The following is a 230686-nucleotide window of genomic DNA, read 5'->3' on the forward strand; positions in this document are numbered from 1 at the left end:
GGATGAAACAACGTGTTACCTCATGGATGAAACGCTCTTAAACAATTGAGGCGCTGCACAAGCGCGAATCAACCCCCCCAAAAGCTAATGAGCTTTGGGATGGGGTGGATGCGCCTAATGCAGCGTCGTCAGATGCCGCCTGTTCCCTTTTGCTGACCCTTCCACCTGACTGATTAATCAGCCGGGAGGTGCGCCTGCGAACAGCATTCAGCGACATTCGAGCCTGTTCTTCAGACCCAAAACACTCGCCAGCCACCCTATCGCCAAAGACTCATTCACAGGAGGAGTTATGGCGATAATTCACTATGGCAAAAGCGTTTTCATCGGCAACGCACGTACCCGCCGTCATCAGCGGCGTCAACCTCTCAACCGTCTCAAACAAAGCATCGACGATGCGCTTAACTACCCACCCGAACCCCGACCTTTGCGACGCGCTGAACAAATTTGTCAGCGGCAGGTTACTTCTGTGGTTGACCGCGCGGTAAGCGCGCCACAGCGGAGAAGCAAAGAGATTTCAGGTTTTGATAACTGCTGTCTGCCCCATGTTCACCTTTACGCGGTTCGCTGAACGCGACGACCGTCACCGATCCACTGCCTGTAGCAGGCCGCGCCATCCTCCCTTCCTGTGCCTGATTTTTAGGCAAAACGTTAGTGCTGCTGCATTTTTAACCGTTCTGCCGCTGCGTTTATCGCTGGCACTAATCAGTTTGCTTTATGTTTTTTCATGGTGGATGGGCTGCCTGCATCATCACTGAGGAGTTTCTATGAGCCAGATTATTGCAATACTGAATTTCGAAGAAGGTTACGCCGAAATGCCCTATCTCGATTCACTGGGGTTTCCTACGGTTGCCGGAGGGATTCGTATCGGACCAAAAGGGGCGTCATTAAGTAACTATGTGCTGCGGGTGCCGCGTCGGGTGGGCGATGTGTGGAAACAGTGCATTCTGGAAAACAAAATCACGGATATGCAAAGTCGCGCTCCCCTGAAGCAGGCGCTGGCAAAGTGCAATGACGCACGAACCGATGTGTTGATGAGCATGGCATACCAACTGGGCGTTGACGGAGTTTTGCAGTTTAAAAATATGCTCAGTGCCATCACGCGTGAGCATTTTACGGAGGCGGGCGATGCCATGCTCAACAGTCTCTGGGCCCGGCAAACCCCCGGGCGCGTCAGGCGTCATGCTGAAGTCATGCGTAGCGGTAACTATGACATCTACCGGGGGCTGCTATGAGATGGTTATTTTTCATCATTGCCGTGCTGACCGTCATCATTATTTTGCTGCTGATGCAGCGTTTCACCACGCTGCAGTTTGTTTCTCACGCCAAATTGTTATTTAAAACCTGGTCTGTATGGCTGGCTTCGCTGGGGTCAATGCTCAGCGCCTGGGTTCAGTCATTTCCGTCGTCTGCTCTCAGTGCGTGGCAAACGCTGCCTGACGATGTGAAGAGCATCCTTCCCCACAATTACCTTGGTCTCATTGGCGCCTTTATGGTGGCGATGGGCGTCATTGCGCAATTTGTTCGCCAGAAAAACCTGCTGAATGAAAAGCGCCAGAGCAAAGAGGAGGCATCATGACGTTTTTTTCTCTGTTTACCAGCGGCTGGCACGGGCTGGCGGCGATGGGTGCACTGATCATCGCCGTCGTTGCCAGCTACGTCGGAGGTAAGAAAATCGGCAAGGTGCAACAGCAAGCCCGGTCGGAAGCCGACAGCGCCAGGCAAGAGGCAAATCGCATGGCGAATGTTACTCATCAACAGCAACGCAATAGTGAGGAGGCGAAGCGTGTGGCGACTGATAACCTTAATCTTGATGACGCTGCTGCTCGCGACAAGCTGCAGCAGTCCAAATATCACCAACCCTGAGCCCATCATTTATCGCGATTCAGCCTGCATCCTCTTTTCCCCGATTTATACCCATGGCGATGACGCCAATAAGGCCGACATTCGCACCGTGCGCGCCATTAACAGCCATAACGATTTATGGGATGTCCTGTGTGGTCATTCCGCTGCCGAAGATTCTTTAACCTTCTGATTTACAGCCTATTATCCTGAGGAGGATATCATGATTGAAGTTAACTCATTTGCTGAGCTTCGTACGACCATGCCGTCAAAACCAGGTGAAATTGCCGTACTGAAACGCTACTACGATAAAGATTCCAGCTTTCGTGGCGGCGGCGATTTTGTGGGGTTTACCGGCACCACGATTTTAAAAGATGATGGCGGTACGGTAGCCATAGGAAACGGCTTCTACTGGAAGCGTTCAATCAACGATCCGCGAGAAGTGAACATCCTGCATTTTGGGGCCAAGGGCGATGGCGTCACGGATGACACCGATGCGTTTAAACGTATTCTCGGCTGGTCACAAACTTACAGCCAGAATATGAAGGGATTGCCGGTACGTTTCCCGGGCGGGCGTTTTCTGATTATGCCCATGGATCTGAGCAATGCAGAAATCCCGTTCTTTGGCCTGGCCGGGGACGATCTGGCGCTGGGTTCTCTGCCCGGCACCACCATCGTGTCAGATAAAAGTGCCAATACCCTGTTCAAAGTTCAGGCACGGCGTACCACCATTCGTGGGATTACCTGGGACGGACAGGCCACGGCGGATACCGTCACCAACACGGCCACCATTACCCCTGAAATGTGCAGCAATGTTCAGCCGTTTTTTGAAAACAGTTGTATGGCAGGGCAAATCGTTAATATCAGCTGCTTTCGGGGGCAGCGCAGCGGTGGAACCATCTTTAAGCTGCAGGACACGCTCGACAGTAAGTTTGAGCAAATCTATACCAATACCACCTACTCGCGCGTTTTCGATATCGGCTGGTCAGGTTCCCCCAACGGCGTCTGGGATCACTCTACGGCCGTTGAGTTATGCAATGCGAATTTCCAGACGGGCTATGGTGATGCCACGCTGTATATGCCGCGTATGACGCAGGCGATTATGCGTAACGTCTGGATTGAACATACGCGCAATCCCGGCGATCTGTCTGATGGCGGCTGGACCATTGATACGCTCAACGTCGAGAACTGCAGTACCCCATTAATACTGAACAACGCCCGCGTGGTAATGCGTCATATTAACCTGCAGTCAGGTTCAAAGCTCAGCCAGGACCTTGTGGCAGGCAAGTGGCTTTCTACCTTCGAGTATGGCTATCGACGTGACGAGAACTACGGCACTTTCATGAGCGGTTCGCTACGGGCCGGGTACTTTAGTGGCTATAAGGTAGTGAACAATACGGAGACGGATAACTGGTATCGTCTTGGACAGGTATTTTTCCCGGCACCCAATCAACAGTGGGTCATTGAGTTGATCGGTAAAGCGGATAACACCACGCCTTCAGGTACGGCAGGCTCGCCCGTCAATATGCCCGGCACGGGCAAGACCTGGATCCACCTGCAGCGGCTGGATACGGTCTGGGCAGATACCTGCCATATGGGGCAGCCTGCGGTGATGGACATTCGCTATAACCGTGTGGGAACCACCTATGCCGGTATCTGGGTTAAGCTGCGAGCCAACAGTGGTGAAACCATGTTTAACCTGAAAACCACCGGTCCGACGCGCTTTGATACGGGTTCCTGTTCCCTGTTTCAGAGTGACCTGTCCCTGGTTGATGACGTATCGAAAGTGGGCACGCTCAAGCCAGCGGCCCGCTTTGGGTTACATAATGGCGTCGCGGGCGTGGGCGCCAATGAAAAAGGCGTGGTAACCCTCGCCACGGCGGCGGGGTCGCCGACCAATAAAACAACGCCGACGGGTTTTGTGCTCATCAATATTAACGGTACCGATCGTAAAGTCCCTTATTACGATTAACGCTGGCAATCCTACGCGAGGCTTCGGCCTCGCTTTTTTTTGCTTTAAGCGCAGTACCTGTCTCTTCCGCCGCTCTTGGGTTTTATCGGGATCTGAATGCCTGCCGGATATGACGCAAAACGGTCTCAAAGTCAGTTTTGATCAAAGCTGAGATCAAGCTCAACAAATAGAAGATTGCGCTACATCAATAACCCTACACAGTTAATGGTTTCTGGGGTTGAATAACCTTATAGTCTGTGCAACTTTTCGTTGTTGCTATTTCACTCTGGAGGCTACATGGAACTCAGCCGAAGAAAACTTTTCCGCATCTGCGCAGGCGGCCTGGCCGGTACCACTGTTGCATCTCTCGGATTTTTATCCTCTTTCTCTTTGCACGCAGAAGTCCGTCAATACAAGCTGATAAAAGCGAGAGAGACACGTAATAACTGTACTTACTGCTCTGTTGGCTGCGGCATGTTGATTTACAGCCTGGGCGATGCCGCTAAAAACGTGAGGGAAAGTATCTACCACGTAGAGGGCGATCCCGATCATCCGGTCAGCCGTGGCTCGCTCTGCCCGAAAGGGGCGGGGGTGCTGGATTATATTCACAGTGAAACCCGTCTGCAGTACCCCGAGTATCGTGCGCCGGGATCAAACACCTGGCAGCGCATCAGTTGGGATGAGGCCATCAACCGCATCGCCCGTCTGATGAAGGACGATCGCGATGCAAACTTTATTGAGAAGAATGCCCAAGGGGTCACGGTTAACCGCTGGGCCACAACGGGCATGCTGTGCTCTTCCGCCGCCAGTAACGAGACGGGCATCCTCGATGGTAAGTTTACCCGGGGATTAGGCATGACCGCGATAGACTGCCAGGCACGTTTGTGTCACGGGCCTACGGTTTCTGCGCTGGCCCCCACGTTTGGCCGCGGTGCCATGACCAATAACTGGGTCGATATCAAAAATGCCAACGTTGTTCTGATTATGGGAGGCAATGCGGCTGAGGCGCATCCGGTGGGGTTTAAATGGGTTATTGAGGCGCAGACTAAAAATGACGCCACCGTGATTGTGGTCGATCCGCGTTTTAACCGAAGCGCCGCCGTTGCTGATATCTATGCGCCGATTCGCGCCGGTTCGGACAACGTATTCCTGCTTGGCGTCATCCGCTACCTGATTGAACACGATCGTATTCAGCATGAATACGTCCGTCATTACACCAATGCCAGCCTGCTGATTCGTGATGATTACGCGTTTGATAACGGCCTGTTCAGCGGTTATGACGCAGATAAGAAGCAGTATGATAAATCCAGCTGGTTCTATCAGCTTGATGAACAGGGCCATGCGCGACGGGATGCTACACTGCGTCATCCGCGCTGTGTGTGGAACCTGCTAAAAAAACACGTCGAACGTTATACGCCAGACATGGTGAATCGGTTATGTGGGACCTCAGTCGCTGACTTCACGCACATCTGTGAAGTTCTGGCCAGCACCAGCGTGCCGGATCGTACAGCAACGATATTGTACGCGCTGGGGTGGACTCATCACTCTTCCGGTGCGCAGATCATCCGGGCGGCCGCCATGCTGCAACTGCTGCTCGGCAATATCGGCATGGCGGGCGGCGGTATCAATGCGCTGCGCGGTCACTCGAATATTCAGGGTTACACCGATCTTGGATTGCTGTCGACCAATCTGCCCGGCTACATGCCTCTGCCCTCAGAGCATCAACCCGATTATCAGAGCTATATTTCACAGATCACACCGCCTGCTCTGGGGGTGAACGAGGTGAACTACTGGCAGAACACGCCAACGTTTTTCGTCAGTATGATGAAAAGCTTCTGGGGGGAACATGCCACGGCGGAAAATAACTGGGGCTATGACTGGCTGCCCAAATGGGATCGTCTTTACGATGTGATGACGCAGGCCGAATTGATGCTAGAGGGCAAAATCAACGGTTATATTGTCCAGGGTTTTAATCCGCTTGCTGCCTTCCCCGATAAAAACAAATCGTCCCGCGCGCTTTCGAAACTCAAATTCATGGTAGTCATTGATCCGCTGGTAACCGAGTCCTCGAACTTCTGGCAACACCACGGCGAAATGAATGATGTTAAGCCAGAGGCGATCCAGACCGAAGTCTTCCGTTTACCGTCATCCTGCTTTGCCGAAGAGAACGGATCGATTGTGAATTCCGGCCGTTGGCTACAGTGGCACTGGGCGGCAGCAGAGCCACCGGGCGAGGCGTTACATGATGGTAAAATCCTTGGCCGCCTCTTTATGCGATTGCGAGAGCTTTACCAGCAAGAGGGCGGGGCTAATCCGCAGCCGTTACTCAACCTTAACTGGAATTATCACGATCCCTGTGATCCGCACCCCGAAGAGCTTGCCCGTGAGGCTAATGGGATGGCGCTTCAGGATCTGTATGACGCACAAGGTCGGTTAATTGCGAAAAAAGGGGAGCAGCTCAGCAGCTTTGCACAGCTTCGTGATGATGGATCCACCAGCAGTTACTGCTGGATCTACTGCGGCAGTTGGACAGAGCAGGGCAACCAGATGGCGAATCGCGACAACAGCGATCCTTATGGTTTGGGTTGTACGCCGGGATGGGCATGGTCGTGGCCAGCCAATCGTCGGATTCTCTATAACCGAGCCTCGGCCGATCCCGCGGGCAAGCCCTGGGATGCAAAACGCGCGCTGCTGCACTGGGATGGTAAAAAATGGGCAGGGATGGACGTTGCGGATTACAACCTGTCTGCGCCAGACAGCCATGTCGGACCCTTTATCATGAACCCGGAAGGCGTTGCGCGCCTGTTCTCGATCGACAAAATGAATGATGGCCCTTTCCCGGAACATTATGAGCCGATTGAGTCACCCATTGGGACTAACCCTCTGCATCCAGATGTCGTCTCCAGCCCGGTGGCGCGAATTTTCAGTGACGATATTGCCAATATGGGCAAAGCCGATGCGTTTCCTTATGTCGCCACCACCTATTCCATTACCGAGCTGTTTCGCCACTGGACCAAGCATGCCCGACTTAACGCCATTGTTCAGCCTGAGCAATTTATTGAGATTGGCGAGGCTCTGGCAAATGAAAAAGGTATTGCCGCAGGAGACATGGTTAAGGTGATGTCTAAACGCGGTTTTATCAAGGCGAAAGCCGTGGTCACGAAGCGTTTGCAGACGTTAACCATCGACGGTAAACGCGTGGATACCATCGGGATTCCCTGCCACTGGGGATTTGAAGGCGCAACACGTAAAGGCTTTCTGTCCAATACGTTGACGCCATCGGTGGGTGATGCCAACTCACACACGCCAGAATACAAAGCGTTTCTGGTAAACATTGAGCGGGCGTAAGGAGGCAACCCATGTCTATGCAATCTCAAGATATTCTTCAACGCTCTGCGACCAACAGCTTAACGCCACCGCCTCAGGCGCGGGACTTTCAGGCAGAAGTGGCAAAACTTATCGATGTTTCTATCTGCATTGGCTGTAAAGGCTGTCAGGTGGCCTGCGCAGAATGGAACGATATCCGTGATGATGTCGGTCACTGCACCGGCGTCTACGACAATCCGATGGAGTTAAGTGCGAAATCCTGGACAGTAATGCGGTTCAGCGAAACGATGCAGCAGGGCAAACTGGCGTGGTTAATTCGCAAAGATGGCTGCATGCACTGCGCCGATCCTGGCTGCCTCAAAGCCTGTCCTTCTGCCGGCGCCATCGTTCAGTATGCGAATGGCATTGTGGATTTTCAGTCTGAGCATTGTATCGGTTGTGGTTACTGCATTGCCGGCTGCCCGTTTAACGTGCCACGGCTGAATCCCGATGATAATCGCGTTTATAAGTGCACGCTCTGTGTGGATAGAGTAAGGGTGGGTCAGGAGCCCGCCTGTGTAAAAACCTGCCCAACAGGTGCCATCCAGTTTGGTAGCAAAAAAGAGATGCTCAGCATGGCAGAAGCGCGCGTGGCACAGCTCAAAAAACGTGGCTATGTCCATGCGGGTCTCTACAACCCAGAGGGCGTGGGGGGAACACATGTGATGTATGTCCTGCACCATGCGGACAAGCCGGGACTTTACCACCATCTGCCCGTCGATCCAAAAATCGCTACGCCGGTTAATGTATGGAAGGGCGTGCTCAAACCGCTTTCCGCCACGGGATTGATTGTGACCTTAGCCGCGCTCCTTTATCACTATGTGGGTATTGGTCCGAATAAAGAGACGGATAATGAAGAGGAGAACGATCATGAGTAAGCGCAACATGATCCTGCGTACCCGATTTATCGATCGCGCCTGTCACTGGACCGTGGTGATCAGCTTTTTTTTGGTCGCGCTTTCCGGCCTTGGGCTGTTCTTTCCAACGCTGCACTGGCTGACAGCAACCTTCGGTACGCCGCAGATGGGACGGATTTTACATCCGTTTTTTGGCGTACTGATTTTCGTGTTATTGATGGTGATGTTTTTGCGCTTTGTACGCCACAACATCCCGGACAGGCAGGATGTGCCGTGGGTAAAAGGGATTGTTGAAGTGCTTAAGGGCAATGAGCACAAAGTGGCCGACGTAGGCAAATATAATGCGGGCCAGAAAATGATGTTCTGGGCCATTATGTGTTTGATTGTGGTGCTGGTGGTGACCGGCATTATTATCTGGCGGCCTTATCTTGCGGCATATTTCCCCATCACGGTTATCCGCTGGAGCCTGCTGATTCATGCCGTCGCCGCAATCGTGCTGATCCACGCCATTTTGATTCATGTCTATATGGCGTTTTGGGTTAAAGGCTCTATTACGGGGATGATTGAGGGCAAGGTAAGCCGTCGTTGGGCGAGAAAGCACCATCCGCGTTGGTATCGCGAGGTTGAGGCGGCGGAGAAGAAGGCGGTGGAGTAGTCAGGGGGCTGAGTTCACGTCATGTTGCCCCGGGCAGGTTCCGCCCGTCTGGGGGATTTACGGTTTTGCACTGAGAATGTTCCGCCCGCCAGGCGTGAGGGAGTTTCAGCCTGTCCGTGCAGGCGGTCGGGTTAAGGGGCTGGCGCCAGCCCCTTAACAATCCCGGCGTCCGGCAGCCGCCGCTGTTCCTTCGTCGTTCCCTGCGGCCTGACGGACCGTCCGGATGCGCCGTCCCAGGCGCAGCCGTCCTCGTCGCGGCTTCCCTGCCGCGCCGTCCTGGCCTTCGCTCTCTCCTCAGCGCGGCGGATGCCTCCTGAAAACACGCGTCTGTGAGGGCGTGTTTTTTTATTTGGTGCGGCTTTGCCTGCGGCATTTGTCTTGAATGCGTTCGCCTTCAAGGCTGCGAAATCCTTGTGCTCTGTATCTTGACTGTCTGGCAGCGGATGCCTCCTGAAAACACGCGTCTGTGGGGGCGTGTCTTTTTATTTGATGCGGCTTTGCCTGCGGCATTTGTCTTGAATGCGTTTGCCTTCAAGGCTGCGAAATCCTTGAGGCCTGTAGCTTGCCTGCCCAGCGGGGATCTACGGTTTTGAATTGAGCAGGTTCCGCTGGCAGGCGAGCGAAATTGCGCTTCGTTTTGTTTATTTTTATTTCCCCTGCTGTAGGGCGTTAATCAGGTCATCTTCACCAGTGACCAGCCGCATATATTTGTGCAACGCATTGATGCCAGTCTTTGTTATTTAAACGATTGTTAAACGACGTCAAATCAGCTTGCGGGAGTAATACCTGAAAGCGCACTACTTGACAAAAAATTTTGCAATTTAATACTAAAAATTATTCTTCCATTAAATCTCCGCAAGAAACCATCCATTCTTGCAACATAAGGAACACGTTGTATGGTGGCTGCCATCATTATCGGTATTTTTATTATAAGCGTAATCTATGCACACTCGCGCGGTGTAGAAAAACAAAAGTTCTCGCGTCAGTTGTTTGATCACTCGACCTTTATGGCACCTGTTAATATGTTCATGACAGGCTTTTCAAGATTGCCAGCGAAACAGCCCTATTTTCCGGCAGAGGAATTTCCAGAGCTTCGCGAGTTGACCGATAACTGGCAGGTCATTCGCGAAGAGGCGATACGTCTTCAGGATCATATCAAAGCGGCCAAAAGCCATAATGATGCAGGGTTTAATACCTTTTTTAAGCGTGGCTGGAAACGGTTTTACCTTAAATGGTATAGCGACGCACATCCGTCTGCCCAGCAGCTCTGCCCGGTCACCACGGCTCTGGTCAGTAAAATCCCCTCAGTCAAAGCGGCGATGTTTGCAGAGCTGCCGGCGGGCAGTCATTTAGGTAAACACCGCGATCCCTATGCCGGATCGGTGCGCTATCACCTCGGCCTTGTGACGCCCAACGATGACCGCTGCTTTATTGAGGTGGATCGACAACGTCACAGCTGGCGCGACGGGCAGGCGGTTATTTTTGACGAAACCTACGTGCACTGGGCACAGAATGAAAGTGAGCAAACGCGTATCATTTTATTCTGCGATATTGAGCGTCCTATGAAGTGGCGCTGGGCACAGGCCATTAATCACTGGGTAGGCAGTACCCTGATGTCGGCAGCAGCCTCACCCAATGACGAAAATGACAAAACGGGTTTCATCAACCGCATTTTTAAATACGTCAATGCGATTCGCGATGCCGGACAGAATTTAAAAAAACGGAACAGGACAGTCTATTACTGGGTTAAGCACTCCTCGATTGTACTGATATTCCTTGCGATCATCGTGCCGAGTATCGTGATGTAGAAAGGGAATGACAGCCAGAACAGCACTCAGCGTCTGGCTGAACCCATAATACAGGCAGTGAACACCGTTATTTGGGTTTAAACTGCCTTACATCAATCGCGTATCGTTTTATTTTTCGCCACAACGTGGTGCGGCCGATGTGTAGCAGATCAGACATCGCCTGAACTTTGCCCTGAGTCATGCGGGCAGCCTGGAGGATCGCTTCTTTTTCAATAGCGCTAAATGACAGATTATCCGGCAGCAGAGAGGCGTTTGCGGCATTGTCAGGTTGCTCAGATAAAAGCGATTCTGGTAGGTTATTCCATCGGATATGGCCATGTTCACTACTGATAGCAATATTTTCAATCACGCTGTTTAATTCAAAGTCATTACCGGGCCAGCCATAACCCATTAATTGCGTCATCACCTCGTCATCAACTTTAAAGCGCGAGGAAAAACGTTTTTCCAGCCTGCGTAGGCGGTGATTAATTAAATAGGGAATGCTGTTACGCCGCGCGCGCAAGGGCGGAATGGCAATCTCAAAGGAATGTAATGCGTAATAAAGCTGACGGCTAAAACGATTCTGTTCCACAAGATGGGCCAGATTAACGGTAGTCGTGGCAATCACTTTAATATCAACGGGGATCAGCCGCCGCGCATCAAGGCGAGTCAGCACGCCTTGCTTGATGACCTGAAGCAGGACAGATTGCTGTCCGGGTGTCAGATATTCAATCTTTTCCAGAAACAACGTGCCGCCGCTGGCCAGTTCCAGACGGCTTAAACGGCCATCTCTATCCTCGCCGGGTGCACTGCCTGTAAAATCCTCTCCCTGTGTATTGTCGGCATAAAGCTGACAGTTAACCGCAATATAAGGGCCGCTTGCCCGGTCACTTTCATTATGAATCGCCTGGCTCAGCAACTCTTTACCTACCCCTTCTTCCCCGCACAGTAAGACTGGAAAGCTGCCTTTGGCTGCCTGACGACCAAAATGTATTAAACGACGCGTGTCGGCATCCTCTTCTGGCATCTGTTCAAAGGTGTGACTGACTTTACCCAGTTGGCTGGTCATGAGTTGACGGACCTGCTCAACCGGATGGAGCAGTAAAATAAAGCTGTTGCCCTGAACTTCAACAATGGGTTTCAGGGTAATCACCGCATCAACAAACTGATGCTGGCTCTCGAAGGTGACTTCCACATGTTTTAATCCCTCTACCTGCTTAATCGCCCGGCGCAGCAGAGCCGGCAGCGTGATCAGGTCAGCGATATTCTTTCCCTGACTGGTTAAGGCATCAAGGTGCAACTGTCGGGCTGCCTGAGCATTCAGGAACTGCAGGACGCCTTGCTCATTCCACGCCATGACGCCGTCGTCCATGCTCTCCAGCAGGCCATAAAGCTGGTTCAGATGGCGGTTGGAATCGGCTAACAAATTGTCTGTTAACAGTGAATTGCCTATTTCCCGGGCAACAGAAAGCGTAAGCGAGAGATCGGAGGGCGCCTGATCCTGATAAAGACAGGCCAACGCGATAGAGCCAAATAAACGACCGTGATTATCGAATATGGGTGTAGAGCAGAAAGACCAGGGATGAAGAGCCCGTTTGAAATGCTGTTCCCGGCTGGTTTTTAATGGCTGGCCTTCAAGCGCGGCCAGCGACAGGGCGCAGGTACCGATGATACTTTCCGCACAGTAACTTCCCTCCTGCAGGCCTAATTTCTCAAGATCCAGCAGCGTCTGTGCATCGCCACAACGGTTTAAGATACAGGCGGATTCATCCAGAATAAACAGCGCACAAAGGCGGTTCGCCATATATTCCCACGCATCCTCAAGCGTGGCCTGGCCAATGGTGAGCAGGGCGGTTTTGCGGCGGCAAATCGACGCGTAAGTTAATCCCTGTGCCTGATGCGGTGCTTGCCAGTTATCCCGCTGCATGTATTTACTGCAGCGGTGCCATGACTGAGCTATCACCGCTGAAACGTGTTTATCGCTCTCGGGCGCGAACACTGTCATATCCATTTCCGCTGAAAGACCATAGAGAATCCCCCCAGCCGCGCAGCCAGGGGGAAGTCGTTGCCCGGAGACTCGGGCCAGCGGTTTACCTGTGACAGATTAACGCGACAGCCACTGCTGTCCTAGCAGATCGGCAGTGATAATCGCCGCATAAACGCTGTCTGGTGTGACCGGGAACGGCATATTGTGGATGGTTTCGCCTTCCACACAGGCCGCCTCGGCAACCGCCTGAATTTTTTTCTGGATATCCTGTTTCACGCCCATTTGCCCCAGGGTAACAGGCAATCCTACTTTCTGGCAGAACGCCAGCACGGTTTCGATCTCTTCTGTCGGGCTGTTCTGCAAAATTAACTGGGATAACGTGCCAAACGCGACCTTTTCACCGTGATAAAGGTGATGGCACTCTTCCAGTACGGTAAACGCATTATGAATGGCATGCGCGGCGGCAAGACCACTGCTTTCAAAGCCAATCCCGCTGAGGTAAGTGTTGGCCTCAACGATACGTTCCAGCGCATCTGTTACCACGCCTGCCTGAGCCGCAAAGCGAGCCTTTTCGCCTTCCGCCAGGAGCGTTTCATAGCACAGCCGCGCCAGGCTTAACGCTGCGGCCGTCGACTTGCCGCCTGCCATACTGGTTGCGCCAGAATCGTAACAGGCTTTGGCTTCAAACCAGGTGGACAGGGCATCGCCCATTCCCGCGACCAGTAAACGTACCGGTGCTTTGGCAATGATCGTAGTATCCATCACGACCATATCGGGGTTTTTGGGATAGATCAGATACTCTGCAAACTCACCGGTTTCGGTGTAAATAACCGACAATGCGCTGGTGGGCGCGTCGGTGGAGGCGATGGTGGGGATAACCACCACTGGCAGTTTGAGATACCACGCAATCGCCTTGGCCGTATCCAGCGTTTTACCGCCCCCTAATCCGATGACGCCGCGGCAGCCGTTTTGTTCTGCTAACGTCATCAGCCGGTTGATTTCAGCCCGGCAACATTCCCCGCTAAAACGTTCTGCATGACAGGTGACGTCATGTTCAGCAAGGCCGCTCAACACCTTATCGCCCGCCATGTTCATTACAAAGTCATCGGCAATCACAAAAAAACGATCGGCCAGGTTCTTTGCGTACTGGCCGAAGGACATGGCGGCATTGGGGCCCTGAATATATTTCGCTGGAGACTGGATAATTTTTGGCATTCCTTTCACCCTCAAGTAAGAACATGTTCGCATAGTGAACGCTGGCATCTCTCTGGCCCGACTTGCAGTGAAAGCCGAATGATGGCCGACGTCGCGTTTCACTTTACGCGCGACATGGAGGTGAAAAAGTTTTGCGGCCAACGTTCTGATATGGAACACCTTACCGCTCCGCACGTTTCATACTGGAACAATAAACCAGGTTTGAATGCTATGTTGCGATCGCGATCGTCTCCAGCAGTGTAAAACGGCAAAATGCGGCGACGATTTTCCTGACTACATGACGCGCGATGCTGTCTGCCGCTAAAAAACCTGCCTGCTCAACGGTCTTTATTTATCGCTTCCGCTGTCATGACTTGCTTTGCCTCTCATTTTTACCCAACAGACGCGTGATATGTTTCATTATGGAACATAAAAAATCTCACGATGTTCCGTTATGAAACTCTTCATCCTGACATTTTTTTTCTCGTCGACTCCATGAGAATCAGTGCGTCGACGAGCGGTCTGCCGCCGTCACCGTTCCCCCCGTAATCGGGTTGTCTTTGCCTCAGGCAGAGTGACAGCTAACCGCATCCAACGGAGCATAAAGAATGAAAAAGCTGATTAACCGTGTGGAAGATGTATTGAGTGAACAACTGGCAGGATTGGCAAAAGCCCATCCTGAACTGACGCTTCATCAGGATCCCGTCTGCATGACGCGAGCCGATGCGCCTGTAGTGGGAAAGGTTGCGCTACTTTCGGGCGGCGGCAGCGGCCATGAGCCGATGCACTGCGGTTTTATTGGTCATGGCATGCTGTCTGGCGCCTGCCCCGGCGAAATCTTTACCTCACCCACGCCAGACAAAATGTTTGAGTGCGCCATGAAAATTGACGGCGGTGAGGGCGTACTGATGATCATTAAAAACTACACCGGCGATATCCTCAACTTTGAAACGGCAACCGAACTGCTGCATGAAAGCGGCGTGAAGGTCACGACGATAGTCGTGGATGATGATGTCGCCGTAAAAGACAGCCTGTACACGGCTGGACGTCGTGGCGTGGCGAATACCGTGCTGATTGAAAAACTGGTTGGCGCTGCCGCAGAGCGGGGCGATTCCCTTGAAGCTTGCGCTGCGCTGGGACGTAAGCTGAATAACTGTGGTCACTCTATTGGCATCGCGCTGGGCGCCTGTACCGTTCCCGCCGCAGGAAAGCGCTCGTTTGAACTTCAGGACAATGAAATGGAGTTTGGTGTTGGGATTCATGGTGAGCCGGGTATCGATCGCCGCACCTTTACTTCGCTGGATAACACGGTCGATGAGATGTTTGAAACCCTGCTGGAGAATGGCACCTACAGCCGCCCGCTGCGTCACTGGGATGTCGATAGCGGTAGCTGGCAAGAAGTGCAGCACACCAAGCAGGCTTTAACACGCGGCGACAGAGTCATTGCGCTGGTCAATAACCTGGGCGCGACGCCGCTATCAGAATTATATGGCGTGTACAACCGCCTGGCGCAGCGTTGTGAAGAGCAGGGGATCACTCTTGAGCGCAGTCTGGTAGGCAGTTACTGCACTTCACTGGATATGGTGGGCTTTTCCATCACGTTGCTGAGCGTGGACGATGATTCCCTGGCGCTGTGGGATGCGCCGGTCCATACACCAGCCCTGAACTGGGGCCAATAAGGAGATCGATATGTCACTGACCCGCGCCCAAATTGTGAGCTGGCTTTACCGCTGTGGTGAAGTTTTTACCCGTGAAAGTGATTTTTTGACCGGACTGGATCGTGAAATCGGCGATGCCGATCACGGGTTAAATATGCATCGGGGATTCAGTAAAGTTGTCGAGAAGCTGCCTTCTGTCGAAGATAAAGATATCGGCTTTATTCTTAAAAATACCGGTATGACGCTGCTCTCAAACGTAGGCGGAGCCAGCGGGCCGCTGTTTGGTACGTTCTTTATTCGTGCGGCTCAGGTTACCCAGGCGCATCAGAGCCTGACGCTGGAAGAGCTGTATCAGATGATTCGTGAAGGGGCGGAAGGGGTCATTAACCGCGGTAAAGCCGAGCCTGGCGATAAAACCATGTGCGACGTCTGGCTCGCGGTCGTGGCGTCACTGCGTCAGTCTAGTGAGCAGAATGTCTCACTCACCGCCGCTCTTGATGCCGCCTGCCAACAGGCGGAGTCAGCCGCCCAGTCAACCATCACCATGCAGGCCCGCAAAGGGCGCGCCAGCTATCTGGGTGAGCGCAGTATCGGTCATCAGGATCCCGGTGCAACCTCGGTCATGTTCATGATGCAAATGCTGGCCGCCGCCGCCAGGGAGTAAGGAGAGAGGAATGGTAAACCTGGTGATCGTGTCACACAGTGCAATGTTAGGCGAGGGCGTGGAAATGCTGGCCCGGCAAATGTTAACCGGCGATAACTGCAGGATCGCGGTCGCCGCCGGCATTGACGATCCTGATCATCCCATCGGCACGGATCCGATAAAAGTGATGGAGGCGATTGAGGCTGTCGCGGATACCGATCATGTGCTGGTCATGATGGATATGGGAAGTGCCCTGCTCAGTGCTGAGACGGCACTTGATCTGCTCGATCCGGTCATTGCTGAAAAAGTGCGCCTGTGTGCAGCACCGTTGGTGGAAGGCACGCTGGCGGCCACCGTTAGCGCGGCGGCGGGGGCGGACATCGACACAGTCATTGACGTTGCCATGAATGCGCTGGCGGCGAAACAGGCCCAGTTAGGGATAACGCCTCCCGCGCACGCCGCTTCGCTGCCCGCAAAAGCGCCCGATTCGGACGCGCGTTCGGTTACGGTCACCATCAGGAACCACCACGGTCTGCACGTTCGTCCTGCTTCGCGGCTGGTCGCGGCACTGGCGGGAATGAACGCTGATTTGGTGTTAGAGAAACAGGGGCAGTGCGTGAAGCCAGACAGCCTCAACCAGATTGCTCTGCTTCAGGTTCGCTGTCATGACGCCGTTACCTTGTCGGCGAGTGGGCCCGATGCTGAGCGTGCCCTGGCGGCATTTGAATCCCTTGCGGCGGAAGATTTTGGCGAACATCCCGAGTCGATGGCGTTAAAAACATCGGCGTCCACCGTCGAAAAGGTTCAGGGTAAAGCGGTGTTTTATCCCCTGCCGCTGGCGCAGCCTGCCAGGCACCCTTGCAGCGACGTCGGGCAGGAAGAGCAGCGGCTGCAGCAGGCGATAGTAGATACGCTCAATGACCTGAATGCGCTGGCTGCCCTGGCAGAGAAGAAATATGGTGCTTCGGTGGCGGCTATTTTCTCAGGCCATCACACGTTGCTGGACGATCCCGACCTGTTTGACGCTGCCTGTGAGGTCATCCGTAATGACTCGTGTTGCGCTGAATCAGCCTGGTATCAGGTGCTAATGGAATTAAGCCAGCAATATCAGCATCTGGATGATGCGTATTTGCAGGCGCGGTTTATTGATATCGAAGACATACTGTACCGTACTCTGTGTCATCTGAAAGGGCGCGACATCAGGCTGCCGACACCAGACGTGCCCGCCATTATCGTGGCAGACGATATCTTTCCGTCAGCGGTCGTTAATCTGGATGCGCAACTGGTAAAAGGCATTTGTTTGCGGGAGGGCAGCACGCTGTCACATGCCGCAATCATTGCTCAGCAGGCCGGTATTGCCTTTATCTGTCAGCAGGGCGCAGTGCTGGATATCATTCAGCCAGAGGACAGGCTATTGATTGATTCCGCTGCACAGCGCGTGAGTTGCGCATAACGCTGGTGTTCATTAGCCTCTGGTATCTTTTTCAGGGGCTTTAATTTATTTGGCCCTGACACAAAATTTCAGTTAAATCTCTTTTTGTTCCCTTAACCTTTCGACAACTCCTCTCTCATTTTGACGCATTTTTATCCAATAATTACTCGATATTTCAATCAGAAAACATAAATAAATCGCGTCCCACAAATGGTCTTCGGCCAGGGACTACCTTGGGATTTCATGTTTATTTTTATTCGGGAAAGGCTCAAGAGAGTGCATTTTAGTTAAGGGAATATTTTTAAAATCATATTTGGGTTAAGGCGTGCATTGGCATGATTTCGTGTGCCAGTCTGTGCGGTCAGTTTGCCGGTAATATGGCAAACACCATGCTGGCAAGTACTGGCGATAAGGGCCATGCTGAAGGGACTACCCAGTCAGCTGTGGCTAACGGTACGATAGTGGTGCGCGATCAGGCTAATCAAAAGCAGGATACCGCCACGCTGAGTCGTGACACGGCGCATGCCAACGACAGCATCAGCCCGATCTTTAACAAAGAGAAAGAACAGCAGCGACTGCAGACCGCGCATATGATTGGCGAGATTGGCAGTCAGGTGGCGGATATTGCTCGTACGCAGGGCGAGATTGGTGCGCTGAAGGAAGCCCAGAAGGTAAAAGGCCCCGCACCTGAAGGCGCGTCTGAAAAAGTACGTAATGCCTACATTGAGAGCCTAAAGCCACAACTGAGTACAAAAAAGCAATCGCTGACTCCGGTACCGGAAGTTCATTACAGCGGGGGATTCAGGCGGCCACCGCAGCAGTGCAGGGACTGGCAGGCGGAGATTTTAAAGCGGCACTGGCTGGCGCATCCGCCCCTTACCTCGCCGAACTGATCCACAAAAATACCACCACAACAGGCCCTGACGGCAAGGAAGTGGTGAATACCGCAGCAAATCTGATGGCGCATGCGGTTGCGGGGGCTGTAATCGCACAGGCGCAGGGCAACAGTGTGCTGTCAGGTGCCTGTGGGGCAGCGCTGGGCGAATTTATCGCTCAGGAGATGTATCCGGGTATCGCGCGGACGAATTTGAATGAAGAGTAGAAGCAAACCATCAGCGCACTCGGAACGCTGGCAGCGGGGCTTGCTGGCGGTCTGGCAGACGGCAGTGCGTCAGGAGCAATAGCGGGCGCTCAGGCGGGGAAAAATGCGGCTGAGAATAATGCGCTGGGAGATGATGATGAGGAATTGCCGTGGGAACATGGCAATCGCCCGGTAAAAGTTATCCCTATAAATCCGATGAAAACCGGGATAGTAGATGATTCAGGAAATGTACTGGCATCTGGCGGTAAGGTTATTACTATTAATAAAGGTCAGCAGAATAAACACATCCCCGGCACCAATGAGTATAAAACTGCAGCCGCTTCATCAGGAAGTCAACTTAGTATCTTAACGGCTGACCCAAAATCTTTGTTGCCTCAATTGGGAACAGGACAGCAGGTCGGGAAGGTAGTAGTGGGTTTGGCTGGTTCTAAAGAACGAATTGATTTTGGCAAGACTATCGGCACTTTTGTCGATAAAGATACGGGTTTATCTGTGCCGACGACAAAAGGAATTGTTCATTATGGTAAGGATGGTACTCATATAGTGCCAGCGCGTCCATGAACGGGAGATTATGATGAAAAATAACTATGAATATATAAAAAGGTTAAAGTTATCAATGCAATCGGCTCTTCTTGGTGCTGTTGCTGAAAATATGAGAAACATAGCTGTAGATATTTATGAAAATAAAATATTGCTGTATTTTTTTATTGATGGGGAAATTAAAGATGATGATAAAGAGAATATCTCTATAATTGAAGCAGAGGTCATGGCTGATTTTGAAGACGATTTTGATATAGAAACTATTATAAAAAGAATTGACTGCCCAGAAAAAATTATTCTAGGCCAGGGTTATAGTGTTTTTCAAAGAAAAGAGAGTTGATCATAAATGGGCCTTTAATGAAATGGTGCTCTATAAAAATGCAAATGCCGAACTTAACAAGCCGTTTTTTTTATCAGTCCTTACGCAAAAGGGCAAATCATTCTAAGATGAAATGTATAATAAATACTCAAAGGGACAACCAGAATCGGCACGTGAGATTACAATCAAAACAGGCAGTGGCACAAACGTCAGGGGTGATATTATGACGAGGGATGGGAATGGTGGGCTTTCTTGCATCGAATGTAAATCTTTATCAACTGCACCATTAACATAGAATCAAAAGATCGGTTCTCCTGACCTAGAGAAAAATGGTGGCATTATAGTGGAGGCAGGCAAACCCGGCTTTGAGGGAGGCACTAAAATCCCGCCAACTCAGGTGATAATTATTAGGCCAGAAAGTAAACGGGAGTAGCTATGTCAATTGAAGAAATAAATAAGATCGACTTTATCAACACATCGAATGAAGATGATGAGTTAGTACTTTTGGGTATTACAGATCATTTATCATGGGGGGAAGGTGTTAATGAGCATTTGCTTTTGCTTCAAGATAAAGTAAATGCTTACTTGAAATTTATTATTAGTGGGCAAATGATAGAGTTATTTCCTGCTGCATGTGGGAAAAGTAAATTCTGTATTCAAGTTTTTTTTAAGTTTTTACCGCCGAAAGAAGTTGATGATTTTTTATCTAAATTTCAGGTGGCATTAAAAGAGTTCAATGTTGATTTAATTACTCACCATGTGGGTTGATTTTTTTCATAAATGGATTTTATTAATAAGGGTGCTGTCGATTTCCATTGAATGGATTAGGCGTTAAGCCATCTTATGATTTTTTTTGAGTTTTAGGCTGGTTTTTCTTGACGAAGGCGGATAAATACTTAATGAAGTTCGCTTACGCTTTAGAGTGTTTATCTGTCTGAAGAATTGATTGCTTCTAAATGTTTCGGGTAACGCTATGGTTGATTATATTTTTCGAACGTCAATTTCGTTGTTAAAGTAATCTCACGGAGCATGTTTATATATTCAAATTGAAATTTTTAGCGGCGGGCGAGCAGTTTGATTATATTTAAAAAATTGGCTAAAACCCAAAAATTTTTATCTCAAGCCCCCGAACCGAGCGAGCCGTAACATCTCTTATATATGACTTTGCAGAAGAATACCAAAGCGGCATCGTTGTTAAAAGTTCAGCACTATGTAAACTCAGCACCAACAAAAAACCCCACCATCCCAACACCCATTCTAGAACATCCCCACCACCCTTTCCCTCAACCACCGATGCCCCAAATCCCGGTGCGATCGCTCATGCCACAGCATCACCAGTTCAAAGCCCGGAATCGCCATCGGGGGCTTCACGGTCATCAATCCCGGCATCATCGCCGCCACTCTCTCCGGCATCAGTGCCACCAGATCGGTCGTGCTTAGTACGCTGCCCATTAACAAAAAATGGGGCACGGACAGTACGACACGACGACGCAATCCCGCTGTTTCCAGTACCGAATCCGTCACACCGCGAAAGCCGCCGCCGTCGGGCGATACCACTACATGCTCCAGCGCGCAAAGTGCTTCGGCGGTGATATCAGAATGCAGGGCGGGATGACCCTGACGTCCTGCCACCACATAACGCTCCTGAAATAGCGGGCGGATATGCAGCCCGTCTGGCACGCCGTCACGCAAATGAAGCACCAGATCGACCGTGCCTTTTTCCAACTGCTGCGCGATCAACGCGGGTTTCATATCCAGAATGGCGAGCCGGGTGCCCGGTGCTTCCTGACGTAATGCTGCCATCAGGGGAACCAGTGCCGTCTGTGCGCCGTAATCCGTGGCGGCCACGCGCCACTCCTGAACGGCGTCGGCAGGGACAAACGGGCCTGGCGCAGCAATCACCTCATCGATCATGCCGCTCAGTTGCTCAAGCGAAAGGCGTAACGCCTCGGCGCGCGCGGTGGGGCGCATGCCATGAGATACCGGGATCAGCAGAGGATCGTTAAACCACTCACGCAGGCGCTCAAGCCGGGCACTGACAGAAGGTTGAGAAAGATTTAGCCGCTGCGCGGTCCGGCTCACGCTGTTTTCCTGTAACAGCACATTCAGAGTCATTAACAGGTTGAGATCGGGTTTCATGGTATCAGTCTTGCCTATAGTGAATATCCATTCATTTACTTTTACTGATAGCACATTCGGATGCAGGCTACATCTCAGATTCCCATCAAAGCAGGTGATTTTATGAATGTGTTAATCGTTGTTGCCCATCCTGAACCCCATTCCCTTAACGGCGCGCTGGCGCGTTTCTCCGTCAGCCACCTGGAGCAGTTGGGTCATCAGGTGCGCGTTTCCGATCTCTATGCCATGAACTGGGAGGCGCGCGTATCGCCCGCTGATACGCAGCATCGCCAGAATGCCGAACGCTTTGATCCCTCTTTTGAATCCACCCAGGCTTTTGAAGGCGGCTTCCAGAGTGAAGATATTGTCCAGGAACAGGAAAAACTGTTGTGGGCCGATGCGGTAATTCTACAGTTTCCGCTCTGGTGGTTTTCCATGCCGGCAATCATGAAAGGCTGGATCGATCGTGTTTACGCCTGCGGCTTTGCCTATGGCGTGGGGGAGCACTCAGATACGCACTGGGGCGACCGCTATGGCGAAGGAACGCTGGCAGGGAAGCGTGCGATGCTGGTTGTCACGATGGGCGGATGGGAATCCCACTACAGCCCACGCGGCATCAATGGCCATATCGATGACATTCTGTTCCCCATTCAGCATGGCATCTTGTTTTATCCCGGTTTTGACGTGCTGCCGCCTTTCACGCTTTATCGCACCGGCCGCACCGACAGCGCGCGCTTTGCAGCACTGTGTGCAGAGCTGGGCGAGCGTCTGGATAATCTGTTTGTGACCGAACCTGTCGCCTATTATCGGCAAAACGACGGCGATTACAGGATACCGGATCTTACTTTGCGCGACGATCTGGCGGCAGGCGAGCAGGGGCACCACGTGCATATTCGCAAACCGTAACAGATGAACGGGCCAGATTTCTGCGCATGACGTTCATCTGGCCCACTCGCAACTATTTTAAAATAACCCTTGCATGCATCAGCAGGATATGACCTAATGAATCGTCGGTTTGATTAACAGACACTATCAAAGTAAGTAACCAAAGCAGTTCTCATCTCTAAGCCTGTCGCGAGACATTCCTTCTTTTTGAGTCTTCTCTTACGTTCTGATTAAAATCTGTTCTCAGGCCATTACGCCGGAAGGCTCTATTATTAAGGAATTAAACATGTCTAACAAAATCCGCGGTACCGTTAAATGGTTCAACGCTGAGAAAGGCTTCGGTTTCATCTCTCCTCAGGACGGCAGCAAAGATGTATTCGTACATTTCTCTGCAATTCAGGGCACAGATTTCCGTTCATTAGATGAAGGTCAACAAGTTGAGTTTACAGTAGAAAATGGTGCTAAAGGCCCAGCTGCTGCGAACGTTGTTGGTCTCTAAGGACTGAAAATTACGCGTTTTAAATGTCCTCACTGTAGTGGCTCGCAGTACCGTACATCACATTTCGATGTGACAAGAGCCAACCCGCATGGAGCGAAATGCATTTTTTGCAAAACGGTCGTTGTTCAAATTAACGCGACAAGGATTGCAGCTCAGAGCCAGCCTCAGGCGCTCTGAAAAGGCTAAAGAGTTCTATAGCGTTGTTGCATTTACCGTAATAAAAGGCTGCCACTGGCAGCCTTTTTTGTTTCCCTTCCGACAACGTTCCGCTGCTATTGACTAAACCATCAGGGCAAGCACGCCGCCCCAGAACAGCAGGCAGAAAGCGATCGCTGCAATCCAGCTCAGCTGACGGCCACGACCACGAAACAGTGACTTACGGATGACGGGAAGCGTTTCACTATGCATTCTTATATTCTCGAGTGGTGGATATCAAGCCTTACTGGGCAGGGATAAGCTGCCCGTTACGTCTTAGCTCGCGGCTTCCATTGCTTTAAAAATCACGTCAGACAGTTCGTTCAGTTCGAACTTCGCCACATAGCCATCGGCACCGACTTTGCGCACGTGATCTTCGTTTGCGCTGCCAGAAAGCGAGGAGTGGATCACCACAGGAATATGGCGCAGCGTCGTATCACGCTTGATATTGCGTGTCAGCGTAAAGCCGTCCATTTCTGGCATTTCCAGATCGGTTAACACCAGCGCAATCTTGTCGTGAATGGATTCACCCTGGGCCTGAGCCTGCTGATGCATCTCTTTGATTTTTTCCCATGCTTCCAGGCCGGTGTTGCACATGATGGCGGGAATACCCATGCTCTTCAGGCCTTGCTCCAGCAGTTGACGGGCAACTTTAGAATCTTCCGCCACAATCGCCACTGAACCCGGCTTCATTTTGAACTGACGCTCTTTCGGGGCTTCCGGCTCAACGCCGCGCACAGACGGGATGATGTCATACAAAATTTGCTCAACGTCCAGCACCATGGCCAGATTGCTTTTTTGTTCATCGTCATCAAGGCAGGCGATACTGGTGATATTACGGCCACCGATACCGGCTTCAGCGGTATGCACCTGGCTCCAGTTAAGGCGCACGATGTTTTCGACAGACTCGACGGCAAACGCCTGGGTGTTTCGCGCGTACTCGGTCACCAGCAGCAGGTTAAGTCCCGTTTCTGGAACACAGCCTGCGACAGCCGGTAAATCAATCACCGGAATAAACTGTCCGCGGATACTGGCCATGCCGAGCAACGGCGAACGCATGCCTGCGGCTTTGGTAATCGGCGGCATCGGTACAATTTCACGCAGTTTAAATACGTTGATACCAAACAGCTCTGATTTACCTTTTAACTGGTCAGAGCCCAGGCGAAACAGCAGCAGCTCAAATTTGTTCGATAACGCGAGATTTGCTCTCTCGTCGATCTCTTTCTGAAAATTATCCATTGTTGCCTCAGCATCAGCGCAGCAGGTGAAAAGGGTTGTGATGAAGTTATCGGCAGCAAGTGCAAAAAGGTGAGAGGGGAAAATCTAACGGCAGCATATTCTTGTGCCAGGCTTAACAGTGACTATTCAACATGGACACCTTCCCTTAAAGGAGTACGAGATGAAAAAAGTATTACTGGCCGCCTTGTTAGCCATGGCAACGTCTGGTGCATATGCAGAGCAAGGTGGTTTTAAGACAGGCGATACGCCGCCGCCGCAGAGCAAACAGGATGCGGGCTACAAAGGATCGGAAGATACCGGGCAAACCCACATCGATCAGATCCGTGACTTCCGCCAGGGCGGTTACGTCACGCTGGAAGGCTATATCGTTAAAAAATTAAAGGGCGATAATTATCAGTTTCGTGACGATACCGGCCATGTGACCCTCATCGCGCCGGAAAAAACGTTCGGTGGTAAAACCTATACCGCTAATGACAAAGTGCGAGTGAGTGGCAAGGTGCAGGGGAAAGGCGACAAAACAACGCTGCACGTGACGCGGATAGATGAGCCATAAAAGCGTGGGCGAGAGTGAGTCTCGCCCTTTTTTTTAATCTTTTAACAGGACTGCGCGGCAGGTCTTGCCTTTAATTTTACCCTGCTTGAGCTTGACCAGTGCGTGCTTAGCCTGGGCCGCTTCTATCGCCACATATGCATGAGTCGCGGTGAGATCGATTTTACCGATTTGGTCAGCCCGGTAACCCGCTTCGCCCGTCAGTGCCCCCAGGATATCGCCGGGGCGGATTTTGGCTTTACGCCCGCCATCAATGCAGAGCGTCATCATGGCGGCCGGTAACGCTTTACTGCTTTTCTTTAACGAACTGGCCGCAACCCAGGGCAGCTTCTGTTGCAGGAAGTCTTCAAGAGCATGAGCGCGTGCCATTTCGTCTGCAGCGACAAAGCTCACCGCTGCGCCCTGTTCGCCAGCGCGCGCGGTGCGGCCAATGCGATGCAGGTGCACTTCCGGATCCCAGGCCAGCTGATAGTTTACCACCAGCGACAGCAACTTGATGTCCAGCCCACGGGCCGCAACATCGGTTGCGACTAATACGCGGCCGCTGCCGTTGGCAAAACGGATCAGCACCCGTTCGCGATCGCGTTGTTCCAGATCGCCATGCAGGGGCAGGGCGCTGATATCGCGTGCATTGAGCGCAGCCGCAATATCATCGCACTCCCGCTTGGTATTACAGAACACCACGCAGGAAGAGGGCTGGCGTTCGCTGAGCAGACTGATCAGCAGAGACAGCTTTTCACCGTGGCTGGCTTCAATAAACTGCTGCTCGATAGCAGGGAGTTCACTCACTTCTTCCGTGACCACGCTCAGCGCCTCACGCTGAAAGCGCTGGCTCAGGGCGGCAATGCCTTCCGGCCAGGTCGCGGAAAACAGCAGCGTCTGACGTGATGCTGGCGTGGCAGCGATAATCGTTTCCATATCGTCGCGGAAGCCCATTTCCAGCATGCGATCGGCTTCGTCCAGTACAAGCGTACGCAGGCTCTCCAGCTTCAGCGTCTCACGCTTAATGTGATCCAGAATACGGCCCGGTGTGCCGACCACGATATGAGGCGCATGCACCAGCGAATCGCGCTGGGCGCTCATAGGCTGGCCGCCACATAAGGTTAAGATTTTAATGTTGCGCGTGAAGCGGGCTAACTGCCGCAGGACGTTACTGACCTGATCGGCCAGTTCCCGGGTCGGGCATAAAATCAGCGCCTGCGTCTGAAAGTGAGCGCTGTCGATATGCTGCAGCAACCCAATACCAAATGCGGCGGTTTTACCGCTGCCGGTTTTGGCCTGCGCACGCACGTCGCGTCCGTCTAAAATCGCGGGCAGCGTGGCGGCCTGAACCGGCGTCATGCTGGTATAGCCCATTTCGCGCAGGTTATCGAGCTGGCTGTCGGGAAGAGAATTAAGCGAGGAAAAAGCGGTCACGGGTGCGGCCTCTGCGGCTAAAAGTGGGGGGCATCATTGCGTGCGCAAGTCTGTCAGAAAGCGTGCGCAACGGCAACGTTAACCTTATGAATAAATAATATCCATTTCACGCGAGTTTTTTTAAGAATAAACTGAAGATGATGTGCGTTAGGTGGATTATTTTAATGAATGACAGCGGAATACATTCGCCAGGATCGGGTTCGATAACCGTCTGACAACGTTAATAAATTCATAATCTTTTGTTTATAAGAGCGAATATTGAGTTAACCGGTGAAGCCCGTTTTTTTTACAGGATAAATAGCATTAGTAATGTAAAAGTATTGGCTTCAGCCCCTGTAAAAATCATTGAGTAACTCCTTTATATTGAGCGACATAGATCGATATAACCACTGGCAGAGGGTTTTTTCATTGAATAATATCCCGCAGATCTTGCATGAAGACGTACTAAAAATCGTTGGTCGTGCTGTCCTGACGCTCCATCTTTATGGCGAAACCTTATCGGCAGATAAAGTTGCCTCTATGATCGGATGTTATGCAGAAGACGATCCTGTTGCCCCTGACGGCGCGCCGCTCTATGCGCTGGCGATGGAGTTAATGTCGAAAAAGAGGGAGGCTGGCCGGGCTTAACATCGCTGTGCCTGAGATGTCCGCGCCTCACTTTAGCGCCGTTGCGTGAAGTGAGGCGCATCTGCGTTAAACCTGCTGTCGCACAAACTGCGGTTTACCCCGCGAGAAACTCGCTATCACGGGCGAAATCCGTGCCACCGCTTCCGCCGAACAACTGGCCTCAACCAGCATCATGTTGGCGCTGTCGCCGATGCGCGGCCACTGGCGTTCGCCGCTGGCAGAAAGCGGAAGCACGCCATCAGTCGCAATCGCCAGCGCGCGGCTTAAAGAGAATTCATCCGATCCCCCGTACAGCTGGGCATATAAATTGGCCTTTTCCAGCATGCTGCCGGTGCCAAATGGCGACCAGTGATCGATCACGCTGTCGGTGCCCGTCATGACGTTTACCCCTGCCGCCTGCAACTGTGGCACGGGCATGGTCAGCTTGCCGATGGGCAGCGTGGAGGCAATGCTGAACTGCTGCTCGGCCAGATCGGCAATCATCTTGTCCAACTCTGCGCCCTGTAGGGTTGCCAGCGCAAAACCATGACTGAGGGTGACCTTACCGCGTAACGAGGGATTATTCTGCACGGTCTTAATCATGTAGCGAATCGCCTGCACGCCAGCAGCAGAGGTTTCATGCAGGTGGATATCGACACCGCGCTGGTAGTCGAGCGCAATCTGGAACATGGCATCCAGGGATTTTTCCATCGCGCCATCCACATGGGTAGGATCGAGTCCGCCAACATACTGCACGCCAGATTGCATGGCCTCGCGCATCAGCCCATCAACCTGAGAATGCAGCAATCCATGCTGGGGGAAGGCGACAATCTCACAGGGGAAATCGGGATGGTTTGCCAGCGCGGCCTGCAGATGTTCCAGGCTTTGCAGGCCGCTGACCGGATCGATATTACAATGGCTGCGCGCCCGGGTCGTGCCCATGGCGTTCAGCAGGGCGATAAGCCCTTCGGCCCGGGCCTGAGAGGTGGGCAGCAGCTGTGGAATCAGCACCTGTTCGCGGGCAATCATGTCCATAATCGTTTTGCCTTTACGCGGCCGCGGTGCCTGCCAGGGGCCGCCGTAAAAGGTTTTGTCGAGATGGATGTGCATATCCTGCGTAGACGGCAGCAGCAGCGCACCTTGCGCATCCCAAAACGGCAGTGAACGGTCACCTTGTCCGGCCGGACTGATCTGATGAAATCGACCATCGCGAAGTGTGATGTCGTAGCGCGCCGTTTTCGTCTCAACAATCTCGTCACCGTCACGTCCGAAGCCCTCTTCAAGCACTACATTATGTAAAACGTAGTGAGCGGTTTGCGGCAAAGCTTTGCCAGAGGACGCGGGCGGTGCGCTGCGATTGGCGGCCATGCCCGGGGCGGTCATTCCGGCCATGATCATACTGCTGGCGGCGGTCAAGCGAACCCCCTGGCGGAGAAAGCGGCGGCGGCTGGTGGGCAAAGCGGTCTGCATCAGCGACTCCTGCGAAAGTGAGTGAGTCTTTAATCTGACAAACTGCGGCTTTCTCTGCTGGGTTGTTTTCCACTGCCTGCTATTTAAAAAATCACTGCCAGTTCAGACCGGCGAAGTCGGCCAGGGCATTCGCCAGCTGGCGCTGCAGCCCATCCTCAGGCTGACGACAAAACAGTGCCAGCTCAAACGTATCAATCACCGGTAAACCCTGTTGGCTATCCAGAACCCGATGCGAAGGTAAGCGACAGCTGGCCGGCAGCAGCGTTATCCCTAAGCCCTGGGCGCTGGCGGCGGAGAGTGCCACCAGGCTGGCACTGCTGTACCCAATTCGCCAGCTGCGACCGAGTAAATCCAGCGTCTGGCAGATCTCCTCCCGGTACAGCCCTAGTTGCGGAAACAACACCAGCGGAACCGGAGACTGCTCGAAGCAGGGATGCGCGGCGCTGTCCAGCCACAGCAGCGGCTCCGGGCGCGAAGCCAGTGGGCGCTCACCGTAAGGCTGCTTGATCAGCATGATATCCAGCTCTTCCCGTTGCCAGGCGCGCCACAGTTCCACCTGCATTCCGCTCATGACATCCAGCCGCAGGTGCGGATGTTCGCGGCTAAACCGCGCCAGCAGTCCCGCTGTGGGGGCGGCGAAGTCTTCCGGAACGCCAAGGCGCAGGATGCCATCGCGCCACTTATCGCTCAGCACATCGTGGGCTTCACCGTTAAGGGCAATGATCCGGCGGGCATAGCCCAGCAGTTTTTCGCCTTCTTCTGTGATCTGCACCTGGTGGGACGAGCGTGCCAGCAGCGTTTTACCGACCATCTCTTCCAGCCGTCGCACCTGTTGGCTGACCGTCGATTGCGACAGGTGCACCCGTTCGGCGGCGCGGGTAAAGCTGGTGGTTTCGCATACGGCAACAAAGCTCAGCAGCTGTTGGGGCGTAAACATGGGCTGGCGATTCATTTTTCCACTGCCTGTCATGCTGTTATTTCATTTCCAAATAGTAATCGCTGCTGTCAGGCTGACAACGTTTAATTCCAGGATCCCCCATGAAAAAAGACCCTTTATTGATGATTGCCGCCCTGATACTGGCCGGACTGAACATGCGGCCACTGATGACATCCGTTAGTCCACTGCTGGAGCAGCTGCGGGAAAGTATTGGATTATCTTCGCTGGCGGCCTCACTTCTGCCCGCGATTCCCATGATGATGATGGGGGCAATAGCCTTAGTGAGCGCGCCGCTGCTGCAACGTATCCCGCTGCGTAGGCTGCTGTGTAGCGGGCTGGCGCTGTTAGTACTGGCGCTGGCCAGCCGGTTTTTTATCGCGCAAGGCGCCTGGCTGGTGTGGAGCACGGTTCCTGGCGGTATCGGCATCGGGATTGTACAAATGGCCATGCCGGGGTTGATCCGTCAGCGCTTTACGCAGCGCAGCGCCATGATCACCGGGCTATGGGCGGCGGCGCTAATGGGCGGCGGTGGGCTGGGCGCGGCGCTGACGCCGTGGATCAGTGCGCACCTGGGCTGGCAGGGCGCGCTCAGCAGCTGGAGTGTGCCTGCGCTGCTGGCCGTCATGCTGTGGTGGCGGATCCCTGCGGCGTCCCCGTCCCGGCAGACATCAGCCGTTATGCCCTCGGTCTGGCGCAATACGCGCGCATGGACGCTGGCGCTGAGCTTTGGGTTAGTAAACGGCGGCTACGCCATCTGTGTGGCCTGGCTGCCGGATTTTTATCATCAACAGGGCTGGAGCGCGCAGGCGGGCGGCGGCCTGCTGGGCGTGATGATTGCCTGTCAGGTTGCCGGTGCCCTGGTGTTTCCCCTGCTGGTGCGGGGGGCGGACAGGCGACCGCTGCTTCTGCTGACGCTGGCACTTCAGCTCTGCGGGTTAACAGGCCTGCTGGTGGCACCGCTCTACCCAGCCTGGCTATGGGCAGGGATAGCAGGCGTTGGCCTGGGCGGCGCATTTCCCCTTGCCCTGGTGCTGGCGCTGGACCACCTGGCGCATCCTCAGGCCGGGGCGCGTCTGGTGGCATTCATGCAGGGCGTCGGCTTTATTATCGCGGGCAGTATGCCGTTTCTTGCCGGGCAATTGCATGAACTTACGGGCCACTTTTCCTCTATCTGGCTGTTGCAGGGGTGCGTAACGGTCATGCTGATCGGCCTGAACCTGCGTTTTCATCCTGAAAGCTACAAACAGGCTTTTCCTGAACGGTAATTGGTCCTACCAAACCAGCAAAACGTTTTCAGCGGCTCACATAACGTTAAAAATAGTGCTGTAACTGTTGCCTAGAGTTAACAGCGGGTTAAGTATCTGTAGCAAGCAAGCGCTGATTGCCAGATTGGTAGGACCAATCGGCGCGGCTGAAGTGACAGATGCGCCACCTGGGTTTGTCGATCGCGCATCGCTTTCATCCTCTTATGGAGATCATGGCATGCAGATCTGGCAGCAAAATTACGATCCGCTCAACAATATCTGGCTCTCCAGCCTGATTGCTTTGCTTCCTGTTCTGTTTTTCTTCTTTGCGTTAATCAGGTTAAAGATGAAAGGCTATCAGGCCGCCACGCTCACGGTCGTCCTTGCGCTGCTGGTCGCGCTGTTGCTGTATCGGATGCCGCTACAGCAGGCGCTGGCGTCAGCAGTTTACGGTTTTATGTATGGCCTGTGGCCCATCGCCTGGATCATCGTGGCGGCGGTTTTTGTTTATAAGATCTCGGTTAAGACAGGTCAGTTCGACATCATCCGCGCTTCCATCTTATCGATCACGCCCGATCAGCGCTTACAGATGTTGATTGTGGGGTTCTCTTTTGGCGCCTTTTTAGAAGGTGCGGCAGGTTTCGGCGCGCCGGTCGCCATCACGGCCGCGCTGCTGGTGGGGCTCGGTTTTAATCCGCTCTATGCCGCAGGCTTGTGCCTGATCGTCAATACTGCGCCCGTGGCGTTTGGCGCGATGGGGATCCCGATAATTGTGGCGGGCCAGGTGACCGGGCTGGACAGCTTTGCCATCGGTCAGATGGCAGGCCGTCAGCTTCCGCTACTGACGATCGTCGTGCTGTTCTGGATCATGGCGATTATGGATGGCTGGCGCGGTGTCAAAGAAACCTGGCCCGCCGTGATCGTGGCGGGGGGATCGTTCGCGATTGCCCAGTTCCTCAGCTCCAACTTTCTGGGGCCGGAGCTGCCCGATATTATCTCCTCGCTCGCCTCACTCATTTCGCTGACGCTGTTTTTGCGCGTCTGGCAGCCGGTGCGCATCTTTCGCTTCAGCGAAACAGAAAGCCCGCACGCGGGCCAGCCTGTGAACCGGCAAAAATACACGACAGGTCAGGTGGTGCGCGCCTGGATGCCGTTCCTGTTTCTGACGGCAACCGTCACGTTATGGAGCATTCCACCTTTTAAAGCGCTGTTCGCAAAAGGCGGGGCCTTAGCGGAATCGGTGCTCAGCCTCCCTGTGCCCGGCCTTGATGGCTGGGTAACCAGAATGCCGCCGGTGGTCGCGCAGCCCAGTAGCTGGCCGGCCATTTTTAAACTCGACCTGCTCTCGGCAACCGGTACGGCTATTCTGGTTGCCGCCCTCGTGGCTATCATCTTCCTGAAGATGAAGCCCCGGACTGCGGTAGTGACCTTTGCTGAAACCCTGAAAGAGCTCATGTTGCCCATCTACTCCATCGGGATGGTGTTGGCGTTTGCTTTTATCTCTAACTACTCCGGCCTCTCTGCCACGCTGGCGCTGGCTTTGGCCCACACCGGCCATGCGTTTACCTTCTTCTCGCCTTTCCTGGGCTGGCTCGGCGTGTTTCTGACCGGCTCGGATACGTCATCGAATGCCCTGTTTGCCGCCTTGCAGGCGACGACCGCGCGGCAGATCGGCGTTTCCGATATCCTGCTGGTGGCGGCAAATACCACCGGGGGCGTGACCGGTAAGATGATCTCGCCGCAGTCGATAGCCATTGCCTGTGCCGCAGTCGGGTTGGTAGGCAAGGAGTCGGATCTGTTCCGTTTTACCGTCAAGCACAGCCTGATATTTACCTGCCTGGTGGGCATCATTACCACGCTTCAGGCTTACGTTTTTCCCTGGATGATCCCATGACACCAAACTTACTGCCGTCCGCCGATCCGCTGCGGGTTCGGCTCCAACAGTATATTCGCGACCATCAGCTTGAGCCCGGCATGCGTTTGCCTGCCGAGCGCCAGTTGGCTGCGGCGCTTGGCGTCTCACGCTCGTCGCTGCGCGAAGCTATTCAGCAGCTTATCAGCAGCGGAATATTGACGAGCCGACGCGGCGACGGCACCTGGCTGCGTCAGCCCCAGGAGCCCTGGTCTGAACAGCGCATTGTTGAGCCGATTCGTCAGCTGTTGGCCAACGATCCGGATTACCGCTATGACATTCTGGAAGCGCGCCACGCGATTGAAGCCAGCACCGCATGGCATGCGGCACTTCGGGCAACAGAGTCTGATAAGGAACGACTGCAGTACGCTTTTGACGCCACGCTGGCGTTGAAGGAGAGCGACGATCCCCATCTGGCCGGTCAGGCCGATCTGCGCTTTCACCTCGCTATCGCGGAAGCCTCGCATAACGTGGTACTGCTACAAACCATGCGCGGATTTTTTGATTTGCTGCAGTCCTCGATGTTGCACAGCCGCAGGTTGATGTACACCAGCCCGACGATTTTCGACCGCCTCACCGTTCAGCACAGGGCTATGCTTGACGCCATTTTACTGGGTGATGCCGAGGCCGCCCGCTTAGCGGCGATGGATCATCTTTGTTTTGTTCATACCACGATGAAAACGCTTGATGAAGACGAAGCCAGACAGGCGCGTATTACGCGTTTACCAGGCCATCACCTGGACAACCACAAGGAGAAACGCTGATGATCATTTCTGCCGCCAGTGACTACCGCGCCGCTGCACAACGTATTTTGCCGCCTTTCCTGTTTCACTATCTGGATGGCGGGGCTTATGCGGAGCACACACTCCAGCGCAACGTCGCCGATCTCTCGGAGGTGGCGCTGCGCCAGCGCATCCTGCGCAACATGTCCGAACTCAGTCTCGAAACCACCCTGTTTAATGAAACGCTGTCAATGCCCGTGGCGCTGGCACCGGTCGGGCTGTGCGGCATGTATGCTCGTCGGGGCGAAGTGCAGGCCGCCCGCGCAGCGGCAGGCAAAGGCATTCCTTTCACGCTGTCCACCGTCTCTGTGTGCCCTATTGAAGAGGTTGCCCCGCAGATCAATCGCCCTATGTGGTTCCAGCTCTATGTGCTGCGGGACAGAGGCTTCATGCGTAATGCCCTGGAGCGGGCCAAAGCGGCAGGCTGCTCTACGCTGGTGTTTACCGTGGACATGCCGACGCCGGGCGCGCGTTATCGCGATGCGCATTCGGGCATGAGCGGTGAAAATGCCGCACTGCGGCGATACTGGCAGGCCATCACCCATCCAAAGTGGGCACTGGATGTAGGATTACAGGGCAGGCCGCACGATCTGGGGAATATCTCCACCTATCTCGGCAAGCCTACCGGCCTGGAGGACTATATTGGCTGGCTGGCGAAGAACTTTGATCCTTCCATTTCCTGGCAGGATCTGGAGTGGATTCGTGATTTCTGGGATGGCCCGATGGTGATCAAAGGCATTCTGGATCCTGAGGACGCCCGTGACGCGGTGCGCTTTGGGGCTGACGGTATCGTGGTTTCTAACCATGGCGGACGCCAGCTGGACGGCGTGCTGTCCTCGGCCCGTGCCTTACCTGCGATTGCGGATGCGGTCAAAGGCGATATCACGATCCTTGCCGACAGCGGTATTCGAAACGGGCTGGATGTGGTGCGTATGATTGCGTTGGGCGCAGACAGCGTCCTGCTGGGGCGCGCCTTTATCTATGCGCTGGCGACACAGGGACAGCGCGGCGTTGAGCATTTACTGACGCTGATTGAAAAAGAGATGAAAGTCGCGATGACCTTAACCGGCGCGAAGCGCATTGCCGATATCACCCAGGCTTCGCTGGTGCAGGCAAATGCGCTCCTGCAGGAAGCCAATCTGCGTCCGGCATAGTCGCCCGCTGCGAAATCAGATGCGTTGTCTATACTTACCTTCTTTACCAACAGGAGGAATGACATGACCATTCATAAGAAAGGCTCGGCGCATTGGGAAGGCGATATTAAAGGCAAAGGCACAGTCAGCACCGAGAGCGGCGTACTGAACCAACAGCCCTACGGCTTTAACACCCGCTTTGAAGGACAAAAAGGCACTAACCCAGAAGAGCTGATTGGTGCGGCACATGCGGCCTGTTTCTCTATGGCGCTGTCGCTGATGTTGGGTAACGCTGGCCATAAGCCTGAAAGCATCGATACCACTGCAGACGTCTCGCTGGATAAAAAAGGTGAAGGCTTCGCGATCACCAAAATCGCCTTAACCAGCACCGTTTCTCTGCCGGGCATTGATAACGACACCTTTGATGAAATCATCAATAAAGCCAAAGCAGGCTGTCCGGTTTCTCAGGTGCTGAATGCAGAAATCACGCTCGACTACACCCTGAACAACTGACGACGATCCTGCGTCACTTTTCGTGATGCAATCGGTCGTGATGTCATCGGTGATAGTACCGAATCCAGATGCGCCTGCGGGCGCATCTTCGTGTGCGGCATCCAATCGTCGCAGGGGCAGGCGGTTCTGCAAAACACGGGGAAAGGCGGTTCGTCTTGCCAGTAACGCGTGACGTACTGTTGTCGAATGAGGGGACAGCGATAATATGCGCATGAAATCGTGGCTTTCTCGCCACAAGCTTGGTGTGCTGCTAATGGTGGTACTGCTGCTGGAGTTACTTTACTTTCTGCTTACCGCATCCTGGTTTCCCTGGAACGCCACCTGACACGTCAGGCATACATCTCTTCTCCACGCTTAGTCCGCACGTCGCTGCGCGCAATACGGTAAGCCTTACCGGGATCGCCCGCCACAAATTCAAATGTTGGCGAATAGTAGAACGGAAGCCAGCCGCCATAGGCGCTTTCCCATTCCCAGCGTACCGGACAGGGCCACAGAATGCCTTCATACAAAATGTAATAAACCCAACGCCCAGTTGGACGGCGGGGACGACTACTTTTCATGGGATTCACGACTGTGTTGGTGTAAAACAGCTTATATTTTGAACGCTAAACGGCATCCTTGCAATGTTGTCTGCCTGTTTTTGTGTCCTTGCGCCTGTTCAGTTATCTGAACGATGCACTTCACCACAAAGCAGCACCACGTTTGGGCGGACTTTATGAATGCGGTTTGCCATGACTTCACAGGCGGCTTTCGTTGGATAAATGCGCTCCGACACCGGCAACGCTTCACAGGCATCATGTCCACAGGCGCTTACCAACAATACAAAACCAATCAACATAACCGACTCCTTCTCCCGGTTCGCACATCACGAAATGGATGAGTGTTCCTTTTTTATAAAACCAGTATAGCTAATTGCCGTCGGGGCACTCATCACGCTGGACGGTATCGGATTGCTCTGACGCATTATAAGGCTTGCGCGCCTGAACAGCAGTGAAATCTTATTGTTAACAGCACGCGCAGCCACGTCGTCGCGTTAATTTCTGACGCCGCAACCCCATCGATTTTTATCTCTGCCGTGACGATGTTCAGGGTCAGAAAATGATCGCGCCTGTTGAAGGTGTTATTGCTCAACAGTGATGCCGGTACGTTTTGATATTTCTCACACTTCTGACATGCAAATCTGAAACCGGTTGCAGAAAATCTTTACCCTGTGTATTCGTTAATCATTCATCACACGGAGGAATTAACAATGCCAAAGATTTTGCTGTGCTGCGCCGCCGGAATGTCCACCAGTATGGTGGTACAGAAAATGGAAAAAGCCGCTAAAGAACAAGGCATAGCGGTAGAGATAAAAGCTGTTGGAATTGAAGAGTTTACTGATCTTATTGCCGACTATGACTGCTGCCTGCTGGGGCCGCAGATTAAATATAAGCTGGCGGATTTTGAGCCTGTCGCCCAACAACACAGTAAACCCATCGCAGTGATTAACAGCATGGATTACGGAATGATGAAGGGTGAAAAGATATTAAGTGATGCACTTAAGCTTATTCATCCCTGATGAGTAAGAAACTGAAAAATATATCGCAGGCCTGTATTTGCCTGTGCAGCGTTATTCTCGTTTTCCTGAGCAGGAGTTAAGGGATGAGCCGCTTAAGCGAATCGTTATTCGGCGTTATCGAAAACCGCATCAGTCCGCTGGCGGGACGCCTCTCCAGCCAGCGCCACGTCATCGCCATCCGCGATGGATTTATTGCCTCAATGCCGTTTCTGATTGTGGGTTCCTTCATGCTGCTGTTTGCGCATCCTCCTTTTTCGGCAGACAGCAGTTGGGCCTTCGCACAGTGGTGGCTCGGCATGGTCAAGGCACATGAAGAACAAATCATGATGCCGTACAACATGACGATGGGCATTATGGCGCTCTATATCGCCAGTGCTATCGCCTACAACCTGGCAAACAGCTATAAGATGAACGGCTTTATGGCGGCCAGCCTGTCGCTGATGGCGTTTCTGGTCGTGGCCGCACCGCAAACGGGCAAAATGCTGCCGGTAGGATCGCTGGGCGGGGAGGGGATTTTTACCGCCATTCTGGTCGCGCTTTTTGCCACGGAGCTGATGCACTTTTTGCAGAAACACAACATCGGCTTTAAATTACCCGAACAGGTGCCGCCGAAAATTCGTCAGTCCTTTGACCTGCTCATTCCCATCATTACCATCTTTATTACCTTATTTCCGCTTAGCCTGTGGGTACAGGCACAGTTTGGCATGCTGCTGCCGCAGGCCATCATGGCGATCTTCTCTCCGATCATCTCCGCCTCGGATTCACTGCCCGCCGTGCTGGTCGCCGTCCTGCTGTGCCACCTGTTGTGGTTCGCAGGCATTCACGGTGCCGTGATTGTCGGCGGGATTTTGCAGGCCTTCTGGCTGACCAATCTCGGCCTGAACCAGCAGGCACTGAATGCGGGTGAGCCTGTCAGCCATGTGTTTATCGAACCCTTTTGGCAGTTTTTTATCGTGATTGGCGGTTCCGGTTCCACCATGGGGCTGGTATTACTTTATTTGCGAAGCCAGTCTTCCCATCTGCGCTCCATTGGCAAACTCAGCATCGTGCCCAGTATGTTCAATATCAACGAGCCGGTTATTTTTGGCTCGCCCGTCGTCATGAACCCCATTCTGTTTATTCCCTTCGTTCTTGCTCCCTTGGTCAATGCCGTCATTGCCTGGATCGCCACTAAAACCAATCTGATTAACCACGTCATCTCGCTGGCACCGTGGACCACGCCCGCCCCAATTGGTGCGGCCTGGTCAACCGGCTGGGACTGGCGCGTCATCGTGCTGATTGCCGTCCTGGTGACGATTGCCACGTTGATTTACTACCCGTTTTTTAAAATGTACGAGCGTCAACTGCTGCAGCAGGAACTGAGTGCAGCACAACCGGTAAAGGAGTAATGCATGGAAATCGATGAAAGCACGGTAATCGAACTGATTATTCAGGCGGGCGAAGCGCGCTCCTGCTCGATGGAAGCGTTGCGTGCAGCTCGTCAGCAAAACTGGGAACGAGCAGACAGCATGCTGACCGCCGCGACGGCGGCGGCAAAGGCGGCGCATCAGATACAGACCCGGCTCATCGGTGCTGATGAGGGCAGCGGAAAAATCCCGGTCAACCTGATTATGGTTCACGCCCAGGATCACCTGATGAACGCGATGCTTTGCCGCGAGCTGGCAGAAGAAATTATTCAACTGCGTCGGGAGCTTGCCGCACGTTAAAAAAGGAGATTTTATGCAACATTCGACACTGACCGCATTTCCGGACGGTTTTCTCTGGGGCGCCTCGACCTCGGCATATCAGGTGGAGGGCGGATGGGATGCAGATGGTAAAGGGCCGTCGGTTATCGACAAAGCCACGTTCAGCCAGGCAATTACGGATTTTACCGTTTGCAGTGACCACTACCACCGCTTTAAAGAGGATATCGCCCTGCTGGCGGAGATGGGACTAAAAACCTACCGCTTCTCCATCGCCTGGAGCCGTCTTTACCCGGAAGGCGACGGCGCGTTAAACGAGGCGGGCGTGGCCTTTTACCAGCAGTTAATTGATGAGATTTGCCGGCACGGCATTACACCGCTGGTCACGCTTTATCATTTCGATCTGCCCTGGGCCCTGCAGCAGGACGGAGGCTGGTCTTCTCGCCGCACGGTAGCGGCGTTTGAACGTTTTGCCATTACCTGTTTTGAGCAGTATGGCAGCCAGGTCAAATACTGGCTGACCATCAACGAACAGAACATGATGATCCTGAAAGGCGACGTGATCGGGACGTTACCGCCTGGCACCGCCGATCCACAGAAAACCCTGTATCAGCAAAATCACCACATGATGCTGGCGCAGGCAAAGGCGATGACTGCCTGCCACGAACGCTTGCCAGACGCTAAAATTGGCCCGGCACCGAATATCTCCTGCGTCTATGCGGCAAGCTCGCGGCCAGAGGATGTGCTGGCGGCGGACAATTTCTCTGCAATCCGTAACTGGCTCTATCTGGATTTAGCCGTTCACGGGCGCTACAACCCTGTGGTATGGGCTTTCTTAAAACAGCGCGGCTGGCTTCCGACGATCGAGGATGAGGATATGGCCATCATCGCCGCCGGTCAGCCCGATTTTATCGCCTTTAACTATTATGCTTCGGCCACCGTCGGGGCAGAGTGCGAACATCATGACCCCGACAGTCGGCCCCATGCCGATCAGCAAATGGCCGGCATCGACCGCTCCGTCTACGTGGGCTGTAATAATCCGCATCTGCAGCAAAATCAGTTTGGCTGGTATATCGATCCGGTAGGCTTTCGCATCACCGCGCGCCAGATTTATGCACGTTATGCCTTGCCGCTCATCGTTACCGAAAATGGCTTAGGGGCGTTTGATACCCTGGCGGCCGACAACAAGGTGCATGATGATTACCGTATCGACTATCTGCGTGAGCATATCGCTCAGCTGCAGCTGGCCATTGCCGATGGCGTCGAGCTGTTCGGTTATTGCCCGTGGTCTGCTATTGATCTGGTGAGTACCCATCAGGGCATCAGCAAACGTTACGGATTTATTTATGTGAACCGCGATGAAAAAGCGTTAAAGGACCTGGCACGCTACCGCAAAAAAAGCTTCTTTTGGTATCAGAAGCTGATTCGCAGTAACGGCGCAACGCTGAACGCGTCGGTGGACTACTAAGACCGCGCGGCAGGGATGCCGCGACTTACCGCTTATGAGGCCCGTCCGCGACCGAGGCGCGCTCAATCAGATGGCCGCTAAAGGGCGGCAAGGCTTCCACCTCCTGACCTTCCAGCATGGCGACCAGCTGCGCCAGCGTGTGCTGAATCATTTCTGCGACCGGCACATGCACGGTGGTCAGCGGCGGCAGGAAAAACTCGGCCATACGGATATCATCAAATCCCAGCAGAGAAACATCCTGTGGCAGCCGTTTTCCCGCGGCATGAAGCGCCAGCGCGGCCCCGATTGCCATGTCATCGTTACTCGCCATCAGGGCGCTAAATGTCACGCCCGCGTCCAGCAGCTGCTTTGCCGCCGCCATCCCACTGGCCGGCGTCCACGCGCCCTGCACGATGCAGGCCCTGTCCGCAAGCCCCTGCTCAGCCAGGGCCTGCTCATAACCTGCCAGGCGAGCGGCAGCGGTAGGGGAACCCGTCATACCACGAATAAAGGCAATGTCGTGATGCCCGCGCGCGATCAGATAACGCGTCGCCTGAAAGGTATTGTGCTGATGTGTAGCCCAGACACAGTGGGCCGGATGACGCGGCAGCTGGCGATTCACCACCATAATTGGGATATCGTGCTGCTCGATAATGGCATCCAGTGCCTCGGTGTCCAGAAAGCGGGGATAGATAATGATCCCGTCACAGCGCAGGTCGAGCAGAAACTCAATAGCGGCGCGCTCGTCGTCAGCGCAGGTTTTGCCATCAGCCAGAATTAACTGGCGACCGTAGTTATTGGTCAGGGTGGCAGCCTGAAACAGCAGCTCGCTGAAGTAGGGGCCGTTAAAAAGCGAGTGGGTAACAATTAAGCCAATATTTTGGGACTTTTGCGTGGCCAGGCTGCGCGCCAGCAGATTGGGGCGATAACCGGTTTCGGCAATGGCCTGATAGACCTTTTGCTGCGTACTTTTACTGACGTAACGATTTCCCGCCAGCACGCGCGAGACGGTGGCTTTAGAAACTCCGGCCTTGCGGGCCACATCCAGCATGGTAATCATTGGCTTACAGACCATCCATCCCTGTGGTTAAAAAAGGATACTAGCTGATTTTTCGCAGGTTATTGACGGAGGGGCAATAAAAAAATGATGCCTGTCATGCGAAATACCAGGCGGGCAGGATAGCAATCAGGTTGTTCAGCGTATGAAGAAAGACCGGCAAGGCCAGCGAATTGCTGCGCAGGCGGGCATAGCAAAGCAGCAGAGAGAAGAGCGTCAGCGCTACCACGGTTTCCCAGTGAACATACTGCGTATGCATCAGCGCAAAGAGCAGGGAGGTCAGTAGCATGCAGGCAAAACGGCTGTTGGGTGCCCAGAGCAGAAAGCCCTGCAACAAAAAGCCGCGAAACAGCACTTCTTCAAATACCGGGGCCAGCAAGACGGCGGTGAGCAACAGGATAAGCATCGAGCTGCGTCCCTGCTGCGTTTGCGCGACCAGCCAGCCTTCAGGCTGTAAGTACTGGGTTTGCGCCGCCATTAAAATAAACAGGGCGCCAATAAAAAGTAACGTCTGACCTGAGCGTAAAAAGCCCAATGGAATATCCGTACGACGCTGGCAGTAGAACCGATACAGCGGATAGATGACCGCAAACTCGAACAGGCAGAGTACAGGCACCAGCAAACCGTCATTACGCAGAATACCGTAATTCGGAAACAGGGTAATCAGCATGGTAACGAGGTAATAGACAACAAAGCTGCCGACATAAAACAGTGTCAGCGTCACTCTGTCGGAATTGGTGTTCATAGGCGACCCAGCCAGCGATGATAAACGCATAGTAGCAACGCGTCGGATCGCTGTCGAGAGAGCGTACGACACAATATTTTTTGTTCAACGCCGTCAGGGCGTTATGCCGGTTTGATGTGCATGGATTCAGGGGGCAAACCCACTGTCAGAGAGGGTTGCAACAGGCTGCCAGACGCTTGCGCCGCAGCCTGAGAACAAGACGTGCAGCACCAAGGGCATGATCACTGGCTAGCGGATGCTGACCGCGATCAGGGTCAACAAGAGGGCAAAGCTAATAAAAAGGATCAGTTCCACTCGCGCTTCCTCAATAACTCATCGTGTCATGGGGGAGTCCGCAAATACTATCAGAGGCTTCTCTCGGTAATTTTAGCCAGCAAGTGCGATTCATCTGTCAATAACCGCATTCCCTAGCATTTAATCCCTGGTATTGTGCGGTAAGTTTGATTTTAGCGGTTCATACCTGCTGAAAGGCTTGTTACTCTTCGGAGTCAGGTTTTACACGTCCATGAGGAGAAAACACGTGAATCATTATGGAAAAGCGCTGGTGGCCGCCGGTTTTTTACTGCTGACGGGCTGCCAGTCGGCCACACAATCCGACAAGGCCGCCGTGCCGCTGGATGCGCAGGCGGACAGCTGTGGCGCATCTCAGTATCAACACTTTGTGGGCAAGCCGTTGTCTGCCATCGATAATCAGCGTTTCACGCAAAAAGTGCGTGCCATCCCGTGGAATTCAGCGGTAACGATGGACTTTAATTTCACCCGTCTGAACTTTATGGCCGACAAAAGCGGTAATATCAGCCGTGTCTATTGCGGTTAAGTGGCAAATAAACAGGGCATTGTCATAGAGTTGTCATGGCGTCAGGCGAAGATAACGCCTGTACCCTGTGGGTAGGCGATAACCGTTATCGATCGGTTCAATCAACAGGGTAAGGATTTCCTCGTTACATCAATATGCAATGCTCGTCTTGTTTATTCCCGCTCAGGCGGGAATTTTTTTCTGGTTAAGCCCGAAGAAGGAGCAACGCATGGAATATTTCCAGAGGATTTCAGTCTTATTTTTGCTGCTGGTCAGCCCGGTTGCCCTGGCTTCAAGCCCGGAGGCATGGCAGAAAAGCCAGCAGGTGATGCGGCAGGCGTGCATCAACGCCAGCACCTTAAGCAAGGTAAAAATACTGGGTCAGGTTGTCGAGTACGATGACAGCGTAGGCTACAGCGCGTTACTGCTTGAAGGGCTCTATCCGCAGAAGCACATGAAAAACCGCCGGGGACGAGAGCTTTGCCTGTTTCAGCGCAGCAGCGGTCGGGCCAGCGTAAGCGAGGCCAACCAGTACCGGCTGGCGAAGTAGGTTAACAGCGGCTCACTCGTGGGGCCGCGCCTCCATCAGCCGGGCTAACAGGGCACGATAGCGTTGCAGGCGTTGCTCATCCCCTTCAAATTCCAGCTTATTGATCACGCGTGCGATAACGGCTTTATTGGTCGTGGGCTGCCCGGCTTCCATCAGTTCCCGCATAATAACGGCCAGCAAATCCGACTCTGGCGGGACATTCCAGTCCGGGCTGTTGAAATAATCGGTGATAGCACGGCTGGCGCTGTTAGATTGCACTCTCATTCTCCATCTCCGCAAACAGACAGCCCGCCCGGTACGCGATTGCGCAGCAGGCAGAGTCAGGTGAGTTAGTGGCCCCCGATATGCACGGCAAGGGTTTAATCGGGCGCATTACGTTGATCAGAACGACCCACGTCCCGCACGAATCTGGCGGTTTTTTAAACATAGGTCTGCCGTTACGTCTTGTCAGTAACAACCTGAAATATTTTTCAAATGTGATGAGTGATTTTCAAATAATGCCGCCAGGTTACGACAGGGTTTTAGCACGTAGTTAACTGATTAATAAGTTTATTATTACCGCAGATAAACCCCAGAACGGAGGCAAAAAAATCGTGCTTATCTCGGGAAACGTCGCCCGACACACGCGTAGTGTGAAGAGGAAATCTGCAGGGTTCGTGGCATGGGACTGCGGGATCTGACCTTTCGAGAGGCGGTGACGCTGAAAGATTTCCTGCCCTGTCTTTCCGTGGCCAGAGAAGTGTCAGATACGCTTTGCCAGTTAAGAGCAGAACGTGCTGGCAGCAAAAACAAGGCATTTATCGACGCTTACCATGATGACAAATCCGTGGCCAGAGAAGCGTCAGATAGGCTTTGCCAGTTAAGTGCAGAACGTGCTGGCAACAAAAACAAGGCATTTATCGACGCTTACCATGATGACAAAATGGTTACGCCTCGCTTGTCAGTGGAATAAAAACGTTTCGCTCACAATAAATAGAATAAGATAACACCGCCCCCGCGCTGTTATTTTAATGTGCTGATAAACAGAATAAAAAATTCCTTTTTTTTTATTCTGGCGGGTGATATTTTTTTCTTCACCCTGCTGAAGAGGCACCGGCATGAAAAATCTGATTGCTGAGCTATTAATTACGCTGGCAGAAAAAGAAGAAGCGTCTAAAGAGCAGGTCGTGCAGATCGAAGCGCTGGAACTTGTGATCACCGCAATGCTGCGCATGATGCCGCCTGAGCAGCATCAGTCCCTCGTCAACAGCATTGATACGGCCATGATTCATGCCGGAGTGGATCACAACGATCACAATGCCGCGTTATTAAAAAACGCTGTCACCCGATTACTTCACCGGCCCCACAGCTAAAATCACGCTGATCACCAGAATAAAATTGCGATCTCTGTATTATTCCAAAGCAAAAGTCGTCTGATTCTTTTCTGGCATGCCAGAATAAATACTGTCTTTATCACAACGGAGTGAAAACAATGAAAGGCAATATCCTGATGATAGTCCTGGCAGGAATAATGATGAGCAGCCACGCCAGCGCGGTAGATAAAACGCCGCAGCAGCAAAAAATGGCGATGTGTAATGAACATGCCAGCAGCCAATCGTTAAAAGGCGATGTGCGTAAGCAATTTATGAGCGATTGCCTGAAGAAAGACAGCAAAGTCGCGGACATGTCGCCGCAACAAATAAAAATGAAAACCTGTAATCTCCAGGCCGGAGATAAAAAGCTGACCGGTGATGCACGTAAAACCTTTATGAGTCAGTGCCTCAAAAAAAGCTAAAACTCAGCCGGCCATTTCGGTGGCCGCCTCCCTTCATCGCCTGCCATCAGTGCGCTGCAGCACGCTTTTAATTACTGAAGAAACAGATGATTAGCGAAAAAAATCGCCATTGAGGCGCAAGCTTTTCCAATCCTTTGCCACACTTACTGTTTATAAGGGATTGCGCCGCGCGCGTTCGGGCGCGGTGCTTTTACCCGTGACGGTTGGAAAAGGAGCCATGTCGTGAACTATCAATTTGTTATTGCTCTCAAGGATTTACCGCAACGTCAGCCGGTTAAAAAAAAGCTGGGTGAAACAGAGTTTTTACTCATCCGTGAGGCTGACAGCGTCCAGGCTTTCCAGGCAAAATGCCCTCACGCAGGCGCGCCGCTTGAGCAGGGCGCTATCTGCGGCGACAGGCTCATCTGTCCCTGGCATAAAGCGGCGTTTGAACTGAGCAGCGGTAAAATGTGCGAGCCGCTGGCGCTGGCCGACCTGAAACAGTATCCCGTTCGCATCGAAAATGGCCAGATTCTGGTTAACCCTAAAGCGATGTCGCCTGCTTCGCCAGTGGGCAGTGGTGCCAGCGCCCCGGTCTTTGTGGTACTGGGCGGGGGCGCGGCCGGGAGTGCGGCACTGTGGCGATTACGCCACGACGGCTTTAAGGGCCGCCTGGTGCTGGTAGAGAGTGAACCGGAAGCCCCTTACGACCGCACGGCGCTGACGAAATTTGTTCCCTCAGGCAAAATGGATATCGATGATGTGCCGTCGCTGCTTGGCAGTGACATACTCGATCACGTCGAGCGCATCCAAAAGCGCGTTGAGCGAGTTGATAATGAGGCGCACCGTCTGGTGTTTGCCGACGATAGCACGTTGCAGTTCGATAAATTATTAATTGCAACGGGCGCAGAGCCTGTAAAGCCGTCGCTTGCCGGCGCTGATTTAGCGGGCGTACATATTCTGCGTAACAAGCAGCATACCGCGTCCCTGCTAGCGGCCGTCGATCGAAGCCAGCAGAATGTGATTATCGGTAACAGCTTTATTGGCATGGAGCTGGCCTCGTCGCTGCGTAACCGTGACGTTGAGGTGACCGTCATTGCACGTCACGCGCTGCCGTTTGCGGCGCAGTTTGGTGAGGCGATCGGCCGTTATTTCCATCAACTGCATCAGGCCAACGGCGTAACATTTGTGGAAGGTGAGATTGCGTCGCTTCAGGGCGAAAACCACGTGACGGGCGTGCGGTTAAAAACCGGTCAGCAGATCGCTGCCGATGTGGTGCTGTTCGCTACCGGCGTTAAACCGGCCACCTCGTTTATTCACGACCTGCCGCGGGTTGAAGATGGCAGCCTGCAAACGGATGAGCAGCTACGCGTGGCAGAAAACGTCTGGGTAGCCGGCGATATTGCAACCTATCCTTCCGCCCAGGGGCCGCTGCGCATCGAGCATTTTCGCGTGGCAGAGCAGCAGGGCCAGACCGCAGCAATGAATATGCTGGGAAATATTCATCACTATGACCGCGTGCCGTTTTTCTGGACCGCGCATTATGGTACCCGCTATGAATATATTGGTCATGCCACAGACTGGGACGACTACCAGCAGGTGGGATCGCTGGAAGAGAAAACGTTTATGGCCTTTTACGGCAAGGAAGGGCGGCTGGCTGCGGTTTTCTCGTGTGGACTCTACACGCTGACCGCCGCGCTGGTCGAAAAGATGCAGGAGCCCATGACGATGGAACAGGCACTGGCATGGTATCAGGCCCACCATTCTGCACAATAATGGGCCCGCAAAACCGTCTGGCAAACGGCATGTTTGCCAGATATATCGGTTAACTGCGGCTCAGCTTGTCCGACTTCGCCATGCACTGCTGCATGGCTTCGATCACGGCTGAACGGAAGCCTTTTTCTTCCAGCACTTTCACCGCTTCAATGGTGGTGCCGCCGGGCGAGCAGACCATATCTTTCAACTCACCGGGATGTTTACCCGTTTGCAGCACCATCTGTGCGGAGCCTTTCACGGCCTGGGCCGCAAACCGGTAAGCCTGCGCGCGCGGCATGCCGCCCGCCACGGCGGCATCGGCCATGGCTTCAATAAACATAAACACGTAAGCCGGAGCTGAACCACTGACGCCAACCACCGAGTGGATCAGGTATTCATCGACGACCGCCGCCTGACCAAAGCTCTCAAATATCGCGACCACTTCATCGGTCTCGCTCTGTTCAACCAGCACGTTGGGCGTAACGGAGGTCATGCCTTCACCGACCAGGGAAGGGGTGTTTGGCATTGCGCGAATGATCTTACGATCGTGCCCCAGCACGGAAGCCAGGTTATCCAGCGTCACGCCCGCGGCAATTGAAACGACTACTGCCTCTTTTTTCAGGCTGTTAGCCAGTTCTTTCAGCACTTTGAGGATCACATTGGGTTTGACCGCACCAAACAGAATATCCACGTGCTGGGCCAGCGCTTCCGCACTCTCCGCGGCGTTAATACCGTACTGTTCGGCCATTTGCTGATTGGTGCTCGGTTTGCGGTCGTAAATCCAGATAGCTGACGGTGTCATTTGCCCGCTGTTTATCAGCCCGCCAATGATGGCTTTTGCCATGTTGCCACCGCCAATAAATCCGATTTTCTTTTCCAGCATCACCGTCTCCTTTCCTGTTTTCACCGTTATCAACGCTGTAGCTTACTGCAGACAGGATTAATAACAAGTTAGCGGTAACGCACGGCGGCCGGTGCCAGAGAGCAAAAGAGAGTGATGGCGGCACGTTTTTGTGGTGAACGCGCGTTGAGCACTCCCTTCATCGTTGACGATATTCTGGGGCTGACGTGCGTTCTGAACGCGAGATCTGGCCATAGCGGAAGCCGGGGAATTTTACTTAACCCCGTTTTGCAAAACAGGTTAACATCGTCGCTATTTTCCAGAATAAGGAACACCAATGTCTATCTGGGTCGATGCGGACGCCTGCCCAAACGTCATAAAAGACGTGCTGTACCGGGCGGCGGACAGAACGCAAACCATGGTCACCTTTGTTGCGAATCAATTTTTACGCGTACCGCCATCGCCCTGGTTGCGCACGCTAAAGGTGCCGGCTGGGTTTGATGTTGCCGATAATGAAATCGTGAAGCGTGTGCAGGCTGGCGATTTGGTGATTACGGCAGATATTCCCTTGGCCGCAGAGGTGATTGAAAAAGGGGCGTCGGCGCTGAATCCGCGCGGGGAACGGTATTCACCTGCCACCATACGCGAGCGGTTGACGATGCGTGATTTTATGGACACGATGCGCGCCAGCGGCGTACAGACAGGCGGTCCCGCCGCCATGAGCCCGCGGGACCGTCAGCAGTTTGCCAATGAACTAGACAGCTGGCTCAGACAGCGACAACGTTAAATCAAACAAAACTGTCGTCGTCATCGTAATCATTGCCGCCGAAGTCATTCAGATCGCCATTGTCGGCATAGGTGTCACTCCAGCCGTTGCTTTGATCCAGGAAGGACTGATTGTCGGCACCTGTTCCCTGATCGAGAAACGACTGATCGTTCCCGCCATTAAAGGTATTCAGGCTGTCATCGACCTGAGGCAGCGACTGGGGTTCGTTAATGATGTTAACGATCTCTTCCGGCTGCGAGTGGTGGAACATGCTGGTCAGCATATCGGCCATGACCACACCGCCTGCTACGCCCACGGCGGTTTGCAGTGCGCCGCCCAGAAATCCGCTGCCACGGGGCGCAGGTGCGCTGGCATAGGGCTGCTGCGGCGGCTGTTGCGGTGCACTGTTCCACTGGGGCGATGGCTGAGCCGGTTGGGCCTGCTGACTGCCGACGCCAAACAGGCTGGATAAAAACCCGCCACTGCTTTTTGGCTGCTGCTGCTGCTGAGCCTGTTGCTGAGCCAGATGATTTTCCAGCTCCTGAACCCGCTCATTCAGTTTTTTAAGTGCCGCTTCCTGAATCAAAATGGCCTGAGCCATATAGTAGGGCGCGCCTGGTTGCGCCTGCAGGTGTTGTTTGATCAGTTGTTCGGCAGCAGCATCGCGTGCCGCAGTTTGGCTTTCAGCTTGTTTCAAACGGCTAAACAGATTTTCAATCAGTTCTTGTTCTTCGCGTTGCATGATGACTCTCCCGTTGCGACTGTTAACAGTATATGGGGGCGACGTGCAGCAATGTAAATTCGTGGCGGTAAGCAAATGTTGCTGACGTAAACTTTTTTACCCAATGCACAAAATGTGCATCGTTAACCTGCTGTATTTATTTGTTTTTTTGCAAGAGTGGGTGCAATCATGCGTAAAATACGCTCAATGGGTAGAGGACGAAATAAATTCCCGCTATGATGCGTCCTATTATTGAGCCTAACCTGCAGCTGTGATGGGCTGCGCGGCGGAGGAACTGCCCTGATGTCCTTGTCCATTTTTTTGATCGGTGCGCGCGGATGCGGAAAAACCACTATCGGTGAAGCCCTGTCTCATGCGCTGGGTTATGCGTTTCGCGATACCGATCATCACCTGCAATTCACGACGCAGCGTACCGTAGCGGAAATTGTGGCTGCGGAAGGATGGGAGAGCTTTCGTGCGCGTGAAACCGACTCGCTCAAAGCCGTAACCGCCCCGTCAACCATTATCGCCACCGGTGGCGGAATGGTGCTGGCGGAAGGTAATCGCCGTTATATGCGTGAGCACGGTCAGGTGATCTGGTTAAGTGCACCGCCTGATATCCTGGCTCGTCGTCTGGAAAGCCAGCCGGAAAATGCTCAGCGCCCCACGTTAACCGGACGCCCCATCGCGGAAGAAATGGGTGAAGTGCTGCGCGCCCGTGCGCACCTGTACCGTTCTGCCGCGCATCACGAGGTGAACGCCATGCTGGCACCTGAACGCGTCGTTGAACAGATCCTGCAGTCATTATCTCTGGCGCGTGCCAGTTAACCCTCAGATTTATCCCGCTTTCGCCGTCCTTTCCGCCGTATTGACTATACTTATCCCATGGCAGGCAATCGCCTGTCGTGTGGAATGTCATTTAGCGAAGAGGGACACATTATGCCGACAAGACCTCCTTACCCCCGAGAAGCGCGCGTTGTCACTGTGGAAAAAGGCCCCGAAGGCAAAAAAGTGACGTCATGGCAACTGCGGGCCGACCATCCCAAGCCAGATTCGTTAATCAGCGAGCACGAATCAGAGCAGGAAGCGCATGATGCAAAAGATCGCTATGAAGATGTAGAAAAAGAGTAAGCCTCTGCTCTGGCAAGGAAGCCATTGATTTCCCCCGGTTCCCGCGGCAGCCATTGCCGCGCGGCGATCACAATCACTCACTATTTCGCGTGACAGATCAGCAAGTTCCCTTCTACACTGCCAGTCACCCTAATGTGCTGTGAGGAAGGTTTATGCTCAATGTAAGTGAGTATTTTGACGGAAAAGTTAAATCCATCGGTTTTGACAGTGCGAGCACCGGCCGTGCCAGCGTCGGTGTTATGGCAGAAGGTGAATACACGTTTGGCACCGCCCAACCGGAAGAGATGACCGTGGTAAGCGGCTCAATGAAAGTGTTGCTGCCGGGTGAGACAGAGTGGAAATGGTTTGAGGCGGGATCGGTGTTTAACGTACCGGGCCACAGCGAGTTTCATCTGCAGGTAGGCGAGCCGAGCGCATATCTTTGCCGCTATCTGAAAGACTAAGAAGAACGGCCGCAGGCAATCTGCGGCCAAATGCATTAACGCTGAGCTTCGCCACCTAACGCTTCAACCAGATTGCTGGTCAGGGCTGCCAGTTCGCTGGTCATCAGAATAAAGTCTGCATCAAAACGCTGCGCAAAATCTTCTCGATCGATATCATCATTCTGGTCACGCAGCGTATCGCTGAACTTCAGGCGTTTCACCGAGCCGTCGTCGGATAATACGAACTGAATACGCTCCTGCCAGTCCAGCGCCAGCTTGGTCACCAGCTTACCGGCTTCGATATGGTTGGCAATTTCATCGCACACCAGATCCTGTTTCTTGCAGCGAATCACGCCGCCATCTTCCAGAATGGCCTTGAGCTCGGCTTCGTCCATGAGGGCAAAACCGGCCGGAACATCCCCGGAACGCACCCATTCGGTCAGGGTAAGTTCAATCGGACTTTCCAGCGTCAGGGGCACAACCGGCAGCGAACCCAGGCTTTTACGCAGCAGAGCCAGCGTGTCTTCGGCTTTTTTAGCGCTGGCGCAGTCCACCATGATCAGGTTGTTCACGGTGTCGATCCACATATAGGTCTGACTGAAACGGCTGAACGCACGCGGTAAAAGGCTGTGCAGCACTTCATCTTTCAGCGAATCTTTTTCCGTCTTTTTTAGCTTGCGGCTCTGCTCTGCCTCAAGCTTGTCGATTTTTGCCTCCAGCGCCTGCTTCACGACCGGAGAGGGCAGGATTTTTTCTTCTTTGCGCGCGCAAATGACAATCTGACCGTTGTTGACGTGGGTCAGGGCATCGCTGCGATTGCCCATCGGTGCCACCCACCCGGTCTTGCTCATGTCCTGACTGCCGCAGGGCGAGAAGGTGAAAGCCTCCAGCTGTTTTTCCATGTCGTCTGCGGACAACGGAATGTCACGATTCAGACGATAAACCATCATATTTTTAAACCACAACATCGGGATTCCTTACCGTGGCGCGATCGGGCGCACAAATCTCACTAAGTGTGCGCATGATAGCGAAACATCGGAGCGGTTTCATTGCCTTTCAGGCATTCGCCTTTTAGTGTAGAAAACACCCTAACGAATAATGAGGAATAAACCGTGCGCATAGGCATTGATTTGGGCGGCACCAAAACAGAAGTGATTGCGCTGTCCGGCGAGGGAAAAGAGCTGTTTCGCCATCGGATTTCCACGCCCCGTGACGACTACCGGGCGACCGTGCAGGCCATCGTTGATTTAGTCCGCCTCGCCGAAGAAAAAACCGGCCAAACCGGGACGGTAGGCTTAGGTATTCCGGGCACGATTTCGCCCTATACGCAGCGGGTGAAAAACGCGAACTCCACCTGGCTAAACGGTCAGCCGCTGGATAAAGATTTGGCGCAGGCGCTGAATCGTGACATCCGCATAGCCAATGACGCGAATTGTCTGGCCGTGTCCGAAGCGGTCGATGGCGCGGGCGCGGGGCAGGCACTGGTGTTTGGGGTAATCATCGGCACCGGTTCGGGCGCAGGCGTAGCGATAAACGGCGCGTCACGCATTGGCGGCAACGGCAATGCGGGCGAATGGGGTCATAATCCTTTACCGTGGATGGATGAAGACGAGTTGCGTTACCGCGCGGAAGTCCCCTGTTATTGTGGCCAGCAGGGCTGCATTGAAACCTTTGTTTCCGGTACCGGCTTTGCTATCGACTATCAGCGGCTAAGCGGTGTGGCGCGCAAAGGCGCTGAGATTGTCAAACTGCTGGAACAGCAGGATCCCGTGGCTGCACTGGCAATGAGCCGCTATGAAATCCGTCTGGCAAAATCCCTGGCTCAGGTTGTCAACCTGATCGATCCCGACGTGATTGTGCTGGGCGGCGGCATGAGCAACGTGGACCGTCTGTACCAGACGGTGCCCACGCTGATGAAGAAATGGGTTTTTGGCGGCGAGTGTGAAACGCCGGTGCTGAAAGCGATGCACGGGGATTCAAGCGGTGTGCGCGGCGCGGCCTGGCTGTGGCCGGAATAAACGCCGCCGTGGCCTGCGGCCCTGTGCAACATACTGAAGGATGCACAGGGCTGGCTCAGCGAACCGGCGCGAAGGCAAAGACGAGCTGCTGTGGGGCGTGCGGTGGAGGCAAAGGCATATCCCGCGCGCTGCTGACGCTCTGCCAGGCCTTCAGGCACAGCGACTCATTTCCTTCTGTTCGCATCACGTTATAGCGCCCATCCGGGCGACGCTGTGCCGTCACCAGGCAACGCTGGCCCACATAGTTTTTCGCATTGTGAAAATTGCGCATGACGGACGCATTGACCTCGCGAATATAGCGGTTCACGTCCTGACACTGCGCCTGGGGCAGGCCTGACGCGCATTGCGCTTCGGAAGCCTCAGGATGATGGCTGCATCCTGCCAGCAGCAGCATCGTGGCCGCCATAATTCCTGTACATCTCAACATAATTAACCTCTTACGTACCCGGCAATTCAAGTTTGCTGTAACCCAGGCCATTCATTTTGCGGACCTTAATTTGCACCGGAATGCGCTCTTTCATCGCCTCGACGTGACTGATCACGCCAATGGTTTTTCCACTGGCATTGAGCGCATCCAGCGCATCCAGTGCGGTATCCAGCGTCTCTGCGTCCAGCGTGCCGAAACCCTCATCAAGAAATAACGACTCGATGCGCGTTTTATGGCTGACCAGATCGGACAGCGCCAGCGCCAGCGCAAGGCTCACCAGAAAGCTTTCTCCACCTGACAGCGTGCGGGTATCGCGTGCGCTGTCCGCCTGCCAGGTATCCACCACGTCCAGTTCCAGCGCATCGATGGCGCGGCGCTGTAAAAGGTAGCGACCATGCAGACGATCCAGCTGGCGGTTAGCCAGCGCCACCAGGTGATCGAGCGTGAGTCCCTGGGCAAAGCGCCGGAATTTATCCCCGGTCGCCGAGCCGATCAGATCGTTAAGCAACGCCCACTGCGCCAGCGTGGTTTCCTCCTGCGCAATCTGAGCCAGCAACGTTTGCTGCTGGGTCCGCAGGCTGGCGTCGCTTTGCAACTGCTGCTGCAGTTGTCCCTGCTGACTGGCGTTCTCCCTCAGGGAATGCCGCAACGCTTCCTGCTGTGTGGTCAGTGCATCGGCGGACTCAGGCATCTTATCGGGTTTAGCCTGCTCGTGGGTTGCCAGCCGTTGCTGCAGCTCTGCCAGGCGGGATTGTTGATGGAGCAGATGCTGATCGATCTGCTGCAGTCGCTGGCGAAGCTGTTGCGCTTCATGCTCGTCAAGCAACGCGGCCCGCAGGCTCGCCTCGTCCGGGAATTCAGCCGTAGCCAGCGCGGCGTTGAAGTGCTGCTCAGCGTCCGTCAGGCGAGTGCCCAACCTGTGTAGCTGGCTCTCCAGCAACGTCAGTTGGCCGTGGAGGCGGCTGGCTTCAGCCTGAGACTGCTGCAGCCGTTCACGCTGCTGCGTCAGCTGCGCCTCATGATGCTCGACGCTCTCCTGCATCTGCCGACGGGCCTGAATGACATCCCGATTGCCAAACAACGTCTCACGCTGCTGACGTTTTTCGCGGTATTGCTGGTCCAGTGCGGCAAGCTGCTGTTGCTGCTGATTCAGGCGCTGCTGCTCAAGCTGCAGCTGTTGGCGCAGGGCGTCAGCCTGGCTTTCCGCACGCGCCAACTGAGGCTGCAAGTTAGCAAGCAACCGCTCACTTTCCTGCCACTGCTGCCAGCGCTGTTGCTGTTCAGCCAGCCAGCTGTCGCGCTGTGCGCTGTCAGGCAGCGTCAGGCCGAAGCCTGCGAATTGTTGCGCCAGCCCCTCCTGGAGCGGCTGAGCATTCGCCTGAGCCTGTTGGTGATGGCGCTGTAAAGTCAGTAACGCCTGGTGTTCGTTCTCCAGCTGCTGTTGCGTCAACTGCAGCGTTTGCTGGTGTTGCTGCTGTGTCTGCTGCTGTTGCAGATGCTGTTCTTTTGCCGCCTGATACGTTCGCTCGGCGTGTTCCAGCGTCTCTGTCTGCGTAGTTAATGCCTGTTCCTGACGGCTTTGCGCCTGCAGCCAGTGGCCCAGCGCGTCGGTGTCGTTCAGAGTGAAGGTAAGCGCAAGCTCACCGCTCAGTGCCTGCCAGCGCTGGGTCAATGCATCCAGCTGCTGCACTACACTGGCGAGCTCGTCGCGCAGAGACTGCTGCTGGCCCTTCAGGTGTTTTATCTGCTCATTTTTGGCCGTACCGGTTTCGCTCAGCGCTTCCACCTGTTTTTGCAGCACGGCTTTGCGCTGTTGGTTGGCGCTGACTTCGAGCGTGCGGTAGGTTTCAACCGCGGGATGTTCGCAGGAACCGCACAAAGGGCAGGGTTGCCCGGCCTCCAGCCGCGCCCGGTGTTCCTCCAGATCGGCAATATGGCTTTCAAGCTGGCAAATCTTCTCAACGTCGGTGAGTTGCTGTTTCTCCCGCTTCCATGTTTCCCGCAGCGTCAGTAATTCAGCCTCAGCCTGCTGGCAGGCTTTTTCCAGATCCTGTAACCGTTTTTCATACTGACCGCGCTGCTGATGTAGCGGCTGCCACTGGGCTGCAAGTAACGTCAGCGTCTGACGTGCGTCACGCTGTTGAGTTAACTGCTTTAAGGCCTGACGCAAGGCTTCGGGAGGATGCGCCTTATGGAGCGATGTTAGTGCTTGCTCAGCGTCAGACAAGGTCTGCTGCGTGAGTTGCCCGGCCTGGTTCAATGGCGCAAGCTGTTGTTGCAGCTGTTCGACCTGCTGCTGGCGCTGATGAAGCTGCAACGCCTGTTGCTGAATTTGCTGCGCCGACGCCGCCTGATCGGTTTCATGGCGGGCCAGTTGAGCAAAGCGGTCCTGCCACAGCGGAAGATTTTCGCCCCAAACCGGCATATCCGCCAGCTGTTGCCGACGCGCCTGCTGCTGTGCCAGCGCCTGCTGGAGATCGCTGACCTTATGTTGCTCGGTTTGCATCGCCTGTTCACGCTGCGTACAGCTCGCCTGCTGCTGTGCGGTTTCATGCTGCAGCTGTTGAATTTGCTGCTGCAGGGCCGAGAGCGCCTGATCGAGTGGAATAACCTGTCCGCTCAGTAGCGTTTCCTGCTGGTGCTGTTGCAAACGCACCTGTTCGCGCGCCGCTTCGGTTTCCTGATAACGCTGCTGCAACTGCTGCTGCTCGTGGGCGGTCGCCTGCATCTGCTGGTTTAACTGCTGCTGACGCTGTTGCAGCTCCGCGCGTTCAGTCTGCAGGTTGTCGCGCTGTTGCAGCGCACCGCGCAGTTTTTCTGCTGGTTCACTTCGTGCCAGACGCTGGCGATCGGCCTCTGCCGCCTGACTCGCCGCGTCGGCGGCCTGACGGGCGGCGTTCACCTGTTCAGCATCCGCGCTCAGCTGCTGTGCCAGCTGCAGCCACTGCTGCTGCCGCTGAGCGGTGTCAAACTGACGGCTGAGTTGCTGCTCGGCCTCAGTCAGGGCTGACTGCTGTTGCTGCAGCCCGGCGCGGGTCGCCTCATCAAGCAGTGCCATGCCGCCTGCCCGACTGCGCATCAGTTCCAGCGCATTTTTGGCTTCTTTATGGCGCTCAAACGCGGCCATGGAAACCAGCCCGTAAATTTCCGTTCCGGTCAGCTCTTCCAGCAGCTCTGCGCGCTCATTCGCTTTGGCGTTAAGAAATGCGGCGAACTGGCCCTGTGACAGCATCATTGAACGGGTAAAACGTTCAAAATCCAGGCCGCTAAGCGTTTCGGTAAGCTTGAGCTTGTCGCCCACTTTGTCTGCAACGATCTGATTATCTGCGCAGCGAGCCAGCTCGACGCGGGGAGCCTGCAGTTTGCCGTCGGCCGTGCCTCGTGCGCGGTTCTGGCTCCAGAATGCCCGCCAGGCCTCGCCTTTGATTTCAAACTCGACTTCGGCCAGGCACTCGGCGCAGTCGCGCGTCATCAGCGGGTTGTGGCCCTGAGAAATCGCCCCCAGACGCGGCGTCTGGTGATACAGCGCCAGGCAGATAGCGTCCAGTAAGGTGGTTTTACCGGCACCTGTCGCGCCGGTAATGGCAAACAGACCATTACTGGCGAAAGGTTCGGTGCGAAAATCGATAAACCATTCTCCTTTCAGCGCATTCAGGTTTTTGAATCGCAGCGTGAGGATCTTCATGGGTTCGCCTCCAGGTCGGCCAGCGTCTGCTTAAACAGGGTCGTGACCTGGGCGATCTGCTTGTCATCAAGCTCCTCATTAAGCGCCAGGCGTCGGGCAAAAACCTCTTCGACCTTAAGTTCGCTCAGGGTTTCGTTATCCGTTTGCGCCAGGCTGTGCTGGCGCTGTTCACGACTGCGGCGTAATAGCAGCACTTCCACCGGTAAATCTGCCGTCAGCGCTTCAACCTGGCGCTGCAGATCGCTTAAGTACTCCTGGGTGGTGACTTCAATATCGAGCCAGACCGGCTTCTCTCCGCTGGGAGGGGAAAGGTGGGCGAGCTGCTCACTGATTTGCGCCAGGGAGCCTTTAAGCATCTGCATCGGCTGGAAGGTGGGAACCGGCAGGGTCAGGGTTTCCAGGCCGCGCGGGCTGAAAGTCAGCAGACAGACACTTTTTTCGCTGCCCAGCTCGTCAAAGCTCAGCGGAATAGGGGAGCCGCTGTAGCGAATATGGTCGCTGTTCGCGACGCGCTGAGCGCGATGAATATGTCCAAGGGCGATGTAATCGGCCGGCGGAAACGCCGAGGCAGGAAACGCATCCAGCGTGCCGATGTAGATATCGCGCACGGAGTCACTTTTGCTGACGCCAAGGGCGGTAAGGTGGCCGGTCGCCACGATCGGCAGGGACATGTTCAGCGCCTGTGCCGCCGCGAAGCTGCGCTGATAATGGGCGCTGATGGCCTCCAGCAGGCTGAGCTGTTTATCCCGTCCAGACTGACCGGCCTGGCTGCGCATAATGTCGCGCGGGCGCAGATAGGGAATCGCGCACAGCAGCGCGCCGGGTTCACCCTGACGGGTTGTCAGGATCATGACGTCGTCACTCTCCTGCGGCGTGGCAACGACCCGGGTGTTCAGACAGGCCAGCAGTTCGCGCGATTCATTCAGCGTTGCCACCGAGTCATGATTGCCCGCCAGCACCACCAGTTGACAGCCGCTGGGCTGTAACGCCACCACGAAGCGGTTAAACATTTCACGCGCATAGCTGGGCGGCGTACCGGTATCAAACAGGTCACCCGCCACAATCAGCGCATCGACCTGATGCTGTTCGATCTGTATTAACAGCCAGTCAAGAAAAGCCTGGTGCTCGGCGGCGCGGCTCTTGTTATAGAAGAACTGCCCCAGGTGCCAGTCAGCGGTGTGGATAATGCGCATAAAACTCCCTGCCAAATCGATTTGCCCGGCAATTATACTGGCTCAGTCACTAAAGCCACAAAACATGTCGTCATGTTGTCATAAATGGTTGTTGCAGGCCGGTTTTTATGGCTAACTTTTTCATAAAAGTGTCACAAAACTGACGCATAATGGCGCCGCAAATATCAGTGAAAGCCGTCCTACCTGCAGGAGTAATAATGGCTAAGCGCATTTTAGTTGTGGAAGATGAAGCTCCAATCCGTGAAATGTTATGTTTCGTACTGGAACAAAACGATTATCAGCCGATTGAGGCAGAAGATTATGACAGCGCCGTCAGCAAGCTGATTGAACCCTGGCCTGACCTGATCCTGCTGGACTGGATGTTACCCGGCGGCAGCGGCATACAATTTATTAAACATCTTAAGCGTGAAGCCATGACGCGTGATATACCGGTCATGATGCTCACCGCGCGCGGCGAAGAAGAAGATCGGGTACGCGGACTGGAAGTCGGTGCCGATGACTACATCACCAAACCGTTTTCCCCGAAAGAGCTGATGGCGCGAATTAAAGCCGTTATGCGTCGTATTTCGCCGATGGCGGTAGAAGATGTGATCGAAATGCAGGGCCTGAGCCTGGATCCCTCTTCGCATCGCGTGATGTCAGAAACCACACCGCTGGAAATGGGGCCGACAGAATACAAGCTGCTGCATTTCTTTATGACCCATCCTGAACGTGTTTACAGCCGTGAGCAGTTACTCAATCATGTCTGGGGCACTAACGTCTATGTTGAAGATCGTACGGTTGACGTTCATATTCGTCGTTTACGTAAGGCGCTGGAACTGACCGGCCACGATCGCATGGTACAAACCGTACGCGGAACAGGTTATCGTTTCTCTGCCCGCTTTTAAACGGAGCTTTAACCGTGCTGGAACGCCTCTCCTGGAAGAGATTACTGTCCGAACTGGTGCTGGCGTGTCTGCCTGCGCTGGTGCTCGGCCTGCTGTTCGGCTATTTGCCGTGGCTGCTGTTACTGAGCGTAGTCGGTATTTTACTGTGGCATTTTTACAACCTGATGCGCCTGTCTCACTGGCTGTGGCTGGATCGCACGATGACGCCACCGTCCGGACAGGCCAGTTGGGAACCGCTGTTTTACGGGTTGTATCAAATGCAACTGCGCAACCGGCGGCGGCGGCGCGAATTAGGTAATCTGATTAAGCGGTTTCGCAGCGGCGCGGAGTCGCTGCCGGACGCCGTGATACTCACCACCGAAGAGGGCACTATTTTCTGGTGCAATGGCCTGGCCCAGCAGCACCTGGGGCTGCGCTGGCCAGAAGATAACGGGCAAAATATCCTTAATCTGCTGCGTTATCCTGAATTTTCTCGCTATCTACGGCAACGTGATTTCGATAAGCCGCTTACGCTGGTGCTGAATAACCAGCACCACATGGAATTCCGTGTGATGCCCTACAGCGAAGGCCAGTGGCTGATGGTGGCTCGCGACGTGACCCAGATGCATCAGCTTGAAGGGGCACGGCGAAACTTCTTTGCCAACGTCAGCCATGAACTGCGCACGCCTTTAACGGTGCTTCAGGGCTATCTGGAAATGATGAATGACTCCGTCATGAATCAGCGCTCACGGGACAAAGCGTTGCACACGATGTCGGAGCAAACCCGGCGAATGGATAGCCTGGTCAAACAGCTCCTGACGCTGTCGCGCATTGAGGCGGCTCCGGCCATTAACCTGAAAGAAAAGGTTGATGTACCGGTTATGCTCAAACTCCTGCAGCATGAAGCTGAAACCCTGAGCGGCGGACGTCACGCCATCCATTTTCATACCGATCCTCACCTGAAAGTGTTTGGCAATGATGAACAATTACGCAGTGCTATCTCCAACCTGGTCTACAACGCGGTGAACCACACGCCCGAGGGGACGCGCATTGATATCAGCTGGCTGCGCAGCAAGCAGGGCGCGGTATTTACAGCCTGTGATAACGGCCCCGGCATTCCACCTGAGCACATCCCGCGCCTGACAGAGCGGTTTTATCGGGTGGATAAAGCGCGTTCACGTGCGACCGGCGGCAGCGGTCTTGGGCTGGCCATCGTGAAGCATGCGCTCAGCCATCACAATGCGCGGCTGGAGATCACCAGCATCCCGCACCAGGAAACCTGTTTTACCTTTACCCTGGCACCACGGTTGATTGTGACTAACGGGATGCAGGAGAATGCGGTTCATTAACTGCTGACGGACCGGAACGATGCGCCTTCTTTTTGTGCTGTTCTTTTCTCTCTTGCCTGCCTTGGTGCAGGCGCAGCCTGTGATGCTTTCAGGCAATCTCAGCAGCGCAGGCTCGGACACGCTCGGCTATCTGATGACCCTGTGGGGCGATGACTTTAGCCGTCAGTCACCCGGGGTAAATGTGCAGGTTCAGGCATCGGGCTCCTCAACGGCGCCAACCGCGCTGACAGCCGGATCCGTCCAGTTAGGGGCAATGAGCCGTCCCATGCAGGCGGATGAGCGCCAGGCGTTTGAGGCGCGATACGGTTATCCTCCGTTGGCCGTGCCGGTGGCGATGGACGCGTTGGTGGTGGTGGTCAACCAGCGCAATCCGCTGACGTCCATCGATCCCCGCCAGCTTGATGCGTTGTTCTCCGTCACGCGTCTGTGTGGCGCACACCAGGTGCCCGAACGCTGGGGCGATTTGGGTCTGCATCAGGCTGAGTGGCAGCAGCGATCTATCCAGCGCTATGGCCGCAACTCGGCCTCCGGCACATGGGGATTCTTCAAGCAGCAGGCGCTGTGTCAGGGCGATTTCCGCAACGACGTGGCGGAGTTTCCCGGCTCGGCGGCGGTGGTACAGGCGGTCGCCGGGGATCCGCGCAGCATCGGTTATGCCAGCTTCGGTTTTCACCTGAGTGGGGTAAAACTGCTGCCGGTTATGACAAAAAGGGGGGAAGCCGTTGCGCCCGATCCTGAATCTATCCGCAGCGGTCGCTATCCCTGGGCACGCCCGCTCTACCTGTACGTTAATAAAGTGCCAGGTAAGCCCTTACCGCCATTGTTAGCCGCCTTTCTGGAACAGGTTCTGTCTAGTGCAGGGCAGCAGCGCGTCATCGAGGCCGGCTATCTGCCGCTGTCTGAAACGCAAATGGACCAGGCACGCGCCTCCCTCCGGTAAGTTTCACCGCTCGCCCACAGCCAAAGGGGTTACCGCCTTCGCCCATGTTTTCCCGTTCCTGCCGCACGTCTGGCGGGGACCTGTGCCGCATCAGGGGCATAAATCCCCGCCGATTGCCTCGGTGCAAACCTCAAGGGGAGCACAGTCAGAATCCGGCCTCGCAACATGAAATTATTTCATCTCAAGTGAATATTATTCGTTTGCACGTGAGCACATCGCGTGGGAATCTACATCCAGACGTTTAGCCATCTGGAAGGCTAAAATAACATTGTGTAACTATTCCCGCCCGAAATTATCTGGCCGGTGACCAGGAGTGATCATGCAAAGACAAACCGCCCCGTTTCGCGCCGACACCGTTGGCAGCTTTCTTCGTCCCGCCGCTATTAAGCATGCCCGCGAAAAATTTCATGCGGGTGAGATCGACGCTGATGAACTGCGCGATATTGAAAACGACGCGATTCGGGACGTGGTCGCGAAGCAGCGTGAAAATGGCCTTAAGGTCGTGACCGATGGCGAATTTCGCCGCGGCTGGTGGCATTTTGACTTTTTCTACGGTCTGAAAGGTGTTGAGCATTTTGAAGCCGAGCAGGGCATTCAGTTCAACGGCGTGCAGACGAAAGCGCACGGCGTAAAAATCACCGGCAAACTGGGTTTTGACGGGCATCCGATGCTGGATCATTTTCGTTTCCTGCAGAGCGTAGCAGGTGATGCGGTAGCCAAAATGACGATTCCCAGCCCGAGCGTGCTGCATTTTCGCGGCGGCCGAAAAGTCATCGACGCTGACGTTTACCCCGATCTCGATGTGTACTTTGACGATCTGGCACAGACCTACAAAGAGGCGATCAAAGCTTTTTACGACGCGGGCTGTCGCTACTTACAGCTGGACGATACCGTCTGGGCCTACCTTTGTTCAGACGATCAAAAGCGGGAGATCCGCGAACGTGGCGACGATCCAGACCAGCTGGCCCGCACCTACGCGCGCGTCCTGAATAAGGCGTTAGAAGGGAAACCGGCCGACCTGACCGTAGGCCTGCATGTGTGCCGTGGCAATTTCCGCTCCACCTGGATTTCTGAAGGTGGCTACGAACCGGTGGCCGAGATCCTGTTCGGCTCCGTGAATGTGGATGCGTTTTTCCTTGAATACGACAATCATCGCTCTGGCGGATTCGAACCACTGCGGTTCATCAAGCCCGGCCATCAGCAGGCGGTGCTTGGCTTAATTACCACGAAGGTGGGTGAACTGGAAGATGCCGAACAGGTGAAAGCGCGCCTGCAGGAAGCGACCCAGTACATCAGCCTCGATCAGATTTGCCTCAGTCCGCAGTGTGGTTTTGCCTCGACGGAAGAGGGCAACAGCCTGAGCGAAGCAGAGCAGTGGCAGAAGATTCGACTGGTCGTGAACGTCGCGAATCAGGTCTGGTGATAGCGGAATGTGTGCAGCGTGGCGCAATAAATGCGCCACTTGTGCATACAAACCCGCATTTATGCTGATATTTACCATCGCTTGTTTATTTTTAAAGCACATCATCTGATGCTGTTGCAGAGAATATTGATGTGATCCTCTAATATTGATTCAAATTGCGAAATAACCCTCTGGTTTTCCGATCCCGTATTGCCTTTCTTCGCTATAAACGTTTTACTTACCGCCGTTGTCGATTTATCCCTCTGTGAACAGAAAAAAAGCAGCTTAAATCACCTGCGCTAAACCAGACGCTGCGCATAATGCGCTGTCATCATCTGGTCGGTCGTTGTATTAACGCAGCGAGGGGGCAACGCAAACTTATCTTTCATCGCAACATCAGTGACAGGCCGTATGACACATCGTTTAACCGTTAAAGACATTCTCGCGCTGGGCTTCATGACGTTTGCCCTGTTTGTTGGTGCGGGTAACATCATCTTTCCTCCCATGGTGGGTATTCAGTCAGGCGAACATGTCTGGGTGGCCGCTATTGGTTTTCTGCTTACCGCAGTCGGTCTGCCCGTTATCACCGTGATCGCGCTTGCGCGCGTCGGCGGCGGGATTGATGCCCTGAGCACGCCCATCGGCAAAGTTGCGGGTGTGGTTCTGGCCACGGTCTGCTACCTGGCGGTAGGGCCGCTTTTTGCCACGCCGCGTACCGCCACGGTCTCATTTGAGGTGGGCATTGCTCCACTTACCGGCGATGGCGAGCTGCCGCTGTTTATCTACAGCCTGATTTACTTTGTGCTGGTGATGGTGATTTCCCTCTATCCGGGGAAATTGCTGGATACGGTCGGCCATTTTCTGGCACCGCTAAAAATTGCAGCCCTGACGCTGCTGGGCGTCGCGGCTCTGCTGTGGCCGGCGGGAGGAACGATTCCTGCGACGGCGGACTATCAGCGCGCCGCATTTTCCAGTGGTTTTGTTAACGGCTATCTCACCATGGATACGCTGGGCGCAATGGTCTTCGGCATTGTCATCGTTAACGCCGCACGTTCGCGCGGGATTGATAATGCGGCGCTGTTAACCCGTTACACGGTTTTAGCCGGGGTTATCGCCGGCATTGGTTTGACCCTGGTTTACCTTAGTCTGTTTAAACTGGGCGCAGGCAGTGGTGCATTAGTGGATCAGAATGCCAACGGTGCGGCAATTCTCCATGCTTACGTTCAGCAGACCTTTGGTGATATGGGCAGCTTCTTCCTTGCCGCCCTGATTTTTATTGCCTGTATGGTGACCGCGGTCGGGCTGACCTGTGCCTGCGCAGAGTTTTTCGCGCAGTATTTGCCCTTGTCTTACAAAACGCTGGTCTTTGTACTGGGCCTGTTCTCGATGGTGGTATCGAACCTGGGGCTGAGCCATCTGATTCAGATTTCGATTCCGGTGCTGACGGCTATTTATCCGCCTTGTATCGTGCTGGTCGTGCTGAGTTTTACGCTGAACTGGTGGAATAAAAGCAGCCGTATTATCGCGCCGACTATGCTGGTCAGCCTGCTCTTTGGTATCCTTGACGCCATCAAAACCACCGGGTTTACAGCAGCGTTACCCGCATTGAGTCAGCATCTGCCGTTAGCCGACCAGGGCCTTGCCTGGTTGCCGCCATCACTGGTGATGTTGCTGATTGTGGCGCTGGTTGATCGGTTAAAAGGGGCTGAACAGGTGTCGGTTCACTCGTAACGGCTAAGATCGATTCTTCTTTAACCACGGGCTTGCCCGTGGTTTTTTCATTTCACAGGTACAGGTTGTTATGCAAGAAACCAACAAGCTCAAACGCGGACTGAGCACGCGCCACATCCGTTTTATGGCGCTGGGATCGGCGATCGGCACCGGGCTGTTCTACGGCTCGGCGGACGCCATCAAAATGGCGGGCCCCAGCGTGCTGCTGGCCTATATTATTGGCGGTGCGGTGGCGTACATCATCATGCGCGCGCTGGGGGAGATGTCGGTCAATAACCCTCAGGCCAGCTCTTTTTCCCGCTATGCGCAGGATTATCTCGGGCCAATGGCGGGTTACATCACCGGCTGGACCTACTGCTTTGAAATTTTGATCGTGGCCATTGCCGATGTCACCGCGTTCGGGATCTATATGGGCGTCTGGTTTCCGGAGGTGCCGCACTGGATCTGGGTGCTGAGCGTGGTGCTGATCATCGGCGCGGTCAATCTGATGAGCGTGAAGGTGTTTGGTGAGGTGGAGTTCTGGTTCTCTTTCTTTAAGGTCGCGACCATTATTGTGATGATTCTGGCCGGGTTTGGCATGATCGTCTGGGGGATTGGCAACGGCGGCCAACCGACCGGTATCCATAACCTGTGGACCAATGGCGGCTTTTTTGCCCACGGTATCGTTGGGATGTTGCTGTCGCTGCAGATGGTGATGTTTGCCTACGGCGGCATTGAAATCATCGGTATTACGGCGGGTGAGGCCAAAGATCCGGCAACCTCTATCCCACGCGCTATCAACTCGGTTCCGATGCGTATCCTGGTGTTTTACGTGGGCACGCTGTTTGTCATCATGTCCATTTACCCGTGGAATCAGGTCGGCACTAACGGCAGCCCGTTTGTTCTGACGTTCCAGCATCTGGGCATTGCCGCCGCCGCGTCCATCCTGAATTTTGTTGTGCTGACCGCCTCGCTGTCGGCGATAAACAGCGATGTCTTCGGCGTGGGGCGTATGTTGCACGGCATGGCTCAGCAGGGCCATGCACCCAAAATGTTTATGAAGGTCTCTAAACGCGGTATTCCCTGGGTGACGGTGGTGGTGATGATGTTCGCCATGTTGATTGCGGTGTATCTCAACTACCTGATGCCAGAAAAAGTCTTTCTGGTTATCGCCTCGCTGGCGACCTTTGCCACCGTTTGGGTCTGGATCATGATTCTGCTGTCGCAGATGGCGTTTCGACGCAAGATCGGCAAAGCGGCCGCCCGGACGTTAACCTTTGCCTTGCCCGGTGGAAGCTGGACGGCAGGCGCAGGCGTGGCGTTTTTATGTTTCATCATTGGCCTGATCGGCTATTTCCCGGATACCCGCGTTTCGCTGTATGTCGGGATGGTATGGATCGTGGTGCTGTTGCTGGGCTATAAGCTGGTGCGCAAATAACCCACGCTTGCTGTCCCGGTCCCGATATGTGCGGGGTTGGGACAGCCAATAATGACCGGCAACACAAAATAAAATCGGCGAAATGACTCGCCGAAACGGGACAGGGCAAGTGAAACAAACAGAGGGATGATTGACAAAATCATGCTAATGCAAAATGCATCCCCGTTAAATAAGTTGCCGTAAAATAAGACAAATGCCAGCGCGCGCATCAGCGTAAACGCCCGGCCTGTCTGGGTTCATTAGCCCGAAGGCGGCAAGATCATGCTGACCGGAGCCATCGCGTCGTTATCCAGGTGTTTACCCAACTGCGTCAGGGCAGCCTGCAACGGGCACAGCGTCCCGACTGCGGTGATTTGACATCCGGGCTGCCGCCACTCCTGACGTAAAAGCGGATGGCTGTCGTTCACGGGTTGTAACTGACGCAGGCCGTCCAGACTTTGTGCCTGAAAATAGAGGCGCAGGAAGCGCTGATGCGTCTTACTGTCGCGCCAGCGTTCCAGTACCAGACTGCTGCCAGGGGGGATATTGCCCCGCGTATAACCAGGCAGTTGCCATTCAAATCCCATTAAGCGGCGCACCATCGCAATGTTGGTGTCATGTGCCACCAGAAGCAGCCAGCGCACGTCAGGGTCGTTACCTTTAATGGCCTCAAGCATCTGGGACAGCAGCAGGGAACCGTGACGTTGTGCCATATAGAGCACGTCATTGCTGAGATCATAATTAGTGGTGAGCAGAGGAAGCAGAGCGGTGATCTGCCGGGCAGAGGTGATGTGTCCCCATGCCAGTTTCGCGAAAGGGAGGTTCTCGCTGTAGCCCAAACGCAACGTCTCGACCATGGCGGCCATGGCGCTAAGGCCCTCAACATAGACGCTTCCGCTTTTCGTCTGTTTCAACGCCCACGGACGATCGAAAAAGGGGCAATCGCTGCCGGGCCGGCATACCGACTGTTTAAGCAGCGTGATCGCGGGCTGAAGCTGCTGCTGACGCTGCGCTAAATCCCCGGCCGCGTCACGTTTTGCCTCTCGTTCACGTTGGGGATCGGTATGGGCAAAGGGCAGTTTCTCGGTTTGAAAGAGAGGATCGATGTCGCCGGCAACGGTATGAATCGCCACGCCACAGCCGGGAAACGCGCCATCCACCAACGCCTCGGCAGTCGCCCGCGTGCGCTGCAGCGGGCTGGCACGGACATAGATCGCCTTCGCGTCAGGGCAACCTGCGTTAAGTAAACCCAACTGGCGATAGTGGTCGCCTTCCCAGCGGGCCTTATTGACGACCGCGCTGTAGCCATGGCCCGTCAGTTCGCCGTCCGCCGTGCTCCAGACGTACCACGGCTGCTGGCTTGCCGCTTCAATCTCTGTGCGGTTACCCGGCGTCGGCGGACGTACCCCGTGTCGGCTCAGCTCCACGACTTTCTCAAGTTGGTACTCGGGGGCGGCGTACAGCGGCCCCGCCAGGAGCCAAAAAGTGCAGAGCATAAACCAATGTCGGGGCAGGTAGGCAGACATCATCAATCCTCAATTTCGTGCGTGGCGAGCAGCGCTTTAATTTGCGGATAGATTACCGCATTCGCCAGCAAAACAGGATTGCCCTTTTTCAGTCCGTCGTTGCGCATATAATCGTTAGTCACCCCACCGGCCTCGCGCATCAATACGATGCCCGGCAGGCCGTCCCACGGATGCATATGCGCTTCATAATAGCCAATCAAGCGACCTGCAGCGGCCCAGGCACTGGTTAACGCGCCGGAGCCGATGCGAATAAACATCCCGCCTTGCCTGAGCAGGGCATCGATGAGCTGCGTCACGTGCTCTCCGGGAATCCGACTGGAATTACTGATTCCCAGCAGGCCCTCATTAAGCTGTTGGGCTTTATGCACCTCAAGTCGGGTATCGTTGAGCCAGGCACCACTGCCTTTGCGGGCATGAAACAGTTCGTGATGATTGGGATCGCAAATCACGCCCACGACGGGCTCACCGTCGCAAACAATTGCCAGCGATACGCACCAGTTATGCAACCCGTTCACAAAACAGGCGGTGCCATCGATGGGATCGATCACCCATACAATACGGGCACCCTGAGTGTCACCGCCGCTCTCTTCTCCCAGAACGGCATCATCAGGATAGCGCTCCGAAATCAGTGACTTAATTAATTCTTCAACGTTGCGGTCAGCGTCACTGACCACATCCTGAAGGTCCCTCTTATGTTCCACCACCAGTTTTTGACGCTGTTGATACCATGACCAGGCGCGGCTTGCGGCCGCACGGGCGATTTCGCAGGCGTAATGATAGCGCGCGTCAATCTCAGAATGCGAAGCGGATGACATGTTTCCCTCTTATGATTTTTAAAACATATCGGATAAAGGAAGCGCCTGAACAGGCGGTCTGACAGTGAGAGCATCGTGAATCATAGTTAAGCAAGACTTATTAAGCCGCAGACCGGAACCAATGGCAATACGGCCGTGCTACTGACTGCGCGCTTTTTCAGCGTTACAGGTTTGTGGTGCGATGAAATGCGCTCACAAACCTGACGCCGTCAGGGGAAGGTTACAACTGTTGATCGGCTGCCAGCTGCATCAGACGCGGATAAAACTGAAAAAAGCAGGCCTCAAACGCGGAGTAATGCGCCGTAAAATCGTGATAAGAGTCGCGCAGGGCGGCCAGCCTGGGGCGACGGCTCGCCATGCCATTCAGTACCCGTTCGAGACGTTCCGGGTCGGCGTAATGTTCGAACCAGCGTTCACGCCACATTACGGCATTGAGCGCTTTAAATTCGTCGGGTGTGGCAGCCAGCTGCGGAACAATTTCGCTTTCGGCGTGGGCCGAAAATTGTTGTAGCGAGTGCGCCTGATGGAAGCGATCCCAGTGACGCGCCAGAAAATGGTCCCAAACGACATCCAGCGTAATGGGCGCAACGCGGTAGGTTTCTGCCCGAAAAAGCTGGCGTGCCTCACGCACTTCCGGCAGGGCATCGGTCATGACATCAAGCCGGCGATGCATCAGAATGCCGTCGGCCACCGGTTTGGGCCAGTGTTGATGCGGCGCACCGCGAACAAAATCCGCCATCAGATTGCCGAGGAGTGAGCTGTCTGCAAGATGGGCTAAGTGAAGATGAGCAAGAAAATTCATGCGCTATTATAAGCGCAACTCGCTTTGCGCAGCCAGTTGTTCAGAATTGTTCGATTTTCCGCTAAACTGTGCCGCCTGTTTTTCTGAGTAAGAAGTCTTTCATGCGTGTCGCCGATTTTGCTTTTGAATTGCCCGAATCCCTTATCGCCCATTACCCTCAGGCGCAGCGTAGCGGTTGTCGCTTGCTGTCGCTGGACGGCCCGAGCGGGGCGCTGGCCCATGGCGTTTTTACCGATGTACTGGACAAGCTTCAGCCTGGCGATCTGCTGGTGTTTAACAACACGCGCGTGATCCCGGCCCGGGTGTTCGGGCGTAAAGCAAGCGGCGGCAAAATTGAAATGCTGGTCGAGCGCATGCTTGATGACAAGCGCGTGCTGGCACACGTTCGGGCGTCCAAAGCGCCGAAGCCAGGCGCAGAATTGCTGCTGGGCGACGATGAGAGCGTGAAAGCCACGATGGTCGCGCGTCACGATGCGCTGTTCGAGATTGCATTCGAAGACGATCGTGCCGTGCTGGACATTCTCAACAGCGTAGGCCATATGCCGCTGCCGCCGTACATTGACCGCCCGGATGAAGAAGCGGATCGCGAGCTTTACCAGACGGTCTACAGCGCGCGCCCTGGCGCCGTGGCGGCACCGACCGCCGGCCTGCACTTTGACGAACCCTTAATTCAGGCGCTAAAAGACAAAGGCGTTGAGATGGCTTTTGTCACCTTGCACGTTGGGGCAGGGACGTTCCAGCCGGTACGCGTAGAGACGATTGAAGAGCACCATATGCACGCCGAATATGCGGAAGTGCCGCAGGAGGTGGTGGATGCGGTGCTGGCCTGCAAAACGCGCGGCAACAAGGTGGTGGCGGTAGGCACCACCTCGGTACGCTCGCTGGAAAGCGCAGCCAAAGCCAGTCAGGATGCGCTGATTGCGCCATTCTTTGATGACACCCAAATCTTTATCTATCCGGGCTATGAGTATCAGGTAATTGATGCGCTGATCACCAATTTCCACTTGCCCGAATCGACGTTGATCATGCTGGTCTCGGCCTTTGCCGGTTATCAGCACACGATGGCTGCTTATCGTGCGGCGGTGGCGGAAGAATACCGTTTCTTCAGCTACGGCGACGCGATGTTTATCAGCAAAAACCCCCAGGCGCCGCTGGAAAAAGTGGGCGCCTGATCTGTTTACTTTGAACATTGGACTGTCTCTCCAATGGAGGTTTTGTGAAATTTGAGCTTGATACCACAGACGGTCGCGCGCGTCGCGGCCGTCTGATTTTCGATCGTGGCGTGGTGGAAACCCCGGCCTTTATGCCCGTGGGCACCTATGGCACCGTGAAGGGCATGACGCCGGAAGAAGTGCAGGAAACCGGCGCGCAAATTATTTTGGGCAACACCTTCCACCTCTGGCTGCGTCCCGGCCAGGAAATCATGAAGCTGCACGGCGATTTGCATGATTTTATGCAGTGGAAAGGCCCTATTCTGACCGATTCCGGCGGCTTCCAGGTCTTCAGCCTGGGCGATATTCGTAAGATCACCGAAGCCGGCGTCCATTTCCGCAACCCGATCAACGGCGATTCTATCTTCCTCGATCCGGAAAAATCGATGGAGATCCAGTACGACCTGGGATCGGACATCGTGATGATCTTTGATGAGTGCACGCCGTACCCGGCGGACTGGGATTATGCCAAGCGCTCCATGGAGATGTCTCTGCGCTGGGCACAACGCAGTCGCGACCGTTTTGACAGCTTGGGTAACAAAAATGCGCTGTTTGGCATTATTCAGGGTTCGGTTTACGAAGATTTACGTGATGTCTCTGTGAAAGGTCTGGTAGAGATCGGCTTTGATGGGTACGCTGTGGGCGGCCTGGCGGTCGGTGAACCGAAAGAGGATATGCACCGTATTCTTGAGCATGTTTGCCCGCAGATCCCAGCGGATAAACCGCGTTACCTGATGGGCGTGGGTAAACCTGAGGATCTGGTCGAGGGCGTACGTCGCGGCGTGGATATGTTTGACTGCGTCATGCCAACGCGCAATGCGCGCAATGGCCACTTATTTGTGACCGATGGCGTGGTAAAAATTCGCAATGCCAAGCATAAAGATGATGTTTCGCCGCTGGATGCAGAGTGCGATTGTTACACCTGTCGCAATTACAGCCGCGCGTACTTGCATCATCTTGATCGCTGTAACGAAATACTGGGCGCGCGTCTCAACACGATTCATAACCTGCGCTACTACCAGCGTCTGATGGCGGGTTTACGCCAGGCTATCGAAGAGGGTAAATTAGAGCGCTTTGTTAGCGAGTTCTACCAACGGACGGGCAAAGCGGTTCCGCCTTTAACGTCTGATAATTCATCAATGAGGGAAATTTAATGAGCTTTTTCATTTCTGACGCTGTGGCTGCAGCAGGCGCACCGTCTCAGGGAAGTCCGTATTCTCTGGTGATCATGCTGGTCGTCTTCGGCCTGATCTTTTACTTCATGATCCTGCGCCCGCAGCAGAAGCGTGCAAAAGAGCATAAGAAGCTGATGGATTCTATCTCCAAAGGTGATGAAGTCCTGACGAATGGTGGCCTGGTGGGTCGCGTAACCAAAGTGGCAGAAACCGGCTACATTGCGATTGCGCTGAACGACACTACTGAAGTGGTTATTAAACGTGATTTCGTGGCTGCCGTCCTGCCGAAAGGTTCTATGAAGGCGCTGTAATTTTTACTTCCCTAAGGGAACTGCCGTGTTAAATCGTTATCCTTTGTGGAAGTACATAATGCTGGTCGTGGTGCTTGTCATTGGCCTGGTGTATGCACTTCCCAACCTTTATGGTGAGGATCCGGCTGTTCAGATCACTGGCGCGCGCGGAAGCGCCGCCAGTGAGCAAACGTTGGATCAAATTCAGAACGTATTAAAACAAGACAATATTCAAAGTAAGTCTGTTGCGCTGGAAAATGGCGCGATTACCGCGCGTTTTGCCAATACGGATGTGCAACTGCGTGCCCGCGAAGCGATCATGAAAGCGCTGGGCGAAAACTATGTGGTCGCGCTTAACCTTGCACCGGCCACGCCGCGCTGGCTGACGCTGCTGGCGGCACAGCCCATGAAGCTTGGCCTCGATCTGCGTGGTGGTGTGCACTTCCTGATGGAAGTGGATATGGACACTGCCCTGAGCAAACTGCAAGAGCAGAATGCTGACAGCCTGCGCAGCGACCTGCGCGAAAAGAATATCCCTTATACCAACGTCAACAAGATTGCTAACTACGGCGTGGAAATTCGTTTCCGTGACGCAGCCAGCCGCGATGCTGCGGTTAAGTGGCTATCCTCGCGTCATCAGGATCTCGTCATTAACAGCAGTGGCGATGATGCACTGCGCGCCACCATGACCGATGCCCGCCTCAGCGAAGCACGTGAATATGCGGTTCAGCAGAACATTACTATCCTGCGTAACCGTGTAAACCAACTGGGTGTTGCAGAACCGCTGGTACAGCGTCAGGGTTCTGACCGCATCGTGGTTGAACTGCCAGGTATTCAGGACACCGCGCGCGCCAAAGAAATTTTAGGTGCGACGGCGACGCTGGAATTCCGTCTGGTTAACACCAGCGTGGATCCTACCGCCGCCGCCAGCGGCCGTGTACCGGGTGATTCTGAAGTGAAAGACATGCGTGATGGACGCCCTGTGGTGCTCTATAAACGCGTGATCCTGACCGGTGACCACATTACCGATTCCACATCCAGCATGGATGAGTACAACCAGCCTCAGGTGAACATTTCACTGGACGGCGCGGGCGGTAATATCATGTCTAACTTCACCAAGGACAACATCGGTAAGCCGATGGCGACCCTGTTTGTGGAGTACAAAGACAGCGGCAAGAAAGATGCTAACGGTCGTGCCATTCTGGTGAAACAGGAAGAGGTGATCAACGTCGCCAATATCCAGTCTCGCCTGGGTAACAGCTTCCGCATCACCGGTATCAGCAACCCGAACGAAGCACGTCAGCTGTCGCTCCTGCTGCGTGCCGGTGCGCTGATTGCGCCTATCCAGATTGTGGAAGAGCGGACTATTGGTCCAACGATGGGGCAGCAGAACATTACTCAGGGTCTGGAAGCCTGCCTGTGGGGCCTGGTCGCCTCTATCCTGTTTATGGTGCTGTACTACAAAAAGGTGGGCCTGATTGCCACCAGCGCACTGCTGGCAAACCTGGTACTGATTGTCGGTATCATGTCACTGCTGCCGGGCGCCACGCTGACGATGCCTGGCATTGCCGGTATCGTGCTGACGCTGGCGGTGGCGGTCGATGCCAACGTACTGATCAACGAGCGTATTAAAGAAGAACTGCGTAACGGGCGTAGCGTGCAGCAGGCAATTCATGAGGGCTACAAAGGCGCCTTCTCCAGTATTGTCGATGCTAACGTCACCACCCTGATCAAAGTGGTGATTCTGTATGCGATCGGTACGGGTTCCATTAAGGGCTTTGCGATTACAACGGCTATTGGTATTGCGACCTCAATGTTCACATCGATTGTCGGTACCCGCGCCATCATTAACCTGATGTACGGTGGCAAGCGCATCAAAAAGCTGTCTATCTGAGGAGTGCGTTGTGGCACAGGAATATAACATTGAGCAGTTAAACCATGGCCGTAAAGTCGTCGACTTTATGCGCTGGGATACGCTGGCATTTATCATTTCGGGACTGTTAATCATCATCTCGATTGCCATTGTTGGCGTACGTGGTTTTAACTGGGGTCTCGATTTCACCGGCGGTACGGTGATTGAGATCAACCTGGAAAAACCCGCTGACCTCGACACGATCCGTGCCGAGCTGGTCAAGGCGGGCTTTCAGGAGCCGCTGATCCAGAACTTTGGTAGCAGCCGCGACGTGATGGTGCGTATGCCGCCTGTCACGGGGCCTGCAGGCACAGAGTTAGGCAACAAAGTAGTCACGGTGATCAACCAGACCACCCAGCAAAACGCCACGGTAAAACGTATCGAGTTTGTTGGACCGAGCGTGGGTAGCGATCTGGCGCAGGCCGGAGCGTTGGCTCTGCTGTCGGCACTGATTGCGATTCTGATCTACATCGGTATTCGCTTTGAGTGGCGCCTGGCGCTGGGTACGGTGCTGGCGCTGGCGCACGACGTGATCATCACCTGTGGACTGCTGTCGCTGTTCCGGGTTGAAGTCGACCTCACCATCGTGGCCTCGCTGATGTCGGTTATCGGTTACTCGCTTAACGATAAAATCGTGGTTTCGGACCGTATTCGTGAGAACTTCCGCAAAATTCGTCGCGGCTCTTCTTACGACATTACCAACGTGTCCCTGACCCAGACGTTGAGCCGTACCTTGATCACCTCGCTGACGACGCTGGCGATGATCCTGATCCTGTTCATCTTTGGTGGTGCGCTGCTGAAAGGCTTCTCGCTGACCATGCTGATCGGTGTCACCATTGGTACGATTTCGTCGATCTACGTCTCTTCAGCGCTGGCGTTGAAGCTGGGCATGAAACGCGAACACATGCTGGTACAGAAAGTGGAGAAAGAGGGCGCAGATCAGCCTTCAATCCTGCCGTAATCGTTGCATGATAAAAAAGCCGCCAGTTCAGACAACTGGCGGCTTTTTTTTGTCTTTATGGTGTGGGTACAGCCGTTTTGGCCAGTACCTGATGAATCCGCACATAGCCAAGCTGGTCCGGCGTAATACCGCCCAGGCGCAACGGCACAATGACCGAACTGCGTGGCGTCAGCGAGGCGGGAATCCGGATGGTTTGCGTCAGGCTGTCGGCCTCAAGCGGTTTACCGGTCGCGGGATCGAGCTGGCCCCAGACTACGGTAGCCTCCAGCCCCGGCAGCGGCGTATTATCCCGCGTCTGTAGGGTCAGGTTAGCGCGTGAGCCGTTGGCTTCAGCCTCAACACGCGATAAAGACAAGCGAAGCGTGCCGGCCTGGGTTTGTAATTCAACGGGCGTATTGGCCTGAGGTAATAACCAGGCACCCTGCTGCGAATGTCCGTTAAGCTGCCCCTGAATCTCCACCGCGCTTGCCTGGCTGGTAAGCCGCTGCATCTGCTGGTTCAACTGACTAACTTCCTGATGAAGTTGTTTAACCTGTGGCTGCCCGGCCGTTGTGCTGCAACCGCTCAACAGCATCAGTGAGAGGGCGGCGGGGGCCCAAACCATCCTGATCATTATTTATCCTTATCCGTTATAAAGAAATGGCCAGAAACTGTCCGGGTGAAGGTTATCCGGTGTGGCTTCTGTGTTTCATTAATATTCATGGCATGGCTCTGTCCGGTTTCGCCTGGGTAACCTGAAAGGGCCAACAGCACGTTATCTTCCAGGTTAGCGATGTCGTCAAGCCTGTCCTGAGCGGCCAGACGGCGGTTTGTTCGTTAACGGAATTGTCTGAACGGCAGGGGAGCCGAGTCAGCCTTCTCCCGTTGTCCCGCTCAGGCAAAGGCTGCTGCCGTAATGCGCTGAAGCTGTTACGGCCCGTTCACGCGTTCCTGCTTGTGTGCCGGTGTCTCTGGTGAGGGAGGCTGGCGGTCTGCTCACCACATCCCGCCTGCGGCTCTGTAAGTGTCGTGCTGTTTAACGTCGCTGGCCTGTTGCCCGCTCAGGCTGTGAGGCAGGCAGGGGAAAGCACGGGAATCGATTTTGTTGACCTGCAGTTCGCGCTACACTGTATAACCCATTTATCTCGTGTCAGGAAACGTCATGCATTGCCCATTCTGCTCCGCTGTAGACACTAAAGTGATTGATTCTCGTCTGGTTAGTGAGGGTTCGTCAGTGCGGCGCCGTCGTCAATGTCTGGTGTGCCATGAGCGTTTCACTACGTTTGAAGTGGCTGAACTGGTGATGCCGCGCGTGGTGAAAAGCAACGACGTGCGTGAGCCTTTCAATGAAGACAAGCTGGCCAGCGGCATGATGAAAGCGCTGGAGAAGCGTCCGGTTAGTGCGGATGCCGTTGAGAGTGCGGTAAGCCATATTAAAACCCAACTGCGGGCGACAGGAGAACGTGAAATCCCCAGCAAGCTGATTGGCAACCTGGTGATGGACGAGCTGAAGAAGCTCGATAAGGTAGCTTATATCCGCTTTGCTTCTGTTTACCGCAGCTTTGAGGACGTGCGTGATTTTGGCGAAGAGATTGCCAGATTACAGGATTAAATCATGACCGATGAACGCTATATGGCGCGCGCGCTGGAGTTGGCGCGCCGCGGCCGTTTTACCACCACACCCAATCCCAATGTAGGCTGCGTCATTGTGCGTGACGGTCAGATTGTTGGGGAAGGCTGGCATCAGCGCGCCGGGGAACCGCATGCGGAAGTGCACGCGTTACGTATGGCGGGGGACCGCGCACGTGGCGCAACCGCCTATGTGACGCTGGAACCCTGCAGTCACCACGGGCGCACGCCGCCCTGTTGTGATGCATTAATTGCCGCAGGTGTAACCCGCGTGGTGGCGGCCATGCAGGATCCCAATCCGCAGGTAGCCGGACGGGGATTACACCGCCTGCATCAGGCGGGCATTGAGGTCAGCCACGGGCTGATGATGCAGGAAGCGGAAGCCCTGAACCGTGGTTTTCTGAAACGCATGCGTACCGGCTTTCCCTGGATACAGTTAAAACTGGGTGCCTCGCTGGACGGCCGCACCGCCATGGCAAGTGGGGAAAGCCAGTGGATCACCTCGCCGGCGGCCCGGCGCGACGTGCAGCGGCTGCGCGCCCAGAGTTCCGCCATCCTCAGCAGCAGTGCAACCGTACTGGCGGATAATCCCTCGTTAACGGTGCGCTGGTCAGAACTGGACAGCGAAAGTCAGCGCCTGGTGGATGAAGCCGAGCTGCGTCAGCCGGTGAGAGTGATCGTCGATAGCCAGAATCGCGTAACGCCGGACCACAAACTTATTGAACAATTAGGCGAAACCTGGCTGATGCGCCAGCAGGTCGACGATCGGCACTGGCCGGAAACGGTGACGCAGATTCCTGTTCCACTGCGCGACAGCCAGCTGGATTTAGTGGCGCTGATGATGGTGCTGGGCCAGCGGCAGATTAACAGCGTCTGGGTGGAAGCCGGTGCGACGCTCGCGGGCGCGCTCATTCAGGCCGGGCTGGTGGATGAGCTGATTGTGTATGTTGCGCCGAAATTACTGGGCAATGACGCGCGTGGCCTGTGCCAGCTTGCGGGGTTAACGCAGTTGGCCGATGCGCCGGTCTTTGCCTTTCGCGATATCCGTCAGGTCGGCGATGATGTGCGCCTGACGCTGACACCGCAATAACGGAGGCGGAAAAGCGAGAGCACGCCGCCAAAGAGTATGTTAGAATCCGCCCCCCTGCGCGGGGCCAAACAAACCCCTGAAAGGATATGTATGAAAGTTATCGAAGCTGCCGTTGCAACGCCTGAGGCAAACATTGCCATCGTTATCGCGCGTTTTAACAACTTTATCAATGACAGCCTGTTAGACGGCGCGGTTGATGCCCTGAAGCGCATTGGCCAGGTCAGCGATGACAATATCACCGTCGTCTGGGTTCCAGGCGCTTATGAACTGCCGCTGGCAGCCCGTGCGCTGACCAAAACCGGCAAGTACGACGCCGTGATCGCGCTGGGTACCGTAATTCGTGGTGGCACTGCTCACTTCGAATATGTCGCAGGTGAAGCCAGCTCCGGTATTGCCAGCGTTGCCATGGACAGTGATATTCCGGTGGCATTTGGCGTACTGACGACTGAAAATATCGAGCAGGCCATTGAGCGTGCTGGAACGAAAGCGGGTAATAAAGGTGCCGAAGCGGCCCTGACCGCGCTTGAAATGATCAACGTATTGAAAGCCATTAAAGCCTGATTTTTGTAAGGGGAATTTTGTGAAACCTGCTGCTCGTCGTCGCGCCCGTGAGTGCGCTGTCCAGGCGCTTTACTCCTGGCAGTTGTCCAACAACGACATTGCCGATGTGGAATACCAGTTTCTGGCGGAACAAGACGTCAAAGACGTCGACATTACCTATTTCCGCGAACTGCTGTCCGGTGTGGCGACCAACAGCGCGTACCTGGATGGCCTGATGAAGCCGTATCTGTCGCGTCAGCTCGAAGAGCTGGGACAGGTTGAAAAAGCCATTCTGCGTATTTCGCTGTATGAATTGAGCAAGCGTTCTGATGTGCCCTATAAAGTGGCCATCAACGAAGGTATTGAGCTGGCGAAAGTGTTTGGTGCCGAAGACAGCCATAAATTTGTCAACGGTGTACTGGATAAAGCCGGTCCACAAATCAGACCCCAACGCAAATAATCAATAAGGCCGGCTTGCCGGCCTTTTTCATTAATGGTTAAGCGGAACGCAATTATGTCATGTGGTGAATTTGAACTCATCGCACGCTACTTCAATCGCAGAACGCGTAGCCGCCGTGATGTCGAACTCGGCATTGGCGACGATTGCGCGTTGCTTAGCGTGCCCGAAAAACAGACGCTGGCGGTCAGCACCGATACGCTGGTTTCCGGCGTCCATTTCCTGTCTTCCATCCATCCTGCGGATTTAGCGTATAAATCTCTGGCGGTAAACCTGAGCGATTTGGCCGCGATGGGAGCCGATCCTGCCTGGCTGACGCTGGCCATGACCTTGCCTGACGTGAATGAAACCTGGCTCAGCAGCTTTAGCGAAAGCCTGTTTGACCTGCTGGAATACTACGACATGCAGCTGGTGGGCGGCGATACCACGCGTGGCCCCCTCAGCCTCACGTTGGGGATTCATGGCTTGATTCCCCACGGCAAGGCGCTGAAACGCTCGGGCGCCAGGCCGGGTGACTGGATCTACGTGACCGGTACGCTGGGCGACAGCGCTGCCGGGCTGGCGTTATTACAGCATCACTGCCGCATTGACGATCCGGCGATACACGAAGCCCTGATCAAGCGCCACCTGCGCCCAATGCCGCGCATTTTACAGGGACAGTCGCTGCGTTCCCTGGCGTCATCCGCCATTGATTTATCGGATGGACTCATCTCCGATCTTGGCCATGTACTGAAAGCCAGCGGCTGTGGTGCACGGTTGAATCTGGATGCGCTGCCGCTCTCTTCTGCACTGCGTGAAAACTTTGATGCCGAACAGGTGCTGCGCTGGGCGCTCAGCGGCGGAGAAGATTACGAGCTGTGCTTTAGCGTGCCGGAAGTCAATCGTGGCGCGCTGGATGTGGCGCTGGGGCATCTTGGCGTGCCTTATACCTGCATTGGCCAGATGGCACCGGAGTCAGAAGGGCTGTCACTGCTGGAAAACGGTAAACCCACGGAATTCCGTCATAAAGGATTCGACCATTTTGACCTCAGATAAAACCCTTGCGAAAAGCCGCCTGCGCCTGCGCAATCCCTGGCATTTGCTGGCGACCGGCTTCGGCAGCGGCCTGAGCCCGTTTATGCCCGGAACGGTAGGATCGCTGGCCGCCATTCCGTTTTGGTGGCTCATGACCTTGCTCCCCCATGATCTCTACTCGCTGGTGGTCTTGCTGGGCATTAGTGTGGGCGTTTACCTTTGCCATCGCACCGCCAAGGATATGGGCGTGCATGACCACGGCAGCATTGTCTGGGATGAGTTTATCGGGATGTGGATTACCCTGATGGCGATTCCGGTCAACAGCTGGCAATGGGTGGTGAGTGGTTTTGTTCTGTTCCGCGTGCTGGATATCTGGAAACCCTGGCCGATTCGCTGGTTCGATCGTAACGTGCATGGCGGTATGGGCATCATGGTAGATGATATTATCGCCGGTATTATCGCGGCGGCGATGCTGTACGCGACGGGCGTCTTTTTGGCCGCTTAAGCTTGCCACACCGGGCCTGTACAGCGAAAAACCCCGCCTGTTCTCCCTCATTTCGTCCTTCAGCATGATGACCGTTCCCCTGCGGGAACGGTCTGCCGCTTTGCCTGTCGGACAGCGCATAGCGCCGCATGCAAAACGCTTCACAACCCGCTTACTGATAACCCGTTGCCGGGTGCGGTTGATAGGCCTCTTCCAGATGAGCGATCTCGTCCCCGGTCAGTTCCACGTTGACGGCGTTAGCCAGCTCGGCAAACTGCCCGGCGCGCGAAGCACCGATGATCGGGGCGGTGACGGCGGGTTTGCTGAGTAACCATGCCAGCGCCACCTGCGCACGCGTCACGCCTTTGTCCGCCGCAACCTGTGCCAGGCGCTCGGCTATCATCGCGTCGTTCTCCTCGGTTGTGGCATAGAGCGAGGGAATGACGTCATCCGATACGGATCGTGCGGTGGTTTCTCCCCAGGGGCGGGTCAGTTTGCCGCGTGCCAGGGGGCTCCAGGGCAATACCGCAATGTTTTCCCGCAGACACAAAGGGTGCATCTCCCGCTCTTCTTCACGTTGAATCAGGTTGTACTGATCCTGCATGCTGACAAAGCGTGCCCAGCCCTGTTGGTCCTGCAGGGCTAAGGCCTGAGCAAACTGGTGGCTATGCATTGAGGAGGCGCCGATGTAGCGCGCTTTACCAGACTTCACCACTGCGTCAAGGGCTTCCAGCGTCTCTTCCAGCGGGGTGTCATAGTCCCAGCGATGAATTTGCAGAAGATCGACATACTCCATATCCAGCCGTTGCAGGCTGTCGTCGATAGATTGCAGAATGTTCTGGCGAGATAAGCCCTGCGAGAGATTGCTCATGGGAAAGAAAACTTTGGTGGCAACGACCACCTCATCACGTCGGGCAAAATCTTTGAGCGCCCGGCCCACAATCTCCTCGCTGCTGCCGTCAGAATAACTGTTCGCGGTATCAAAAAAATTGATCCCTGCTTCCAGCGCCTGCTGGATGAGCGGACGGCTGCTCTCTTCCGGGAGTGTCCAGGCGTGCTTGCCGCGATCGGGTTCTCCAAAGGTCATACAACCCAGGCAAAGCCGGGAAACCGTTAAGTCAGTGTTCGCTAATTGAATAGTTTTCATGAAGACTCCTGCTATGTCTAACCCAGGGGATTAAGCATAGCAGGAATGACGCGCTCCACAGTGCGCGGGCAGGGGACCTACTGCGCCAGCCAGCGGCTGATCTGCTGTTGAATACCGTCAATGTCCAGTTGGTAGTCGTGGCGCATTTCTTCCTGAGTACCAGGCGGAATAAACTCATCAGGCAGGCCGATATTCAGCACGGGCACGCCCAGGCGTTTAGCCATGACAAACTCATTCACGCCGCTGCCTGCGCCGCCTTTAATCGCGCCTTCTTCCAGCGTAATCAGGGACTCATGACTGGCCGCCAGTTCGGCGATCAGTGACGTATCCAGCGGTTTCACGAAGCGCATGTCCACAAGCGTTGCGTTCAGCGCTTCCGCCACCTTGCTCGCTTCCGGCAACAGCGTACCGAAGTTGAGGATGGCCAGTTTTTCGCCCTGACGTTTTACCACGCCTTTACCCAGCGGCAGGCTTTGCAGCGGTGTCAGCGCAGCACCGGTACCGGTACCGCGCGGATAACGTACTGCGGCCGGGCCATCCTGATAGTGATAACCGGTATACAGCATCTGGCGACATTCATTCTCGTCGCTTGGTGTCATAATCACCATGTCCGGCACGCAACGCAGATAGGCGAGATCGAACGCGCCCTGGTGCGTCTGCCCGTCAGCGCCGACGATGCCGCCGCGATCGATGGCAAACAACACCGGCAGTTTCTGAATTGCCACGTCGTGGATGACCTGATCGTAGGCGCGCTGCAGGAAGGTGGAGTAGATGGCCACCACCGGTTTGTAGCCCCCAATCGCCAGGCCAGCGGCGAAGGTCACCGCGTGCTGTTCGGCAATGGCAACGTCAAAATACTGGTTGGGGTATTTGCGAGAGAAACCGACCATGCCTGAACCTTCACGCATGGCAGGCGTAATCGCCATCAGCTTCGTATCGTGAGCGGCCATCTCACACAGCCAGTTGCCGAAAATTTTGGAATAGCTCGGCAAACCTTCGGCGCTTTTTGGCAGCTCACCGCTGGCGACGTCAAATTTCGGCACAGCATGCCAGGTAATAGGATCCTGTTCTGCCGGCGCGTAACCTTTGCCCTTTTTGGTCATAATATGCAGGAACTGTGGCCCTTTCAGGCTGCGCATATTACTCAGCGTATTTACCAGCGTCAGCACATCATGGCCGTCCACCGGGCCGATATAGTTAAAACCCAGCTCTTCAAACAGGGTTCCGGGCACGACCATGCCTTTGAGATGCTCTTCGGTACGCTTCACTAATTCTTTAATCGGCGGCAGGCCGGTCAGAACACGCTTGCCGCCTTCACGCAGACGCGCATAGGTTTTGCCCGAGAGGATCTGCGCCAGCCGGTTGTTCAGCGCCCCGACGTTCTCTGAAATCGACATTTCATTGTCATTCAGAATCACGAGCATATCCGATTTGATATCGCCTGCATGGTTCATGGCTTCAAACGCCATGCCCGCAGTAATGGCACCATCACCGATAACGCAGACCGTGCGGCGGCCTTTGCCTTCACGTTCGGCAGCCGCAGCCATGCCCAGTCCGGCACTGATGGAGGTCGAAGAGTGGCCCACGCTCAGCACATCGTATTCACTCTCGCCGCGCCAGGGAAACGGATGCACGCCGTTCTTTTGGCGAATAGAGCCAATGCGATCGCGGCGTCCCGTTAAAATTTTATGCGGATAAGCCTGATGACCGACGTCCCACACCAGGTGATCGAACGGCGTGTTATAGACGTAATGCAGCGCCACGGTCAGCTCGACCACGCCCAGGCCCGACGCAAAATGGCCGCTTGAGCGGCTCACGCTGTCTAATAAATACTGGCGCAGCTCGTTGCAGAGCGCAGGCAATTTCTCTTTTGGCAGGGCTCGCAGCGCCTGAACCGTTTCTGCCTGCGCCAGTGTCGGGTATTTTGTAATATCAAAACTCATCAGTGACTCATCATGGAAGTTATTTATCGCGTTCAATTACGAAGCTCGCCAGCGCCTTCAAGGCTGTGGTGTTATAGGATTTGGCAGAGAGCATGTGCAAAGCATCGACGGCTTCCTGATATAAATCCAGTGCCTTAGTGCGGGCATCATCCAGACCCATCAGTGAAGGATAGGTGCTTTTTCCAAGATCTTGATCGGCACCCTGGCGTTTTCCGATGACAGCTGTGTCACCCGTCACATCCAGGATGTCATCCTGCACCTGAAAAGCCAGACCGATAGCGTCTGCATAGCGATCAAGATACGGAAGCGCCTCGCGGCCTTTTTCGCCAGCGGCAAACGCGCCAAGCCGAACGGCCGCGCGGATCAACGCACCGGTTTTATGACGATGAATTTGTTCAAGTTGAGCAAGCCCCACCGACTGACCTTCCGCCGCCAGATCCAGTGCCTGGCCGCCGCACATCCCCGCGACGCCGCTGGCTTTTGCCAGTTCTGACAACATGGCCAGCCGATATTCCGCGCTCACGCCCGGCATGGGCTGGTCGGCAAGGATAGAAAATGCCAGCGTTTGCAGCGCATCGCCTGCAAGGATGGCGGTATCTTCACCATATTTAATATGGCAGGTCGGTTGCCCACGACGCAGAGCGTCATCGTCCATGGCAGGAAGATCGTCATGAATCAGTGAATAGGCATGAATACACTCAACTGCTGCAGCGGGCGCATCCAGACTCGCTTTGTCGGCGTGAAGCATCTCGCCGGTGGCGTAGACCAGAAACGGGCGCAGGCGTTTGCCGCCTAATAATGCCCCATATTGCATGGCATTCACCAGAGGAGAACTCTGAAAAGGCAGGGCGTCTAATAAGCCCGTCAACGCACGATTCACCTGCCTGTGATAAGCGTCGAGCAGTTCAGGAAAATCCATTAGTTGTTTTCCGGCGTAAAAGAGGAGAGGTCGGCGTCTTTATCATCGCTGAGTAAAATACGAACGCGCTGCTCGGCCTGTTGCAGCGTCTGTTGGCCATTGCGTGCCAGCTGCACGCCGCGCTCAAATTCATTGAGGGCCTCTTCCAACGGCAGTTCACCACTTTCCAGACGACTGACAATCTGTTCCAGCTGCTGCAATGACGTTTCAAAGCTGGCTGGCTGTTCGGCTTTTTTCGGCATAGTTAGGATCGACTCACGGTTGGAACGTTATCATGCAATCGGTCATGGTAGCTGAGAGAGAATGATTAGCAAAATAATCAATGTGCATGCTGTTGCAGAAGCAGTCACCAGGTAAAGGTGATATACTTCCGCGCCTCGGATGCGGATGCGCCTGGCAGCCCGCAATTTTATGATCTTACCAGCTAAGTGCAGCCTGTTTTAGCACTTATTTGCCCAACGAAGCTGTATCGCCATGAAGTTTATCGTCAAGTTATTTCCCGAAATCACCATCAAGAGTCAGTCGGTGCGCCTGCGCTTTATTAAGATTCTTGCCAGCAATATTCGCAACGTGCTTAAAACCGTCAGCGACGAGATCGCGGTCGTCCGTTACTGGGATCATATTGAAGTGCGCTGCAAAGATGAAGCCATGCGCACGGTTATTCCTGATGAGCTCATGCGCATTCCCGGTATCCACCATGTCCTTGCGGTGGAAGAGCGTGAATATACCGATATTCATCATATTTTTGAGCAGACGCTGGCGCAGTACCGCGATGCTCTTGAAAACAAAACGTTTTGCGTGCGTGTTAAGCGCCGGGGCAAACACAGCTTTAGTTCGCAGGATGTGGAACGCTACGTCGGCGGTGGCCTGAATCAGCACATCGAGAGCGCCACGGTGCAGCTTAAAAAGCCAGAGGTGACGGTCAATCTCGAAGTGGAAGAGAACCGCTTAACGCTGGTGACCGCGCGCTATGAGGGGCTGGGCGGTTTCCCGATTGGCACGCAGGAAGATGTGCTGTCGCTAATCTCGGGCGGCTTTGACTCTGGCGTGTCGAGCTACATGCTGATGCGTCGCGGCTGCCGGGTGCATTACTGCTTCTTTAATCTTGGCGGTGCCGCACACGAAATCGGCGTGCGTCAGGTGGCGCATTATATCTGGAACCGTTTCGGTCGTTCGCATCGGGTCCGTTTTGTCGCGATAAACTTCGAACCGGTCGTGGGCGAAATTTTAGAAAAAGTCGACGATGGCCAGATGGGCGTGGTACTGAAGCGCATGATGGTTCGCGCCGCGTCGATGGTCGCTGAACGCTATGGCGTTCAGGCGCTGGTGACCGGTGAAGCGCTTGGACAGGTTTCCAGTCAGACCCTGACCAACCTGCGTTTGATCGACAATGCATCGGACACGCTGATTCTGCGTCCGCTGATCTCCCATGATAAAGAGCACATCATCAAGGTCGCGCGTGAGATCGGCACCGAAGATTTTGCCAGTACCATGCCGGAATATTGCGGTGTGATTTCCAAAAGCCCAACCGTCAAAGCGGTGAAGGGCAAAATCGACGCTGAAGAAAGCCATTTTGACTTCTCGATTCTGGAACGCATGGTGGCCGAAGCGACCAACGTGGATATCCGCGAAATTGCCGAGCAAACGCAGGACGAAGTGGTCGAGGTTGAAACGGTCGGCTTGCTGAACGAAAACGACAGCGTACTGGATATCCGTTCGGTGGATGAGCAGGAAGACAAACCGCTTGAGTTGGTGGGAACAGAGGTGAAGTCGATGCCTTTCTACAAACTCAGCACCCAGTTTGGCGACCTCGATCAGAATAAAACCTGGCTGTTGTACTGCGATCGCGGCGTGATGAGTAAACTTCAGGCGCTGTATCTGCATGAGCAGGGCTTTAAAAACGTCAAAGTTTACCGCCCTTAAAACGTACGCTGTGCCCGCGCACCCGACCGGGAAGCGGGCACAGTGCTACCTGTACCGCTTTTCAGACGCCGAATCTTAACTGGCCTGGTAATCGTAAATGCCGGGCGCCATCACCAGTTGAGCGGCAACCTCCCGCGCTTTATCACTGCCGACTAACAGATCGATTAACTTCAGAGCAAAATCCATCGCGGTGCCCGGCCCCTGGCTGGTTAACAGATTGACGCGCGGATCCCACACCACGCGCCGCTCCATCCATTTATCATCCGGTATGGTGGATTTCAAACCGGGGAAACCCGTCATGTTTCCCACGGGAAACAGGTTATGCGGCACCAGCACCGTGCCAGGCGCGGCGCAGATGGCGGCAACAATACGCCCGGTCAGATGAAACTGCCGCACGGTTTCCACCAGCAGCGGACTGTCGCGAAACGTCTCGGCGCCTTTCAATCCGCCGGGCAGTACAATGGCATCGTAGGCGTTATCCGCGACCTCGACCAGCGGGACATCGGCCAGCAGGCGGACCCCGCGCGAGCAGAGGATTTCACGGCTGCCGTCGCTTTCCACGCTGGCGGTAACCGTTTTTATCCCGCCACGTACCAGCAGATCCAGCGTGGTGACCGCTTCGATTTCTTCACTGCCATGAGCCAGACAGACCAGTACTGAGGCGTTCGCGCCCATAAAAAGACTCCTTGCGTTTAATCATGTCATACAGGCGCGTGTTTTCTGTCAACACGAAGCCGTGGGTGCGTGCCCGGCGCAGCAGGAAACCGGTGATGTATTCAATCTCCGTCAGCCGCTGTGCGCGAATATCCTGCAGCATTGACGACGTATTCGCCGCCGTCGTTTCTATCACATCGAATACCTGATCCTGCAGACTCTGGCTGTCAACGGACTGGCCTTCTCGTTCCATCACCCAACTGATTTCATCGCACAGAGTTTGTATTTCACGGCTGTACTGGCGGAGCGCGCCGTTTTGACAGTCGTGCTCCACGCTCAGCGGGTTTATTACGCAGTTAACCGCCAGTTTGCGCCAGCAGGCGGCCCGGATATTGTCATGCCAGGCGACGTCGGGCAGTGCATCATGTAGAACGTCGGCAATCGCGCTCCAGCCTTCGCTTTTACGGTTGCCGGGACCAATATGCGTGACGCCGCTGGCGACATGTTTAATCACCGTTCCGTCCCGCATGGCGGCGTGCGTGGTAATGCCGCGCAACAGCGGCTGTCGCAGGCCCTTTAATTCCCCCAGCGTCCCCATTCCGTTATGCAGCAGCAGCACGGGACAGTTTTCCGCCATCACGCTCTCCAGATTTTTAACGGCTGTCGAAACCTGGGGGGCTTTCAGCGTGACCAGCAGCAGCTGACTCTGGGCCAGAAACAGCGGATCGTTGGCAATAAAGGTCCGGTTCGACACGCGACCCAGAGGATCAATCACGTTGGCTGAACAGTAGGGCTGGGGAACACGCAGCCATCCCTGTACATCATGTCCAGAATGGGCAAGGGCGGTAAGCCAGACCTGGCCTAGCGCGCCGCATCCTAATACTGTTATTTTCATGCTGCCTCCCGCTCGCGGGCGTATTATTTATGCGCTGTGACAATGGGTTAAGTATAGCGCTGCACAGCGTGATTTTATTTAGTGGCCTAAGACGCGTATTATGCATGCCAGTTTAGCCTCAGGAGAAGAAGAGATGCCATCTTTCGATATCGTTTCAGAAGTCGACATGCAGGAAGTTCGCAATGCGGTAGATAACGCTAACCGCGAACTGTCCACCCGTTTCGATTTTCGTAACGTCACCGCCAGTTACGAACTCAATGAAAAAAATGAAACCATTAAAGTCATCAGTGAATCTGACTTTCAGGTAAAGCAACTGGTCGATATTCTGCGTGAAAAAATGCTTAAGCGCGGCATTGAAGGCGCGGCCCTGGACGTGCCGGAAGAAATTGAGCACAGCGGCAAGAGCTGGAGCCTGGATGCCAAAATGAAAAAAGGCATTGAAGCCGATGTGGCGAAGAAGCTGGTGAAGCTGATCAAAGACAGCAAGCTGAAAGTGCAGACCCAGATTCAGGGTGAATCCCTGCGCGTCACTGGTAAGTCACGTGACGATCTGCAGGGGGCGATGGCGCTGGTGCGCGGGGGAAATCTGGGCCAGCCATTCCAGTTTAAAAACTTCCGCGATTAAGCTCACTTCTCGCGTGCAGCGCGGCGATACAGCGTGCTGCGCGCAACGCCGAGCGCCTGCGCCGTTTTGCTGATGTTGCCGTTAAACTGCTGCAACGTCGCTTTTATCAGACGATCGTCATGCTGCTGGCGCGCGGGTGATGCCGCGGCGTTGCCGTTGCGGTACTCCTCAGGTAAATGCGTGATCTCCACGCTATCGCCATCTTCCGCCAGCGCCAGCAAGACTTTCATCAGGCTGCGTAGCTGGCGCACGTTGCCCGGCCAGGGATAGCGCGTTAATGTCGCCAGCACTTCGGAAGACAGGCCGATCTGACGCGCGCCGCCGCCCAGCGCGTCCCAGAGTTGCGTGATAAACGCCGGAAGAGAAGACCAGTCACGCAGCGGCGGGATCGTGAATGAAAATTCCTGCAGCCGGTACAGGAGATCCTCGCGGAAGTCGCCCTGTGCGACGCGTTGCGCCAGATCCCGATGTGTCGCGCTGATCACGGCCAGGTTAACCGGCCAGCTCTGACTGGATCCCAGCGGCGCGACCTCTTTTTCCTGTAGCACGCGTAAGAGCCGGGTTTGCAGCGCCAGTGGCATATCTCCGATCTCATCCAGAAACAGGACGCCGCCATCGGCCTCACGGATTTTACCGATGTAGCCATTTTTGCTGGCACCGGTAAATGCCCCCGGCTGGTAGCCAAAGAGTTCAGATTCGATCAAGGATTCCGGAATCGCGGCGCAGTTAATCGCCACAAACTTTCCTTCCCGCCAGCGGCTTTGCTGATGTAACGCGCGGCTGACGTACTCTTTTCCGCTGCCGGTTTCCCCGCGAATGCACAATGAAACGCCGGCATTCAGCAGCCGCACCATTTTATCTCCCTCATGTTGCAGTGAGAAAGGCAGCGGACGCGCAGGGCCTGCTGCTACGCTGAAGCGGGTTCGGGTGGGCGCACGCAGACGAAAATAATAAGGCTGGGGTCCGATCATCACCGGCGTTGGCAGTGCGGTGGCCCGCAGATCGCCGTGAGGAAACAGCTGCTGAAATGTGATGACGCCAAGCTGTTCGGCGTGCAGGCCAAGCCCACGCAGGGCCAGCCGATTTGCGGCAGTCAGCACGTTGTCTGAAAACACCAGCAGCAGCTCATCCGGGCTGTCTAGCCGGTGTGCGTTGCTGTGCAGGCTCATCAGCCATTGTTGGGGATGCAGGCTCTGCTTAACCCACAGATACTCAATTTGCCGTGCCGCCTGTTTGACCCAGGCAAACGTATGGGCATGGGAAAAATGCGCAGGGCCGGAGACATCCAGTACCCCCGCAATCTGCCCGTTAGGCATTTGCAGCGGCATGGCGGCACAGTAAAGCCCCTGGTTGCGGGTCAGGAAGTGTTGATTACCCTCGATTTCACAACCGTCGTCTATCGCCAGCGCCGTACCAATGGCGTTGGTGCCACGGCCACATTCGCTCCAGATGTTGCCGGGGGCAAGGGCGAAACGCTGTGCTTTTTGCATCGCCTGCATCTCGCCAAAGGTGTGCAGCACCCGGCCTGCCGCGTCAGACAGAATGACCACCGACTGCATCTGCGTCACCTTCTGGGCCAGCTTGTGCATGACGGGCTGAGCAAACTGCTGGAGGTCAGTATTACTGGCCACCAGCTCTGTCAGCTCGGCCTGACGTACGCGAGGAAAATCATCGGCCGAACGATCCAGTCCGTAGAGCTGGCTGCGTAGCCAGGAATCACTCAGCAGGGGGTTGTTATCGATAGCGGGCAATAGAGCATCGGAAACCTTGTGCTGCATGAATGACCTCGTGGGCTCGGAAAAGTGTAGCGGGATTGTAGCGTTTTGGTTTTAGCGGTGTTGCGATTTGCAACACAAAGCGGGATCAAAGCCGGTTAGTCCTCAACGCATGCCTGTGAGATTACTATTCAGGTGATTGATTTTTATTATTTTTATCTGGATTTTCAGCGCGTAAGGGAAGTTGGCACAGGCCCTGCAAACGTCAGGTGACAGCGCGCTATCCGTTAAAAATCAACATGCCGCTGCCTGTCTACCCTACAGAAGGAGTTTGCGATGCGTTATGCCCATCCCGGCACACCTGGTGCGTTAGTGACGTTTAAATCTGCCTACGGCAACTACATTGATGGCAAATTTATCGAGCCGCTGAGTGGTGAGTACTTCATGAATACCTCACCCGTCAACGGCAGTGACATTGCCCGGTTTCCTCGTTCCGATGCGCGCGATATTGATTTAGCGCTGGATGCCGCGCACCGGGCTGCAGAAGCCTGGGGAAAAACCTCCGTACAAACCCGATCTAATCTGCTGCTCCAGGTGGCTGACCGCATTGATGCCAATCTCGAAACCCTGGCCGTGGCGGAAAGCTGGGACAACGGCAAACCGATTCGGGAAACGCTCAATGCCGATCTGCCGCTGGCGGCCGACCATTTTCGTTACTTCGCAGGATGCCTGCGCGCGCAGGAGGGCAGCACGGGCGAGATCGATGAAAAAACCGTGGCCTACCATTTTCATGAGCCGCTGGGCGTGGTGGGGCAAATTATTCCCTGGAATTTTCCGTTGCTGATGGCCGCATGGAAGCTGGCGCCGGCCCTGGCTGCCGGTAACTGTGTGGTGCTTAAGCCTGCGGAGCAAACTCCGCTGGGCATTACGCTGCTGATGGAGATGATCGGCGACCTGTTTCCTGCAGGCGTGCTAAACGTGGTACAGGGTTTCGGCCGCGAGGCGGGCGAAGCGTTGGCAACCAGTAAACGCATTGCCAAAATCGCCTTTACCGGTTCTACGCCGGTGGGACGTCATATCATGGCCTGTGCCGCAGAAAATATTATTCCCTGTACCGTGGAGCTGGGCGGGAAATCTCCAAACATCTACTTCGCCGACATCATGAATGGCGAGCCGGACTTTATTGACAAGGCGGTGGAAGGACTGGTGCTGGGCTTCTTTAATCAGGGCGAGGTATGTACCTGTCCGTCACGTGCGCTAATCCATGAGTCCATTTACGCGCCTTTCATGGAGCGGGTGATGGCCAAAGTCGCCACCATTCGTCGCGGCGATCCGCTCGATACCGACACGATGATTGGCGCCCAGGCTTCGCGTCAGCAGTTCGATAAAATTTTGTCGTATATCGAGATTGCCCGCAACGAAGGGGGCGAGATCCTGACCGGGGGGGAGCGGGCCTTGATATCGTCCGAACTGGATAACGGTTTCTATATTCAGCCCACGCTGATTAAAGGCAGCAACAGCATGCGCTGCTTTCAGGAGGAAATCTTTGGCCCGGTTATCGGCATCACCACCTTCAAAGATGAGGCTGAAGCCTTGCGTATTGCCAATGAAACCCAGTTTGGATTGGGGGCGGGCGTCTGGACGCGGGACAGCAATTTAGCCTACCGCATGGGGCGCGCCATTAAAGCCGGGCGCGTCTGGACCAACTGTTACCACATCTATCCTGCCCATGCTGCCTTTGGGGGTTACAAACAGTCCGGCGTGGGTCGCGAAACACACAAAATGGCACTCAACCAGTACCAGCAGACCAAAAACCTGTTAGTCAGCTATGACACGGCACCGCTGGGGCTGTTTTAAGTCCGTAACCTATCCCTGGAGCATAAATCATGACGATGAAAATCAACACGATGATGAAGGCAGCAGTTGTTAAAGCGTTCGGCGAACCCTTGGTGATTGAGCAGGTGCCCATACCCCAGCCTGGGTCGGGGCAGATTCTGGTAAAAATCGCGGCAACCGGCGTGTGTCACACCGATCTGCATGCGGCAGAGGGCGACTGGCCGGTGAAGCCGGTTCCGCCTTTTATCCCGGGACATGAGGGCGTCGGGCAGGTGGTCGCGGTGGGGGATAACGTACATCACCTGAAGGTGGGCGATCGGGTCGGCGTGCCCTGGCTCTACTCCGCCTGCGGTCACTGCGAGCACTGTCTTGATAACTGGGAAACGCTGTGCCACAGCCAGCAAAATACCGGCTATTCGGTTAACGGCAGTTTTGCCGAATACTGCGTGGCGGACGCCAACTATGTCGGCATCATCCCCGAAAACCTCGCATTCAACGAGGTGGCACCGGTGCTCTGTGCGGGCGTGACGGTCTATAAAGGGTTAAAAATGACCGATACCAAACCCGGTGACTGGGTGGTGATTTCCGGCATCGGTGGGTTAGGGCACATGGCTATACAGTATGCCGTCGCGATGGGGCTGAACGTGGCGGCTGTCGATATCGATGACGATAAGCTGGCCTTTGCCCAGCGCCTGGGCGCCAGCGTGGTGGCGAATGCCAGAAACGTCGATCCGGCCAGGGTGTTTCATGAGCACTTTGGCGGCGCGCACGGCGTGCTGGTCACGGCGGTGTCGCCTAAAGCCTTTGAGCAGGCGATCGGCACGTTACGTCGTGGGGGCACCATGGTGCTAAACGGCTTGCCGCCTGGCAAATTCGATCTTTCTATTTTCGATATGGTGCTGGACGGCATTACGGTGCGGGGTTCTATCGTCGGAACGCGTAAGGATTTACAGGAGGCGCTGGATTTTGCCAGCCGTCATAAAGTGAAAGCCACCGTGGCGGTGGAACCGCTCAGCAATATTAACGATATCTTTGCCCGGATGCATGCGGGCAAGATTGAAGGCCGTATTGTGGTGGATATGTCGTTGTAAACCATCCTCAATCGCCGGATGAAAAAAAGTGCCTGAAGCAGGGCACCTTTTTCACGTGGTTTGTGGCGACATGTCTGACACGAACTGACTTAACCTTTCGCCACGATCGCGCGCAGTTAAGCGCCGCTCGCGACTAGCAGCTGCCGATCAGCGCTTCCAGCTCAGGTCGGCTGGTGACCTTACTGTCTATCTTGATGTAGGCGCTTTTCTCTTCCGGCACAATCAGCACCGATGAAACGCCGGGCTGTGCTTTCAGGCGTTTTTCCAGAGTGGGCACGGCCAGCGCGGCATCGCTCAGCACCAGACGCAGGCTGCTTACATAAGGCGGTTCCTGCATGGTCATGCTGACAAACAGCCAGGCTGCGGCCACAATCGCCCCGACCATAAACACGGTTTGTGCATCGAAATGACCAAACAGCCAGCCGCCCAGGCTCCCCCCAATGGCGACGCCCAGAAACTGACTGGTGGAATAAAGTCCCATAGCGGTGCCTTTATAGCCAGCGGGTGACTCCTTACTTACCAGCGATGGCAGAATCGCTTCCATCAGGTTAAAGGCGAGGAAGAACAGCTGTACGCCAACAACCAGCGTCCAGAAATGCCCTTGGGCGCCCCATAAGACGATTTCGGCGATGACCATCATGCCTACGCAGCCGACAAAGACCCGCTTCATCTTTCGCTTCACTTCGGCGTAGATGATAAAGGGCACCACACCGGCAAACGCAATCAGCATGGTGATCAGATAGACCTTCCAGTGTTCTGACGGCGGCAGGCCAGCCTGTTCAAACTGGTCGGGCAGGGCGATAAAGCTCGACATCAGCAAGATATGTAAAAAGAAGATGCCCAGGTTCAGTTTGATCAATCGGGGATTGGCCAGCACTTTACTGAAGCTGCCGCGTACCATCCCTGATTCACGATTTAGCACGTGATGAGAAGAGGAGGGGACAACCCATAACGTAATCGCTATGCCCAGTGAAGCAAGCATCGCGATCATCCAGAACAGCGCGTTCAGGCCCAGCTTGTGGGTGACGATCGGGCCTAAGACCATTGCGATAGCAAAGGTCACGCCAAAGCTGATACCGATAAACGCCATCGCTTTAGTGCGGTTTTGTTCACGGGTTAAATCGGACAGCAGCGCCATGACCGCGGCAGCAATTGCACCGGAGCCCTGCAGCGCACGCCCCAGAATAATGCCCCAGATTGAATCGGTGCTGGCCGCAATGACGCTGCCAAGGACGAAGACCAGCAGGCCGCCGACGATCAGCGGCTTGCGTCCGATGCGATCGGACAGCAGGCCAAAGGGGATCTGGAAAATAGCCTGAGCCAGACCGTAGATGCCGATTGCCACGCCGATTAAGGTTTCACTCGCTCCCTGAAGTGCCATGCCATAGGTGGTCAACACCGGCAGGACCATAAACATTCCCAGCATGCGCAGGGAAAAGACCGTGCCAAGGCCCCATGTGGCGCGCAGCTCCACCGGAGTCATTTTGTTATCGTTCATTCCAACCTCTGTTGATGTGCTGCATTTATTTTAGGTAGGGAGAGCGGGCGGGTAAAACAATAGTTCTTAAGCAGTCGTAACAAAAAGAAAGGGCGCGAAAATCGCGCCCGTTTCATGCTGTTGCAGTACACATTAGCGCACGTAGGTCAGCAGGTCTTTCGATGCTGGCGTCATAAAGTCAACCGACATCATGACGCTCAGGGCCGTGATAGCCACAATCGAGAAAACGAACAGCTTACGCGCCCAAACCCGATCGTTTGAGGTTTTGTAGCCTGACAGCGCCATTCCCAGCCACCACACGCTAACGGCAGACGCAACGACCAGATATTTGTAGCCTGCGTAGCCACCCAGCGTCAGCATCAGCGTGGCAATCATAAACGCCAGGATATAGAGCGTAATATGATTCTTCGCCACCGAGATACCTTTCACCACCGGTAACACCGGGATGTTGGCTGCCTGGTAATCTTTAAAGCGGAAGATGGCAATCGCATAGGAGTGCGGCATCTGCCACAGGCTAAAGATAGCCAGCAGGATTAAGGCACCGGCATCAAACTCGTTGGTCACGGCGCAGTAGCCAATGACCGGCGGCGCAGCACCGGACAGGCTGCCAATCAGCGTACCGTAGACAGAGTGACGCTTCATATACAGGCTGTAAACGCCAACGTATACCACGAAGCCCATCACCGCCAGCCACATGGCCAGCGGATTAGCACCAAAATACAGCAGTGCAAAGCCAGCAATACCCAGCACAGTGGCGTAAACCAGGCTAACTTTCGCGGAGATAAGGCCTTTAACCAGCACCCGATTCCTGGTTCTCTCCATCTTGATATCGATGTCGCGGTCGATCACGTTGTTGAAAACACAACCTGAGGCAACCACCAGTGACACACCAACCAGCGAGGTGAGAAACAGGGCGTAATCAATGCTGCCCTTAGAGGCCAGCAAAAATCCGCCAATCACAGAAATTAAATTCCCGAAAATAATTCCTGGCTTTGTAACTTGCAGGTATTGCTTAAACATTACACAGACTCTTTAGTGGGGCATCATGTTGTAGTTGAGGTTCCACATGATCCACAGTGAGCCAACGACAACAATCAGGATAATGATTGCTGAGAAGACAATGGCCACCATGTTCCAGCCACCTTCAGACTTGCTGTCCAGGTGCAGGAAGTAAACCAGGTGAACCAGCACCTGAACTACTGCACAGACCAGCACAACGCCGAGGATGGTTCCATGAGAAGCGCTACCATCCATTACCATCCAGAACGGGATTCCCGTCAGGATGATAGAAAGGATGAAGCCGATCATGTAAGACTTCACGCTACCGTGTGATGCACCATGTTCGTTAACAGAATGACTCATTACATGGCTCCCATCAGATAAACTACGGTAAACACGCAAATCCAGACCACGTCCAGGAAGTGCCAGAACAGGCTCAGACACATGATACGCGTACGGTTGGTGGCGTTCAGACCGCGTTTAGCGATCTGGAACATCAGCACGGCCATCCAGATTAAACCAGAGGTAACGTGCAGACCGTGAGTACCGACCAGCGTGAAGAAGCCAGACAGGAAGCCGCTGCGGTCAGGACCGAAGCCCTCAACAATCAGATGATGGAATTCATAGATTTCCATCCCGATGAATCCAGCACCAAACAGGAAGGTCAACGCCAGCCAGCCGATAACGGCGCCTTTGTTTTCCTTGTTCATGGCGATAACGGCCATGCCGTAGGTGATAGAGCTCAATAACAGCAGCGCGGTTTCAACCAGCACGAACGGCAGTTCAAAGATATCTTTGCCTGCCGGACCACCGGCGGTGCTGTTAACCATAACTGCATAAGTCGCAAACAGGGTTGCGAAGATAATGCAGTCACTCATCAGGTAGATCCAGAAGCCAAAGACTTTATTGGCTCCTGCATCGTGATGCCCATGCTCCGCATGGGCGTCGTGGTGGTGTTTTACGGTTTCAGTTGACATTATTTCAGACCTGCTTTGCTGATTTCGTCAAAGTGCTGCTTTTCAATCTTCTCTACTTCGGCAACCGGAACGTAGTAATCCACGTCTTCGTCGAAGCTCTTCACGATCCAGCTTACGATCATGCCGAGGAAAGAAAGACCAGCCAGCCACCAGATATGCCAGATCATCGCAAAACCGAAGATGGTCGCAAACGCGGCAATAACAATCGCAGCACCGCTGTTTTTCGGCATATGAATTTCTTCATATTTAGCCGGTTGCTTGTACGCTTCGCCTTTCTCTTTCATTTCCCAGAAAGCGTCACGCTCATGCACATGCGGGATAACAGCAAAGTTATAGAACGGCGGTGGTGAAGAGGTTGCCCACTCCAGCGTACGCGCGCCCCATGGGTCACCGGTCAGATCGCGGTTCTGGTCGCGGTCACGCACAGAAACGTAGAACATAATGATCTGGCAAAGGATACCGCAGGCAATCAGTGCCGCACCGCCTGCCGCTACCACTAACAGCGAGTGGAACTGCGGGTCGATGTCCTGGCTCAGACGACGGGTCATGCCCATAAAGCCCAGTACGTACAGCGGCATAAAGGCAACGAAGAAACCGATAATCCAGAACCAGAAGGCGCGCTTGCCCCAGGTTTCGTTCAGCGTAAAGCCGAACGCTTTCGGGAACCAGTAAGTCACACCAGCCATACAACCGAACACCACACCACCGATAATCACGTTATGGAAGTGAGCAATCAGGAACAGACTGTTGTGCAGGACGAAGTCCGCACCTGGCACCGCCAGCAGAACACCGGTCATACCACCGACAGAGAAGGTGACCAGGAAGCCTACGGTCCACAGCATAGCAGAGTGCATTTGAATGCGGCCCTGGTACATGGTGAACAGCCAGTTAAAGATTTTAACCCCGGTAGGAATGGCGATAATCATCGTCATGATACCGAAGAAGGCGTTGACGTTCGCGCCCGCACCCATGGTGAAGAAGTGGTGCAGCCAAACGATGAACGACAACACGGTGATGGCGATGGTTGCCCATACCAGCGAGGTGTAACCGAACAGACGCTTTTTCGAGAAGGTCGCAGTGACTTCAGAGAAGACACCAAAGACCGGCAGAACAAGAATGTACACCTCTGGATGACCCCAAACCCAGATCAGGTTGACGTACATCATCATGTTACCGCCCATATCATTGGTAAAGAAATGGAAGCCGAGGTAACGATCAAGTGTCAACAGTGCCAGCGTAACGGTCAGAACCGGGAACGCAGCGATGATCAGGACGTTGGTGCACAGTGATGCCCAGGTAAATACTGGCATTTTGAACAGGTCCATGCCCGGTGCACGCATCTTCAGAATGGTAACGAAGAAGTTAATACCGGTCAGCGTGGTACCAATACCGGAAAGCTGGAGACTCCAGATCCAGTAATCAACCCCCACGCCAGGACTGTACTCTGCCCCCGACAGCGGTGGATAGGCCAGCCAGCCTGTTTGTGCGAATTCACCGACACCCAGAGACAGGTTAACCAGGATTACACCAATCGCGGTAAACCAGAAGCTCAGGTTGTTCAGGAACGGGAAGGCAACGTCACGTGCACCAATTTGCAAAGGTACCGCGATGTTCATCAGGCCCACAACGAACGGCATCGCCACGAAGAAGATCATGATCACGCCGTGCGCGGTGAAGATCTGGTCGTAGTGATGCGGCGGCAGTATGCCTGCTTCCCCGGCCGAAGCCAGAACCTGCTGGGTACGCATCATTACCGCATCGGCAAAGCCGCGCAGCAGCATGACGAAGGCCATGATGATATACATGATACCCAGTTTTTTGTGGTCGATGGAGGTGAACCATTCTGACCACAGATATTTCCACTTACCGAAATAAGTGATGGCGGCGACAAGCGCCAGACCTGCGATGATGATACCGGCGACCGTGACCATGACAATCGGCTCATGGAACGGTATAGCATCCAGTGTTAATTTTCCGAACATCGTATTATTCCTCGGCTCCCGCGGTAGCGGTGTGACTCATGTCCATGCCTTTATGCTCAGGCATGTCCATCTTCCCGTGGCTATGCATGAACTTGTTGATGACCTGCAAGAACAGTTCAGGATTAGCAGAAGAGAAATATTCCACCGGGTGATTTTCGCTTGGTACCGCTACTTTTTCGAAATCATCCATCGTTGTCAGCGTGTTAGGTGCCGCTTTAACTTTGGCAACCCACTGCTGGAACTCCGCGTCGTCTTTGGTGGCAATGGCTTTAAACTTCATACCAGAGAAACCGCGACCACTGAAGTTGGCGGAAATACCGTCGAAAGTTCCTGGCTCGTTGGCAATCAGATGCAGTTTAGTCTGCATGCCTGCCATCGCGTAGATCTGGCTACCGAGCGTAGGAATAAAGAAGGAGTTCATAACGGAATTAGAGGTGATTTTGAAGTTAACCGGTGTATTCGCCGGGAAAGCGATCTGGTTAACGGTCGCAATACCTTGTTCTGGATAAATAAACAGCCATTTCCAGTCCAGGGCAATCACATCAATTTCAACCGGTTTTACGTCTGACACCAGCGGTTTGCTCGGCTCCAGGGCGTGGGTTGATTTCCAGGTCAGCACACCAAGGAAAACAATGATCAGGATCGGAATGGTCCAGACCACGGCTTCCACTTTGTTAGAGTGTGACCAGTTAGGGCTGTATTTGGCATTCGTGTTTGAAGCCCGATATTTCCAGGCAAACACGATGGCCATCAAGACTGCAGGTATCACGACGATCATCATCAGACCAAAAGCGGTCAGGATCAGCGAACGTTGCTCCAGCGCAATCTGTCCTTTGGGATTTAACAATGCATTATCGCAGCCACTCATTAATAAAGTGCCTGCGATTAATGACAAAATCCCCAAACTTTTATTGTATTTACTGAGTCTCATTTAACGACCTCAATGACAAAGGGCTCTATTGTCGTTTAAGTGTGCGCGCATTTTACGGGAAGGTTTATGCAGTGTAAACCAGCTTAAGGATGTGTCAGAACCATGTTGACACCTTTTGCTAAGGGTGTCACAGATGTTGTTCTCGGTGACAAATTATTAACGTGGACAAGCAGTTGGCGGCAATATAACAAAAAGAGATGGATACAGGGTTAAACAAAAGTGGTAAAGGAATAACCCTGACTTTAATCACCCAATTATTTAACAATGTTGCATCATTTATTCGATTATTTTTAACCAAATTAATTGCGCACCGGTTTTAAATATCAGGGGGTAATCCCCCCGGTGAGTGAAATAATTTTTTGTAAATTGACACGCAAAGACAAATTAGGCGCGCTTAATCGACTGTACGAAATTGCGGCGAAATCACGAGCCGTTATCGGATAACGGCGGAGTCCTCTGCTTTCTGCAGCGCACGATAATCCAGCACCACACCGAATAGTACACCACAAAGCGCCAGCGTCATACCGGCCTCAAATAAGGGAATCAGCACGGCCGACAGGCGAGTCAGGCCCGCGGCGTCCAGCGCCAGCGCCAGCAGCCATAAAGCCAGCAATCCACAGCCGCCGGCAAACAGGCGGTTTGTCCAGCGGTAGCCCGATGCAAAGCGGGTACGCGGCAAAAACTGCCCGGTTTTTTGTGTGAAATCCAGCGTGCTGCGACAAAATGCTAACAGCGCCAGGCCGGGTAGGCCAGCCAGTACGGTAAAGGCATAAAAGGTTGGCCAGCCCCACCATTCCACTAAAAAACCCGCCACAGGGCCGACGTAAACGCGGCCGACCGCTGACAACGCGGACAGCAGCGCGAACTGCGTGGCGGAAAAGGATTTATTACACAGCGTCATCAGTAGCGCGACGAAAGCCGCCGTGCCCATCCCGCCACACAGGTTTTCGATAAACACCGCGCTCGCCATGCTCCACAGATGTTTGTCGGTGACGGCCAGCAGCCAGTAGCCAAAATTGGACACCGCCTGCAACAGGCCAAAAATCATCAGGGCGCGAAACAGGCTCAGGCGCTGCATCAGCACGCCACCATAGAGCGCCCCGATAATGGTGGCCAGCAGGCCAAGCGTCTTATTCACCAGGCCAACATCGCCCGGATTGAAGCCCACGCCACGGATTAAAAACGTGGTGGTGAGCGAGGCGGCAAACGCATCGCCCAGCTTGTAAAGAATGATCAGGGTAATCAGCAGCCAGGCGTTGTTGCGGTTAAAAAAGTCCCGCAGCGGATCAACCACGGCCTGACGTAATGAGCGGGGCGCGGACTGGCGGTCATCCGGCTCGTCAGCCATAAACGTTGCTACGATGCAGGGCACCAGTAACAGCGCCATCAGCCAGTAAGTGGCTCGCCAGCCGAGGTAGCGATCGGCCAGCCATAACGCCAGACCTCCCGATATCAGCATGGCCAGCCGATAACCGAGAACCGTAATGGCCGCGCCGCTTCCGCGCTCTTCCGGCGGCAACACGTCCGTCTTCCACGCATCAAATACAATATCCTGTGACGCAGAACAGAACGCGATTAACACCGCCAGCGCCGCCATCAGGGTCAAATCCCGGCTGGGCTGCATGAACCCCATCGTGATGATGCTGGCCACTAGCGCCAGTTGGGTGATCAGCAACCATCCTTTGCGGCGACCAAGAAAAGGTGGCGTGTAGCGATCCATCATGGGTGACCAGAGAAACTTAAATACGTAGGCCTGGCCAACCAGCGAAAAGAAACCAATGGTTTTCAGATCGATATTATCCACAGTCATCCACGCCTGTAACGTTCCACCCGTTAATGCCAGTGGCAATCCGGATGCAAATCCCAGCAGGAGTAAAACAGCGGCATTTTTTTGACGGAAGACGCGGAAGTAGTGATTCATACTGACCTTGAGAAGGGCCCGGCGTCATGCCGGGCAGGGGACAAAATTAGCGGGCGTTCTGCTTGATAAATTCGTTGACGCTGGTGTCCTGCGCCATATCCGCAATCACGTCACTCAGCGTTGAGTTAACCGCATTGGTGATTTTCTGGTTACTTGCGCTGAATGCACCTTCTACGCTGTAGGTCTGACGGTAGTTTTTGATCTGCTTATTGCCGTTTTTCGCGGTAGCAATAATAGAAATGTCCGCCTTGGTCGTAATGCTGTAACGCACGTCGCCCTGGGTGACGTCGGCATACAGATTATTAACAATGATTTGCAGATCCACTGCGCCATTAGGCCCTACCATATAGCCGCGTGCGGTCATCTGTTTTTCCAGCACTTCCTGCAGTAAGAAACGCAGGTCGCGTGAAGGGGTCAGACTGACCAGTTGGCCATCACGGTTCACTTTTGCCAGCGCCTGATCGCGGCGCTGGTCTGCGCCGTTAATGCTGACGGTGATGCCCATCAGGCTGGGATCGCGCTGCGGCAGCTGAATCTTGGGTTGGATTGTCAGTGTGTTGTTGCTGGAAGCACAGCCGGCCAGAATAAAGGCAGCCAGCAGTGTGAATAACAGTTTTTTCAACATACGCTTTCTCGTTAGTGTCATGGGTTGGTGTGCAAAAACTGCGGCCATCATAGCAAAGCGGTGCAGTGATTAAAGCCCCCTGCAAGAGGTAAAGTGAGCGCTGCGGCTTTTCGCCCCCGCTTTCTGGCATAAACAGCAGGCTGATAAGGCGCGCGATACGCCCAGCGGAATGATAATATTCCGCCCGTCACCGCGTAGAGTGGCTGAAAACCAACTAATATTTAAACAGATGGGGCACAGCGCTCGCCATTGAGGGTAAAACCATGATTCGAGAACAGATAGAAGAGAAGCTGCGCCTGGCTTTTGAGCCGGCTCATCTGGAGGTCCACGATGAAAGCTACCGACACAACGTGCCTGCCGGTTCGGAAAGTCACTTTAAAGTCGTGATCGTCAGTGACCGTTTTACCGGCCAGCGTTTCCTGGCGCGCCATCGCGCAATTTACAGCGAACTCAGCGCGGAGCTGGCGGGAAGCGTCCATGCCCTTGCGTTGCACACTTACACCTTGAAAGAGTGGGAAGGATTGCAGGATACGGTACTGGCTTCACCTCACTGCCGGGGCGCCGGAACGCTAGCCTGATTGCCCGCGTTTTAAACGGCCTTCGGGCCGTTTTTTGCGTTTAAGGGTGGCTAAACGCGATCTGTGGCTCAAAAAAACAGCAAACTCCCTGAAAAGTGGTGACTTAGCATCCTCGACTCATCTCAGCGATGCCGCTATAATGCTGCGTCTATTTTTCCGGAATGTCTTCGGGACGCTTCTGGTAACAGGGATCAGGTTCTCTTCACGGAAGCCGTCCCGGTTGTTGGATACGGCGCATTAACCAATGTGTGGTGTCTGAAGTTGACCGAGCACGTGATTTTTTGAGGTAACAAGATGCAAGTTTCTGTAGAAACCACTCAGGGCCTGGGCCGTCGCATTACGATTACTGTCGCTTCTGACAGCATCGAGAGCGCCGTTAAAAAAGAACTGGTGGATGTGGCGAAGAAAGTCCGTATCGATGGTTTCCGTAAAGGCAAAGTGCCAATGAACATCGTGGCACAGCGCTATGGTGCTTCTGTGCGCCAGGACGTGCTGGGCGATCTGATGACGCGTAACTTTGTTGACGCCATCATTAAAGAGAAAATTAATCCGGCTGGCGCACCGAACTACGTGCCAGGCGAATACACCGAAGGTCAGGACTTTACCTATGCGGTAGAATTCGAAGTGTATCCAGAAGTTGAGCTGAAAGGCCTGGAAAACATCGAAGTCGAGAAGCCACAGGTTCAGGTGACTGACGCGGATGTGGATACCATGCTGGAAACCCTGCGTAAGCAGCAGGCTAACTGGATTGAAACCGATGCAGCAGCCGGCGCAGAAGACCGCGCGACTATCGATTTCACCGGTTCTGTTGACGGTGAAGAATTCGAAGGCGGCAAAGCCTCTGATTTCGTTCTGGCGATGGGCCAGGGCCGCATGATCCCAGGTTTTGAAGAGGGCGTTATCGGTCATAAAGCAGGCGAAACCTTCACTATCGACGTGAAATTCCCTGATGACTACCATGCGGAAAACCTGAAAGGGAAAGACGCGAAGTTCGAGATCGTGTTGAAGAAAGTTGAAACGCGTGAACTGCCAGAACTGACTGAAGAATTCATTAAACGTTTCGGCGTGGAAGAGGGTTCAGTTGACGGTCTGCGTGCCGAAGTGCGTAAGAACATGGAACGTGAGCTGAAAGGCGCTATTCGTAACCGCGTGAAAACCCAGGCTATCGACGGTCTGGTTGACGCAAACCCAATTGACGTGCCAGCTGCGCTGATCGACAGCGAAATCGACGTTCTGCGTCGTCAGGCTGCACAGCGCTTTGGTGGTGACGAGAAGCAGGCGCTGGAACTGCCACGTGAGCTGTTCGAAGAGCAGGCAAAACGTCGCGTTGTTGTCGGTCTGCTGCTGGGCGAAGTGATCCGCACCCATGAGCTGAAAGCTGACGAAGACCGCGTGAAAGTGCTGATCGAAGAGATGGCTTCTGCCTACGAAGATCCGCAGGAAGTGATCGAGTTCTACAGCAAGAATAACGAGCTGATGAACAATATGCGCAACGTTGCGCTGGAAGAGCAGGCTGTTGAAGCCGTGCTGGCGAAAGCGAAGGTTTCTGAGAAAGAAACTAACTTCCAGGAACTGATGAATCAGACCGCTCAGGCCTAATCATCTTTTTAACCGGTTGTGCTAAAGCCCGCGCCTGAAAAGTCGCGGGCTTTTTTCTGTATTACGCTTGCTGCCAGTCGGTTTGTCGCTATTTGGCTAATTTTTAGGCAAATTGTTCACGCATCGCTTTTTCCTGGTTAGCGATTGATGAAAAGGTTGTTATGCTTGAAACAACTGAGCAGCATCCCAAGATACAGGGAGTATGCAAAAACAGTTCGGCTGACTGATTAACCGTCCTGAAGTTGTCGGTAAGAGGCAGAGCATAGTTTTTGTCGCTCGTCTTACGTAAAATCGGTACAGAATGTTGCCAACGAAATTTATCCAGGAGACGGTAATGTCATACAGTGGCGATCGTGAGTTTACTGCACCGCACAATGCGTTGGTGCCAATGGTGGTCGAGCAAACCTCGCGCGGCGAGCGTTCATACGACATCTATTCCCGTCTGCTTAAAGAACGCGTAATCTTCCTTACCGGTCAGGTGGAAGATCACATGGCTAACCTGATTGTGGCCCAGATGCTGTTTCTGGAAGCAGAGAATCCGGAAAAAGATATTTACCTTTATATCAACTCACCGGGTGGCGTGATTACTGCCGGGATGTCAATTTATGACACCATGAAGTTTATCAAGCCGGACGTCAGTACCATTTGTATGGGCCAGGCCTGTTCAATGGGGGCTTTCCTGTTGACTGCCGGGACGAAGGGCAAGCGTTTCTGCCTGCCAAACTCACGCGTGATGATTCACCAACCGCTGGGTGGCTATCAGGGACAGGCAACTGACATTGAGATCCACGCGCGCGAAATCCTGAAGGTGAAGCAGCGCATGAACGAACTGATGGCGGAGCACACCGGCAAGTCACTGGAAGAAATTGAGCGTGACACCGAGCGTGACCGTTTCCTCTCCGCCAGCGAAGCGGTAGAGTATGGATTGGTCGATTCCATCCTGACGCATCGCCAATAAGCCCTAACTTCGCCTTGTCTCTGGTCTATAGTTAACAGGACAAGGTGATAATGGGTTGAATGAACATCGGCCGTGTACCCACGGCCAGTGCTGTACTTCTGGTACGGCCTGAGAATAAGAAGAGGTTAACTGATGACAGATAAGCGCAAAGACGGTTCAGGAAAGTTGCTGTACTGCTCTTTTTGCGGCAAAAGCCAGCATGAAGTGCGTAAGCTGATTGCCGGGCCGTCAGTGTATATCTGCGATGAGTGCGTTGATCTGTGTAACGACATTATTCGCGAAGAGATAAAAGAGGTTGCCCCGCATCGCGAACGTAGCGCCCTGCCTACGCCGCATGAGATCCGCCATCACCTCGACGATTACGTTATTGGTCAGGAAAGGGCCAAGAAAGTGCTGGCCGTGGCGGTGTACAACCACTACAAACGTTTACGCAACGGTGATACCAGCAACGGTATCGAGCTGGGTAAAAGTAATATCCTGCTCATTGGTCCTACCGGGAGCGGTAAAACGCTGCTGGCAGAAACCCTTGCCCGTTTACTGGATGTGCCTTTCACCATGGCGGACGCCACCACCCTGACCGAAGCCGGTTATGTGGGGGAAGACGTCGAAAACATCATTCAGAAACTGCTGCAAAAATGTGACTACGATGTGCAAAAAGCGCAGCGTGGTATTGTCTACATCGATGAAATTGACAAAATTTCACGTAAGTCAGACAACCCATCAATCACCCGTGACGTCTCAGGTGAGGGTGTGCAGCAGGCGTTGTTGAAACTGATTGAAGGTACGGTGGCTGCGGTTCCTCCGCAGGGCGGCCGTAAGCACCCGCAGCAGGAATTTTTGCAGGTTGATACCTCGAAAATTCTGTTTATCTGTGGCGGTGCGTTTGCCGGGCTGGATAAGGTTATCTCACAACGCGTTGAAACCGGGTCAGGCATTGGCTTTGGCGCCACCGTGAAAGGCAAATCGCAGAAAGCAACGGAAGGCGAGCTGCTGTCACAGTGTGAGCCGGAAGATTTGATCAAGTTTGGTCTGATCCCGGAATTCATTGGCCGTCTTCCTGTCGTCGCGACGCTTAATGAGCTGAGTGAAGAGGCGCTGATTCAGATTCTGCGCGAGCCAAAAAATGCGCTTACCAAGCAGTACCAGGCGTTGTTTAACCTGGAAGGCGTTGATCTGGAATTCCGTGATGAAGCCCTGACGGCGATTGCGAAAAAGGCGATGTCACGTAAAACTGGCGCGCGCGGTCTGCGTTCTATCGTGGAAGGTGCACTACTGGAAACGATGTACGATCTGCCTTCTATGGACGACGTCGAGAAAGTCGTGATTGATGAGTCAGTCATTGAGGGTCAGTCCGAACCCATGCTGATTTATGGCAAGCATGAAGCTCAGGCTTCTGGCGAATAAGTAAACAAATCGTCCACATTGTGCCATCTATAAAGGGGAAAATCTTTCCCCTTTTGCATTTCTCACCGTTGTGACATTGAATGTCTGACAATCATCCCCATATACTCAGACACCTGTGGGTTTAACCGCATACCTGCCTTTGCGGTACCCATCACCTGGCGGACACGAAACTAAGAGAGAGCTCTATGAATCCTGAGCGTTCTGAACGCATTGAAATCCCCGTCTTGCCTTTGCGCGACGTGGTAGTTTATCCGCACATGGTAATTCCGTTGTTTGTTGGCCGGGAAAAATCAATTCGGTGCCTCGAAGCCGCAATGGATCATGATAAAAAGATCATGCTGGTCGCACAGAAAGAGGCTTCAACGGATGAACCTGGCATAAACGATCTTTTTTCAGTGGGTACCATCGCCTCCGTTTTGCAGATGCTAAAACTGCCAGACGGTACGGTGAAAGTGCTGGTTGAAGGCTTGCAGCGTGCCAACATCACGACGCTTGCCGACAACGGCGATCACTTTGTAGCCCAGGCTGAATATCTGGTTTCACCAGAGATCGAAGAGCGTGAGCAGGAAGTGCTGGTGCGCACGGCGATCAATCAGTTTGAAGGTTACATCAAGCTGAATAAAAAGATCCCGCCTGAGGTCTTAACCTCCCTGAACAATATTGATGATGCGGCGCGCCTGGCGGATACGGTTGCGGCGCATATGCCATTGAAACTCGCGGACAAACAGTCCGTGCTGGAGATGTCAGACGTTAACGAGCGTCTGGAATATCTGATGGCGATGATGGAGTCTGAGATCGATCTGCTGCAGGTTGAAAAACGCATACGCAACCGCGTGAAAAAGCAGATGGAAAAGAGCCAGCGTGAGTACTACCTGAATGAGCAGATGAAGGCCATTCAGAAAGAGTTAGGCGAGATGGATGATACGCCTGACGAGTACGAAGCGTTAAAACGCAAAATCGATGCGGCTAAAATGCCGCAGGAAGCGCGTGAAAAAGCCGAAGCCGAACTGCAGAAGCTGAAAATGATGTCGCCTATGTCTGCAGAGGCAACAGTGGTGCGCGGCTACATCGACTGGATGGTGCAGGTTCCGTGGAACGCGCGCAGCAAAGTGAAGAAAGACCTGCGCAAAGCCCAGGAAACGCTGGACACGGACCACTATGGTCTGGAACGCGTGAAAGACCGTATCCTTGAGTACCTTGCGGTGCAAAGTCGCGTCAGCAAAATCAAAGGGCCGATTCTTTGCCTGGTCGGACCGCCGGGCGTGGGTAAAACCTCGCTGGGGCAGTCCATCGCAAAAGCGACTGGCCGTAAATACGTTCGTATGGCCTTGGGCGGCGTGCGCGATGAAGCGGAAATCCGTGGTCACCGCCGCACCTATATTGGCTCAATGCCGGGCAAGTTGATCCAGAAAATGGCGAAAGTGGGGGTGAAAAACCCGCTGTTCCTGTTGGATGAAATCGACAAAATGTCCTCGGATATGCGCGGCGATCCGGCATCCGCATTGCTGGAAGTGCTGGATCCGGAACAGAATATCGCGTTTAACGATCACTATCTGGAAGTGGATTACGATCTCTCCGATGTGATGTTCGTGGCAACGTCAAACTCCATGAATATTCCGGCACCGCTGCTGGATCGTATGGAGGTGATTCGCCTGTCGGGTTATACCGAAGACGAAAAGCTCAACATCGCGAAACAGCATTTGCTGCCGAAGCAGATTGAGCGCAATGCCTTGAAAGCCGCTGAGATCAGCGTTGAAGACAGCGCGATTGTGGGCATCATTCGTTATTACACGCGTGAAGCCGGCGTACGTAGCCTGGAACGTGAACTGTCCAAACTGTGCCGTAAAGCCGTGAAGACGCTGCTGATGGATAAAACCAAAAAGCACATCACCATCAATGGTGAGAACCTCAAGGATTTCCTTGGCGTTCAGCGTTTTGACTATGGTCGTGCGGACAGCGAAAACCGTGTAGGCCAGGTAACCGGTCTTGCCTGGACAGAAGTGGGCGGGGATTTGCTGACAATCGAAACCGCCTGTGTACCGGGTAAAGGGAAACTGACCTATACCGGTTCACTGGGTGAAGTGATGCAGGAGTCGATTCAGGCCGCCCTGACCGTCGTGCGCGCACGTGCAGAGAAACTGGGTATCAACGGTGACTTTTACGAAAAACGTGATATCCACGTGCACGTACCAGAAGGGGCAACACCGAAGGATGGACCGAGTGCCGGTATTGCGATGTGTACGGCGCTGGTGTCCTGTCTGACGGGTAACCCGGTGCGGTCAAATGTGGCGATGACCGGCGAGATCACGCTGCGTGGTCAGGTGCTGCCGATTGGTGGACTGAAAGAGAAGCTGCTGGCAGCGCACCGTGGTGGCATTAAAGTGGTCCTGATTCCGGACGAGAACAAGCGCGATCTGGAAGAAATTCCACAGAACGTGATTGCCGATTTGGAAATCCATCCGGTTAAGCGCATCGAAGAAGTATTGAACCTTGCACTGGAAAACGCGCCTTACGGCATGCAGGTCGCTACCGCAAAATAGTGATTAATGGCATAAACCGTTAAAAAGCAGAGCTGGCAACACCAATTGGTGCTTGCCAGCTTTTTTTTGTGCCGCTAATTTAGGTGGCTGCTGAACCATCGTTATAAGAGGATTACCGTTGTTTCAGCTTATAAGGCTTGATATAACTTGCTGCGCGTTCGTACCCGACAGGAAGCGTGGGTACGATGTGAAATAATAAAGAGGGGATGAATAGAGTGAATAAGTCACAACTGATCGATAAAATTGCTGCCGATGCCGATATTTCTAAAGCAGCAGCAGGACGTGTGTTAGATGCATTTATGGGCTCTGTTTCTGATGCGCTGAAAGGCGGAGATGAAGTGGCGCTGGTGGGATTCGGCACTTTCTCAGTACGTGAGCGCGCAGCGCGCACAGGCCGTAACCCACAAACCGGTAAAGAGATCACTATCCCGGCAGGTAAAGTACCGGGTTTCCGTGCAGGTAAAGCACTGAAAGACGCTGTCAACTAATGACAACGCCACCACTCATTAACACATTTTCTTGAGTGGATTAGAGGACGGTTAACGCGTTCTCATGTAACATACGGGCACATCGATAAGATGTGCCTTTTTTTATATCCAGAGAGGCAGTAAAGGTCGCAAGGCTTGTCTCAACAGGATTATTGCTGCCAGCAAGATTTGCAGCTGAGTAATGCGCCGGGAAGAGGGCGTTATTGCGACAGGGCTTTACATTCACACTACAGCGGAGTGTTGTCATACCATGATGGACAATTTACGCGCGGCGTCGAACCATGTCGTGCTCAAGATTATTTTGGGGTTGATCATTCTCTCCTTTGTGCTGACCGGCGTTGGCAACTATCTGATTGGCGGCAACAATGATTATGCGGCCAAAGTGAACGGTCAGGAGATCAGCCGGGCGCAGTTAGATCAGGCATTTAACAGCGAACGTAACCGCCAGCAGCAGATGCTGGGCGACCAGTTCTCGCAGCTTGCAGGTAACGATGGTTACATGCAGCAGATGCGCCAGCAGGCGCTGTCGCAGCTGATCGATCAGGCCTTACTGGACAGCTACATCAAAGATCTGCACATTGCCATCAGTGACGATCAGGTTAAGCAGGCGATTTTCAATCAGGCTGCTTTCCAGACGAACGGTAAGTTTGATAACGCCAAATATAACGCGATGATCGGCAACATGGGCTTTACTGCCGACCAGTATGCGGAAGCGCTGCGCAAGCAGCTGGCGACACAGCAGCTCATCAACGCCATCGCCAACACCGACTTTATGCTGAAAAATGAAACCAGCAAGCTGGTGGATTTGGTGGCGCAGAAGCGCGATATTCAGACCGCAACCCTGGACGTGAATGCACTTGCGGCGAAGCAGACCGTCAACGATGACGAGATCAACCAGTATTATCAGCAGCATAAAAACAGCTTTATGGCGCCTGAACAGTTCCGGGTCAGCTATATCAAACTGGATGCGGCAGGCATGCAGGAAAACGCCAGCGATGCGGATATTCAGGCCTGGTACGATCAGCATAAAGCGGATTACACCCAGCCACAGCGCGATCGCTACAGCGTCATTCAGACCAAAACGGAAGCCGATGCCAACGCCATTCTGGCTCAGCTGAAAAGCGGTGCTGATTTTGCCGAACTGGCGAAAACCAAATCCATTGACCCGATTTCTGCCCGCAAAGGCGGCGATATGGGCTGGCTGGAACCTTCTACCACGCCGGATGAGCTGAAAAATGCCGGACTGAAAGAGAAAGGCCAGCTGTCAGGCGTGATCAAGTCTTCCGTTGGCTTCCTGATCGCGCGCCTCGACGATATCATCCCTGAGCAGGTCAAGCCGCTGGCCGACGTGCGTAGTGAGGTGGCGGATGAGGTCAAGCAGGAAAAAGCAGTGGATGCCTTCTATAAGCTGCAGCAGAAGGTGAGTGAAGCGGCCAGCAATGATAATGAGTCTCTTGCGGGCGCGGAGCAGGCGTCGGGCATGAAAGCCACAGAAACGGGCTGGTTTAGCCGTGACGACGTGCCGAAAGATCTCGATTTTGACGCGGTGAAACAGGCAATTTTCAACGGCGGGCTTGTTGGACAAAATGGCGCGCCAGGTAATAACTCTGACATCATCAGTGTGGATGGCGATCGTGCCTTCGTGTTGCGTATCAGTGAGCACAAACCTGAAGCGGTTGAACCGCTGGAGAAGGTTAAAGCACAGATTATCGACACGTTGAAACACGACAAAGCGACGCAGCAGGCTAAAGCCCAGGCCGATAAACTGTTAGCCGACCTCAAAGCCGGAAAACAAGATGTGCTTAAAGCGGCAGGCCTGACCCTGAGCGCCAGTAAAACGGTTGATCGAAATACGCAGGATCCGGTGGCACAGGCTGCCTTTAACCTGCCACAGCCTGAGGATAACAAACCCTCCTGGGGCGTCAGCGAAGATATGCAGGGCAATGTGGTTCTGGTGGCGGTGGATAAGGTCAGCACCGGTACGATGCCACAGGCGCAGATTAATGAAATGGTCAAAGGCGTCACGCAGAACAACGCGCAGCTTGCCTTTGAAGCATTGCTGCAAAATCTGCGTAAAGAGGCCAAAATCAAATACGGTGCCGCTGCCCAGCAGATGCAGTGATCCTCGCAAATTTCAGATAATGACTGAAACAACCCAAGGCCGCTTATGCGGCCTTTTCCATTTTTAACCTTTGCCGTTTGAGGGCAGGTTATTGTCGTGACAACCTGAGCCTGCTGTTTAACACAAGGAGAAACACAGCATGGCTAAACCCAACTTACACGCCTTTTATCTTTCCCTCGCCCTGTGTGGCGCGCTGTATCAAATGCCTCTTTCAGCGGCAGAAACCCCAAGTGAAACCCAGGCCGCGCAGGTTTCCATGCCGCAGCAGGAGCTGGTCAGCATAAACGACGCGACGGCAGAGCAGCTATCAAAGGCGATGAACGGGGTGGGCCTCAAGAAGGCGCAGTCTATCGTCAGCTATCGTGAAGAGTACGGGCCGTTTACGGCTATCGATCAACTGAAAGAGGTGCCCGGCTTTGGCAATGCCCTGGTTGAGAGAAACCTGTCGCGTCTGAAATTGTGAAGTGATGCGCAACTCTGATGCTTAACCTGCTGTTACGGGCGGACTCTGCTAAAGTGAACAGGTCCAACCAGTTAATCTATAGCAGCAGGAGAACAGGAATGCAGACCACGATAAAAGTGCGCGGCTATCATCTGGATGTCTATCAGCATGTTAACAATGCTCGTTATCTGGAGTTTTTAGAAGAAGCGCGCTGGCAATGGCTGGAAGAAGCGGACGCCTTTAATTGGTTGCTTGAGCAGAAACTGGCCTTTGTGGTGGTCAACATCAACATCAATTATCGTCGCCCGGCGGTGCTGGGCGATGTACTGGAGATCAGCAGCGACATCACGCAGCTTAATGGAAAAAGCGGCATCATTTCTCAGCGGGTTCTTTTAGCGGGTGGTGAGACTGTTGTTGCAGATGCGGCACTGACCTTCGTGTGCATCGACCTGCGTTCCCAGAAAGCCGTCCCGCTGGAAGGCGAACTGCGGCAGCGACTGGAAAGACTGATGTCTTAACTGATGTCATAACTCATGTCATCAGGGCGGCGGCTATCTGTCGCCGCCGCGCCCGAGGTTACGGCAAACCGGTTTTTGCCTTCATGGCTGCCATAATACCGGGGCGATCCTGCAGATAAGCATTCAGGCCGTTTGAGCGCAGATGACAGGCGGCACATTCGCCACAGCCGTCACCTTTGATGCCGTTATAACAGGTGAGCGTCTCTTCGCGGATCAACGTAAGCTGCTGCCAGTAATCGGCCAGCGCCCAGGTTTCGGCTTTATTAAGCCACATCAACGGGGTTTCAAAACGAACATCGCGCGCCATGCCAAGGCCGATCGCGTGGTTAAGCGCTTTGACGAACTCGTCGCGACAGTCGGGATAACCGGAGAAGTCGGTTTCGCAAACGCCGGTGATGACGGCTTCCGCTTCAACCTGATACGCGTAAACCGAGGCCAGGGTCAGAAACAGAATATTGCGGCCCGGTACAAAAGTGCTCGGCAGGCCGCTAGCCTCGGGATCATAAGCGGGAACCGGAATGCTGTCGCGCGTCAGGCTGCTGACGGCCAGTTCATTCAGCATGGTCACATCGAGTACCTTGTGCGCTCGGGCGCCCAGTCTTAAGGAAAGATCCCGGGCCACGTCAATCTCTTCACGATGACGTTGACCATAGTCGAAGGTCACACAGTGCACTTCATCGTAATGCTGTAGGGCCTGAACCAGGCAGGTGGTGGAGTCTTGTCCACCGCTAAATACGACAACGGCGCGTTTCATGGCACGTCCCAATAATAAAAATTGGTGCTTATGGTAATACCTGAACGCGCGGCTGAACAGCTGCAGGGGCAATAACTGGCCCGATCTGGCGCTTCTTAACCCCGTTAGTCAAGGTCTGATAGCGCACTAGCCCAGTTCGCGCTGCCAGGGCGTAATATCGCCAATGTGCTCGGCAACCCACTCAGGTTGATAGTAAGTATCAGGATAACGTTCTCCGCTGTCGCACAGCAGTGTCACCAGCGAGCCCTGCTCGTGGTTATCGCGTAAGCGTTTTGCCACCTGCATCATGCCCCAGAAGTTGGTGCCGGTAGACGGGCCCGGTTTGCGTCCCAGTAGCGTTTCCAGCTTCAGCATGGCGGCAATTGATGCGCCATCCGGTACGCGAAGCATTTCGTCAATCACATCGGGCATAAAGGAAGGCTCGACGCGTGGACGACCAATGCCTTCAATCATGCTGCCACGATTGCTGGTCAGGGTGGCGTCACGGTTGTGCCAGTAGTCATAAAAAACGGAATGCTGCGGATCAACGACCAGTAATCGCGTATCGCATCCCTGATAGCGAATATAGCGTCCCAGCGTGGCCGAGGTACCGCCAGTGCCGGCACTCATAATCAGGGTGTGAGGAACGGGAAAGGGTTCGTTTGCCATCTGACGGAAGATGCTTTCAGCAATGTTGTTGTTGCCGCGCCAGTCGGTGGCCCGTTCCGCGTAGGTAAACTGATCCATAAAATGGCCGTTCAGTTCCCGAGCGAGGCGCTCGGATTCTGCATAGAGCTGACAGGGATCGCTGACAAAGTGACACTGACCGCCGTAAAAGGTGATCTGCTCAATTTTAAGCTTCGCGGTGCTGGCGGGCATGACGGCAATAAAAGGCAAGCCCAGCAGGCGGGCAAAATAGGCTTCAGACACGGCCGTACTGCCCGAAGATGCCTCAATAACCGGCGTATCTTGTTTAATCCAACCGTTGGCCAACGCGTACAGAAACAGAGAGCGCGCCAGACGATGTTTCAGACTTCCGCTGGGATGCGTGCTTTCATCTTTGAGATAGAACCTGATGCCCGGAAAATCCGGCAAACTGAAGCGAATTAAGTGTGTGTCCGCTGAGCGTTGAAAATCAGCGTTAATTTCGTTAATCGCGTGGCGTACCCAGCATGTTGACATGGCGTTCATTTCCGGTCGGATGAAAGTCATTATTTTAAGGCACGTGTAGGAAAAAGAGCTTACTGGTTTTGCGTTAAAATGGCGGTAATGGAGAAAATATTTCTACCGGAGGGCCGTATGCCAGATAAAATTGACCTTAAACTGTTGGCTATGCTGCAGCAGGACTGCACCACTTCACTCCAGGTACTGGCAGATGCGGTTAATCTCACCACGACGCCCTGTTGGAAGCGCCTTAAAAAGCTGGAAGAAGACGGCATTATTCGCGGACGGGTCGCTCTGCTGGATAATGAAAAGCTTGGCCTCTCTCTCACGGCCTTTATGTTTGTCAAAACCACCCAGCACAGCAAAGCCTGGTATCAGGAGTTCGTCTCGGTGGTGCAGAGCATGCCGGAAGTGATGGGCTTTTACCGTATGGCCGGTGAGTACGATTATTTACTGCGTATTCAGGTTGCCGACATGAAAAGTTATGATGCCTTTTATAAGCGTTTAGTTAATGGTGTAACAGGCCTGATCGATGTGACCTCCAGCTTCGCGATGGAAGAGATTAAATACACGACAGCCCTGCCTGTTGGCCCCTGAGTATCTGAGATTGAGAGCAGCCTTGTGCGATTATTCAGCCAGTTAAGTTGGTATTTTATCCGTGAGTGGCGGCGTTATCTGGGCGCCGTCACCTTACTGATCGTTATTGCCGTTCTGCAGTTGCTGCCGCCGTGGATTGTCGGGGTGATTGTGGACGGCGTGACCCACCAAAACATGGATGCCCGGCGCATCCTGATGTGGATTGGCATTATGCTGCTGACCGCCGTGGTGGTTTATCTGCTGCGCTATGTCTGGCGCGTGCTGCTGTTTGGCGCATCCTACCAACTGGCCGTTGAGCTGCGAGAGGATTTTTATCGTCAGCTCAGCCGTCAGCAGCCGGCGTTTTACCTGCGTCACCGAACCGGCGATCTCATTGCCCGCGCCACCAACGACGTCGATCGGGTGGTTTTTGCTGCCGGTGAAGGCGTGCTGACGCTGGTGGATTCTCTGGTCATGGGATGCGTTGTGTTAATTGCCATGAGTACACAAATCAGCTGGCAGCTGACGCTGATATCGCTAATACCGATGCCATTCATGGCGTTGGTCATTCACCGCTATGGCGAGCAGCTGCATAACCGTTTCAAACTGGCGCAGGCGGCCTTTTCCAGCCTGAACGATCAGACGCAAGAGAGCCTTACCAGCATCCGAATGATTAAGGCATTTGGGCTGGAGCAACATCAGTCGGCGCAGTTCGCCGATATTGCACGTGATACCGGAGAGAAAAACCTGCGCGTTGCGCGAGTGGATGCGCGTTTTGATCCCACCATTTATATCGCGATTGGCTTTGCCAACCTGCTTGCGATTGGCGGCGGAAGCTGGCTGGTGTGGCATGATCAAATGACGCTGGGGCAGCTCACCAGCTTTGTCATGTACCTGGGATTGATGATCTGGCCGATGCTGGCGCTGGCATGGATGTTTAACATTGTTGAGCGTGGCAGTGCTGCCTGGAGCCGAATTCGTGCGCTGCTTTCTGAGGCACCGGTCGTTGAGGACGGTGATAAAACCTTGCCTGACAGGGCCGGAACGTTACAGGTCTCGATTCGCGAATTCAGCTATCCCGCCAGTTCAGGTGCGATACTGAGCCAGGTTGAATTTCAACTCAAGCCGGGCGATATGCTGGGCCTGTGCGGCCCGACCGGCAGTGGTAAAACGACCTTGCTGAGTTTGATTCAGCGTCACTTCGATATTCAGCAGGGGGATATCTGCTACCATTCCATCCCGCTGCCACAGCTGCGGCTGGACAGCTGGCGCAGCCGTCTCGCCGTCGTCAGCCAGACGCCGTTTCTGTTTTCCGACAGCGTGGCCAATAACATTGCGCTGGGCAGGCCGGATGCCAGTCAGGAGGATATTGAGCAGGCGGCAAAAATGGCCTGCGTCCATGACGATATCTTACGCCTGCCGCAAGGCTACGAAACCGAAGTCGGGGAGCGCGGAGTCATGCTGTCCGGCGGTCAGAAACAGCGTATTTCAATCGCCCGTGCCCTGCTGCTTGATGCGGAGATCCTGGTTCTGGACGATGCGCTGTCGGCCGTGGACGGACGCACAGAACACGAAATTTTGCATAATCTGCGCCTGTGGGGCAAAGGGCGCACGTTGATCATCAGCGCCCACCGCCTGTCGGCACTCACGGAAGCCAGCGAGATTCTGGTGCTGCATCAGGGCACCGTGGCGCAGCGAGGCGACCACGCTGCCCTGACCAACGCGGCGGGCTGGTATCGGGATATGTATCGCTATCAGCAACTGGAAGCCGCAATGGATGATGATGAAACGGAAAAAGGAGTGCCGCATGGCTAAGTCACAACGTATGTGGCCAACACTTAAACGCCTGCTGAGCTACGGTAAACCGTGGCGCAAATCGCTGTCGCTGGCCGTGTTGATGCTCTGGATTGCCGCCGCCGCCGAAGTCACCGGCCCGGTTCTGGTGAGTTATTTCATCGATAATCTGGTGGCGAAGCATCAAATGCCCTGGGGCATCGTGGCAGGACTGGTCGTGAGTTTTATTCTGCTGCAGCTGCTGGCCGCCGCCCTGCATTACGGGCAGGCGTTACTGTTTAACCAGGCCGCGATTGGCGTGGTGCAGCGTTTACGCACCGATGCCATGAACGCGGCGCTGCGTCAGCCACTCGCTGCGTTTGATACCCAGCCGGTGGGGCAGTTGATTTCCCGGGTCACCAACGACACGGAAGTCGTCCGGGATCTGTATGTGACCGTTGTCGCGACGGTCCTGCGCAGCGCCGCGCTGGTGGGCGCAATGATGGTGGCCATGTTCAGCCTGGACTGGCGCATGGCGCTGGTGGCGATGTTGATTTTCCCTATGGTGCTCATCGTCATGCTGATTTATCAGCGCTTCAGTACACCGATAGCGCGTCGCGTTCGCAGCTATCTGGCCGATATCAACAACGGTTTTAACGAAGTGATTAGCGGGATGAGCGTGATTCAGCAGTTCCGCCAGCAGGCACGTTTTGGCGAACGCATGGGGGAAGCCAGCCGCTCTCACTATCTGGCGCGCATGGAAACCCTGCGGCTCGATGGCTTCCTGTTACGGCCGCTTTTAAGCCTGTTTTCGGCGCTGGTGCTGTGCGGGCTGCTGCTGTTATTCAGTTTCTCAATGCCCGGCGTTTTCGAAGTCGGGGTGCTGTACGCGTTTATCACCTATCTGGGACGGCTTAACGAGCCCTTAATCGAACTCACTACGCAGCAGTCGATGTTGCAGCAGGCGGTTGTCGCGGGCGAGCGTATTTTTGAACTGATGGATGCGCCCCAGCAGCACTATGGTGACAGCGATCGACCCATGGCGTCCGGACGCATTACGCTGGATAACCTGAGCTTTGCCTATCGCGATGATCGTGACGTGCTAAGCAACATCTCGCTGGATGTGCCTTCACGCGGCTTTGTCGCTCTGGTCGGTCATACCGGCAGCGGCAAGAGCACGCTGGCAAACCTGTTAATGGGCTACTATCCGGTGACGCGCGGTGAAGTCCGTCTGGACGATCGTCCGTTGGGGCAATATTCCCACGAGGCGCTACGACGCAGCATCGCGATGGTACAGCAGGATCCGGTCGTACTGGCCGACACGCTGCTGGCCAACGTGCGGCTGGGTCGGGATATCAGCGAAGAAGCCGTGTGGACGGCGCTGGAGCAGGTACAGCTGGCGCCGCTGGCCCGGGCATTGCCTGCAGGTATTCATACCCGACTGGGCGAACAGGGGAATAACCTGTCGGTGGGGCAAAAGCAATTACTGGCGCTGGCACGCGTACTGGTACAACTGCCGCAGATTCTCATCCTTGATGAAGCCACCGCAAATATCGATTCCGGTACAGAGCAGGCCATCCAGCACACGCTGCGCACCCTGCGTCAGCATACGACGCTGGTGGTTATCGCCCACCGTCTTTCCACCATTACCGAAGCAGACAACATACTGGTGCTGCACCGTGGTCATGTTGTCGAGCAGGGCACGCATCAGCAGCTGCTGGCAGAGGAAGGGCGCTACTGGCAAATGTATCAGTTGCAACAGGTTGGTGATGAACTGGAATCGGCAGCACCGTTAGTCAGCGCAGGGTGATTGCACCTTTTTTGCGCATCTTTTTCTCCATTGTTCCGTCAGGATGCACACCTTTGAGCGTAACAGCACCAAAGGAGTGCATCCGCTTCGTTTATTAATCCCCCAGTTTTTCCCAGACCGATATTCAGCATTTCCTGAGCCTTATTCCGTCGCGGCCTGATAACGGATTTCGCACAATACTTACATCTGGCACAGCCTTTGCTTAAGTCTCTGCGTGTCCATGAGACTTACTTATTTCAATTCCTTAAGGAGAGGCTATGAAGCTGGTTACCGTCGTAATTAAGCCGTTCAAGCTGGAAGATGTGCGAGAGGCATTATCCTCCATTGGTATTCAGGGACTGACCGTCTCCGAAGTGAAAGGTTTTGGACGTCAGAAAGGGCACGCCGAACTGTACCGTGGTGCGGAATACAGCGTGAACTTTCTGCCCAAGGTCAAAATTGATATCGCCATTGCAGACGACCAACTGGACGAAGTGGTGGACGTAATCAGTAAATCGGCTTACACCGGAAAAATTGGCGACGGCAAGATTTTCGTTGCTGAACTGCAGCGCGTGATTCGCATACGTACCGGCGAAACCGACGAAGCCGCACTGTAAACAAGACTCAGTAATGTGATGGGATGGAAAAAAAATGAATAAAATGCTGACCAAGTTGGGCCTCACCAGCCTGGCACTGTTACCGTCGCTGGCAATGGCTGCTGCGCCTGCCGTTGCAGACAAAGCCGATAACGCCTTTATGATGATTTGCACTGCGCTGGTGCTGTTTATGTCAATTCCCGGGATTGCGCTGTTTTACGGCGGCTTGATCCGCGGTAAAAACGTGCTCTCTATGCTCACTCAGGTGGCGGTCACCTTTTCGCTGGTATGTGTGCTGTGGGTGATTTATGGCTACTCACTGGCCTTTAGCGAAGGCAATGCTTTCTTTGGCAGCTTCAACTGGGTGATGCTGAAAAACATTGCGCTGACAGCGGTAATGGGCAGCTTTTATCAATACATCCATGTGGCTTTCCAGGCGTCCTTTGCCTGTATTACCGTGGGGCTGATCGTCGGTGCCATTGCGGAACGTATTCGTTTCTCAGCCGTGCTGATTTTCGTGGCGGTATGGCTGACGCTGGCTTATCTGCCTATCGCGCATATGGTCTGGGCAGGCGGCTTACTGGCTCAGGATGGCGCGCTGGACTTTGCTGGCGGCACGGTTGTGCACATTAACGCGGCGGTTGCCGGACTGGTCGGTGCTTACCTGGTGGGCAAACGTGCAGGCTTCGGCAAAGAGGCATTTAAACCTCACAACCTGCCAATGGTCTTTACCGGTACCGCGATTCTGTATGTCGGCTGGTTTGGCTTCAACGCAGGTTCGGCGTCGGCAGCTAACGAAATTGCCGCACTGGCTTTCCTGAATACCGTTGTGGCGACTGCCGCTGCTGTGCTGGCATGGACCTTCGGCGAGTGGGCGCTGCGCGGTAAACCTTCTCTGTTAGGTGCCTGTTCTGGTTTTATTGCGGGTCTGGTTGCCATTACGCCAGCCTGTGGTTATGTCGGCGTCGGTGGCGCGTTAATTATCGGTTTAGCCGGTGGTCTGGCGGGCATCTGGGGCGTAACAACGCTGAAAAGATGGCTGCGGGTTGACGATCCTTGTGACGTATTCGGCGTTCACGGCGTCTGTGGCATCATCGGCTGTATCCTGACGGGCGTGTTCGCGTCCTCTTCTCTGGGCGGCGTAGGCTATGCACCAGGCGTCACTATGGGGCATCAGGTTGCCGTTCAGCTGTTCAGCGTAGGGGTGACTATCGTCTGGTCTGCCGTGGTGGCCTTCATTGGCTTTAAACTGGCGGATATGATTGTAGGGTTGCGCGTGCCGGAAGAGCAGGAGCGCGAAGGCCTGGACGTCAACAGCCATGGCGAGAACGCATACAACCATTAATTCATCTGTAACGATAAGAGAAAAGGGGCGATTTCGCCCCTTTTTACTATTCGCTGCGCTGGCGCATCACACCTTCCTGAACCGTTGACGCCACCAGTTCCCCTTGCTGGTTGTAAAACTCACCGCGTACAAAGCCCCGCGCGCCCGATGCAGAGGTGCTCTCCACGCTGTAGAGCAGCCAGTCGTTAAAATTCAGCTCACGGTGAAACCACATAGAGTGGTCAATCGTTGCCACCTGCATATCGGATTCCAGAAAGCCTTTGCCATGGGGCTGCAGCGCCACGGGCAAAAAGTTAAGGTCGGAAGCGTAGCCCAGTAGATACTGATGGATGCGTAAATCGTCGGGCAGGGTGCCGTTAGCCCGAATCCACACCTGACGCTGCGGTTTATCAACGTGGCCTCGTAACGGGTTGTGGATCTGTACCGGGCGGATTTCCAGCGGACGCTCGGCGATAAATTTCTCGCGCAGCTTTTCTGGCAGCATATGGGCCATTTTTTGCGCCATCTGCTGCTCGTTGGGGAGATTATCAGGCCCTTTCACCTGCGGCATGGGTTTCTGATGTTCAAAGCCGCTTTCCGGCGACTGGAAAGAGGCCGTCATATAAAAAATAGGCTGACCATTTTGAATGGCGCTGACCCGGCGGGCGCTAAAACTTTTACCGTCACGCAGGCTTTCCACGTCGTAAATAATCGGTTTCTGGCTGTCGCCGGGCCGGAGAAAATAGCTGTGGAATGAGTGAATGACGCGATCTTCCGGCACGGTCTGTTTGGCCGCAAAAAGTGCCTGTCCCACTACCTGACCGCCAAAGACCTGACGAAGGCCAAGATCTTCGCTCTGGCCGCGAAAGAGGCCTTCTTCGATTTTTTCCAGATGGATTAAATTAAGCAGATTTTCGAGTGCCTGACTCATGACGCTTTCCTGATAATAAGTATTTGCCTAAGTGTGAAAGATCCGACCAGTTTCCGTCAATCAGACTTTCGGTCTTTCATCCGACCAGGCAAACTTTTGATTTTGTGCCAACATTAAAGACATACGGCGAGTGAAACGCTGTAATGAAGATTCACTGCTAAAAATCATTTTGATCAAAAGGAGACGACATCAATGAAATTCTGGCATGTGTTAAGTGGCGTAGCGATGGCGATGGCTCTCGCGGGTTGTGCACACAAAGGCAAACCGGTTCCAACCCCGACTTTAGGGTCAGCGGTTGCAGGACAAACAGCAACGATTGCTCAGCCTAACGTCAGTGGATCCGTCTATATTCGTCAGCGCATTGCGCTGCCGCCGAATGCTGCACTGACCGTGACGCTGTCAGATGCATCGGTTGCGGATGCTCCGTCGAAAGTGCTGTCCCAGCGCGTCGTGCGCACGGAAGGGAAGCAGGCGCCATTCCATTTTGTGCTGCCTTTCAACCCGGCCGACATTCAGCCTAATGCACGCATCCTGTTAAGCGCTGCCATTACGGTTGATGGCAAGATGGCCTTCATTACCGAAGAGGTTAAACCGGTGATCAATCAGGGCGGAACAAAAACCGATCTGGTGTTAGTACCGGTCCCCTCTATGGCGATGCCAACGCAGCCAGGCGCAGCCACGAGCGTACCGCCAACGTCACCGACGCAGGTTACACCGTCAGCCGCTGTCCCGGCACCGACGACCATGTAAGGCCTCAGGGCAACCCTATCAGGGCGGCATTGCCGCCGCCCTGACGCCTTAAAATCGCCAGCGATATTGGTCTAAATCAATCTCACCGGCGTCACTCACCTCAACGCCTTCCGCCTCCAGCGCATCTCGCTGACGAAATAACCGATCGCCCTGCAGCGAAATAGTACCGTGGCGATTAATCACCCGGTGCCAGGGAAGCGTACTGCCCTCAGGTAAGCGGCTTAAGACGCCACCGACCTGGCGCGCTGCTCTGGGCGAGCCCGCCAGCAGGGCGACGTCACCATAGGTCGTGACGCGGCCGGGAGGAATTGCGGCAACGATTTGCCAGATTCGCTGTTTGAAGCTGTCAGAGCTGTCCATAAACTTACCTGCCCGAGAAAAGGCGATAATTTTATCACATTGAGGGTTAATTATCGGCGATCGTACAAGAAACCAACGGTCATCCCGACCAGGCTTGCAATTGCCGGGGGCATCCCCGATAATGCCTGCGCTCTCGAAATGAGGGCTAGTCAATGGGGGCCCTGTTGGTTCTCCCGCAATGCTAGCTTGTGAACTCGGTCAGGTCCGGAAGGAAGCAGCCGCAGCAGGTGACGTGTGTGCCGGGATGTAGCTGGCGGGGCCTCCACCATTTCATCTCGTAAACATCCCTCTTCCCAGATGATAAACAGGCGAATCTCGCCTGGGCCGTTCCATTGCCGGCAGGCGAGTTGTGCAAAAACGGGCTGGTGAAATCAGATCAAACGTAATACAAAATAGGTTAGCGTACAAATTTCCAGACTGACACCGGGACTTTGTCATAGAGCTTGTTCATCGTCAGTTCAGCCAGGCGGTGATCGGCTGCTGAGTAAAATACTGCTAATTCTTCATCGGGTAATTCGTACTTATTTTTTTCAATTACGCGTTCTAGCGTGTCAATAGAACGACAGCGCCTCAGTCGCATCAAATAATCAGTTTTAGTTAGGGTTTTGTTCATAAATAAACCGTTCTCACGTCAGTACTATAATGAATGGCTTGGCTGTTGAAGAAAAGCGCACTCTTCAGTAAACACATTAAATAAACGTTTCGCTGAGCGTTGCCAGCGCTGAAGATCCTGAGTATTTACACTGTAGTTGCTAAACAGCATAAAGGTATCATCAAGATATTCATCGATTTGGGTAATCAGTGCTTCGTCTTCAACGTGCTTAATTTTGTAATTCATGGTGAAAGAGGCGATGTGCTCAATCAAATCGTTTAGCTGTAAATTGCTTTCGGCAGTGGGGTCATTAACCCAGCCGTGATGACTGTCAGTTAATGTCGCCATGCTGTCGTCAAACAGATTCTCACACAAGTATTTAAGCTGGGCAATATCATGCCGTTTCGGTGAGTATTCGTCCATCTTTTTCCCCTCCGTAGCGAGCAAAGTTACCGCAAAGCGGCGCGATTAGGTGAAGCGGCCAGGAAGTGGTTATCGGGTTTGTAAATAACGGACTGAGTTAAGAATAGTGTAGAATCATTAGTTCTGCTCACCTCCATTACTAAATATTACAATTCATCGCCAGGTGAGGGGCGCTGATTCTCAATCGGCTCAAATACAAGCGCGGCAGGGCAGATACGGAAGCTGACTTGTTCATCTTGCGTAACGATTTCATTTAAATCCAGACACGGATTAAATAAATTCCACTGAAAATCGTAAAGTAACTTAAATCTATTCGTCTCTGTCATCTCAACAGCAATAACGCGTAAACTGCCTGGCACTAAGATGGCATTGGCTGAATACCACTGTAAATCGCCAACAAGTGAATCTGTTATTTTGAGAATATTCCGCTCTATAATTGTGGCTAATTTTGCGCAATCCGTTTCATCCTGCGCGACATCGCATTCAATTCTTACTGACATAGTCTGCTCATGAATAACAACTTATAAACCCATCATTGATGTTCTTCTGGCGGTTTGCAAGTAGTCCTCCACACATAATAAGGTCTCGTTGAGGGCAAATTTAAGCAAGTGGTTGATTCGTTGCTGCTTCTCTATAGCCCTTTTTATGGCAAATCGTGCGCTGGTTTATTTTTTGAAACACATTGCCGTGGTGATAACGCGACAACATCGGATATCATAGTTGTTATGTTATAACATTTTTTGGTGCAGTGATGAATCAAAGTGGACTGTTAATGTCACTCGGAGGACGGTTAGTTGTGGCTCTCCTGTTAATCGCTGTTCTGGCAACAGCGATGTGGTGGGGAATGCAGCCGTGATAGCGTTGAGAAATCTACAGGTGGGTTATCAGGGGCAATCTGTCTCACCCGTTCTGACCACCCAGTTGCCCCAGGGCAGCATGACCGCGCTGATTGGTGCGAACGGAAGCGGAAAATCCACACTGATTAAAACCATCGCTGGCTTATTGCCGCCAGTGCAGGGGCAGTGTGAACTGCATCTTCCGCGCCGGGAAGTTGGCTGGCTGCCTCAGCGAAGCGAGCTGGAAACACGTTTTCCTTTAACCGTGTACGAGCTGGTTTCAATAGGTTGCTGGCCGCGCTGTGGCTGGTTTGGCGGAATCAACCGGCGCTTGCGTAAAGAAATTAGCGAGGCCCTGGAGGCGGTGCAGATGAGCGACTATGCCGATGCTCAACCTGCCACTTTATCCGGCGGACAGCTGCAGCGTGTGCTGTTTGCCCGGCTGATGCTGCAACGTAGTCGCCTGTGGTTGCTTGATGAGCCTTTTAACGGCATTGACAGCAAGACGGTAACGCTACTGATGTCCATCTTGCAGCAGCAGCAGCAGGCTGGCACCACGCTCATGGTGGTGCTCCACGATCGCCCGCTGGTTGAGCGTTATTTTAGCGATGTCTTGTCTATGGATGATGGTGCTCACCGCCGCAGTGTGTTCGATGCCGCGCCCTTACGGAGCGTGGCGCCGTGACAATTATTCAGCCGTTTATTGAGTTCAGCTTTATGCGACGGGCGCTGGTGGCCTGTGTCGCGCTTGCATTTAGCGCCACCCCGCTAGGCGTTTTTCTCTCTTTGCGCCGCATGAGTCTGATTGGGGATGCCTTATCCCATGCCGTACTGCCCGGTGCCGCTATCGGCTATTTACTCTCCGGCTTGTCCCTGGTTGCGATGGGCGTGGGCGGGCTGATTGCCGGCCTGGCGGTGGCACTGCTGTCGGGTGCCGTGAGTCGTTACACGCCGCTCAAAGAAGATGCCAGTTTTGCTGGCTTTTACCTGGGCTCGCTGGCGCTGGGCGTCACGCTCGTCTCACTTCGCGGATCCAGCGTTGATCTGCTGCACGTTCTGTTTGGCTCCCTGCTGGCAGTGGATAATCCTGCGCTGGCGGTGGTCGGTGGTATCGCCGCGTTTACGCTGCTGATGCTGGCCGTCATTTACCGTCCTCTGGTCATTGATGCATTCGATTCCGACTTTCTGCGCGCACAGGGCAAATGGAGCGCGCCGCTGGTGCACGGTATTTTTCTGACGCTGGTGGTGCTCAACCTGGTCGCAGGTTTTCAGGTACTGGGAACCTTGATGTCGGTGGGGCTGATGATGTTGCCCGCCGCCAGCGCCCGTTTCTGGAGTCGTCACCTCGTCATCATGCTGGGCTCGGCCATGCTGATGGCCGTGCTGTCGGCGTTTGCCGGGCTGGTGCTTTCCTGGCACTTTTCACTGCCGGCAGGACCGGCGGTGGTGTTGAGTGCCGCAATGCTGTTCTTTCTCTCCATCTTAACAGGGCCGTGCGGTGGGATTTTGCGCCGCCATTAATCAGAGGTAGCTATGAAGATATTCCCCATTAGTCTGGCAGTCGGTGCGTTAGTCATCAGTCCATTCTCTATGGCAAAAACGGTCGATGCGGTAGCGAGTTTTACCGTCCTGGCCGATATTGTGAAGCAAATTGGTGGCGATCACGTCCACGTGAAGAGTCTTGTCGGGCCAAATGGCGATCCGCACACCTTTGAACCGACACCACAAGACAGCGAAGCGCTGGCGAAAGCGGATGTGGTCTTCGTCAGCGGGCTGGGGCTGGAAGGCTGGATGAATCGTCTGGTGAGTGCCTCGGGCTATAAAGGTCAACCCGTAGTGGCGTCAACGGGCATCGAAACGCGGACGATGGAAGAAGATGGCAAAACCATCACCGATCCTCATGCGTGGAACAGCATGTATAACGGCACGATTTATGCCAAAAACGTGATGGATGCGCTAATCAAGGCCGATCCGCAGGATGCCGATGATATCCGTAAGCGCGGCGAAAAGTATATTCAGCAGCTCCAGAAGCTGGACAGCTGGGCCAAAACGTCTTTTGCGGCTATCCCGCAGCAAAAACGCAAAGTGCTGACCAGCCACGATGCCTTTGGCTATTTTGGGCAACGTTATGGCGTCTCGTTCCTGGCACCTGTCGGTTTCTCAACGGAAGCGGAAGCCAGTGCCAGCGATGTCGCCAGCCTGATCACGCAGCTTAAGCAGCAGCATATTAAAACGTACTTTATGGAAAACCAGACCGATCCTCGTCTGGTGAAGCAGATTGCCAGCGCCACGGGCGCGAAGCCGGGGGGAGAGCTTTATCCTGAAGCGCTGTCAACGGCTTCCGGCCCTGCACCCACCTACGAGGCCGCTTTTAAACATAACGTAGAGGCGATGCTGAACAGCATGCGCTGAGCATAAAAAAAGCCGGAATGGCGGGTGAGCGACATTCCGGCTAAGGTTCACGACACACATCAACGTTTTTTCTTTCTTCCCTGTACGGCTTTAAAGCGCGGATTCGTTTTACAGATGATATAGATGCGGCCTTTACGGCGCACAACCTTGCAATCCCGATGGCGATTCTTCGCCGAGCGCAGCGAACTTAATACCTGCATCATGTCCTCTCTTATCGGCGACCCAGAAAGCGGCCAAAGCGCTGGTTGAAGCGGGCAGTGCTGCCTTCTTTAGCAAAGTCTTTCTGCTTACCGGTATAAAACACATGAGATGCCGACGAGACGTCGAGCGTAACGTAAGGCAGGGTTTCGCCTTCAAACTCAACGGTACGATCGGTTTTGATGGTGGAACCGATTTTGAAATACACGTCAGCAGAAGTGTCGTGGAACACCACTGCACGATAGGTAGGATGAATATTCGCTTTCATGATTCTCACTAATGTAATGTTATACTATAACAATATTATGCGCCGCAGCCGATTCGATTGCAACCCTCCAAAAAGCAGGGAAAAACAGGGGCAGTAACAATACAGCCCGGTGGCGATGCGCGTGAGACAGGCGGAAAAGAAATCCATAGCGGAGAGGGCGAGGTGCAGTCAGAGTTGAGCGGGCATCGGGCCCATCGGCGTGGCAGACAGAGAATGTGAGCAGTCAGGTATGAGAAGGCACGATGAGGACAAAAAAAAAGGCCGCTGACGCGGCCTTTATGTTTACGGATTAATGCGAGTGGTTATCGACAGGATGATCCTTTTCGATGTCCGCTTTCTTACCGAAGCGACGGCGCACCACCACAAAGAATACCGGTACAAAGAAGATGGCCAGCGCGGTGGCGGTCACCATACCGCCCATTACGCCCGTACCGACCGCATTCTGGGCACCTGAGCCTGCGCCGGTGCTGATGGCCAGGGGCAGTACGCCAAGAATAAAGGCCAGCGAGGTCATCAGGATCGGACGCAGACGCATACGACAGGCTTCAAGCGTCGCTTCCACCAGGCCTTTACCTTCTTTCTCCATCAGATCCTTCGCAAATTCCACGATCAGGATGGCGTTCTTCGCCGAGAGGCCAACGGTTGTCAGTAACCCCACGACAAAGTAAACGTCGTTACTCAGGCCACGTAAGGTGGTGAAGAGTAATGCACCGACCACACCGAGCGGAACGACCAGCATGACAGAGAACGGGATGGACCAGCTTTCATACAGGGCAGCAAGACACAGGAACACCACAATCAGTGAAATGGCATAAAGAGCCGGTGCCTGGTTGCCTGACAGACGTTCCTGATAGGACATTCCCGTCCAGTCAAAACCGATGCCGGTTGGCAGTTTAGAGGCCAGTTCTTCCATCAGATTCATGGCTTCACCGGAACTCTTGCCCGGTCCGGCCTGACCCAGGATCTCCATGGCAGGCAGACCGTTATAGCGTTCCAGACGCGGCGAACCATACTGCCAGTGTGCCGAAGAGAAGGCAGAGAAGGGCACCATCTCGCCGTTGCTGTTACGGACAAACCACTTATTGATGTCGTCCGGCAGCATACGCGCGTCGGCTTTACCCATCACGTACACTTTCTTCACACGACCGCGGTCAATAAAGTCATTGACGTAAGAGCCGCCCCACGAGGCTGCGAGCGTGGTGTTGATGTCACTGAGTGACACGCCCAACGCCTGCGCTTTCTCCTGGTCGATATCCAGCTTGAACTGCGGCGTATCTTCCAGGCCATTAGGGCGAACACCGACCAGCGTATCCGGATGCTGGGCAATCATGCCAAACAGCTGGTTACGCGCCTGCGTTAGCTTGTCATGGCCCAGGTTTGCCTGATCGATCAGCTCAAAGTCAAAGCCTGTCGCGTTCCCTAATTCAATAATGGCCGGCAGGTTAAACGCAAAGACCATACCGTCTTTGATTTGCCCTAATGCCTGCATGGCACGTCCCTGGATAGCCGGGACTTTCATATCGCTGCTGGTACGCTCATCCCAGGGTTTGAGGCTGACGAAGGCGATACCGGTGTTCTGGCCCCGTCCGGCAAAACCAAAACCGGCAACGGTAAAGACCGACTTAACCGAGTCCTTCTCTTTTGTAAGGAAGTAGTCAGAAACCTGATCCAGCACCTTCTGCGTGCGTTCCTGGGTTGCACCCGCAGGCAACTGTGCCTGAGCCAGCAACAGGCCCTGATCTTCTTCCGGCAGGAAGGAAGAGGGGAGGCGCAGGAACAGAAACGCCATGCCCAGCACAATCAGCAGGTAAAGCAGCAGATAGCGACCGGTACCGCGAACGATATGGCCCACGCTGTCGACATAGTGATGCGTGCTCTTGTCGAACAGGCGATTAAACCAGCCAAAGAAACCGGTGGTTTTGCCATGATCGCCTTTTTTCACCGGCTTGAGCATGGTGGCGCAGAGCGCCGGCGTCAGAATTAACGCAACCAGTACCGACAGCGCCATCGCTGAAACAATAGTGATAGAGAACTGACGGTAAATGACCCCGGTAGATCCGCCGAAGAAGGCCATAGGAATGAATACTGCCGACAGCACCAGGGCAATACCGACCAGCGCGCCCTGAATCTGTTCCATCGATCGCTTGGTGGCCTCTTTGGGCGGCAGCCCTTCTTCCGCCATTACGCGTTCGACGTTCTCGACCACTACGATGGCATCATCGACCAGCAAGCCGATGGCCAGCACCATCCCAAACATCGTCAGGGTGTTTATCGAGTAGCCAAAGGCGCTGATAATGGCAAAGGTACCCAGCAGAACAACAGGCACGGCGATGGTCGGAATCAGCGTGGCACGGAAGTTTTGCAGGAACAGATACATCACCAGGAACACCAACAGAATGGCTTCCATCAGTGTCTTCACTACTTCGAAAATCGAGATTTTTACGAAAGGTGTCGTGTCATAAGGGTAAACGACCTTCATACCCGCCGGGAAAGTGGGCTGCAGTTTAGCCAGCTCTGCCTTCACCGCCTCCGCCGTGTTCAGGGCGTTAGCGCCGGTCGCCAGTTTGATACCAATACCGGAAGCGGGTTTACCGTTATAACGTGCGATGATTTCGTAGTTTTCCCCACCCAGTTCAATCTGAGCCACATCGCGCAGACGAACCTGAGAACCGTCAGCATTCACCTTAAGCAGAATGTTGCCGAACTCTTTGGTCGAGGTCAGACGGGTTTGTGCAATGATAGAGGCGTTCAACTGCTGTCCCGGCACCGGTGGCGTGCCGCCTAACTGACCGGCAGCGACCTGGGCGTTCTGGGTTTTCAGCGCGTTGATAACGTCAACAGGGGTTAACTGATAGTTATTAAGCTTGCTGGGATCCATCCAGATACGCATGGCATACTGCGCCCCGAATACCTGGGTATCACCGACGCCAGGCGTACGGCTGATCGGATCTTTGATGTTTGAGGCAACGTAATCAGAAATATCGTTCTGATTCATACTGCCGTCATCGCTGATAAAACCGGCGACCATCAGGAAGCTACTGGAGGATTTTTTAACCTGAATCCCCTGTTGTTGCACTTCCTGAGGCAGCAACGGCATGGCCAGTTGCAGTTTGTTCTGCACCTGAACCTGGGCGATATCGGCATCGGTACCTGACTCAAACGAAATCGTCAGCGTCAGTGCGCCCGATGAGTCACTGCTTGATGACATATACATCAGGCCATCAATACCATTCATGTTCTGTTCGATGACCTGAGTCACCGAGTCTTGCAGCGTTTTGGCGTCAGCACCTGGGTAGTTGGCCTGAATCTCAATTGCCGGCGGCGCAACATTGGGATATTGCTCGATCGGTAATTTAAGAATCGATAACGCGCCCGCTAGCATCACGATAATAGCAAGAACCCACGCAAAGATGGGGCGATCGATAAAGAACTTAGCCATGTATCAACGGCTCCTGTTATGACGATGTTTTAGCAGACTGCGCTTTGGACGGATCGCCGCTGGCGGCTTTGGCATCATCGGTGACTTCTTTAGGCGTAACCTGCGCACCTGGTTTTGCGCGTTGCAGACCGGTAAAGATCACGCGCTCACCCGCTTTAAGCCCATCAGTCACCAGCCATTTGTCGCCAATAGCCTGGGCCGCTTTAATCTTACGTGCTTCAACCTTGTTATCCGCGCCCACCACCATGACAGAGGCATCGCCGGTTGGCGTACGGCTCACCGCCTGCTGTGGCACTAAAAGGGCGTTCGGGTTGGTGCCTTCCTCCAGACGAGCACGGACAAACATGCCAGGCAGCAACGCTTTGTCAGGGTTCGGGAAGATCGCACGCAGGGTGATGGATCCGGTGGTCTGGTCAACGGTCACGTCGGAAAATTCCAGCGTACCCGGCTGAGCATAGTCTTTGCCGTTTTGCATCAGCAGGGTGACATTCGCTTTGCCATCGTTCTGTTTCAGCTGACCCGATTCGAGTTCTGAACGTAAACGCAGGAAATCTTCACTCGACTGGGTGACATCGACATACATCGGATCAAGCTGCTGCACGGTTGCCAGCGCCGTAGTTTGCCCGCTCTGCACCAGCGCACCTTCCGTTACGGAAGACTTACCGATACGGCCGCTGATGGGCGAGGTGACTTTGGTGTAGGCAAGATTAATACGGGCGGTTTCCACATTGGCTTTGGCTGACTGAACCGCGGCATTGTTCTGCGCGGCGGTGGCCACAGCCGTATCATAATCCTGCTGACTGATGTATTTAGTGCCGAGCAGCGGCTTATAGCGATTCACGGTAAGCTGCGCAATGCGTGCGTTAGCCTCCGCCTTCGCTAAATCGGCTTTAGCACTATCGTAGGACGCCTGATAGGTCGCCGGATCGATCTGATACAGCGATTCCCCTGCTTTGATCTCTCCGCCTTCAATGAAGTTACGCTTCAGGATGATACCGGAAACCTGCGGGCGAACTTCAGCAATACGAAAAGCCAAAGTGCGGCCGGGTAATTCAGTCGAAATTTTAAGGGGTTCACTTTTAACCGTAACAACACCCACCTCAGGTGGCTGCTGCTGCTGGGCGGCCTGGTCGGATTTATTTCCGTCACATCCTGTTAACACGAAGCTGCCTGATAGCATCAGGACGGCCGCCAGAGGCGTTAACCCTCTGAATTTAGTCATAAATAAACCTCTAGAGTCCGATATCGAATGATCAATGGATCACAAAGCCAGGAACCCATTGCTGCGTAAGAGTTTAGGTCGTGCTATGGTACATACATTCACAAATGTATGTAAACTTACTCGATTGTAAAAAAAGTCCCCTATGGCACGAAAAACCAAAGCGCAAGCTCTTGAAACCCGGCATCAAATTCTTGACGCTGCACTTGCCCTTTTTTCTAAAGAGGGGGTTTCAGCCACTTCCCTGGCGGATGTCGCATCCGCAGCCAGCGTAACACGGGGGGCAATCTACTGGCATTTCAAAAACAAAGCCGATTTGTTAAACGAAATATGGCTTCGCAGTGATGCAGGGCTGGATGATGTGAAACTTGAGTATCAGACAAAATACCCCGGTGATCCACTTTCCATTCTGCGAGCGATGCTGGTGTATATCTTTCAGGCGACGGCCAGAGATCCTCAGCGCCGCGCGCTAATGGAAATTATCTTCCACAAATGCGAGTTTGTGGGGGAAATGGCGGCGGTAAAAAGCATTCAGCAAAGCCTGTTGCTGGAGCGTTACAATGAAATAGAAGACGTTTTGCGCCAGTGCATTGATGCCGGGCAGCTCCCGGAAACCTTCCAGACGCGTCAGGCCGCGCTGATTATGCGCGGCTACGTGAACGGCATGATGGAAAGCTGGCTGTTTACACCCGATAAGTTTGATCTGGTTACCGATGCGCCTGTGCTGGTTGATGCGCTGATTGATATGCTGCGCTTCAGCCCAACGCTGGCTAAAAAGGCCTAATCTTTACGCTGCGTGTCGCGCTTTCTTTCAAAGTCGCGCTGAACGATGGCCAGTGCAGACAGCACGGTTTCTACCGCGATCTGATTCTCTTCAAGCAGCTGAATGAGATCGACGGCCAGTTTTACCTCTTCAGGCGCCGTTTCCAGGGACATCTTTCCTCCTGAGCAGTTGTATCATGGGCCAGATAAGCGTGCCATCCGTGAATCCCCTCCAGCACGGATAGCGCATTAAGTGTTAAAGGCGCTGTTTGCCAGCGACATTGCCCACTCCACCGAACGTATGGCCTGTCGACAGCGTGCCATACGACCTTCGAGCACCTCCAGGTCTTTCTTCAACTGCTGCTGCACGGCCAGCGTTTCCGCCAGCGCCATTCGCTGTTCACGCTGGTCGATCATAGCCTGCAGTCGACGTTCATACTCGCGGTATTCCTGATATTTTCGCTGCCGGGAAGAGGGCTGAGCGCGCTCCTGTGGGCTACGCAACTGTTGGGTGCGGGCCTCACGTTGCAGAGCAGCAATCTGATCGACCAGATGGCTGGCCAGCCACTGGCTGCGGGCCACGTCACCGTTGGGCTGGCACAAACGCTGATAATTGTGTTCAATCTCCTGCAAATAATCCGCCAGCCGGGTGCCTTTGGTGGTAAAAAGCTGGCTGTCAAAGCGGGGGGAACGGCAGTATCCATCAGGATGGCTGGCAATATCCTGTCGTAAATCAAGCATGCAGTTAAGCAGGCGTTGGTGTGCAGTGACGTAACTCATCGCCCGAGACTCAGGTATGCTAAGGTTACGTGACTGGAAACGCGCTGAGCGATCGTTATGCAACGCATTGTATTATTGACCCTTGGCTGGCTGGCGATTGTGCTTGGCATACTGGGTATTGTATTACCTTTATTACCCACCACGCCATTTATGCTACTGGCGGCCTGGTGTTTTGCCCGCTCTTCTCCCCGATTCCACTACTGGCTGCTCTGGAGATCGCCTTTTGGCCGTTATATCCGCCACTGGCAGCAGCACCGTGGCATGCCCCCCGGTGCAAAAAGCCGGGCGATGATCGTGATTGTAATAACCTTTGCGGTGTCTCTCTGGCTGGTTCCGCTGTGGTGGGTACGCGTCATGTTACTTATTATGCTGGCTGTGCTACTGCTGTTTATCGGGCGCATGCCGGTGGTGGCAGAAACAGCGGATGAACGTTTACCGCCGCGATAAAGTTGCAATTAGCCGACCATTTGCTTAGATTTGGGCCTCTTCGTGTGTAGCTTCCCATTATTCATGCCTCTTCGCTGAGCCTTTAACCCGGTGTTGGCGCTATTGAAGCTGCGCAAAACAGAACAGAATTTTTTTTTTACCAGGCTTAAGATTATGACCGACACTGCGCAGCAGCTTGAACTGATTAAAAACAGTATCAAAAGTATTCCTGATTACCCGAAGCCGGGTATTCTTTTCCGTGACGTCACCAGCCTGTTGGAAGACCCAAAAGCCTATGCCGCGTCCATCTCGCTGCTGGTAGAGCGTTATCGCAATAAAGGCATCACCAAAGTGGTGGGCACGGAAGCGCGGGGTTTCCTGTTCGGGGCACCTGTCGCCCTCGGACTGGGGCTGGGCTTTGTTCCGGTGCGCAAGCCGGGCAAACTGCCACGTGAAACCTTCAGCGAAGCTTACGAGCTGGAATACGGTACCGACCGACTGGAATTGCACAAAGATGCTATTCAGCCAGGCGATGTGGTGCTGGTGGTCGACGACCTGCTGGCAACGGGGGGCACGCTCGAAGCGACCATCAAACTGATTCGTCGTGCAGGCGGCGAAGTTAAGGATGCGGCATTTATTATCAACCTGTTCGATCTGGCAGGTGAAGCGCGTCTCAAGGCGCTGGGCGTTGACAGCTACAGCCTGGTCAATTTTCCCGGCCACTAACCCTCGCTTGCGGCCTCGTGCTCCGCAGGCCGCACATCTTTCCCTGTTCAAGATAACGAGTGATAGGTGAAAGCGTAGCTGTTAGACTACTGCAATCATATACAGGGGTTGCAGTGCGTCTGCGCTCACATTTCCATCCAAATTCGTCGAAACCACATGAGCTATCAGGTACTTGCCCGAAAATGGCGTCCACAGGCGTTTGCTGATGTTGTCGGTCAGGAACATGTTCTGACGGCGCTGGCGAATGGATTGTCTCTGGGACGCATCCATCATGCTTATCTCTTCTCCGGCACGCGGGGCGTAGGGAAAACCACGATTGCCCGTCTGCTGGCAAAAGGGCTTAACTGCGAAACCGGTATTACCGCAACACCCTGCGGTCAGTGCGACAACTGTCGTGAGATTGAGCAGGGGCGCTTTGTCGATCTTATTGAGATTGACGCGGCCTCGCGCACCAAAGTGGAAGACACACGCGATCTGCTCGATAACGTGCAGTACGCGCCCGCGCGCGGCCGGTTTAAAGTCTACCTGATCGATGAAGTGCACATGCTGTCGCGTCACAGCTTCAACGCCCTGCTGAAAACGCTGGAAGAACCGCCTTCGCATGTAAAATTCTTGCTGGCCACGACCGATCCGCAAAAACTGCCGGTGACGATTCTGTCGCGCTGCCTGCAGTTTCATCTAAAAGCGCTTGAGGTCGATCAGATCCGCCAGCAGTTGGATCATGTTTTAGAGCAGGAGCAGATCGCGCGTGAGCCACGCGCCCTGCAACTGCTCGCCAGAGCCGCCGATGGCAGCATGCGTGACGCGTTAAGCCTTACCGATCAGGCCATTGCAATGGGCGAGGGCAGCGTGACCAGCGCCACCGTAGGCACGATGCTCGGAACGCTTGATGATGAACAGCCGCTTGGTCTGCTCGAAGCCGTGGTTGAGGGCAATGGTGAACAGATGATGGCGCTGCTAGCCCAGGCGGCTTCACGCGGCGTTGAGTGGGAAGCCCTGCTGGTTGAGATGCTGCGCCTGCTGCACCGGATTGCCATGGTGCAACTCCTGCCCACGTCGCTCAATGACGATGAAGAGAGCAATGCGTTACGCCTGCGTGAGCTGGCGCGCGCGGTGCCACCGGCCGATCTCCAGCTGTACTACCAAACCCTGCTCATGGGGCGTAAAGATTTACCGCTTGCGCCCGATCGCCGCATGGGGATTGAAATGACATTGCTGCGCGCCCTGGCGTTCCATCCCAAGGCAGCCATCGCCGAACCGATCGCGCGGCCAACGCTGACGGCGCAGTCGGCACCGGCACCGGTGCAGAATGTCGCTGCCCAGCCCGCTGAAAAGGCGCCCGCGGCGCAGCCGCAAATGGCCGCGCCGGAACCGGCTGTCAGTCAGCAGGCCGTGCCGCCGGCTTCGCCCGATCCGTCACTGTCCAGCTCCACCAGCCAGCTCCTGCAGGCGCGCACGCAGTTGCTGCGCCAGGGAGCAAACAAAGCAAAAAAGAGTGAGCCGGCAGCGCCAGGTGCGCGGCCGGCCAACTCTGCGCTGGAACGACTGGCCTCTGTTACCGAACGCAGCCAGCAGCGAGTCCGAGACAGCGCGCCTGCGGCACCGGTAAAAAAAGAGGCTTACCGCTGGAAAGCACAGACGCCAGTGACAGAGGTCACTGAGCCGGTCGCGACGCCAAAAGCCTTGCGTTCTGCGCTGGAGCATGAGAAAAATCCTGAGCTGGCCGCGCGACTGGCGGAAGAAGCCCAGCAGCGCGATGCATGGGCGGCAGAGGTCGCGGGCTTACCGCTGCCTAAACTGGTTCAGCAACTGGCCCTGAATGCATGGAAAGAAACCACGGATAACGGCATTTGCCTGCATTTACGTTCCAGTCAGCGCCACCTGAATTCCGCGTCGGCGCAGCAGGCCCTGAGCGCCGCGTTAAGTCAGGCAGCAGGCCATCAGGTTGAACTGTCGGTTATTGAAGACGATAATTCTTCGGTATTGACGCCACTGGAGTGGCGTCAGGCCATTTATGAAGAGAAGCTGGCGCAGGCGCGTCAGTCAATCTTGAGTGACACCCACATTCAAACCCTTCGTCGCTTTTTTGATGCCGATTTGGATGAGGAAAGCATTCGACCCGTTTGAACACGCTGCAACGGTCTGAATAAACCGCGTTGTAGCCTCAGCAGAGAGAGAAAACTATGTTTGGTAAAGGCGGATTGGGCAACCTGATGAAGCAGGCCCAGCAGATGCAAGACAAAATGGCCCAGGTTCAGGAAGAAATTGCCGCCCTGGAAGTCACGGGTGAATCAGGTGCAGGCATGGTCAAGGTCACGATCAACGGTGCTCACAACTGCCGCCGGGTAGAAGTCGATCCGAGCCTGCTTGAGGACGACAAAGACATGCTGGAAGATCTGATTGCCGCCGCATTCAACGATGCCGCTCGTCGCATTGACGAAGTCCAGAAAGAGAAAATGGCCTCTGTCTCTTCAGGTATGCAGCTGCCACCAGGCTTCAAGATGCCGTTCTGATGCAAACCAGCCCCCTGCTAGAGTCTTTAATGGAGTCGCTGCGCTGTTTGCCGGGCGTTGGGCCTAAATCGGCCCAGCGTATGGCGTTTCAACTGCTACAGCGCGATCGGAGTGGCGGAATGCGGCTGGCGCAGGCCCTGACCCGGGCGATGTCGGAAATCGGCCACTGTGCCGATTGCCGCACCTTCACCGAGCAGGAAATTTGCACCATTTGCGCCAATCCCCGGCGTCAGCAAAATGGTCAAATCTGCGTGGTTGAGAGCCCGGCAGACATCCATGCTATTGAGCAAACCGGGCAATTTGCCGGCCGCTATTTCGTGTTGATGGGGCATCTTTCGCCGCTGGACGGCATTGGTCCAGCCGATATTGGTCTTGACCGACTGGAACAACGGCTGGAAAACGAAACGCTTCACGAAGTGATTCTGGCGACCAATCCCACGGTTGAAGGTGAAGCTACCGCGAACTACATCGCTGAATTGTGCGGACAGTATGGCGTCGACGCGAGCCGTATTGCGCATGGGGTTCCGATGGGCGGTGAACTGGAAATGGTCGATGGCACCACGCTGTCCCACTCCCTCGCCGGTCGTCAAAAGATTAAATTTTAAACGCTTGCCGGTGTTGTGAAAGACACCGGCTTGAAAACCTCTCATTTATCCCCACATCCTCCTCAACGTTCGTTAAATCTGATTCTGTTGAGGTAGCAATGACCATGAAAGGACAAGAGACTCGTGGCTTTCAGTCAGAGGTAAAACAACTTCTGCACCTGATGATCCATTCTCTCTATTCAAACAAAGAGATTTTCCTGCGTGAGCTGATTTCCAATGCTTCGGATGCGGCAGATAAACTGCGCTTCCGCGCGCTGTCTGATGCCAGCCTGTATGAAGGCGATGGCGACCTGCGCGTGCGTCTCTCTGTGGATAAGGACAACCGTACCATTACGCTGAGCGATAACGGTATCGGCATGCGTCGTGATGAAGTGATTGAAAACCTGGGCACCATTGCTAAATCAGGCACCAAATCCTTCCTGGCGTCTCTGGGCTCAGACCAGGCGAAAGACAGCCAGCTGATCGGTCAGTTTGGCGTAGGCTTCTATTCGGCGTTTATCGTGGCCGACAAGGTCTCTGTGCGCACCCGTGCAGCGGGCGCGGCAGAAGACGAAGCTGTCTTCTGGGAATCCGCGGGTGAAGGGGATTACACCATCGCGGATATCAGCAAAGCCGAACGCGGTACCGAAATCACCCTGCACCTGCGCGAGGGCGAAGATGAGTTCCTTGATAGCTGGCGCGTACGCAACATTATCAGTAAGTACTCCGATCACATTGCCCTGCCGGTAGAAATCGAAAGCAAAGACGAAGAGACCGGCACCACCACCTGGGAGAAAATCAACAAGGCCCAGGCGCTGTGGACGCGTAACAAAGCTGACATCAGCGATGAAGAGTACAACGAGTTTTACAAACACATCGCCCACGATTTCAGCGATCCGGCTATCTGGAGCCACAACCGTGTTGAAGGTAAACAGGAGTACACCAGCCTGCTTTATATCCCGGCGCGTGCGCCGTTCGACATGTGGAACCGCGATCATAAACATGGCCTGAAACTGTACGTACAGCGTGTGTTTATCATGGATGATGCTGAGCAGTTCATGCCGAATTACCTGCGCTTCGTGCGCGGCCTGATTGATTCAAACGATCTGCCGCTTAACGTATCGCGTGAAATCCTGCAGGACAGCCGGGTAACCCAGAGCCTGCGTGGCGCGCTGACCAAGCGTGTGCTGCAGATGCTGGAGAAACTGGCAAAAGACGACAGCGAAAAATACCAGACCTTCTGGAAAGAGTTCGGTCTGGTACTGAAAGAAGGCCCGGCGGAAGATCACGCGAATAAAGAAGCGATTGCTAAACTGTTGCGCTTTGCCAGTACCCAAAGCGAAGGCGCGGCGCAAACCGTTTCGCTGGAAGAATACGTCAGCCGCATGGTAGAAGGTCAGGAGAAGATCTACTACATCACGGCCGACAGCTATGCCGCCGCCAACAGCAGCCCGCATCTGGAGCTGTTCCGTAAGAAAGGCATCGAAGTGCTGCTGTTGTCCGATCGCATCGACGAATGGATGATGAGCTACCTGACCGAGTTCGACGGTAAAGTCTTCCAGTCTGTCAGCAAAGCCGATGACGCACTGGATAAGCTGGCCGACGAAGAGACGGAAGAGCAGAAAGAAGCTGAAAAAGCGCTGGAGCCGTTTGTTGAGCGCGTGAAAACGCTGCTGGGTGAGCGCGTGAAAGAAGTGCGTCTGACGCACCGCCTGACCGATACGCCGGCGATTGTGACCACGGATGCGAACGAGATGACCACGCAAATGGCCAAACTGTTTGCTGCGGCAGGTCAGGACGTGCCGGAAGTGAAATACATCTTTGAAATCAACCCCGATCACCAACTGGTGAAACGCGTGGCGGATACCCAGGATGAAACCCGCTTCGGTGAGTGGATAGAGCTGTTACTGGATCAGGCGCTGCTGGCCGAGCGCGGCACGCTGGACGATCCTAACCAGTTTATCCGCCGTATGAATCAGTTACTGACGGCGTAAGTCAATCAAAACCGGTGGCAAGGTCCACCGGTTTTTTTTGCTTAAGTGCATCGCCTGATTTCAGCGAGCCGTTTTGTTGCGCAAACGCCATGAAATGCATTCAGCCTAAGCCGCCAGTCCGAAAATGCCCTTTCGCTGACCTGACGCACTGCTATCACGCGCTAAAGCCAGTACACTAAACTTTCCTGACCCGCCGCTTCCTTGTGGTGGGCGGGTCATAATGGTATGTTCTTCCGCTTCTCAGATTCATCAATGCGATTCGCAAGGGGATTTACGCAATGCGTATTATTCTGCTCGGAGCTCCGGGCGCAGGTAAGGGGACTCAAGCCCAATTCATCATGGAGAAATACGGCATTCCGCAGATCTCCACTGGCGACATGCTGCGTGCAGCGGTTAAAGCTGGCACCGAACTTGGCAACCAGGCGAAAGCCATTATGGATGCCGGTAAGTTGGTTACTGATGAGCTGGTCATTGCGCTGGTTAAAGAGCGCATCACCCAGGAAGATTGCAAAAACGGTTTCCTGCTTGATGGTTTCCCACGCACCATTCCTCAGGCTGACGCAATGAAAGAAGCCGGTATTAAAGTGGACTACGTGCTGGAGTTCGCCGTACCGGACGAGCTGATTGTTGAGCGTATCGTAGGCCGCCGTGTTCACGCGCCATCAGGCCGCGTCTACCACGTCAAATTCAATCCACCGAAAGTGGAAGGCAAGGATGACGTGACCGGTGAAGAGCTGACCACGCGCAAAGACGATCAGGAAGAAACGGTGCGCAAACGTCTGGTGGAATACCATCAGCTGACTGCGCCGCTGATTGCTTACTACAGCAAAGAAGCGGAAGCGGGGCACACCGCGTATCACAAGATCGACGGTACGCGCAACGTGTCCGACGTGAGCGCAGAGCTGGCTGAGATTCTCGGCTAAGCGGATTGGGGCTGGCCAGGCTGGCCCCTTTTGCCCTCAACGCGTTGACTTCCCCCCTGTGTCTGTTTCTCTCCTCTTCCTGCATGCTGCTGGACAGAAGGCCGAGGTTCGCCTGGTGCTAAATACAATGGCAGAACATACTGAGTTGAGTATGCAGTGGGTTCACTTGCGACAGTAAAGTCACGACACAGAATGTGATATGCTTCTCTGCCTGTTTTTCCTCACGGCAGTTATCATGAAATTTCCCGGCAAACGTAAATCCAAACATTACTTCCCCGTTAGCGCCCGCGATCCGCTGTTACAGTCCTCCCAATTTGATAGTGAAGACGGCAGTTGGGTGGTCGGCATCGATCAGACGCTGGTCGATATCGAAGCCAAAGTTGATGACGCCTTTCTTGTTCGCTACGGCCTGAGCGCTGGTCATTCGCTGGTTATCGACGATACCGTGGCGGAAGCGCTGTATGCGGAACTGATGCGTGACGAACTGGTGACCCACCAGTTTGCGGGCGGCACAATTGGTAATACGCTGCATAATTTCTCGGTGCTGGCGGACGATCGTTCCGTACTGCTGGGCGTGATGTGCAACAATATCCAGATTGGCGGTTATGCCTACCGCTATCTGTGTAATACCTCCAGCCGAATGGACCTGAACTATCTGCAGGGCGTTGACGGTGCGATTGGCCGCTGCTTTACGCTGATTGGCGATCAGGGCGACCGCACCTTTGCTATCAGCCCGGGGCAAATGAATCAGCTCAGGGCTGAAAACGTCCCTGAAGACGTTATTGCGGGCGCCTCTGCGCTGGTGCTGACCTCCTATCTGATCCGCTGCGAGGCGGGCGAGCCCATGCCTGAGGCAACGTTAAAGGCCATTGAATACGCCAAACGCCACAACGTGCCCGTGGTCCTGACGCTGGGCACCAAACACGTCATCGGCGACAACCCGCAGTTCTGGCGCGATTTTCTGCGCGATCACGTTTCAATTGTGGCAATGAACGAAGAAGAAGCCCTGGCGCTGACCGGCGAAGCCGATCCTCTGCTGGCATCGGATATGGCGCTGGAATGGGTTGACCTGGTGTTGTGTACCGCAGGGCCGACCGGATTGTATATGGCGGGTTATACGGAAGAGGCGTTCAAGCGCAAAACGAATCATCCGCTGCTGCCTGGCGCGATTGCGGAGTTCAACCTGTACGAATTTAGCCGGGCGATGCGTAAACAGGACTGCCAGCAGCCGCTACGCATTTTTTCTCACATCGCCCCTTATATGGGCGGCCCGGAAAAGATCATGAATACCAACGGGGCAGGGGACGGCGCACTGGCCGCATTGCTGCACGATATTACGGCAAACAATTATCATCGCCGCAACGTGCCTAATTCCAGTAAGCATGCGCGCGCTTATCTCACCTATTCGTCCCTGGCGCAGGTTTGCAAATATGCGAACCGGGTAAGCTATCAGGTGCTGAACCAGCATTCTCCCCGACTGACGCGCGGCCTGCCCGAGCGGGAAGACAGCCTGGAAGAGTCCTACTGGGATCGTTAAGCCGGAAAGACAAACTGCCCCTCAGCAACGCTGCTGAAGGGCAGGGCATTAGCTGTTGCCTTCACAGGCGAGCCTGGTGTGCTCCTGCTCAAGGTTTTCCTGCAGTTTCTGAATGATGCTGGCGGCAATCTCGCGTTCGCCCATCACGACATGGTTTGCGCCACGTTCCAGAATGTACTCCACCTCATCATCATAATGGGCATGCACAATGATGTTGATGTCCGCTTTTTTCTGGCGGGCGGCGGTAACGATTTCCCCCACCTCATATCCGTTGGGAATGGTGATGAGCAGCCAGGCTGCACAGTCCACACGGGCTAACTCCAGCGTGTTTGCGCGGGCAGCGTTGGCCAGCACGGCCCGAATGCCCTGATCGCGTAGTGCTTTGACGCGAGGAATCGAACTCTCGACCACCACCACCGGAATATTGAGCGCCATCAGTTGCTCACACAGCAGGTTGCCGACGCGACCATAGCCAACGATTACCGCGTGATGGCAGATATCCACTGGAATCTGTTGTTCTTCTTCTTCCAGCGCCTCTTCGAGCGTCTGCTGCTCCATCGTTTCGTTCTTAGACAGATAGCGCCCCAGCAGGGTAAACAGCACCGGGTTGAGCATGATAGAAAGAATGGCGGCAGCCAGCACCAGATTGCGGCCCTCTTCATCCAGCAGCCCCAGGGAGATCCCCAGCCCGGCAAGAATAAAGGCAAACTCGCCGATTTGCGCCAGGCTGACCGAAATGGTCATCGCGGTGCGGCGTGAATGACCCAGCAGCGAGACCAGAAGCCACGCCGCGGCAGATTTTCCTATCACGACGATCACCAGCGCCCCCAGCACCGCCAGCGGTTCTTTCACCAGGATCATCGGGTCGAACAGCATTCCGACAGACACAAAGAACAGCACCGCAAAGGCATCACGCAGCGGCAGCGTGTCGCGGGCGGCGCGCTGGCTTAACTCGGACTCGTTCAGCACCATACCGGCAAAGAAGGCCCCGAGGGCAAAAGAGACGTCAAAGAACTCGACGGCGCCAAACGCAATGCCCAGCGCCAGGGCTAATACGGCCAGCGTAAACAGCTCACGTGAACCCGTTGCGGCACTTTTCGCGAGGATCCAGGGCACGGCACGGCGACCGACGACCATCATTAACACCATAAAGGCGGCGACTTTACCGATGGTCCAGAGCAGGTCCCATATCACCAGGCTGGCGCTGGCGTTACCCTGTTCCATCATGCCGGCAATCGCGGGCAGCAGGACCAGCGTAAGCACCATGACCAAATCTTCAACAATCAACCAGCCAATAGCAATCTGGCCGCGCTGGCTTTCAATAAGCTGACGCTCTTCTAATGCGCGCAGCAACACCACGGTACTGGCGGTAGAAAGACACAAACCGAACACTAAGCCCGTCATCCAGGACCAGCCCATCGCCCACGACATCAGCATTCCCAGTAAGGTCGCCACAGCGATCTGTGCGATAGCGCCGGGAATGGCTATCCGCTTTACCGACATCAGATCCTTGAGTGAGAAGTGCAGACCGACGCCGAACATCAGCAGGATAACGCCCAGCTCTGCGAGTTCCGGTGCCAGATTGGTATCAGCCACAAACCCCGGCGTAAAAGGGCCAGCCAGTACGCCCGCGACTAAATAACCCACTAGCGGCGAAATGCGTAACCGATTTGCCAGCATTCCAAGGAGAAAAGCCAGGACCAGAGCCCCGACGATAGTCGTAATCAACGGTGTGGTGTGATGCATGCCAGTCTCCATGGGTATAAATGTGTCCGCTTGTAACAAATGAGTCTAATGCATATCGGAAAGGATCGCTGAATAATTTGTGGGATTAACAGAAAAAATTATGCTAATACGAGAAAAATGCAATCGGAAGGCTGTTTTTATCACTTATCCCTATCATCGGCTGGTTTAGCGCTTCATCAGGAACAGAACGGAATAAGTTTACGCCCGTTAAATGACACAGACGTGACGCCAATGATGCGCGAATGCGCTATAAACCGTCACCAACCGGAACCAGCGTGAGATTTGCTAAGGCCAGTCAGCCTCACAAGCGTAATAGCGGTTTTTTCAGATTGAAGCAGCGGTACCATCGGTGTGCTGGATGTCGGGTAAAAACATCGTGAAAACAGACTATTGTGCCGAAGCTACAGCGCAAAGCTGACAGCACTCATGAAAAAAGTCTGGCTGTCAGGTTGAGCTGAAAACAGCAGTTATGCCGGAAAAAGCGCAAAGACCCACTTTGTCGAGTTGATGTCGCAGCGGTTAACAATGTTGCAGGTTTAATGAACAACACCTTCATATCCCGTCAACATTTAGCCTTTTAACAGCGCGTCAGAGAGAAGAGAGCGAATAAATCAGACGGTTGGCGTTTCCTGTCAGGTCGCCTGGCCTGCCATAATGGCCAGACGGAGCCGTATTCATCTTGAGTTACGGCCGTTTCTGTGCGACACAGAAGGGCGCCGATGGCCGGCGGGTGAAACGGATAACAATCAAAGGAGAAGGGCTGTGTTGATATTTCGAGGGGCAGGAGCAGGTCTGGCACTGCTCGTGATGTTATCGTCGCTGTTTACTCATGCTGCAGTGCCTGACCGCAGTTACCGTTTCAGCATTCTGCATACCAACGATCAACATGGGCATTTTTGGACTAATGATCAGGGTGAATACGGGCTGGCGGCGCAAAAAACGCTAATGGATACGCAGCGTTACGATATTCAGGCCAAAGGCGGTGGGGCGTTAATCTTGTCTGCTGGCGATATTAACAGCGGCGTGCCTGAGTCGGATGAGCTGGACGCGGAACCCGACATTCGCGGCATGAACCTGATTGGCTACGACGCCATGACGCTGGGCAATCACGAGTTCGATAAACCGCTCGCCGTCCTGCGTAAGCAGGAAAAATGGGCCAAATTTCCGTTCCTGGCCGCCAACGTCTATCAAAAAAGTAGTGGCAAGCGCCTGTTTAAGCCCTGGGCTGTATTTCAGCGCATGGGGTTAAAAATCGCCGTGCTCGGATTGATTACCCCCGATACCGCCCGGCTGACAAATCCTGCGCAGTTAAGCGATATCGAATTCCGCGATCCCATTGCCGAGGCCGAAAAGGCCGTCGCCGAGCTGCGTGCTACTGAGAAGCCCGACGTTATCGTCGCGTTAACCCATCTTGGCCATTATGACGACGGTCAACACGGCAGTAACGGTGTTGATGACGTGACGCTGGCCCGCAGTCTGCCAAAGGGAACCCTCAATATGATCGTCGGGGGGCATTCTCACGATGCGGTATGTATGGAAAAAGAGAATGTCAGCCGTAAAGACTATCAGCCAGGCCAACCTTGTGAGCCCGATCGGCAGAACGGCGTCTGGATCATGCAGGCGGAAAAATGGGGTAAATACGTAGGGCGCGGCGATTTTACCTACCGCAATGGAGAGGTGACGCTGGAGGCCTACCAGCTGATACCGGTCAACCTCAAACACAAAATCAAAAATCTTGATGGCAGTGAATCCTCACTGACCTGGCAGGAAGCCATCCCGGCTAACACCGCAATGATGAAACTACTGACGCCTTTTCAAAAGCGCGCAGACGCGAAGCTACGGGTCAACGTGGGAAGCATTAAAGGGGATTTTCCCGGCGAAAAAGAAACCGTGCGGTTTAAACAAAGCGCCATTGGGCAGTTAATACTGCGTGCGCAGATGGCCGCAACGCAGGCTGATTTCGCCGTGATGAGCGGGGGAGGGATCCGTACCTCGCTGACATCCGGCCCGGTTGCCTGGCGCGATCTGTTACAGGTACAACCCTTCGGTAATCAGGTCGTTTCCGTCACGCTGACCGGCGCAGAAATCAAACGCTATCTGGCGGTTGTGGCAAACATCAAACCTGATTCAGGCGGTTTTGCCCAGTTGGCCAACGTCAGTCTGATCGCCAACGGCAGCAGCGTCAGCCAGGTCAGGATCAACGGACAGCCGCTGGCAGATGAAAAAACCTATCGTATGGCGACAAACAGTTTTAATGCCGCAGGCGGGGATGGCTATCCGCGCATCGACACGCACCCGGGTTATGTGAACAGCGGCAAGGTGGATGCGCAGATCCTGCGGGACTGGCTAAGCGCCCATTCTCCGGTGAACGCCAGCGACTACCAGCCACGTGAAGCGGTTATTTATCAGGCTGAGCAGGCAGCACCACCAAAGGATGAGGCGAAAGACGCGACGCCGTTGCGGCGCTATCCCAAAATGGTACTGACGTGGATCCGGCACTGGAATGGAGAGAGTGCAACGCTGCATTAAGTCCAGGCAGGGAGAACGCCTCCCTGCTTTTTTTCAGGCGCGGCAGGATTTGCGGCCGAACCAGTGTGGACGCAGTTTGTCCCACACCAGGTTGTAGACGAAGGTGTAGGGCAGAAAGAACAGAAAAAACGCGACTTCAATTAAAAATGCCTGCCACAGTGAAATCTCCAGCATCCAGGCCGCCAGCGGCAGGCCTATCAGGATAAAACCGCCCTCAAAACCCAATGCGTGCAGCGCTCGAAGCAGGGCGCGACGTTTCTGCCCTGGCGGATAAAACCGATCAAACACGCTGTTGTAAATCATATTCCATAGCATTGCCACCGTAGACAGCATGATCGCCAGCGCTCCCATCTGAAACAGGGGTTTATTCATAAACCATGCTGCCAGCGGAGCAATCGTCACGATGGCCAGGCCTTCAAACAGGGTGGCATGGACGATGCGTTCTGTGAGTGAACGGATTTGCATTTCAATCTCCTTTATTCAGGCTGCGCATTCTCCCACGACAAAATGCTAAGATAAAATGAATATCTATCGATAAAAGCGATGGTTCTCATGCGTTACTCACCGGAATCTCTGGAAGCCTTTGTCCAGACCGTTGCCAGCGGCTCGTTCTCAGCCGCCGCGCGGGCGTTAAAAAAAAGCCAGTCTACCGTCAGCGTGGCTGTGGTTAATCTGGAAGCCGATCTCGGTTTCGCCCTGTTTGACCGGCGCGGCCGCCAGCCACAGCTCACCGAGCAGGGGCGACGCGTGCTGCCTCAGGTGCAGCAAATCCTCGCCGCCAGCGAGCGACTGGATGCGCTGGCGACGCGCTTGTCCGAGGGAACAGAGCCGCGGCTCAGCGTCGCAGTCTCAGATTTTTGGCAAACGCATTACCATCAGCGACTGCTTAAGCAATTTGATCAGCATTATCCTGATGTCGAGCTGGAAGGCATTGCGGCGGAAGATGATGATGTCGTTGAGCTGTTGCAAACCGGGCGTGCGCATATTGGGGTGATTCGTGCACAGCCAACGCTGCCGGCTGACATTGCGATCGCGCGCCTGCAGGTTGATGCTGAATTAGGAGTTTATCTGCATCGTGATCATCCCCTGGCGCGGGAAACCACGATCAGCGAAAGTCAGCTCGAACCTCTTCGTCACCTGCGCCTCAATACCTGGACCGATCGTCGTGCACCGACTTTCCAGGGGAGAGCCTGGTCTGCTCAAACCTATTATGTGCTGCTGGAGATGGCGGAACAGGGCTTTGGCTGGAGTATTTTACCCCGTTGGCTGGTGAAACAGTTTGGACATGGTGTTTTAAAGGAGTTGCCCTTACCAGGATGGCCGCAGCGCATCGCAGTTGACGTCGTCTGGTCGCGCCGCAATCCGCCCGGCCCTGCCGGGCGCTGGATGATTGATGAACTCTGCGCACTGCAACCGGCTTAGTCGCGTCGGGCAATATCCGCTAAGGGTGCCTCCAGCAGCCGTGACAGATCCTGTGGGCTTAACTCGATATCCAGCCCGCGCTTACCGCCGGAAATAAACAGGGTTGCAAAGGCGTTTGCAGAGCTGTCGATCACCGTAGGCAGGCGCTTTTTTTGGCCCAGCGGGCTGATACCGCCCACCAGATAACCGGTGATGCGCTGGGCCAGCATGGGATCGGCCATCTCGGCTTTTTTGACATTGAACGCTTTTGCCACTTTCTTGAGGTCGAGCTGAGTAGCGACGGGCGTAACGGCCACGGCAAGGTGTTTCGCCTCGCCGTTCAACGCCACCAGCAGGGTTTTATACACCTGCCGGGCGTCCAGGTTGAGCTTACGAACCGCTTCGTCGCCAAAACTGGTTTCGTTACTGTCATGCTCATAAGGATGCAGTGTGAAGCTGACCTTTTGTTTTTCAAGTAGTTTTACCGCGGGCGTCATTGTTGCCTCATATTCAGAAAAATCTTATTACGTATTAATGAACAATAAATGTGGCGAAATAATGTGCTTTAGGCGAGAATTGCCACGCGCCAGCAATCCTGTTGTTGGCGACAACTAAAATCATTAACACATTCCTCTTTGAAGAGCCGATATGACTGTCGGCTCTCTTTTTTTTGCCGTGAGTTATCTGACGTGCATCATTCCCGGCAGGTTATTCTCGCCATATAAATGCAGAGCGCCGACCGCGACGACATATCGGCCCGAAGGCAGGCGACGTAAATGATCACACCACTGGCTGTTACGCTGGCTAATCAGCGTGTCGTTCAGGGTCTGACTGAATGTCGCTGGCAACGCAATCTGGGGATCGCGCGGCGGGCTTTCCAGCCACCAGCTCACCATCGTTTGCAACATGCGTGCGTTGGTGTGCCAGTGGGTCAGCGTATCCGCCAGCAGCGCCATGCCATCGTCGGGCAAGGATTTCAGCAGGGTGATTTGCGCCTGCGCACCTTCCAGTTCAATCACGGGTTTATCCATCGCCCGCGCGGCCTGTAGCAGCTGATAATCAATACCGAAATCAGGACGTAACCCCAGCCGTTGGGCCTGCTGGGCCTGTAGCATCAGCGCAATCTGCCAGGCCGGTAACGTATCAAACCGGCTCAGGGGCAGACCGGTTTCGTTGCACAGTGTTTCAAGCTTCGCCAGCGCCTCATCATCCATTCTGGCGATCAGTGGTGGACGCTCTTCCGTGTTTTCAAATGGCGATCCTCCCTGGGTAATATCCGCTTCAACCACCAACGCATCGGCTTTTTGCAACTGCTGTAGCAGCCGGACCGGCAGGGGCTGCATGTCACGGGTGCCCATATGAATGCTACCCACCAGATGAAACCGGCATTCGCCCGACTGAATATCCACGGCGGGCCAACGATAGCTGGCTGGAAAAAGCGGATTAATCCAGTTACGTAAACGTTGCAAAAGGCGCGCTGTCATTCCCTGTCCTTCACTGTTTGAAAGCCACCATGCTAGCGGGATCCCGTTGCGAAAGACAGAGCAGGGCAGTTATTGCTAAACGCGTGGCTTATAGCGCAACAGGCGGTTAGCATTGCTCACCACGGTTATTGACGACAGCGCCATGGCGGCACCGGCAAAAACCGGGCTAAGCAACAGGCCGGTAAAAGGAAAGAGCACGCCTGCCGCCAGCGGAATACCGATAACGTTGTAAATAAACGCGCCAAACAGATTCTGCCGGATATTGCCCAGGGTGGCGGAGGCAATCTTTAAGGCATCCACCACGCCATGCAGATCGGCCCGCATGAGCGTAATCGCTGCGGTTTCTACCGCCACATCGCTGCCGCCGCCCATCGCAATACCGACATCAGCCTGCGCCAGTGCCGGAGCATCATTGATACCATCGCCCACCATGGCAACCTGCCTTCCTTGCTGCTGTAGTTGGCTTATCGCATCGGCTTTACCTTCGGGCAGTACGCCTGCAATCACCTCATCAATGCCGACTTCATGCGCAACAGCCCGGGCCGTATTTTCATGATCCCCGGTCAGCATAACCAGTCGGTAACCCGCTTCATGCAGCCGCTGCAGTGCTGCTTTCGCTTCGGGGCGCAGCGTATCCCGCAAGCCAATCAGACCGGTAAGCTGTCCATCCTGTGCCAGTAATACCGGGGTTGCCCCTTGCCGGGTGAGCCTGTCAATTTCAGCCCGCGCCGGTTGGCAATCCACGCCGTAATCGTGTAACAGACTGACATTACCCAGTAACAGCTGTCTGCCATTGAGTATGCCGCTTACGCCTTTGCCGCGTATTGTACGAAATTGCGCAATCGCGGGTGTTGCTGCGGTACCCGCTTCCGCCAGGATCGCTTTCGCCAGTGGGTGACCCGATGTCTGTTCCAGCGCCGCCGCCGCAGACAGGACCGAATCGCGCGTGCTGCCGTTCCAGCTCATCACCTCGGTCACCTGCGGTGTGCCCCTTGTCAGCGTGCCGGTTTTATCAAACACCAGCGTATCAATACGGCTGGCGCGCTGCAGTGCATCGGCATCGCGTACCAGCACGCCGTATTCGGCGGCGCGGCCGGTTCCGGCGATAATGGACATGGGCGTGGCCAGGCCCAGCGCGCAGGGGCAGGCAATAATCAGCACTGTGGTGGCCACCACCAGCGCGTAGGCAATCTGAGGCGCCGGACCGGCGGTATACCAGACTGCGGCGCTTATCAGGGCGATAAGCACCACCACCGGCACAAACACGGCAGAAATACGATCGGCCAGGCGACCCACATCTGGCTTACTGCTCTGGGCTTTACGGACTAACTGAATGATGCGCGCCAGCGTCGTATTGCCACCGGTCGCGCGGGCAATGAAGCGTACTGTCCCGTCCTGCACCTGGGTGCCGGCAAACAGACGATCGCCCTGCGTTTTGCTTTGCGGCACCGCCTCACCGGTCAGCATGGCCTCATCACACCAGGCTTCACCGTCCTGGACTTCGCCATCGACCGGCACGCGATCGCCTGCGACCAGCCGCAGGATCATGCCGGGCTGTACCGCGCTAACCGGCATTGAGGTTTCACCCTGTTCCGTTACGACTCTTGCCTGTTCCGGCGTCAGATCGAGCAGGTGTTCCAGGGCTCGCGAGGAACGCTGGCGCGCGCGTTGTTCAAGCGCATGGCCCAGATTGATCAGGCCGAGAATCATTACGCTGGCTTCGAAGTAGAGATGACGCGCCTGCAGCGGGAAGAACGCCGGCCAAATCACCACACTAAAGGAGTAGATCCAGGCAGCGGCGGTGCCCAGCGAGACTAAGGTATCCATTGTCGCGCTGCGGTTGAGCAGGCTGCGCCAGGCACTGCGGTAGAAGTGACCGCCCGTGGCGACCATCACCAACAGCGTAACCGTGCCCAACACCAGCCAGGTGGTATGATTGTCCTCGGTGAGCATCATGTTGTCGCCCAGCATGCCCCAGATCATTAACGGCACGCCAAACAGCAGTGCAAGTCCCGCCTGCCAGCTAAAACGTCGCATGGCGCGTCGGGCGCTGCGCTGCTGTTTTTCACGGCGTTGCTGTTCGTCTTCGACCACTTCCGCCCCATAGCCGGCCGTATCCACAGCGGCGACCAGCAGATGGGGTGCCACATTGCCCATCACCAGCGCGCTGCGTTCGGCCAGATTCACGCGGGCCTGTTGCACACCACTTACCTGCTCAAGGGCTTTCTCAACCCGGCTGACACAGCTGGCGCAGCTCATCCCGTCGATTAACAGCACGTGAGCGGGCTGATTTTCAGTTGCCGGAAGAGGAGAAGACTCCGTTGTCAGCGCCTCCGGCGGCGGCTCTGCTGCTGTCAACGGCTCAGGCTTTGGGCTGGAACCCGCAGCTTTTAATGTTGCATGGTAGCCCGCTTGTTCAACGGTAGCGATCAGCGCGGTAGCGTCTGCACGGCCTGACACGCGGGCTTCCTGTTGAGTAACCTCCGCCAGCTCGACATCGTCGCGCTGTTCGAGCGCATCTTTGACGCGTTTTACGCAGTGGCCGCAGGACAATCCGTCCAGCGCCAGAACAATCGTGTTTGACATGGTTGACTCCTTTATCAGATGTGCGGGGTTGATCGTTTAGATGTGACTGTTATTCAGGTTAAACCTTCCCTCAAGGGGAAGGTCAAATCCTGAATGGCCAGATAAAGGAAGTTTATTCACCGGTGGTGTACCCGGCTTGCTGGCGTTGACATTATTCAGGACGCCACAAGAAGAAAGCCCCGCGTAACCTGCACTGTCCAACTTTTGCGGCAGTCCAGATAAGCAGGGCTTTTTTTGACTTTCATTCGGCTTAAAGGCGTGCAAGCCCGCTGATGAAAAGGGGTGACGAAATGACGGCCAACCCTGCGCTTACTGCCGAGGCTTCATCCTGTTCGATCATGCCTGTCGCTCAAGATATACACAGTTCCGTGCTTCGCCAGATAAGCGGGACTGATTTACCTGCTATCCGCGTTAACGGGATCGACATTTCGCTGTTCCCTGCTGTGCAACGGTTTTCGCCAGGCATGCTAAACCCTTTGCAGGCGCGCAGGATGAGTCAATTACCCTTTGGGTCTGGTAAAGAAGACCAGCGTCCCGATAATGATGTCGCCAATAACCCAAAGGGTGCCGATCGCCATTAAACCTAAACCTGCTCCAAGCGCAGCACCGGCTTTTTCCGCATCGGAAGCCGCGTTATTGATAACGTCGCCACTTCCACCTAATCCTGCGAACAGGCAGTACACCATAAGAATGTTAAACAGAATGAAAGTCCACTTAACCATTTTGCCAAAAAAAGAGCGACGCGGCTTTCTGAGCTGCCTGGCACATGATGGACAACGTAATGCTGAATCACTCACTTCCTTATGACATTCTGGACAGCTGACTAAAGCCATAATCCAATCCCCTATACTTTAATGATGATAATGATTTGTTACAAACTGGCGGGATTTTATCGGAATTATCTGCATTGACAAGCGTTATCATCTTATTTTTTATGAGGTTGATGGCAGATTGACCGGCTGGCCAGTTTGTTCTGCACTCAGGCGCGTTTTGGCATTACTCAGGTTAACCGGAAGAGTCAGCCGAAGGCCTCTGCAGCGACCGCGTTGACTCAGATACCGGGACGAGAACCCTTTTACCTGGCAGGGTGATCTATAATCTCCTGCATGAAATGCCTTGTTTTCCACCTGTTCTCGGGTGCAAAACGACAGAGTCGGGCACGAGTGACGTAGAATCAAACACTGATTTAGCCCGGCAGCTCACGGGCTGGGCCTTTTAGAAGCGCCCCGTATAGGGGAAGATCAGGAAAACTGTTATGAATATTAGTACCGTGGCGAAAAAGACCGGGCTAACCAGTAAGGCTATTCGTTTCTATGAAGAAAAGGGCGTAGTCACGCCCCCGCTGCGCGGCGATAACGGCTACCGGCATTACAATTCACACCATCTTGATGAGCTGAATTTATTACGCCAGGCACGGCAGGTGGGGTTTACCCTTGATGAGTGCCGCGAGCTGGTCGGGCTGTTTAACGACCCTGAACGCCACAGCGCGGACGTTAAGGCGCGTACGCTGCAGAAAGCTGACGAAATTGCTGCGCATATTGAAGAACTGCACGCCATGCGCGCACGCCTGTTGGCGCTGGCGGCGGCCTGCCCGGGTAATGACAGCGCGGACTGCCCGATCATTAATAACCTGGCAGGCTGCTGCAGTCAGGTTGGCGGCACGCGAGACTGAATGCGCAGAGTAATACCTTCCACTGCTACCACTTCAACCAACGTACCGGCAGGGAGATTCTGGTCTGCCTGAACGCGCCAGCTGCTGTCGCCAACGCGGACGTGACCGATACCGTTTTGCAACGCACTGTCCAGGGTCAACTGCAGGCCGATCATCTGGTTGCCGCGCTGATTAAGGGAATTTGGCTGCTGGTTGCGCTCGCGATAGCGCATGACGCGATGCCAGATAAATACGCTCGCCAGCGTTAATGCGGCAAACAAAGAGCCCTGGGCGGTCCAACTGAGCGGCAAAGCCCATTCTGTGATACCGACCAGCATGGCTGCGAGCCCGCTCCAGAGCAGGTAGCCATTTGTGCCGAGCATCTCAGCCGCCAGTAGCAGCCCGCCCAGCGTCAGCCAGAACCAGTGCGGATGGGCAACAATCTCACTCACCATCAGCGTTTCGACTCGCTGCGGGTTTCTTTTAACAGCTCACCAATTCCGCCGATCGCACCCAACAAGCTGCTGGCTTCCAGCGGCATCATCACCACTTTACTGTTACTGGACTCACCAATTTTTTGCAGCGCATCCGTGTATTTCTGCGCCACAAAGTAATTTATGGCCTGAATATCGCCGGCGGCTATCGCTTCCGATACCATTTTCGTGGCGCGGGCTTCCGCTTCCGCCTGACGTTCACGGGCTTCAGCCTGCAGGAAAGCCGACGTTCGTTCCCCTTCCGCTTTCAAAATCTGTGCCTGTTTTTCCCCTTCGGCCCGCAGAATTTCCGCCTGCCGCACACCTTCCGCCGCCAGAATATCGGCTCGTTTAGTACGCTCCGCTTTCATCTGGGCGTTCATGGCGCCAATCAGCTCCTGTGGCGGACGAACATCACGAATTTCAATACGGGTGATTTTTACGCCCCAGGGATTGGTGGCTTCATCAACGATATGCAGTAAGCGGGTATTAATGCTGTCTCGCTGAGACAGCATCTCATCCAGTTCCATGCTGCCCAACACGGTGCGCATATTGGTCATAGTGAGGTTAAGAATCGCCAGCTCCAGATTGCTGACTTCATAGGCGGCCCGCGCCGGATCGATGGCCTGGACAAAACAGACCGCATCAATCGTGACGTTGGCGTTATCTTTGGAGATGATCTCCTGAGAGGGAATATCCAGCACCCGTTCCATCATATTGATCTTATGACCGATACGATCCATGAAGGGAACAACCAGACTCAGGCCGGGCTGAAGCGTGCGGGTGTAGCGGCCAAAGCGTTCGACCGTCCACTGATAGCCTTGCGGAACGATTTTGACGCCGGACCATACGGTGACCAGGGCGACCAGGATGAGAACAGGAATCACGGTGAGCATATAACCTCCAGATTGTCAGATGAACGGGCCAAATCGTTCGGCCCGTTTTCTGCTTACATCAGTAAAGCAGGGAATAGAGCTGGCGGCGATAGCGTGCGGCAAGCGCATCGCCCGTGCCCAATGCCGCCAGGATCTCCTGCAACATTTTACGCGCCTGGCCGTCAGCGGCGTTCAAATCGCGTTTAATGACGTTAAACAGCAGTTCCAGCGCTTCTTCATTACGCCCGACCTGATGCAGCTGCAGCGACAGTTTGGTCGCCAGTTCAGCGTTATCCGGGTCGCTTTCCAGCTGTGATTGCAGCTGCTGAATTTCAGGCGTATCGGCCGCCTGTTTCAGTAAATCGATCTGGGCGATCAGGCTTTGATAACGGGTGTCCTGATCCTGCAACGGCACGGCGTTGAGTACCGTTTCTGCTTCATCGCTACGGTTCAGGGTAATCAGCACGTCCGCCAGCAGAAAACCAATTTCGCTGTCTTTATTACTGAGCTGCCATGCCTCTTTCAGCAGCGGTAAAGCGTCCAGCGGTTTGCCTTCCTGCATCAGCGCCATCGCCTGCTGGGCTTTTAACTCTTCCTCACGCGGCAGCACTTTTTCCAGCAGGGCGCGCACGGCGTCTTCCGGCTGTGGCCCCTGGAAACCGTCAACAGGCTGGCCGTTCTGGAACAGGTAGACGGTGGGAATGGAGCGTAACCCAAATTGCGATGCCACCCTTTGCTCTTTATCACAATCCAGTTTGGCAAGAATAAACTGGCCTGCGTATTCCTGAGCCAGTCGCTCCAGCAACGGCGTCAGTTCCTGGCAATGTTGGCTGCGATCCGACCAAAAGTAGAACAGCACCGGTATCTGCATTGACTGCTCAAGGGTCTGTTGCAGGTTGGATTCGTTAATGTCGATAATCGAAGCGTGTGGTGACATGACTAAGTCTCTTTGCAGAAAATGTTTAAAGAATATGGGGCCGACTGGCCCTGCTTCAAGCTGTATTCGCGCAATACCTTTACTGACTGCGAATTATGCGATCCAGTATCCAGCCTGGCAGCGCGCGTTTCAACAGGCCCATCGCGTGTGCGACCAGTGTCACCGGATAACGCAAACGCGGATGTTTGCTTTCGAGCGCATGGCGCAGCTTAGGTAAAATGGCCTCAGGCGGCAGCGTAAACCGCGCGGCCAGACCGGGATTCAGCACCGGATTATCCTGCTCACCCTGCGTTACATTATCGGTGAATCGGGTCTGGATTGGACCCGGTTCAATGAGGCTGACGCGCACGCCGCTTGCGTGCAGCTCCATGCGTAACGCATCGCTCCAGGCTTCCAGCGCATATTTACTGGCGGCATAAACGCCCCGACCCGGCGTGGAAATCAGGCCTAACACCGAACTGGTATTCACGATCCGGGCATTGCCAAAAGCCTTCAACGCCGGAAGCAGCCGCATAGTGAGTTGGTGGGTGCCAAACACATTGCTGGAAAATTGCTGTTCAAATTGCTGACGCGTGATGGTGTTTAACGGACCATAGGTGCCGAAGCCGGCGTTATTAAACAGGGCAAACAGCCGGTTACCGGTCAGCGCCAACACCTCATCGGCAGCGCGGTCAACGCTCTCTGCGTCGTCCAAATCCAGCATCAGCCCCGTAAAGCCGAGGCTTTGCATGCGCGCCACGTCGTCGGCTTTTCGGCAGGCTGCAATAACGTGATAGCCGCGAGCCAGCAGGTCATTGGCTGCAACCAGGCCAATACCGCTTGAACAGCCCGTGATCAAAATGGTTTTTTGCATGTGTTACCTTTTTTGCACAACTACTGCTTAACTAATGGGGCCAGTTCTTTCGCCATCAGTTCAGCGATAAAGGGTTGGGCGTCAGGATTGGGATGAATACCATCCTGCTGCATCCATTCGGGTTTTAAATAAACCTGCTCCATGAAAAAGGGCAGTAAAGGAATATCGTGCTGTTTCGCCAACTGCGGATAAATCGCGCGGAACGCATCCGTATAACGGCGGCCGTAGTTGGCGGGTAAACGTACCTGCATCAGGATCGGTTTAGCCCTGGCGGTTTTTACCTGCTCGATGATGGTGCTTAACGTTTGCTCAATATCCTTTGGCGGAAAGCCACGTAAGCCGTCGTTACCGCCCAATTCGATTAACACCCACTGCGGTTGGTGCTGTTTTAATAGGGCAGGTAAGCGTGCCAGTCCTTGTGCGGCGGTATCGCCGCTAATACTGGCATTAATCACTCTGGGCTGCTGCTGCCAGTTTTTATCGAGCAGGCTGGGCCAGGCTTTACTGGCCGACATTTGATAGCCTGCACTCAGGCTGTCGCCCAGCACCAGCAACGTATCGGCCGCAGCAAGACGGGACACCAACAGACAGCACAATAACAGGAAAGGATAATGCCAGCGGAAAACATTCTTGAAGTTCATCATCTTACTAAGTCCGTGGGTCAGGGAGAGCATCAGTTAACCATCCTTACCGGAGTTGAGTTAGTTGTCAAACCAGCTGAAACAATCGCCCTGATTGGCGAGTCAGGATCGGGCAAATCCACGCTGTTGGGGATTCTGGCCGGTCTGGATGACGGCAGCCAGGGCGAGGTGCATCTGCTGGGCCAGCCCTTGCATCAGATGAATGAAGAGCAGCGGGCGGCCTTACGTGCGCAGCAGGTAGGATTCGTGTTCCAGTCTTTTATGCTGGTGCCAACGTTAAATGCGCTGGAAAATGTCCAGTTGCCTGCACTGCTGCGCGGTGAGAGCGACCGTCAGAGCCGTGACCAGGCACGGGAGCTGCTCACACAGTTAGGCCTGGGTGAGCGTTTGCTGCATCTGCCCGCGCAGTTATCCGGTGGTGAGCAGCAACGCGTCGCGCTTGCCCGGGCCTTCAGCGGTCGTCCGGGCCTGCTGTTTGCCGATGAGCCAACGGGGAATCTAGATCGTAAAACGGGCGAGCGTATTGTCGATCTGCTGTTTTCCCTCAACCGCGATTTTGCCACGACGTTAATTCTGGTTACCCATGACGAGCAGCTGGCGGCGCGCTGTAACCGACGCTTGCGTCTGCGTGACGGCAAACTGTGGGAGGAGCAATGATCTGGCGCTGGTTCTGGCGTGAGTGGCGTTCGCCCTCACTGTTAATCGTCTGGCTGGCACTCACTCTGGCGGTGGCCTGCGTGCTGGCGCTGGGATCAATCAGCGACCGGATGGAAAAAGGGCTGAGTCAGCAGAGTCGCGACTTTATGGCGGGCGATCGTACCCTGCGCACCAGCACGGCGGCACCGCCCGACTGGCTGGCGAAAGCGCAGCAAGTGGGATTATCGGTTAGCCGTCAGCTGAGCTTTATGACCATGACCTTTGCCGGCCAGACGCCGCAGCTGGCGTCGGTCAAAGCCGTCGATACCCACTACCCGATGTTTGGCGAGCTGCAAACCCGCCCGCCGGGCCTGAAACCTCAGCCCGGCACGGCACTGGCCGCTCCGCGCTTAATGGCGCTGCTTAACCTCCACGTGGGCGATGAACTCGATGTGGGAGATACCACGCTGCGTATTGCCGGAGAGGTGATACAGGAGCCGGATGGCGGTTTCAACCCGTTCGAAATGGCGCCGCGTTTACTGATTAATCTGGCCGATGCCGATAAGACCGGCGCGATCCAGCCCGGCAGTCGCATCACCTGGCGCTACAAGTTTGCTGGCACCCATCAGCAGCTGGAAAACTACGACCGCTGGATAACGCCGCAAATAAAAACCGGTCAACGCTGGATCAGTATTGAGAACAGCGAAGATGCGCTGGGCCGTTCAATGCAGCGCGCGCAGCAGTTTTTGCTGTTATCGGCGTTGTTAACGCTGATGCTGGCGATCGCTGCCGTGGCCGTGGCAATGAGCCATTATTGCCGAAGTCGTTACGACCTGGTGGCGGTGCTGAAAACGCTGGGTGCTACGCGCGGCGCGCTGCAAAAGCTGATTATTGGACAGTGGCTGGCGGTATTGCTGCTGGCGGCCGTAGCGGGCGGGGCAGTCGGGCTGGGCGTCGAAGCCCTGTTGATGAGAATGCTTAAACCCGTTCTGCCCGCATCCCTGCCTGATGCGAGCCTGTGGCCGTGGGTATGGGCCACAGGGTCGCTGTTTGTCATTTCCCTGCTGGTGGGATTGCGTCCTTATCGCCTGCTGCTGGCGACGCAGCCTTTGCGCGTATTTCGGCGCGATGCCGTCGCCACCGTCTGGCCGCTGAAAATCTACCTGCCAGCGATGGTCGTGGTGGTGGTGGGGCTGCTGGCGGCGCTGGTGGGCGGCAGTAAAATGCTGTGGGCGCTGCTGGCGGGCGTGGTGGTGCTGGCGGGGCTACTGGCGCTGCTTGGCTGGGGCACGTTACTGCTTCTGCGCCGTCTGACAGTGCGAAATCTGGCGCTGCGTCTGGCGATTAATCGGCTACTGCGACAGCCCGCGATGACGCTGAGCCAGCTTGCCGCGTTCTCACTGTCGTTTATGTTGCTGGCCCTGCTGCTGGTGATGCGAGGCGATCTGCTGGATCGCTGGCAGCAGCAGTTACCCGCAGACAGCCCGAACTTTTTCCTGCTTAACATGACGGCCGATCAGGTGCCGCAGGTGCGTGATTTCCTGCAGGCGCATCAGATTAAACCAGAAACCTTTTATCCCATCGCACGGATGCGGCTGAGCGAGTTGAACGGCCAAGCCGCCGATCCTGAACGGGATAATGCCCTTAACCGTGAGCTCAACCTGACTTCGCTGGCGGCCCTCCCTGCGCATAATCCGCTGGTGGCGGGCAACTGGCCGCCTGCCGTGGGGGAAGTGTCTATGGAGGCCGAGCTGGCGGAGCGGCTGGGGGTGAAGCTGGGAGACAGCTTAACGTTTGAGGGGGATACGCAACAGTTCAGTGCCAAAATTACCAGTCTGCGCAAGGTTGACTGGGAAAGCCTGAAGCCAAACTTCTTCTTTATCTTTCCACCCGGTGCGCTCGACAGCCAGCCGCTGACCTGGCTCACCAGCTTTCGGCTGGACAATAACCCCACGCTGCTGGCGCAGCTAAACCGTGAGTTCCCGACCCTGAGCCTGCTGGATATTGGCAACATCATGCGTCAGATCGGACAGGTGCTGACCCAGGTCAGCCAGGCCCTGGAGATTATGGTGGTGTTGGTGACCGCCTGTGGCATATTGCTGCTGATGGCCCAGATTCAGGTGGGCATGCGTCAGCGCCGTCAGGAACTGGTGGTGTACCGCACGTTGGGTGCAGGCAAGCGACTGCTGCGGACGACCTTGTGGTGCGAGTTTGCGCTGATTGGCGTGGTGTCCGGCGTTGCGGCCGCAGTGGGGGCTGAAGCGGCGATCTGGGCGCTGCAGCGTAAAATCTTCGATTTCCCGTGGCAGCCCGACTGGGCCTTGTGGCTGGCGTTACCGTTGTGTGGCGCGTTGTTGTTGTCGCTGTGCGGAGGCTGGCTGGGCGTGCGTTTGCTCAGGGGCAAAGCGCTGTTCAGGACGTTCGACGGCGCATAAAAAACGCCGTGCGCGGCAAGGCTGCGCACGGCGTCAGTCCGTCTTAAAGCTTGTCTGTGGCCCAGCGAATACCACTGGCATATTCAGCCGGCAGCAGGGGCAACAGCGCATGCAGTGCAGCTTTGAGTCGGGGCTGATCGCTGTCGGTCAGGTTCAGATGGCCCACCTTGCGACCTTGCCGAACCGCTTTGTCATACCAGTGCAGATGGACAAGCGGCTGCTGTAGCCAGTCTGGGTTCACATCGGTGCCAATCAGGTTGATCATGACCGAGGGCGCAATGACGACCGGCTGGGGCAACGCCAGCCCCAAAATCGCGCGCAGATGCAGTTCGAACTGGCTAATCGAGGCGCCGTTCTGCGTCCAGTGTCCACTGTTATGCACCCGCGGCGCCAGCTCATTAATCAACAGACCCTGAGGCGTCACAAAACATTCCATCGCCATCACGCCAACGTAGTCAAGCGCGTGAAGGATCGCGCCCAGCATTCCTTCGGCCTGCTGCTGCTGTTCCACATCTGCCTGGGGAAAAGCGACGCTGGTCCGCAGAATGCCTTCTTCGTGCAGATTATGTGTCAGGGGATAAAACACGGTGCTGCCGTCGTGGCCGCGCGCGCCGACCAGCGACACTTCACCTGAAAAGTGAATGCCCTGTTCGACGATGCACTCGCCATAGCAGTCGTCGGGTAACGTGGCCGTTTCTCTGGCCCGTAAACGCCACTGACCGCGACCGTCGTAACCCCCGGTGCGGCGTTTAACAATCGCCAGTTCACCCAGCCGAGAGAAAACCGCAGGCCACTCGCTTTTATCCGCCAGCAACTGCCAGGGCGCAGTCGCCAGATTAAGCTCGTCCAGCAGTTGCTTTTGCGTCAGGCGATCGGCCAGACGCGGAAAAATATCGCGGTTCACAAAGGCCGGATGATTCGCCAGCTCGCGCGTCAGAGCGGTTTCGGGCCAACGCTCGATTTCGGCCGTAATCACGCTTTCGGCGATAGGCAGGGCGGCGGGATCGGCATCCAGCCCCACGGGATGAACGGCAATGCCCATCGGCTCGCCCGCCTGGCGCAACATGCGGCCAAGCTGACCGTTACCCAGTACGCAAACCGGCTTCATGCGTCCTCCCGCGGATCCGGATTATCCAGCACCTCATCGGTCTGTGCCTGACGCCAGGCGGCCAGACGAGATGACAGCGCGCTGTCGTGAATCGCCAGAATCTGCGCGGCCAGCAGTGCCGCATTGGCGGCACCGGCTTTACCGATTGCCAGCGTGCCGACCGGAATACCGCGCGGCATTTGCACAATAGAGTAGAGGCTGTCAACGCCGCTCAGCGCTGCGCTCTGCACCGGCACGCCCAGCACCGGCAGCAGGGTTTTTGCCGCCAGCATGCCAGGCAGGTGCGCCGCGCCACCGGCACCGGCAATGATGACCTGAAAGCCGTTATCTGCAGCCGTTTCGGCAAAGCTAAACAGCTTGTCCGGGGTACGGTGCGCTGAGACCACTTCCACATGGAAGGGCACGTCCAGGCTGGAGAGGATTTCCGCAGCGAACTGCATGGTGGACCAGTCACTTTTGGAACCCATAACAACAGCGATGCGGGCCGGGGCGGCATTCGACGACATGCGGTCAACTCCTGTGAATGAAAACATACCTGACCAGGCGGACAGGTTTTGAAGGGCAAAGAGAATAGCATGAGAAGGGCGCAAGGAAAACGGTTGCGTCGGGATTACACGTCGCGCTGGCAGGGTTTTATCGACATTCTGTTCTCTGACGTTGACGCGCAAGAAACGCTGAACTTTAGTTAACAGAGTTGCAAGGTGACTGACATGATGAGCCGCGCTGCACCCGGTTGGTAAGGGATGACGTTAACTGACAGAAAGAGGAACAGGATGATTTCACGCTGGCAACTGATTTTCAGACAAGCAGGCAGAAAACTGTGGTTCAGGGCAACTTTATTTGCCCTTGCTGCGGTTGTCAGCGCCCTGGCCTCCATTGTCTTTAAATCTGCAATTCCCCCCTCGGTTTCGGTAAAGGTGGGTGCTGACGCAGTGGACAATATCCTGAATATTCTGGCGTCCAGCATGCTGGCGGTCACCACGTTTTCCTTGAGTACGATGGTAACGGCGTTTGGTTCAGCAACTACCCATGTTACGCCGCGCGCCACGAAACTGGTCGTTGAAGACAGTACAACACAAAATGTTCTCGCGACCTTTATTGGCTCTTTCCTGTTTAGTCTGGTCGGCATCATCGCACTGAATATGGGGGCTTATGGTGAACAGGGGCGAGTGATCCTGTTTGCGGTCACGCTGGTGGTCATTGCATTAATTCTGGTGACGCTTCTGCGCTGGATTCACCATCTCACCTCGCTTGGCAGCGTAGATGAAACGACCTCACGTGTGGAACGCATGGCGCTTGATGTTTTTAGCGCGCGTGCTCAATCCCCTTGTTTCGGCGCCAAGCCCTGGCGGGAAAGCGATCGTCAACCTGCGGGCACGTTTGCTGTTTATTCGGACGCTATTGGCTATGTTCAGCATATTGATATGGACAGGCTACATAAGGCGATGACAGACAGTCCTGTACATGTTTACCTGGTCGCGCAACCCGGATTTTTTGTTCATCCCGCCCGCCCGGTCATGTATGTCACCCACGCCCTGCCTGCGGAGCAACGCAAACTGATGTTGTCTGCCCTGACAATAGCCGCGTCTCGCACTTTCGCCCAGGATCCACGTTTTTGCCTGTGTGTGATGGCAGAAATCGCCTCGCGTGCGCTGTCGCCTGCGACTAATGACCCTGGCACCGCCATCGATGTGATCGGGCGAGCCGTCAGAATACTCTCCTGCTTTGCACGCGAATGTGCGGCGCCAACGGTGATCTATCCCGCCATTCACGTCGCGCCCTTGTCAGTAGACGCATTATTCGATGATTTTTTCTCACCTGTCGCGCGAGACGGCGCGGCGATAAAAGAAGTGCAGTTACGGTTACTTAAGGCGCTGGGCATGTTGTCTGTCGCCTGGCCGGATGCGTACCAGGCTGCAGCGTTGCGTCATGCGCATGAAGCCATGGCATACCTGGCGCGGGAAGCGATCATCCAGACGGACAGAGCACGAATTGAGCGCACATGGCGTGAACAATTTGGTGCAGACTATCCCCATCCCTTCCTGGATGAGAAGCTAAGCGATTCGCCCTGTCAGAAGTCGAAATCGATCAGCTGAATGCCGCTGGCATCGAGTTGAATCATGGATCCCCGACTGTGCCAGGCCCCTAATACGGCACGCTGAGCGTTTACGCCATTCAGCGACAGATCGTGTATCGCGGGACGGTGCGTGTGCCCATGAATCAGCAGTGGCGCCTTATGCTGAAGCAGGGCATCGATCACGGCCTGTTGATTCACATCCATAATCTCCAGCGACTTATGCTGATTGGCCTGTTTACTGTTGGCGCGCATACGTTCTGCGATGCGTTTGCGAATAAACAGCGGCAACGCCAGGAACAGACGTTGAATCCAGGGGTTGTGGACTTTAGCGCGGAACTGCAGGTAACCCACATCGTCGGTACACAGCGTATCGCCGTGCATAATCAGCACTCGATGGCCGTAAAGCGTCAGCACGCGCGCTTCAGGCAACAGCGTCATGCCGCTGGCGCGGGCGAAACGTTGACCGATTAAGAAATCGCGATTGCCATGAATAAAGTACACCGGAACAGGCACGGCTCGCAGGGCATCAGCAACCTGTTGATGCAGAGGATTGGGATCGTCATCGCCTATCCAGGCTTCAAACAGATCGCCGAGAATATAGAGCGCGTCGCAGTGTGGGGCTTCACGCTGTAGAAAATGCAGAAAACCGGCGGTGATCGCCGGTTCTTCCTGACACAGATGAAGATCTGCGATAAACAACGTGCGCGGCATTACTCGCTGACGGTCACTTTCTGGATGACAACGTCGTCTTTCGGCACGTCCTGATGCATACCGCTGCGGCCGGTTGAAACGGCTTTGATTTTCTCAACCACATCCATACCTTCAACCACTTCTGCAAACACACAGTAACCCCAGCCCTGCAGGCTTTCGTCACGGAAGTTCAGGAAGTCATTGTCAGCCACGTTAATGAAAAACTGTGCGGTCGCAGAGTGCGGGGCAGAAGTCCGCGCCATCGCCAGCGTACCTTTGGTGTTTTTCAGACCGTTGTTGGCTTCGTTACGGATCTCTTCTTTGGTGGCTTTCTGCTTCATGCCGGGTTCAAAACCGCCACCCTGAATCATAAAGCCGTTAATCACACGGTGAAAAATGGTGTTGTCGTAGAAACCTTCACGGCAGTAATCCAGGAAGTTCTTTACGGTTGCGGGCGCTTTGTCATCGAAGGTCTTGATCACGATATCGCCATGGTTAGTCTGGAAAGTTACCATTTTTTTCGTCCTGTAAAGGTTGTCGTCAGTAGCATAGGGTGCGCGGTTAGGGTGCACACGCCTTTTTCTCGAACGTTCTTATATCATAATTTCCGATAATACGTCAGCCAGGCTGCGCAGTTGGCTTGCTTTGCATCGCGTGACAGATAAAAATACGGCACAATATCAGGATACTTAAAACGGTGCGTTACGCACGCTTACTACGGAAACCCCAATGCTGAAGATTTATAACACCCTGAGTCGACAAAAAGAGGAATTTACCCCTATTCATGCTGGCAAAATCGGCATGTATGTCTGCGGCATCACGGTGTATGACCTCTGTCACATTGGGCACGGGCGCACGTTTGTGGCGTTTGATGTGGTATCGCGCTATCTGCGTTACGTCGGTTTTGACGTAAATTACGTGCGCAATATTACCGATATCGACGACAAAATTATCAAGCGTGCCAACGAGAACGGCGAGAGCATCGAAACCCTGACCAATCGCATGATTGCCGAGATGCACAGCGATTTTGATGCGCTGGGCATTTTGCCGCCAGATCGGGAACCGCGCGCCACGCGCCATATTCCGGAAATCGTCGAGCTGGTGGAAAAGCTGATTGCCCGCGGTCATGCCTATGTGGCGGAAAACGGCGATGTCATGTTTGATGTGCTGAGCGATGTGGATTACGGTGCGCTGTCGCGTCAGGATCTGGACCAGCTTCAGGCCGGCGCCCGCGTTGAAGTGGCGGATGTGAAGCGTAATCCCATGGATTTCGTGCTGTGGAAGATGTCTAAAGCGGACGAACCCTCATGGCCTTCACCGTGGGGCCAGGGGCGCCCAGGCTGGCATATTGAGTGTTCAGCCATGAACTGCAAACAGCTTGGCGCGCATTTCGACATCCACGGCGGCGGATCTGACCTGATGTTCCCACATCATGAAAATGAAATCGCCCAGTCTACCTGCGCCCATGATGGTCCCTATGTGAACTACTGGATGCATTCAGGCATGGTGATGATCGATCGTGAGAAGATGTCGAAGTCGCTGAATAACTTTTTCACCGTGCGCGACGTACTGCAGCATTATGATGCCGAAACCGTGCGCTATTTCCTGATGTCCGGCCACTATCGTAGCCAGCTTAACTATGGCGAAGATAACCTGAACCAGGCACGTGCGGCGCTGGAACGTCTTTATACCGCGCTGCGACATACCGATCGCAACGCGGTTGCCCACGGCGGTGAAGCCTTCGAGGCCCGTTTCCGCGAGGCGATGGACGATGATTTTAACACTCCGGAAGCCTATTCCGTGCTGTTCGACATGGCGCGTGAAGTGAACCGTCTCAAAGGCGAAGACATGACGGCAGCCAATGCGCTGGCGGCAAAGCTACGTGAAATTGCCAACGTGCTGGGCATTCTGCAGCAGGAGCCAGAAGTGTTTCTGCAAAGCAGTGCGCAGGGCAACGATGAAGAAGTGGCAGAAATCGAACGCTGGGTGAAAGCCCGTGCCGACGCACGCGCGGCAAAAGACTGGGCGCAGGCTGATGTAGCCCGCGACAAGCTGAACGCGCTTGGCGTGATTGTCGAAGATGGCCCTCAGGGCTCCAGCTGGCGACGTAAATAACGGGCAACACAGGAGAGGGCGAGTCATCGCCCTTTTTTGTCTATGACGATAAAACAGATTCACCTTCGCGGTTTCCGCTCGGTACGCGATCTGACCCTGCCGCTTCAGCAACTAAACGTGGTAAGCGGGCCTAATGGCTGTGGTAAATCCAACCTGTATAAGGCCGTGCGCCTGCTGCACGAGGCCGCGAATGGTCGCCTGGCGTTAGCGCTGGCAGAAGAGGGCGGTATCCAAAAAGTCATGTGGGCAGGGGAACTGCATCGCAGCGCTCGTCGTCAGGATGCCAGCCGACTCATCCTCTCGGTCCTGATGGACGACATGGATTTTGAGCTTGCGGTGGGGTTTCCTCAGAAGCTTGAGACCAGCCTGTTTAACCTCGATCCGCTGGTCAAAGAAGAACGTATCTGGCTGAGTGGTCAGCAGCGGCGTCCCTCTTCCTGCATCATGCAGCGCACGAACCAGACCGCCTTTTTGCATAATGTAGAAGGGGAGCGCGTAAGCTATCCCGCCTTATTGCATCCGGAGGAGTCACTGTTTGGTCAGCTCGGTGAGCCGCACCGCTATCCCGAACTTTCTCAGATGCGTGAACGTCTGCGCCAGTGGCGCTTCTATCACGAGTTTGCCGTCTGGCCCGGATCACCGATTCGTGCGCCGCAGATTGGCGTGCGCGCCCCCATTCTGGCGCACGATGGTGCTAACCTCGCGGCGGCATGGGCAACCATTGTCGAGCGGGGTCATCATGAGCTGCTCTACAAGGTGACAGCGAAAGCCTTCCCTGATACCGAATTTCAGGTGGATGTCCAGAACGGCCGTTTCCAGATGCTGATGCGGCGACAGGGCATTATGCGCCCGCTGGAAAGCGCCGAGTTCTCTGACGGGACGCTGCGCTTTCTGTGCCTCGTGGTTGCACTGCTCAGCCCCCGCCCGCCTGCCTTTATGGCGCTCAACGAACCCGAGAACAGCCTGCATGAGGATTTGCTCCCGGCGCTGGCGGCGCTGATTGCTGAAGCCAGCCAGTTTAGTCAGCTGTGGATCACCAGTCACTCACCGAAGCTGGCCGCACTGATCGCGCAGCATGCAGAAGTGAATCACATTGAGCTGGAGCAGATTGACGGGGAAACGCGGATAGTTGGGGAAGAAAGGATTTAAGGTGCCCCGGGGACAGGGCACCTGACGATCAGGCAACGACAGTGATGCGCTGTCCGGCAAACTCCACCGTTTGCCCCTGAACGATTTTGCAGCGCTTACGGGTTTCAACTTCCCCATCCACCCGCACTTCACCTTCACTAATCACGACTTTGGCCTGCGCGCCGCTTTCCACCCAACCTTCCAGTTTCAGCAAATCGCAGAGATCAACGTGTGGGAATTTACCTAAAGAAAACGTCGCCATTATGCCTGCTCTCCATCGTGAAACTCTTCACATGCCTGTAAGGTATTTTCGATTAAGGTTGCGACCGTCATCGGCCCAACGCCGCCGGGAACGGGCGTGATATAAGCGGCACGCTCAGCGGCAGCATCAAAATCCACATCACCGACGACTTTGCCGCTTTCCAGACGGTTAATCCCGACGTCGATAACAATAGCGCCCGGCTTAATCCAGTCACCTGGAATAAAGTTGGGTTTGCCTACCGCGACGATCAGCAGATCGGCGTGCTCAACGTGATGGCGCAGATCGCGAGTAAAGCGGTGCGTTACGGTCGTGGTGCAGCCCGCTAACAGCAGCTCCATGCTCATTGGACGCCCCACAATGTTTGAGGCGCCCACCACGACAGCATTCAGGCCGTAGGCATCAATGTTATAGCGCTCCAGCAGCGTGACGATGCCGCGTGGTGTACAAGGGCGCAGCTTTGGTGCGCGCTGGCACAGGCGACCGACGTTATAGGGATGGAAGCCGTCTACGTCTTTATCGGGCGTAATGCGCTCCAGGATTTTGACGTTATCAATGCCTGCCGGGAGCGGCAGCTGCACCAGAATGCCGTCAATCTCGTTGTCGCTGTTAAGTTTATCGATCAGCTGCAGCAACTCGGCTTCGCTGGTGGTGGCGGGCAGATCGTAAGAGCGGGAGATAAAGCCCACTTCTTCACAGGCACGACGCTTACTGCCGACGTAGATCTGCGATGCAGGGTTTTCACCCACCAGAACGACTGCCAGACCCGGAGCACGTTTACCGGCTGCCAGACGTTGCTTCACTTTTTCTGCAACCTCAAGCCGTACCTGCTGCGCAATCGTTTTACCGTCAATAATTTTTGCTGCCATCAGAGCGTAAATCCACTGTGTTGAGTTTAAGTCGGGAATGGCGCCTATTTTGTCAGAAGCACGTCCGGCTGTCAGGTAGAGATTCTTGCAGCAGGTTGGTTTACGACATTTCGCCGTGACGAAAGTGTGGGTTAACGCTTATGATGCCAGACAGGGACCTTACTGGATGACGTGATGATTTGGTTAATGCTTGCCACTCTGGCTGTTGTATTTGTTGTAGGATTTCAGTTGCTGACCGCCGGTTCACGCCATGCCGCACAGGCACTCAGCAAGCGCCTGCAACTGCCGCCGGTTCATATTGAATCGATGTTGTCGCAGATGGGTAAAGAGGCGGCGAAAGAGTTTACTGATTACATCGCGGGTGATAACGAAGCGCACTTAAACAACGGCGCGGCGGTTTTGCTGATTTGGCAGGTGCTGATTGTGGATGGCAGCGATGAAAATACCTGGCGCTGGCACAGCGTGCTAACCCGAGCCGGTTTCTCTGCCACGCTTACCCGACAGCAACTGTTGCTGGCACTGGGCTTTTTGCGCCAGTTAGAGCCCGACAGCCAGGAGCTGAATGCGCTTCGCGAGCAATACAACGCGCGCGTCACTCAGCAGGGCGTTGAGCTGGAAGGGGAAACGACAGAAGCAAGCAATCTGGTCTCGCTCAGCGCCTGGCGCGACCGTCATTAGCGCAAATTGGTTATTACCTGGGCACTCGCCGCGCCTCAGCGGCAAAAACGTTGACGTAACAGCGTTCAACCGTATAATTCGACCCAACCTCTCCGCGCCCTTAGCTCAGCTGGATAGAGCACCGGCCTTCTAAGCCGTAGGTCACAGGTTCGAATCCTGTAGGGCGCGCCAATATATTTCAATGAGTTAAGCAAGCTTCAATCCTACCTGATTTCCTCCTTGTGTCGTATTTGTGTCGTTATCACCCAAAAGTGAGTCAATTTTGCGCGCATGTTCGGTCAGGTGGTTAGGTGCCAGGTGTGCATACCTGCGTACCATTTCTATGCTTTCCCATCCGCCCATTTCCTGTAATGCAGAAAGTGGAACACCTGCCTGAATAAGCCAGCTTGCCCAGGTATGCCGTAAGTCATGAAAACGGAAATCCTCAATGCCTGCCCGCTTGAGTCCTATCCGCCACGCCGTGTTATCATCACAGCGCATTTTCCGGACTGATGGCGTTTTGGTGCCGTCTGGCCTGGTTGCCTCTTTGGTGTGAACGAAAACCCATCGTGAATGATTTCCTATCTGCTCCTTCAGCACCCGGCATGCGGTATCATTCAACGCCACGCCAATAGCCTTGCCCGCTTTGGCGTTCTCCGGATTTATCCATGCTACCTTCCTTTACATATCAACCTGAGTCCATTCCAGATCCAAAATGTTTGAACGGCGCAGCCCGGTGGACAGCGCAAACACAACCACTGGTCTGATGGTGTCTGGCATACAGTCGATGAGCCTGTTTGCTTCCTCTCTGGTCAGCCAGCGAATTCTTTTGCTTACGAGCTTCTTGGTCTTAATGACCGGCGCTGTCTTTATCCATCCCCATTCGTTACGGGTAATGAGCAGGCGATCCTGTATGTCGCCAACTATGACTACCTGCGCTGCAAAACTGTCGATGACACCATCGCAGCTGGCGACAGGGTTGTTGCGATGCATCCAACTCCGGGTGTGTTCTTCAACGTGCCAGCTGCAACCGGCACCTACACAAAAGGCAAGCCGCTATCAATCGCCAATGGTCGAGTGAAAGCTGTTGCAACCGACGAGTCTGTCCGAGCTTACATGGAAGAAGACCTTCCATACACCATCGCGACAGCAGGTGACCTCCTGCGCGTTGTCATTAAGTAAGGAGCACCGAATGTTTGTATTCTCCACCAAAAAGGCGACCGAGACCGGCAATCTTGCGCACAACTCTGCGCAGTTTAAGCAGTTGACCGCTGCACGTAACGCCAGTGCACAGGCTGCCGCTGATTTCCTGGCTCGCACTCAGTGGCGAGGTGACGCAGAAGACGCACCAGCACTCGACGCCGTGAATGCAGTTGATGGTATTCGACGCCTGTATCGCGCTTATGACCAGACGGTCCTGGCGCAATTTGAACCGAACACCGAGTTCACTCTTCTGAATGACCTGATGGCGACTCGACGGGCTCGAGAGAAGCCGTCAAATGCATAATTTTGGAGTTCATTATCTATTGAACACATAACTTAACCGCTCTAATTTGCACGAATAATGGAGCAAACTAGAGCGGTTGATGCAATGGATAAAGCAATTCCAGTATTAAAAGAATTCACTCCTGGTGATACACTGCGCTATGAACAAGCCCACATGATTTGGTTCATCTTATCGGGATACATTCATGCTAATAGACGAGATGAAACATTTATTACATATGGGGAACTGGCTGAGCTAATGGGTTATGGGCGTCGAGACAGGCGCGGTTTAAGGGAGGCTTTAGCGCTGGTATCGCTTTACAGTTTGTATAACAAGCTTCCACCAATGAGTGTGATTGTTGTAAATCAAGACACAGAAGAGCCTGGCTTTCAAGGTATGCTGCGCTCTGGCTATACATTGGCTGATGAGCAAAAAGCTGTTTTTGCGACGAATTGGTATCGTTTCAGAGTTCCGAGCCCAGGTACTTTTCGCAAGGTTGCTGAAAATCTCACTTGGGATGATGTCCGTTGATTCTCGCCCGTATAGCCAAGGCCCACTCAGGGGGCTTTTTGCTTTAATCAGCATTAGATAACTTCTGGTCAACTTCTTTGACTAAGGTTGGCATAAGGCGATCCACTTCATCCCTCACGATTTCTGATCCGACAGGCATGACAATGTTGTGCAACCAGTCCTCGTTAGTCATCGTTGTTCTTGGTTTACCTTTAAGGTCATTTAGTTCTGAATTAGCCTGAATGGCGCTTTCGTTTAGATAAAGAGCATATTGCCGGTTTAAAACCACTAAAGAAAGAATCTCAAAGCCGCGCTCTGTGCGCGCTGCTTCTGCTGCCGTTATTCCGTTTTGGTTTGCCAGCCAGTAGAGATCATTAAATGCATTGTCTTCTACTTCTCGTTTGATTTTATGCATGTGTGCAGCTTGTTGCTTTAGCTCTGTTATCTTAGCTTCCAGTGTCGCGATTTCTTTATTTTTGAAAAATCCAAACATATTTTGGCCTTGGTGAAAGTATGTAACTGAGCGATTTTCTTTGACATTAGCATGCATTGCAACTTTGACAGATGATCAGTGATTATGGTTTGCACCAACTTGCGGCCACTCCATGCTAGGATTTATCCCACTGATATCACTGGAGATATGAATGTGAAATTAGTTATAGCTGCAATGGGCTTGATAGTGTGTTCCGTGGCGCATGCTGATTTAGAGAGTGCTGCACAAGATTTAAGCGGATGCGTGACTCAATATGCAGAAAGCCAGGTCAAAACAACCAAATCAGCCAGCATCATCTCTGATGAAGCTTTTGATAGATGTAGCGCTGAACTCTCTCAGTACCATGACTCAATTGGCCCTGACAAAGCGCAGTGGTCTGGTTTAAATGTTCAACAACAAGAAGCCATTTCAAAAATCAGGGATCAGACAACAACAAAAGTCCGCGAGAGTATATCCTCACAAATCGTCACGTTTATCACAGAATCGCGCAAGAACTCTTAGCCCGCTCCGGCGGGGTTCTTGGTTATACCCTTTGCAATACCGTAAATGATTGTAATAACTATGAAGTTCATTTCTTTTTTGACGATATCGACATCGGTCTCAATCTTGGAAAGGAGTGAATAATGGTCAGCAAAGCAAAATTAGTCCTAGTCGCAGTGAGCATGATTTTTGGCATACCGCTAACTATGTCTGGTCTGCAACTAAAGGAAGGAATGTTTCTAAAGCAGATGGTGAATTGCCAAGAGGATGCTTCTAACAGCGTCATGTCACTTCTAGATCGTGACATCAACACCATTAGAGGGGGAGAGCTTGAAAACATATCAAGTAATCTCAAAACCTGCACTAAAGACGTCAATCCAAGAATTGGTGTGGTAACCTTCTTACGTAATGAGCATGAAAGGAACGTCAAAGAGGCTGCGGCTATCAAATAGTTGTATTGCTTCCCATTGCGCACCATCCCCGCTACGATTTGCCCATTGTTACTTATGGGGATAGGGATATGAAGAAACTGATTTTAGGCGCAGTGGCTGCGACATTGCTTGCCGGCTGCGTTTACACCGGCACTAACTTCGATGAGTCAAAACTGGCTAATGTGCAGAAGGGTGTGACTGTAAACATCCCGGTAAACCGGACCATTCACTTTTAGAGATCTTCCGACATACTGATTATGTCCTGTGAGGAGATCACCATGCGTAAAGCCCGATTCACCGAACACCAGATCATTGCCGTTCTGAAGTCCGTCGAAGCCGGACGTACCGTTAAGGATGTCTGCCGTGAAGCCGGTATCTCTGAAGCCAGCTATTACAACTGGAAAGCGAAGTTTGGCGGTATGGAAGCCTCTGATATAAAAAAGATGAAAGACCTGGAGGATGAAAACCGTCGCCTCAAACAGATGTTTGCTGATCTCAGCCTTGAATGCCGGGCACTTAAAGAAGTCATCGAAAAAAAGCTTTAAAACCAGCGATAAAGCGTGAGCTCGTCGGTTACCTGACTGCGCAATTTACCATGAGCATTCGCCAGGCCTGCAGGACGTTATCGCTGAGCAGGACGGTCTGTTTTTACCAGCCCGATACCCGGCGTGATGAACCGGTGATCCAGGTGCTGACTGAGCTGGCAGAGCGCTACCCGCGATACGGCTTCAAAAAGCTGTTCCAGCTGCTGCGCAGGCAGGGTAACACCTGGAACCATAAACGCGTTCACCGGATTTACTGCCTGCTGAAACTGAATTTTCGTCGCAAGGGAAAACAGCGTTTACCCGCACGTAACCCGGCGCGACTGGCTACGCCGGAAGCGCTTAACCAGAGCTGGTCCATCGATTTTATGCATGATGCGCTGGTCTGCGGCAGACGCTTCCGGACCTTTAATGTGGTTGATGACTTTAACCGCGAGGCCCTCGCCATAGAAATCGATCTGAATATCCCGGCACAGCGGGTGGTCAGGGTGCTGGACAGAATCGTGGCAAACCGGGGTTATCCACTGAAACTGCGGATGGACAACGGACCAGAACTGGTCTCACTGACGCTGGCACAGTGGGCTGAAGAGCATAGAGTGATGCTGGAATTTATCAAGCCGGGAAAACCAACGCAGAACGCCTTTATCGAACGGTTTAACCGGACGTACCGAACAGAAATCCTGGATTTTTACCTGTTCAGAACGCTGAATGAAGCTCGGGAAATCACAAGTCGCTGGCTGATGGAATACAACAGCGAGCGGCCTCATGAATCCCTGAATAACCTGACGCCGGAGGAGTACCGGCTGATGGCCGAAAAACCGGAAACCTCAAAAAGTGCGTGGAACTAAAACGGGTGTGCTTACATTAACCTCTGCTGTTGTTGGGGCACGCGCTAACCTTTACTGTAAATTTCGCTACAGCTAAATCAATGGGCTACACCTCACGCTACTCATTTCAAAAGGAGCTTGCATGACGAGAAATCTTACAAGGAATAGGCTAAACGGTATTAAAAACGCATTCGTTATCCACATCTTCGGAATGACCTGCTGATAAGCTTATTGGATTAAGGCTGAAGGGTTTCACGAAGCAACGTTTGTGGTCAGTTTTAAACTGAATCCTGTGACGGGGAGAATTATGCCAGAGTTTTTCTTATTGGAGCTGTCTTAAGGCGCTGCGCCTAAGAGATTATGACAAAAACTGTGCTACTTTTTTATGTATATTAAAAAACATATAAAGATCAAACTGAAAAAAAGCCAATGATGATACTAATAAGATGTAAAAAAAGAGTAAAAACTGGTTTGTTAATACTCCAGTTTTTACTCTTTGGTTTGAGAATTTCACGGGAAATATAATTTTTATTTTTTAATAAAACTGTTAGCAGAAAAAGCGGAAGCGCTTTCTTTTACCATTTTTTCTGCTTCAGTGTTGATTCGTCTTTCAAATATTTCTTTGTCGATAAGAAAATCTTTTTCATCGATGATCAGTGTGTAATTGGGTATATGCTCAGATCTGTACTGAATGTATGTCGTTACATGCAACTTAAAGGGTAAGTTAGAGGACAGCGTACCCGCTTTCATTGCCTTATCTCCGGAAAGACCTTGCTGCTCGTTAACTCTATTTGCGATGTTAGTTAAAGCATTATGAATATCGTCTGAGAAATTTTTTGGATCCAGGTTAGTGAGGTTGATTTCTTTCGGGGCATTATCAGATGCAGGTGCTAAGGTAATATCCATCCCACGTCTTTCGCTATAAACTTCGCCGAGATTTACGCTGCCGACTGCGGTCGTAATGATATGTTTTTCTTCAAAAATGAGTCCTTTATTAACCATCGCGGCACAAAATACAGCACCACCCAGAATAAAAGACGATACGAGTAATGCAACGCCATACTGTTTTGGAACCATGAGACTAAGTCCTTTTTATTAATATTACTTATCTGATTATTTTACATCAAGATGACAAGCGCTAACCTCAAAAAAGCACACTTTATTTTGCTTTATTAATGCGTTAGAACGTTCGTAAAATGTGACTGGTGTTTGTGGATGCCAGGGTATTGAGACTGAAACAGAGGAGTAAGCCCCCTCTTTTTGATGTTTTTTGAACAAATTCATTTGGCGGAGGTGTTACAGATGCAGGTTTTTTGCTCAACATAAATTTTTTTCTCAACAAACAGCCCCACATCATTCTTATCTTAAACCTCTGCCTAAAGCACAGAATGTTTATTCCTCGTTTACTTCGAATTCTTTATCTTATGCAATATCAGTAAGCGCTAATGCTTCCCTTTTCGTGGTGAGTTCACCCATGTATAAGCAAAATTGAAAAGGTCATTGCATTAACTGTATACGTTATATCTGAAATGAATCGGGTTAGCGGGTATTTAAAAGATAGCTTTCGCATGGACATGACGACTGAGTCAGCATCGACAAGGTTAAGTTTAAACCAACCCATTAACGTAAAAAACAGGCAGGGCAGGCCAGTAAATGGTGAATACAAAAAATTACCAAAGCGTCTTTCCAGTTACGCGGGCAACAGGTCCGGAACGCTTTTTACTTCGAAAGTTCGCCAGTAAAAGCAACACTCACGCTTACGCGACCATGCCCTTTTTACCTGCTCCCCAGCAAATCTCACTCGTATTGTGCGTGCTTGTCTTTATCTGCTGGTTACTACCGGGGCTGTTTGGACATGAACCGTGGAAACCGGATGAAGCCTATACGTTCGGGCTAATCCGTCATATTGCCCAGACTGGCGACTGGGTCGTACCTACCCTGGCAGGCGAACCCTTTATGGAGAAGCCGCCACTGTATTTTATTGTGGCCTCTTTTTTTCTCCGCCTCTTCAGTCCGTTGTTAGGCGAGCCCGATGCCGCGCGTATGGCAACCGGGTTTTTTATCGTGCTTGCATGCTATGCCATTGCGCTTTCGGCCAGAGAGTTGTTCGGCAAGGGCGCAGGCCGCTGGGCCGTACTTATCCTGTTTGCCTGTTTGGGCTTTCCTGTCCGGGCACACCAAATGATTACCGATATCGCCTTGCTGGCAGGCGGTGCCACTGGCATTTATGGTTTCATTTTGGGGATTCGCCGCCATGTGCTGGGTGGCGCGATACTGGGTATTGGCGCAGCGGTGATGTTTCTCTCTAAAGGGCTTCTCGGCCCGGGCATATTGGGACTGACAGCGCTGACGTTACCCTTGATGAATACAGCGTTTCGTAGCAGACGCTATATCGTGTTTTGTGCTATCGCGTTTCTGGTCTTTTGCCCGCTGGTAGTGCCGTGGCTGTATGCGCTCTGGATGCGTTCTGAAAAGCTGTTTTCAACCTGGCTACTGGTCAATAATTTTGGCCGTTTTGACGGTACCGCTAAGCTCGGGCCTAAAGCGAAACACTTCTTTTACTTTAAACTGCTTCCCTGGTATGCCTTTCCTGCATTGCCGATGGCTGCGTGGTGGCTCTGGCGCAGTTGGAAAACCGGCATCAGCGCATCCGCAATGGTACTGGTAACGTTTTTTTTAGCCGGTTTTGTCACTCTGTCGAGTGCATCTGACGCGCGGGAGCTTTACGCCATGCCGCTGCTTCTGCCGTTGGCCATACTGGCAGCAGGTACCTGTCAGCAGAAAACCCTCTGGACGATAAAGTTGCGGCCATGGGCACTCGGCTTATTCTGCCTGCTTCCAACGGTGATGTGGGGAGCGGGCATCATCCTGATGACCGGCTGGCCTGCGCCACTGTGGAATAAATGGGTGGCACAGGGTGCGCCCGGATTTACGCCTCAGATTTCATCAGTGATGTTTGCAGCAGCATTACTGGCTACTTTATTGCTGAGTGGGCTGGTGTTTTTGAATCGCACCTGCCGGGAAAGTCCCTTATCAATTTTTACCAGTTGCATCACGCTGTGCTGGGTGTTGGCCATGACGCTGGGCATGCCGTATCTGGATTACACCAAGCGTTATTCTGATGTTTTTCTCCCGCTGCGGGCATGGTTGCCAAGGGATGAATGTGTCGCGAGCCGGCATCTTGGTGAACCACAACGGGCTTTACTGGAATATTACGATGGGCTGGTAACGCTGCGAGAAGGGAAGCACAGAGGTGCCTACCGCTGTAACTGGCTATTCCTGCAACATGATAAAAGGCATCCTGAGGAGTTTGTCGACGGGACGTTGGTCTGGCAAGGGGAGCGGCCTGCGGATAACGAAGAGAATTACCAACTTTATCGACTGAACAGATAAGCCAGTATTTTTCATGCTTAACTCGCCTGAGGTCATTTTGCAGGCGAGTGACGATTCGTTACATCGGCTATTTCAGTAAAATCTGCACTCAGGGAAGCGACAGATGAACTTCATTTTCTTTTGGCGCCCAGTCTCTGTCAGAGAACTCATCTACAGAATAGGAGACATTGCGCAGCCCCTGGGTGCCAAGAAAGTTTTTTACGCCCTCCTGAAGATTACCGTCACGAAACAGCTCAGCAATAACAAACAGGGCATCGGAAAGCGAAAGCGTTCTGATTTGCGCAGGTAACCAGTTTGTACGCGTGAAGATCAGATGATAAAGCGCTTCATCTCCCGACAAGGGAAAATAGCGCGTACCAAATTGTTTGCGATGCTTGTCCAGAATGATTTCAAGAATGAAAATCTGTGCTGTCCGTTGCCTGATTTGATTCACAAAAAAATTTTCGGAATTGCCCATATCCAGCGTCGTGGCATCGTTGTTCTGCTTGACGCGCGTCTCAATAGCATTCCAGAGATTGTCATACTGATTCATAGCTTACCTTGTCCGAAAGTGTCGTTATCATAACAACGTTAGCAGAAGGAACTCGTGCGGCAAAGGTTGCGAGTATAATCAGGCGCTTTCGGCCGGAAAAAAACAGTATTGGTTTTACTGCTTCACTGCCGCTGCGTAGTGCCCTGCAAAGTCGGGCTGTGCAGTATGACGTTTTTATGAAGCGGAGAAAGAAAATAGCAGAAGTTACGTTTGATGCAGTGAAAAAAAATGGCCACAAAGGGCCATGTCGAGGAATTCAGACGCGATTAATGCAACACACCGGCAGTGGTTAAACAAAGTGTGCAAAACGCAACGCTGAATGCAGAGAAACCCACCAGACCAAGAACGACGAAACCGAAATTTCTCATATCGACCTCCACCGTGTCCAGGTGACACAGCCAAATCATAGGGCTGGCGGGTAAAAAAGTACATACTGTTAATAAAGACATAGAAAATACTGCTGTGACATTCATTAAATGGCTATTCTCGTCGTTTTACCGGATTTTAAACGTGGATTATTTTTTTATCTAAAGCATCCCACTCATCTATGTGGCCAGATATTTATCGCCTAAATCAGATAAAAACTGCGTTTAATCGATTAAAAAAATCTTATTGTCTTTTACATCAGTCCTGATGCTTCTTAGAGACGTTGGTTACCTGAATAGAATTGTCCAAAGCTGACTAGCCGTTGATGGGTGCTCTACTTTTTACGATGTTATCTGAGGCGCCATGATAAGCAGCATCTTTGTATATATTGATTTTATTAACACTCAACCCCAGCGGATCCACCCAGCTCAGAGGGTTAGGTGCATACTGATACAGGTTCCAGATGCCTTCCAGCCCTATCGGATCCTGAACCGTAAACCGTCCCACCTGGGGATCGTAATAACGGAACAGATTGTAGTGTAGACTGGTTTCGCTGTCCGCATACTGGCCCGCATAGCGCAGGGGCTGATGGGGCAGGGCAGACTGTTTTGCCAGCCGGGTAAAGCCCTCCGTCTGTCGGCGCACCGTAAATATTGGTGTTTAACCACAGCATATCGGCCCGGCTGCCCTCTGACATATGATCAACGCGCGCCAGCGGGCCTCAGGCCTCGTTGGGATCGTACACATAGTTCTTAAGTGGGCGTTATTTAATAAATTTTTTTCATGTATGATTTTACGAAGACATCCTCTTCTTCTAAATATGTAGTGCAGTTTTTGAAAGTCAAAATATCAACTGAAAATAACATTTCATGGTAAGTGCCAGCTTGATTTATCTCGAGCACGGTGTCGTTTTTATTTTTTGATGAATTATCTCGTTCTATTTTTCTCTGTTTTTTTATATTAATAATGTCACCTTTTACACCTAATGTATCGATGACAATTAAATTATAATCAACACCCCACTTTCACCATTTTGATAGTTAACTTGCTGATTGTTCATGGTGTGTATATAGTTTATTAACGGTCTGATGCACGGGCATGAACGCAGTTATGATACCTGTTCTGATGATAGATACTATGGGTGAGTTTATTTGGCCCAACAATTCTTTCTATAAAGTGTTGGTCCTGAAAATTAAACTTTGAGGAAGCCGTCATTATCCATAAAGTAATTCAAAGCTTTAATAATTAAACTAATATCTGGGTTTGTAACTTGGTGATTAATATTTGTAATTACATCAATGAATTGTTCTCCGTAATAAATTAATTCAAGATTATTTTTTTGAATAAAATCTGGGGAAATATCATTCCCATCATCATCACCACTAGGATAATCGTCAATGTAGCATGATTGATCATGAGATAATTCATCATCTGGATCCTTACTGTACAAGCAAAAATCCTGACCCAGAGAGTTATCTCCACTTTTAAAAAATGAGATTATTTCAGATAGAGTATATTCTTTACGTTTCTCTAGTTGCATGTTTTTTCTCCTGTTAGGCCGTTGAGTTTACCTTTTCTTCCATCTTTTCCGCCTCCCCAAATATCTCTTCCACCTTTACCGGTGGGATGATACAATCCATGATTGATAGCATGGTCATTTATGTCAACAAAGGTCAGGCTGTTAACTTCTTCATGATGGTGCCAAGTCAATCCAGGAGGACTGTTTGACATATTTCCATTTTTTTACCACTCCGTAAGCCCAATATATCACTGAATAAGATCTTTTCTGAACTCAGGATATATATCCATTCGAGATATCAAATCCTTATTCGCTTGCCAGAACTGAACACTGTCAATTGAATATCTATTCGCTGAGTTAACTTGGTGATCATGGAATATGTGATATAAGCCATTATCAGGTCGTGATGCAAGCCCAGAGGATCCACTCAACTCAGTGGGTTAGGTGCATACTGATACAGGTTCCAGCCGCCCTCCATTCTTGTCCGGCCAGAAACCATAAAGCGCTCCACCTTTGGTTCGTAATAACAGAACAGGTTATAGTGTAAACTGGAGCCGTTGTTCACTGAGTTTATGAGCAGTGAAATAGCTGATGAGTTGTTCACAAATCTTCTACCAGTCAGTTGTCGTAGTTCATTTTTGACAGAATGAATTCTTATATTGTTTATATATTTAAATTATTTAAAAATCGAGATCTACTTTAAGAACTCCTGATGTGTCATTCTCATCTTCAAATGATTCAAGAATCGCAACAAAATCCTCAAAAGAATTTGCAATTCTGGTTAAGCCAGAAAAAGAACCTTTTTTATTAAAAAGAGGGTCTTGATTGTGATCCCAAAACCAAACTTCTCCATACATATCATCCATGAGACATAAAATAATTTGATTATCACCAGATGATGCACCGATGGGCAACCATTGATTTTTAAAATCCTCTTTATACATTTCAGTTGTTTCGAAAACGGTATACTCTTTTTTGAATTTATTAAGACCATATAAAGATTCTAAAGAGTCATATCCGTTGTTATCTGCCCAAGGGGAAGGCTGCTCTGCTTTAAAAAAAACATTCACATCAAAAAGAACAGATGTTCCGAAATGTAATAGAAAGTCACGATAACTCTGAGGCAATTTACCTACCTCTTTTTCCAGAAAATCTAAACTCTGTATTAGTAGTTCCTTTTTCAAGAAAACAGGTTTAGCGCCAAAGCTTTCGATTTTTTTTAACATGATTTACCTCTTCTCATATCTGATGCTGAGCCTATATGAGGCACATTACCATGGAGATCTCTAGGGACGAGTATTATTTTTGTCGAATCAAGATGATGTGGGGTTAGCATCTTTTCTCTCAACAAATTCTGAGCTTCTTTTTGTGTTATCCCTTTTTGTTCAGCAATAGCACTGTAAACTTTTGAAAAATCTTTATCTGTTCCATTAAGAACTCCTTTTTCAAATGTAATAGTACCTTTTGACCATGTAGAAAAATCCGGTCGACCATTACTGAAAGGTATAGGTTGGTTCGACGTCACTGCATTGACCTTGTCGTTATAGGAATACCAGTTACTTTCCCCAGGTATACCGTCCCAATGACCATTGGTTCTTGGTAATCGAATACCACTCAACCCCAACGGATCCATCCAACTCAGCGGGTTCGGTGCATACTGATAAAGGTTCCAGCCGCCTTCCAGCCCTATCGGATCCTGAACCGTGAACCGTCCCACCTGCGGGTCGTAATAGCGGAACAGATTGTAGTGTAGACCGGTTTCGCTGTCCGCATACTGGCCCGCATAGCGCAGCGGCTGATGGGGCAGGGCAGACTGTTTTGCCAGCCGGGTAAAGCCCTCCGTCTGTCGGCGTACCTCGCCAAAGCTGCCGTACTGACCGCTCCAGCGGATATTGCCCCGTTCATCGGTCACCTCTAGCGGTGCCCCGTTAATATCGGTGTTAAACCACAGCACATCGCCCCGGCCGCCTGCTGCCATATGGTCGATGCGCGCCAGCGGGCTCCAGGCCTCGTTGGGATCGTACACATAGGTCTGGCACTGGCCATTATCCTGTTGCTCCTGTAACAGGCGATAGCCCTGCCACAGAAAACGGACTTCTTTACGATCGTGCTGGGTGCTGACCACTTTGCAGGTGCGCCTGCCCAGCGCATCATAATGATAATGCGCGGTAAACCCGCCGTCCGGGCCATTGCCTTTGGCGCTGATGAGCCGGTTTTCGGCGTCATAGGTAAAATGCTGCTCATGCAGGCCGCTGCGTCGACTGACCAGGTTGCCCCAGTCATCGTACTTCATAAACAGGTTCTGCCAGTGATGCACTCGATTGTCGGTAACCGGCAACGCGTGCAGTGCATCGTCGTTGGCGGCCAGGTTGTCCGCATTATCGTAAGTAAAATGCGAGGTGCTGTGGCCCTGTCTGGCTTCGTAGTGCTTCAGCAGGCGGCCTTCATCATCGTAACCATAGATAATGTCGCCGCGCAGCGTATCACTGACAGACTCCAGTTCACTGCGCGCCGAATAGCGGAAAGCGCGTTCCAGAATGGCTTTTTCCGGTAGCACCACCTCGCTATGCAATTCACTGCGCTGCATCGTACGCCTGCCAAGGCTGTCGTACTGACGCGCCTGCTCACGCGCGCCCTGACTGCGACGAATTTCCCGGTGCAGGCGGTCGCGGGTAAATTCACTGACCAGTTGCTGATTAAAGCGAATCGCGCTGACGTGACCCGAACCGTAGTGCAGCCAGGCAAGTTGCTGTTCACCCGGCAGGGTCAGATGGGTGAGGTTGCCCAGTGCATCCCATTCGTAATCCAGTTTCCCGTTTATACCGGCTTCTGTTAACAGCTGACCTGCGACGTCATAGGTAAAGGCGATTTCATCGTCTTCGATACCAAGCGCCATTCCGTCACTGGTCGGCGTGCGAACCAGGCTGGCAAGTTGACCGCTACGATGACGCCGGTAGTGGTATTCTGCATGCTGCGTTGTGCGCTGGGTAATCAAGCCGCTGTCGTCGTAGCTAAAGCGCTGCCAGCGTCGGGCTATGCCACCGTCATTAGCGGGCTGGCCATTTTCCTGTAAACCAATGAGAAAGCCACGAGCATTCCATTCCATATTGCGTGAGGTCTTATCGGGCCGGATCTCACTCAATGGACGGCCGAGCGGATCGCAGGTAAAGCGATAGTCACCGCCGTTGCCGTTTTCCAGCCGCAGCAGATTACCGCGGGCATCGTAATGCCAGCGACGCGTGCGACCAATGCGGTCCGTCAGGCTCACCGGTAATCCGAGTGCGTTATAGGTCCAGCGGACTTCGGTTTCCAGCGGATCGCGCCACGCACTGAGCTGCCCCTGGGTGTTCCAGTGCAGGGTTTCCCGGCTGCCGTCTGGATGGATAATGGCGCAGAGTTGTCCCTTGTCATTCCACTCGCGCTGGGTGACATGACCTTCAGCATCCACGCTGCGAACAAGCTGGCCAAATCGGTCGTAGCTAAACGTCGTTACGCTGCCAGAGCAGTCGGTGCGCTGCGTCAGCAGCCCTTGTCGGTTCCATTCCAGCTTCACCACGCCGCCCGTTGCATCGGTGATGCTGTCTGGCAGCAGTTCTGTGTCATCAGGGTAGTGATAGGTGGTGACGTTATTGAGCGCATCGGTTTCAGTCAGCAGGCGAACATTAAGATCGTAAGCCGCCTGAGTCGCGCTCAGATCGGGATAGTCCGTACGGATCACACGGTCAGTCATGCGGAACCAGTGATAAGTGGTTCGACGTCCGACCGGATCGATCTCCTGCGTCATGCGACCATAGCGGTCCCAGTTGCTGCAGCGCATGGCACCGCCGGGCATAATCACATCGCACAACTCGCCTGCGCGGTAAACCAGCATGGTCTGGCGGCCGTCGAAGTCGGTGAAGCGGGCGACATGATCGTCATCGTCAATGAGCCAGTGAGCTTCAACGCCGTCATCACGTCGCGCGCGTCGGATGCCATTATCAAAATCGTACTCAAAATCCAGCTGCTCGCCGCCGCTGTGACGGAAGGCTACCACTCTTGGGAGGCCATCGATCTCCTGCCAGCGATACTCACTTAGCAGGCCATTCATATCTTCATGGGCCACCATCAGGCCATCGCGCCACTGGAAGCGTCGGCGCACGCTACCGCCCCGGCCCGTTACCGTAACGAGTTGGCCGATATCATCGTAAGCGTAACTGACCATACAAATATCGTCATCCAGCCAGGCACCTGCGAGCCGGTTATTCGCATAGCGGCAGGTTACGCGCTGACCGGCACTGTCTGTCAGCGCAGCCAATGTGTGATCGGGGTTCCAGTCGAACTGAATCTCATTGCCGCAGGGCTCGGTCAGGCAGAGGGGAAGAGAAGGGGCGTCATTGCGCAGGGGCATAAAATGCCAGCGCTCACCGCTGATGTCATACAATGACCAACTGTCGTCCCGATGATGTTCCAGCCAGCGTTTCTCCGCTTCGCAGTAGGTACGCTGGCCTTTGGGCACCAGAGGAAAAGAGACGTAGTCGCCGGAGGGCGCACGCCAGACCAGCCCATCCTGGTAACGTTCCAGCCGTGTTTCCCAGAACAGGTTCCAGCCACGTCCTAATACGCTGTCGCCGGGATTACCGCTGCGCCAGTAGCGCTGCCAGCGTAGCGGCAGCCGGGAGGGCAGCACAAAATCCAGTTCATCATCGCCGCTAAGAAACTTCTGGCCGCTTACGATATCAACGGGACGGGCAAGAATACCTGCAGCCGCCACACCTGTCATCAAGGCACCAGCACGGCAGGCCACCCGGGCGATTTTATTGATGCCGGGAATCTTGCTCAGTAATTTACCCAGCGCGCCGACCTTGCCAGCCGCACCGCCCACGCCACCGGCCAGTCCGGCAAACAGCAGGGTAAGATCGGAGGCTTTATAAACCCATTCGGGCACTTCAGGTTGGATAGGCAGCGTTTGTTCAGGCTCGCCGCCGATATAGACGTTGTCAGAGCCCGTCATCACTTTGGCATCGCAGGTGGTGCGATCGTCGATGCGTGATGCAGGCAGGCCGTTGATATACACCCGGGAGGAGCCTTCCGCCATCTGCTGCGGACCATCGTCCTTGCAGGCCACTATGCTGTTGGTGGCCATGGCGGCGGGTTTACTGTTAATAAAGACGTTGGGCGAACCGGTGGTAATCTTGCCCTTTGGGGTCATGCTGGCCGCCCCAGCATCCGCTATTCCGTCTCGCGCGGCGGTGGCCAGTTCGCCAGTAAGGTAACCCACGCCGATACTGAGTCCAACCAGCAATACGCCCACGCCAAGGCAGGAGGCGCCTATCCCGGCAATCATCAATGCACCCGCAGCAATACCGCCCGCCGCAGCGATCAGTCCACCGACGATAGTGCCTGCAATCATGCCCGCCAGGGCATGAGAGTGACCGATATCATCGCCGAGGCGTGCAGCTTCAAACATGATAATTGCCCTTGTCGTTAAGCGTTAAAACGAAAACTTTTAAGCAGTGCCTGAAACTGTTCGCTGTCCGCGTCACCAATGGCGGACGTAGAGGTCATGGTAAAGACCAGTACTTTGTGACCATCGGGCGTGAAGACCGACTGCTGTTGCCAGATACGTTTGCCGTCACGCAGAAAACTGGCGTGTACGCATTCACCCTGTAGCAGCGCGTCACCCAATACCGCAGCGCTACGTTCGGTTTGTTTCCATCCCTTTATGTGTTTTTGCATTAGCGTGAGCTGACGGTCGATGTACGCAGGCAGCGTTTCACCCTCGTTAAGCGTATCGCGTGAAATATTAAAAGCGGGAGCAGTGGCATCAGAGGCGGTGAAAGCGTTAACCGTGCGGTCCTGATAATCATCAGGCAGTGTGATTTGGCCTTCGGTAAACAGACAAGCGATGTTTGAGCCTGACATCGTGCAGATTCCCTATCCTTAAGATGTGCTCAAGTTTGTCATGAAAAGCGGCGAATCTCCAGTAAAGGCATGCGCAGAGAGTGGGCGTAAATGTAATGTCAGAATAATCCTGATCGCGATGCAAACAATGGCCTCCTGGTGAGGCCATCATGTGTTACCTGTGTGGACCGCCGCCAGGCCCACCGCCGCCGCCAGGGCCCATATGTCCCGGGCCGCCGCCTCCGGGGCCCCAGAATGGCCAGACGCATCCCGACAGGGCAGAAACACTTGCTAACGCGATAACGAACAGAATCACTTTTTTCATACAGGCTCCTGATTAACAGGAATGACTATATCAAGCCCTGCTTGTACAAGTGTGTGGCAGATGAAAAAGACCCGGCAGGATAGCGTAAAAGTTCCGTTAATCGGGGCGTTCAGCAGCAAAAACCGGTCGCAGCCCCATGTTCTGGCCTTGTCGCACGCGTTTAATCCTGAGAACACCTTTCCGAATATTCCCGCTTCCCTGATAAACGAACCACGACAGTTATTCACGCAGGCAACATCGTTATGTCTGATAGCTGAAAATGAACATATGCAGATTACAGCGGCGCTGTTTTTGAGCGGATACGCCGGCTCCTTGCATCAGAACTGTGCAATACAACGCGGTTTTAGTCTCAGATCGGGTGCAGGCTGGCGTGGCGCTTACCCTTATCTCTGGCCTGTAAATTGCAGTGCTGATGGGGTGAAGTCACCTTAAAACAATGCGAAAGGAGTTGGACGAATGTCGGTAAGCCGTTTATATGTTGCCCGTATGGGGTTGTCTGTAATAATCACGGGGTTATCGTGCTCGACGGCGGCCTTTGGGGCAAACGTACCCAATGGTGTGACATTGGCTCCCGTGCAGGAGATCGTGCGGGGCAATGGAGCCGAGCCTGCTACCCTGGATGTTGATAAAGCTGAAACCAACGATGCCTTTTCAGTTATTAACGACCTGTTTGAAGGGCTGGTGCGGACTGATCCAGAGGGCAAAGTCATACCGGGACTGGCTGCTTCGTGGGAAACGGCAGACAACAAAGTCTGGACCTTTCATCTTCGTCCTGACCTGACATGGTCAGACGGATCGCCGCTGACAGCTGAAGATGTTGTCTTCAGTTGGCGTCGTCTGACCGATCCCAAAACGGCATCGCCTTATGCATCCTTTGCTAACTATGCGCATATCCTTAATGCTGATGCGGTGACGGGCGGTAAAAGCTCGCCTGACAGCCTGGGCGTAAAAGCCTTAGACGCGCACACCGTGCAGGTTACTCTGGATCAGCCGGTGTCCTATTTTTTGCAGTTTGTTGCCCATCCTTCCCTGTTTCCGGTCAGCGAAAATAACGTTAAAAAGTTTGGTGAGGCCTGGACCCAGCCGGGCAACATGGTCAGCAGCGGTGCCTATAAACTGGATCAGTGGGTAGTTAATGAAAAAATCACGCTGAACCGTAATGATCGCTATTGGGATAACGCGCATACCCTAATTAATCGCGTAACGTTTTTACCGATTAATGATGTTTCTGCCGAGCTTAACCGCTACCTTGCCGGCGGCATTACCATTACGGACAACATTCCCGCCATTGATTTTTCCCGGATGAAAAAAGAGCGGCCCAAAGAAGTACACAGCACCTCTGTTTATAGCGTGTTCTATTTCCAGATAAATACGCATAAACCGCCCTTTACCGATGTCCGCGTGCGTCAGGCGCTGGACCTGGCGCTGGATAAAGGCATCATCGCCGATAAGGTTATCGGCATGGGACAGAAACCGGCTTATACCGTTGTGCCATTATCAATGGGGGACGTCAAACTGTCTCCGCCTGACTGGGCGGGCTGGACGCAGGCGCAGCGCATCAAAAAAGCTCAGGCGTTACTCAGCGAAGCCGGTTTTTCAGCCAGCCATCCTCTGAGTTTTACCCTGCTCTACAACACCAATCAGGATAACCAACGTATCGCGATTGCCGCTGCTTCCATGTGGGGTAAAACGTTAGGTGCGAAGGTCACGCTGCAAAATCAGGAATGGAAAACCATGCTGGATACCATGCATCAGAGGCAATATGATCTGGTGCGCTACACCTGGATTGGTGACTACAGTGAGCCCTCTACTTTTTTAAATACCTTCCGCAGTGGCGACAGTCAGAATAGCTCAGGTTATGCCAGCACAGCGTTTGATGCGGCAGTAAAAGCCGCGGGAATGGATACCGATCCAAACGCCGTAACCCAGGATTACCAGAAAGCCAGCGACATTATTGCAAAAGATGCGCCGGTTATTCCGGTGTTTTATGGCGCGCTTAATCAGATGGTTAACCCAAAAGTCGGCGGTTATGCCCCATCGCATCTGCGGTTTTATTACACCAAGGACCTTTATCTTGTTAAATAAAACGCGCGGCGGTACGTTTCTGACGTAACCGAACTGCTGAGTGCTGTTTGCTCGCTGGGGCCAGCTTTTGGCCCTAGCTCGCCTGGTGACATCCCCCGCCTTTTCTGTCAGCGCCGTAAAACGTCCCTTCATATGCAGTCAAAGCCGTTCTCTGACACAGCAAACCCGAAAGATTGAAACTCGCTTGCAAAAGGTAACGACTGGAAATGTTCTTCTGTTTTAAAACGGCACAAGGAAATGGGATGTTAAGCGCAGAGGGGAATCCGTTACCCGATTAGCCTTGAATTAACCGCACTCACAAAACATCTGTTACATGGCGCCTTGCCCGGTAATATCCATACGTCATTATTGAAGGTATAAAAATGGAAAACCCATTTTTTAAGAAACAGATCGTTGAATCATCCGGCGCTGAGTGCGGTGAAACCCTGTCCCCGTTGGCACTGTTGCTTCGCCGGAACCTGGTTTCACTCGTTGTTGGGACAATAACCGTCATTTATTTCGTTCAAAGCCATCCGCTTCACGTGCGCCCGTCAGCCGCCAGACAGGCCGCGCAGCCACAACCTGTGGCCTTCAATGCGCCTGCAGGCGGCACGGTTAAGCAGGGGCAGAACAGCCAGGGCCAGCCCGCGCTGACCGCCGCTTCGCTTGAACTTGCCTCAGCCCAGACCCGGTTAGCTGCGGAAAAAATTCGGCTCGTCAGTGCGCAGTTGAAGCTTGAGCAGAGCAGTCTGCTGCAGGACATCGATCACACCCAGCAGCTTGCTCTGCAACAGGTCAGCGACAGCCGCTTCCAGCAGGCCATGCTGAATGGTCAACTTGAGCAACTGGCGGACCAGATTAAAATTGAATCGGCGCAAATGGGTATGGCTCAGAAGCTGGTCAACACCTGGCGACCGCTGTTAGCAAAAGGATACATCTCCACGCTTCAGTTTGAGCAGGAGCAATCGACGGTATGGGGCTATGAAAGCCAGTACCGTGCGCTGTTACAGCAACAGTATGGTGCCCGCCAGCAGTTAAACGTTTTGAACGACCAACAGCTTCAAATACCGCTAGCCACATCTGTAAAGCTTAACGTCCTGCGTCGTCAGCTGGCGCAGGTGGATGAGAACCTGTCACAAAATGAAACTATCCTGCAGCAGGCGCTCTATATGCCTTCTGACGGTTCAGTGAAATCTGTTATCGCGAAGGCTGACAACAGGATGACAGGGGAGCAATCGAGTCAGGCTGGTGAAGCCAACAGTCAGCAAACCGCGACCACCAGATTGATATCCGATAAGCCAGTAGCCGGCATGCACAGAGACAACCCTGGCGGAGCGCATTTTCAGACCATAAATGCCCAGTCTGGTAATTCCTTCAACAGTGGGCATCATTCGGTATCAGCGCATAATGTGTAACCCATCAGGCTGGTGGCTGAAGCGTGAGGGGGGAGAGGTATTTACAACATCAACCGCAGCAGGATAGAGTCATTTCTCCTCTTCTTTCAGGCGAAGCGCAAAATGCCAGATTACTGTTTCTATCAAAAAGGTCAGCACACCGTCGTGCTGGAAAGACATGATGCGGACGGTGGTTCTCAGTTAGAAGATAAGGGCTATAAAAAGCAATTCGAAGAGGTGAGTGCAACTGACAAGCATCGGGCACTTAACCGCTTTGCTGATATTCGTCGAAGCAATCAAAAAGATCATCACGACTTCTTCTCGGGCGCGATCGCTATGCCACTGATGGGCGTGCTTACCGCCATTGCTGTTTTTCTGTTACGGAAAAAATAGCCCGCTTGCGGATATCCGCAGGCGACGGGGCACAACGCCTGGTTAAAAAAGGCCAGGCTCAAACCCGACAGCGGTAAGAAACCAAACTGTTAATTATCTGCTTTGTGCCCATGATGGCTTCATAAAACGCATTCGGATGTCTTTTTTGCCTGTTCTGTATTAAAGCCAGCCCGCTGTCCTGATTTTCCATCGCTCCTGCTGCCTGATAACGGTCACAATCATGCTTTATGCTGTGGTTCGGCAGTCACAAAGAGCGTTCCTGAAGCACGTCATCATATCGCCTGGTTATGCCAGCTTAGAGAGTAATCGTCTCAGGAAAGCCATCTCGAGCGCGCGGGAGCCTGAATCATGTCAGAAGTGCTGGAGCAGGAAGGATGGATAGAAAATGCCATCGGTGAAAAATTTAACGCCAAAGGTGAGGTACTGCCATTCAGAGGCAACACGCTGATTTGTCATCTCGAACAGGACAGTGAAATCGTCCGTGTGACTGGCGAAATGGTTGATGCAATGAAAGCCGCAGGGCTGGGGCGTTGTTACGCATTTCTGCCGCAGTCGAGCTACCATATGACGGTGTTTAACGGTGCCAATGACCGGGCACGGCACTATCCGGCCTGGCCACAAGACCTGAATCTTGATGCGTCGATGGAAGAGTGCGACCGGCTGTTCGCGGCGAAGCTGGCAAATTTCAGGCTCATGCCCTCGTTACCTTTGCAGATGCGCATTGGGGCCATTGCCTTAAAACGTGGCGTCTCGCTGTCGCTGGCGCCATTGGACAGGGCGGAAGAGCGCAAAATACGGTCGCTCAGAGATGCGCTCAGCCGCACGCTTAACTGCAAACGAAATAATCATGATGTCTACGAATTTCATGTCAGTGTCTCTTATCTCATCAATAAACCGAACGATGATGAGTTGCGCCTGCTGCAAATTTTAAGAGCCGGATATCTGGAAAAGCTGATGCGGGTTGCGCCGGTGATGACGCTGGGTGCACCTGAGTTTTGTACCTTCAGGGATATGTCTCGGTATACGCCGTTGTTAAGGCTGGAATAGCCCGACAAACTGGATTCATTATTTCTACTGTTCTGCTTTTACTTTTGTCGCTTTTGAGCTGTTAACTTCAATAGCGTAGAGCCTCTTGGTTAAAATATTGTCTTCATAATAGTGACTTACCTGGCCCGGGCAGACAGGTAGGAGAGGAGAAAGCGATAGCCATAATTTTGGTCTTTTCATCGTGAATATATTTTAAACCGGCCCCATCAGCTTCTTACCAGAAATGAAGGGGCTCATCGGTGAATGTACCAAACCGCCTTGATTTAACATCAACCTTATTGGCAATGAAAATGCGTCCCAACCTTCAAATAGCGGGTAAAGGCTTCATGCAAAGCCTCTGCGCAGGATGCGTGGTTAAAGGCTACGTGATGCTCGAAGCCGTTACGGCAAATCCACGCCAGCAAGCGTTCCAGCTGCGGCACTTCAATGACCGCACGACAGCCAACGGTATCTAGCGGATCGTTCACGGCGACGCCTTCACCCACATAGGCTTTAATTTCTCCCCTCAGATCGTCTGAGCTCAGTCGGAAGAAGGTGATGTTGCCAGTTTTACTTCTGCCATGAACGGCACCACAGGTATTTTCGTTGCCGACGCGATGACCAATAATATTGGCGGTGCCCATTGTGGCGTCCTCCAGAGAGGCTGTGGCAAAGTTGCCACAGTGAAACAGCACACATTTGTCTGGATCGTCGCCGTAGTTATTATTCCAGTCGGCAATGGAGGCCGGACTCAGGCTGCAACTGGCAAGGGCATACATGGATAATGCGCCCATCACATCGACTTCACAGGCGCTGGGCAGTAACTGACCGGACATCACGCTCATCACAGAGCACGCGTTAATACCGAGCGTTTCCTGCAATGAGGTCCAGCACTGGATGGCGGTGGCATCAATGTCTTCAGCTATAACCCATTCAGCGATGACTACGAACAACTTTGCCATGAGGGTGATTTTATCTGAAGCCATCGTGCTGACATGCGCATTATCCAGCAGCAGGCGGCGCTTCTCATCGACACGAATATCGCTGTCGCCTAACCGTTTCATTCTGCTGAACACCTCCGATAAATCCAGGGTTTCCACGGCGATGCCCAGCCTTTCAAGTAATTTTTCACTGTAGCGAACGGTATTAAAACCAGCAGGACGCGCACCAATTGCGCCCACTCGCGCGCCGCGCATGCTGCTGACCACCCGGCAAACCTGCTTAAACCGGCTTATATCTCGGGCAAAAGATTCACCCGCTAAGTCACTCACGTGCTGGGTGGTTAAGGTGAAGGGAATGTCATATTGACGCAGGTTATTACACAGGGAGATTTTGCCGCAAAAACTGTCTCGCCGACTGGCGAGATGCATCTTGTCCAGGCGGTCTGGCTGGGCCTGAATTAACACAGGAATATTAAGTCCGGAAAGACGTAATGCTTCTGAAACGGCTTTTTCATCGCCAAAATTGGGAAGCAATACCACCACGCCATGAATATCGTCACGACGAGCGCGTAACCATGCTGCACATATTTTGGCTTCTTCACGTGTTTCAACGCCACCGTAGCGGGTCTGGGTTTCATCGAGCATTACCGGATTGATATCGTGCTGAATAAACACCTCAATAATCTGCTCGCGCGCCTCATTGACGACGTATCCGGGGAAGAACCCCCGGTTAGCGATAATAACGGCCATGGTTAATTGATGTGGTATTCTTGACATGATTTTTCTCCGGTATGCATAGGTTTATTATGGTTATTTTGATGTTTTAAAATTTCATCATTGTTAATGATGTTGTTTATTTTTTTCTGGCTTTTACAGATGGTGTGATCTGTGCAAACCATTCAAGTGGACGCTTTTCTTGTCGGGTAATTTTGATTTTATTAATTCATTCTCACATTATTCGTGATGCCTGTTTTTGTCTATTTTTGTTTTTTTAAATGGAGTGTGTGCCGCAAATAAGGCGTGGTTTTTGGCAGTTACTCTTATCTTTGATAGCATTTTTAGTTGTTGGTGGTTAGAGGTGTGAAGAGATGTTTTATCGAGGTGCGTTAATTAATTAACTTAAATGTTGATGTATTTTTGAAGGTGTGATTTGTTTTTTATTGAACTAAGTTCACAAAAGAAACTTAATGCAGTTTGTTTCTGTTCCCTGTTTTTATATGGTTGGCGTCCTTTATTAATGCGGGAGGATGCTGGAATGGAATTACATAAACCATTAAAAGTGAGTTTTCGCGAAAAATTTTGTTACGGGCTTGGGGATACCTCAGCGAATATCTTCATGGGCATGACCATGATGTTTTTGTCGATATATTACACCGATGTATTCAAGCTCAGCCCTGCAGTAATGGGAACCTTATTTCTGATTACGCGCTTAATTGATGCGATAAGCGATCCATTAATCGGCGTGGTGGCCGATCGCACGCGTTCTCGACATGGCCGTTACCGCCCCTGGCTATTATGGTTCGCTGTGCCTTATGGGCTTAGCTGTGCCGCCGTTTTCCTTTCACCCGAGTTGGGTGAAACCGGCCGGATCATTTATGCCTACACTACCTATATCATGCTGGTTATGGCGTTCAGCCTGGTGGCGGTGCCCTATGTCTCTCTGCTGGGAGCCATTTCAGCAGACAGTGACGAGAGGATACAGATAAACACGATTCGCTTTCCGTTAGCCAAGGTCTCTTACTTAATTTGTTCTTTACTGGTCCCCATGTTGATTGCGCTTTTTGATAATGAGGTGATGGGTTATCGGGTTGTGATGTGCGGTATTGGCCTGCTCTCAACGCTATTGGTTTTAATTTGCTATTACAATACTCAGGAACGCGTTTCAGCAGGGGATGTACAGACGCTCAGCGTCGGCAACCAGATACGGCTGATGTTGAAAAACGATCAGGCTTTAATCATTTTTGCTGCACAGCTGGTGGTGATGATTATGAATACGCTTAAGTTTGGTGCGGCGGCGTATTTTGTAAAATATGTGCTTAACTTGCCTGTTTCATTTCTGAGTATTTTGCTTACCGCGGGTTCAATTGCCGGAATTATTGCCCCCTTGATTACCGGATATGTCCTTAAAACCGGACGGGTAAAACGGATTCCATTACTGATCTGGAGTCAGATCTCGGGGGGACTTATTACGTTAATCATTGGTTTTACCTCTGCCGAAGCCGTCTGGGTACATGCGGGGCTGTTTGTCACGGCGACACTGGTTGTTGAACTTATCGCCGTAATTATTTGGGCAACCGTCGCGGATGTGGCTGACTACGGCTTTTATAAATATGGCGTCCGAATAAACGGCATGATTGGCGGCGGCATGTTGTTTGCCACAAAAGCCGGAATGGCGATCGGTGGGGCAATTATTGGTTATGTCTTAGCATGGTACGGATATAACCCCGATTTCATGACCACGGCTTCAGAAAATCAACTTTCTGCGTTTAACCTCCTTTATGTCTGGCTCCCCGCATCCTGCATGTTTATCACCGCCGGAATATTTTCACGTTACAAACTGGATGAAAAAACCTGCCAGTCATTTATCAATGAAAAAGCGTTCTGATATCAGGAGTGGTAGATGAAAAAATTAACGGTTCGTGACAGAAGTTTTTATCAGGAGGATCGCCCCTTTTTCTATACGGCCTGTACTGCCTGGGAGCTGTTTCACAAACTGACGCTGACAGAGGCAGAAGCGTATTTAACAAATCGGGCAAAAAAAGGCTTTAATGTGATTCAGGCCGTTGCCCTGTGTGAGCTTGACGGTTTACAGACGCCGACTTACGAAGGCGGACATCTGCCCTTTAGGGATTTAACGTCTCTGATCCCCAATGAAGCCTATTTTGATCATCTGAGGCGAGTCACCGACATCGCCAACTCGCGAGATCTCTATATCGCCCTGGTGCCGATGTGGGGATCACACTGGAGTGTGAACAACAGTTGGGGAACGGCCAAAACGCCCTTATTTAACGCAGAAAACGTTCAGGCATTCTGTCGGTATCTCAGTGACAAGCTGCAAGGCACGGGCATCATATGGATGATCGGCGGTGATCGTGCAGTGCAAACCCCGGAACAAGGCCAGTTGATGGAAAATATGGCCCAAGGGTTGCGACAGGGCGGCAGTGGCGATGCGCTGTTGACTGTGCACTCGCAGGGCGGGCGAAGCACGCTGGACATGCTGGGCGATCGGCCCTGGCATGATTTTATCGTCTGGCAATCGGGACATATGGGTGAGGCTTATCCGTCGTGGCGCGCCATTGAAATGGATTACCAGCGTCAGAGCAAGCCGGTTCTCGATGCTGAACCCTGCTATGAAGCCCATCCGATCATGTGTCAGCATCAGTTCCGTCGTGCACAGGAGGCCAGCCGCTTTACCGATCGTGAGGTGCGTCGCAGCAGCTACTGGTCAGTCTTTGCGGGGGGCGCGGGCATTACCTATGGTTGCTACAGTCTCTGGCAGATGCGCCGACCGGAAGATGACGCCGTGGCGATACCTGAAAGCGCAGCGAGTACTTATCAGGGCGATACCATTCCGTACTGGTTTGATGCGCTTGACTATCCCGGCGCCTTTGCCATTGGCATCCTGCGACGGTTTATTGAATCCCTGCCTGACTGGCATCTACGGGTTCCCGATCGGTCTTTGCTTATCAACCCTAATCCCAGCGATCAACGCCACTGTGGTGTGATGCGCGATCACCAGCAGCGCTGGATAGCGGTATATATTCCGCAACAGCAAAATATCACCCTGGATATCAGCGCCTTTGCCGCAACGGGATTCGAAACAGGATGGTTTGATCCCCGCTATGGCATCATGAACTGGCTGAGCAATGATATGTCGGAGACCTTCTTCCTTAACATCGACCCACCCGCCAGCGGAAATGACTGGATACTCGTGTTGAGAGCAAATTCCTGATAAGGCGAACTGTGTTACTGTCCGCTCAGAAGCGCAGAGCGGGCAGAGGGTCGTGAATGGATTACAAGAAGCAGATATTGAATATTCTGCACAGCGAATGCGAGTCACGGGCAGAGATGACGCGCCGCCTGGGTGTGACGAAGGCCTACGTGACAAAATTGACGTCGCAGCTGCTGGAAGAGCGGGTTATTGAGGAGCGGGACGTAAAGGACAGTGCGTTTGGCCGACCTCAACAGTTGCTGGCGGCAACGCCGGGCCAGTTTTTCAGCGTCAATATTACGCTTCGCAAAGGCCAGCTCCAGGCGATGCTAAACGACTTCAATACACAAGTGCCCGCGCTGGCGCACCACAGGATCTCGTTGCCTGTCCTACTAACGCCACAACGCCTGGTTGACTTTATCGCCACCAGCGTGGCGGCGTTATGCCTGTCAGGCAATGTCCGTCAGCAGCAGGTCAACGTAATAAGCGTGGCGTTGCAGGGCGGCATCGAGCATTTCACCGGCGTCGTTCGTTATTGCCCGTTGTTCAGTGAGACGAACGTGGCGCTTAAAAAACGGATTGAAGACGCGATGTGTATCAGCACACAGATTTTTAATATTGCGTTCTGCACCACCTTTCAGTTGGCTCAGCGTTTACCTTACTCATCGTGGGTGGCGTTTATGCCTGGGTTTGGCAGCCTGGGCTATGGGCAATGTATTCACGGCGAGCCGGTACTGGGTGAGAACGGATTTTATCCGGAGATAGTGCATTTACCTTATGAGGGCGGTATCGAGCAGGCGTTTGCTGTCGATCCGGATAACCAGCCCGCAACGGTACTGGCCACCGCCAGAGCGCTCTGTTTTGCTATCTGCTGCACCGCACCGATTCACAATATCAGACACGTGATTGTCACCGGTGAGCTGTTTGAAGACTATGGCGACGAGGTGCTGCCACTGGCGCAGGCGATACTCGCAGCCAATGCAGACACGCATATCAGCGGCACCCGCATTAAACATGATAAAACTGGTTATCACTATGGCGTCAAAGGGTTGGTGCAACTGAGTTCTGACGCCATCACAGAGCATATTCTGCCTTAATCACGTGCCGGAATCAGGTAGCTGATGCCAGAGCCGGACGACGAGATGCGCTGTCGCCCAGTCGTTTCAGCGTTAACAAGATAGCGGCATCGCGTTGCCCTAGGGTTCAAAACACGCCAGGCGCTTTCGGGGACGTGAAGGTGATTCCACAAGCGTACTGGCGATGGCGGCACCGATCTCGGCACACACCGTGAGTCCCTGCACAAACGGCTGGTCATGCATTAAATAGGGCAGGGCGGCCAGGGCAATGCGTCCACGGGCAGATTCAGGAGACAGCAAAGTATAATCGTCACCCACATCCGGAATCTCATCGCCGCAGCGCTGGATCTGCTGTTTCAGTGTTGCAAAGGGCAGATCGCGGGTCTTAAGAGCCTTTTGCCCTCGCGCATCAATAAACACGTCAAACGTTCGCTGTTGCCCCTCAGTCGTGATCAGCGTTTTCTGCTGTTGCCTTCGCAGTTCATACTCTTCGCCAAGGGCAAGGATGCTGATGATTCCGGCCTCTCGTAAGGCCAGCAGTCGACGGATGGATTGAGAAGGAATCGCCGCGTAGTTATCAATAAACACTTTAGCGAGGCCACCTGAAAAGCGTTTACTGTCGCTTTCGTTAAGGAAGGGAACGATTTCCTCAACCACCTCGTGCAGCCGCAAAAGGGTATAGCGCCAGGGCACGGTGCGCCTGTCGCGTTTGTTGCGTTCGACTTCATTCAAGTTAGCGCTGGCCCAGTGGAAAGGATCCTGTTTATGTCGGTTGGCAAACCAGGCTTCTGCAAGGCTGTCGGCATTGAGTGCTTTCAGATCAATCGTTTTGCTCCACGCGGGCGCAGCCTCCTCCAACTCCTCAACCATCAGTGCAAATACGCGATCGAGTAATCCGTCAGCGCCTGCCTCAATCGCGTTATCGATGGCATTTTGGGTAACGACGCTCAGTGGCTCATAGGGAATCGGGCAGTAGAAATCGGCTTCTGGCAGAATGCCCGAGCGTGACATTAATACGATCTTCAGGGCTTCGTGGCCTTTGTCCAGTGTGAAGGCGATCGCGTCGTCGTCGCTTTCCTGAAAGTCACCATGCTGGATCGCCACGGCCATTGCGGCATCAATGCCACTCAGGGAGGTGCCCATAATACCCACGTGACATGCCGCTATTTTCGCTTCCATCAGACCGGACCAGGGGCTGGGGAAGTAGGTGCGGGTGGCGGCGCTGTCGTCTGGCCAGACATGGCCTGTGGCGATAACGACCTGATCAAATATTGCTGGGGCAGTATCGCCCTGCGTCCAGAGTTTTACGCCAGCATCGGTGGCCTCAAGATCGGTGACCTGACAGCGCTCATGTATTTTTACCTCGAAACCCTGTGCCGTTGCGCGGGACACCAGCGCTAAAAACCGATCGCGGAAATACTCGCCAAGCAGGATACGCGGCAGAAACTGACGGATATGCAGAGAGGCAGGATCGACGTGATATCGCCTGAGATGACTGTCGCTCTGGGCGCGTAGCCAGTCAATATAGGTCATAAATACAGGCGGGATTTCAATACTGGCAATGTTTGCCAGCATCATCCGGGAATTCTCTTCATCGTTATAGGGCATGCCAACACCGGCCTCATCACCCTGTTCGTAAACGGAAACGGACATCGGTACATGATGACCCAGAAGCGCATAAAACGTGTAGATACCGGTTGGCCCAGCGCCGACGATCGCGATCTTTTTCATCACTGTTCGCACCTTGTTATTGTTATGGGGGACGGTTGTAAGGCGTGTTTTGATCTCGCCGCAGGACAGGCAAAGCCTCAATACAGGTTTTTCCTTTCAGCCAGTATGATCAAGTTTACTCGAGTATTGCAGAACTGCGCGGAAGGGGAGCTGAGTGGAACGCCATCACGACAAATGCAGATTGTCCTGATTGTGCGGTCGGCCTGAACAGGTTCATTCAGGCCGGTTTCTGTCATGGTACCCAAACGTAAAAACCGGACATCTGAGGTAATGGGCTGACGTGGAATATTATGCGAACATTCAGAACTGGTATTTTATCCCCAGCGTGCCCTGTGTATCGCTAAAGCCATTATCGCCGAGTTGTTGAGCAACGTTGCCCCACAGTTGCAGGCGAGCGTTGATCTGACCTTCGACGCCAAGTTTCAGTTCACCCACATCGCGCGCGCCTGTGATCGCATTGCTGATACCATTCATCATGACACTGTCGTTATGGGTGTTATGGATCCAGTTGGCCTCAATAAAGGGCTGGAAAGTGCGATCTTTGCCCTCATCACTGATGTGATTTCCCTGCTGATAAAACTTCATGCCCAAACGGGTCTGCAGATTTCCGTTGGTGTTGTTGACAACATATGTGCCGTTATTTTCGATGTGATCGTCAGCCTGCACGTCCATCCAGGTAAGCTGTATCTTTGGCTGTAGCCAGTAACGCGTGCGGCCATCGCGGCTCTCTCCTGTCTGAAAGGTGTAGCCCGTTTCAAGGGCAGCGGTGATCCCATCAGCATGATATTTTTCCGTCGCCAGATTTTGCCCGGTAACCTGATTATCGAACCAGTTGTACAGCATCCATGCATCGACATAGGCCCCGGTTTTCTCCTTCTGGTTAGCGTACCAGGTGCCGTACAGGCCTACGCTGTAACCGTTAATGTCTCCACGTGAGGTATAGCCATTCGCTTTAGAATGCGTGCGGCTCTGGTTATTGGCGTAGCCGGTCATCAGGCCAAGGTGCCAGCGATCCAGTCCATTGCGGCTCCACTGTGCGATATCGCCGCCGAGCTGCATCACGTAACGATTACTTTGGGTATGGAGTTTGCCGGAAGCATCTCTGAAGCGGTTATGCCCACCGATATGGCGCATCCACAGGCTCGTGACTTTTTGTTCGCCCGTTAACCTGTCGGTGTATTGTGTTTCACCCAGGCGGTCGTGGAGGCGGGTATGGAACAGCGTGTTGGCCGCACGGGCATTTGCCAGATAGCTGCCAAATTCGGGACGGTACGCTTTTTCGCTGGCAAGAAACCAGTTGCTGTCTTTTTTAACTACATCGTAATCATAGGCCCCGGCGACGATTCGGCCTGATTTTGCAAAGGTACCGGCGGAATCACCTTTAACCGTGACAATTTCAATGCCCTTATCGGTCAGTGCTCCCTGTCCGCCCAGATTATTGATACTGACCCAGGTATGGCCGGCCGTATCGCCATTGACGATCAGTCGGTCAGCAGTGCCATTGTCACCTTCGAGAACGCTATTCAGGACCAGGTTGCCGTTATCCCCTGAATAATCACCCTCAATGGTTAACCTGTTGTCACTGTTTCGCTCAATGCCCAGATCGAGGGAGCCTGCATTATTTACCTTACCCGCAAGAGTGACATCCCGGACCGCAGAAGAAACGTTAACCCTTCCCCCTGATGCGATAGTGATCTGATCTGCATTGAGATCGCCGGAAAGGGTTAACGTCGCATTGCGGGTCTGCGCTGCGTTGCCAACATTAATGATATTCCAGTTCAGAATGGCGACATCGCCTGCTGCCCCCTCAGAAAAAGAAGAACCCGTCAGTGACTGATTGATATTGAGGGTAGTGATACTGTCCTCAGGATCATCGTCATCGTTTCCATTTATCACTGTCAGGCCGCTTACATCTGAACCCTGATTGAGATTCAGGGTGTTATTCCCATTTCCCAACAGAATCTGTCCGGAAACTTTGGCGCCGTTATTCAGGTTTACCGTTGCATCAGAATGAGTAGACCTGATTGCAATACCTGAGGCGGCTGAAATATCCGCACCCTGGTTCAGGTTGATGGTAGTTTTTCCATCATTACCTCTAAAATCTGTATTGATACCGGCGACGCTGCCGCCAATAACCTCACCCGATATATTCACAGTCGTGGCGCCCGTTTCGCGGTTTAAGATATCTATGCCTGACTGAGTACCTGAAATTTTTCCCTGAATCTGAGTGAAGGCGATATCGCCGCCGTCCATGGTCGAGACGCTGACACCGGAGCCATTTTCACCCACGATTTCACCGCGGGTGGTAACGGAAGTATCGCCGCGACTGTGATTGTTTGCGTAGATACCATGCTCACCGCCGGTTATTTTCCCGCCAGATTGCACAATGGACAGATTGTTTGCGCTCTCAGCATTGTCGACGTATATGCCTGAACCGTTTGTGCCTGTGACGTTACCCGCGGTCAGGATGCTGGTATCACCGATTCCGTGGTTGAAGGCATAGATACCGTAATGGCCCCCGGTGATGCTGCCATCTGACTGCATCACCAGGATGTCTTGTGCCGAAGCATGATTATCGACAAAAACGCCCGCGTATTCACCTGAGACATCACTGGTTGTGATGATGGACGTGTTTCCGGTACCTTGGTTAGATGCCTGAATACCGTTAAATCTGCCGGTTATTTTTCCGCCAGACTGCATGATGGAGAGGTTTTTTGCCGTGCTGCCATTCAGGGCATTAATACCGTTATTCGATTCTCCCTTCACCTCGCCGGATACCGCGATAAACGTATCGGCCGTTCCCATATACTGCGTTTGGATGCCATTCTGTTCCCCTGATATTGTGCCTGCTTCCTGAATAAGGGTGATTGCGCCTGCCTCGTAGGACGTAATGATTTCAATACCATCGGCTCTTTTCGCCACCACAGTGCCGGAAATGTTAAGCGTGGTGTCGCCCGTACCGGTATTTTCAATATTTATCCCTGAACCATCGGCTACGATAATGCCGCCTTCCTGCTGCGTAATGGTCAGGGATGAACCCGTGACGGATAAGCCATATCCGCTATCGGTATTAATGTAAGACGTCCCGTCCAGCACGACGTCGAGGACATCGCCTGTCAGGTTTTGTGTGTCATGATCGGCGCCACTACAGGTGTATTTGTTCCCTTCTTGGCTACAGACCGCCTCTGCAGGGGCATTCATTAATCCAAACGTACTCATCACCGTAGCGATAACAAACTTACGCGTTGTTCTGCTCATTGTTATTTATTCATCCATTTATTTCATCGATGTTTTTCTTAGCGTAATGGGGTTGTTAAATGTTCAGAAGATCGCTTTTCATCAGGCAGGAACATTCTTTTTAAGCATTCTGTTAAAATAATTATTTTTAATGTGAATATTTTAAATAACGCATCCGTTAACTTATGAATTAACATTAAGGATTAACGCTTTATTCTTAATGATAATTATTATTAAATTAATGTGACGTCATTTTTATACCCTGGTGGTGTGGCTGACTGAATGTTTTAATCTGCTCGAAATTAGGTTAATTAAATGTATAGAAATATTCCTTAATCCTGAGCGGTGCGTGAAGGTTATTTTGCAGAGATGCTGACCATTTAAAAATAGTTAATATCGATCGGTACGGTGTTCCTGATAGGTCGAGGCTATTGTATATAATTAATTGATCGATACGTCCTGTTTATTTGTAAGAGAAGCTCACGTTTGAATACAAGGCGATAGAGAAGAGACAACAGGTATCTTCTGTTGATGTCGATGAAAATGAAGAAATTAGGTGCGTGGCGTTTGGCAGGTTTTAATCGGCTGCTTAATTATTTAGATTCTCAGTAAATGCAATAATAATATTTTCGTCGGGGTAATGTTTGATAAGAACGTGAGGGAAGACTTCATTAATGAGAGATGGATCACGAATATCTGGGATGACAGACGCGTCATTTGTGGTGGTCGATAAAATATTTTTCAGTCTGGACAGGAAAAATCTTAAATCTGCTCCCTTATGGTTGAGGGTGAAATGTTAATATAATAATCAAATTAAGAACGGTAATGAAACACCACCGTGCGGGACTTTTGCTGCCAGGGGGATAAATAACGGCGGCATCCAGAGGATAATAACCGTGCTTAGCGGCTGTCATTTGCCGGCGCTGTACAGTCATTTTGCGAGTCTGGTGGAAAGTTAAATCAGATTTACGCAAACACAAAGTGAAAAAACCGGCTCAGAGCCGGATTTTTATTTAAGCCTGTGGCTGGCCTACAGGGCCTTTACCTAACGGGCCGCCTGGAACAGATTGCCCGCTTGGCGCATGTGGACGACCATCATTGCCCACAGCACCGCTGTCCTGCTGGCAACCCGACATCATTAAAAGGCTGGAAACAATCAATAAACCGCTCAAAATGCTTTTCATGTCTTTCCCTCGTGATGAATACACTATAAAACAGCTCGCCTGATAAGCCTGGTCGGTATTTCTGCTAAGTCAATGTTGGAGGGAAAAAGTAAGCCATATCATCAGGTTGACGGTAGTGAATCCAGACTGTGCAATGTAATGCCGGGAAACTGTTGTGCTGACCTTTGGCTAAGACGGCAGAGAACATATCCAGCCTTGTAATCCGAAGCCACGATGACAGACAGATCTGTAAAGAGCGATCATCCCGATGTGCAACCCGAGAAAAGAACCAGGGCGATACCAACGACGCAACAATTGATGAAACCCACGTACCTGAATGGGCTGATAAACAGCCGCATTACGCGAAGTATGAAATGGACTTTCATTTCTTGTTTCGTGAAAGTGCTGCATTCATGTGTTCATCTGGCTATGCTACCGACATGATGTTTAACGATATCTCAGGAGAGAAGATGACGGCGGCCGCTTATTTTGACGCTCTCTACGCGCAGCGTAACAGGGAAACCCAGCAATGCTGGCGGCAAGAAACAGCGAGTGCACATCAGCAAGCAGACAAGTTTTTCTATCCTGCCGGGCTTCACGCCCTGACCAGTGGCATTCAGCCGGTCCTGAATCCGCAAATTCAGTCACTCCTTGCCGATCTTCGTGGCTTAACTCAGGGGGATCCGCTGGCAGATGTCATGCGGGCCGAACATTTTCACGTTACCTTCCTGCCCGTCACGCCAGCGCGCTATCAAAGCCCGCAGCAGCTCCCGGCTTTAGCGGGCCTGAGGGATGCCTTTCGCCAGAACGTGACCGACTCGTCACTCAGGGTTGACGCATTACGGCTGGTGGCGCTTCCCGATCAACTGCTACTGGCAGGTATTCCTGAAGGCCACGCCGTAGCGCAAAGAGCAGCATGCTGGAATGCACTGCTGTCACTGGAAGAGTGGCGGGATTTGCTTCTGCAAAGACATGGTGGAAAAACAACGCCACCGGAATACTGGCACACCACGTTGCTACGTTATCGTTCAACAAGCCTGCCCGACACGCTCAAATCGTATTTTACCGACAATATGCACCGAAGATATGGGGCCATTTCGGGCGACATCAGGCTGGTATTTGCGGTTTATAACTGGGCTGATCCAGAAACGATAACAGTTTAATCCGGAAGGATCCCATGATGAACAGGGATTCTTGAGCATCGCCAGGCGGCGCGGAAATGTGGCCGTTATTAATCGTAGTCACCGTTCTCGTAATGGGGCGAATAACGGTCATCAAGCATTTCCTGGATAGCCATCAAACCCAGGATAAGAATCAAATTAATAAAGAACAGTAATAATAAAATGATGCTGGTCATTGCCTGTTTCCTGTCGTCACTTTTCCTTGAGGATGAACGCTCCAAACACGGCAGACAGGGAAAGTGACTGTTAAAAAATGATGTAAAAGGAAAGGGCGCGCATTGGGTCGAACAAGAACGTGTAAAAAAACGGTATTTCGTCGTTGTCACCCTCAGGTAATAAACTGATGCGCTTTGCTGTGCAGTATTGTATTGCCTAAATGAGCAGCAAGAAGTATCGATAACCAGAAAAGTAAATTACGATATTTCATCGCGTGTGCGGTGAGCGTGGTTAACAAGAAGACGGGTACATAGCGGCTATTTATTCTTATACGATGCATCATATCGCCAGCGCGGCACCGTGACGGCCAGGTCTTCTGGCGACGCTTCATGCAAAACTGCCGCGATGATGGCTTAGGTTAATTACCCGCCGGGTTTGGATGGTTCCACAGGTCAGCGGTCACCATCGGGCTTTTTACACATTATCGCCAAAAAAAGCGTGTTGAAATATCAGGTCATAAAACGATAAATGCGCCCTCCCTCATTCAGTGAGATCTGCATCACACTTAGAGTGGGATCAGTAAAATCGTCCATATCCTGACCTCATTTGCCCTCATCGCCCGCTATCGCTACTTTATATGCTGCATGGACACGACATGTTGTATGAGCGGAGCTTAATGATGTCTCATGTAAATACTTTCATTATTCAAAGCGAACATAAGCAAAAAGTTCGTCGTATGAACCTGTTCATCTCAGTTTCAGCCGCGCTAGCCGGGCTGCTGTTTGGACTGGATATTGGCGTGATTTCCGGTGCGCTACCTTTTCTGACTCATCATTTTAGCCTGAGCAGCCATGAGCAGGAGTGGGTGGTCAGCATCATGATGCTGGGTGCCGCGCTAGGGGCGCTATGTAATGGCTGGGTATCGCATCGGCTTGGCCGCAAATACAGTCTGATGGCGGGCGCCGTGTTGTTTGCTATCGGATCGCTCGGTTCCGCGGGCGCAACCAGCGTTGAAATGCTGTTGATCTTTCGTCTGCTGCTGGGCCTGGCCGTTGGCGTGGCATCCTATACCGCGCCGCTTTATTTATCTGAAATGGCCACTGAAAACGTGCGTGGCAAAATGATAAGCCTGTATCAGCTGATGATTACCCTGGGCATCGTAATGGCCTTTATATCGGATACTGCTTTTAGCTACAGCGGTAACTGGCGGGCCATGCTGGGGGTTCTGGCCATTCCCGCCGTTGTACTTTTTATTATGGTCATTTTCCTACCGAACAGTCCACGCTGGCTGGCGGCTAAGGGGATGCATATTGAGGCGGAGGAAGTGCTGCGCATGCTGCGCGATACGTCGGAAAAAGCCCGCCAGGAACTCAATGAGATTCGGGAAAGTCTGCGCATGAAGCAGGGCGGTTTTTCGCTTTTCAAAAGCAATAAAAATGTCAGGCGTGCGGTCTTTATGGGCATGTTATTGCAGGGCATGCAGCAGTTTACCGGGATGAATATCATCATGTATTACGCGCCGCAGATTTTTAAAATGGCGGGCTTTAAAAGCACTCAGGAGCAGATGATCGCCACCGTTATCGTTGGCCTGACTTTTATGTTTGCCACCTTTATTGCCGTTTTTACCGTAGACAAAGCGGGCAGAAAACCCATCCTGAAAATTGGCTTCTCGGTGATGGCCTTTGCCACTCTGGTATTAGGTTACTGCCTGATGAAAGCAGGGCAGGGAAATATCAGCAGCGGTCTGTCTTGGGTTTCAGTCGGCATGACCATGTTATGTATTGGTGGATACGCAATGAGTGCAGCACCCGTCGTCTGGATCCTGTGTTCTGAAATCCAGCCGCTAAAATGCCGTGACTTTGGTATTACCTGTTCCACCACGACGAACTGGGTGGCGAACATGATTATCGGTGCGACATTTTTGTCGCTATTGGGCAGCATCGGCGCGGCCGGAACCTTCTGGCTGTATACCGGGTTTAACCTGGTGTTTATTGTCATTACTGTGTACCTGGTGCCGGAAACCAAGAATGTGACGCTGGAACGGATTGAGAGGAATTTGATGGCGGGTGAGAAGTTGCGGGATTTGGGGCGATAATTACTTTCATGACAGTATCCAACTATGCATTTCCTTAATTAATTCAGGACAGGTAATGGCCGCTGAGTTTTCGTCTGTTACCTGTCAAAGCGTTGCACGGCATGAGCATTTATATACTCTCCGGCTTTGTTGAATAAATCGAACTTTTGCTGAGTTGCAGGATCAGAACACGCATTCTCCTGACAATACAGGCAGTCCCGTGGCAAACCAGAAGTTCAAAATCACCAACTGGCCTACCTACAACAAAGCCCTCATCAACCGTGTCTCCATCACTTTCTGGCTTGACGATGAGGCGATTCAGGCCTGGTATGAGTCAGCAGCGCCTTCATCCCGGGGAAGACCTCAGCGTTATTCTGACCTTGCTATCACGACTGTCCTGATGATTAAACGCCTGTTCCGGCTGGCCCTGCGAGCTGCTCAGGGCTTTATTGATTCCGTTTTTGCCCTGATGGACGTTCCTCTGCGATCCCCGGATTACACCAGTGTCAGTAAGCGGGCGAAGTCGGTCAATGTCAGTTTCAAAACGTCCACCCGGGGTGAAATCGCGCATCTGGTGATTGATTCCTCCGGGCTGAAAGTTTTCGGTGAAGGCGAATGGAAGGTCAAAAAACACGGCAAAGAGCGCCGTCGTATCTGGCGAAAGCTGCACCTTGCTGTCGATGGTAAAACACATGAAATCATCTGTTCAGACCTGTCGCTGAACAACGTAACGGACTCAGAGGCCTTCCCGGGACTTATCCGGCAGACGCACAGAAAAATCAGGGCAGCAGCGGTAGACGGAGCTTACGACACCCGGCTCTGTCACGATGAACTGCGGCGCAAGAAAATCAGCGCGCTTATCCCGTCCAGGAAGAGCATGGGTTACTGGCCCGGTGAATACGCGTATCGCAAACGTGCTGTTGCGAATCAGCGCTTGAGCGGAAGCAATGCCCGATGGAAATGGACAACAGATTACAATCGCCGCTCAATAGCGGAAACGGCGATGTAGCAGGTGAAGCAGCTGTTCGGCGGTTCACTGACGCTGCGGGATTATGATGGTCAGGTTACGGAGGCTATAGCCATGGTGCGCGCGTTGAACAAAATGACGAAAGCAGGTATGCCTGAAAGCGAGCGTATCGCCTGAAAACGCAGCCCGGCACGGGGATACTTACCCGAAATTTGATTTATTCAACAAAGCCCCTGAGCTTTCAACGGTGCTGTTGATAAGGCATACAGGCTGATGCCTTACAATAAATAGTTCTTTAAAAAAACATCACAAAAACTTACCATTGCGAAGAACTTTTTTAGGATAAAGACGATATGAAAAAAGCAGTGGCAGTCATTTTATTAGCTTTCGCGTTAACAGGTTGTGGCGAGCCAAAGATCGATGGTTCATCCGAACAGGCCTTTCAAACCTCTATGCAAAAAGTCCGTGATTCTCTTGCCGAAGATAAACGCGCGGCCTTTAACGATGCTATTCAAGTCATTGCGTTCAGCCAGGTCAGTATGAAAGAGTTGATGCAGGCGGGCAGCGGTGACGAAGGCGGACGCGCACTGATCGATAAAAAGATCAAAGGCGCGCTGGCTGGCAAGACCGGTGAAGAAGTCATTGATTACGCGCACAAGATCAAGCAAGAGCGCGCGGCTAACCAGTAACATGACTTCTGAATCCTGACCCAGCCAGGTCAGGATGTTGCATGTAATGGTTGCCTGTTTGATGAAGCCCATTTTATGGGCTTTTTTTATGCACCGCGTTAAGGCTGTAACAGAGCGACAAACGCCTGTTTTCAGCGCCATTACGCTTAAAAGCACGCCTGGGCTTTTACGGACGGAGAAGGCGCTTTGTGATAAACCAGCGTCGCGTGATCCCACCAAGGATTAACATTTACCGCCTGCCCAACCAGCATAAATCCCGCGTCCGCGATCTCGGCGATAAGTGCATCCAGCGGCTTCAGGGTGCGCCAGGGATGACCGTTAACCATTAAAACCCCGCGGCGGGCATCATAGCGGTCAAGGTCGGTTCGCTGTTTAGGCGCACCACACATACTGCTGATGATCAATGTGCCATTGGCAGCCAAAACCCGATGCAGAGCCTTAAGGCACGCCGCGCGCTGGGGACCGATCAGGCAGTGAAAGCAACTGCCGTCAAAGACGACATCAAACGTTGCATCCGGATAATGTGCCAGGTCACAGACATCGCCCTGATCAAAACAGCCGCTTAAGCCTGACGCCGCGAATCGCGATCTGGCCCAGTCCACGGCGACCGCTGAAATATCCACGCCAAAAACCCGAAAGCCTTTTTCGGCAAAACAATGTGAGGCCATGGCACCGTTGCCGCAGCCCAACTCAAGGAACGTTCCGCCAGTTGGAATGAACTGCGCAGCACCCAGCCAGCCAATGGTGGCGTTAAGTTGCTGATGCGCCCGTTGATAACCGCTGCCGGTCCAGGCTTCATGGCCTTCCCTCTGAAGGCGACGATAAATAGCGTCATAGCTTTCCACGTCAGGCTCACCTTTTATTCAAAGAGCGTCATGACAGATTATGTGATTTTTAGCGGCTTTTACCACAGGGCATCAGCAGGTAACAAACCGGGCGTATCAGGCATCAGCGCAATAAAAAGATGATGACCTGAAGAACGGCAAGCAGTCAGAATTTAACATTTTGACCACTCCTGGCGCTGCTACCGTGATTCTGCTTTACCTGCAAAGAAGGACTTGCGTATTGTGAGGCTCTGTTTCCTTATCGCCTTTTCACTATGACGAATCTGAATGTGACGATGTGCCGCAGCGCCTCTATTCTGTTCGCAGTTTTGAGCGTATTGATGAGTTTTACGGCTCAGGCTGGCGATCGAAGAAGTGTGACACAGCCTGTCTCGCCGCCCGTTTGCCAGCGGATTTATGCAAGCAATCAATCCAATATCGGCCCGCACATTCAACAGGCGCTGAACAACTGCCCACCTGGCAGGATGGTACTGTTAGTGCCATCGCCCACTGTAAAGACGTTGACTAGCGGCCCCCTGTCTTTGCCCTCCGGCGTCAGCCTGGGAGTTGATAAGGGTGCGGTGCTGAGCGCCATCCCGGATCCACGCTTATACGATAACGGCCGCGGGAGCTGCGGGAAGCTGGATAACCAGGGCAATGGTTGCCGGGCGTTTATTACGCTTAATCACGTCCACGGCAGCGGGATTTACGGGCAAGGCGTGATCGACGGGCAGGGCGCTGCCAGCATGGCAGGTGAGGGGCAAACCTGGTGGCAACTGGCAGCCAGCGCCAAAAATGATGAGGCGAAGCAAAACGCCCCGCGACTGATTCAGATTGATCATGCCAGTGATATTACGCTGTACCAGATCACCCTGAAGAACGCGCCAAACTTTCATGTAGTCATCAATGACAGTCAGGGCATTACGCTGTGGGGCATCACCATCGACACGCCTGCCACCGCGCGAAACACCGATGGCGTGGACCCGATGGGTTCTTCCGATGTCACGCTAATTAACAGTCGAATCAGCACCGGCGATGACAATGTGGCGATTAAAGCGGGCAATGCGCCTGCCTCCCATATCTCCATCCTGAATAACCAGTTTGGCTTTGGGCACGGTATGTCAATTGGCAGTGAAATCAACCGTGGCGTTAGTGATGTACTGGTTGACGGGCTGACGTTAACCGGCACGACGAATGGCCTGCGTATCAAAAGCGATCGCTCGCGGGGCGGGCAGGTCCGGGCGATTCGCTATCAAAATGTCTGTATGCAGAACGTGGACAATCCCGTGGTCATGGATACGCACTATGATACGCACGCGAGCGGCACGATGATCCCGGATTACCGCGATATCACCTTCGATAACGTCAAAACAGGCAAGGGGAAACTTACGCTGGATGGTTACAGCGAGGTTTATCCGCTTGAGATGACCTTAAAGAATGTCACTGTCGGTGAGCAGACAACGATAGAGGAACGCTTTGCTATCGTTCATGGGCGCTTTACGCGGGCACCTCAAACAGCGTGCCGTTAACCGCATGGCGGGCTGCCCGCGACTTACTCTGGCAGTCTGTTTTGATCTTCATCGCGCTATTTTATCTCTGCTTCAGCGCCATTTTCTGATTCACCATACAGCTGGTTTGCCGTGTCGTTTGGCCAGGATTCAATGTCACCGCAGGAATAGGTATAACTGCCTAACGCCAGTTTATAGCTCAGCACGTTCTTATCGTCTATGGCCGCGCCCCAGACCACTTCCAGCGCTGGATTGTGCGTTTCAATGAAGTGCTTCGATAACTGATCAAACTTCACGGGCACGAAGCGGGAATAGGTATTGTCTGCAGTAAACGCCACGCTGGACATAAACAGATCCATCTCACTACTTTCCCGGTTTTTCAAACCTAAAAGCATGATGTTATCGGACGTTTTCACCAGTTGAAGCTTTATGGTTTTGCCGCACAGCTGCTGTCCGCTGGCAGGCAGATTACCCAGCAGCGGTGCGCGCTCCGCAAGGGCGCTGTTTGAGATTAAAACTGTCGATATAAAAAGAAAAAAAACAGTCGTCGCGCGTTTCATAAGGCCCTGTATCAAATAAAAAATCATCAGATTGCAGAGCCTGCATGTTTTAACGCTTCGCCATCTTGATCTGTTACATGAAAAGCGCAACAGATTGTCATCTGCGGCATTGACCGGTTACGCGATGTGTTTTATCGCACCAGGGTGAGCAGGCGCGATATAATATGCCGGACAGACAACCTCTGTAACACGCCGCCGGGAAAACCAGATGATAAATGAGTGACATCATGCGCTTAATTTACTGTTCCAGAGCGATGTAAACCCTGGCGAACAACCAGGTATCTTCGCTCTGCTTTTCAACTTCTCATGCCCCTTCATGGGTTATCCAATTGGACCCGAAGGTAAAGGATTTATCCGGCTAAATCTGGCCTGTCCGCGAGCGTATCTGCAACAAGCGCTTGAAGGACTAAAGAAAATTCGGCTGTGACATCCAGACAGGCCAGCGGTCATCGTTAACCTGCTGGCCTTAATCGCGTATTACCCGGTCCAATCGTTATGTCCGCCTAAAAAATTATTCCGGCGTTTCTTCACGACAACAGGCGGCTGGCGTAAAATCGGCCAACCTGAGTGGGTTGTCTTGCAGAGTGGACCTTATGCTTATCAGCACAGAAACAGAACGGACGTATATCGCTGATAGCCGTCTTGCCTGCACCCTTGCCGCCGTGGCGGGCGCCTTAAATACCGCCGCGTTTGAGATTGTAGGATTCTTTTCCGCCAATATGACCGGTAACGTCTCTTCGCTGTCCGATTTTCTGGCCAAGGCAAAGTTTCACAACGGTCTGTTTTTCCTGTTTATCGTCTGCATGTTTATTGTGGGCGCGCTCTTTTCCACATTAATTATTAATGCCGGACGCAGACGCAAAATTCGCACTATTTACGCGGTGAATATCTTTATAGAAGGCATTGCGCTGGTGGCGCTGGGCGTGATTGAGGCCCGCTATCCCATTGCTGCATCCGGTGTGGTGCTGATCCTGAGCCTGAGCTTTTTAATGGGGCTGCAAAATGCGGTGGTCACGCGTATCTCGAATGCGCGCGTCAGAACGACGCACGTGTCCGGTACGTCCACAGACATTGGCATCGAACTGGCCATGCTGTTTGATGTCCTTCGGCGAAAAGAATCACCCAAAGATGCGCCACTCTATCTGGAACGCCTGCGACTGCATACCTACACGATTCTTGCTTTTCTGGTGGGCGGCGTGGCCGGTATCTGGCTGTGGCATTTGCTGAACTACTATTTTCTGGTGCTTATCGGTCTGGGGCTGATGGGCATGGCGCTGGTCGCTATGCTAAAACCTCAGCCTGCTGATGTTGCCCGTTAAGGGTGGCGCTTTTCAGGGACCAGCACCTTGAGCGCATCATTAATCAGGCAAAACTGCGCGGGCGTTTGCCCAATAATTTCGCCGTCGGCGTTAATGTAGTGCGGACGGCGCGTATGCAGCGTGAGTGCCGTGGTGCTGAAGGTGCGTACGTTACGCCAGCGGCCCTGGGTGCCGCGCCGCAAAGAGGGGAAGAGCGCCAGCAACTGCCAGCTTCTTTTCAACTCCAGGCTGTAGACGTCCAGCAGCCCATCGTCCGGGGCCGCGCTTTGCTCTACGGTCATGCCACCGCCGTAAAAACGTCCGTTACCGACCGAAACCTGAACGGTTTTGATCGCAATAGCCTGTCCCTCATGATGTAACGTCGCACTAAAGGGGCGGCTTTGCCGCAAGATGCGCAGTGCTGCAAAAGCATAACCCAGCACGCCCCAGCGTTTTTTGGCCTGAGCCGTAAGGTTCCGCGCCAGCTCTGCCGAAAAACCGATGCTGGATACGTTCAGGAACAAATGACCATTTACCTCACCCAAATCCACAAAGCGTACGTGTCCCTGGCAAATGATGCTGACAGCCTGCTCCAGCTGAGGCGGAATCCCGAGCGTACGTGCAAAATCGTTGGCGGTGCCAAGGGGCAAAATGCCTAAGGGTAAGCCGGTCTGCATAAGGCCCGCTGCCGCCGCATTGAGGGTGCCGTCGCCCCCGCCGACAATCACCAGATCCACCTGGCTGGCATACGCGGTGATGAGCTCAGCGTAAGGACGGCTGTCGTCGTAAGCGGGTTCTAGCAGAATCAAACCGGATTGCTGCAGCAACTGCGTGGCGCGCGCGGCATCAATGCGACCTTTACGTGAGCGCTGGTTGATTAAAAGTAATGCCGTCTTTACCCTTTGCTGCATGCTTCGTCCATTTTTAATGAAATGTTAGTGATGAAGTAACCAGAAAGTACACATGGGGGATTATCTCTTACAACCTTGCTTGCGCTACTTTACGTAAGCTCTGGACGGGGGATGGCCCTGACGAACTGCGCCAGGATTGTCTACACTGACAGAAAATGGCACGACTCACGGGAGCACAAATGACAGAACAGCAATTTCGAACCCTTCTGGCAGAAAAAGGGTTTGCAGAGCCGGTTATTGTGGAGCGGGGCGCAAATAGCGAACTGGATCATCATGAACATCCCTTTGAGGCAATGGCTCTGATCCTGAGTGGCGATATTACCTTGTACACAGAAAATCAGGCGACCACCTATCGCGAAGGCGATATTTTTCACCTGCATGCAGGGCAGCCGCACCGCGAGACGTTTGGCGACCGAGGCGTTCGCTATCTGTCAGGCAGAAAAAGTTAATCCGGTGATGCGCCAGTGATGAACACCTTTGACGCGCTGTTTCAGCACTTAGCCCAATCGCCTTTTCGTCAGCGTTTCCGTCTGGGGCGGTCGGAATATGACTACTGCCTGACGAAGGGAGAGGCCGATGTGGCAGCCCATGCGGCCACGTTTGTCCAGCAGCGGCTGGCTGCCAGCGCACCGCCTAATGACGGTAAGCAGACGCCGATGCGCGGCCATCCGGTTTTCATCGCTCAGCACGCCACCGCGACCTGTTGTCGTGGCTGTCTGGCGAAATGGCACGGGATTGCTCAGCATCAGGCGCTGGATGATAAACATCAGGCTTATGTGGTTGCGGTGATTATGCACTGGATCCATCAGGCGATGGCGCAACCCGCGCCTGCGCCGCGCGTACGTAAGGCCAGAGCCGCCGCCAAATCACCTTCGCCGGGCAGCCAGCAGCTGGATTTGTGGTAGAAAAGATTATGCGGCTGATGGACTTTTAATCAGTCAGGTTCGCCATATTTCATTTCAGGTCTATTCTTAAATCGTTCTTTGGTCTCCTGTGCCAGGATAATCACGCAAGACGACAAATTTCACACAAGAGGGAATTACGATGAAGAAAGCAATTATTGCACTGTCTGCTGTTTTACTGGCCTCGCCAGTTTTCGCTGCTACCACAACGGATGAAACTGTCGCTGAAGCGCACAAAGGCGCAGATACCGCTAAAGAAAAACTGCATCAGACCGAGCATAAAGGCGAAGAGCTGAAGCTGAAGTCTGAGCATGCCGCAGAAGGCAAGAGCAATTCGACCTCCAGCAAAATTTCTGAAAGCACGCAGAAAGGCTGGCACAAAACCAAAGAGGGCACCGAGAAAGGCTGGGATAAAACCAAGCAGGGTGCTGAAGACCTGAAAAATAAAGCGACTAACTAAGCCGCTTTAGTGTGAAAAAACCCACCGATGGTGGGTTTTTTTATGGCTTATTTTCGAGCCGGCTCGGCCGGAACCGTTTTCGCCTCCAAGGCCTCGGCCTTTGCGGCCTCTGCTTCTGCCGCATCCTGTTGTGCGGTATCAGACTGTTTTTTTCCTTCTTCAATAAACTCTTCATCGATCTCTTCGATGTTTTCACGGTTATCGCGTCCGGACAGCAGATTCCAGCAGGCAATGAACAGCGCGGCGATCACCGGGCCAATCACGAAGCCGTTAATGCCGTAGATTTCCATCCCACCCAACGTCGTAATCAGAATCAGGTAGTCAGGCATTTTGGTGTCTTTGCCCACCAGCAGCGGGCGCAGAATGTTATCTACCAGGCCGACAACCACGACAAAGAAGCCAACGAGGAACAACCCTTTCCACAGCGCACCGGTGGCGAAGAAGAAAATGGTCGCCGGAACCCAGATGATGGCGGAACCGACCGCAGGAACCAGTGACAGGAAGCCCATCAATGCGCCCCATAGCAGGCTGCCATCGATGCCGGTAAACCAGAAAGCCAGCCCGCCCAGAATCCCCTGCACGACGCCAACGACGACCGTGCCTTTCACCGTTGCGCGTGACACCGCGGCAAACTTCATAAACAGATGATGTTTAACGTAGGTAGACAGCGGAAGCGCTTCCAGAATGAGATGCACCAGATAGGAACCATCTTTCAGCAGGAAGAACAGCAGGTAAAGCATGATGCCGAAGCCAACGGTAAAACTGAACGTACCTTTACCGATGATAAAGGCGCTGCCCGCCAGATACTGACCGCCCTTAAGGGCAAATGCCGACAGCCTCTGCTGAATCTGCGTGGCATTATCCAGATTATTTTCAGCCAGATAATGTTTAGCCCAGCCCGGTAGGTGCTGTAACAAATCGGCAAAGACCACCGGAAACTGGGCGGAGTTGGTTTGCAGCTTGTGATAAACCGTGTTCACCTCCACCACCATGGATGAGGCGATGATCGCTAACGGGGTGAAAACGATCAGGCAGATGCAAACCAGCGTCAGCAGTGAGGCAAGACCGTTACGATCGCCCAGTTTGCCGCGCAGATACCTTTTGAGCGGGTGGAAGATGACGGCCAGCACCGCTGCCCACAAAATGGCCGAAAAGTAGGGCGCTAATACTTCAAAAAAGGCAATGGTGGCCATTGCTAAAATCAGAAGGAAAAACCCGACAGTAAGTCCTTTAAAGCGCATTGGATAACCTCATGTAAACATCCCTTAATAAGCACGCACGCCGATGCGGCCATTCGCAACCCGAGAGTGTATGAATGTCGCAACGGTAATCAACGATCAATTCTGTTTTTTAATCAATGTCAGACGGCATTCGTGCGGTAACGCCCTCACAACGTCGTAAAGAGGTGGCGGGGCGTAGTCTTGACATCGCCATTGGGCAAGACCTCGTTATCTGTGAATAACACCGGTCAATCCTACACTAGCGTAGCGGGTTAGGCCGTTTTTGCTGCCCGTTCGCGGTGGTTTTTTCAGCGCGCAACGCGCTTTGGGGGTAAACCTCTGGCATAACAGCTGAAATAAAAATGTCATAGGGCAATGCTAGCGTGACAACCGGCAAGGTCAGAGATAATCAGACATCAAAGGAATAATAATGAAAATGAAATTCACGCTGATTGCGGCGGCACTGCTGGTGGCGCAGCAGGCACAGGCAATTTCGTTGTCCGAGGCCAGCATGCTGGCAAACAACACCTCGCAGGGATCGTCCAGCCCGGCTTTTAACGCACTTGAATTAAAGGCGCTTGCGGCAGAGCGGGCGGCCATACAACATGGCGCGCCTGCGCTCAGCCGTGACCAACTCAAGCAGGCGAAGCAGAGTGATAAACTCGCTGACTACCAGTGGCTGAAAGCCAGTGGTTATGATTTCCAGGGGAATGCGTTGCAAAAGGCAGGTATTGCCCTGTTATCAGGGTTCAGCACGCTGCCGAAAGCGGTACTGGACGCCAATCGTGCCACGGTGACATCAATTAATCTCAATGCCACTCAGGGCGAGCGACATCAGGCGCTGGCGGACGCAGAGGGGATCAGCTATCTCTATTTTCTCGCCGATGCCCTTGGGCCGCGTTTAGGTAAAGCCTTCCTGGCCGCCTATGACAAAGGCGAAATCAATAAGGCGGCAGCCCTGATCAAAGCCAGTGAAGTCAGTACCGGTGAAGCAAAAAAACATTTTAACTATCCGCGTCCTTTCCTGCACAAAGGGAATACGATTCATCTGGTGCCGGATGATACGGTGATCAAAGACAATCATCCCTACACGGCCGATGGCGGCTCGTTCCCCAGCGGGCACACCAACACGGGCTATACCGATGCGCTGCTGCTGGCCGAGATGGTGCCGGAGCGGTTTGAAGCCTTACTGCAACGCGGCGCACGCTACGGCTATTCACGGCTGGTTCTGGGCGTGCACTATCCGCTCGACGTGATGGGCTCGCGCATGGTGGCGCAATACAACGTTGCCCATTATCTGAACGATGCCGCTTATCGGACGTTATTCAACGATGCCCGTCAACAGCTGCGTAGCGCGCTGGAAAAAGAGTGTGGAACAACCCTGCCGGCGTGCGCCAAACCTGCCGGTAGCGACGATCCTTACGGCAATGGCAGCATGAAGCCGTTTTATCGCTTTACGATGAGCTATAACTTGCCCAAGGTCGCCGGGAACGCGGCCAAACTGCGGGTACCGGACGGGGCCGAGGTGCTGCTGGAAACGGCCTTACCCCAGCTGTCCGCAAAACAGCGCCGTGAACTGATGGTGAAAAGTGCCTTATCTGCCGGTTATCCGCTGGGTGGACCGGGCGCCGATCAGGCATTCTGGCAGCGGCTGGATCTGGACGCCGCATACGCACAGGCCAAATCCCACAGATAAAAAACATGGGCGGGAATCTCCCGCCCATGTTTTTACAGCGTGGCCTGGGTTGGCATCATGCCAGGCACCAGAATAACCTTGCGGCACGCTTCTTCACGCTTTTCAAAAATCTCATAACCGCGAGCGGCATCTTCCAGCGGCATATGATGCGTCACGATTTCTTCCGGTTTTAAATGCCCTTTTTCAATCAGATTCAACAGATCGGGCAGGTAAGCATGCACATGCGTCTGGCCCATTTTAAAGGTCAGGCCCTTGTCAAACGCATCGCCAAACAGGAAACCATGAATAAATCCCGCATACACGCCGGGCACGCTGACAATCCCGCCACGGCGAACCGCAGCGATACATTGACGTAACGCTTTCCCGCTGCTGCCTTCTAGTTTCAGGTTGGTTAGCACTGTTTCGGTCATGCTGCCTTTGGCTTCAAAACCCACCGCGTCAATCACGGCGTCCACACCGCGGTGTCCTGCGCTGTGCTCAATAATCCAGGCGGCGGGATCGTCGTTGTTATCAAAGTTGATGGGGATCACGCCGTAGCGCTCTCTGGCAAAATTCAGCCGGTAGTCATTGTGATCGATCATGTAGATCTGCTCTGCACCTTCCAGTCGGGCACAGGCGGCACTGAGCAGGCCCACAGGACCTGCGCCAAAAATAGCGACGCTCGATCCCTGCTTAATCTCGGCATTTTTCACCGCCTGCCAGGCCGTAGGCAAAATGTCGGACAGGAACAGAACCTTTTCGTCTGAAAGGGTGTTCGGCACTTTAAAAGGGCCGGCGTTGGCCTTAGGCACGCGCACGTATTCTGCCTGACCACCGGGCACTCCGCCATAGAGTTTGCTGTAGCCAAACAGGGCCGCCGGCGGCGTAATGCTTTTGCGGTTTAGCGCCGCGCCTTTGCCGCTGTTGGTGTTTTCACACGCGGCATACTGATGCAGATGACAAAAAAAGCAGTCACCGCAGGCGATAACAAACGGGATCACCACGCGGTCGCCTTTTGCCACGGCCGTTACCGCACTGCCGGCTTCCACCACTTCACCCATGAACTCGTGGCCGAAAATATCGCCATGATCGGTGCCGGGAATTTTTCCTCGATAAAGGTGCAGATCAGAGCCACAGATCGCCGTGGCCGTTACGCGCAGAATAATATCATCGGCGGCTTCCAGTCCGGGATCGGCAACGTTATCAACGCTGACTTTATGAGGGCCGTGATAGGTTAACGCTTTCATAGAGTCGACTCCTGTAAATCACTGGACGGCAACCGCCGATCGGGCGGCTGCAGCATTAACAGCGGGGTTGAGCGCACTGTCCTGTCCAAAACGTTAAAGGTGATTGAAGTGTAGTGAGGAAAAAATGGGTAAGCAGAGCGGTATCCGCAAACTATGGCGGACGGGGCAGGCCGTAACGCCGTCATCACACGTTTTCCCCTGTTTTTGCCGGAAAGGTGCACGATATGGCGCTTAACTTGAATTTTTACCGTCAGATAGTGTAAAAAATGGGGCGCAATCGATTACGTCCTGACGGGGCGGGCTGAATCTGGCAGGTTGCACACATGCGTTGATGGCGAAAAACGCCAACCCTTTACCCGCTGCAAGCCTTGATTCAGGCTGATGCATATTCTGGAAGATCTGATGAAAACCTCGCAAACCCGCACGCTGGAAACCCCTCACGTTAATGATGAAACTGGCTGGCGAAAAACGGATACCGTCTGGATGCTGGGTTTATATGGCACCGCTATCGGTGCGGGCGTGTTGTTTCTGCCGATCAATGCGGGCATGGGGGGACTGTTACCCTTGATCGTTATGGCGGTGCTGGCGTTTCCCTTGACCTTCTTTGCCCATCGGGCCTTAACGCGTTTTGTCCTCTCTGGCAGCAATCCGGCAGGGGATATCACCGACGTGGTTGAAGAGCATTTTGGCGAAGGGGCGGGCAAACTGATTACGCTGCTCTATTTTTTTGCCATTTACCCTATTTTGCTGATGTACAGCGTAGCCATGACTAATACCGTTGAAAGCCTGATGGTGAACCAACTGGGCCTGGTGCCGCCGCCGCGTGCGCTCCTGTCGTTGATATTGATTATCGGCATGATGACGGTGGTGCGCTTTGGCAAAAGCATGATTGTGAAAGCGATGAGCGTCCTGGTTTATCCGTTTGTCGCCGTGTTGATGCTGATGGCGTGTTGTCTGATTCCTTACTGGCACGGGGCCGCACTGGAAACCCTCAATACGGGCAGCGGGCGCAATCTGTGGATGACGCTGTGGCTTGCCCTGCCGGTCATGGTATTCTCGTTTAATCACTCGCCAATCATCTCCTCGTTCGCCCTGGCGAAGCGGCAGGAGTACGGCGAGCAGGCCGAGCGAAAATGCTCCCGGATTCTGGCCTGCGCGCACCTTTTGATGGTGCTTACCGTGATGTTCTTTGTCTTCAGTTGCGTACTCAGCCTCTCGCCGCAAGACTTACAGTCCGCTAAAGCGCAAAACATTTCGATCTTGTCCTACCTTGCCAACCATTTTAATGCGCCGCTTATCGCCTGGATTGGGCCGTTGATAGCCGTGGTGGCGATCACCAAGTCATTCCTCGGCCACTATCTGGGCGCACGTGAAGGGTTCAACGGCATGGTGAATAAAGCGCTCCGTAGCCGGGGCAAAGCGTTAGCCCCTGACAGGCTGAATCGTCTGACGGCCGTGTTTATGCTGCTGACAACCTGGCTGGTGGCAACGCTAGATCCCAATATCCTCAAAATGATTGAAACGCTGGGCGGCCCGATCATTGCCGTAATTCTGTTTTTGATGCCGATGTACGCTATCCAGCGGGTGCCCGCTATGCGTCAATACAGTGGCAAACTCAGTAATCTGTTTGTGATGCTCGCCGGTCTGATCGCCATTTCGGCCATTTTTTATTCGCTGCTTAAGGCGTAATTCTCATTGATATTAAGGCACCGTCCGATCCTTATGCCGGGACGGCGCCAACCTGAGACAGCGTTCAGACGTATTCATTAAACAAAGGTTTATATTTGTTACGAATTAACATGGTAAAGTTAACGAGAATAATTCTTATTTCTCAACAGGGTTAATAAACATGAAATTCGGTATTTTTGCAGCCACGTTGCTGGCCTCAACGGTCTGTTCGGCCACCACCTATCCTCTGACCGTAACGGATGTGGATGGACAGACGATTACGCTGCAGAAAGAACCTCAGCACGTCATTCTCCAGGACGGGCGAGACATCATGACGCTGGCGCTGCTGGACCGGGATAACCCTTTTAAACGGGTTGTGGCATGGAATAACCTGCCAAAGAAACAGGATACGCAAACCTGGGCGCTGCTGAAGAAAACCTGGCCGCAGGCTGAGAAGATTGTGGATATGGGCTTCAACGATCAGGGGCAGGTGAACCTCGAAAGCGTGTTGGCAAAGAAACCGGATATCATGATTGCGCAGTTGCGTGCCAAACCTGCGCTGATGCAGTCGGGAGTGCTGACCACGCTCAAAAGCCTGAACATCCCGGTCGTGTTTGTTGACTATGAACTGCATCCTAAAGAAAACACCGTGCCGGGTATTACGCTGCTGGGTAAAGTGCTGAACCGTGAAGCCGAGGCGAAGGCCTACACCGATTTTTACCAGCAGCACTGGCAGAATCTGCAGAAGGGCATTGACCAGGTTAAAACCAAACCCACCGTCTTTATTGAACCGATAGCCGGTAACAGCGACAGCTGCTGCTTTACGCATAGCCACAGCGGCTGGGGTGGACTGGTGGAAGCGGTCGGCGGCAAAAATATCGGATCGACTTTGCTGCCGGGTAACGCAGGTTTTGTTTCCCTTGAGAAAATCATTGCTATGAAGCCGGACGTTTACATCATGACGGGGTCAAAACGTTCCAACAGTGATGTACTGCCGTTCGGTTACGGATCGGACAGGAAAGCGGTGGCGGCAACCTTTACGACGTTGTTGAAGCGTACAGGATTAGCGCAGATTGAGCCGGTAAAACAGGGGCGCACCTACGGGATCTATCACCACTTCTACAACCATCCTTACAACATTATCGGGATGGAGATTCTGGCAAAAGATTTGTATCCAAAGCAGTTCAGTCAGCTCGATCCGGTGGCGGATTACCATCAAATCATCCGCAGGTTTACAAAATTACCGGATGCGCCTGTGCTGCTGAGTTACCCCTGATGGTCATCCGTTCAGGCGTAAAGAGCGCCTGAACGGATAAAACTGAACACCCGTTTTCAGGTTTGCGATGTGCAGCGGTGTATTTCTTATTGGATCAAACCGGCATGTAAAATATATCCGAGCCGTTTTTCATCCAACTGTCATTAACCAGAGGTTATTATTTCATCCCGACACTTGTGATGTGGTGTTGTCTGCTTTGCTTCTCCCTTTTTCTCTTAAGGGGCATTTTCCAGTTTACTGGCTTTGACGATAACTTCCCGATCTCAGGATCGGGGTTTTATTTTGATGCCTCGCCAGGTTTGAGTCCCCAAACGATTTTCCGCAAGGTATCTGTGTTTCACGCCTGATGCAGCGTGCCTGACGAGAGAGAGACGCCGTCCGCGCCTGTTTAGCGCGCTGACTTTTAAGAGTTTTGGTCATTCTTATTTCTTCCAGTTACGACAATAGTAATGGCAACGGCGCTGAGTCGCCGTTACCACTGGAGGCAGTACCATGAAAAAAATAAAATCAGGTTTGATTATCGCCCTTTTAGCATACAGCACGATGTACAGCAGCCCTGGGCTGGCACAGGGGCCAGGCGGCCCAGACGGTCCGTGGCATCATCCTGGCCGCGGTCCCGACGGCGATGGCCCGCCAGGCCTGGATCGCGATGGACCTCCCGGCCACCGGCCTGGCCCGCCACCGCCAGATGTGCGGCGCGATTATCATCACGATCGCTTTGCCTGGCGCGGTCATGAGTTTCGCCGTGGTGGTCCTGTACCGCGAGAGTACTGCGGTGAAGATTATCGGGTTGATGACTGGCGTGAGCGTGGTCTGAGAGAACCGCCGCCGGGTCAGCACTGGGCCGACATCGACGGTAACTATGTATTGATTGCCGCCGCCACCGGCATTATTACCTCGTTAATCCTGAATAACGCGTTTCAATAGCGACACAGGGATGGCCGATGCCATCCCTTTTTTATGCACCGAACGCCCGTTACCAGGCTATTCTGACAGTTAATCCTGAACGTTTACCGGCTAAGGAGTTCTGATGACCACGGTTAAGATGGTTGCTGTTGATATGGATGGCACCTTTCTGGATGACAAAAAGCAGTATAACCGCGCGCGTTTCCTCGCCTGTTACCACCAGCTCACTCAGCGACATATCAAATTTGTCGTGGCCAGCGGCAATCAATACCATCAACTCCGCTCATTTTTCCCTGAGATCGCCAGTGAGATTGCGTTTGTCGCAGAAAACGGCGCGTTAATTATCGATCGTGATGAAGAACTGTTCTGCGGTGCTTTTAGCCGCAATGACATCGATGCGGTACTCGATACGCTTGAAAATGGCCACTATCCTGATCTGCGCTATCTGCTTTGCGGACGTGAGAGCGCCTACTACTTCGAAGGGATGGATGAGAAGTGGCTGGTCAAGATGCGGCATTATTGCCACCGGCTCAGGCCCATTCGTTCTCTTGATGAGGTTGCCGACGACAGGATACTTAAGTTTGCCCTTAATCTGTCGGATGAGTATGTCGAGCCTTTAATGGCGGATATCCAGCGCCTGCACGAAGGTTCGGCGGCGGCGACGTCGAGCGGGCACGGTTCGGTTGACTTAATCGTTCCTGGTCAGCATAAAGCTAACGGCCTGAACCTGCTGGCGCAGCGCTGGGGCATTTCTCACGATCGGGTACTGGCCTTTGGCGACGGCGGTAACGATCTCGAGATGCTGCAGCAGTCGGGTTTCAGTTTCGCGATGAGCAATGCGCCGCAGCGGGTTAAAGACGCCGCGCGCTTCCTGGCACCCGCGAATAATGATGAAGGTGTGCTACAGGTGATCGAGCAAATGCTTGCAGGTGAAACGCCCTTTAGCGGGGCGGAACAGGGGGAATGTGCGGGCTAAAACACCGCCCGCACTACGCTTAGGCGCTGACCGGCCAGGCGCGCGTAATCATGTCGCGCATCTCATCTTTGCTGTAGCTGACGAGGCTGTTTTTACTGTTGGCCCGGGCCAGGATCCAGTCGATATCCGACGGGCTTAACGTTGGCCCCTCCTGCCAGAACGTCATAATGGCTGAGCGTTGTAGCCAGGCTTTGAGATAGCGCGCGGGTGAATCGGTCTCCTCGTCAAAAAGCTGCGCATGCATGTCATCCATGAGCTGACGCTGGCGCGCATGCTGGCTGTCTGCAAGATGATCCAGAAACGTGAACAGCAGCCTGCCGCAGACTTCACCATGATGGAAGGGTTTAATCGCGCCCAGCTCTCCGGCGATGCCGTGTATTACGCCCAGCCCCGCGCTGCTCAGGCTGACACCGCCCAACCAGGACGCCATCATCATCGCCTCACGCGCGCGATCGCCGGTTTCGTCTTGCTGGTTTTGCCGAGGCCATCCCTGAATAAACTGACGCAGTCCGGTAAGGGCTAACTGGCGCGTAAAGAGGTTGCCCTTGCTGGAAAGATAGGCTTCAAATAAATGGGTAAACGCGTCGATTCCACAGGTGGCCAGCACCTTATCGGGGGCGCCCTTAAGCAAGTCGGGATCGAGAATCGCGACCTGTGGCACGAACACCGGATGGCGCAACGATGCTTTTATCTGGATATCCCGCTGGTCAGTCACGACGGCGTTCTGTGTGACCTCACTGCCGGTGCCCGCCGTGGTGGGAATCGCGATGAGCGGCAAGGTAACGGCGCTGACTGCCGTGTCTCCGACTTTTTCCAGGTAGCGGGCGGTGGGAAGCGGGTGCTGAATCATGGCGCTGAAGGCCTTGGCGGCATCCAGAACACTGCCGCCTCCTACGGCGATAACCCGATCGACATGGCCGCGCCAGCGCGCCACCCAGCCATCAATATCGGCAGGCGAGGCCTCGTTGCTCACAATTTCATAACCCACAATGTGATCGTTCAGCGTGGTTTTAATTCGGGCATAGGCGTCGCCCTGTAAGAACGAACGGCCGCAAAAGAGCAGGGTAGCCTGGGGTTGGGCGGCCAACAGGGGAATCAGTTTGTTAAGGCTTCCCTGGCCGAAAAGGGTTTGTTGATTGCTGTACAGCTCACTCAGATTGTCACTCACCAGCGCATCCTTTTATATCTTCGCTAAAATCTGAGTGTAACGAAAAGCGGGCGATCGGCCCCGCGAAACTTTCTTATAGCGAGGGGAGCAAAAGTTGATCGTCTTCGCAAAACGCAAATTCAACGACGTGGAGTGATGCTTTAACACGGATGTTACCCTTAACATGTTATCGGTAACAGGGGTTGTCAAAATGTTACGACCATGGCAGCGCCCCAATTTTGCGCGTCCTCCGGGACGACGATAACAAAGCGGCACTGAGAAGATTCAGAGCATCAGGTGGAGAAAAATTATGCCATTACTCTATGTGGCGATTGGCGTGGCATTACTGTTACTGCTGATGATTCGCTTTAAACTCAACGGCTTTATCGCACTGATTTTGGTCGCCCTGGCGGTAGGGATCATGCAGGGCATGCCGGTCAACAAAGTAATTCTTTCGATTAAAAACGGCGTCGGCGGGACGCTGGGCGGACTGGCGCTGATCATGGGATTTGGTGCCATGCTCGGTAAATTACTGGCCGACTGTGGTGGTGCACAACGTATCGCCACCACGTTGATCGATAAATTTGGCACAAGGCACATCCAGTGGGCGCTGGTGCTGACCGGTTTTATCGTTGGTTTTGCCTTGTTCTACGAAGTGGGCTTTGTGCTGATGCTGCCGCTGGTGTTTAGCGTTGCGGCTTCTGCACGGGTACCGCTGCTGTTTGTTGGCGTTCCTATGGCGGCGGCGTTGTCTGTCACCCATGGGTTTTTACCGCCTCATCCTGGCCCCACGGCAATAGCGACGCTGTTTAACGCCGATATGGGAAAAACCCTGCTTTTTGGTACCTTACTGGGCATTCCGACCGTTATCCTGGCGGGGCCGGTCTACGCGCGTTTCCTCAAAGGCATTGATAAGCCTATCCCTGAAGGGCTCTACAACCCCAAAACCTTTAGTGAAGCCGAAATGCCAGGCTTTGGCGTCAGCGTCTGGACATCGCTTGTTCCGGTCATCCTGATGGCACTGCGTGCGGTAGCGGAGATGGTGCTGCCCAAGGGACACGCGCTGTTGCCTTATGCCGAGTTCTTTGGCGATCCTGTTATGGCGACGCTAATTGCCGTGCTGATTGCGATCTTCACCTTTGGTCTGAACCGCGGGCGCAGCATGGAACAGGTGATGGACACGTTAAGCGATTCCATCAAAATTATTGCCATGATGCTGCTGATTATCGGGGGCGGCGGGGCCTTCAAGCAGGTTCTGGTGGACAGCGGCGTGGATAAATACATTGCCAATATGATGCATGCCACCAATTTGTCGCCGTTGTTTATGGCCTGGTCTATTGCTGCTGTGCTGCGTATCGCGCTTGGCTCGGCAACCGTGGCGGCGATTACCGCCGGAGGCATTGTCGCGCCGTTAATTGTAACCAGCGGTGCCAGTCCTGAATTAATGGTGATAGCCGTGGGGTCGGGCAGTGTGATTTTTTCACACGTTAACGATCCAGGATTCTGGCTGTTTAAAGAGTATTTCAACCTGACGATAGGCGAAACCATCCGCTCCTGGTCAGCACTGGAAACGATTATATCAGTGTGTGGTTTAGTGGGATGCTTGCTACTTTCTTACGTGGTGTAAAGGCGCCTGCACGTGACAAAAGGGCCGCGCAAACATGGCGGCCCCTGCCGTTAATCTGACGCTTCAAAGCCCGCTTTTACCATCTGTTCTCGCAGTGCGCGGGCGATCTCCCGGTTACCTCCGGTAACCGGATAAATCACGTTATTCACCACATCATCAAGGTAATGCTCCGCAAATTCCTGTCGGGTAAGTTGCGTGCCGCCTTCATCATTAATGGCGAAAAAACCTTTGATTTGTTCACCGCTGTCTTTTGCCTTCAGGCTGTAGCGGCCCATGCTGGTATTAATGCTACTCATAAGGTCTCTCTCCCTGCTTTGCATTTTTAGTGTCAAAACCGTCGAGTTGTCCTGTCCGCCTAAATTTTAGCCAGAGATGATTCTTAAAACGAAGCGACAGGGATGACAAAAAGGCCGCTATGCGATGCTTCTCACAGAAAATAACAATTAAAGCTGAATGTTGCTTTCATAGTTGAGAAGGCAATAAGCAAAAAGCACATCGCTGAATTTTGCCTATACTGTTATGGGAATGTTTTTTAATGGTAAGGGAGAGGAAATGAAAATAATTCTGTGGATTATCGCCATTATTTTTATCGTGGGACTGTTGACCCTGACAGGGGTATTCAAACTGATTTTCTGATTCGACGGGCATCTTGACGGGTGCCCGCAGCCCGACCATTGAGCATTTCTCTTGACACCGCGAGCCGGTAAGATTTTCATCCTGCTACCTGCTACCTGCTACCTGCTACCTGCTACCTGCTACCTGCTACCTGCTACCTGCTACCTGCTACCTGCTACCTGCTACCTGCTACCTGCTACCTGCTACCTGCTACCTGCTACCTGCTACCTGCTACCTGCTACCTGCTACCTGCTACCTGCTACCTGCTACCTGCTACCTGCTACCTGGTTAAGCGAGCGCATTTGTACTGGCATTACCCTGATCCTTAATCATTCTTTATGTGGTTTACCTGAGGTGGTGTGATGGTAAAAGTCGCTGTTTATCACTGCTCGCCCCGTTCGGCGCCTGTATGAAGGCGCGACGTGATATTGCGTAAGTGTTGAGTTTGGTTGTGAAAACTACAGAACTTAGTGGAAATGTTGAAAGTTCTTGCTGTTTGGGCTTGGTTCATCTTTTTTGCGCTAAAATTGCTCGTGCTTTATTACGTCAATGATAATTACATGCTGAATACCCTGAGCATTTTTTTAAATTTCGGGTCAGGCGGGTCTTCTCGTTGCTGATTTTCAGCATGGAACACTGCGTTCAATCAATAAGAGACAGGTAATACCGAAGTGAACAGGTACCTTTTAACAACGTTATCAGCTCCATTACTGGCGCTGTTTTTTTCTTTTTCCCTCCAGGCCGCTATGCTCTCCCAAGAGATTAAATCAGGCTGGGATACCTTTACCGGCAACGTCCAGCAAACCTGGCAACAGCCTGATGCAATTGATGTTTATGTGCCCGCCATCACCTGGCACAACCGCTGGACGTATGATGAAGAGCATATTCACAGATATAACGAACGTCCCTGGGGCGCCGGTGGTGGCGTTTCGCGTTACGATGAGAAAGGGAACTGGCACGGCCTTTACCTGATGGCGTTCAAAGATTCTTTCAACAAGTGGGAACCGTTTGGCGGTTACGGCTGGGAGGCCACCTGGCGACCTTTGCAGGATCAAAATTTTCACTATGGTCTGGGCTATACCGCAGGGGTAACGGCACGGCATAACTGGGGATACTATCCTGTTCCGGCCATATTACCGTTGGCGTCAATAGGTTATGGTTCGCTGAACTTTCAAATGACTTATATTCCAGGTACTTACAACAACGGTAACGTGTATTTTGCCTGGCTGCGCTGGCAGTTTTAAGCTCTGGAGCCAGTGAAAAAGTAACCAAAGGGTAAATAATAGCGATATTTATCACTTTTTCATCAAATCAGGCTGGACAAAACCCTCAGCAATTGCTGTACTAGATGGCGACACAGTTTAGTGTCCATTTTTCATGTAAAGGTAATATAGATGTCTAAGATTAAAGGTAACGTTAAGTGGTTTAATGAATCTAAAGGATTCGGTTTCATTACTCCTGAAGATGGCAGCAAAGATGTATTCGTACACTTCTCTGCGATCCAGAGCAATGGCTTCAAAACTCTGGCTGAAGGTCAGCGTGTAGAGTTTGAAATCACTGACGGCGCAAAAGGCCCATCTGCTGCTAACGTTATCAGTCTGTAAGTTAACAGTCAGAATTCTAAAAACCCGCCTTCTGGCGGGTTTTTTTATGCCGGTACGCGTCACATTTCTGGCTGAAGGATGAAACGGCTTTAAGGCGCAATTGCAGTGCTGCCGCTGCCTCGTCCCCGTATCATTTCCTGCACATCACGCCCTCCCGCGCTTTTCGATATCACGCTGGCACACTGCGCCAGACAGGCTACTGCAGCACGATAACCGCCAGTAAACTGCGGCGCGAGTCACAGATAATCCTTGTAACATAATCATAACAACTCGCAGGGGGAGCATTTTAGCGCGTCTCAGGTTATAACTGACTCTCCGCATAACAGATAAAGAGGTGCCAGGATGGATATTCGTCCGGCTCAGGCGAAGGACAGCTTCGTACTGAGCGCGTTGTTAAGTGAACTCGGTTATGGCGGTACAGAGCATTTTATTGAACAACGTCTGGCCCAGCTTATGACGGACCCCAATGAAAAGCTGCTGATCGCAGAACAGGGTAATCATGTACTGGGATTCCTTTCCCTGCATTTTATCCCTCAGTTGGCGCTGGCAGGGGATTTTGCCCGTATCAGCTATTTTTGCATCGCGGACGGTGAGCGCAGCAAAGGTGTGGGCCAGAAACTGCTCCAGCATGCAGAAGCCCTGGCAGCGCAGCACGGCTGCGACCGCATGGAAGTTCACTGTCATGCTTCACGTCTTAAAGCTAACCAGTTTTATGGCCGTGAAGGCTATGTTGAATCACCACGCTACCATGTGAAAGCCCTTCAGCCTTTGTAAGAGCATTGAAAGGTTACCAAAGGGCCTGTATCACGGCAGTACTGCTTTCAGGGAGAACCCACGATGAAAGTCGCATTAGGGCAATTTGCGGTTCAGCGTGACTGGCAGGAAAACGCCATAACCTGCCAGGACATGATGGACCAGGCCAGCCGTGCCGGGGCCGATCTGCTGGTTCTGCCAGAAGCGGTGCTGGCCACTGATATCACTAATCCCGATTTCATACTGGAAGCCGCTCAGTCGCCTGACGGGCCGTTTCTGTCGCAACTGCTTAGCGCCAGCAAAGGCCATGGGCTGACTACCGTGCTGGGAATGCATATGCCGGGCAGTGAGCGCAAAGTGTTTAACGTGCTGGTGGTCATTCGCGATGGCAAGATCGTGGCAGAATACCGCAAGCTGCATCTGTACGATGCGTTCGCGATGCAGGAATCAAAGCGGGTTGAAGCCGGACAAGAGATTCCGCCGCTGGTGGACGTTGCGGGCATGAAAGTCGGGCTGATGACCTGCTACGATGTGCGTTTTCCCGAGCTGTCGCGGCGTCTGGCGCTGGAGGGGGCCGAGGTGTTGGTCTTACCCTCCGCATGGGTCAAAGGGCCGCTAAAAGAGATGCATTGGGATTTACTTACCCGCACGCGCGCGCTGGAAAATACCTGTTATGTGGTGGCTGTAGGCGAGTGCGGTATGCGTAATATTGGCAATAGCATGGTGGTCGATCCCCTTGGCGTACCGATAAGCCGGGCGGCCGAGTCCCGGGCACTTATTTTTGCCGAGCTCGATCCACAAAGAATCGCAACAGCGCGCGCAATGCTGCCGGTGCTGGATAACCGCCGTTTTAGCCGGCCCGAACTGGATGGAACGCGCTAACCGGGGGCAGGGATCATCGCTACCCGATTGGGCCTGAAACCTGACGGCGCCGCTGCGCGATCTTAATCTGTTACAGATTACGCTTGAGGTTAGCACTAAACTGCGCCTAAATAAGCGTTACCGTTATTCGCCAGATTATAAAGGTTATATATGGAAGGTATCAGTATTGCCAAGCTGCTGATTATCGGTGCGCTTATCGTACTGCTTTTCGGCACCAACAAGTTACGTTCTCTGGGTGGCGATCTGGGCTCCGCAATCAAAGGCTTTAAAAAGGCCATGAAAGACGAAGACACCAGTGCAGCGCGCACCACGGCAGAAGAAACCCCTGCGGAACGCGTTTCTCATAAAGACTAACGCGGCGTCAGTTTTAGAAAAGTGTTAATTTTTATTTCTGACAGCCATAAAAAAACCAGATTGCGGGCAATCTGGTTTTTTGTTTTTTAAGGCAGCCAGCAGGCGAACGGTTATTTCACTTCCAGGCCTTTTGCCTGCATGTCGGCATGGTAAGACGAGCGGACAAAAGGGCCGCAGGCAGCATGGGTAAAGCCCATCGCCAGTGCCTCTTCTTTCATTTCATCAAATTCCGCCGGGCTGACATAGCGCTGAACAGGCAAATGGTGGCGGCTGGGCTGCAGATACTGACCCAGAGTTAACATTGTCACGCCATGACGACGCAGGTCACGCATGACCTCGACGATTTCAGCGTTAGTTTCTCCCAGGCCTACCATTAAACCGGATTTTGTCGGTACCTCGGGATGGGCTTCTTTAAAGCGTTCCAGCAGCTTCAGCGACCATTCATAGTTTGCACCCGGCCGCACCTGGCGATACACGCGTGGCACGTTCTCAAGGTTGTGGTTAAACACATCCGGCGGTGTGGCAGTCAGAATTTCAAGCGCACGATCCATGCGGCCACGGAAGTCAGGCACCAGCGTTTCAATTTTGATGCTGGGGCTTTTTTCCCGGATAGCCGTAATACAGTCGGCAAAATGCTGAGCGCCGCCGTCACGTAAATCGTCGCGATCCACCGAGGTAATAACCACATAACGCAGTGCCATGTCGGCGATGGTCTGGGCGAGTTTACCCGGTTCGTTTGCATCGGGTGCGTTAGGACGACCGTGGGCCACGTCGCAGAACGGGCAACGGCGGGTACAGATCGCGCCCAGGATCATAAAGGTCGCCGTGCCGTGATTAAAACATTCAGCAAGGTTAGGGCAGGAGGCTTCTTCACAAACGGAGTGGAGCCCGTTTTTACGCATTGCGGCTTTAATGCCCTGAATACGACTGGAGTCCGCCGGCAGTTTGATTTTCATCCACTCCGGCTTGCGTAGAATCTCTTGCCGGTCGACGGCCACGGTTTTCACCGGGATCAGCGCCATTTTGTCTGCGTCACGATATTTGACGCCGCGTTCCATCTGAATTGGTTTACTCATAAATCAGCAGGTTCCGGTCGGATTGCGATTTGAAAGCTGTCTCACTCAATCAGAGAAGGCGGCTTTCAACTTTATTTGAAAAAAGTGCAAAAATTATATCATCTCAACGGCCAGGAAGCAGCCAAAGACACCACCGATAAGTTACATATTTGTAAATACGCATTCACCGTTAACTCAGCGTGGGTTTTCATCCTGATGCCATTCAACCTGCTGATAACCCAGCTGGCGGGCAAAGGTTTCGGCCAGCAACGGCTGAACATCGCCTAACGTGACTTCAGGCCGGAAGTGTTGCAACTGCGTCATGTGCATTCCGGCATAGCCGCACGGGTTAATCCGT

222 protein-coding genes, 1 tRNA gene, 1 other RNA gene, 5 pseudogenes and 1 other annotated feature (1 of these 230 running past the window's edge) are annotated in these 230686 nt (G+C 53.5%); of the genes and pseudogenes, 136 read left to right on the plus strand and 93 right to left on the minus strand.

All coding sequences use genetic code 11. The annotated features are described in order from the left end of the window. Positions 1-289 precede the first annotated feature (289 nt). The 9 genes from NYE92_RS19505 to lpxO all read left to right on the plus strand — a co-directional run bounded on the left by NYE92_RS19505 (position 290) and on the right by lpxO (position 10476). Positions 290-568: a hypothetical protein gene (locus tag NYE92_RS19505; protein ID WP_013024787.1), complete on the plus strand. Its 279-nt coding sequence runs from the start codon at positions 290-292 to the stop codon at positions 566-568. Between the two features lie 196 nt (positions 569-764). Further along, positions 765-1232, plus strand: coding sequence for a hypothetical protein (locus tag NYE92_RS19510; RefSeq protein WP_013024788.1), 468 nt, complete (start codon positions 765-767; stop codon positions 1230-1232). Further along, a complete protein-coding gene (locus NYE92_RS19515) occupies positions 1229-1576 on the plus strand; it encodes a hypothetical protein (RefSeq protein ID WP_013024789.1) in 348 nt (115 codons plus the stop codon). The genes NYE92_RS19510 and NYE92_RS19515 overlap by 4 nt, the downstream gene beginning before the upstream one ends. Next, positions 1573-1863 (plus strand): hypothetical protein, encoded by a 291-nt coding sequence (locus NYE92_RS19520; protein ID WP_013024790.1) that lies wholly within the window; start codon positions 1573-1575, stop codon positions 1861-1863. Before NYE92_RS19515 ends, NYE92_RS19520 begins: the two co-directional genes overlap by 4 nt. Before the next feature lie 199 nt (positions 1864-2062). Further along, positions 2063-3811, plus strand: coding sequence for a glycosyl hydrolase family 28-related protein (locus NYE92_RS19525; RefSeq protein ID WP_259019366.1), 1749 nt, complete (start codon positions 2063-2065; stop codon positions 3809-3811). Positions 3812-4087: 276 nt separating this feature from the next. After that, positions 4088-7138: a formate dehydrogenase-N subunit alpha gene (fdnG, locus tag NYE92_RS19530; protein ID WP_259019367.1), complete on the plus strand. Its 3051-nt coding sequence runs from the start codon at positions 4088-4090 to the stop codon at positions 7136-7138. 11 nt (positions 7139-7149) lie between these two features. Beyond that, complete coding sequence (fdxH, locus tag NYE92_RS19535) at positions 7150-8034, plus strand: formate dehydrogenase subunit beta (RefSeq protein WP_116197545.1); 885 nt, start codon at positions 7150-7152, stop codon at positions 8032-8034. Beyond that, positions 8027-8668, plus strand: coding sequence for a formate dehydrogenase-N subunit gamma (gene fdnI / locus NYE92_RS19540; RefSeq protein ID WP_174261114.1), 642 nt, complete (start codon positions 8027-8029; stop codon positions 8666-8668). The genes fdxH and fdnI overlap by 8 nt, the downstream gene beginning before the upstream one ends. 896 nt (positions 8669-9564) lie before the next feature. Next, positions 9565-10476 carry a lipid A hydroxylase LpxO gene (gene lpxO, locus NYE92_RS19545; RefSeq protein ID WP_014593021.1) on the plus strand — a complete coding sequence of 304 codons (912 nt, stop codon included), beginning with the start codon at positions 9565-9567 and terminating at the stop codon, positions 10474-10476. A 67-nt stretch (positions 10477-10543) separates the two neighbouring features. On the opposite strand, the gene dhaR is transcribed toward lpxO, so the two are convergent. Further along, positions 10544-12460: a dihydroxyacetone kinase operon transcriptional regulator DhaR gene (gene dhaR / locus NYE92_RS19550; RefSeq protein WP_105079779.1), complete on the minus strand. Its 1917-nt coding sequence runs from the start codon at positions 12458-12460 to the stop codon at positions 10544-10546. 99 nt (positions 12461-12559) lie between these two features. Then, entirely contained in the window at positions 12560-13657 is a 1098-nt protein-coding gene (locus NYE92_RS19555) for a glycerol dehydrogenase (RefSeq protein WP_105079778.1), read from the minus strand. Positions 13658-14244: 587 nt separating this feature from the next. Here NYE92_RS19555 and dhaK point away from each other — a divergent pair. The 8 genes from dhaK to NYE92_RS19590 all read left to right on the plus strand — a co-directional run bounded on the left by dhaK (position 14245) and on the right by NYE92_RS19590 (position 20098). After that, positions 14245-15315, plus strand: a complete 1071-nt coding sequence (gene dhaK / locus NYE92_RS19560; RefSeq protein WP_104933197.1) for a dihydroxyacetone kinase subunit DhaK — start codon at positions 14245-14247, stop codon at positions 15313-15315. A 10-nt stretch (positions 15316-15325) separates the two neighbouring features. Continuing rightward, positions 15326-15958 (plus strand): dihydroxyacetone kinase subunit DhaL, encoded by a 633-nt coding sequence (gene dhaL, locus NYE92_RS19565; RefSeq protein ID WP_013024796.1) that lies wholly within the window; start codon positions 15326-15328, stop codon positions 15956-15958. A 10-nt stretch (positions 15959-15968) separates the two neighbouring features. Then, a complete protein-coding gene (gene dhaM, locus NYE92_RS19570; protein ID WP_259019368.1) occupies positions 15969-17390 on the plus strand; it encodes a dihydroxyacetone kinase phosphoryl donor subunit DhaM in 1422 nt (473 codons plus the stop codon). A gap of 314 nt (positions 17391-17704) precedes the next feature. Further along, positions 17705-18262 carry a hypothetical protein gene (locus NYE92_RS23300; RefSeq protein WP_409035022.1) on the plus strand — a complete coding sequence of 186 codons (558 nt, stop codon included), beginning with the start codon at positions 17705-17707 and terminating at the stop codon, positions 18260-18262. 44 nt (positions 18263-18306) lie between these two features. Further along, the gene (locus tag NYE92_RS23305) at positions 18307-18471 is read left to right on the plus strand and encodes a hypothetical protein (RefSeq protein ID WP_374043295.1); all 165 of its coding nucleotides are present in this window, start codon (positions 18307-18309) and stop codon (positions 18469-18471) included. A 144-nt stretch (positions 18472-18615) separates the two neighbouring features. Next, on the plus strand, positions 18616-19032 hold the full coding sequence (locus NYE92_RS19580; protein ID WP_230957797.1) for a polymorphic toxin type 50 domain-containing protein: 417 nt from the start codon (positions 18616-18618) through the stop codon (positions 19030-19032). 10 nt (positions 19033-19042) lie between these two features. After that, positions 19043-19351 (plus strand): hypothetical protein, encoded by a 309-nt coding sequence (locus tag NYE92_RS19585; RefSeq protein WP_146108908.1) that lies wholly within the window; start codon positions 19043-19045, stop codon positions 19349-19351. Positions 19352-19765: 414 nt separating this feature from the next. Further along, complete coding sequence (locus NYE92_RS19590; protein ID WP_105079775.1) at positions 19766-20098, plus strand: DUF6572 domain-containing protein; 333 nt, start codon at positions 19766-19768, stop codon at positions 20096-20098. Positions 20099-20587: 489 nt separating this feature from the next. Here NYE92_RS19590 and NYE92_RS19595 read toward each other — a convergent pair whose 3' ends face one another. Then, a complete protein-coding gene (locus NYE92_RS19595) occupies positions 20588-21469 on the minus strand; it encodes a LysR family transcriptional regulator (RefSeq protein ID WP_259019369.1) in 882 nt (293 codons plus the stop codon). Positions 21470-21571: 102 nt separating this feature from the next. On the opposite strand from NYE92_RS19595, the gene NYE92_RS19600 reads away from it, so the two are divergent. From NYE92_RS19600 to NYE92_RS19610, 3 genes are all read left to right on the plus strand, one after another. Beyond that, entirely contained in the window at positions 21572-22354 is a 783-nt protein-coding gene (locus tag NYE92_RS19600) for an NAD(P)H-dependent oxidoreductase (RefSeq protein WP_165836177.1), read from the plus strand. A 265-nt stretch (positions 22355-22619) separates the two neighbouring features. Then, complete coding sequence (cspA, locus tag NYE92_RS19605; RefSeq protein WP_009091867.1) at positions 22620-22832, plus strand: RNA chaperone/antiterminator CspA; 213 nt, start codon at positions 22620-22622, stop codon at positions 22830-22832. A 3-nt stretch (positions 22833-22835) separates the two neighbouring features. Then, positions 22836-23009, plus strand: coding sequence for a cold-shock protein (locus NYE92_RS19610; protein ID WP_085980249.1), 174 nt, complete (start codon positions 22836-22838; stop codon positions 23007-23009). Positions 23010-23111: 102 nt separating this feature from the next. On the opposite strand, the gene NYE92_RS19615 is transcribed toward NYE92_RS19610, so the two are convergent. Beyond that, positions 23112-23240, minus strand: coding sequence for a hypothetical protein (locus NYE92_RS19615; protein WP_022622688.1), 129 nt, complete (start codon positions 23238-23240; stop codon positions 23112-23114). Between the two features lie 63 nt (positions 23241-23303). Further along, positions 23304-24266 carry a chemotaxis protein gene (locus NYE92_RS19620; protein ID WP_013024807.1) on the minus strand — a complete coding sequence of 321 codons (963 nt, stop codon included), beginning with the start codon at positions 24264-24266 and terminating at the stop codon, positions 23304-23306. 160 nt (positions 24267-24426) lie between these two features. Here NYE92_RS19620 and NYE92_RS19625 point away from each other — a divergent pair, with 160 nt between their 5' ends. Continuing rightward, positions 24427-24819 (plus strand): YgiW/YdeI family stress tolerance OB fold protein, encoded by a 393-nt coding sequence (locus NYE92_RS19625; RefSeq protein WP_015700873.1) that lies wholly within the window; start codon positions 24427-24429, stop codon positions 24817-24819. 33 nt (positions 24820-24852) lie between these two features. Here NYE92_RS19625 and dbpA read toward each other — a convergent pair whose 3' ends face one another. Then, the gene (gene dbpA, locus NYE92_RS19630; protein WP_013024809.1) at positions 24853-26232 is read right to left on the minus strand and encodes an ATP-dependent RNA helicase DbpA; all 1380 of its coding nucleotides are present in this window, start codon (positions 26230-26232) and stop codon (positions 24853-24855) included. Positions 26233-26640: 408 nt separating this feature from the next. On the opposite strand from dbpA, the gene NYE92_RS19635 reads away from it, so the two are divergent. Next, on the plus strand, positions 26641-26859 hold the full coding sequence (locus NYE92_RS19635; protein ID WP_014606481.1) for a hypothetical protein: 219 nt from the start codon (positions 26641-26643) through the stop codon (positions 26857-26859). Between the two features lie 66 nt (positions 26860-26925). Here NYE92_RS19635 and NYE92_RS19640 read toward each other — a convergent pair whose 3' ends face one another. Together NYE92_RS19640 and NYE92_RS19645 are read right to left on the minus strand one after the other, a co-directional pair. Then, positions 26926-28308 (minus strand): amidohydrolase, encoded by a 1383-nt coding sequence (locus NYE92_RS19640; RefSeq protein WP_259019370.1) that lies wholly within the window; start codon positions 28306-28308, stop codon positions 26926-26928. A gap of 91 nt (positions 28309-28399) precedes the next feature. Next, positions 28400-29260, minus strand: coding sequence for a LysR family transcriptional regulator (locus tag NYE92_RS19645; RefSeq protein ID WP_259019512.1), 861 nt, complete (start codon positions 29258-29260; stop codon positions 28400-28402). Between the two features lie 86 nt (positions 29261-29346). Between NYE92_RS19645 and NYE92_RS19650 the strand changes: the two genes are divergently transcribed. From NYE92_RS19650 to NYE92_RS19670, 5 genes are all read left to right on the plus strand, one after another. Continuing rightward, positions 29347-30510: a cyanate transporter gene (locus NYE92_RS19650; protein WP_259019371.1), complete on the plus strand. Its 1164-nt coding sequence runs from the start codon at positions 29347-29349 to the stop codon at positions 30508-30510. 217 nt (positions 30511-30727) lie between these two features. Then, entirely contained in the window at positions 30728-32383 is a 1656-nt protein-coding gene (gene lldP / locus NYE92_RS19655) for an L-lactate permease (protein WP_259019372.1), read from the plus strand. Then, complete coding sequence (gene lldR, locus NYE92_RS19660) at positions 32380-33165, plus strand: transcriptional regulator LldR (protein WP_259019373.1); 786 nt, start codon at positions 32380-32382, stop codon at positions 33163-33165. Before lldP ends, lldR begins: the two co-directional genes overlap by 4 nt. Continuing rightward, the gene (gene lldD, locus NYE92_RS19665) at positions 33165-34337 is read left to right on the plus strand and encodes an FMN-dependent L-lactate dehydrogenase LldD (protein ID WP_013024816.1); all 1173 of its coding nucleotides are present in this window, start codon (positions 33165-33167) and stop codon (positions 34335-34337) included. The genes lldR and lldD overlap by 1 nt, the downstream gene beginning before the upstream one ends. A 63-nt stretch (positions 34338-34400) precedes the next feature. Beyond that, entirely contained in the window at positions 34401-34829 is a 429-nt protein-coding gene (locus tag NYE92_RS19670; protein ID WP_014606475.1) for an OsmC family protein, read from the plus strand. A 329-nt stretch (positions 34830-35158) separates the two neighbouring features. Here the strand turns inward: NYE92_RS19670 and NYE92_RS19675 are convergent, their stop codons facing one another. Next, positions 35159-35389, minus strand: a complete 231-nt coding sequence (locus tag NYE92_RS19675; protein WP_014606474.1) for a hypothetical protein — start codon at positions 35387-35389, stop codon at positions 35159-35161. Positions 35390-35487: 98 nt separating this feature from the next. Continuing rightward, complete coding sequence (locus tag NYE92_RS19680) at positions 35488-35667, minus strand: hypothetical protein (RefSeq protein ID WP_013024819.1); 180 nt, start codon at positions 35665-35667, stop codon at positions 35488-35490. A gap of 411 nt (positions 35668-36078) precedes the next feature. Between NYE92_RS19680 and NYE92_RS19685 the strand changes: the two genes are divergently transcribed. The 4 genes from NYE92_RS19685 (at position 36079) to NYE92_RS19700 (ending at position 39537) form a co-directional block, all read left to right on the plus strand. After that, positions 36079-36387 (plus strand): PTS sugar transporter subunit IIB, encoded by a 309-nt coding sequence (locus tag NYE92_RS19685; protein WP_015700865.1) that lies wholly within the window; start codon positions 36079-36081, stop codon positions 36385-36387. A gap of 83 nt (positions 36388-36470) precedes the next feature. Next, positions 36471-37775, plus strand: coding sequence for a PTS sugar transporter subunit IIC (locus NYE92_RS19690; RefSeq protein ID WP_259019374.1), 1305 nt, complete (start codon positions 36471-36473; stop codon positions 37773-37775). 3 nt (positions 37776-37778) lie between these two features. Further along, positions 37779-38093 (plus strand): PTS lactose/cellobiose transporter subunit IIA, encoded by a 315-nt coding sequence (locus tag NYE92_RS19695; protein WP_013024822.1) that lies wholly within the window; start codon positions 37779-37781, stop codon positions 38091-38093. Between the two features lie 13 nt (positions 38094-38106). After that, positions 38107-39537 carry a glycoside hydrolase family 1 protein gene (locus tag NYE92_RS19700; RefSeq protein ID WP_161611318.1) on the plus strand — a complete coding sequence of 477 codons (1431 nt, stop codon included), beginning with the start codon at positions 38107-38109 and terminating at the stop codon, positions 39535-39537. Positions 39538-39562: 25 nt separating this feature from the next. Here the strand turns inward: NYE92_RS19700 and NYE92_RS19705 are convergent, their stop codons facing one another. Both NYE92_RS19705 and NYE92_RS19710 read right to left on the minus strand, forming a co-directional pair. Next, a complete protein-coding gene (locus tag NYE92_RS19705; protein WP_146109073.1) occupies positions 39563-40576 on the minus strand; it encodes a LacI family DNA-binding transcriptional regulator in 1014 nt (337 codons plus the stop codon). A gap of 94 nt (positions 40577-40670) precedes the next feature. Further along, positions 40671-41318 carry a CPBP family intramembrane glutamic endopeptidase gene (locus NYE92_RS19710; protein WP_014606469.1) on the minus strand — a complete coding sequence of 216 codons (648 nt, stop codon included), beginning with the start codon at positions 41316-41318 and terminating at the stop codon, positions 40671-40673. A gap of 520 nt (positions 41319-41838) precedes the next feature. Between NYE92_RS19710 and NYE92_RS19715 the strand changes: the two genes are divergently transcribed. Then, the gene (locus NYE92_RS19715) at positions 41839-42135 is read left to right on the plus strand and encodes an I78 family peptidase inhibitor (RefSeq protein ID WP_014606468.1); all 297 of its coding nucleotides are present in this window, start codon (positions 41839-41841) and stop codon (positions 42133-42135) included. A gap of 208 nt (positions 42136-42343) precedes the next feature. Further along, positions 42344-42664, plus strand: coding sequence for a hypothetical protein (locus tag NYE92_RS19720; protein ID WP_259019375.1), 321 nt, complete (start codon positions 42344-42346; stop codon positions 42662-42664). Between the two features lie 12 nt (positions 42665-42676). On the opposite strand, the gene NYE92_RS19725 is transcribed toward NYE92_RS19720, so the two are convergent. After that, positions 42677-42928, minus strand: a complete 252-nt coding sequence (locus NYE92_RS19725) for a biofilm development regulator YmgB/AriR family protein (RefSeq protein WP_014606466.1) — start codon at positions 42926-42928, stop codon at positions 42677-42679. A 397-nt stretch (positions 42929-43325) separates the two neighbouring features. On the opposite strand from NYE92_RS19725, the gene NYE92_RS19730 reads away from it, so the two are divergent. The 4 genes from NYE92_RS19730 (at position 43326) to NYE92_RS19745 (ending at position 46193) form a co-directional block, all read left to right on the plus strand. Beyond that, positions 43326-43616 (plus strand): hypothetical protein, encoded by a 291-nt coding sequence (locus NYE92_RS19730; RefSeq protein WP_259019376.1) that lies wholly within the window; start codon positions 43326-43328, stop codon positions 43614-43616. Between the two features lie 145 nt (positions 43617-43761). Continuing rightward, the gene (gene iraP, locus NYE92_RS19735; RefSeq protein WP_014593043.1) at positions 43762-44016 is read left to right on the plus strand and encodes an anti-adapter protein IraP; all 255 of its coding nucleotides are present in this window, start codon (positions 43762-43764) and stop codon (positions 44014-44016) included. Positions 44017-44135: 119 nt separating this feature from the next. Next, positions 44136-44438, plus strand: a complete 303-nt coding sequence (locus NYE92_RS19740) for a PsiF family protein (protein WP_161611316.1) — start codon at positions 44136-44138, stop codon at positions 44436-44438. 222 nt (positions 44439-44660) lie between these two features. Then, complete coding sequence (locus tag NYE92_RS19745) at positions 44661-46193, plus strand: FAD-dependent oxidoreductase (RefSeq protein WP_259019377.1); 1533 nt, start codon at positions 44661-44663, stop codon at positions 46191-46193. 49 nt (positions 46194-46242) lie between these two features. On the opposite strand, the gene proC is transcribed toward NYE92_RS19745, so the two are convergent. Next, a complete protein-coding gene (gene proC, locus NYE92_RS19750; protein WP_029569700.1) occupies positions 46243-47055 on the minus strand; it encodes a pyrroline-5-carboxylate reductase in 813 nt (270 codons plus the stop codon). Positions 47056-47350: 295 nt separating this feature from the next. Between proC and NYE92_RS19755 the strand changes: the two genes are divergently transcribed. Continuing rightward, positions 47351-47800 carry a YaiI/YqxD family protein gene (locus NYE92_RS19755; RefSeq protein ID WP_259019378.1) on the plus strand — a complete coding sequence of 150 codons (450 nt, stop codon included), beginning with the start codon at positions 47351-47353 and terminating at the stop codon, positions 47798-47800. Between the two features lies 1 nt (position 47801). Here NYE92_RS19755 and NYE92_RS19760 read toward each other — a convergent pair whose 3' ends face one another. After that, complete coding sequence (locus NYE92_RS19760) at positions 47802-48521, minus strand: DUF2076 domain-containing protein (protein ID WP_161611315.1); 720 nt, start codon at positions 48519-48521, stop codon at positions 47802-47804. A gap of 282 nt (positions 48522-48803) precedes the next feature. On the opposite strand from NYE92_RS19760, the gene aroL reads away from it, so the two are divergent. The 3 genes from aroL to ppnP all read left to right on the plus strand — a co-directional run bounded on the left by aroL (position 48804) and on the right by ppnP (position 50074). After that, on the plus strand, positions 48804-49328 hold the full coding sequence (gene aroL, locus NYE92_RS19765) for a shikimate kinase AroL (protein WP_014593048.1): 525 nt from the start codon (positions 48804-48806) through the stop codon (positions 49326-49328). A gap of 111 nt (positions 49329-49439) precedes the next feature. Beyond that, on the plus strand, positions 49440-49631 hold the full coding sequence (locus tag NYE92_RS19770; RefSeq protein WP_014606461.1) for a YaiA family protein: 192 nt from the start codon (positions 49440-49442) through the stop codon (positions 49629-49631). A gap of 152 nt (positions 49632-49783) precedes the next feature. Continuing rightward, on the plus strand, positions 49784-50074 hold the full coding sequence (gene ppnP / locus NYE92_RS19775; RefSeq protein ID WP_013024838.1) for a pyrimidine/purine nucleoside phosphorylase: 291 nt from the start codon (positions 49784-49786) through the stop codon (positions 50072-50074). A 35-nt stretch (positions 50075-50109) separates the two neighbouring features. On the opposite strand, the gene rdgC is transcribed toward ppnP, so the two are convergent. Continuing rightward, the gene (gene rdgC / locus NYE92_RS19780; RefSeq protein WP_013024839.1) at positions 50110-51021 is read right to left on the minus strand and encodes a recombination-associated protein RdgC; all 912 of its coding nucleotides are present in this window, start codon (positions 51019-51021) and stop codon (positions 50110-50112) included. Between the two features lie 144 nt (positions 51022-51165). Here rdgC and mak point away from each other — a divergent pair, with 144 nt between their 5' ends. Beyond that, positions 51166-52071 carry a fructokinase gene (gene mak, locus NYE92_RS19785; RefSeq protein WP_013024840.1) on the plus strand — a complete coding sequence of 302 codons (906 nt, stop codon included), beginning with the start codon at positions 51166-51168 and terminating at the stop codon, positions 52069-52071. 55 nt (positions 52072-52126) lie between these two features. Here the strand turns inward: mak and NYE92_RS19790 are convergent, their stop codons facing one another. Genes NYE92_RS19790 through sbcD form a run of 3 tightly spaced genes read right to left on the minus strand, consistent with a single transcriptional unit; the run spans position 52127 to position 57376 of the window. Then, positions 52127-52498 carry a cell envelope integrity TolA C-terminal domain-containing protein gene (locus tag NYE92_RS19790; protein ID WP_014606460.1) on the minus strand — a complete coding sequence of 124 codons (372 nt, stop codon included), beginning with the start codon at positions 52496-52498 and terminating at the stop codon, positions 52127-52129. A gap of 10 nt (positions 52499-52508) precedes the next feature. Beyond that, positions 52509-56183: an AAA family ATPase gene (locus tag NYE92_RS19795; protein WP_259019379.1), complete on the minus strand. Its 3675-nt coding sequence runs from the start codon at positions 56181-56183 to the stop codon at positions 52509-52511. Then, positions 56180-57376 carry an exonuclease subunit SbcD gene (sbcD, locus tag NYE92_RS19800; RefSeq protein WP_022622671.1) on the minus strand — a complete coding sequence of 399 codons (1197 nt, stop codon included), beginning with the start codon at positions 57374-57376 and terminating at the stop codon, positions 56180-56182. The genes NYE92_RS19795 and sbcD overlap by 4 nt, the downstream gene beginning before the upstream one ends. A 197-nt stretch (positions 57377-57573) precedes the next feature. Here sbcD and phoB point away from each other — a divergent pair, with 197 nt between their 5' ends. From phoB to proY, 6 genes are all read left to right on the plus strand, one after another. Continuing rightward, a complete protein-coding gene (gene phoB / locus NYE92_RS19805; protein ID WP_014606457.1) occupies positions 57574-58263 on the plus strand; it encodes a phosphate response regulator transcription factor PhoB in 690 nt (229 codons plus the stop codon). Between the two features lie 14 nt (positions 58264-58277). After that, a complete protein-coding gene (gene phoR, locus NYE92_RS19810) occupies positions 58278-59591 on the plus strand; it encodes a phosphate regulon sensor histidine kinase PhoR (RefSeq protein WP_259019380.1) in 1314 nt (437 codons plus the stop codon). 19 nt (positions 59592-59610) lie between these two features. Beyond that, positions 59611-60531 carry a PstS family phosphate ABC transporter substrate-binding protein gene (locus tag NYE92_RS19815; RefSeq protein ID WP_259019381.1) on the plus strand — a complete coding sequence of 307 codons (921 nt, stop codon included), beginning with the start codon at positions 59611-59613 and terminating at the stop codon, positions 60529-60531. Positions 60532-60850: 319 nt separating this feature from the next. Further along, on the plus strand, positions 60851-61954 hold the full coding sequence (locus NYE92_RS19820) for a cobalamin-independent methionine synthase II family protein (protein WP_014606455.1): 1104 nt from the start codon (positions 60851-60853) through the stop codon (positions 61952-61954). Positions 61955-62344: 390 nt separating this feature from the next. Further along, positions 62345-63664 (plus strand): branched-chain amino acid transport system II carrier protein, encoded by a 1320-nt coding sequence (gene brnQ, locus NYE92_RS19825; protein ID WP_014593055.1) that lies wholly within the window; start codon positions 62345-62347, stop codon positions 63662-63664. A 70-nt stretch (positions 63665-63734) separates the two neighbouring features. Next, entirely contained in the window at positions 63735-65081 is a 1347-nt protein-coding gene (proY, locus tag NYE92_RS19830) for a proline-specific permease ProY (protein ID WP_013024849.1), read from the plus strand. Between the two features lie 239 nt (positions 65082-65320). Here the strand turns inward: proY and NYE92_RS19835 are convergent, their stop codons facing one another. The 3 genes from NYE92_RS19835 to NYE92_RS19845 all read right to left on the minus strand — a co-directional run bounded on the left by NYE92_RS19835 (position 65321) and on the right by NYE92_RS19845 (position 68203). Beyond that, positions 65321-66589 (minus strand): histidine-type phosphatase, encoded by a 1269-nt coding sequence (locus NYE92_RS19835; protein ID WP_014593057.1) that lies wholly within the window; start codon positions 66587-66589, stop codon positions 65321-65323. Then, positions 66589-67401: an inositol monophosphatase gene (locus tag NYE92_RS19840; RefSeq protein WP_022622665.1), complete on the minus strand. Its 813-nt coding sequence runs from the start codon at positions 67399-67401 to the stop codon at positions 66589-66591. The genes NYE92_RS19835 and NYE92_RS19840 overlap by 1 nt, the downstream gene beginning before the upstream one ends. A gap of 220 nt (positions 67402-67621) precedes the next feature. Then, positions 67622-68203 (minus strand): ACP phosphodiesterase, encoded by a 582-nt coding sequence (locus NYE92_RS19845; protein ID WP_210449937.1) that lies wholly within the window; start codon positions 68201-68203, stop codon positions 67622-67624. A gap of 101 nt (positions 68204-68304) precedes the next feature. Between NYE92_RS19845 and queA the strand changes: the two genes are divergently transcribed. The 5 genes from queA to secF are packed head-to-tail and all read left to right on the plus strand — an operon-like array spanning position 68305 to position 73752. Further along, positions 68305-69375 (plus strand): tRNA preQ1(34) S-adenosylmethionine ribosyltransferase-isomerase QueA, encoded by a 1071-nt coding sequence (gene queA, locus NYE92_RS19850; protein ID WP_105078685.1) that lies wholly within the window; start codon positions 68305-68307, stop codon positions 69373-69375. Between the two features lie 44 nt (positions 69376-69419). After that, positions 69420-70568: a tRNA guanosine(34) transglycosylase Tgt gene (tgt, locus tag NYE92_RS19855; protein ID WP_013024854.1), complete on the plus strand. Its 1149-nt coding sequence runs from the start codon at positions 69420-69422 to the stop codon at positions 70566-70568. After that, on the plus strand, positions 70568-70900 hold the full coding sequence (gene yajC / locus NYE92_RS19860; RefSeq protein ID WP_006117993.1) for a preprotein translocase subunit YajC: 333 nt from the start codon (positions 70568-70570) through the stop codon (positions 70898-70900). Before tgt ends, yajC begins: the two co-directional genes overlap by 1 nt. Before the next feature lie 25 nt (positions 70901-70925). Beyond that, complete coding sequence (gene secD, locus NYE92_RS19865; protein WP_013024855.1) at positions 70926-72773, plus strand: protein translocase subunit SecD; 1848 nt, start codon at positions 70926-70928, stop codon at positions 72771-72773. 10 nt (positions 72774-72783) lie between these two features. After that, entirely contained in the window at positions 72784-73752 is a 969-nt protein-coding gene (gene secF / locus NYE92_RS19870; RefSeq protein WP_014606451.1) for a protein translocase subunit SecF, read from the plus strand. A 55-nt stretch (positions 73753-73807) separates the two neighbouring features. On the opposite strand, the gene NYE92_RS19875 is transcribed toward secF, so the two are convergent. Continuing rightward, a complete protein-coding gene (locus tag NYE92_RS19875) occupies positions 73808-74365 on the minus strand; it encodes a DUF3251 domain-containing protein (RefSeq protein ID WP_013024857.1) in 558 nt (185 codons plus the stop codon). Positions 74366-74893: 528 nt separating this feature from the next. Between NYE92_RS19875 and nrdR the strand changes: the two genes are divergently transcribed. From nrdR to pgpA, 6 genes are all read left to right on the plus strand, one after another. Further along, on the plus strand, positions 74894-75343 hold the full coding sequence (gene nrdR, locus NYE92_RS19880) for a transcriptional regulator NrdR (RefSeq protein WP_006117986.1): 450 nt from the start codon (positions 74894-74896) through the stop codon (positions 75341-75343). A gap of 3 nt (positions 75344-75346) precedes the next feature. Then, positions 75347-76450 (plus strand): bifunctional diaminohydroxyphosphoribosylaminopyrimidine deaminase/5-amino-6-(5-phosphoribosylamino)uracil reductase RibD, encoded by a 1104-nt coding sequence (gene ribD, locus NYE92_RS19885; RefSeq protein ID WP_014593063.1) that lies wholly within the window; start codon positions 75347-75349, stop codon positions 76448-76450. A gap of 90 nt (positions 76451-76540) precedes the next feature. Continuing rightward, positions 76541-77011, plus strand: coding sequence for a 6,7-dimethyl-8-ribityllumazine synthase (gene ribE, locus NYE92_RS19890; protein WP_014593064.1), 471 nt, complete (start codon positions 76541-76543; stop codon positions 77009-77011). Positions 77012-77030: 19 nt separating this feature from the next. After that, positions 77031-77450 (plus strand): transcription antitermination factor NusB, encoded by a 420-nt coding sequence (gene nusB / locus NYE92_RS19895; protein WP_014593065.1) that lies wholly within the window; start codon positions 77031-77033, stop codon positions 77448-77450. Between the two features lie 54 nt (positions 77451-77504). Continuing rightward, complete coding sequence (thiL, locus tag NYE92_RS19900) at positions 77505-78482, plus strand: thiamine-phosphate kinase (RefSeq protein WP_014606449.1); 978 nt, start codon at positions 77505-77507, stop codon at positions 78480-78482. After that, on the plus strand, positions 78469-78966 hold the full coding sequence (gene pgpA / locus NYE92_RS19905) for a phosphatidylglycerophosphatase A (RefSeq protein WP_013024863.1): 498 nt from the start codon (positions 78469-78471) through the stop codon (positions 78964-78966). The genes thiL and pgpA overlap by 14 nt, the downstream gene beginning before the upstream one ends. Before the next feature lie 151 nt (positions 78967-79117). Here the strand turns inward: pgpA and NYE92_RS19910 are convergent, their stop codons facing one another. From NYE92_RS19910 to xseB, 4 genes are all read right to left on the minus strand, one after another. Next, a complete protein-coding gene (locus tag NYE92_RS19910; protein ID WP_028714886.1) occupies positions 79118-80092 on the minus strand; it encodes an aldo/keto reductase in 975 nt (324 codons plus the stop codon). 77 nt (positions 80093-80169) lie between these two features. Next, positions 80170-82035 carry a 1-deoxy-D-xylulose-5-phosphate synthase gene (gene dxs, locus NYE92_RS19915; protein ID WP_259019382.1) on the minus strand — a complete coding sequence of 622 codons (1866 nt, stop codon included), beginning with the start codon at positions 82033-82035 and terminating at the stop codon, positions 80170-80172. A 19-nt stretch (positions 82036-82054) separates the two neighbouring features. Further along, positions 82055-82954 carry a (2E,6E)-farnesyl diphosphate synthase gene (gene ispA / locus NYE92_RS19920; protein WP_014593071.1) on the minus strand — a complete coding sequence of 300 codons (900 nt, stop codon included), beginning with the start codon at positions 82952-82954 and terminating at the stop codon, positions 82055-82057. After that, positions 82954-83196 carry an exodeoxyribonuclease VII small subunit gene (gene xseB / locus NYE92_RS19925; RefSeq protein WP_013024868.1) on the minus strand — a complete coding sequence of 81 codons (243 nt, stop codon included), beginning with the start codon at positions 83194-83196 and terminating at the stop codon, positions 82954-82956. The genes ispA and xseB overlap by 1 nt, the downstream gene beginning before the upstream one ends. Before the next feature lie 232 nt (positions 83197-83428). On the opposite strand from xseB, the gene thiI reads away from it, so the two are divergent. Further along, positions 83429-84877 (plus strand): tRNA uracil 4-sulfurtransferase ThiI, encoded by a 1449-nt coding sequence (gene thiI, locus NYE92_RS19930; RefSeq protein ID WP_013024869.1) that lies wholly within the window; start codon positions 83429-83431, stop codon positions 84875-84877. Positions 84878-84952: 75 nt separating this feature from the next. Here the strand turns inward: thiI and yajL are convergent, their stop codons facing one another. Then, positions 84953-85552, minus strand: coding sequence for a protein deglycase YajL (gene yajL, locus NYE92_RS19935; RefSeq protein ID WP_013024870.1), 600 nt, complete (start codon positions 85550-85552; stop codon positions 84953-84955). Beyond that, positions 85506-86426 carry a 2-dehydropantoate 2-reductase gene (gene panE, locus NYE92_RS19940; protein ID WP_013024871.1) on the minus strand — a complete coding sequence of 307 codons (921 nt, stop codon included), beginning with the start codon at positions 86424-86426 and terminating at the stop codon, positions 85506-85508. Before panE ends, yajL begins: the two co-directional genes overlap by 47 nt. 133 nt (positions 86427-86559) lie before the next feature. On the opposite strand from panE, the gene NYE92_RS19945 reads away from it, so the two are divergent. Then, positions 86560-87051, plus strand: a complete 492-nt coding sequence (locus NYE92_RS19945; RefSeq protein ID WP_014606447.1) for a YajQ family cyclic di-GMP-binding protein — start codon at positions 86560-86562, stop codon at positions 87049-87051. A 2-nt stretch (positions 87052-87053) separates the two neighbouring features. Here the strand turns inward: NYE92_RS19945 and NYE92_RS19950 are convergent, their stop codons facing one another. Then, entirely contained in the window at positions 87054-88829 is a 1776-nt protein-coding gene (locus NYE92_RS19950; protein WP_259019383.1) for a sigma-54-dependent Fis family transcriptional regulator, read from the minus strand. Between the two features lie 273 nt (positions 88830-89102). Here NYE92_RS19950 and NYE92_RS19955 point away from each other — a divergent pair, with 273 nt between their 5' ends. Together NYE92_RS19955 and adhP are read left to right on the plus strand one after the other, a co-directional pair. Then, the gene (locus NYE92_RS19955; protein WP_161611310.1) at positions 89103-90623 is read left to right on the plus strand and encodes an aldehyde dehydrogenase family protein; all 1521 of its coding nucleotides are present in this window, start codon (positions 89103-89105) and stop codon (positions 90621-90623) included. A gap of 29 nt (positions 90624-90652) precedes the next feature. Next, complete coding sequence (adhP, locus tag NYE92_RS19960; RefSeq protein WP_088900385.1) at positions 90653-91693, plus strand: alcohol dehydrogenase AdhP; 1041 nt, start codon at positions 90653-90655, stop codon at positions 91691-91693. Between the two features lie 133 nt (positions 91694-91826). Here the strand turns inward: adhP and NYE92_RS19965 are convergent, their stop codons facing one another. From NYE92_RS19965 to NYE92_RS20000, 8 genes are all read right to left on the minus strand, one after another. Further along, positions 91827-93191 carry an MFS transporter gene (locus tag NYE92_RS19965; RefSeq protein ID WP_013024876.1) on the minus strand — a complete coding sequence of 455 codons (1365 nt, stop codon included), beginning with the start codon at positions 93189-93191 and terminating at the stop codon, positions 91827-91829. Positions 93192-93323: 132 nt separating this feature from the next. Next, positions 93324-94211: a heme o synthase gene (gene cyoE / locus NYE92_RS19970; protein ID WP_013024877.1), complete on the minus strand. Its 888-nt coding sequence runs from the start codon at positions 94209-94211 to the stop codon at positions 93324-93326. A 12-nt stretch (positions 94212-94223) separates the two neighbouring features. Continuing rightward, the gene (locus NYE92_RS19975) at positions 94224-94553 is read right to left on the minus strand and encodes a cytochrome o ubiquinol oxidase subunit IV (RefSeq protein WP_013024878.1); all 330 of its coding nucleotides are present in this window, start codon (positions 94551-94553) and stop codon (positions 94224-94226) included. Then, positions 94553-95167 (minus strand): cytochrome o ubiquinol oxidase subunit III, encoded by a 615-nt coding sequence (locus tag NYE92_RS19980; RefSeq protein ID WP_013024879.1) that lies wholly within the window; start codon positions 95165-95167, stop codon positions 94553-94555. The genes NYE92_RS19975 and NYE92_RS19980 overlap by 1 nt, the downstream gene beginning before the upstream one ends. Further along, positions 95167-97149 (minus strand): cytochrome o ubiquinol oxidase subunit I, encoded by a 1983-nt coding sequence (cyoB, locus tag NYE92_RS19985; protein ID WP_013024880.1) that lies wholly within the window; start codon positions 97147-97149, stop codon positions 95167-95169. Before cyoB ends, NYE92_RS19980 begins: the two co-directional genes overlap by 1 nt. A 4-nt stretch (positions 97150-97153) precedes the next feature. Further along, entirely contained in the window at positions 97154-98080 is a 927-nt protein-coding gene (gene cyoA, locus NYE92_RS19990) for a cytochrome o ubiquinol oxidase subunit II (RefSeq protein ID WP_014606444.1), read from the minus strand. Positions 98081-98513: 433 nt separating this feature from the next. Then, positions 98514-100001: a muropeptide MFS transporter AmpG gene (gene ampG, locus NYE92_RS19995; RefSeq protein WP_013024882.1), complete on the minus strand. Its 1488-nt coding sequence runs from the start codon at positions 99999-100001 to the stop codon at positions 98514-98516. A gap of 46 nt (positions 100002-100047) precedes the next feature. Next, positions 100048-100626 carry a lipoprotein gene (locus NYE92_RS20000; RefSeq protein ID WP_259019384.1) on the minus strand — a complete coding sequence of 193 codons (579 nt, stop codon included), beginning with the start codon at positions 100624-100626 and terminating at the stop codon, positions 100048-100050. 263 nt (positions 100627-100889) lie between these two features. On the opposite strand from NYE92_RS20000, the gene bolA reads away from it, so the two are divergent. The 9 genes from bolA to NYE92_RS20045 all read left to right on the plus strand — a co-directional run bounded on the left by bolA (position 100890) and on the right by NYE92_RS20045 (position 111275). After that, entirely contained in the window at positions 100890-101204 is a 315-nt protein-coding gene (gene bolA / locus NYE92_RS20005) for a transcriptional regulator BolA (protein WP_013024884.1), read from the plus strand. A 294-nt stretch (positions 101205-101498) separates the two neighbouring features. Next, positions 101499-102803 (plus strand): trigger factor, encoded by a 1305-nt coding sequence (gene tig / locus NYE92_RS20010; RefSeq protein WP_022622659.1) that lies wholly within the window; start codon positions 101499-101501, stop codon positions 102801-102803. A gap of 334 nt (positions 102804-103137) precedes the next feature. After that, positions 103138-103761, plus strand: a complete 624-nt coding sequence (gene clpP, locus NYE92_RS20015) for an ATP-dependent Clp endopeptidase proteolytic subunit ClpP (RefSeq protein ID WP_006117959.1) — start codon at positions 103138-103140, stop codon at positions 103759-103761. Between the two features lie 132 nt (positions 103762-103893). Beyond that, complete coding sequence (clpX, locus tag NYE92_RS20020; RefSeq protein ID WP_013024887.1) at positions 103894-105165, plus strand: ATP-dependent protease ATP-binding subunit ClpX; 1272 nt, start codon at positions 103894-103896, stop codon at positions 105163-105165. Between the two features lie 185 nt (positions 105166-105350). Continuing rightward, positions 105351-107705 (plus strand): endopeptidase La, encoded by a 2355-nt coding sequence (gene lon, locus NYE92_RS20025; RefSeq protein ID WP_013024888.1) that lies wholly within the window; start codon positions 105351-105353, stop codon positions 107703-107705. A gap of 215 nt (positions 107706-107920) precedes the next feature. After that, a complete protein-coding gene (gene hupB / locus NYE92_RS20030) occupies positions 107921-108193 on the plus strand; it encodes a nucleoid-associated protein HU-beta (protein WP_014606441.1) in 273 nt (90 codons plus the stop codon). 250 nt (positions 108194-108443) lie between these two features. Next, the gene (ppiD, locus tag NYE92_RS20035) at positions 108444-110315 is read left to right on the plus strand and encodes a peptidylprolyl isomerase (RefSeq protein ID WP_015700835.1); all 1872 of its coding nucleotides are present in this window, start codon (positions 108444-108446) and stop codon (positions 110313-110315) included. 139 nt (positions 110316-110454) lie between these two features. Next, positions 110455-110778, plus strand: coding sequence for a helix-hairpin-helix domain-containing protein (locus tag NYE92_RS20040; RefSeq protein WP_013024891.1), 324 nt, complete (start codon positions 110455-110457; stop codon positions 110776-110778). A 98-nt stretch (positions 110779-110876) separates the two neighbouring features. Further along, positions 110877-111275, plus strand: a complete 399-nt coding sequence (locus NYE92_RS20045) for a thioesterase family protein (RefSeq protein ID WP_014606439.1) — start codon at positions 110877-110879, stop codon at positions 111273-111275. 58 nt (positions 111276-111333) lie between these two features. Here NYE92_RS20045 and queC read toward each other — a convergent pair whose 3' ends face one another. Continuing rightward, positions 111334-112029, minus strand: coding sequence for a 7-cyano-7-deazaguanine synthase QueC (gene queC, locus NYE92_RS20050; RefSeq protein ID WP_029568493.1), 696 nt, complete (start codon positions 112027-112029; stop codon positions 111334-111336). Between the two features lie 126 nt (positions 112030-112155). Next, positions 112156-113190 (minus strand): PLP-dependent cysteine synthase family protein, encoded by a 1035-nt coding sequence (locus NYE92_RS20055; protein WP_259019385.1) that lies wholly within the window; start codon positions 113188-113190, stop codon positions 112156-112158. 117 nt (positions 113191-113307) lie between these two features. Between NYE92_RS20055 and NYE92_RS20060 the strand changes: the two genes are divergently transcribed. The 5 genes from NYE92_RS20060 to amtB all read left to right on the plus strand — a co-directional run bounded on the left by NYE92_RS20060 (position 113308) and on the right by amtB (position 119251). Continuing rightward, positions 113308-113769, plus strand: coding sequence for an Lrp/AsnC family transcriptional regulator (locus tag NYE92_RS20060; RefSeq protein WP_015700832.1), 462 nt, complete (start codon positions 113308-113310; stop codon positions 113767-113769). Positions 113770-113793: 24 nt separating this feature from the next. Beyond that, complete coding sequence (locus NYE92_RS20065) at positions 113794-115563, plus strand: SmdA family multidrug ABC transporter permease/ATP-binding protein (RefSeq protein WP_259019386.1); 1770 nt, start codon at positions 113794-113796, stop codon at positions 115561-115563. Then, positions 115556-117331 carry a SmdB family multidrug efflux ABC transporter permease/ATP-binding protein gene (locus tag NYE92_RS20070; protein ID WP_022622656.1) on the plus strand — a complete coding sequence of 592 codons (1776 nt, stop codon included), beginning with the start codon at positions 115556-115558 and terminating at the stop codon, positions 117329-117331. Before NYE92_RS20065 ends, NYE92_RS20070 begins: the two co-directional genes overlap by 8 nt. A 257-nt stretch (positions 117332-117588) precedes the next feature. Then, positions 117589-117927, plus strand: a complete 339-nt coding sequence (gene glnK, locus NYE92_RS20075) for a P-II family nitrogen regulator (RefSeq protein ID WP_013024898.1) — start codon at positions 117589-117591, stop codon at positions 117925-117927. A 34-nt stretch (positions 117928-117961) separates the two neighbouring features. Further along, positions 117962-119251: an ammonium transporter AmtB gene (amtB, locus tag NYE92_RS20080; RefSeq protein ID WP_014606435.1), complete on the plus strand. Its 1290-nt coding sequence runs from the start codon at positions 117962-117964 to the stop codon at positions 119249-119251. Between the two features lie 46 nt (positions 119252-119297). Here the strand turns inward: amtB and tesB are convergent, their stop codons facing one another. After that, positions 119298-120161, minus strand: coding sequence for an acyl-CoA thioesterase II (gene tesB, locus NYE92_RS20085; RefSeq protein ID WP_014606434.1), 864 nt, complete (start codon positions 120159-120161; stop codon positions 119298-119300). 192 nt (positions 120162-120353) lie between these two features. Here tesB and NYE92_RS20090 point away from each other — a divergent pair, with 192 nt between their 5' ends. Continuing rightward, complete coding sequence (locus tag NYE92_RS20090) at positions 120354-120911, plus strand: YbaY family lipoprotein (RefSeq protein ID WP_013024901.1); 558 nt, start codon at positions 120354-120356, stop codon at positions 120909-120911. A 48-nt stretch (positions 120912-120959) separates the two neighbouring features. Here the strand turns inward: NYE92_RS20090 and NYE92_RS20095 are convergent, their stop codons facing one another. After that, complete coding sequence (locus tag NYE92_RS20095; RefSeq protein WP_014606432.1) at positions 120960-121271, minus strand: MGMT family protein; 312 nt, start codon at positions 121269-121271, stop codon at positions 120960-120962. 162 nt (positions 121272-121433) lie between these two features. Here NYE92_RS20095 and ffs point away from each other — a divergent pair. Next, positions 121434-121530, plus strand: an RNA gene (ffs, locus tag NYE92_RS20100) — signal recognition particle sRNA small type. Positions 121531-121668: 138 nt separating this feature from the next. On the opposite strand, the gene NYE92_RS20105 is transcribed toward ffs, so the two are convergent. The 3 genes from NYE92_RS20105 to NYE92_RS20115 form a co-directional block, all read right to left on the minus strand. Then, on the minus strand, positions 121669-121884 hold the full coding sequence (locus NYE92_RS20105; protein WP_013024903.1) for an HHA domain-containing protein: 216 nt from the start codon (positions 121882-121884) through the stop codon (positions 121669-121671). Between the two features lie 24 nt (positions 121885-121908). Further along, positions 121909-122286 carry an Hha toxicity modulator TomB gene (gene tomB / locus NYE92_RS20110; RefSeq protein WP_015700827.1) on the minus strand — a complete coding sequence of 126 codons (378 nt, stop codon included), beginning with the start codon at positions 122284-122286 and terminating at the stop codon, positions 121909-121911. A 146-nt stretch (positions 122287-122432) separates the two neighbouring features. Beyond that, a complete protein-coding gene (locus NYE92_RS20115) occupies positions 122433-122786 on the minus strand; it encodes a hypothetical protein (protein ID WP_013024905.1) in 354 nt (117 codons plus the stop codon). Between the two features lie 352 nt (positions 122787-123138). On the opposite strand from NYE92_RS20115, the gene NYE92_RS20120 reads away from it, so the two are divergent. The 3 genes from NYE92_RS20120 to NYE92_RS20130 are packed head-to-tail and all read left to right on the plus strand — an operon-like array spanning position 123139 to position 125534. After that, positions 123139-123807, plus strand: coding sequence for a metal ABC transporter ATP-binding protein (locus tag NYE92_RS20120; RefSeq protein ID WP_029568495.1), 669 nt, complete (start codon positions 123139-123141; stop codon positions 123805-123807). Further along, entirely contained in the window at positions 123804-124643 is an 840-nt protein-coding gene (locus tag NYE92_RS20125; protein ID WP_013024907.1) for a metal ABC transporter permease, read from the plus strand. The genes NYE92_RS20120 and NYE92_RS20125 overlap by 4 nt, the downstream gene beginning before the upstream one ends. A gap of 12 nt (positions 124644-124655) precedes the next feature. Next, positions 124656-125534, plus strand: coding sequence for a metal ABC transporter substrate-binding protein (locus tag NYE92_RS20130; RefSeq protein WP_014593089.1), 879 nt, complete (start codon positions 124656-124658; stop codon positions 125532-125534). 59 nt (positions 125535-125593) lie between these two features. Here NYE92_RS20130 and ykgO read toward each other — a convergent pair whose 3' ends face one another. The 4 genes from ykgO to NYE92_RS20150 form a co-directional block, all read right to left on the minus strand. Continuing rightward, entirely contained in the window at positions 125594-125734 is a 141-nt protein-coding gene (gene ykgO / locus NYE92_RS20135) for a type B 50S ribosomal protein L36 (RefSeq protein ID WP_014606428.1), read from the minus strand. 11 nt (positions 125735-125745) lie between these two features. After that, on the minus strand, positions 125746-126000 hold the full coding sequence (locus NYE92_RS20140; protein ID WP_014606427.1) for a type B 50S ribosomal protein L31: 255 nt from the start codon (positions 125998-126000) through the stop codon (positions 125746-125748). Positions 126001-126289: 289 nt separating this feature from the next. Next, on the minus strand, positions 126290-129439 hold the full coding sequence (locus NYE92_RS20145; protein ID WP_029568496.1) for a multidrug efflux RND transporter permease subunit AcrB: 3150 nt from the start codon (positions 129437-129439) through the stop codon (positions 126290-126292). Positions 129440-129455: 16 nt separating this feature from the next. Beyond that, a complete protein-coding gene (locus NYE92_RS20150; protein ID WP_013024912.1) occupies positions 129456-130661 on the minus strand; it encodes an efflux RND transporter periplasmic adaptor subunit in 1206 nt (401 codons plus the stop codon). 142 nt (positions 130662-130803) lie between these two features. On the opposite strand from NYE92_RS20150, the gene acrR reads away from it, so the two are divergent. Beyond that, positions 130804-131442: a multidrug efflux transporter transcriptional repressor AcrR gene (gene acrR / locus NYE92_RS20155; protein ID WP_014593091.1), complete on the plus strand. Its 639-nt coding sequence runs from the start codon at positions 130804-130806 to the stop codon at positions 131440-131442. Here the strand turns inward: acrR and rsmS are convergent. Both rsmS and priC read right to left on the minus strand, forming a co-directional pair. Beyond that, the gene (gene rsmS / locus NYE92_RS20160; protein ID WP_013024914.1) at positions 131439-131594 is read right to left on the minus strand and encodes a pleiotropic regulatory protein RsmS; all 156 of its coding nucleotides are present in this window, start codon (positions 131592-131594) and stop codon (positions 131439-131441) included. The genes acrR and rsmS overlap by 4 nt on opposite strands. A 75-nt stretch (positions 131595-131669) precedes the next feature. Next, on the minus strand, positions 131670-132200 hold the full coding sequence (gene priC, locus NYE92_RS20165) for a primosomal replication protein PriC (protein ID WP_014593092.1): 531 nt from the start codon (positions 132198-132200) through the stop codon (positions 131670-131672). A gap of 57 nt (positions 132201-132257) precedes the next feature. On the opposite strand from priC, the gene NYE92_RS20170 reads away from it, so the two are divergent. The 8 genes from NYE92_RS20170 to NYE92_RS20205 all read left to right on the plus strand — a co-directional run bounded on the left by NYE92_RS20170 (position 132258) and on the right by NYE92_RS20205 (position 140903). After that, complete coding sequence (locus tag NYE92_RS20170) at positions 132258-132647, plus strand: DUF454 family protein (protein ID WP_013024916.1); 390 nt, start codon at positions 132258-132260, stop codon at positions 132645-132647. A gap of 153 nt (positions 132648-132800) precedes the next feature. Continuing rightward, entirely contained in the window at positions 132801-133352 is a 552-nt protein-coding gene (gene apt / locus NYE92_RS20175; RefSeq protein WP_014606425.1) for an adenine phosphoribosyltransferase, read from the plus strand. 156 nt (positions 133353-133508) lie between these two features. Next, complete coding sequence (dnaX, locus tag NYE92_RS20180; protein ID WP_126843096.1) at positions 133509-135479, plus strand: DNA polymerase III subunit gamma/tau; 1971 nt, start codon at positions 133509-133511, stop codon at positions 135477-135479. After that, positions 134821-134882, plus strand: a sequence feature (DnaX frameshifting element). It overlaps the preceding gene by 62 nt. A 56-nt stretch (positions 135480-135535) precedes the next feature. After that, complete coding sequence (locus tag NYE92_RS20185; RefSeq protein ID WP_013024920.1) at positions 135536-135865, plus strand: YbaB/EbfC family nucleoid-associated protein; 330 nt, start codon at positions 135536-135538, stop codon at positions 135863-135865. Next, positions 135865-136470, plus strand: coding sequence for a recombination mediator RecR (recR, locus tag NYE92_RS20190; protein ID WP_013024921.1), 606 nt, complete (start codon positions 135865-135867; stop codon positions 136468-136470). The genes NYE92_RS20185 and recR overlap by 1 nt, the downstream gene beginning before the upstream one ends. Before the next feature lie 104 nt (positions 136471-136574). Further along, positions 136575-138443, plus strand: coding sequence for a molecular chaperone HtpG (htpG, locus tag NYE92_RS20195; RefSeq protein WP_170934917.1), 1869 nt, complete (start codon positions 136575-136577; stop codon positions 138441-138443). Between the two features lie 278 nt (positions 138444-138721). Beyond that, positions 138722-139366, plus strand: a complete 645-nt coding sequence (gene adk / locus NYE92_RS20200; RefSeq protein ID WP_259019387.1) for an adenylate kinase — start codon at positions 138722-138724, stop codon at positions 139364-139366. A 235-nt stretch (positions 139367-139601) separates the two neighbouring features. Continuing rightward, positions 139602-140903, plus strand: coding sequence for an inosine/guanosine kinase (locus tag NYE92_RS20205; RefSeq protein WP_026021084.1), 1302 nt, complete (start codon positions 139602-139604; stop codon positions 140901-140903). A 48-nt stretch (positions 140904-140951) separates the two neighbouring features. On the opposite strand, the gene ybaL is transcribed toward NYE92_RS20205, so the two are convergent. Beyond that, positions 140952-142649 carry a YbaL family putative K(+) efflux transporter gene (gene ybaL, locus NYE92_RS20210; RefSeq protein ID WP_014606421.1) on the minus strand — a complete coding sequence of 566 codons (1698 nt, stop codon included), beginning with the start codon at positions 142647-142649 and terminating at the stop codon, positions 140952-140954. A gap of 762 nt (positions 142650-143411) precedes the next feature. Between ybaL and ushA the strand changes: the two genes are divergently transcribed. Next, positions 143412-145178 (plus strand): bifunctional UDP-sugar hydrolase/5'-nucleotidase UshA, encoded by a 1767-nt coding sequence (ushA, locus tag NYE92_RS20215; protein ID WP_259019388.1) that lies wholly within the window; start codon positions 143412-143414, stop codon positions 145176-145178. Positions 145179-145211: 33 nt separating this feature from the next. Here ushA and NYE92_RS20220 read toward each other — a convergent pair whose 3' ends face one another. After that, a complete protein-coding gene (locus tag NYE92_RS20220; RefSeq protein WP_022622650.1) occupies positions 145212-145643 on the minus strand; it encodes a multidrug/biocide efflux PACE transporter in 432 nt (143 codons plus the stop codon). A gap of 87 nt (positions 145644-145730) precedes the next feature. Between NYE92_RS20220 and NYE92_RS20225 the strand changes: the two genes are divergently transcribed. Beyond that, the gene (locus NYE92_RS20225; protein ID WP_014606418.1) at positions 145731-146600 is read left to right on the plus strand and encodes a LysR family transcriptional regulator; all 870 of its coding nucleotides are present in this window, start codon (positions 145731-145733) and stop codon (positions 146598-146600) included. On the opposite strand, the gene ybaK is transcribed toward NYE92_RS20225, so the two are convergent. The 4 genes from ybaK to NYE92_RS20245 all read right to left on the minus strand — a co-directional run bounded on the left by ybaK (position 146597) and on the right by NYE92_RS20245 (position 151482). After that, entirely contained in the window at positions 146597-147076 is a 480-nt protein-coding gene (gene ybaK / locus NYE92_RS20230) for a Cys-tRNA(Pro)/Cys-tRNA(Cys) deacylase YbaK (RefSeq protein WP_019106627.1), read from the minus strand. The two genes, NYE92_RS20225 and ybaK, sit on opposite strands and share 4 nt — an antisense overlap. Before the next feature lie 183 nt (positions 147077-147259). Beyond that, positions 147260-148063 carry a TraB/GumN family protein gene (locus tag NYE92_RS20235; protein ID WP_259019389.1) on the minus strand — a complete coding sequence of 268 codons (804 nt, stop codon included), beginning with the start codon at positions 148061-148063 and terminating at the stop codon, positions 147260-147262. A 75-nt stretch (positions 148064-148138) separates the two neighbouring features. Beyond that, positions 148139-150649 (minus strand): copper-exporting P-type ATPase CopA, encoded by a 2511-nt coding sequence (copA, locus tag NYE92_RS20240; protein ID WP_259019390.1) that lies wholly within the window; start codon positions 150647-150649, stop codon positions 148139-148141. Positions 150650-151149: 500 nt separating this feature from the next. Beyond that, positions 151150-151482 (minus strand): hypothetical protein, encoded by a 333-nt coding sequence (locus tag NYE92_RS20245; protein WP_013024933.1) that lies wholly within the window; start codon positions 151480-151482, stop codon positions 151150-151152. Positions 151483-151904: 422 nt separating this feature from the next. On the opposite strand from NYE92_RS20245, the gene cueR reads away from it, so the two are divergent. Next, positions 151905-152321, plus strand: coding sequence for a Cu(I)-responsive transcriptional regulator (gene cueR / locus NYE92_RS20250; RefSeq protein WP_015700811.1), 417 nt, complete (start codon positions 151905-151907; stop codon positions 152319-152321). Here the strand turns inward: cueR and NYE92_RS20255 are convergent. The 5 genes from NYE92_RS20255 to tesA all read right to left on the minus strand — a co-directional run bounded on the left by NYE92_RS20255 (position 152297) and on the right by tesA (position 156082). Next, positions 152297-152755, minus strand: coding sequence for an NfeD family protein (locus tag NYE92_RS20255; protein ID WP_028714897.1), 459 nt, complete (start codon positions 152753-152755; stop codon positions 152297-152299). The genes cueR and NYE92_RS20255 overlap by 25 nt on opposite strands. Beyond that, on the minus strand, positions 152755-153669 hold the full coding sequence (locus NYE92_RS20260) for an SPFH domain-containing protein (protein ID WP_014606415.1): 915 nt from the start codon (positions 153667-153669) through the stop codon (positions 152755-152757). Before NYE92_RS20260 ends, NYE92_RS20255 begins: the two co-directional genes overlap by 1 nt. A 58-nt stretch (positions 153670-153727) precedes the next feature. Next, entirely contained in the window at positions 153728-154585 is an 858-nt protein-coding gene (locus tag NYE92_RS20265) for a co-chaperone YbbN (RefSeq protein ID WP_014593103.1), read from the minus strand. A 79-nt stretch (positions 154586-154664) separates the two neighbouring features. Then, a complete protein-coding gene (locus NYE92_RS20270; RefSeq protein ID WP_013024938.1) occupies positions 154665-155438 on the minus strand; it encodes an SDR family oxidoreductase in 774 nt (257 codons plus the stop codon). A 20-nt stretch (positions 155439-155458) separates the two neighbouring features. Then, positions 155459-156082: a multifunctional acyl-CoA thioesterase I/protease I/lysophospholipase L1 gene (gene tesA / locus NYE92_RS20275; RefSeq protein ID WP_022622644.1), complete on the minus strand. Its 624-nt coding sequence runs from the start codon at positions 156080-156082 to the stop codon at positions 155459-155461. On the opposite strand from tesA, the gene ybbA reads away from it, so the two are divergent. Both ybbA and ybbP read left to right on the plus strand, forming a co-directional pair. After that, positions 156050-156736 (plus strand): putative ABC transporter ATP-binding protein YbbA, encoded by a 687-nt coding sequence (gene ybbA, locus NYE92_RS20280; protein WP_013024940.1) that lies wholly within the window; start codon positions 156050-156052, stop codon positions 156734-156736. The two genes, tesA and ybbA, sit on opposite strands and share 33 nt — an antisense overlap. After that, positions 156733-159150, plus strand: coding sequence for a putative ABC transporter permease subunit YbbP (gene ybbP / locus NYE92_RS20285; protein ID WP_259019391.1), 2418 nt, complete (start codon positions 156733-156735; stop codon positions 159148-159150). Before ybbA ends, ybbP begins: the two co-directional genes overlap by 4 nt. A 43-nt stretch (positions 159151-159193) precedes the next feature. Here ybbP and purK read toward each other — a convergent pair whose 3' ends face one another. Beyond that, a complete protein-coding gene (purK, locus tag NYE92_RS20290; RefSeq protein ID WP_259019392.1) occupies positions 159194-160258 on the minus strand; it encodes a 5-(carboxyamino)imidazole ribonucleotide synthase in 1065 nt (354 codons plus the stop codon). Next, positions 160255-160764: a 5-(carboxyamino)imidazole ribonucleotide mutase gene (purE, locus tag NYE92_RS20295; protein WP_014593107.1), complete on the minus strand. Its 510-nt coding sequence runs from the start codon at positions 160762-160764 to the stop codon at positions 160255-160257. The genes purK and purE overlap by 4 nt, the downstream gene beginning before the upstream one ends. A 267-nt stretch (positions 160765-161031) precedes the next feature. Between purE and NYE92_RS20300 the strand changes: the two genes are divergently transcribed. Beyond that, positions 161032-162354, plus strand: coding sequence for a DUF2254 domain-containing protein (locus tag NYE92_RS20300; RefSeq protein ID WP_259019393.1), 1323 nt, complete (start codon positions 161032-161034; stop codon positions 162352-162354). On the opposite strand, the gene lpxH is transcribed toward NYE92_RS20300, so the two are convergent. Both lpxH and ppiB read right to left on the minus strand, forming a co-directional pair. After that, complete coding sequence (lpxH, locus tag NYE92_RS20305; protein ID WP_014593109.1) at positions 162330-163046, minus strand: UDP-2,3-diacylglucosamine diphosphatase; 717 nt, start codon at positions 163044-163046, stop codon at positions 162330-162332. The two genes, NYE92_RS20300 and lpxH, sit on opposite strands and share 25 nt — an antisense overlap. Further along, positions 163046-163540 carry a peptidylprolyl isomerase B gene (ppiB, locus tag NYE92_RS20310; protein ID WP_014593110.1) on the minus strand — a complete coding sequence of 165 codons (495 nt, stop codon included), beginning with the start codon at positions 163538-163540 and terminating at the stop codon, positions 163046-163048. The genes lpxH and ppiB overlap by 1 nt, the downstream gene beginning before the upstream one ends. Before the next feature lie 214 nt (positions 163541-163754). Here ppiB and cysS point away from each other — a divergent pair, with 214 nt between their 5' ends. Both cysS and NYE92_RS20320 read left to right on the plus strand, forming a co-directional pair. Then, entirely contained in the window at positions 163755-165140 is a 1386-nt protein-coding gene (cysS, locus tag NYE92_RS20315) for a cysteine--tRNA ligase (RefSeq protein WP_014593111.1), read from the plus strand. Positions 165141-165182: 42 nt separating this feature from the next. Then, positions 165183-166289 (plus strand): AAA family ATPase, encoded by a 1107-nt coding sequence (locus tag NYE92_RS20320; protein WP_259019394.1) that lies wholly within the window; start codon positions 165183-165185, stop codon positions 166287-166289. 28 nt (positions 166290-166317) lie between these two features. On the opposite strand, the gene ybcJ is transcribed toward NYE92_RS20320, so the two are convergent. Both ybcJ and folD read right to left on the minus strand, forming a co-directional pair. After that, positions 166318-166530 carry a ribosome-associated protein YbcJ gene (ybcJ, locus tag NYE92_RS20325; protein ID WP_013024949.1) on the minus strand — a complete coding sequence of 71 codons (213 nt, stop codon included), beginning with the start codon at positions 166528-166530 and terminating at the stop codon, positions 166318-166320. Next, positions 166530-167396 carry a bifunctional methylenetetrahydrofolate dehydrogenase/methenyltetrahydrofolate cyclohydrolase FolD gene (gene folD / locus NYE92_RS20330; RefSeq protein ID WP_014593113.1) on the minus strand — a complete coding sequence of 289 codons (867 nt, stop codon included), beginning with the start codon at positions 167394-167396 and terminating at the stop codon, positions 166530-166532. Before folD ends, ybcJ begins: the two co-directional genes overlap by 1 nt. 174 nt (positions 167397-167570) lie before the next feature. On the opposite strand from folD, the gene NYE92_RS20335 reads away from it, so the two are divergent. Continuing rightward, the gene (locus NYE92_RS20335; RefSeq protein WP_014593114.1) at positions 167571-168074 is read left to right on the plus strand and encodes a DUF1198 family protein; all 504 of its coding nucleotides are present in this window, start codon (positions 167571-167573) and stop codon (positions 168072-168074) included. A 94-nt stretch (positions 168075-168168) separates the two neighbouring features. Then, a tRNA-Arg gene (locus NYE92_RS20340) sits at positions 168169-168245 on the plus strand. Positions 168246-168260: 15 nt separating this feature from the next. Here the strand turns inward: NYE92_RS20340 and NYE92_RS20345 are convergent. Beyond that, positions 168261-168941, minus strand: a pseudogene (locus tag NYE92_RS20345) (site-specific integrase); the annotation flags it as partial. Between NYE92_RS20345 and NYE92_RS20350 the strand changes: the two are divergent. From NYE92_RS20350 to NYE92_RS20360, 3 genes and pseudogenes are all read left to right on the plus strand, one after another. Beyond that, positions 168939-169235 (plus strand): annotated as a pseudogene (locus tag NYE92_RS20350) (hypothetical protein); the annotation flags it as partial. The pseudogenes NYE92_RS20345 and NYE92_RS20350 sit on opposite strands and share 3 nt — an antisense overlap. A gap of 10 nt (positions 169236-169245) precedes the next feature. After that, positions 169246-169536, plus strand: a pseudogene (locus tag NYE92_RS20355) (phage coat protein); the annotation flags it as partial. A gap of 108 nt (positions 169537-169644) precedes the next feature. Continuing rightward, positions 169645-170070 (plus strand): hypothetical protein, encoded by a 426-nt coding sequence (locus tag NYE92_RS20360; RefSeq protein ID WP_064373344.1) that lies wholly within the window; start codon positions 169645-169647, stop codon positions 170068-170070. Between the two features lie 43 nt (positions 170071-170113). Here the strand turns inward: NYE92_RS20360 and NYE92_RS20365 are convergent, their stop codons facing one another. Continuing rightward, positions 170114-170542 (minus strand): hypothetical protein, encoded by a 429-nt coding sequence (locus NYE92_RS20365; RefSeq protein ID WP_064373346.1) that lies wholly within the window; start codon positions 170540-170542, stop codon positions 170114-170116. Between the two features lie 153 nt (positions 170543-170695). Here NYE92_RS20365 and NYE92_RS20370 point away from each other — a divergent pair, with 153 nt between their 5' ends. The 4 genes from NYE92_RS20370 to NYE92_RS20385 all read left to right on the plus strand — a co-directional run bounded on the left by NYE92_RS20370 (position 170696) and on the right by NYE92_RS20385 (position 172843). Then, positions 170696-171043 (plus strand): hypothetical protein, encoded by a 348-nt coding sequence (locus NYE92_RS20370; protein ID WP_155644223.1) that lies wholly within the window; start codon positions 170696-170698, stop codon positions 171041-171043. A 122-nt stretch (positions 171044-171165) separates the two neighbouring features. Continuing rightward, entirely contained in the window at positions 171166-171474 is a 309-nt protein-coding gene (locus tag NYE92_RS20375; RefSeq protein WP_064373349.1) for a hypothetical protein, read from the plus strand. Between the two features lie 68 nt (positions 171475-171542). Further along, a complete protein-coding gene (locus NYE92_RS20380; protein ID WP_155644224.1) occupies positions 171543-171689 on the plus strand; it encodes a lipoprotein in 147 nt (48 codons plus the stop codon). 42 nt (positions 171690-171731) lie between these two features. Beyond that, positions 171732-172843 (plus strand): IS3 family transposase gene (locus NYE92_RS20385; protein ID WP_152552407.1). Its coding sequence is split into 2 segments (ribosomal slippage): positions 171732-171993 and positions 171993-172843, totalling 1113 coding nucleotides; the frame shifts between segments, so codons are not numbered across the junction. Positions 172844-173350: 507 nt separating this feature from the next. On the opposite strand, the gene NYE92_RS20390 is transcribed toward NYE92_RS20385, so the two are convergent. Continuing rightward, complete coding sequence (locus NYE92_RS20390; RefSeq protein WP_259019395.1) at positions 173351-173899, minus strand: hypothetical protein; 549 nt, start codon at positions 173897-173899, stop codon at positions 173351-173353. A 576-nt stretch (positions 173900-174475) separates the two neighbouring features. Between NYE92_RS20390 and NYE92_RS20395 the strand changes: the two genes are divergently transcribed. Further along, on the plus strand, positions 174476-176215 hold the full coding sequence (locus NYE92_RS20395) for a glycosyltransferase family 39 protein (RefSeq protein ID WP_064373357.1): 1740 nt from the start codon (positions 174476-174478) through the stop codon (positions 176213-176215). An 88-nt stretch (positions 176216-176303) separates the two neighbouring features. Here NYE92_RS20395 and NYE92_RS20400 read toward each other — a convergent pair whose 3' ends face one another. From NYE92_RS20400 to NYE92_RS20435, 8 genes and pseudogenes are all read right to left on the minus strand, one after another. Continuing rightward, a complete protein-coding gene (locus NYE92_RS20400) occupies positions 176304-176747 on the minus strand; it encodes a hypothetical protein (protein ID WP_259019396.1) in 444 nt (147 codons plus the stop codon). A 768-nt stretch (positions 176748-177515) separates the two neighbouring features. Then, positions 177516-177867 (minus strand): annotated as a pseudogene (locus NYE92_RS20405) (RHS repeat-associated core domain-containing protein); the annotation flags it as partial. A gap of 438 nt (positions 177868-178305) precedes the next feature. Then, positions 178306-178653, minus strand: a complete 348-nt coding sequence (locus NYE92_RS20410) for a hypothetical protein (RefSeq protein WP_259019398.1) — start codon at positions 178651-178653, stop codon at positions 178306-178308. Between the two features lie 406 nt (positions 178654-179059). Continuing rightward, complete coding sequence (locus NYE92_RS20415) at positions 179060-179236, minus strand: RHS repeat protein (protein ID WP_181899110.1); 177 nt, start codon at positions 179234-179236, stop codon at positions 179060-179062. A gap of 76 nt (positions 179237-179312) precedes the next feature. Beyond that, positions 179313-179858, minus strand: a complete 546-nt coding sequence (locus NYE92_RS20420) for an SMI1/KNR4 family protein (RefSeq protein WP_116197507.1) — start codon at positions 179856-179858, stop codon at positions 179313-179315. Beyond that, positions 179852-184078 (minus strand): RHS repeat-associated core domain-containing protein, encoded by a 4227-nt coding sequence (locus NYE92_RS20425; RefSeq protein WP_259019399.1) that lies wholly within the window; start codon positions 184076-184078, stop codon positions 179852-179854. The genes NYE92_RS20420 and NYE92_RS20425 overlap by 7 nt, the downstream gene beginning before the upstream one ends. Positions 184079-184095: 17 nt before the next feature. Then, positions 184096-184533, minus strand: a complete 438-nt coding sequence (locus tag NYE92_RS20430; RefSeq protein ID WP_013024967.1) for a DcrB-related protein — start codon at positions 184531-184533, stop codon at positions 184096-184098. A gap of 154 nt (positions 184534-184687) precedes the next feature. Beyond that, on the minus strand, positions 184688-184837 hold the full coding sequence (locus tag NYE92_RS20435) for a hypothetical protein (protein WP_015700797.1): 150 nt from the start codon (positions 184835-184837) through the stop codon (positions 184688-184690). A gap of 456 nt (positions 184838-185293) precedes the next feature. On the opposite strand from NYE92_RS20435, the gene NYE92_RS20440 reads away from it, so the two are divergent. The 4 genes from NYE92_RS20440 to NYE92_RS20455 all read left to right on the plus strand — a co-directional run bounded on the left by NYE92_RS20440 (position 185294) and on the right by NYE92_RS20455 (position 189735). Then, positions 185294-186922 carry an ABC transporter substrate-binding protein gene (locus tag NYE92_RS20440; RefSeq protein WP_259019400.1) on the plus strand — a complete coding sequence of 543 codons (1629 nt, stop codon included), beginning with the start codon at positions 185294-185296 and terminating at the stop codon, positions 186920-186922. A gap of 362 nt (positions 186923-187284) precedes the next feature. After that, positions 187285-188316, plus strand: coding sequence for a hypothetical protein (locus tag NYE92_RS20445; RefSeq protein WP_042676410.1), 1032 nt, complete (start codon positions 187285-187287; stop codon positions 188314-188316). Between the two features lie 102 nt (positions 188317-188418). Continuing rightward, positions 188419-188688, plus strand: a complete 270-nt coding sequence (locus NYE92_RS20450; RefSeq protein WP_019105965.1) for a hypothetical protein — start codon at positions 188419-188421, stop codon at positions 188686-188688. A gap of 348 nt (positions 188689-189036) precedes the next feature. Continuing rightward, a complete protein-coding gene (locus tag NYE92_RS20455) occupies positions 189037-189735 on the plus strand; it encodes a DUF1868 domain-containing protein (RefSeq protein ID WP_259019401.1) in 699 nt (232 codons plus the stop codon). 275 nt (positions 189736-190010) lie between these two features. Here NYE92_RS20455 and NYE92_RS20460 read toward each other — a convergent pair whose 3' ends face one another. Then, a complete protein-coding gene (locus NYE92_RS20460; protein ID WP_259019402.1) occupies positions 190011-191432 on the minus strand; it encodes an L-fucose/L-arabinose isomerase family protein in 1422 nt (473 codons plus the stop codon). A 478-nt stretch (positions 191433-191910) separates the two neighbouring features. Here NYE92_RS20460 and NYE92_RS20465 point away from each other — a divergent pair, with 478 nt between their 5' ends. Genes NYE92_RS20465 through NYE92_RS20475 form a run of 3 tightly spaced genes read left to right on the plus strand, consistent with a single transcriptional unit; the run spans position 191911 to position 195683 of the window. Further along, a complete protein-coding gene (locus NYE92_RS20465; RefSeq protein WP_029569759.1) occupies positions 191911-193260 on the plus strand; it encodes an MFS transporter in 1350 nt (449 codons plus the stop codon). A 15-nt stretch (positions 193261-193275) separates the two neighbouring features. Then, positions 193276-194607 carry a DUF4038 domain-containing protein gene (locus NYE92_RS20470; RefSeq protein WP_116584307.1) on the plus strand — a complete coding sequence of 444 codons (1332 nt, stop codon included), beginning with the start codon at positions 193276-193278 and terminating at the stop codon, positions 194605-194607. Positions 194608-194663: 56 nt separating this feature from the next. Continuing rightward, positions 194664-195683: a NagC family transcriptional regulator gene (locus NYE92_RS20475; RefSeq protein WP_259019403.1), complete on the plus strand. Its 1020-nt coding sequence runs from the start codon at positions 194664-194666 to the stop codon at positions 195681-195683. A gap of 99 nt (positions 195684-195782) precedes the next feature. Here the strand turns inward: NYE92_RS20475 and NYE92_RS20480 are convergent, their stop codons facing one another. From NYE92_RS20480 to NYE92_RS20490, 3 genes are all read right to left on the minus strand, one after another. After that, positions 195783-197393: an FAD-NAD(P)-binding protein gene (locus NYE92_RS20480; protein WP_259019404.1), complete on the minus strand. Its 1611-nt coding sequence runs from the start codon at positions 197391-197393 to the stop codon at positions 195783-195785. A gap of 300 nt (positions 197394-197693) precedes the next feature. Continuing rightward, positions 197694-200651, minus strand: coding sequence for an autotransporter outer membrane beta-barrel domain-containing protein (locus NYE92_RS20485; RefSeq protein WP_259019405.1), 2958 nt, complete (start codon positions 200649-200651; stop codon positions 197694-197696). Between the two features lie 992 nt (positions 200652-201643). Continuing rightward, positions 201644-201814, minus strand: coding sequence for a hypothetical protein (locus NYE92_RS20490; RefSeq protein ID WP_015700785.1), 171 nt, complete (start codon positions 201812-201814; stop codon positions 201644-201646). A 353-nt stretch (positions 201815-202167) separates the two neighbouring features. On the opposite strand from NYE92_RS20490, the gene NYE92_RS20495 reads away from it, so the two are divergent. Beyond that, a complete protein-coding gene (locus tag NYE92_RS20495; RefSeq protein WP_259019406.1) occupies positions 202168-202956 on the plus strand; it encodes a hypothetical protein in 789 nt (262 codons plus the stop codon). 68 nt (positions 202957-203024) lie between these two features. Here the strand turns inward: NYE92_RS20495 and NYE92_RS20500 are convergent, their stop codons facing one another. Next, positions 203025-203150 carry a hypothetical protein gene (locus tag NYE92_RS20500; RefSeq protein ID WP_022623712.1) on the minus strand — a complete coding sequence of 42 codons (126 nt, stop codon included), beginning with the start codon at positions 203148-203150 and terminating at the stop codon, positions 203025-203027. Between the two features lie 656 nt (positions 203151-203806). On the opposite strand from NYE92_RS20500, the gene NYE92_RS20505 reads away from it, so the two are divergent. The 3 genes and pseudogenes from NYE92_RS20505 (at position 203807) to NYE92_RS20515 (ending at position 206860) form a co-directional block, all read left to right on the plus strand. Then, positions 203807-205225, plus strand: coding sequence for a sugar porter family MFS transporter (locus NYE92_RS20505; RefSeq protein WP_031284228.1), 1419 nt, complete (start codon positions 203807-203809; stop codon positions 205223-205225). A gap of 154 nt (positions 205226-205379) precedes the next feature. Further along, positions 205380-206348: pseudogene (locus NYE92_RS20510) on the plus strand (IS5-like element ISPan1 family transposase). 176 nt (positions 206349-206524) lie between these two features. After that, entirely contained in the window at positions 206525-206860 is a 336-nt protein-coding gene (locus NYE92_RS20515) for a DUF6694 family lipoprotein (protein WP_014606334.1), read from the plus strand. Between the two features lie 146 nt (positions 206861-207006). Here the strand turns inward: NYE92_RS20515 and NYE92_RS20520 are convergent, their stop codons facing one another. Beyond that, on the minus strand, positions 207007-207705 hold the full coding sequence (locus NYE92_RS20520) for a bifunctional 2-polyprenyl-6-hydroxyphenol methylase/3-demethylubiquinol 3-O-methyltransferase UbiG (RefSeq protein ID WP_014606333.1): 699 nt from the start codon (positions 207703-207705) through the stop codon (positions 207007-207009). A 275-nt stretch (positions 207706-207980) separates the two neighbouring features. On the opposite strand from NYE92_RS20520, the gene NYE92_RS20525 reads away from it, so the two are divergent. Then, positions 207981-209213: a glycoside hydrolase family 28 protein gene (locus NYE92_RS20525; protein WP_259019513.1), complete on the plus strand. Its 1233-nt coding sequence runs from the start codon at positions 207981-207983 to the stop codon at positions 209211-209213. 56 nt (positions 209214-209269) lie between these two features. On the opposite strand, the gene NYE92_RS20530 is transcribed toward NYE92_RS20525, so the two are convergent. Next, positions 209270-209752 (minus strand): hypothetical protein, encoded by a 483-nt coding sequence (locus NYE92_RS20530; RefSeq protein WP_228225307.1) that lies wholly within the window; start codon positions 209750-209752, stop codon positions 209270-209272. Positions 209753-210345: 593 nt separating this feature from the next. On the opposite strand from NYE92_RS20530, the gene NYE92_RS20540 reads away from it, so the two are divergent. Continuing rightward, positions 210346-211071, plus strand: a complete 726-nt coding sequence (locus NYE92_RS20540) for a YoaK family protein (protein ID WP_014606331.1) — start codon at positions 210346-210348, stop codon at positions 211069-211071. Here the strand turns inward: NYE92_RS20540 and NYE92_RS20545 are convergent. Continuing rightward, positions 211068-211961, minus strand: coding sequence for a lipid kinase (locus NYE92_RS20545; RefSeq protein ID WP_022623706.1), 894 nt, complete (start codon positions 211959-211961; stop codon positions 211068-211070). The two genes, NYE92_RS20540 and NYE92_RS20545, sit on opposite strands and share 4 nt — an antisense overlap. A gap of 179 nt (positions 211962-212140) precedes the next feature. Here NYE92_RS20545 and NYE92_RS20550 point away from each other — a divergent pair, with 179 nt between their 5' ends. The 3 genes from NYE92_RS20550 (at position 212141) to NYE92_RS20560 (ending at position 213323) form a co-directional block, all read left to right on the plus strand. Then, positions 212141-212410, plus strand: a complete 270-nt coding sequence (locus tag NYE92_RS20550; RefSeq protein ID WP_014606329.1) for a cupin domain-containing protein — start codon at positions 212141-212143, stop codon at positions 212408-212410. An 18-nt stretch (positions 212411-212428) separates the two neighbouring features. After that, positions 212429-212866, plus strand: a complete 438-nt coding sequence (locus NYE92_RS20555; protein ID WP_022623705.1) for a DUF4186 domain-containing protein — start codon at positions 212429-212431, stop codon at positions 212864-212866. A 139-nt stretch (positions 212867-213005) separates the two neighbouring features. Beyond that, a complete protein-coding gene (locus tag NYE92_RS20560; protein WP_013024991.1) occupies positions 213006-213323 on the plus strand; it encodes a hypothetical protein in 318 nt (105 codons plus the stop codon). Positions 213324-213370: 47 nt separating this feature from the next. Here NYE92_RS20560 and NYE92_RS20565 read toward each other — a convergent pair whose 3' ends face one another. After that, complete coding sequence (locus NYE92_RS20565) at positions 213371-214564, minus strand: AI-2E family transporter (RefSeq protein WP_022623704.1); 1194 nt, start codon at positions 214562-214564, stop codon at positions 213371-213373. A gap of 409 nt (positions 214565-214973) precedes the next feature. On the opposite strand from NYE92_RS20565, the gene NYE92_RS20570 reads away from it, so the two are divergent. Next, positions 214974-216239, plus strand: coding sequence for a phosphatase PAP2 family protein (locus NYE92_RS20570; RefSeq protein ID WP_259019407.1), 1266 nt, complete (start codon positions 214974-214976; stop codon positions 216237-216239). 32 nt (positions 216240-216271) lie between these two features. Here the strand turns inward: NYE92_RS20570 and NYE92_RS20575 are convergent, their stop codons facing one another. Continuing rightward, on the minus strand, positions 216272-217465 hold the full coding sequence (locus NYE92_RS20575; protein ID WP_014606326.1) for a zinc-dependent alcohol dehydrogenase: 1194 nt from the start codon (positions 217463-217465) through the stop codon (positions 216272-216274). 402 nt (positions 217466-217867) lie between these two features. On the opposite strand from NYE92_RS20575, the gene NYE92_RS20580 reads away from it, so the two are divergent. The 4 genes from NYE92_RS20580 (at position 217868) to NYE92_RS20595 (ending at position 222291) form a co-directional block, all read left to right on the plus strand. Then, the gene (locus NYE92_RS20580) at positions 217868-219154 is read left to right on the plus strand and encodes an HAAAP family serine/threonine permease (RefSeq protein ID WP_028714938.1); all 1287 of its coding nucleotides are present in this window, start codon (positions 217868-217870) and stop codon (positions 219152-219154) included. A 160-nt stretch (positions 219155-219314) separates the two neighbouring features. After that, a complete protein-coding gene (locus tag NYE92_RS20585) occupies positions 219315-220409 on the plus strand; it encodes an ABC transporter substrate-binding protein (protein ID WP_072136527.1) in 1095 nt (364 codons plus the stop codon). 492 nt (positions 220410-220901) lie between these two features. Beyond that, a complete protein-coding gene (locus NYE92_RS20590; protein WP_013024997.1) occupies positions 220902-221336 on the plus strand; it encodes an RcnB family protein in 435 nt (144 codons plus the stop codon). A gap of 103 nt (positions 221337-221439) precedes the next feature. Further along, on the plus strand, positions 221440-222291 hold the full coding sequence (locus NYE92_RS20595; RefSeq protein WP_019105990.1) for a Cof-type HAD-IIB family hydrolase: 852 nt from the start codon (positions 221440-221442) through the stop codon (positions 222289-222291). A gap of 19 nt (positions 222292-222310) precedes the next feature. On the opposite strand, the gene NYE92_RS20600 is transcribed toward NYE92_RS20595, so the two are convergent. Then, the gene (locus NYE92_RS20600; protein ID WP_022623701.1) at positions 222311-223459 is read right to left on the minus strand and encodes an iron-containing alcohol dehydrogenase; all 1149 of its coding nucleotides are present in this window, start codon (positions 223457-223459) and stop codon (positions 222311-222313) included. Positions 223460-223748: 289 nt separating this feature from the next. On the opposite strand from NYE92_RS20600, the gene gntT reads away from it, so the two are divergent. Continuing rightward, positions 223749-225065, plus strand: coding sequence for a gluconate transporter (gene gntT / locus NYE92_RS20605; RefSeq protein ID WP_014593160.1), 1317 nt, complete (start codon positions 223749-223751; stop codon positions 225063-225065). Positions 225066-225115: 50 nt separating this feature from the next. Here the strand turns inward: gntT and NYE92_RS20610 are convergent, their stop codons facing one another. Next, a complete protein-coding gene (locus NYE92_RS20610) occupies positions 225116-225361 on the minus strand; it encodes a hypothetical protein (protein WP_014606320.1) in 246 nt (81 codons plus the stop codon). A gap of 990 nt (positions 225362-226351) precedes the next feature. Between NYE92_RS20610 and pagP the strand changes: the two genes are divergently transcribed. The 5 genes from pagP (at position 226352) to tatE (ending at position 229273) form a co-directional block, all read left to right on the plus strand. Further along, on the plus strand, positions 226352-226924 hold the full coding sequence (pagP, locus tag NYE92_RS20615; RefSeq protein ID WP_015700757.1) for a lipid IV(A) palmitoyltransferase PagP: 573 nt from the start codon (positions 226352-226354) through the stop codon (positions 226922-226924). Between the two features lie 150 nt (positions 226925-227074). Next, positions 227075-227284 carry a transcription antiterminator/RNA stability regulator CspE gene (gene cspE, locus NYE92_RS20620; RefSeq protein ID WP_006118399.1) on the plus strand — a complete coding sequence of 70 codons (210 nt, stop codon included), beginning with the start codon at positions 227075-227077 and terminating at the stop codon, positions 227282-227284. 342 nt (positions 227285-227626) lie between these two features. Then, the gene (locus NYE92_RS20625) at positions 227627-228058 is read left to right on the plus strand and encodes a GNAT family N-acetyltransferase (RefSeq protein ID WP_013025004.1); all 432 of its coding nucleotides are present in this window, start codon (positions 227627-227629) and stop codon (positions 228056-228058) included. 63 nt (positions 228059-228121) lie between these two features. After that, on the plus strand, positions 228122-228919 hold the full coding sequence (locus NYE92_RS20630; protein ID WP_022623700.1) for a deaminated glutathione amidase: 798 nt from the start codon (positions 228122-228124) through the stop codon (positions 228917-228919). 150 nt (positions 228920-229069) lie between these two features. Beyond that, positions 229070-229273 (plus strand): twin-arginine translocase subunit TatE, encoded by a 204-nt coding sequence (tatE, locus tag NYE92_RS20635; RefSeq protein ID WP_013025006.1) that lies wholly within the window; start codon positions 229070-229072, stop codon positions 229271-229273. A gap of 110 nt (positions 229274-229383) precedes the next feature. Here tatE and lipA read toward each other — a convergent pair whose 3' ends face one another. After that, positions 229384-230349, minus strand: coding sequence for a lipoyl synthase (gene lipA / locus NYE92_RS20640; protein ID WP_013025007.1), 966 nt, complete (start codon positions 230347-230349; stop codon positions 229384-229386). Positions 230350-230523: 174 nt separating this feature from the next. Beyond that, positions 230524-230686 carry the 3' portion of a lipoyl(octanoyl) transferase LipB gene (gene lipB, locus NYE92_RS20645; protein ID WP_041930726.1) on the minus strand. 491 nt of this gene lie beyond the right edge of the window, so only the last 163 of its 654 coding nucleotides appear in the window; the start codon falls outside the window, past its right edge — the gene reads right to left on this strand; the stop codon is at positions 230524-230526.

It is taken from the genome of Pantoea sp. B566 (assembly GCF_024793925.1).
Classification (GTDB): Bacteria; Pseudomonadota; Gammaproteobacteria; order Enterobacterales; family Enterobacteriaceae; genus Pantoea; species Pantoea ananatis.

Excerpts from the sequence above, each read along its gene's own strand:
- NYE92_RS19505 (WP_013024787.1), top strand. The coding sequence starts at position 290 with ATGGCGATAATTCACTATGGCAAAAGCGTTTTCATCGGCAACGCACGT.
- NYE92_RS19510 (WP_013024788.1), top strand. The coding sequence starts at position 765 with ATGAGCCAGATTATTGCAATACTGAATTTCGAAGAAGGTTACGCCGAA.
- NYE92_RS19515 (WP_013024789.1), top strand. The coding sequence starts at position 1,229 with ATGAGATGGTTATTTTTCATCATTGCCGTGCTGACCGTCATCATTATT.
- NYE92_RS19520 (WP_013024790.1), top strand. The coding sequence starts at position 1,573 with ATGACGTTTTTTTCTCTGTTTACCAGCGGCTGGCACGGGCTGGCGGCG.
- NYE92_RS19525 (WP_259019366.1), top strand. The coding sequence starts at position 2,063 with ATGATTGAAGTTAACTCATTTGCTGAGCTTCGTACGACCATGCCGTCA.
- fdnG (WP_259019367.1), top strand. The coding sequence starts at position 4,088 with ATGGAACTCAGCCGAAGAAAACTTTTCCGCATCTGCGCAGGCGGCCTG.
- fdxH (WP_116197545.1), top strand. The coding sequence starts at position 7,150 with ATGTCTATGCAATCTCAAGATATTCTTCAACGCTCTGCGACCAACAGC.
- fdnI (WP_174261114.1), top strand. The coding sequence starts at position 8,027 with ATGAGTAAGCGCAACATGATCCTGCGTACCCGATTTATCGATCGCGCC.
- lpxO (WP_014593021.1), top strand. The coding sequence starts at position 9,565 with ATGGTGGCTGCCATCATTATCGGTATTTTTATTATAAGCGTAATCTAT.
- dhaR (WP_105079779.1), bottom strand. The coding sequence starts at position 12,460 with ATGACAGTGTTCGCGCCCGAGAGCGATAAACACGTTTCAGCGGTGATA.
- NYE92_RS19555 (WP_105079778.1), bottom strand. The coding sequence starts at position 13,657 with ATGCCAAAAATTATCCAGTCTCCAGCGAAATATATTCAGGGCCCCAAT.
- dhaK (WP_104933197.1), top strand. The coding sequence starts at position 14,245 with ATGAAAAAGCTGATTAACCGTGTGGAAGATGTATTGAGTGAACAACTG.
- dhaL (WP_013024796.1), top strand. The coding sequence starts at position 15,326 with ATGTCACTGACCCGCGCCCAAATTGTGAGCTGGCTTTACCGCTGTGGT.
- dhaM (WP_259019368.1), top strand. The coding sequence starts at position 15,969 with ATGGTAAACCTGGTGATCGTGTCACACAGTGCAATGTTAGGCGAGGGC.
- NYE92_RS23300 (WP_409035022.1), top strand. The coding sequence starts at position 17,705 with ATGATTTCGTGTGCCAGTCTGTGCGGTCAGTTTGCCGGTAATATGGCA.
- NYE92_RS19585 (WP_146108908.1), top strand. The coding sequence starts at position 19,043 with ATGATGAAAAATAACTATGAATATATAAAAAGGTTAAAGTTATCAATG.
- NYE92_RS19590 (WP_105079775.1), top strand. The coding sequence starts at position 19,766 with ATGTCAATTGAAGAAATAAATAAGATCGACTTTATCAACACATCGAAT.
- NYE92_RS19595 (WP_259019369.1), bottom strand. The coding sequence starts at position 21,469 with ATGAAACCCGATCTCAACCTGTTAATGACTCTGAATGTGCTGTTACAG.
- NYE92_RS19600 (WP_165836177.1), top strand. The coding sequence starts at position 21,572 with ATGAATGTGTTAATCGTTGTTGCCCATCCTGAACCCCATTCCCTTAAC.
- cspA (WP_009091867.1), top strand. The coding sequence starts at position 22,620 with ATGTCTAACAAAATCCGCGGTACCGTTAAATGGTTCAACGCTGAGAAA.
- NYE92_RS19615 (WP_022622688.1), bottom strand. The coding sequence starts at position 23,240 with ATGCATAGTGAAACGCTTCCCGTCATCCGTAAGTCACTGTTTCGTGGT.
- NYE92_RS19620 (WP_013024807.1), bottom strand. The coding sequence starts at position 24,266 with ATGGATAATTTTCAGAAAGAGATCGACGAGAGAGCAAATCTCGCGTTA.
- NYE92_RS19625 (WP_015700873.1), top strand. The coding sequence starts at position 24,427 with ATGAAAAAAGTATTACTGGCCGCCTTGTTAGCCATGGCAACGTCTGGT.
- NYE92_RS19640 (WP_259019370.1), bottom strand. The coding sequence starts at position 28,308 with ATGCAGACCGCTTTGCCCACCAGCCGCCGCCGCTTTCTCCGCCAGGGG.
- NYE92_RS19645 (WP_259019512.1), bottom strand. The coding sequence starts at position 29,260 with ATGAATCGCCAGCCCATGTTTACGCCCCAACAGCTGCTGAGCTTTGTT.
- NYE92_RS19650 (WP_259019371.1), top strand. The coding sequence starts at position 29,347 with ATGAAAAAAGACCCTTTATTGATGATTGCCGCCCTGATACTGGCCGGA.
- lldP (WP_259019372.1), top strand. The coding sequence starts at position 30,728 with ATGCAGATCTGGCAGCAAAATTACGATCCGCTCAACAATATCTGGCTC.
- lldR (WP_259019373.1), top strand. The coding sequence starts at position 32,380 with ATGACACCAAACTTACTGCCGTCCGCCGATCCGCTGCGGGTTCGGCTC.
- lldD (WP_013024816.1), top strand. The coding sequence starts at position 33,165 with ATGATCATTTCTGCCGCCAGTGACTACCGCGCCGCTGCACAACGTATT.
- NYE92_RS19670 (WP_014606475.1), top strand. The coding sequence starts at position 34,401 with ATGACCATTCATAAGAAAGGCTCGGCGCATTGGGAAGGCGATATTAAA.
- NYE92_RS19675 (WP_014606474.1), bottom strand. The coding sequence starts at position 35,389 with ATGAAAAGTAGTCGTCCCCGCCGTCCAACTGGGCGTTGGGTTTATTAC.
- NYE92_RS19680 (WP_013024819.1), bottom strand. The coding sequence starts at position 35,667 with ATGTTGATTGGTTTTGTATTGTTGGTAAGCGCCTGTGGACATGATGCC.
- NYE92_RS19685 (WP_015700865.1), top strand. The coding sequence starts at position 36,079 with ATGCCAAAGATTTTGCTGTGCTGCGCCGCCGGAATGTCCACCAGTATG.
- NYE92_RS19690 (WP_259019374.1), top strand. The coding sequence starts at position 36,471 with ATGAGCCGCTTAAGCGAATCGTTATTCGGCGTTATCGAAAACCGCATC.
- NYE92_RS19695 (WP_013024822.1), top strand. The coding sequence starts at position 37,779 with ATGGAAATCGATGAAAGCACGGTAATCGAACTGATTATTCAGGCGGGC.
- NYE92_RS19700 (WP_161611318.1), top strand. The coding sequence starts at position 38,107 with ATGCAACATTCGACACTGACCGCATTTCCGGACGGTTTTCTCTGGGGC.
- NYE92_RS19705 (WP_146109073.1), bottom strand. The coding sequence starts at position 40,576 with ATGATTACCATGCTGGATGTGGCCCGCAAGGCCGGAGTTTCTAAAGCC.
- NYE92_RS19710 (WP_014606469.1), bottom strand. The coding sequence starts at position 41,318 with ATGAACACCAATTCCGACAGAGTGACGCTGACACTGTTTTATGTCGGC.
- NYE92_RS19720 (WP_259019375.1), top strand. The coding sequence starts at position 42,344 with ATGGAATATTTCCAGAGGATTTCAGTCTTATTTTTGCTGCTGGTCAGC.
- NYE92_RS19725 (WP_014606466.1), bottom strand. The coding sequence starts at position 42,928 with ATGAGAGTGCAATCTAACAGCGCCAGCCGTGCTATCACCGATTATTTC.
- NYE92_RS19730 (WP_259019376.1), top strand. The coding sequence starts at position 43,326 with ATGGGACTGCGGGATCTGACCTTTCGAGAGGCGGTGACGCTGAAAGAT.
- iraP (WP_014593043.1), top strand. The coding sequence starts at position 43,762 with ATGAAAAATCTGATTGCTGAGCTATTAATTACGCTGGCAGAAAAAGAA.
- NYE92_RS19740 (WP_161611316.1), top strand. The coding sequence starts at position 44,136 with ATGAAAGGCAATATCCTGATGATAGTCCTGGCAGGAATAATGATGAGC.
- proC (WP_029569700.1), bottom strand. The coding sequence starts at position 47,055 with ATGCTGGAAAAGAAAATCGGATTTATTGGCGGTGGCAACATGGCAAAA.
- NYE92_RS19755 (WP_259019378.1), top strand. The coding sequence starts at position 47,351 with ATGTCTATCTGGGTCGATGCGGACGCCTGCCCAAACGTCATAAAAGAC.
- NYE92_RS19760 (WP_161611315.1), bottom strand. The coding sequence starts at position 48,521 with ATGCAACGCGAAGAACAAGAACTGATTGAAAATCTGTTTAGCCGTTTG.
- aroL (WP_014593048.1), top strand. The coding sequence starts at position 48,804 with ATGTCCTTGTCCATTTTTTTGATCGGTGCGCGCGGATGCGGAAAAACC.
- NYE92_RS19770 (WP_014606461.1), top strand. The coding sequence starts at position 49,440 with ATGCCGACAAGACCTCCTTACCCCCGAGAAGCGCGCGTTGTCACTGTG.
- ppnP (WP_013024838.1), top strand. The coding sequence starts at position 49,784 with ATGCTCAATGTAAGTGAGTATTTTGACGGAAAAGTTAAATCCATCGGT.
- rdgC (WP_013024839.1), bottom strand. The coding sequence starts at position 51,021 with ATGTTGTGGTTTAAAAATATGATGGTTTATCGTCTGAATCGTGACATT.
- NYE92_RS19790 (WP_014606460.1), bottom strand. The coding sequence starts at position 52,498 with ATGTTGAGATGTACAGGAATTATGGCGGCCACGATGCTGCTGCTGGCA.
- NYE92_RS19795 (WP_259019379.1), bottom strand. The coding sequence starts at position 56,183 with ATGAAGATCCTCACGCTGCGATTCAAAAACCTGAATGCGCTGAAAGGA.
- sbcD (WP_022622671.1), bottom strand. The coding sequence starts at position 57,376 with ATGCGCATTATCCACACCGCTGACTGGCACCTGGGGCAGTTCTTCTAT.
- phoB (WP_014606457.1), top strand. The coding sequence starts at position 57,574 with ATGGCTAAGCGCATTTTAGTTGTGGAAGATGAAGCTCCAATCCGTGAA.
- NYE92_RS19815 (WP_259019381.1), top strand. The coding sequence starts at position 59,611 with ATGCGCCTTCTTTTTGTGCTGTTCTTTTCTCTCTTGCCTGCCTTGGTG.
- NYE92_RS19820 (WP_014606455.1), top strand. The coding sequence starts at position 60,851 with ATGCAAAGACAAACCGCCCCGTTTCGCGCCGACACCGTTGGCAGCTTT.
- brnQ (WP_014593055.1), top strand. The coding sequence starts at position 62,345 with ATGACACATCGTTTAACCGTTAAAGACATTCTCGCGCTGGGCTTCATG.
- proY (WP_013024849.1), top strand. The coding sequence starts at position 63,735 with ATGCAAGAAACCAACAAGCTCAAACGCGGACTGAGCACGCGCCACATC.
- NYE92_RS19835 (WP_014593057.1), bottom strand. The coding sequence starts at position 66,589 with ATGATGTCTGCCTACCTGCCCCGACATTGGTTTATGCTCTGCACTTTT.
- NYE92_RS19840 (WP_022622665.1), bottom strand. The coding sequence starts at position 67,401 with ATGTCATCCGCTTCGCATTCTGAGATTGACGCGCGCTATCATTACGCC.
- NYE92_RS19845 (WP_210449937.1), bottom strand. The coding sequence starts at position 68,203 with ATGAATTTTCTTGCTCATCTTCACTTAGCCCATCTTGCAGACAGCTCA.
- queA (WP_105078685.1), top strand. The coding sequence starts at position 68,305 with ATGCGTGTCGCCGATTTTGCTTTTGAATTGCCCGAATCCCTTATCGCC.
- yajC (WP_006117993.1), top strand. The coding sequence starts at position 70,568 with ATGAGCTTTTTCATTTCTGACGCTGTGGCTGCAGCAGGCGCACCGTCT.
- NYE92_RS19875 (WP_013024857.1), bottom strand. The coding sequence starts at position 74,365 with ATGATCAGGATGGTTTGGGCCCCCGCCGCCCTCTCACTGATGCTGTTG.
- nrdR (WP_006117986.1), top strand. The coding sequence starts at position 74,894 with ATGCATTGCCCATTCTGCTCCGCTGTAGACACTAAAGTGATTGATTCT.
- ribD (WP_014593063.1), top strand. The coding sequence starts at position 75,347 with ATGACCGATGAACGCTATATGGCGCGCGCGCTGGAGTTGGCGCGCCGC.
- ribE (WP_014593064.1), top strand. The coding sequence starts at position 76,541 with ATGAAAGTTATCGAAGCTGCCGTTGCAACGCCTGAGGCAAACATTGCC.
- thiL (WP_014606449.1), top strand. The coding sequence starts at position 77,505 with ATGTCATGTGGTGAATTTGAACTCATCGCACGCTACTTCAATCGCAGA.
- NYE92_RS19910 (WP_028714886.1), bottom strand. The coding sequence starts at position 80,092 with ATGAAAACTATTCAATTAGCGAACACTGACTTAACGGTTTCCCGGCTT.
- dxs (WP_259019382.1), bottom strand. The coding sequence starts at position 82,035 with ATGAGTTTTGATATTACAAAATACCCGACACTGGCGCAGGCAGAAACG.
- ispA (WP_014593071.1), bottom strand. The coding sequence starts at position 82,954 with ATGGATTTTCCTGAACTGCTCGACGCTTATCACAGGCAGGTGAATCGT.
- xseB (WP_013024868.1), bottom strand. The coding sequence starts at position 83,196 with ATGCCGAAAAAAGCCGAACAGCCAGCCAGCTTTGAAACGTCATTGCAG.
- thiI (WP_013024869.1), top strand. The coding sequence starts at position 83,429 with ATGAAGTTTATCGTCAAGTTATTTCCCGAAATCACCATCAAGAGTCAG.
- yajL (WP_013024870.1), bottom strand. The coding sequence starts at position 85,552 with ATGGGCGCGAACGCCTCAGTACTGGTCTGTCTGGCTCATGGCAGTGAA.
- panE (WP_013024871.1), bottom strand. The coding sequence starts at position 86,426 with ATGAAAATAACAGTATTAGGATGCGGCGCGCTAGGCCAGGTCTGGCTT.
- NYE92_RS19945 (WP_014606447.1), top strand. The coding sequence starts at position 86,560 with ATGCCATCTTTCGATATCGTTTCAGAAGTCGACATGCAGGAAGTTCGC.
- NYE92_RS19950 (WP_259019383.1), bottom strand. The coding sequence starts at position 88,829 with ATGCAGCACAAGGTTTCCGATGCTCTATTGCCCGCTATCGATAACAAC.
- NYE92_RS19955 (WP_161611310.1), top strand. The coding sequence starts at position 89,103 with ATGCGTTATGCCCATCCCGGCACACCTGGTGCGTTAGTGACGTTTAAA.
- adhP (WP_088900385.1), top strand. The coding sequence starts at position 90,653 with ATGACGATGAAAATCAACACGATGATGAAGGCAGCAGTTGTTAAAGCG.
- NYE92_RS19965 (WP_013024876.1), bottom strand. The coding sequence starts at position 93,191 with ATGAACGATAACAAAATGACTCCGGTGGAGCTGCGCGCCACATGGGGC.
- cyoE (WP_013024877.1), bottom strand. The coding sequence starts at position 94,211 with ATGTTTAAGCAATACCTGCAAGTTACAAAGCCAGGAATTATTTTCGGG.
- NYE92_RS19975 (WP_013024878.1), bottom strand. The coding sequence starts at position 94,553 with ATGAGTCATTCTGTTAACGAACATGGTGCATCACACGGTAGCGTGAAG.
- NYE92_RS19980 (WP_013024879.1), bottom strand. The coding sequence starts at position 95,167 with ATGTCAACTGAAACCGTAAAACACCACCACGACGCCCATGCGGAGCAT.
- cyoB (WP_013024880.1), bottom strand. The coding sequence starts at position 97,149 with ATGTTCGGAAAATTAACACTGGATGCTATACCGTTCCATGAGCCGATT.
- cyoA (WP_014606444.1), bottom strand. The coding sequence starts at position 98,080 with ATGAGACTCAGTAAATACAATAAAAGTTTGGGGATTTTGTCATTAATC.
- ampG (WP_013024882.1), bottom strand. The coding sequence starts at position 100,001 with ATGAATCACTACTTCCGCGTCTTCCGTCAAAAAAATGCCGCTGTTTTA.
- NYE92_RS20000 (WP_259019384.1), bottom strand. The coding sequence starts at position 100,626 with ATGTTGAAAAAACTGTTATTCACACTGCTGGCTGCCTTTATTCTGGCC.
- bolA (WP_013024884.1), top strand. The coding sequence starts at position 100,890 with ATGATTCGAGAACAGATAGAAGAGAAGCTGCGCCTGGCTTTTGAGCCG.
- tig (WP_022622659.1), top strand. The coding sequence starts at position 101,499 with ATGCAAGTTTCTGTAGAAACCACTCAGGGCCTGGGCCGTCGCATTACG.
- clpP (WP_006117959.1), top strand. The coding sequence starts at position 103,138 with ATGTCATACAGTGGCGATCGTGAGTTTACTGCACCGCACAATGCGTTG.
- clpX (WP_013024887.1), top strand. The coding sequence starts at position 103,894 with ATGACAGATAAGCGCAAAGACGGTTCAGGAAAGTTGCTGTACTGCTCT.
- lon (WP_013024888.1), top strand. The coding sequence starts at position 105,351 with ATGAATCCTGAGCGTTCTGAACGCATTGAAATCCCCGTCTTGCCTTTG.
- ppiD (WP_015700835.1), top strand. The coding sequence starts at position 108,444 with ATGATGGACAATTTACGCGCGGCGTCGAACCATGTCGTGCTCAAGATT.
- NYE92_RS20040 (WP_013024891.1), top strand. The coding sequence starts at position 110,455 with ATGGCTAAACCCAACTTACACGCCTTTTATCTTTCCCTCGCCCTGTGT.
- NYE92_RS20045 (WP_014606439.1), top strand. The coding sequence starts at position 110,877 with ATGCAGACCACGATAAAAGTGCGCGGCTATCATCTGGATGTCTATCAG.
- queC (WP_029568493.1), bottom strand. The coding sequence starts at position 112,029 with ATGAAACGCGCCGTTGTCGTATTTAGCGGTGGACAAGACTCCACCACC.
- NYE92_RS20055 (WP_259019385.1), bottom strand. The coding sequence starts at position 113,190 with ATGTCAACATGCTGGGTACGCCACGCGATTAACGAAATTAACGCTGAT.
- NYE92_RS20060 (WP_015700832.1), top strand. The coding sequence starts at position 113,308 with ATGCCAGATAAAATTGACCTTAAACTGTTGGCTATGCTGCAGCAGGAC.
- NYE92_RS20070 (WP_022622656.1), top strand. The coding sequence starts at position 115,556 with ATGGCTAAGTCACAACGTATGTGGCCAACACTTAAACGCCTGCTGAGC.
- glnK (WP_013024898.1), top strand. The coding sequence starts at position 117,589 with ATGAAGCTGGTTACCGTCGTAATTAAGCCGTTCAAGCTGGAAGATGTG.
- amtB (WP_014606435.1), top strand. The coding sequence starts at position 117,962 with ATGAATAAAATGCTGACCAAGTTGGGCCTCACCAGCCTGGCACTGTTA.
- tesB (WP_014606434.1), bottom strand. The coding sequence starts at position 120,161 with ATGAGTCAGGCACTCGAAAATCTGCTTAATTTAATCCATCTGGAAAAA.
- NYE92_RS20090 (WP_013024901.1), top strand. The coding sequence starts at position 120,354 with ATGAAATTCTGGCATGTGTTAAGTGGCGTAGCGATGGCGATGGCTCTC.
- NYE92_RS20095 (WP_014606432.1), bottom strand. The coding sequence starts at position 121,271 with ATGGACAGCTCTGACAGCTTCAAACAGCGAATCTGGCAAATCGTTGCC.
- NYE92_RS20105 (WP_013024903.1), bottom strand. The coding sequence starts at position 121,884 with ATGAACAAAACCCTAACTAAAACTGATTATTTGATGCGACTGAGGCGC.
- tomB (WP_015700827.1), bottom strand. The coding sequence starts at position 122,286 with ATGGACGAATACTCACCGAAACGGCATGATATTGCCCAGCTTAAATAC.
- NYE92_RS20115 (WP_013024905.1), bottom strand. The coding sequence starts at position 122,786 with ATGTCAGTAAGAATTGAATGCGATGTCGCGCAGGATGAAACGGATTGC.
- NYE92_RS20130 (WP_014593089.1), top strand. The coding sequence starts at position 124,656 with ATGAAGATATTCCCCATTAGTCTGGCAGTCGGTGCGTTAGTCATCAGT.
- ykgO (WP_014606428.1), bottom strand. The coding sequence starts at position 125,734 with ATGCAGGTATTAAGTTCGCTGCGCTCGGCGAAGAATCGCCATCGGGAT.
- NYE92_RS20140 (WP_014606427.1), bottom strand. The coding sequence starts at position 126,000 with ATGAAAGCGAATATTCATCCTACCTATCGTGCAGTGGTGTTCCACGAC.
- NYE92_RS20145 (WP_029568496.1), bottom strand. The coding sequence starts at position 129,439 with ATGGCTAAGTTCTTTATCGATCGCCCCATCTTTGCGTGGGTTCTTGCT.
- NYE92_RS20150 (WP_013024912.1), bottom strand. The coding sequence starts at position 130,661 with ATGACTAAATTCAGAGGGTTAACGCCTCTGGCGGCCGTCCTGATGCTA.
- acrR (WP_014593091.1), top strand. The coding sequence starts at position 130,804 with ATGGCACGAAAAACCAAAGCGCAAGCTCTTGAAACCCGGCATCAAATT.
- rsmS (WP_013024914.1), bottom strand. The coding sequence starts at position 131,594 with ATGTCCCTGGAAACGGCGCCTGAAGAGGTAAAACTGGCCGTCGATCTC.
- priC (WP_014593092.1), bottom strand. The coding sequence starts at position 132,200 with ATGAGTTACGTCACTGCACACCAACGCCTGCTTAACTGCATGCTTGAT.
- NYE92_RS20170 (WP_013024916.1), top strand. The coding sequence starts at position 132,258 with ATGCAACGCATTGTATTATTGACCCTTGGCTGGCTGGCGATTGTGCTT.
- apt (WP_014606425.1), top strand. The coding sequence starts at position 132,801 with ATGACCGACACTGCGCAGCAGCTTGAACTGATTAAAAACAGTATCAAA.
- dnaX (WP_126843096.1), top strand. The coding sequence starts at position 133,509 with ATGAGCTATCAGGTACTTGCCCGAAAATGGCGTCCACAGGCGTTTGCT.
- NYE92_RS20185 (WP_013024920.1), top strand. The coding sequence starts at position 135,536 with ATGTTTGGTAAAGGCGGATTGGGCAACCTGATGAAGCAGGCCCAGCAG.
- recR (WP_013024921.1), top strand. The coding sequence starts at position 135,865 with ATGCAAACCAGCCCCCTGCTAGAGTCTTTAATGGAGTCGCTGCGCTGT.
- htpG (WP_170934917.1), top strand. The coding sequence starts at position 136,575 with ATGAAAGGACAAGAGACTCGTGGCTTTCAGTCAGAGGTAAAACAACTT.
- adk (WP_259019387.1), top strand. The coding sequence starts at position 138,722 with ATGCGTATTATTCTGCTCGGAGCTCCGGGCGCAGGTAAGGGGACTCAA.
- NYE92_RS20205 (WP_026021084.1), top strand. The coding sequence starts at position 139,602 with ATGAAATTTCCCGGCAAACGTAAATCCAAACATTACTTCCCCGTTAGC.
- ybaL (WP_014606421.1), bottom strand. The coding sequence starts at position 142,649 with ATGCATCACACCACACCGTTGATTACGACTATCGTCGGGGCTCTGGTC.
- NYE92_RS20220 (WP_022622650.1), bottom strand. The coding sequence starts at position 145,643 with ATGCAAATCCGTTCACTCACAGAACGCATCGTCCATGCCACCCTGTTT.
- NYE92_RS20225 (WP_014606418.1), top strand. The coding sequence starts at position 145,731 with ATGCGTTACTCACCGGAATCTCTGGAAGCCTTTGTCCAGACCGTTGCC.
- ybaK (WP_019106627.1), bottom strand. The coding sequence starts at position 147,076 with ATGACGCCCGCGGTAAAACTACTTGAAAAACAAAAGGTCAGCTTCACA.
- NYE92_RS20235 (WP_259019389.1), bottom strand. The coding sequence starts at position 148,063 with ATGACAGCGCGCCTTTTGCAACGTTTACGTAACTGGATTAATCCGCTT.
- copA (WP_259019390.1), bottom strand. The coding sequence starts at position 150,649 with ATGTCAAACACGATTGTTCTGGCGCTGGACGGATTGTCCTGCGGCCAC.
- NYE92_RS20245 (WP_013024933.1), bottom strand. The coding sequence starts at position 151,482 with ATGGCTTTAGTCAGCTGTCCAGAATGTCATAAGGAAGTGAGTGATTCA.
- cueR (WP_015700811.1), top strand. The coding sequence starts at position 151,905 with ATGAATATTAGTACCGTGGCGAAAAAGACCGGGCTAACCAGTAAGGCT.
- NYE92_RS20255 (WP_028714897.1), bottom strand. The coding sequence starts at position 152,755 with ATGGTGAGTGAGATTGTTGCCCATCCGCACTGGTTCTGGCTGACGCTG.
- NYE92_RS20260 (WP_014606415.1), bottom strand. The coding sequence starts at position 153,669 with ATGCTCACCGTGATTCCTGTTCTCATCCTGGTCGCCCTGGTCACCGTA.
- NYE92_RS20265 (WP_014593103.1), bottom strand. The coding sequence starts at position 154,585 with ATGTCACCACACGCTTCGATTATCGACATTAACGAATCCAACCTGCAA.
- NYE92_RS20270 (WP_013024938.1), bottom strand. The coding sequence starts at position 155,438 with ATGCAAAAAACCATTTTGATCACGGGCTGTTCAAGCGGTATTGGCCTG.
- ybbA (WP_013024940.1), top strand. The coding sequence starts at position 156,050 with ATGCCAGCGGAAAACATTCTTGAAGTTCATCATCTTACTAAGTCCGTG.
- tesA (WP_022622644.1), bottom strand. The coding sequence starts at position 156,082 with ATGATGAACTTCAAGAATGTTTTCCGCTGGCATTATCCTTTCCTGTTA.
- ybbP (WP_259019391.1), top strand. The coding sequence starts at position 156,733 with ATGATCTGGCGCTGGTTCTGGCGTGAGTGGCGTTCGCCCTCACTGTTA.
- purK (WP_259019392.1), bottom strand. The coding sequence starts at position 160,258 with ATGAAGCCGGTTTGCGTACTGGGTAACGGTCAGCTTGGCCGCATGTTG.
- purE (WP_014593107.1), bottom strand. The coding sequence starts at position 160,764 with ATGTCGTCGAATGCCGCCCCGGCCCGCATCGCTGTTGTTATGGGTTCC.
- NYE92_RS20300 (WP_259019393.1), top strand. The coding sequence starts at position 161,032 with ATGATTTCACGCTGGCAACTGATTTTCAGACAAGCAGGCAGAAAACTG.
- lpxH (WP_014593109.1), bottom strand. The coding sequence starts at position 163,046 with ATGCCGCGCACGTTGTTTATCGCAGATCTTCATCTGTGTCAGGAAGAA.
- ppiB (WP_014593110.1), bottom strand. The coding sequence starts at position 163,540 with ATGGTAACTTTCCAGACTAACCATGGCGATATCGTGATCAAGACCTTC.
- cysS (WP_014593111.1), top strand. The coding sequence starts at position 163,755 with ATGCTGAAGATTTATAACACCCTGAGTCGACAAAAAGAGGAATTTACC.
- NYE92_RS20320 (WP_259019394.1), top strand. The coding sequence starts at position 165,183 with ATGACGATAAAACAGATTCACCTTCGCGGTTTCCGCTCGGTACGCGAT.
- ybcJ (WP_013024949.1), bottom strand. The coding sequence starts at position 166,530 with ATGGCGACGTTTTCTTTAGGTAAATTCCCACACGTTGATCTCTGCGAT.
- folD (WP_014593113.1), bottom strand. The coding sequence starts at position 167,396 with ATGGCAGCAAAAATTATTGACGGTAAAACGATTGCGCAGCAGGTACGG.
- NYE92_RS20335 (WP_014593114.1), top strand. The coding sequence starts at position 167,571 with ATGATTTGGTTAATGCTTGCCACTCTGGCTGTTGTATTTGTTGTAGGA.
- NYE92_RS20360 (WP_064373344.1), top strand. The coding sequence starts at position 169,645 with ATGGATAAAGCAATTCCAGTATTAAAAGAATTCACTCCTGGTGATACA.
- NYE92_RS20365 (WP_064373346.1), bottom strand. The coding sequence starts at position 170,542 with ATGTTTGGATTTTTCAAAAATAAAGAAATCGCGACACTGGAAGCTAAG.
- NYE92_RS20375 (WP_064373349.1), top strand. The coding sequence starts at position 171,166 with ATGGTCAGCAAAGCAAAATTAGTCCTAGTCGCAGTGAGCATGATTTTT.
- NYE92_RS20380 (WP_155644224.1), top strand. The coding sequence starts at position 171,543 with ATGAAGAAACTGATTTTAGGCGCAGTGGCTGCGACATTGCTTGCCGGC.
- NYE92_RS20390 (WP_259019395.1), bottom strand. The coding sequence starts at position 173,899 with ATGGTTCCAAAACAGTATGGCGTTGCATTACTCGTATCGTCTTTTATT.
- NYE92_RS20395 (WP_064373357.1), top strand. The coding sequence starts at position 174,476 with ATGGTGAATACAAAAAATTACCAAAGCGTCTTTCCAGTTACGCGGGCA.
- NYE92_RS20400 (WP_259019396.1), bottom strand. The coding sequence starts at position 176,747 with ATGAATCAGTATGACAATCTCTGGAATGCTATTGAGACGCGCGTCAAG.
- NYE92_RS20410 (WP_259019398.1), bottom strand. The coding sequence starts at position 178,653 with ATGCAACTAGAGAAACGTAAAGAATATACTCTATCTGAAATAATCTCA.
- NYE92_RS20420 (WP_116197507.1), bottom strand. The coding sequence starts at position 179,858 with ATGTTAAAAAAAATCGAAAGCTTTGGCGCTAAACCTGTTTTCTTGAAA.
- NYE92_RS20425 (WP_259019399.1), bottom strand. The coding sequence starts at position 184,078 with ATGTTTGAAGCTGCACGCCTCGGCGATGATATCGGTCACTCTCATGCC.
- NYE92_RS20430 (WP_013024967.1), bottom strand. The coding sequence starts at position 184,533 with ATGTCAGGCTCAAACATCGCTTGTCTGTTTACCGAAGGCCAAATCACA.
- NYE92_RS20435 (WP_015700797.1), bottom strand. The coding sequence starts at position 184,837 with ATGAAAAAAGTGATTCTGTTCGTTATCGCGTTAGCAAGTGTTTCTGCC.
- NYE92_RS20440 (WP_259019400.1), top strand. The coding sequence starts at position 185,294 with ATGTCGGTAAGCCGTTTATATGTTGCCCGTATGGGGTTGTCTGTAATA.
- NYE92_RS20445 (WP_042676410.1), top strand. The coding sequence starts at position 187,285 with ATGGAAAACCCATTTTTTAAGAAACAGATCGTTGAATCATCCGGCGCT.
- NYE92_RS20450 (WP_019105965.1), top strand. The coding sequence starts at position 188,419 with ATGCCAGATTACTGTTTCTATCAAAAAGGTCAGCACACCGTCGTGCTG.
- NYE92_RS20455 (WP_259019401.1), top strand. The coding sequence starts at position 189,037 with ATGTCAGAAGTGCTGGAGCAGGAAGGATGGATAGAAAATGCCATCGGT.
- NYE92_RS20460 (WP_259019402.1), bottom strand. The coding sequence starts at position 191,432 with ATGTCAAGAATACCACATCAATTAACCATGGCCGTTATTATCGCTAAC.
- NYE92_RS20465 (WP_029569759.1), top strand. The coding sequence starts at position 191,911 with ATGGAATTACATAAACCATTAAAAGTGAGTTTTCGCGAAAAATTTTGT.
- NYE92_RS20470 (WP_116584307.1), top strand. The coding sequence starts at position 193,276 with ATGAAAAAATTAACGGTTCGTGACAGAAGTTTTTATCAGGAGGATCGC.
- NYE92_RS20475 (WP_259019403.1), top strand. The coding sequence starts at position 194,664 with ATGGATTACAAGAAGCAGATATTGAATATTCTGCACAGCGAATGCGAG.
- NYE92_RS20480 (WP_259019404.1), bottom strand. The coding sequence starts at position 197,393 with ATGAAAAAGATCGCGATCGTCGGCGCTGGGCCAACCGGTATCTACACG.
- NYE92_RS20485 (WP_259019405.1), bottom strand. The coding sequence starts at position 200,651 with ATGAGCAGAACAACGCGTAAGTTTGTTATCGCTACGGTGATGAGTACG.
- NYE92_RS20490 (WP_015700785.1), bottom strand. The coding sequence starts at position 201,814 with ATGAAAAGCATTTTGAGCGGTTTATTGATTGTTTCCAGCCTTTTAATG.
- NYE92_RS20495 (WP_259019406.1), top strand. The coding sequence starts at position 202,168 with ATGGACTTTCATTTCTTGTTTCGTGAAAGTGCTGCATTCATGTGTTCA.
- NYE92_RS20500 (WP_022623712.1), bottom strand. The coding sequence starts at position 203,150 with ATGACCAGCATCATTTTATTATTACTGTTCTTTATTAATTTGATTCTT.
- NYE92_RS20505 (WP_031284228.1), top strand. The coding sequence starts at position 203,807 with ATGATGTCTCATGTAAATACTTTCATTATTCAAAGCGAACATAAGCAA.
- NYE92_RS20515 (WP_014606334.1), top strand. The coding sequence starts at position 206,525 with ATGAAAAAAGCAGTGGCAGTCATTTTATTAGCTTTCGCGTTAACAGGT.
- NYE92_RS20525 (WP_259019513.1), top strand. The coding sequence starts at position 207,981 with ATGTGCCGCAGCGCCTCTATTCTGTTCGCAGTTTTGAGCGTATTGATG.
- NYE92_RS20530 (WP_228225307.1), bottom strand. The coding sequence starts at position 209,752 with ATGAAACGCGCGACGACTGTTTTTTTTCTTTTTATATCGACAGTTTTA.
- NYE92_RS20540 (WP_014606331.1), top strand. The coding sequence starts at position 210,346 with ATGCTTATCAGCACAGAAACAGAACGGACGTATATCGCTGATAGCCGT.
- NYE92_RS20545 (WP_022623706.1), bottom strand. The coding sequence starts at position 211,961 with ATGCAGCAAAGGGTAAAGACGGCATTACTTTTAATCAACCAGCGCTCA.
- NYE92_RS20550 (WP_014606329.1), top strand. The coding sequence starts at position 212,141 with ATGACAGAACAGCAATTTCGAACCCTTCTGGCAGAAAAAGGGTTTGCA.
- NYE92_RS20555 (WP_022623705.1), top strand. The coding sequence starts at position 212,429 with ATGAACACCTTTGACGCGCTGTTTCAGCACTTAGCCCAATCGCCTTTT.
- NYE92_RS20560 (WP_013024991.1), top strand. The coding sequence starts at position 213,006 with ATGAAGAAAGCAATTATTGCACTGTCTGCTGTTTTACTGGCCTCGCCA.
- NYE92_RS20565 (WP_022623704.1), bottom strand. The coding sequence starts at position 214,564 with ATGCGCTTTAAAGGACTTACTGTCGGGTTTTTCCTTCTGATTTTAGCA.
- NYE92_RS20570 (WP_259019407.1), top strand. The coding sequence starts at position 214,974 with ATGAAAATGAAATTCACGCTGATTGCGGCGGCACTGCTGGTGGCGCAG.
- NYE92_RS20575 (WP_014606326.1), bottom strand. The coding sequence starts at position 217,465 with ATGAAAGCGTTAACCTATCACGGCCCTCATAAAGTCAGCGTTGATAAC.
- NYE92_RS20580 (WP_028714938.1), top strand. The coding sequence starts at position 217,868 with ATGAAAACCTCGCAAACCCGCACGCTGGAAACCCCTCACGTTAATGAT.
- NYE92_RS20585 (WP_072136527.1), top strand. The coding sequence starts at position 219,315 with ATGAAATTCGGTATTTTTGCAGCCACGTTGCTGGCCTCAACGGTCTGT.
- NYE92_RS20590 (WP_013024997.1), top strand. The coding sequence starts at position 220,902 with ATGAAAAAAATAAAATCAGGTTTGATTATCGCCCTTTTAGCATACAGC.
- NYE92_RS20595 (WP_019105990.1), top strand. The coding sequence starts at position 221,440 with ATGACCACGGTTAAGATGGTTGCTGTTGATATGGATGGCACCTTTCTG.
- gntT (WP_014593160.1), top strand. The coding sequence starts at position 223,749 with ATGCCATTACTCTATGTGGCGATTGGCGTGGCATTACTGTTACTGCTG.
- NYE92_RS20610 (WP_014606320.1), bottom strand. The coding sequence starts at position 225,361 with ATGAGTAGCATTAATACCAGCATGGGCCGCTACAGCCTGAAGGCAAAA.
- cspE (WP_006118399.1), top strand. The coding sequence starts at position 227,075 with ATGTCTAAGATTAAAGGTAACGTTAAGTGGTTTAATGAATCTAAAGGA.
- NYE92_RS20625 (WP_013025004.1), top strand. The coding sequence starts at position 227,627 with ATGGATATTCGTCCGGCTCAGGCGAAGGACAGCTTCGTACTGAGCGCG.
- NYE92_RS20630 (WP_022623700.1), top strand. The coding sequence starts at position 228,122 with ATGAAAGTCGCATTAGGGCAATTTGCGGTTCAGCGTGACTGGCAGGAA.
- tatE (WP_013025006.1), top strand. The coding sequence starts at position 229,070 with ATGGAAGGTATCAGTATTGCCAAGCTGCTGATTATCGGTGCGCTTATC.
- lipA (WP_013025007.1), bottom strand. The coding sequence starts at position 230,349 with ATGAGTAAACCAATTCAGATGGAACGCGGCGTCAAATATCGTGACGCA.